Genomic DNA, 230,686 nt, shown 5'->3' on the forward strand with positions numbered 1-230,686 from the left:
TATAACGCTGTGCATTACCTAACAACAGGGCGCTGACACTATGGCCACTGAAGTTGTGGTTATAATTGATGCCCGCCTCCGCGTAAACCTTGCGCCAAGAGCTATTGCCTATATTATCTGCTGTATAAGCAGTGTTTACCTGCCCACCCATAAACACAATATTGCTTGGATCAGATGGATCACGCATGGCGCTGTATTGCGGTATGCTGTTTATTCGGGCAAACCCCTTGTTGTAACTATCATCATAAGAAATAGTTGCATGCGCTTCCAGACCTTCAGCAAGGTAATTCATGGTATGTTTTAGCGTTAGGTTGCTTGTCAGATTTGTACCATACATGGTTATAGTGCCAGCGGTAAGCAGTTGCGTAAGCGGGGTGTAACCGCTGCCTCCTTTTGCCCCCAGCGGGTTGGTCGCATCACCAGGCAGGCCGACAAAACTGGTTACCAGATGCCCGTTAACGATGCCCGGGCCGCTGAAAGGGCTGTTTTCGAGAATGTTTTGAATGATATTCTGATACCGGTTACCGAAATCACTTGCACTGTTATTGGCTCCCGGAACCTGATTGATGGATGATTGCGCTGCAATATTGAAAATCAACTGGAAATTCTTAGCGACGTTTATGTCAAAATTTGAGCGGAAATTAAAACGGGTATACTTCGGGTTTACATTAGCACCGCCGAAAGATGAATTGGACAGAATGCCATTTTGCTGAAAATAGCCCAGCGAATTGAAGTATTTTACTTTATCGGTACCGCCGGAAACATTCAAATTATATTGCTGCTGGCGGCCAAGCCCGTCAAACTGGTCATGATAATAGTTATGACTGGTGTAATACAAGGCAGGGCTGTTTAAAAGTGCTGTTTTCTGTGCCGCTGATAGGGCTCCCATGGCGTTGACCTCCGCTGGAGTATAGTCCCGGTTATTCTGGAACTTCCATATTTCATCATTGGTGAAAAGCAGTTGATCATAAGTATGGTCGCCGAATGCCTGAGCGTTTCCGACAGCTTCGTTGCGTAGTTGGGCAAATTGAGCGGAGTTTACCGTTTGAAAAAGTGACGCGGCTTTTGTAAAGCCTTGGTTTGCTGTGAAGCTTAATTGTAAACCGTTTATTTTTCCTCGTTTAGTCGTAATGATGATAACACCATTTGCACCTCTTATGCCATAAACGGCCGTTGCGGAGGCGTCTTTAAGTATGCTGATAGTCTCTATCTCGTAAGCATCCATGGCATTAAGTACGGTATAAGGTTGCTCGGCCGGTTGCTGGATACCATCTATTACGATAAGAGGATCTGAACCGTTTAAGGTAGCAATGCCACGTATCCGTATGCTTGCCGCGTTCATGCCAGGTTCGCCGCTGGATTGCACCGCACTAATACCCGAGGTACGCCCAACCAGCATATTGGTTACGTTGGAGAGGGGGGTCTGTGTTAGGTCCTTACCAGATACTACGCTAACAGCGCCCGTAATGGTGGTTTGTTTTTGTTTACCATAGCCTACCACAACAACTTCATTTAAAGCGCCCATGCTTGGCTGAAGCTGCACATTAAGTGACCCGCTTACACCAACTTGAATTTCCTGCGGTTTGAAACCTACGTAGGAAAAAACAAGTATGGCCTGCTCGTTGACGGTAAGTTTGTAATTTCCTTCCTTATCGGTTACGGTTGTGTTGTGGGTGTTTTTTTCATTTACAGTGACGCCAGGCAATGGTCCCCCCCGCTCGTCGACAACTTGCCCCGTGATCACTCTTTCAATTCGGCCGGTTGCGGGGCTTTCCGTACCCTTATCCTTTATGACCACTACCTTATCGTATACTACATAGGTAATTGGCTGATCAGCAAATATTTGCTTTAGTACATCTTTCAAAGGTTTATTGGTAACGTTGATATTTACGCTGTTTGTCCCTTTTAAAAGTTCACGGGTATATAAAAACCTATATTCGGTTTGCTTGGTGATCTTCTTAAAAATTGATTGCAAAGACATATTGTTTTCGCTTAAATTGACATTTTGCGCATAAATTTTTGCAGAAGCATTGAGACAAAGGGCTATAAAGAATATAACGGTGAGCTTCATGATGATTATTTTTTTCAGAATATGGCCATGCCGCGAAAGCATGCGGGCGCATTTAGGAATAATTTCCATAATTTTGAATAGTTTGGGCGTTTGTAATATGGTATATGTCAATTCGATATTTGAATAGCCCGGACTTAACCGGAAGTGCTTGCAACGCTTTCGGTTTTTTTGGCATCAAATTAATTCGCTGAAAAGGTAATCAGCCGTACAGGGTTTATAAATTTCTCTTCATATCTTCAGATTTGGGTTTATATTGGGGTTAGTTATTTTTGTTAAGTAGGGTTCATCATCAGTTTACAGTTACTATTTTTCCTTCAATATCAAACCTGACGCGCCCGGTTAATTCAATCATTTTCAATACGTCCGATAGTTTTGATCCGGCGGGGAGTTCCACAAAAAAGTGATCGCTGGTTTTTGTATGATAAACCAGATCAATATCATACCATCTTGATAATTGCCTCATCACAAAGTGAATATCCACATCTTCAAAATGAAGTATCCCGTTTTTCCATGCCACAGCACTTTCAACATCAGCATCAGGTATAACTTTTATTACCCCGGCCTTATTCAACTCTGCTTGCTGGCCTGGTTTAAGCAGGTATTGTGACTTTCCGGCAGTAAACTGTATGGCCCCTTCAAGCAGCGTTGTTTTGATACTTGCTTCGTCGGCATAGGCATTAACATTAAAGTGAGTCCCTAAAACCCTGATCGCAGAGTTGTTAAGTTTTACTATAAATGGTTTTTCTTTATTTCTGATCACTTCAAAATAAGCTTCGCCTATAACTTCAACGCTCCTTTCATTGCCGCTGAAGCAGGTGGGAAAGCGGATGCTTGATGCGGCGTTTAACCAAACCCGGCTACCATCGGGCAGTACAACCAGGTAATGGCCGCCGCGAGGTGTGGCAATGGTATTAAAGACCAGTTGGGCCTGGTTTTGGGCGGCGGGATTATAAACCACTTCACCATTTTTGGCTTTCATAACCAGGCTACTGCCCTGGTTGGCAATCAACCCGTTCCTGGCGGAATCCAGTATTACCTTTTTCCCGTTCGAGAGGGTGAGAACCGCCTTATTGCTTCCCGGCCCAACATCATTTTTAAAAACATGTGCTGCCCATGCCTTTTGCTGAGCGCCGGGATGCTTGTTGCTGGTGAGCCGCCAAAAAAAGAAAGCCCCAAATAAGCATGCGCAGGTACCCGCAATAGCAAGTCGCCTGGGCCATAAGTGTTTAAATTTAGGCTTATCAGGTGCCTGGATGCCTGCCCTTGTATAAATAGCGGTCAATATTTCGGCTGAAAACTCTACATTCGCGTGGCTATGGTCATTAATAGACCTATTAAACTCTAATTCCAATAACTGAAACAGCTCTTTTTGATCAGTATTTTCAATGTAATCCAATAACCATTGCTTATCATCAAGTGATAACTTATGCTTATGAAGCAACTGTAAAAGTTTTTTGTCTGTGTCCTTCATTAATAATGGTCAATAAAGATTAGAAGTTGTCCGATATTGTATACCCAAAATACGTTGCAGCATTATTTAAATGGTAAGACACGGTTTATACACTAAATACTCAAAACCAGTAAAAGGAGGGGGTACTAAATGAAAGTATTTTTAAATATTTTCTTTAAAATTTTAGTACCATTGTTTACGGGAGATTTGCAAGCGGGCGACAAAGTGCGGGAGGTGAACGCTCAACCGAGCAGAACCAAAGTCAAAAAAATATACAATAAATGATCAATGGGGTGCCTTTCAATGTATTCCTTAATGTTTTTAACAGCAGCGGCTAAATATTCTTTTACCGTGTATTTTGAAATTTTAAGTTCAATTGCAGTTTCCTCGCATGTTTTACCTTGCAATTTACATAATTCAAAAACGCGTTGTTTCTGGGGTGACAGGTTTAAAAAGGCTTCATCAAGTAGTTTTAATTTTGCCTCTTTTAAATAAGCATATTGTTCGTCGCCGTAAAGCAAGTCATTTTCTATATGCTTAAACACTGACGATTCTTTCAGCATTTTCTTTATACGGGTAATTGACTTGTTATAGCTCACGCCAAACAGCCAGCCGGATACCTGTTTTGAGGGATCGAGTGTCATCCGTTTTTCCCATAAAGACACAAAGACATCCTGCATCACATTTCTCGATTCGTCAGAGTCCTTTAAAAGTTTTAAAATATTTTTATAAATGGCCGACCGGTATTTTAAATACAATTGTTCAAAAGCTTTTACGTCATCATTTCGCAATGCAACAACCAAGTCATTATCATTGAGGTGTATTGTTCTCATCACGAAGAAAAACGGCTTAACTTATTCAACAGTAAAATGTTTAGGCAATTATTTATACACAAACTCATGATTATCGACAGAAAATAACAAACTAAGATTATATATGGCCTTTAGCAAAAAGAGCATCAATAGGATTTGCAGAGGTTCTGTTTTTGCTAAAAATAAAGTAAAAGGCGTATAATAAATAACAGTATATTATCATATAATAGCCGAATTCTGCCCGTTTTATATTATGGAATTGGGTGATAAACACATTAAAACCTAAGTTTTGCGCCATAGGTAAAAGATGACAACCATAAAGTACCAATGAAACTTATCCCGCCAAAAAGCGGATGAAGCACCGGATATGTTTTTGGGCCCCCGGCGCACCCTCAATGCGAAAAAAGAGGCCGTCTCATAATTACTTATGAAGCGGCTTCTTTAAACTTTGTGGTAAATCTTCGGTAGTACCCCAAGATTCTCTGCTCCCGACAGTGGTGTTTTTTCGAACCAATTCATAGAGTAACTGCGAAGAATTGGAAATTTTGGTAATCTATTGCTTTTTGAAGTAAATATTTACAAAAATGTAATGGACGATTTAGCTCACCGCAATAGGAGGGCTTCATTACCTACCCTATTTCTGTTTTTAATGTCAGTTTTTAAAAAATGATATCTGTCGCTTTGCTTTATTAAACACTGTTCAATAAATTTGTCCCGGTTTAAAATTAATCCAGGTCATCATGAAAAAAGCACTGATCACTGGCGCCAGCGGAGGCATCGGCCTCGAAACAGCCCGGCAGCTGGCTCAACAGAATTACCAGATAACATTGGTAGCCCGTAACAAGGACCGCCTCGAACAGGCGTTAAGCAGTTTAAGCGGCAGCGGCCATACCCTCCTGGTTGCTGATCTGAACAACGCGGAAGACCTGCAAAAGCTGACAGCGCATCTCCGAACTGAAAAGTACGACGTTCTCATCAACAACGCGGGTAACGGTACTTACGGCAAATTTACAGATATCCCGCTGGAAGACCAATTAGCTACCATGCAGCTCAATATGCAGGCTCTGGTAACCCTGTCTTATAGCTTTTTACAGCAATCTACCAAGGGGGATGCGCTGGTCAATATCGGCTCGCTGCTGGCCCACTCTTCTCTTCCGGGAGGTGCAGTTTACGCAGCCACCAAGAGTTTTGTCGCCAATTTCTCAGAATCGTTATGGTATGAGTTCAAGCCCAAAGGGGTTTACGTGATGGGCTTTAATCCAGGCGCGGCAAATTCAGATTTTCATGCTCATGCGGGCCGGGAGACAAGTGATTTCCCTGATTTCGTAGTTTCCTCAGTTGAAGATGTTGCACAGCAACTCGTGAAAGCGCTGCAAAAGCGGCAGAAGCCAAGGGTAGTACAAGGCTGGAAAAACCGTTTTATGCTGTTCGGTTTCAAGTTATTGAGCAGAAAAGCAGCGGTGAGCATTATGGGCCGGATCAGTCCGGGAATAGCTAATTAGTTAGAAATACCCGTGCTAAATTTGGCCACCCGAACAGCGATCTTATATTTGTATCTTATCATCATCTAAAAATGGGCATAACAGAACGAAAACTGGAAGAGAAGCAGGAAATGCACAAACGCATCCTTAACGGTGCACGTAAGATATTTTTAGAAAAGGGTTATGAGCAGGCCAGCATGCGCAGTATTGCTCAGGAGATCCGTTATAGTCCGGGCTCGCTATATTTCTATTTTAAGGATAAAGGCGAAATTTTCCACGAATTGCATAAAGAAGGTTTCCGTCTGCTGCTAAACCAGTTAAAAGTACTGGACAAGGTTGGGGACCCCTTCGAGCGGTTAAAGGCTTCCGGGCGTGTTTTTATTCAATTTGCCCAGGAAAATAAAGACTATTATAACCTAATGTTTATTGTTGACGAACCGGTTAAAGATTCGTTGTCCGAGGGATTTCAAATCGCAGAAGAAGCGATCAGTTATATGCAGGAAATGGTAAAGGAATGTCAGCAAAAAGGGAAGTTCAAGGATATGGACACGGAATACTTTACTTTCCTGATCATTTCGGTGGTTCATGGCATCTGTGCGCTTTTTTGCAAACACCGCAATTCAAGCTTTGTCGGCAAAACGAATGAAGAGCTGATGCAAAACGGATATGAGTCTTTTGTGGCGCTGTTAGAAAAAAGTTAGCTTTTTTTTCTAATAATATTGAACACTGTTTAAAATTAAAACAATGATTAAAAATGAAATTTAAAAATCAAACATTCTATCAACTTTTGCTTTTATCGTCAGCCTTACTGGCTGCACCCATTGCAAAAGCCCAGGGCAGGCTGGATGAGTATATCCGGCAAGGCCTTGCCTCTAATGAGAGTATCAAGCAACAAAACTTTGTACTTGTAAAAAATATTTACGCGCTGAAGGAAGCGAAAAGCATGTTTCTACCCGATGTCATCTTTTCAACCACTTATACCAAGGCCGATGGCGGGCGTACAATAGATTTTCCCACCGGCGACCTGCTCAACGGCGCTTATGCCACATTGAACCGGCTGACGGGCAGCAACGCTTTTCCGCAGCTGCAAAACCAGCGCATCCTGCTCAACCCAGATAATTTTTATGATGCCAAATTCCGGACGACGCTTCCGATACTGAATGCTGAACTGATCTATAATAAGCGAATCAGGACGCAACAGGTAGACCTGCAAAAAGCAGAAGTGCTGTTATACAAACGCGAACTGGTCAAAGACATCAAAACGGCCTATTACAATTATCAGAAAGCCGTTTATGCTACCGGCATCTATGAATCTTCACTCCGGCTGGTTAAAGAAGGTCAAAGAATCAATACGAAACTGTACGACAACAGCAAAGTAAACCGGACAGTTGTGCTCAGGAGCCAGAATGAAGTAAGCCGGATCAATGCTTTGCTTATTGATGCACAGAAAACAGCAGAATCAGCCCGTTACTATTTTAACTTCCTGCGTAACCGCCCGCTTACAGACAGCGTCCTTTCAGACGATATTAAAACGCTGCCTGTCAGGGAACAAAGCTTAGGAAACAGTATTAGCGGAAGGGAAGAATTGACCAAGCTAAAGATAGCTAAGGATATCAACACCAACCTGACAGGGCTGGCCAGATCTTATATCATCCCCAAATTAGGAACTTTTATTGACTTGGGTTCGCAGGCTTTTGACTGGAAGTTTAACAGTAACAGCCGTTACTATCTGTTCGGGGTTTCCCTGGAATGGAACCTGTTCTCCTCCGGCAAAAACAATTACCGGATAAAGCAGGCCCTTGCCGACCGTGATGCACTGGCCTCACAAACCGATTATGTACAACAGCAACTACTCACGGAACTCAAAGTACGCCAGGCCGGTATGCAAAGCGCTATCGCGCAATACGAGGCAGCACAGTCCCAATTAAAAACCAGTCAGACCTATTATGGGGATATGCTGAAGTTATACAAACAGGGAACGGCCATTTACATTGAACTATTGGATGCCCAGAACCAATGGATCGATGCCCAGCTTCACGCCAATATTGCCCTTTACGACACCTGGATCGCAGACGCCGCGATCGAACGTGCCAATGCCAGTTTCACCATTCAATAAAAATAAGATCATGAAAAACCCCGAAGGGATCTTGAATACCTTAAAAAAACAAATAATCATGAAAAACTTACAACTATTCAGCATTATCATAGCAGCGTTAACCATAATGGCTTCCTGCAAAGAAAAACACAAGGAAGGAAATCCAATAGGAGAACCGGATATCATACCGGTTAAAATCGCCCCGGTGTCTTCGTTGGGCGTACCCGATCAGATCACCGCCACAGGCCTGGTCAGTACTGAGGATGAAGCCAAATATGCCTTTAAGATAGGCGGCGTGATCAACCGCATCATGATACAAGAAGGCCAGTTCTTTAAACAGGGGCAATTGCTGGCAACGCTCAATTCCACCGAAATTTCGGCAGGTTTAGCACAGTCCAGCTTGAGTGTTGAAAAAGCGCAGCGTGACTATAAACGGGCGCTAAATCTTTACAAGGACAGTGTTTACACGTTGGAACAATTACAGAATACCAAAACAGGTTTGGATGTAGCTAAAAAAGCAAGAGAAGCAATCGCTTTTAACGAGCGCTATTCTAAAATATATGCCGCTTCAGACGGTTTTGTAAGTAGGAAAACAGCGAACGAAGGAGAAGTAATTGCCGAAGGAATGCCGGTACTCCTCATTAATTCAACCGAACAACATAACAGTTATTCTCTTAAAGTGGGTGTTACTGACCGGGAATGGGCCATCATCAAACTGGGACAAGCCGCTAAAGTGACACTCGACGGCTATGCCGGTCAAACCTTTGATGCCACTGTATTCCGTAAGTCGCAGGCGGCAGACCGGGAACAGGGCTCGTTTCAGATCGAACTCAAGCTACAATTAAACGGCGTAAAACCTGCTGTGGGCATGTTTGGCAAGGCCGAAATCGCTACGCACCAGGATGAAAGCGTAATGGTCATTCCTTATGCATCGCTGGTAGAGGCCGATGGTAATAAAGGATATGTATTTACGACCGTAGGATTAAACCGGGTGAAACGGGTGCCTGTCAGCATTTTGAAGTTCGATAATGAAAATGTGTACCTCAAAGATAAACTGAAAGGTATAGATCAGATCGTAGTTTCCAACAGCGCCTACCTCAACGAACAGTCTTTTATTAAAATTATTAAGTAAGGCCATGAAAATCACGAATTTTGCCGTTAAGAATTATCAGTTCACGCTGATCATCTTTCTTTTGGTGGCAGTTGTTGGCCTGCTGACACTGTTTACCATGCCCCGTTCGGAAGATCCGACCACACATCCTCCGCAGTATATCATTACGGTCATCTATCCGGGTACCAGTCCCAAGGATATGGAAGAGCAGGTAGTAAAACCAATCGAAAACAAAATATATGGATTGGAAAATATTGAAAAGATCCTGACTACCGTAGAAGACGGCGTAGCGGTTATCCAGCCGAAATTCAAATACGGTGTGGATGTAGACAATAAATATCAGGAAATATCCACCGAAATCAATGCTTTGAAAAACAGCGAGCTTCCCAAGGATATCTACCTGATTAAAACAGAAAAGGTTTCGTCGGCAGATGTAAAGGTAATACAGGTGGCCCTGGTGTCAGACAATGCTTCCGGTAAACTACTGCGGGACGAAGCAGACATCTTAAAAACACAGTTAGAGAAAATTACTAACCTTAAAGAAGTGAAATACTTTGGTATGCCTGAGCAGGAGATCCGGATCGATATGCAGCTGGATAAACTCGCGCAACTCAAGATACCGCTTAACGTGGTCATGGGTAGTTTGCAAAGCGAGGCTGCAGATATTCCCGGAGGCAGCATTAACCTTGACAGCAAAGTATTTAACGTCAAAACCAGCGGCAAATTCAAAAACACCGAGGATGTAGCCAATACGGTTATTTATAATGCCAATGGCAAGATCATCTATTTGAAAGATGTGGCCACAGTAAGTTATAAGAATGGTACAGTAAACCACATCACACGGATAAACGGGCACCGTTGTGTGCTGGTTACTGCGGCCATGAAAGACAATGTAAATATAGCCAGCGTTCAGAAAGAATATTTACCGGTACTGGAGGCGTTTGTCAAAACCTTGCCGGAGAATATCCACATGGTCAAAAACTTCGACCAAGCTAATATGGTATCCGAGCGTTTGGGCCATTTGGGTTTTGATTTTGGTTTGGCCATTGTGCTGGTCGTAATCACTTTACTGCCATTAGGTTTCAGGGCATCCCTGATCGTAATGATCTCTATCCCGCTCTCTCTGGCACTTGGGCTTATTGCCATGAACCTGTTGGGCTATTCGTTAAACCAGCTGAGTATCGTCGGTCTTGTTGTGGCTTTGGGATTATTGGTGGATGACAGTATTGTGGTAGTAGAAAATATTGAGCGCTGGCTAAGGGAAGGTCACTCACGAATGGATGCCATATTCAAAGGGACGCAACAGATTGGTATCGCAGTTATTGGCTGCACCGCTACGCTGGTTATCGCATTTCTGCCACTGGCCTTTTTACCAGATGTGGCCGGCGAATTTATACGCAGCCTTCCTATGGCTGTCATGACCAGTGTTCTGGCATCCATGATTGTAGCGTTGACGCTTGTCCCTTTCCTGGGCAGCCGGATGTTAAAGACTCATACGCATAGTGAAGGTAACTTCTTTTTAAAACACCTTCAAAACTTTCTGACCAGATCTTACATCCGTATTATGCCGGTTGCTTTAAAATGGCCTAAAGCCACCATCGGCATATCATTAGCCCTGAGCGGACTGGCATTTTTTCTTTTCACTTTAACGGGTTTTAAGCTTTTTCCAACGTCTGAAAAACCGATGTTCCTGATCAATATTAAATTACCGCTTCAAGCAGATATTCCGGAAAGCGACCGGGTAACTAAACTGGTAGAAGGTGAATTGAAGAAACACAAAGAGATCGTTTTTTATACCTCTAATGTAGGTAAAGGAAACCCACAAATCTATTACAATGTGCATCAGCAGGATGTAAAGCCCGATTTTGCCCAGGTATTTGTTCAACTGGATGAGGAGGCAAGTCCCGGTGAAAAAACAGAGCTGATCAAACGATTGAGAACGAAGTTTAAAGACTTCCCCTTCGCCAGGATCGAAATAAAAGATTTTGAACAAGGAACACCTATCGAAGCGAATATCGTAGTCAGGATATTTGGAGAGAACCAGGACACGATACGGGCACTTTCCTTCAAAGTAGAAGAGATCTTGAAGAAACATCCGGGCACTTTTTTCGTCAACAACGAACTCAACATCTACAAATCCGATGTTAAAATAAAGATCGATAAGGAGAAGGCCCGCACTTTGGGTGTCCTAACCGGTGATGTAGACAAAGTGATCCGTATGGCTATTGCAGGACTAACCGTGGGGGATTATATCGATGACCGTGGCGATTCACGCAACGTAGTGATCACCATGCCCAGAGACAAGTTTTCCAATCTGGAGGCACTCAAAAAGCTGTATGTTAATAATGTACAGGGTACCCCGGTACAGGTAGACCAGATCGCTACGATCACCTTTGAAACTTCCCCCACCGCGATCAACCACTTTAATAAATCACGTTTTGCCAAGGTTACTTCCCTTACTAAAGAGCATGTACTGGCCAATGACATTCTTAAAGACGTTGTTCCGCAGTTGAATAAATTAAGGATGCCGCAGGGTTATTATTACAAGCTTTCCGGCGAGGCCGAGTCAGAAGGTGATACACTGGGTGGCAACTTCCTTTCCGTAATTATATTGAGCACTTTTCTTTTTATAGGGGTCCTGCTGCTGCAGTTTAAGACCTTTAAAGGGATCATTATTGTATTGTCGATCATTCCTTTAGGCATCCTTGGCGGGGTGGTATTACTACTGATGACAGGCAACCCGATGTCACTTGTCTCTATTATCGGATTCATCGGGTTATCAGGTATACAGGTTAAGAATTCGCTGTTGCTGGTAGATTTTACTAACCAGTTACGACTCGAAGGCCATAGTATCGATGAGGCCATCAACATGGCAGGCGAAACCCGCTTTCTGCCGGTAGTGCTTACATCCATAACAGCCATCTGCGGTTTGCTTCCTATTGCGCTTAACCCCAACCCGCTTATCGCTCCTTTAGCCATTGTATTGATCGGCGGACTGATCAGTTCTACTATCCTTTCGAGGATCGTGACGCCGGTTATGTATAAACTGATCCCGCCATATATAGAAAGTGATGAGAGTAAGCTTAGCTAATTCATTTTAAGGTGGATGAAGTAAATGTAAAAGCCTCCTAAATTTTCGGAGGGCACTGAAAAAGTGGCTATTTATCAAAAGAGGTTGTTTTCAAAATTGAAAACAACCTCTTTTTCGTTGACGTATTCGGATAGGTGGTGGAGAGTGATTTCGTACAGACGATTCTCAGCGCCTCCATTTTATCTGCAAAAGTGCCTTTTTAATTTTAAAGGACTTTTTCAGTGCCCTCAATTTTCGAGGGAGGCTTTTACAGTAATCTTCGGTACTACTGAACTATTTATTACCTTTCAATGATTTTTAATGATTACACTAAGTACATTTAAATATCACAAAGCACATAAAATCTCAAGCAACACTATATATGTATTTATTGAACGATTTACGGAATAGCCTAAATACCACATCGTAATGCCAGATTCAATTCCCGCTCTGAGTACTTAAAAAGTTAGGTAGTACCCAACTTTACTGTAATTATTTAAAACCCTCTTTACAATTACGTAAAGAGGGTTTTTCTTTTTATGAAATTTGCAATTGGTACTTAACCCAAGTAGAATACCATGTATTCTACTTGATTCTTTTATATTTTAAACTACTTTTATTATTCGTACGATCATTCCCAATTTACTTCAAACTTTTCAGTCTAACAGTAGGTATCATTTAACGACACTATCGAATGTTTGTTCCAACAAAAACTTTATAGTAATGGAGGTTGCTTATAAATACCAAAAGTATGGATCGCTATTGATTTCATAGAGACCTAAATTTTGCTGATGGCAACCAAAAGCACATCATTTTTTATCAGATTACGGCTTTGATCGGTTGATTTGTGTGCATTTTGCTGATGCAGGAAAGTAAATTGCCTGATCGGAATTATCAATTGGCTTTTGCAAACTCGCCGTCAGCTGCAATTTCAACCTCATCGCTTACAAGTACATTAGGAGTGCCTGGACCAATATTAAAGTCTGAACGCTTTAATGTACCACGTAATTTAAAACCGGCATCGTTTTTCTTGCTATTTGGGTTTTCTTTTGTTCCGCGGTACCAGAGATCCATCGTTACAGGTTTTGTAACACCATGCATGGTCAGGTTGCCGGTAAGTTTATATTTGTAAGTTCCATCTGCCTTTATTGATGAACTTTTGAAAGTGATAGCCGGGTATTTCGCAGCATCAAAAAAGTTAGGGCTTCTTAAATCATTATCGCGCATTTCAACTTCTGTGTTGATTGAAGACACATCTGCTGAAAGTTCAAAAACGGCATCACTGAAATCAGGGTTGGATGAAGTTATGGTCACATCAAATTTTTTGAACAAACCATCTACATCCGAAAGCAAATGATGGGTAACGGTAAATTTAAGTTTGGAATGCATTTTATCATTTTTCCACGTTGTCGTTTGGGCAAATAATGAGATTTTTAAAAGCAGGATCACCGCAAATAGTAATAATTTCTTCATGTTAAATAATTGGTTTTTTAGTTAAACGAATACTTCACGACTGACAAACCTGCGTTTAAATGCTTAATTTGATGACCGGAAGGTCTGGAATAAAAATAAAGTATAAATCATTCCGATGTCTTGTGGACATTCCGAAGCCATTGATCACAACGTTCCGGAATAGCGAGCCGTTAGTTCTGCAACACTTTGAACATATCAATTCATTGATTAATAATTGCCATTTTTTAAAGTGATAACACAATTCGGTGCTCCAAATAGCACGGAATCGCCTGGTCACACCTTCCGGAATATCCAGCTAAAGCAGTTGATATGAATGGGAGTGATTTGTATGAAGTTACGGATGGAAAAATTGTTCAAGTTTGGCTATTTTCTGAAGACCAGCCTGTTGAGGACGAGTTTTGGAAATAATTTATCGAAAATATCTTTAAAAAAAAATAGCTAATACGAAGCACTGACCACTTTATTCCAAAAGCCCGGTTAAAACATTTTGCAACACTTTGTCAAAGCCTACTACTAAGTTTTAAATGCCGTTTGAAGGATAAACGATTAAAAGAGCGCTTGTCGCGGAATAGTATGGCAAACGCGTACTAAGTGCTCGGTATCCTCTAAAAGATGATTGGATAGTTTAAAGTTGGGAGTACTTAAGGAAACAACACATGGTCGTTGTTTCCTTTTTTTATGCCAATAAAATCATATTAATCAAACTCTGCAGTTCAATCTTATTGGTTCGATTTTTTCAAGTTAAGAAATTTGACAAATTTTATATGGACTAAAGAACAAGTAATAGAGATTCCGAGTGGACAGATCCTGCAAACTAATAAACAGCTACTCAAGGTGATCTATCTTTAACAGAATAATTTAACCCGATTTTTAGAATGCAGCTGTCTTGAATTCCGGAAATCTCCAACTACAGTAACGAACGAGTATATTCTACCGTTTTTCTTCCATTAATTCATGTCCAATTGTGTGTTTGCCATAGCTTAATCGCTTAAATTTCTTTGTTGCAAACGTTTGTGTCAAACTTAGTTAATTCTTCACAAAATTTTAAATATCAGTTAGCATAAAGCGAGTTATCAACGGTTAAATTGATGTTTTATTGTATTAAAAAGGCAGGCAACAAAAATAATATAAGTGTATAGCCCGCAATCGTTTGCGTTTAGATATTTCACCTGATTGAAGTTAACTCCACATACATTCGAATTAACCCAAGCTTAACCAAAGAGTAAAGCTATAGTTAAACGCGATCACAAGTCAACTTAAAAAGTTCATGAATAGATTAAGAACATCTTAATAGATGCACAGTGTCGCTTTATGATTCATTACTAAAATCTTATGAAAATATTTAATCAAACTTCAATTAACCAAATCACTACTCAACTAATCAATTATGAATGTAAAACTCTACAAAAAACCCAATGGGGTAAAGTGGACATTTTTGATGGCTCTCCTGCTATCATTTACAACTGCCGTAGCGCAGGTTAAGGTAACAGGAAGGGTAACCGATCAAAATGGCCCATTACCAGGTGTCACGGTACAAATAAAAAACAAGCCTGGCACCGGAACAATTACAAATGTGGATGGTGAGTATCGTTTAACCGCATCAGATAACGACATCCTGGTTTTCAGAATGGTCGGTTATCAGATGAAAGAACTTCCCTTAAATGGAAAAAATCAGCTAAATGTAAAGCTGGTTGGATCAGAAAGCGGTCTTAATGAGGTTATTGTTACCGGGTATAAAAATATTGACCGCCGGAAAAATACATCAGCCATATCAAGCATAACCAGTAAGGATATTGAAAACTTACCGGCAGCAAGCCTGGATGTTTTATTACAAGGCAAACTCTCTGGAGTAAATGTTCAGAATTTTAGCGGGCAACCGGGAGTAAAGACCTCTCTTGTTGTGCGGGGTAATACCAAAATTTCAGCTTCATCCGATGGTTTTGACAGCGATAACCTATATAGTAATCCGTTATACGTAATTGATGGCGTACCTATTGCTGACGATGAAGTTAGAGCTTATGACCAGACAGGGACAAATTTCCTGGCCAGTTTGAACCCCAATGATGTAGAATCGGTAGATATATTAAAAGATGCATCAGCGGCAGCCCTATATGGCTCAAGAGCGGCAAATGGAGTTGTACTAATCAAAACCAAAAGGGGAAAAATTGGTGCACCTCGTTTTAGTTTTAATACATATCATGGTATTACACCAACACCCAGCAAAGTATCAACTTTAATTGGAGCAGCAGAACGCCGGCAAAAATTAGATCTGATATACAATTATGCCAATGCCACACAGCTGCAAAACAGCATCCCTCAAATGCTTACCGATAGCTTAAATCCAGCTTTTAACAACAATACTGATTATCAGCGACTTTTCTATCAAACCGGCTCTATCCATAATTATGATATCTCTGCTTCAGGAGGTTCTGAAGCTGTTAATTATCGTATTGGAGCAGGAATGTATGATGAAAAAGGTGTGGTTATTAACACTGGATACAGAAGATATTCTTTAAACAGTAATGTTGGCATCAATTTTTCCAAATCACTGGAACTAATTACCAGTATCAGAGCTTCGACAGGTAAAAGATTAGCCGGTAAGGGTGGCAGTTACCGGGATGTTTTTGCGATCAATCCGATCAGCATGCCATCCTCCTTATTACAAATGAACGAACAAGACCTGAGAAGTGTGATTGATCCATATTCCTTTCAACGCAATGATAATATCAATACGGATATCAGCGCCAATGGAGAACTGCGGTATAGTTTTTTAAATGATTTCAGGTTCAGCACCCGCGGAGCGATAAATTATTCGACACAAAAAAATGATTATGCCTCACCTTCTACTTTAAATGCCGACGGGCTGGCTTATGCAAAATCAAACTATAGTCAATATACCAAATACGTATTAACCAATAACTTACTTTGGATAAAGACCATTGCGAAAAAACATAATGTAAATATTACCGCGGTTCAGGAGTTTGAAAGCAGAAGAAATGAAGCCATCTATTTGTCGGGTGTTGGAATACCTAATGATAACATCCAGGTGGTGAAAGGGGTAAGCAACACAAATTTAAAGGGATCTTCAGATCTATCTACCTATGCTAAGTTATCCTTTCTGGGAGCAGTTCATTATGATTATGACAGCAAGTATTTATTTGATGCTGTTTGGAGGGCCGATGCTTCGTCAAGATTTGGAAAAAACAATAAATGGGGCTATTTCCCATCAATGTCCATAGGATGGCTGGCCTCTGAGGAGGAATTTATAAAAAAGTTTAGCTGGATAAATGAATTGAAAATAAGAGGCAGCTGGGGCAGAACAGGTGATGAAAGCAGCATTGGGGACAGGGATCGTTACAATGCATACATAGCAGGAAATGCAAATTATTCTGGGTCAAGTGCAACAACTTATGGAGGTGGTACAGCTATAATCCCGAATTATAATGGCATAACCAACGACAACATAACCTGGGAACGATCAGAAGAATGGAATGCAGGGATTGACGCCGCTTTGTTTAACGGCCGGCTCAACTTTTCGATAGATGCCTATACAAGGAACACCACGGGGCAAATGCTGCGAATTACAATTCCTGAATATACGGGTTATACCAGCACTTTTACAAATGCCGCCGGAGTGCGTAATTCGGGACTGGAGTTCACCTTCAATGGTAAAATATTGTCTGAAAAAAGTGCTTTTCAATGGAATCCGTCCATAAATATCTCCTTTAACAGAAACATGGTAACCGCATTGCCAAATGGCAACCGCGATTTATACTATGGTAACGCGGTATATATTGTTGGCAAACCCTTGAATATGTTTTACGGTTATATTGTTGATGGCGTAATTAACTCGCCAAGCGACTTAATTGTTAATCCATATACGGGTGCTGTAGGTGCAACTAAGTGGGGTAACTTAAAACTGGGTTATCCTAAATGGCGGGATGTTAATGGCGACTATTACATATCCGATAACATAGGTCAAAATGACATTACCTTTTTTGGAGATCCGAATCCCTTCGTAACCGGTGGATTTACAAACTATTTCAGCTACAAAGGTTTTTCAGTACAAATTCTGACCACATTCACCTTCGGGCGCGACATTATCAATAACACACTTGCTCAACGCTTGTCAAATGGCCTGTTTTACGGAAATCCTAAAGATTTTGCCAAAGCATCAATAACAGATATCAGTCAATACAATTACTGGCGACAACCGGGTGATAATGCAACCCTCCCAGCATTAAATCCATTTATGGGTTTATACGCCTGGCGATCAGGACAATCCATATTCAAGGAACCAGGATGGTATGTCCGTATCAAGAATATTAACCTGGGCTACCGGTTTAATGCTCAAAACAACAAATGGATGCAGCGTGCCAAGATCACCAGCTTAAGATTATACAGTACTATTGACAATGTGCACATGTTTCAAAAATTCTCTGGCATTGATGCGGAACGTGTTGACGGACAAGGCTATGATTATGGCGATGGTTACCCACTACCAACCAAGTATACTTTTGGCTTACAGATTGAATTTTAACTTATTGAATACCAATCATGAAACATCATAACAAACATTATAAAACCTTTGCTTTTGCATTATTGCTGGCTATTTTAATGGGTTTTACTTTTTCCTGCAAGAAAGCGCTGGAGAACAAACTTACCAATGACACCTATGCAGATACCTACTGGAAATCTGCAGGCGATGTAAACGGAGCGCTATTAGGCGCTTATGGCCTGTTCAGAAAAAGCATGAATCAAAACAGTTGCTTCTTTATATGGGGCGATGCACCCGTTGGCTTATTCAATTCGGATGAAGGTACTAATTTAAACAGAGTATATCTGGAAGGTTTTTTCGGGGTACCATACAGGGAAGAGGGTGCTCATAACTGGACTAATTGGTACAGGGTTGTTGATTTGAGTAACCTGGTTATTGAACACCTAACTAAAATGCCCGATGATAAATTTACAAACGATCAAAAAAATACTTTTTTAGGTGAAGCTTATTTCCTGCGTGCCTTATCCTATTTCTATATGACAAGGGTATGGGGCGATTTGCCCTTACAGCTTACCGCTACCACAACAGCCGGCCAGGCAAAATACATCGGAAGAACAGACGCTGCTATTATATTAAAACAAATTATTGCTGATGCACAAAAAGCATCCTCTCTGCTTAGCTGGGAAAGCCTGAATACTTATGAACGGAGAAGAGCGAGTAAAGGTGCAGCATTAGCCTTACTGGCACATGCTACCGCCTGGCAAAATGATTATGCCAATACGGTGCTCTATACAGATTCATTGATCAACAGGGCCGACCTTTTTCACTTACAACCAATGGGTTCTATACGCCAGGTATTTAAAAACACCACCGAGCCGGAAAACATTTTTGTTATCTCCTCTAAAAACTCGGAAAACGAAGCAAGTGAGTGGACAGATTTTTCATTTTCAGCAACCATTGCCTTTATCACGGTAAGTAATGGTTACATCGCCAATATGCCTATGAATGTACCACAATACTATCCTCCACAATCAAAAATAAATGAATTGTATGGAACCGATAATACCGATACCCGGAAAGATGAATTTTTTAAAGCAAGTCCGTTTGGCGATGTAAATAAGCCTTCATTAATTAAGTATGCTGATATAGCTTATCAAAATCCTTCAACCAAGTCTGATCCGCGCTCTGAAAGCAATTTAATTGTATTCAGGCTGGCAGATATGATCTTGCTAAAAGCCGAAGCTCTAAATGCCCTGGCCCGAGACGGGGAGGCACTTGTAGCCGTAAATACGATAAGGGCCAGAGCAGGTGCAGCGCCATTAGCAAGTTCAGGGTTGATACTTAAAAAGAATATCCTGCAAGAAAGACAGCGAGAATTAATTGGCGAAGGTCATAATTATTTTGACATCGTCAGGAATAGTTCTCAGATCGATAAAGGCGGGCCAAATTATTTTACTCAGCTAACACCCTGGGCAATGTCTGTTGATCGCTTTAAACAAAAAGGATACCTGTGGCCAATTCACAACAGTATTTTAAATGCCAACCGGTTAATCAGCCAAAATCCATGGTGGATGGGGAAATATTAATTCAACACTCAAAACTTACATAACATGAAAAAAATTATATATATACCTGTTGCCGCATTTATGCTGTTGCTGGCAATCAGTTCCTGCAAAAAAGACCCTGTTATTGATGGGGGTCTTTCCGTTGCAAAGGTAAATATGAGCACTTATGATTACCTGAAGTCAAATAGCAGGCACCTGTTTGATACTACTTTACTGATCGTTGACAAAGCAGGGATGAAAGATATGATCAATGGGCCAGGGACTTTCTTTGTCCCTGACGATTATGCCATAGCCTCTTATTTGGCCGCAAAACAAAATGATGCAAGGAAAATTGATGAAAGGAAAAATTTCACAATAGACACCTTGTTTAAGTATTACTCAGCCCAAATGCTTAAAGATTCCATGGGTATTTACTTTTTTCCGCTCAAGCTTTCCAGGGATGAACTCAGTGCAAACGGGGTCCTATACCAAACCAGTACCCCGAATATAAAGCTGATGGTTTCGTTGGAGGAGAATGCTGATGATTATCAGGTAGATGGCATTATATCCACAAAGCCCAAATATATCTATTTAACAAAGATCAGAGGCGAAAAAGACCTGGTAAATAGTAATGGCACTACATCGGATCCATCTGGGAACCCTCAAAAACTGGATATTAAAGTTTTGTGCCAAACAACCGGTATTATAACCAATAATGGTATAATACACGTATTGTCAAACCAGCATACCTGGACATTTAAACAATAATTTCCCTTATAATTTTTAAATATAATGAAGAAATATATAAAACTATTAAGCTTAGCATTGTTCGCCGTGATCAGTATACTAAGCTGTAAAAAAACAATTCCGGGTTTTTTAAGTGATAATGTACGTTATTCTGCTGATCCGCTTACCGTTAACCAGGGCGTATTCCTCATTTCAAACGGGATAATACCAGATAACTCTACCCCACCTTTTAAAATCACTTTACTAAACGTACGTAATATAACTACGGGTGCGAGAGAAGAAACCTTTTTTAAGGAGTACGATGTACCTGTCTGGAAAACAGCTTATAACCCGATAACTGACACAACCTTAGATTTGATCAACAAAAAAAGAGCATTTGAAAAGAAAGTTCCATTCTCTGTTCTGGAGAAAAGCGGACAGTTCCTGTTTACACAAGCAACAGAGAACGTGCCTCCGGGTCAATACCTGATTGATATAAAAATTGAAAACCCGCACGGCACCAAAACTTATATGGGGGTATGCAAGGTGATCCTCAATCCTGTTGTACAATATGAATATGTGAATACCCCATATTTTATTGCCTTGCCTGCAAATAGTGAAACCGGTATACGATTTCCCTATGACGATCAATGGATTGATGCAGACAAAGGGCAGTCAACAACTATTACACTTAATATTAAAAGAGTTGCCGCAAGCCCCAATCAAATAGTTTTAAAAGTTCTGGATAAAAATGGTGCGGTTTTCCCAGGGGCTGCATTGGAAAGAAGACCAAGCGGTAACAGTTTTTTAAAAACCCTATCAACATTTGCTTATAAAACAACGGTAACTGATACTGCGGTATTATATGATTACGCACAAACAAGATTTCCCGACGTCTATTGGGATTCACAAAGCAACGGGTTGAACTGCTATTACCGCATATACGATAAATACATTGCCTCAATTGATACTGCAGATAGTAAAAACTGGAATCCTCCGAGTCAAATTCCCTATGGCACCTGGAATAAACAACCTGTTAAACTAAATATCAGGTTTAATACTAAAATAAATCAGCCGGGTAAGTATATCTATGAACTACGGTTAAAGGCTACAAAAAAGTAAATTACAAAATGATAAGGGTGCCCTTAACCGGGCACCCTTGCATGAAGCTTAAACGGTTCTTGTAAATTTCCCGTCATTTATACAAAGTGATTTATGATATTCCTTATAGCGTTTTTGCTGGTTCGATATCCACTTATGAATCTTGCTATTTTTAGTATTGGTAATACTATATGTTTTGCTATACGATATAAAAGTTTAAAATAACTGTTGCTAATCTTCATCAACTGAATATCGTTTTTAGCCATTATTGAAATACCGTTTAATCGGAATTTTTCTACTCATATAATTCCTTAATCCACTATCTGGATTTATCATTTTAAACATATGTGGCAATCTGCAAAGTGATAAAATCTTTGACAGAACTTTATTAATCTTTAGTGAAATCGTTTCCGGTTTTAATATCGATAATAGTTGGTGGGATCAATTCTTTATACCCCCTCATTACATCTTCTAAAACAAAGCTAAATAATTCTGTTGCTTCATGGGATAGTATTAATTCCTGTAATTAGTCATTATAATTATTATTTATAAGATTCACTTTTGCTCATCCTTCGGGGAACCGCTGCGAACTCGCGGTTTCTGTAAGATGACAAATGTTGTGTTTTTATGATAAAAAATTGGCTGCCTGAATCTACTTCAAAAGTAATTTTACGCTTGCAAAGCTGCTACAATTCTAAATCACGTTGCTGCTAAATTATAAACCAATAAAGCCGACCGGCAAGTTCTGTTAAGATTTCGATTTAAGTTATTAAAGGCTTGATCGATCCTGTATACTTTAATTTAATCGTATTCAGAAAAGTACAAACCGGCCCAGCTCTACAATCGATTGCAATTTCATTATGAGACCTATTATGAAAGAATAAATCAAGAGAACTTGTTTCGCCGGTCACAGATTCGTGGCCCGCAGTAAACTACATCGGTATCCATATTATGGATTTTATAACCAATAAATCTGAATCTGATACGCTACCGGTTAAGCAACCAATTAAGTAAACCGCTCTTTTATTAAATAAAGTCTTCTTCAAACCGTATGGTTTATTATTTCAGATGAATTAATTCATTTATCACCTAATCATTAGAAATGCAAAGACCTGTTTGATATAAGTGCTGAACCTTACTAATTTCTCAACCAATGTTTTCAATTAATAAACCACAATATGAAAAAAAAATATTTACTAAGCACTTTCATGCGAATGACAGTTATAATAGTATTTATAAGTATTACTATTATATATCCCACGTTTGCGGCTAATAACCTGGCTCATTTGCGGCATACAGATTCTGATGTAATCAAACCAGCCATAAGCAAGATTATAACAGGTAAAGTAACCGATGAAAACGGTTTAGGATTACCGGGTGTTACTGTTAAATTAAAAGGCACTACCACGGTGGTCGGAACCGACGTTAATGGCGCGTACCGAATTGAAGTACCTAACGACCAGGCGGTACTCGTTTTCAGTTTTATAGGTTATGCGTCAAAGGAAGTTTCCGTTTCAGACAAATTGGTGGTTAATGTATCGCTAAGTAGTGATTCTAAATCATTAAACGAAGTTGTTGTTGTTGGTTATGGAACACAAAAGCGTGCCAACGTAACGGGAGCGGTTTCGTCTGTAAGTGGCAAAACAATATCAGCTTTACCTGTCGGCGGTGTCGATCAGGCTTTACAAGGCCGGGTGGCAGGTTTAACGGTAACCAATAATGGTTCGCCGGGCACCGCACCAATTGTACAAATACGAGGTGTAAGTTCTGTAGGTTACGGATCAGATCCATTGTATATTATTGATGGTTTTCCCGGTTCTATCGGTAGTCTTGATCCAAGAGACATACAATCAGTTGATGTACTTAAGGACGCGAGCGCTGCGGCGATTTACGGTTCACGAGCAACTAACGGCGTTATCATCATCACAACCAAAAAGGGCTCCAGTGGCAAAGTGGTGTTAAGCTTCGATTCATACGCGGGATTTCAGGAAGTTACCAAAAAGTATGACCTTCTTAATACAAGCCAATATGTACAATACGAAAGGGCTTTAAACGGAGCCGCCGGTATTGGCGTACCTCCACGATTACAACCGGCAAACTTTAATCAGCCCATTTATGCGGGTTCTTCGCAGACCTTCGCCCAAACTAATACAGACTGGCAGGATGCCTATTTCAAAAAAGGAATTGTTCAGCAGCATGCTGTTTCATTAAGCGGCGGGAATGAGAATTCACGCATATTTACATCTGCCAGTTACTTTGATCAGGATGGTATTACCGTTGGAACTAATTTCAGTCGTAAAAGCTACCGAATAAATTCTGATCACAATCTGAGCAAGTTTATTACAATCGGCGAAACATTCAATGCCTCGGTAACCCGGCAACGCTTTGGGATTCCCCCAGGCAATAGAACGCCCATTACCAATGTGATAAGGATGCAACCATACTTACCTATTTACAATCCAAATAATGCCGGCGGTTTTTTTGGTCCTCAAAGCAGTTTTGACGGCGCCGACCCGGTAAATCCGATAGAACAGGCATTGATTAACGAAAACCGTAATTATGGTGTCGGAATTCGTGGTAACGCTTATTTAACGGTAAAGTTTACCCCATGGCTGAAATTCAATTCTACCTACGGCATTGATTACGGGACAAACAGGCAAGAGCAATATACCCCAATATATAACGATGGCGGTACATCAAGCAGCCCGCTTGCCTCGATAACCGAAAATACCGGGACCGGTACAACTACATTGTACACACAACAATTAACTTTTGATCATACCTTCGCCAGCAAACATCACGTTTCGGCTGTGGCAGTTTATGAAGTGCAAACCAATCGCAGCGACAGTCAAAACTCTTTTGGCAATCAAAACAACAACATTGTACGCACATTAAACAACGCTACAAATACAACTACCAATTACACTTATAGTACTAACGTTCTGCATTCATTAGTAGGCAGGGTGGGATATGACTTTGAGGGGAAATACTTAATTTCCGGTTCAATACGCCGCGATGGTTTGTCGGTTTGGGCCCCCGGCCACAAATATGAAAACTTCCCTGCAGTTTCGGTGGGATGGAAAGTTGACCAGGAAAGCTTTATGAAAAGCCTTAAATCAATAAGCGAATTAAAAATACGAGGCGGTTACGGCGTCACCGGGATAAACGGAACTGTATTGGGAAATTATCCTTACGTTTCCAATGTTTCTGCGGGTGGTACAACATATCCGTTTGGCAACCTGGCAACAGGTAATAACTCAGGTAACGGATCTTTTTATAGTGCGTTGAGTAACTATTTCCTTCATTGGGAGATAACAAAATCAACAAACATAGGTTTTGATCTGGGCTTATTCCAAAATGCATTTACGCTATCGGCCGAGATTTATAAAAGAAAAACCGATGCTCTGATCTTAACCGTACCGGCACCGCCAAGCCAAGGTGTTGGCGCCCCGTTGGTAAACGTTGGCTATATGCAAAATACTGGTATTGAATTGACCGCAGGTTACCACAAAACATCCGGCGACTTTAAGTATGATGTATCAGCCGTATTTGGATTAAACAGAAATAAGGTGACATCATTAACAGGAACTGCAAATGGTACAATAACCGCGGGCGGCGATGCTGATTTTGGTGGTGGCGGCCCGCTCACGAACACTTCGGTTGGACAGTCTATCCAGTATTTCTACGGCTATGTGGTAGAAGGTATATTCCAAAATGCATCTGATGTAAGCGGTCATGCAACTCAAACAGGTGCGGCACCAGGTGATCTAAAATTTAAGGATGTTAATCACGACGGTGTAATTGACGCTAACGACAGGGTTAACCTGGGCAGTTATCTCCCTAAATTTACCTATTCATTAAATTACTCCGCCAGTTACAAGAATTTTGACCTTGCCTTGTTTTTCCAGGGAGTATATGGCAATAAAATATTCAATGCCGAAAAAATCATCGCAGAAGGTATGTCGAGGCTATTTAACTCAGATGTTAATGTGCTAAAAGCCTGGACTCCCACCAATACCAATACCAATGTTCCGAGGGCTATTTCAGGAGACCCTAACTCGAATGTAAGGCCATCATCCCGCTGGGTAGAAAGCGGTTCATACCTTCGCTTGAAAAACCTCCAGTTAGGTTACAATTTGCCAGCACCGTGGCTTAAAGAGGCTACTAACAATTTAGTAAGCAAAGTGAGGATCTATTTATCATCAACAAACCTGTTCACAATTACAAAGTACACCGGGCTTGATCCTGAGGTTGGCTCCAAAAACGGAACGCTTACAAATGGTATAGACTATGGTCAATATCCTTCGCCAAGGGTGTTCCAGGTAGGTTTACAGGCAACATTTTAATAATCATAAAATTGGTATATTATGAAACGTAAAAAAATTTATTTATTGTCAACCATTATCTTACTAACGATAACGGCCATTGTTTTGTCCTGTAAAAAAACAGCGTTAAATACATCTGACCCCAATAACCTTACTACGGCAAACTATTATAAAACGGCTGCGCAATTAAAGTCGGGAGTTAACGCCATTTATGCGGTTATGCACCAAAACAACCTCGTATCCCGTGAGTGGTATTATCTGCATGATACAAGGAGCGACGAAGTAGCGCCAGGCGGCGGACAATTGGAAGCTCCAAGGCTCCAATTGCTCAACAATACCGACGATCCTACAAACTCTGTGATGAATTCTGTATGGAGTGGCTGGTATACGGTAATTTTCCGTGCAAATGTTGTAACAGATAATGCGCCAAATGTTACAGATGACGTAGCCGACGCGAAAAAATCGGTGGGCGAGGCAAAATTTCTTCGTGCCTGGGCTTATTTCGACCTGGTTAGCATGTGGGGCGGTGTTCCACTGGTAACATCAGTTCCCAAAAGTCCTACCGATTTTAAACCACGCGCCGATGTTGCCGCTGTTTATGCGCAGATAGTTCAGGATCTTAAAGATGCCGCAGCAGTACTGCCCGGAAAATCAGCCACCGACAAGGGACGGGCCACGGCATCTGCCGCCTATGCGATGCTGGGCAGGGTGTTAATGCAACAAGGTAATTATGCTGATGCCAAAGCTGCATTTCTTAAGATACCGACCAGCGGAGCCGATGGTTATTCGTTAACTGCCCGTTATCTTGATAATTTTGAGTTAGCCACCGAATTTAACAATGAATCAATTTTTGAAGTTGTATTTGTGGATAAAGGAACCAATGGTTACAATTGGGGTGGCGAAAGCGCAACTGAAGAGCAATCAACAGTTAGAAATCAGGAGTACTGCCCTGTTGCATGGAGAAACCTTATTCCTTCAAACAAATATTTGAATGAATTTGAAAACACAGCTACTGGTGCGGTAAAAACAGACCCTCGTTTTTCATATAGCGTTTATCAGACCGGCGACCTTTATAATAATGGCCAAAGCACTTTAACTGATGCCGACCAAAACGGTAATTCATCAGTGTTGAACGGCGTTACCAAAAAGATTAGCTGGCGTAAATTTATGATCATATACCAGGAAAGCGCAAGTACTGCAAGCTTCCACCCCGGTGGTAACAACCAACGTATTATACGTTATTCGGAAGTTTTACTTAATCTTGCCGAGTGTGCTAATGAAACGGGCGACATAGCCGGAGCTGTAGCATACCTTAATATGGTGCGTGCAAGGCCGGATGTTGCCATGCCTCCTTATCCAACAGCTCAATTTCCGGTTGCGTCCAAAAGCGATGTGGTTAAGGCTATCATGCACGAAAGAATGGTGGAATTAGGCGATGAAGAAGTGCGTAACATCGACATTTTAAGATGGCGCAAAAAAGGATATTTCACTACCGAGCCCATTGCTTCATTCCATGCTAACAGAGATGAGTTATTACCTATACCTCAAGCCGAGTTGGATAATAACCCCCTTGTTTCAGGGCACCAAAATCCAGGCTATTAATTTATTAAACCAATTTTTAAAGCAGGCGGCTTATGGGTCGCCTGCTTTTTCTTATATTAATTGTTAATTATGAAAAGGCTTCTTATTGGTTTTACTGTGGCTCTGCTAATTTCTTCCTGTAAAAAACATACGCTATTTGAACAAATACCATCTTCTGTTTCCGGCATTATGTTTAATAACCTGATTACAGAAAACGATTCGATTAATCCTATCGATAACGCAACTGTATATAATGGCGGAGGCGTTGGCATAGGTGATTTCAATAATGATGGTTTACCGGATATTTATTTTGTAGGCAACATGGTAACTAATAAGCTATATCTTAACAAAGGCAATTTTAGGTTTGAGGATGTTACCGCCAAGGCAGGAGTAGATGGTAAAGCCCGTTGGGGCCGCGGTGTTGCAGTAATTGATATCAATAATGATGGCTTGCCCGACATATATGTTTGCAACTCTTTTGCAAATGAGCCGCAAAAGAGGCAAAATTTATTGTATATAAACCAAGGCATTAACACAAACGGCGTACCTGTATTTAAAGAAGAAGCGAAGGAATACGGCCTTAATAGTCAGTTATTTTCTACAATGTCTAGCTTTTTCGATTACGATAATGACGGCGACCTCGATATGTACCTGACTGTTAATGAGCCGAACCCTGCGGAGTTTCCCAATCAATTCAGGCCTATTAATATCACTGGCACCGGCAGAAGCACGGGACGATTATATCGGAACGACTGGGACCCGAAACTTAAACATCCGGTATTTAAAGATGTATCATTAGCCGCCGGAATTAAAATAGAGGGATACGGACATGCAGCAACTATTGCTGACATTAACCTCGATGGCTGGAAAGACATATATGTTACAAACGATTTTCTGTCGAATAATATATTGTATATCAACAATCATGACGGCACTTTTACTGACAAGTCAAAGGTGTATTTTAAGCATACCTCTTTCAATGCTATGGGTCAGGATATTGAAGACATCAACAACGATGGGCTGGCCGATATAGTTGAACTGGATATGAATCCTGCTGATAATTTCCGAAAAAAAATGATGTCGGGCCCAAGCAGCTACACCACTATTCAAAACTTCGACCACTATGGTTACCAATATCAATATGTTCGAAATACACTTCAGCTAAATCAAGGGCCGTCTGTCGAAGAAAATAACCAGCTGGGGCATCCTGCCTTTAGCGAAATCGGCTTTTTAAGTGGTATGGCACAAACAGACTGGAGCTGGACACCAATGGTAACGGATTTTGACAACGACGGTTACCGCGATATTATAGTTACGAACGGTTATCCCCGCGACGTTACAGATCATGATTTTATCACTTATAGGTCCAATGCATTTTTAGTTGCGCCCAAAAAAGAGGTTCTTAAACAGATACCGTCAGTCAAAATTCACAATTACGCATTTCGCAACCATGGCGGTTTGCAATTTAAGGATGTGAGCATAGATTGGGGCTTGGGTATTCCCTCCTTTTCTAATGGTGCCGTATATGTCGATCTAAATAATGACGGCGCAATGGATCTCGTCATTAATAATATCAATGACGAAGCTCTAATTTATAAAAACACAACCGATGAGGATAAAAAATATGTGCATCATTATCTCAACATAAAGTTTGAAGGACCCAATCAGAACCGCGAGGGAATCGGAGCTTTTGTTGATATATATTACCAGCATGGCTTACATCAGGTTTACGAAAACAACCCTTACAGGGGCTATCTTACCAGCATTCAACCTATTGCACATTTCGGGTTAGGTGAATGCAAAATCATAGACTCGGTGGTTATTAAGTGGCCGAACGAATACAGGCAAACATTTTTAAATGTAGATGCAGATCAAACTCTATCGGCAAACGTTAATAACGCTCATCAAACCTATACGTGGGCAAATCCTATACAAGCAAAAACTCCGCTATTTACAAATATCACAGGCAAAAGCGCGGTTAAATACATTCATCGCGACACGGATTATACAGACTTTAACATTCAAAAGCTTTTGCCGCATAAGCTTTCGGAATACAATCCTGCGCTATCCGTCGGCGATATTAACGGCGATGGCTTAGATGACATCGTTGTCGGTGGAAATTTAACCGAGCCAGCACAGATCTTTTTTCAACAAAAGAACGGCACATTCATACAGCGGGGCCTTTTAGAAGAAAAGAAATACGATCACCCCTATCTTGATGGAGGAATTCTCATTTTTGATTCAAACAGTGATAAATTTCCTGATGTATTAATCACTGGCAGTGGTTATAAAACTCCGGCAAATGATCCGGCATATCAGGACCGCTTATATATTAATGATGGCAAAGGCCATTTTACGCTTGCAAAGGATGCCTTACCCATGTGTTTTAAAAGTAAGCTATGTGTAAGGGCTTTTGATTATAACAACGACGGCAAATTAGATCTTTTTATTTCGGGGCGAGTGGAGCCATGGAGATACCCGGAACCGGTAAATAGCTATATTTTAAGAAACGATACAAAAAACGGGAAGGTGAGATTCACAGATGTGACCAATGAAGTTGCTCCTGATCTGAAAAAGATCGGCTTGATATGCGATGCTATTTTCAGTGATTTCGACAATGATGGCAAAACAGATCTGATATTGGCAGGAGAATGGATGCCAATAACTTTCTTGAAAAACTTAGGCGGAAAATATGTAAACGTTACAGCAAAAAGTGGCGTTGGCGATAAAACCGGATGGTGGACCTCGATAATTGCAGGTGATTTCAGGCATACAGGTAAAATGGATTACATAGTTGGAAATGTAGGCTTGAATACCCTTTATCAGGTCAGCGCCGAATTTCCGGCCTTTATTACAGCAGGTGACTTCGACAAAAGGAACCGGTTTGACGCATTTCCATCATTATTCCTTTCAGGCAAGGATGACGTTAAACGGGAATACCCTGCGAATGTAAGGGACGATGCTGTTAAGCAGATGATTACCTTACGTGCAAAATTCACCAATTATCATTCATATGCTGAGGCAACCATGCAAGATGTGTTAAGCGCCGACCAAATGGAAAATGCGTTGCGGCTTAAGGCTACAGAGTTAAGGTCATGCTATTTTAAAAACGATGGCAACGGTAAATTCACAGCAGTTCCTCTACCTCTTGAGGCACAGGTTTCAGCATTAAATGGCATGGTGGCCGATGATTTTGATGCGGACGGCAATCTCGATTTATTGATTAATGGGAATGATTTTAGTACAGATGTTTCCATCGGCAGATATGACGCCTTAAATGGTTTATTGCTAAAAGGTAACGGCAAAGGTGAGTTTGCCCCTTTATCAATTGCACACAGCGGGATCTATTTACCTGGCGATGGAAAGGCACTTGTAAAATTAAGGGGGGCAAACAACAGTTATCTCATGGCGGCAAGCGAGCACTTAGGGCCTCTCAAAATCCTTCAATTAAATGCTAAAATATCTATGTTTAAAATAGATGATACAGATCAGAGCGCTGTCATTACATATAAAAATGGCAGTCATACCAAACAAGAATTTTACTATGGCAGTTCGTTTCTTTCCCAATCATCCAGATTTATTCTCATAAATGATAAAATAGCTCAGGTATCAATAAAAAATAATTCAGGAGTAACCAGGCTTGTCAAATTTTAATTAAATCTTGTTGTTGTTAGATAGTGCTCGATTGGCTGTTTTTAACAAAGGATTTTATCGGTGCAAATCTAAATCATCGGCCATGATATCCGGTATGGGAATTTAGATTTGCATTTTTCTATATACATACTTAACATCCTCGCTTTTTACATATCAGCCATCTTCATCGACATTGCTGGCTCACTCGTATTAAATTTAAGCGTCTTCAAATTAAATGGTGTTACCTTGCCATCTTCTATTATTTCCAGGAACTGGTTGGGCATTATCTTTTGAAGATGCTGCACAGTGCCACTGCCTGCCCACCGGATTTCGATTTCATCTATGATACTGGCCTGCCCTATCCCTATTTCCTGCCGGAGTGGAGATGAACCAAAGCTTCCACCGGAATTTACATCCTTAAACACACTTCTTTGTAAACCATTCTCTGTAAAAGTGACCTTGATTCGTGATCCGATAGCACACCTATTTGACTTTTTACCAATCAGCTTCAACCCTATCCAATTATTATTATTTTGACCGGGATTAAGGTATAATGCACTTTTGTAGGCGTCACCTATATAAGCCCCGCCCATTTCAATGAAAATATCCTGCAGCCCGTTATTCCTAAAATCGGCAAATGATACGCCATGGCCTTTTTGCAAATTGCCAGTACGAGAGGAACTGGTTACATCGGCAAACTTTTTGCCACCTATATTCCGGAAAAGCTTATTCGGTATAAGCGACCCAAAATCCGGATTGCCGGTACCAAAATAAATATCGGGATAGCCATCATTATCAATATCACCAAAATTACCTCCCATGCTAAACACTACCTTGTTCAGCCCTACCTCATGGGTTACATTTGTAAACGTACCATCGCGGTTGTTTTTAAAAAGAAAAATATTGCCATTGTCTGCCACAGGTGTACCCAAAGCCTCCAACGCGGCATAATAACCCAGAGTTGTGGTAAAATTATAGCTACCAACCAAAATATCAGGCCACCCATCATTATTGTAATCATAAAACCAGGTAGTAAATGTATTTTGGGTAATATTAATGCCCGCTTTTTCGGTAACATCTTCAAAATCTACATTCTTCCCTGCCTTACATTTATTTTTTAACAAATATTTTCTTCCACTCATGGTAGAAACAAAAATGTCTGGCCAGCCATCGTTATTGTAATCAGCAGATGTTACACCCTTTACAAAATCGTTTATCCGGCAGTGCGCTTTTTGAGCCATTTCTTTAAAAGTACCATCATGGTTATTTATATAAAGTGCCGATGGATGATTATTCTTAGGATCGGTCTCGCCATGGCTTTCCATCCCGATAAAAACATCAAGCCAGCCATCATTATTAAAATCGTTCCATACGGCGGTTTGCGTAGGATGCATAAAATTAATACCGGCCGCGATGGTGACGTCGGTAAACCCACCATGGCCGTTATTTTTAAGTAATGAGCTTGGCTGGTTACCAAAACCGTCCTTAAGCCAGCCTCCCCGCATTATAAAAACATCAGGATGGCCATCGTTATTATAATCGGTTTGTTCAATATTAAGGCCACCGACCACATCTTGTAAGCCACTTTGAGTAGTGCGATCGCTAAAAGTACCGTCTGCGTTGTTATGAAAATAATGCATATGATCCTGAAGATCCATCCCGGTGGTGATAATATCTATATAACCATCGCCGTCAAAATCATCGGCTATGGAACCGCCCGCTCTGCTATTCAGGTTAATACCAACATTTGCTGCTACATCTGTAAATGGCTTCACTTTATAAGGCCCATCGCCGGCATTTAAATTGGGGATCAAATATTGGGCAGGAACTTGCGCTGGATAACGGCCTAATGTCATATAAGCTATGTTTAACAGCCATCGGGACTGGGCATCGTGAGCATTACTTCTCAAGATATTTCCCAGTGTTTCAATTGCTTGCTGCGATCCTGTTTGAGCTTGATGTATGCCTGCTCCCTTAATAGGAAATATGCATGATGATCCGTTATGGCCAAGCATGCAATTGGCACGCTCACCCAAACGCATATAGGCCACAGCCTGATCAGGCATTATATTTACAGGGTTCATATAACGGGGCAACTTTGAAATTTTTGAATATATATCAATAGCCTCTTGTTCATGACCTTCCTGTAATTCAAACAAGGCTTTTTTTGACAACAATTGAACATCATAGTTTGGCGAATCAATCTTTAACAGTGAATCACAGGCGGCAAGCCGGGCATCAGAACTAAAAACATTTTGAGGGTTATAATTTCGCTTTTTAAGCTGCTGCAGCAAGTCTGCCATTTTCATCGGGGAATGGGGCTTACATGATATTATTAAGCCACAAATACCTGTAGCAAAAAACATGATCATTTTTGCAAATCGCGATATCATGATAATTGATTATAAAATTGGAAACGAATCTTTTTCAGCCCCTTAATATCGGATATCATAAACGCAGCGCAATAATAAATTTGAGCTATAGTAAAATACCAAAAATTTAAACCAGCCGTACAGCTTATAATAATACTAACAAGGCAATTAACAAATATAAAAAGGTAGGGAAGCTCAAAACACAACATTTGTGTATATTCATATAACATCTGAATAAACCCATCGATTTTAATTAACCGATAGCCAGATATGATAACCCATCATTATTATATCTAAACGCCTGCAATACCTTCAAAATTTGTGTGATAAGATCAGGACTTTGTCAGTTTCATCCAATAATAATTTTATCGCTGTATAAAAAAGTCAGGTAAACCGTATTGGCGGATATGTTGAACATATGATGTATATATACATACAAATGTGCGTGCGTAGGATGTTTAACCGGATTATATTCGCCCTACAGCAAAAAAATTAACTGCAGCCGGGGCAGTATACGCTCCAGAAAATTGTTCTAAAATTCAGGGTAAGAAACGACCTGCGGATATTAGGATATAATTAAAGATTAAAAATTAAATAAATCGACAATATGAAGAAGACGTTTTTAAAGATGATTATGCTGACCGCTGTGTCAACCCTTCTATTCAATCCCTTAATTGCGCAAAAAATCAATAAAGTCAAATATCTTAATCCCTCGCTTATTAAAAATATTTATACAGCAGACCCCTCTGCTCATGTGTTCAATGGGAAGATTTACATTTACCCTTCTCATGACATCGATGCAGGTGTACCCGAAAACGATAACGGCGACCATTTTGCAATGCGCGATTACCACATATTTTCACTTGACCGGATAGGCGGAAAAGTTACAGACCACGGCGTCGCCCTGGATATGAAAAACATTCCATGGGTTGGCAAACAGTTATGGGCCCCAGATGCTGCCTATAAGAATGGAAAATACTATCTGTATTTTCCCGCAAAAAACAAGGATGGTATTTTTCAAATAGGATGCGCAACATCCAATAATCCTGCAGGGCCGTTCAAAGCCAATCCACACCCTATTACCGGAAGCTACAGTATTGATCCTGCTGTATTTGTTGATGATGACGGTAAAGCCTACATGTATTTTGGAGGTATCTGGGGTGGCCAGCTCCAGCGGTGGCAAACCGGAAAATATGAACCTAACGGTTCAAAAACAGATCTTCATAATGACAAGGCACCAGCAATAAGTTGCAGGGTAGCTAAATTGAATAAAAATATGACGGAATTTGACGGTAAAGTGCAAAATGCGCTGATTATTGATAGCGCCGGACATCAGTTATTAGGTGGTGACCACGATCGCCGCTTTTTTGAAGGCTCATGGATGCATAAATATATGGGTAAATATTATCTTACCTATTCTACCGGGGACACGCATTTTCTTGCCTATGCAATTGGTTCCAACCCCATTGGGCCTTTTGTATACGCCGGGCACTTTATGCAACCTGTGCAAGGATGGACAACACATCACTCCATTGTTAAATTCAATAATAAATGGTACATATTTTACCACGACACTGAGCTTTCAGGCAAAACAAACCTGAGAAATGTTAAGGTTACCGAGCTACATCACCTTAGTAATGGTAAGATTGAAATGATTAATACTTATGTGATAGCCGGAGGAAAAAAATAACACTCATAGCAGCCGCATCAATCAACTTTGCGGCTGTTATTTTAAAGTTTGACCTGCGTATCATCGCTAACCTGTGTAACCAAGTCAATTCACACCTTGCCTGGTTACGGTTACCTTAATTAGATTACCTTCTATTACTACTGCCGTATCCAATTTCGCTTTCCGTGCTTGTTAATTCCTGATTTCAATTGTTAATAATAACCGTTTCGCCGGGACGTGTCTGAATATCATATACCCAGGATTTTGTCAGCTTAGCTGTAATATTTTTATCGGCACTTTTAACAATCGGTTGTTTTAAATCCATTACCTGGTAAAAGTGGTTTTTATTTATGCCACTTGCTGCGGTTAGCAATTTGCTGCCAATCTGTTGATTAACACGCAGACGGCAGTTTCCGCCAAGCGAAGAATGTATAACCAATTTAATAATTTTGTGGTTGACCCATTTCATATCAATTTTAAAACCACCCCTTGCCATTAATCCTGATATACTGCCATCCTTCCATTCATCAGGCAGCGCCGGCAATAGGTAAATTGCACCATCATGACTTTGCAAAAGCATTTCTGCTATACCGGAAGTACAGCCAAAATTTCCATCAATCTGAAACGGAGGATGAGCATCGAATAAATTAGGATAAGTGCCGCCCGAATTCGCGCTTATAGGCTTTATTTGATCTTTAATAAGCTTGTAAGCGTGATTGCCATCCAATAAACGTGCCCATAGATTGATCTTCCAAGCCATGGACCAGCCGGTTGATACATCACCACGATAAATAAGCGAGTTTTTTACTGCGGCAAAAAGTTGCGGCTGCGTAAAAGGAGATATCTGGTTTCCTGGAAACAAGCCGTATAGATGAGAAACATGGCGATGATGATCATCCGTACGATCAAGATCTTCCAACCACTCCTGTAACTGTCCATATCTTCCAATTTGCATTGGAGGCAATTGACTGCGATACATGGCGAGGCTATCTGCAAATACCTTGTCAATATTTAATTCGGCTGCAGTTCTTATGGCATCAGTAAATAAGCCATAAACTAACTGGTTATCCATAGTGGCACCGGCAGTGACAGAAACCTGGTTTTTTCCATCGATATATTCGTGCTCGGGCGAAATTGAGGGTGACACTACCAGCCAGCCATGTTCAGGTTCTTTTTGAAGGGCATCAATGTAATACTCGGCAGCAGCTTTAATTATCGGATAATATTGTCTTAAAAATTTCTTATCGCCCGAGTATAAATAATGTTCCCACAGATGTTGGCAAAGCCATGCATTTGAGGTTGGCCACAACCCCCAGAAAGCACCGTCTACAACACCGGTTATGCGCCAAATATCTGTATTATGATGTAATGCCCATCCACGTGCTCCGTACATTATTTTTGCGGTTGGCGTGCCTGTAACAGATAAATCGCTGATCATATTAAAAAGCGGGGTGCTTAATTCTGCTAACTGGGTTACCTCACTTGGCCAGTAATTCATTTCGGTATTTATGTTAATCGTATACTTACTGTCCCAAGGACCCTTAAGTTCGCCGTTCCAGATACCTTGTAAATTGGCTGGCTGCGATCCCGGTTGAGATGAGCAAATTAACAGATAGCGACCGTATTGAAAATATAACTCGGCTAATTGTTTATCATTATTATTAGAAAAATTTCGGATACGGATGTCTGTGGGCTGTTTTGCAGCGCTATCTATACCAAGATCAAGTTTAACTCTATCAAAATACGAGCGATAATATCTGGTACTTTTACTTAACAATTCATCGAAACCGTGCTGGTAGGCCTTATTTAAAATATTTTTTGCCCTAAGCATGGAATTTGCTGAAACATCATGATAGTTGATAAAATTGGTGGCTATAGAAAGATAGATCACAGCTGTATCTACATTGGCGATGGTAATGCCCGAAGTATCTGCAACGTTTGTGCCTCTGGAATTTTTAACCCTGGTGAGCACATTGAATTTGATTTGCCCCTTTTGTCCTTCGTGTTCACTGCCCTGGCCAGATAAAACTAGTGTTTTTTCATCGTTTATGGCGACTGAAGTTTTAAGAGGACTTTGAAGTTTTAACTTACAGTTAATCATGCCTGGCTTATCGGCCGTAAGCCTTACCATGAACACGTTTGCGCCGAACGACGTAAAAAACTCTCTTTTATAGTTAACTCCGTTTAAAGTATACTTTACTGTAGCTTTGGCATTCGCGATATCCAGATCGCGATAATAATTGCCAACTGTACCCGTTTCAGGAAAGCTGAGATATAAATTACCTGCCAGTTGGTATGGCATGCCACTATTACCCTTTGGCCCAAGTTTACTGTTAGCTAATTCCTGCGCTTCGGCATACTTTTTCTTTGCGAGCAGCTGTCTTACCTGATTAATGTATGGCCTTGCATTTGAATCGATCGTATTGTTGGGGCCTCCTCCCCATATAGTTGATTCATTGAGTTGAATACGTTCATTGTTTACGTCGCCAAACACCATCCCTCCAATAAAACCATTTCCAAGAGGAAGGGCCTCATTCCAGTTTTTAGCTGGTTGATTATACCATAATTTATATCGCCCCGAGCCATCAGATACGCTGTTTTTTTTAGCGGTATAACTTTTTTGTTGAGCTTCCACTGATGAAAAGATCAATAACGTCACAGTACATAGGCACATTATTTTATTAACTAATCCTGTCATATTCTTTGGTTTGTAATACGTAATCTTATCGTACCGCAATTATATATCTTTTATTTTATCACACTGTATAGTAAAACGCGACTAAAAATTCACCACAGACCAGTAAGCGTTTTTGCGTTGCCTGTTTTCGTCAAACAATAAGGGATACGCTTTGATAACCGTGCGGGGCGTATTTAAGCCTGCCGCAGCTCCGCCCATTAATCCGCCACCTCTTCCGTCCAACCAGCTATATCTGTCAGACACATTCCAAAAAGTAACATTTGTTATAAACTTTTTATATTGACGGAAAATATCGAACACCATTTTGTATTGCGCTATTTGCCTGGCTTCCAATTCTGGCGTATAACCCTGGCCAGCACCTTGCGGCGTTGTTCCGGGCGAAGGTGTTGATTGTGGTAGGCGTACAGTAATATCCAATTCGGTAAATTGTACCTTTAAACCTAACGAAGCTACTTCGTCCAAAGCCTTACGCAATTCATCGGGCGATGGATCATTCAACTTCCAGTGCGCCTGCATGCCCACTCCATCAATCGGCACGTGGTCCTCAATCAATTTTTTTAACAATTTATATATTTTTTCTCTCTTTACCGGATGTTCACTGTTATAATCATTATAGTATAGCTTGGCCTGTGGATCGGCTTCATGCGCATATTTAAAGGCGGCGGCTATAAAGTCGGGACCATTGCATATATTGTACCAGTTGCTTTTACGATATACCTGCGTTGTATCATTGCTGTCGTCAACTGCTTCGTTAACCACATCCCAGGCATAAATTTTCCCCTTATATCTCCCTGCTACAGCAAAAATATGATCCCTCAAACGCTGTAGCAGCAATTCTTTGGTAACCGGCTCTCCGTTTGGCCCCTTAAACATCCATGCAGCTTCCTGATTGTGCCAGCATAAGTTGTGCCCTCGTATTTTAATATGATGGCTCACTGCAAAATCAACAATTTTGTCTGCATTTTCCCAATGATAAATACCTTCCGACGGATGAATCAGTCCCATCTTCATATCATTCTCGGGCGTTATACTGTTAAATTCTTTGATAATTAATGCGGAATCAGGGCCATGTAACGAAGCCATGCTAACCGCTACACCAATTGGAAAATAGTTTTTATAATAATCTTTTAAACCCTTATCCGGATGACCGGCTATTGTACCTGCCTGGGATGATGAAGCCACCTGATGTTTTGGTGTACATTGAACAAACAATAAAATAATAAAAACAATTACCCGAAGCGGGATGCCCCGATCATTTTTTTTATTGACAGTCGAAAAATTCATAGATCGTTAATGTTTTTATTGAAAATCTTATTGTGTTTACATCGTTAAGCATTGCACATCTTTAACTGGTTAAAGTTTAGTGGTTTTTTTATGCTTGTAACCCAACAAGGAAAGCATCGCATCGCCGTATCGTTTTCCTAATAACCTATACCCATCAGCAGTAAAATGCAAATGATCGGAAGAGCAGGCGCAACCTGCTGAAGAAATAACGTATGAATTAGCAACTGTTTGAGGTAAAGTTGCAATAATTTTATTCATCATAGCGCAAACACCACCCTGGTCTGCATTTACTACCTCGCCTGCAAGTAAAGGCACTTTTTTAGGTTTCAGGTTTAAATCCCTCATCAGATTATCATAAATCCCCTTTACTTTTCTTGTCCATAGCGTATCGTTAGTGTTCGATTCTCCCTGGTGTAATAAAACCCCTTTAATTATGCCTGACTTTTGAGCTAATCTGGCCAGCTCTATCAACCTTGCGTATGGATTTCCGCCATATTCAGCAACTATACCTTTCATCCAGCCGGGAGCCGTTGCAAGATATGATTGATAACTATCCTTTTCAAAAACTTCGATTTTGGCACCAGCGACAGAAACATTTATTATACCTACCTTTATTTTTTCAGGTAGGTTAGCCACCAAAGTCCGGCCGAAATAATCTGCCGGGGTTAAGCCCGTCTTGCACCTCGTCAATGGCGGTATGGCTGTGTACCAATTATCTTTTACCCGGCCTCTGTCTGCACAATCGACAGCCTGCAGCATCCGAAACCTGCTATCAACGGCAGTAGTATCCTCGGCTTCAATTTTTGCATTGCCTTCCATATTTGATTGGCCAAAGCAAATAAATATGTAAAAATTCTTGTCTTGCGAAAAACTTTTCAGGCTCAATAACGTGAAGCATGCCACTGTCATGAATCTAAACTTCATTTTCATGCTTGAACTCAATTTTTGAATATCAGGCTTGCAAACTGATTTAAGGAGCGCCTCCATGATTGCCACTCGTGTGCAGTACCCGGCGATTCGTAAAATACCTGCTTAATGCCTGCTTTTTCAAGCGCCTCATGAAATCCTTTTACGGTGGTTTGCATTCTTTCCGGTTCGGTAGTTCCGACACTTAAATAAAGCACTTTAACCTTTTTGTTAAAAGCATTTGCATCGGCAAATACACCATTGTACATTTTAGTTATATCAGTTCCCGGCTGCATAAAGCCCGCGCCGCTAAAACCTCCCACGTAGGCAAACTTGTCAAGGTTGGTCATGGTAGTCTGAAAAGTTTGAAACCCTCCCATTGAAAGCCCTGCCATAGCACGGTGGTCGCGATCAGCAAGCGTTCTGAATTTTGCGTCAATCATCGGTATAATTTCTTTTACGAGCACATCCGGAAAAACATTGCCTGCCATGCTCATTCCCCGGGGCGTGCTGGTTACAGGTTGTGTTGGATCTGTAGCATACCCCCTATCCATAACAACTATCATAGGCGTTGCCTGTTTCACGGCAAACAGGTTGTCCATTATAAAATTCATTTTACCTTGTGCAGGCCAGCCGGTTTCGTCTTCGCCCGAACCATGCTGTAAGTAAAGTACCGGATATCTCTTTTCGGTTTGCATATCATAACCAGGGGGCGTGTATACGTTTGCCCGTCTCCATGCCTTTGTTATGTTAGAGTAGTAGTTTACTGAACGCACCTCACCGTGAGGCACATCCTTAACAGCATAAAAATCACCCTCCGGATCAGGAATATCGATACCGCTTGCCATTCTCCCCATACCATAAAAAGTTTGACTGGCCGGGTCGACAACGGATACACCATCAATTATCAAAGAATAGTAATGGAATCCTAATACAATTGGGTCGGTAGTTACTGTCCAATACCCCCCGGTGTCTTTAGTCATTGGGTATTTTTTCAGCAAGTCAATCTGAATGCTCTTTGCATCCGGTGCTTTTACACGAAAAAAAACTGTATTGTCTGGAAATATTTGTGGGTACTTTACCCCCGGAATATTAGTAGACGCCGGTATACCTACTTCGTTATAAGAATATTGGGGAAATGTTGAAACATTTACCGGCTTAAAAATCAGTTGTGAAAACATATATAAGCCGTTTTTCCAAACTTTAAAGTTATGAACACCGGGTTCTATATAATAGATATGCGGCACGTTTTTTTCTACCAGGTAATCATGAGTTCGTTTGCTGAATGCAATTAACCCATCGCTTGATCCACAGGATATCCAAAGTAATTTCAGTTTACTTTTTGCCGCATCGGGGTTAGGAACCAATTCTTCGGTTTTTTTAGTATTGGGTGCTGCGGAGAAACTACCAACCCATGAAAATACATCAAGGTTTCCCAGGCCGAAATTTAATGATTGCCCGCCTCCCATTGAAAGGCCAGCCACCGCCCTGTGATCCTTATCAGTATATACGCGGTACTTACTATCAATAAAGGGTATCAGATCGTTCAGCAAATCTTTTTCAAAAACGGCAAATCCCTGCACCTTATCGGGTGCCATAATATTTCCAGTAGCATGGTCGTCCTTTATAGCCCTGCCATTAGGCAACACTACTATCATGGGTACAATTTTACCGTCCGCATATAGGTTATCCAATATCACCTGGGGGCTGGCACCGTTATACCATTCTTTTTCGTCACCACCAATACCATGCAAAAGATACAATACAGGGTATTTTTTACTTTTAGAATATCCGGGAGGCGTGTAAATAAGCGCACGGCGGGTATTGCCTACGGTTTTTGATTGATAAGTAATGGTGTCAATTTTGCCATGTGGAATATCTGCACGAAATACATCAAAACCTGCTCGTGCCTGGTGAATTATATCTTGTGAATAAGCTGGTATGTTAAACAAAAGAAAGGTGCATACCGCAAACAAAATTTGGTTAATATGTTGTAGTTTGTTCATTGTTAATATTGTTGATAGGTAAATAAATTGTCAATTGGTTTGTGGTTGTATAAGCTGGTATTTGCCGCTTAGGTGCATCAGGCTGAATAAATATAACAAGCCGTCATAATACGGATCGAAATATCCATCTGCATAAGGCTCAAGCTTAGCGTTCCAAAGAGGCCGCACAAAATCGAATTTTGTATTATCTGTGATCATGAGCGAGGCCGCCGCAGAGGTGGCCACCAATCCTAATGAATGCCTTAACTTCCTAACTCCTCCTGCGGGTAGAATAAAGGCAGGCGTGGATCCATCTATATTAAACTGATCTTCAAAATCGTTTATTCCCTTTGATCGTAAAAAGTTTTGAAGACGCTTTGCATAATTTTGCTGCCACTTTTTGTCCTTGCCAAACCACACATAATCCATTGCAATATTCATGGGCACGCGCCAGGAGTCGAAACGAAAAGCTGGCGGCAACCGGCTCCCTCCGAGTGCCTTACCATTAAAATGAGTATTGTCAGGATTAAGTGCTGTAACAGGGTCGCAGGCCCTATGTAAAAACACTCTTGCTGTATCTGCACAATCCCGGTAAAATTGTTCATGACCGTCTTTTGCATAAAGCGCCCACACCTCGTAAAATGCAGGTAAGTCATAGGATGGATCTGTCCATTCATACCCGGCGCCTTCGGGCACAAAGGAAATTTGTTTCGCCGCAAGGTTTATTAAAGGATGAACGTTCCCGGTACCATCTTTTTTCCACATCGCATCCAGTATTATCCTGGCCTCGTCATAATAATTAATGCCTGTGTTATTTCCCCACCGGTTAGAGGCAAAAAGAAGGTCGGTGATATAGTATAATTCTCCGTCAGATGCCGAACCTTCCGAATTATGCTTCATCGTTTGAGGATTAATGCTCCAGGCAAAATATCCTTTGCTTGGCCCGTCCTGGTGTTGAAGATATTTTTTTGACCACCGCCATATACGGTCAAAAACATCTTTTTTATCAAGCTGCACAGCGATCATCATACCATATGAAAGACCTTCTGTTCTGGCATCGTGATTTTTTACATCAGACACATAGGCCATTGAATCGCCTACCTCGAAATAAACCTTATTGGGGCCTTCAAACAGATCATGGTAAGCTTTCGCCACTTTAATATTTATATCACCTTTGCTATATCCCGCTTCATGAAAAAGATCAGGATAAATGCCGGAAGCAAAAGCGCCTTTAACCGGCATTTTTTTTAAAGCTTTCTGACTTTGACTATTTGCCCAGGCAGGCAGCAAGGCAACTATTACATACAATAACACTATTTTTTTCATACTCAAATTGTGGTTTAATAAAGATTAACTCGCCCGCCGAATGTTTTAAAACCGCTGTCTGTTTCATTTAGCGGTATTGTGGCCATCAAGCTTTCCAGAAATTTCACTTATTCGTTTAAATTGTTTTCTGTATTATTCTACCCAACCGCCGCATGAACGTCGATTTAGTTGCCTTTCAATGCCACATACTCCAACAATTGTTCATTAAATTTTGACCAAAAGTATTTTGTAAATAGAACTTGGTGTGCCACAAATGTTGAAGAAATCAACACTTTGGTTGAAATGGAGAGCTTAAAACATTCGACTGGTAACATTATTATTACGCAATCGATTGTTTATTATCAATTTATCGCTTAAATTTACATTGTGCGATTTCACTAAATGCTTGAATCCGCACCGTTATAAACCTCATTTTTCGAAAATTTATTTTATCAGTACACTTATCTGTTAACAAGCGGATGTGTGTACAATTTTTAAAAAGTAATGGCATCTGATATGTTAAATACTCCCTTATCATTTAAGCGAACTACGGTTACCTGGTTGTTTTTAATTATATTAACGATATCACTCAGTATCACTATTCCATGTAGCGGGCAGGCCATCCGATTTACTGTAATGACATCTCACGACGGTTTGCTCTCGAATACGATTAATGCGATCATAAAGGACCGTTACGGATTTTTATGGTTTGCAACCGCCGATGGGCTTGACAGATTTGACGGTATGGAGCATAAGACATACCGCTTTGATCCGGCAGACAAATCAGGCTATCACTCCAAAGAAGTGAGCAGCATGTATGAGGATGAAGCAGGACAGTTTTGGGTAGCTACAATGGGGGGCGGCTTATACTATCTCGACCGCTCTCAGGACCAATTTCGGCCCTATCAGGAGCGTTCCGCAGATGGACGTCTTGCAAACAGCTATATAAAATCTATCTACGGTGATAACCATGGCCGCCTTTGGATTGGTATGATAGAAGGCCTGTGCGTACTTGACCCCAAAACAAAAAAAGAAATATTTTACAAGACAGACGAGCACAAACCCGGGCAACTCCGTTCGGGTATCATATTATCCATCTTCAGAGATAGCCAGAGCCGAATGTGGATTGGTACGGATAAAGGCCTCTATCTTTATAATGAGGGCTCAAACAACTTTATTGCCTTTAAACATAAAAACAACGACCCCTTAAGTATCCCAAATGAGGGAATAAATACCATAGCCGAATGTCAGCACAGATTATGGATAGGAACTAATGATGGACTAAGCTGTTTGTCGCCTGATTTAAAAACTTTTAGAAATTTCAAATACCAACCCAGTGATGATAGTACAATAAGCGGCAACCTTATTTATAGCATAGCCGCAAACGGTAATAAAATTTGGGTAGGCACCGAAGGTGGTTTGAATATTTTAGATCCGGTATCTGGAAAGGCAAAACGATATAACCACGACGACAGGGATAAATTCAGCGTAAGCAGCAAATCTATCCGCTGCATTTATAATGATCCTCAGGGAATTTATTGGCTTGGCACTTACCAGGGAGGTGTGGATAAGTATGACAGAAACCTTACTCTATTTAATTCAAAGCAAAATAATGCTTATGATCCTGCCGGACTAAGCGCCCCTTTCGTTTCATCATTTGCCGAGAACAAGGACGGAGATCTGTTTGTTGGTACAGACGGCGGAGGCTTGAATCTTTTTCATATCAGGAGCGGTTTATTCAGCCATATTGCTATAAAATCTAAAACGAAAAGTAATTCTGCCGGCCTTCCTATATTAAGTATGATGCTTGACCGCAATCAACAACTTTGGATCGGCACTTTTCAGCATGGCCTGTTCATTTACAATACAAAAACTGGCGAGTACCAACAATTAAATGCTGGAAAAGATGACGCACATATAAACCACAACGAAATTTTTTGTTTGAAGGAAAGCAGCAAGGGCAGGATCTGGATAGGAACCAACGGCGGTGGAATTAATGTATTTGACCCTGATAAAAAAACCTTTTTAAAGTACGTATCAACTCCAACCTCACCCGGCGAAAGGCAGCTGCCTGTTAATGGTTTTATCAGAGCTATTGAAGAGGATGATGAGGGAAATATTTGGATTGGCACCTATGGCAGTGGAATAGCCGTTTTAAACCCTGCAACTCAAAAGTTCCGGGTGTATAATGATAAGAATACCGGAATGGCGATCGATCGCACATTTTCGCTGTTGCAGGACCATAATGGCAATATGTGGATTGGCACTGCGGGGGATGGGCTATATTGCTTTAATCACAACAAAAAAAAATTGGTTAATTATTCCGCACCAGATGAACTGCCAGATGGGGTAGTGCACAAACTGCTGGAGGACTATAACGGCAATATATGGCTAAGTACTGACAAAGGAATATGTATGCTTAATGCGGCGTCAAAAAAGTTCACTCATTATTCTTCCTGCAATGGGTTGCAAAATGACGCGTTCATTGATGGATCAGGCCTCCGGTCAACTAAAGGCCTGCTTTTCTTTGGCGGTGCCAAGGGCTTTAATTACATTGATCCGCAACAGGATGTAAAAAGTAATAACAATGCCCCTCCGGTATTTTTAACCACCCTTAAAGTAAATAATAACATAATATTATCTGGCAGTAACTCGCCACTTAAGCAAGATATTTCAGTAGCGAAGCAGATTGACCTGAATTACAAGGAAAATTTTTCAATCAGTTATTCTGCAATTAATTTTACGCTTCCCCAGCGGAACAGGTACGCCTACATTCTTAAATCGTTCAATAAAAGCTGGAATTATGTAGGTTCGGCTACGACTGCGTATTACACCAATTTAGACCCGGGAGAATACCTGTTTGTAGTGCGGGCCTGCAATAACGATGGAATATGGAACAACGTGGGTACACAAATCCGCATCGTGATTCATCCCCCGATATGGATGACCTGGTATGCCTATTTGCTATATGCACTGATGGCTGCAGGCGCCCTTCTGTTCATCCGCCATCGAGGCATAAAAAAATTAAAAAGCAAACTTGCGCTTGAACAGGAAAGAAAGGAAGCGGAACGACTACATGAACTTGACTTACTTAAGATTAAATTTCTTACTAACCTGAGTCATGAATTCCGCACACCAATCTCACTGATCATGGCACCTGCAGATAAGTTATTAACAGAACACAAGGACGAGCAAACCATAGGCCAATTGGCAGTGATACGGCGAAATGCACGGCGGTTGTTGAATTTGGTGAATCAACTTTTAGATTTCCGCAAATTAGAAGAGCAAGAATTAAAGCTTAGCCTAACAGAAGGTGAAATAATTTCATTCATAAGTGACGTTGTAGATTCTTTTCATGATTTGTCAGAATCGAGAAACATCACTTTTAATTATATAGCGCCTCAGGAAAAATTGTTCGTACGGTTTGATCATGACAAGGTAGAGCGTATTTTATTTAACCTGCTCTCCAACGCTTTCAAATTTACATTACCCGGAGGGAGTGTTTCTGTAAATATTACCAGGCATCCCACATCCAACATAGATAAAACGGTGTTGGAATTTAAAATAACTGACACCGGTATTGGCATTGACCCGGAGAGAAAACATTTAATATTTAAACGGTTTTATCAGGCAGGGAATCCTAATATAGTAAACGTAAATCCTGGAAGCGGAATCGGTCTTTCTATCACTAAAGAGTTTATCGAAATGCACGGTGGCAGCATTACTGTTGAAAGTGAATTAGGAAAAGGTTCAGATTTCACTGTGTTAATTCCTCTTGAAGTTTTTGCTAACCGGTCAATGGAAATTCAGCTGCCGGTTAAAACAGATGTTGAAGAAAAAGATATCCATATTAAAAGAAATATTGCGCAGACAATTACAGACATGCCGGTGCTGCTTATTGTGGAAGATAACGATGAATTTCGTTATTATGTTAAAGATAGTTTAATGACCCAATATAAAATTGTTGAGGCTTCAAATGGCATAGAGGGTTGGGATAAAACGCTATCATGCCATCCGGATTTGATTATTAGCGATATAACTATGCCATTTATGAATGGCATTACGCTGAGCAGGAAAATAAAAGCCGATAAACGTACCAGCCACATTCCATTGATCATGCTTACCGCCTGCACAGGCGAAGATGAGCAGCTGAGAGGACTCGAATCAGGAGCAAACGATTATTTGACCAAACCCTTTAATTTTGAAATTTTAAATGTCAAGATCAAAAATCTTTTACATCTCAATGCCATGCTTAAAAACACCTACAAAAAGCAATTAAAAGTTATTCATGCGGACATGGAGGTGGCGTCGAGCGGAGAAAAATTTTTAAAAAAGGTAGTCAATTATATAGACAACAACTTAAATAATCCAAAGTTTTCCGTTGTAGATCTCAGCGAACATTTGGCGATGAGCCGGGGAGCACTTTACACCAAAATATTTGAACTTACCGGTCTTCCCCCCGTTGAATTTATCCGCTCATATAAACTCGACCGGGCCGCAATATTGCTTCTGAAGAGTGATATGACTGTTACACAAATAGCCTATGAAGCGGGTTTTGCTACACCGCATTATTTTTCCCGATCGTTTAAAGAGAAATTTAATATGCTTCCATCCGATTATAGAAAGGTGGAAAATAGTAGTGTGATGGCATAGAAAAGTATTTTTGAGCCATTTATAATTACGCTTCTTTATGCCAGGCAGATCAGCGAGTGTTCTTTTAAGGTAAAGAAGGTAGCAATAACTTTATAGCCTTTAATACAGAGTTAAAGGTGAAGTGCTGCTAATTACAAATAGAACCTTATACCCTTATTTGATTTTGAGGATGCGGTCAAGTCGCTCAATGGTAAACACTTGCTACGGGTAATTTCTTGATCGGCTACCAGAAATAGAGTTAAGTTTTTAGAATCGGAATCGAAAATAAGATGTGCTTTTTGAAAAACCTGCCAAAGTGTGCCGAATCTTCAAAACCCAAATAATGGGGCATATTTTACTTTGTTGTAAAGTTTATTCAAGGGCTAATAATAATAATCTTATTGCTTAGCCAAAGTCCTGGCTTAAACGTTGCAATAATTTATTATACAATTCCCTGTGTGGCAATACCTAAAAAAATTAACTTTATGAACAATCTTAAACCAAACTATGAAGATCTTAACAGAACCAATTGGGAGCATTCCCCGTCCCGCCTATTTGCAGCAGGCTATGACTGCCTTTGGGGCAGGACAAATTAAAGCTGAAGAATTAAACAAATTATTTGACCAGGCTACTCAGGAAACGATCAAAGAATTGGAAACCACAGGTTCGCCCATAATTTCTGATGGCGAACAGTCTAAACCAAGCTTTGTTACTTATCCTTTGCAAGGTTTTAAAAATTTTGCCCCCGATGGCGTGATCATTCCTTTTGCCGACGGCCATACCCGGCAATTACCTAAACTTACCGCAGGCCCCTTTCACTATACCACCTTTGCTAATTCATACCTGCAAAAAGCCAAACAATTTTCGTCCCTTCCTATAAAACAGGCGGTTATTTCCTGCTCGGCCATGAGTTTGCTTTATCCGCAGGATGATATTGATGGCTATTCGCGTGAACAATTTTTAACAGACCTGGTCAATGACGCTGCCTATGATATCAGAACGTGTTTGAACAATGGGGCGTATAATGTGCAAATTGATTTTACAGAGGCACGTTTGGCTATAAAGTTAGATCCAAGTAAGCAGCTGCTTTCAGCCTTTATTGATCTAAACAACCAGGTGCTTGATAAATTTACCCCCGAAGAGCAAAAACGAATAGGCATTCATACTTGTCCTGGTGGCGATCATGATTCTACTCACAGCGCTGATATTCCTTATACCGAACTGCTTCCTCTGTTATTTAAATTACACGCTGGTAATTTTTATCTGGAATATGCTGCCGAAAAGGATAAGAAAACCGTTCTTGAATCGATAAAAGCCAATCTGAAACCAAATCAACGCGTATTTTTAGGGGTCACCAATGTGCTTGATCCAAAGGTAGAAACAGCGGAACAGATCAGCGACCTGATCCTTGAAGCCACGCAAGTAATTCCTGTTCAGCAATTGGGCACTACCGATGATTGTGGTTTTTCACCTTTTGGTGATGATACTTCTACCGCAAGAGACATCGCATTTTCAAAGATCCGAGCCCGGGTAGACGGTACCCGATTAGCCGAGAAAATACTTTCTAATTGAAAACTACAATAAGCCCTCCTTAAAAATTTTATTGAATCAATAAGAGCCCGGGTAAACCTGAGTTTTTATTGTTGTGGCCAATAAGGCAGTTAATTTTGCACCGTAACTGTTGGATTCCAGTAGTAATAGCCAAACAATACCGGATCCGCAAAATCGGTTTGGCGAACGTATAATGCAAACTGAACAGTATAGTATTCTGTTCCGGTATTGATCACATTAGCCTGGTTAAACCAAAAATTCTGTGTGGAAAAATCTACCGGTAACGTAGCGCAATCAATGGGTAAAATACCTTGCCGGGTATAAACACTAAAAGTTAAATTATTAAATACGGTTGTCCCCCCAAACTGGCTTAAGTTGTAAATTACTACTGCAGAGTCGAAATTGCTATTTTCAGAAACAGCATGCCATCGAATTATGTCTCCAACATTGGCCTTTATGGTCAGGTTTGCTGTTCCTGAACCGGTAATAACATCACTCCTGGTGGCAACCATGTACATATAATTATGTGGCAAACCGGTTGGATTGGCGGGATCTTTACTTGGATTTGGATAATCAGTAGTGATCGCATCAGTATCAATAACGATCTGGATATTGATTATTTCCTGTGAGGAAGAAAGAAGCTCATTATAAATTGCCACAATAGTACGGTTAAAAACGCAGGTGTTTTTTTAAGCTTAACAGGAGAAAAGACTGCGTCTTCACGGCCTATTTTTCTTATTCCCTGTGCTGCACAAACCTGGCATTAAATATCCAACCCGTTTAGCGTATAAATACCGTATGAAAAAAATGAGTATTTATACGTTCAAACACTTTGATTTATAAAAGCGATTGCATCTATATTTAATATTGCATAAACCCTTATTTAATGACATGGGATACTTTTGCGTTAAGCTAATCAAACCCAATTTGTACAAAATGGCCCGCCTGTCAGGGATTATCATTAAATTACATATTTTCATGGCAGGTAAAATGTTAAGTATGAAAACAGGAAGCCTTTAAGCAATATGCTACCGATATCCCTGTAGGGTGTATAGGTAAACCCGATGAGGTAGCCAACGTGATCCTGTTTTTAGCAGGTAACGAATACATGACCGGCAAAGTAGTAAGCTGCGACGGAGGCATGGCTTAAATTAATATAAAGCACAGTATGTCGCGAAACTATCTTTAAAAGTCGTGTTTACCCCCAGCGCTCTCAGGGCCAACACATTAACTTTGTATTATCAATTTAAATAATACAATATGAGCACTTTAAATAAACAATTTACAGCAACGCTGTTGAAAAGCCCTAATAAAGGCGGCTGGACTTATTTGATCTGGCCGGATTCGGTTAGCTTTTTTGGCACCCGTGGCCTGGTAAAAATTAAAGCCACGGTTGATGGGCATCCTTTCCAGAGCTCGTTTATGGCCCTGGGCGATGGTACACATAAATTACCCATCAAAGCCGACCTACGTAAACTTATAGGTAAAAATGCAGGTGATATGGTATCGATCAACTTACAGGAGCGTATTTAATCATTATACATAATTTTTAATCCGACATGTTCATGCCGGATTTTTTTATTGCCTGATCGCAGTTTCAAGTGTAACCAGAAACAAACGTTTGCGTGGAAATAAACTGTTTACCATGCTTCCTGGGCCCCTAACTTTTTAATAAACATCTTGCTTAAATTGCCAGTTTAAAAGCATTTTACTAATTTTAATGATTACTAAAACTGATAATGACCGGAAAACCAGCCACCATAAAAGAAATAGCTAAAATTCTTAATGTTTCTGTATCCACAGTTTCAAGAGCCTTGCACAAACATCCTACTATTGGTATTACTACCCAATTGAAGGTGCAGGCACTGGCCGAGAAACTGGGTTACGAGCCTAACCAAAATGCTATATCTTTTCAAAAAGGAAAAACCTACACTATCGGTGTTATTATTCCTGAGCTGTCTGAAGCTTTCTTCTCGGCGGCTATCAGCGCTATTGAGGATACTGCATACAAAAGAAACTATACCGTTTTGATAGCCCAATCACATGACAACGAGGAAAAGGATATACAGCTGGTTGAAAAAATGAAAAACTCCCGTGTTGATGGTCTGTTGATATCAGTGGCTAAATCAACTTCGTCATTTGCTCATTTTGACATGCTGAAGCGCTTTAATATCCCCGTTGTATTTTTCGATCGTATCCCTCCGCTTAAAAACATCCATTATGTGGCCTGCAATATGGAAACCGGCAGCATTGAAGCTGTAAACTACTTATTGCAAAAAGGCCACCGCAGTATCGGTCTTATTAACGGACCGGCCACGCTGGCGGCCAGCGGCGAACGCAAGGAAGGCTATATTAAAGCTATGACAAAGAACAGGTTAAAGTTTGACCCCTCATTAATAGTAGGCTGCAACTTAACCGAAGAAGGCACACGGGCTGCCCTGGACAGTTTACTTGCGCACAAACGCCGACCTACGGCTATTGTTACCTTTAATGATTATGTGTCTTTATACGCCATAAAACATGCCCGTGCACTTGGTATCAACCTGGATAAAGACCTGCAATTTGTAAGTTACGCCAATTTGCCCATCATCAATTATATGGATTATGCCCCAGTGGCTTCGGTTGAACAGTTCCCCTACCTCCAGGGACAAAAAGCTGCCGATATTTTATTAGATCTTCTTTCTCGCAAAGAGCAATCGCCAGACGAAGTGCAGGCTTATTACAATGTCATTGTTGAGTCGCAGCTGATAGAAAACAAACCCAAAAACAGCTATTGAAATTGTGAATTTTACACTACTCAAATCGGGCACTGATTTTGAACTTATCTTGATGGATTGTCAATTAAAAAAACAGGCAAACGTTTGCGTGAAAAATTTAGCGGTTTATTAATTAGGTTTGGTTTAAGCATTCAAAAAACCTTAAAAAACTTAGTAAATGTTTGATGTTATCCTAAAATCCTTTGGCCTTATCGCACACGATTATCATATTGAAAAATTTGGCGAAGGATTGATCAACCGAACCTGGAAAATAACCGGTTTTAAAAACGATAACGAGTTTATATTGCAACAGATCAATAAAAACGTTTTTAAAACACCAGAACATATAGCCGAAAACACCAACAAAATAGACGATTATCTATCAAAGCGTTATCCCGATTATTTGTTTGTAGCGTCCCTGCCTACCACAACCGGCGATTACATGGTTAAATATACCGATAACGAATACTATCGCCTGTTTCCGTTTATCAAAAACTCCATTACCCTAAACACGGTACAAACCCGCGACGAGGCTTTTGAGGCAGCACGTCAGTTTGCCAAATTCACCAATTTGCTGGCTGGTTTTAATGTAAGTGGCCTGCATTATACCCTGGCTGGCTTCCACGACCTGTCTGGCCGGTTTGAGACTTTTAAACGGGTAGTAAAAAATGCCGGAGCTGAACGGTTAGCTGAAGCCTGGGACACTGTTGACCGGGCTTTCCATCACCGGGATATTGCCGATATGCACCAATCCATCATGCACGATCAGTTGATTCCTTTACGCGTGGTTCACCATGACACCAAGATTAGTAACATTTTGTTTGATGCCGACCATAAAGGCCTCTGTGTCATAGATCTGGATACCGTGATGCCGGGTTACTATATCAGCGATGTGGGCGATATGATGCGTACCTACCTCTCCCCTGCCAATGAGGAAGAACAGGACCTTTCCCTTATCCATGTGCGCGAAGATTTTTTCGCGGCTATTGTAGAAGGCTACCTGTCGGAAATGAATACCAACTTAACCGAAGGTGAGCGGGATCTGTTTGTGTATTCCGGCAAATTTATGATCTATATGCAGGCCATCCGCTTTCTGACAGATTATCTGAACAATGATATTTACTATGGCTCCAGCTATCCCGGACACAACCTGCTGAGGGCCCGTAACCAGTTTACCCTTTTAGAAAAATATATAGCCTGCGAAGATAAATTTATGCAGTTGGTCTCCGCCCCACAAAGTCAGTCCAAATGATGGTGAAAAAACTTTTTAAACCTTAAATTTTAACACTTTTCTGGCCAAAAACCGGGTAAAAACGGCCTAAAATTTGTTCAAAAACCCTCATTTTAACACTTTTTAACAAATTCAATCACGGTTTTGACGTGTTTTGAAAAGTTTAAAAAGTATTGGTGATCAATTGTATTTCAGGCAAAATCAATAATTCAATAAATCACTAATTCAATAATTAATTATATCATCAGCAACAGGTGTTTGATCATATCAACGGTCATGGCTTCCAGATTAAATCTGGGCTGCCAGCCCCAGTCCTTTTGAGCTTCGGTGTCGTCAATTGATCGCGGCCAGCTGTCGGCTATTTGTTGGCGCAGGTCGTTTTTGAGATAGCTGATGGAAAAGCCCGGAATGTGCTCGCTGATCTCGGCTGCCAGTTCGGCCGGGGTACAGCTAAAACCGCCCAGATTATACGAGCGGAATACTTTTAGTTTCTCCAGCGGGGTTTGCATCAGCTCGATGGTACCGCGGATAGCATCGTCCATATACATCATGGGCAAACGCGTACCGGCCGAAAGAAAGCATTGGTAATTTTCGGTGGCTATGGCATCGTGAAATATCTGTACCGCATAGTCGGTAGTGCCGCCGCCGGGGGCGGCTTTCCAGCTGATGAGGCCGGGATAACGGATACTGCGTACATCCAGTCCATATTTCTCGCGGTAATAATTGCACCAGTTTTCGCCGGCCAGTTTACTGAAGCCATAAACCGTTTGCGGATCCTTTTCGCCAAACTGCGGGGTACCATCCTTGGCCGAACCCGGACCGAACACCGCGATAGAACTGGGCCAGAAAACTTTTTCGACCCGGTAAGCTACCGACAGATCGAGTACATTAAGCAGACCGTTGATGTTAAGATCCCAGGCATAGCGGGGTTTGGTTTCGCCGGTGGCAGATAACAATGCGGCCAGCAGGTATACCTGTTTGATACGATACCGCTCAAAAATGGTTTTAAGCCGCTCTATATCATTAACATCCGCCTGTACAAACAAGTCGCCTTTCAGCTGCTTACGTGGTCTTATATCGCAGCTAATGACCTGGTACGCGGGCCAGGTTTCCTTTAAGGCGTCAATCAGTTCGGTGCCTATCTGCCCGTTTGAGCCTATTACTAAAATACTATCCATATCCGGTTTAAAAACCGAAATTAGGGATGATTAACCGAAAAAGGGGTTTATGAAGCCTTTAACTTCTACACAAACGTTTGATAATGATGGGTATCACGGGCCCCAACGAGATACGCTATCGCTAATCTTGCTCCGTTAGGAGCTACCTGTTTATAGCACCACATCGCCCTCTTTTATGCCTCGTAGAGGTTATCCTTATACAATTTACCTGCTCATTTAGGGTTGCACCTACGGAGCAAAAAGATATTTTGTCTTGTACTTCTACAAACAGGTAGCTCCTTACGGAGCATATCGACAATAAAATGCAATGGGTTTATTTATCCTTTAATCTTCCGAACACCTATGAGCTCCCGTCAAGTGACTGCGGTAAGTCACATTTTTACAAATGTGTATAAATATGCTTTTCCATTATGAACAACCTTTAAAGTATCTGATTTAGCTTCCTTAAAAACACTGTCACCTTTTTTTACAAAAAATATAAATTCAGTTTGATTATTAATATCTATAGGAGCAAACGTAACTTTTGATTGTTAACTGTGATATCAACCACTGCTTTATGCGGCATCATGTCCGTAAGTCGTCCATTGATAGTACTATCATAAAATTTGTGAAATTTCTTTTTATCATCGCGACTACCGAAATAGTTTATGATTGTAAATAACAAAACAACAAAACCGCAAAGCAAAAGGTTATATTTATTGATCTTCATTACCTGTATTTCCCCGGTTTTTAATCTTAGCTTAATAACGCTTTTAATTCCACATCCCCGTCATCTAATAATTCAAAAGCTATATTTCCATCACAATTGGGGATAGTTTTATCGGCGCCCGCCTGGAGAAGGATCCTGACGCATTCCAAATAATTGGATGAACTGGTTGCGCCTCCGTTCTTTAATCCGTGAACAGCCCAAAAGAGCGGTGTGGCTTTAAAGTCGATACATATTTTATTAATTTCTGCCCCCTGGTCTACCAGCTTTTCAACTACTTTATCCCTTCCGCACCAGGCTGCCCAGTGTAAGGCAGTACCGCCATGACAGCCGGCGTGATTTAAATCGGCGCCGTTTTCGATGTATAAAAGCGCAACCTGATCGGCATGCAGGCTTGCCGCGGCTGTAAGTGGGGTATCCTGTTTTTCTACCAATCCGTTACCATTCACATTTGCCCCGTGCGCTAAAAATATCCGGGCCATTTTTACGGCTTCGGCGTCGGTATACGTTCCGGAAAACACACCGTCACAGATCCGGTGCAGCGGGTGGGCCCTGGTGGTGTTCACACTATCATATGGGAGGCCTTCATTAGCCAAACTTGGATTATTTGAAAGGGCCTGCTCAATGCCCTGGTAATCTTTAGTGTCAATAAGTGTTTTCATTTAGTATCAAGTAGATAGTATCAAGTATCACGACTTTTTATGTTGAATTTAGCTATTTATTTATAAAAATAATAACAAAAAGCGGGTATCATGCTGACACCCGCTTCATAAATTTTAACTATACAAATAAAGTTGTCATCCTGAGCGAGGCGAAGGATCTTCTTCAACAATGTCTGTTGTACAATAGGTGCTTCGTTCACCCGCCAGTTCAAGCGTCTACGCTTACATCCACAGTAATAAAAATAAGCGTTGACGCTTATTTAAACATCCATCAAGCGTGGACGCTTGATGGGGCGATGTCTTGATTCCTGATTCTAACCTCTTAATTCTATAGCTTACTCCAAAGTGGTTTTGCCACTAATGGTTTTGGCTTCGTTCTGGTGGAAATCAAATACGATAATTTCATTGCTTCCTTTTTTGAGCCATGATGCCGGGCAGTACAACCTTTGCTGCGGACCGGTGTTCCAGTACCTGCCCAGGTTATGACCGTTAACGTAAATAATACCTTTGGCATAATTGCTCAGGTCGAAAAACGTATCGCCGGTTTCCCGTAGGTCAAACGTGCCTTTAAAGAACATGCCTTTAGCATCAGCTTCGGCTTTTGCGGGTTTCAGTGTTTTGATGAAAGCTTCGGTCATCGGTAAGGGGTAGATCTGCCAGTCCATCAAGGTCATGCCATTGAGGGTTACCCGATCGGTGATGCCTTTACGATCGATGATGTACTGGGCAAAGTTGATGTGGCCCATGCCTTCTACCAAAATATCCAGTACCGGGTCTTTACTGCTGCTTTCGGGGATCTTGATATTCCATTTTCCGCCATCGCGGTAAACGGTATCAATCAGTTTACCATCAACAAAAACCATAGCGTAATCATGCGGTTCGGTAATGGTAAGGGTACCTTTTTTATGACCGATGAGCTTGGTGCGGTAAAGCATCAGACCCTGGTTTTGGTCGTAATACTCCATTGGCTGCGGTTGCGGCGACAGGAAGGGTTTGGGCAGCTGCTGCCAGATACTGGTGAGCGGCGCTAAAGTAATAGCCGGTATGCTGATAGGTTTAGCGGCCTGCGGGACTGCCGGGATCTTGTATTTTACATATTTGCTGATGAGGTTGCGCAACATATAGTATTTGGGCGTTGCCTGTCCCTGCTCGCTGATGGGCGCGTCGTAATCATAACTGGTGAGATCGGGCTGGTATTGGGTAGCCGAAAAAGCGTTGGCACCCGCGGTAAAGCCAAAATTGGTACCGCCGTGGATCACGTACAGGTTAAATGATTTATGATTCTCCAACAGATAGGTAATTTCTTTTTTGAGACCATTGGTATCGGGTTTGGCAAATTTCTCTTTCCAGTGGGTTAACCAGCCGGGATAAGTTTCACTGCTGAATGATGGTACATTGGGGTTACGTTTAGTGGCCTGGGCAAAATCCTCGTCGCTGGTACCGCTGTCTAAACCGATAGCCGCGCCGTCGATATTACCGGCTTCCAGCATGTAAGGTGTAGCGCCATCAGCAGTATAAAAGGGTACAGTAATACCATTTTGCAACCATAGTTTGCGCAGGGCTTCCAGGTAGGTTTTATCGTTAGCATAACTGCCGTACTCGTTCTCGATCTGCGACATGATGATAGGGCCGCCATTGGTACATTGCAGCGATTTAACCTCGGCGGCCAGGCGGGCCACATAACGGCTTACCGCATTCATGTAGCGGCTATCCATACAGCGCACTTTAATATCGGGAATTTTTAACAGCCATGAGGGCAATCCGCCAAAATCCCATTCGGCACAAACATACGGACCGGGACGCAGCAATACCCACATGCCTTCTTCCTTACAAATGCGGATGAATTCGGCAATATCATGATTGCCCGTTTTAAAGTCGAAAACACCCGGAGTAGCCTCATGATAGTTCCAGAATATGTACGCGGCGATGGTATTGCAACCCATGGCCTTGGTCATGCGGATACGGTCGCGCCAGTATTCGCGCGGGATCCGCGCCGGGTGCATTTCGCCGCTGATGATCTGGAAAGGTTTGCCATCCAGCAGAAATTCATTTTTACTGAGGCTGAAAATATGCTTGTCCTGCGCGAAACATAGCACAGGTAATAAAAAGAGTAAGGGTAAAAGGTATTTTTTCACGGTTGTTTTATTTTAGTGAGTGGTGATAGGGAGTGGTGAATGGTTGGTATTATGATTTTTCTAAGCAATCTAATGCACCTTGATAATCTACTCACTATTCACAATTCACCACTCACTTTATGGTAATTTATTAAAATCTATACTGGGGTGAGCGCCTGATTGCGGACGGCTAAGATCGGTTTTGAGAGTTGAAAAATCATTAAAAAATCCACAATTTCTGAGATAAAAATGATCGCCCTGTACACCACCGCCATAATCCTTTCTGTATTTGATATTTGCGGTAGCATCGCCGGTAAAAAGAGCTTTGGTGAGCGGGTACCATTTGCCTGCGGTATCTACCAGCCAGCCATTGCCAAAGTTTACCCGGCGCTCGGTAATACCCATCTCCGGATCAAAATTCTCCAGGAACGAATACAATCCTTTTAAATAAAAGCCCGACATAGGCCGTTTAAAGCTGGCCACCAATTGCCAGGTAGCTTGATCGGCAGGTTTAAAGTACGCCGTAAATATGGTGGTTTTAGCCGCGGCGTCGGCCTGAGCATGGATCAAAAAGGCGTAGGTTTTGCCCGCTACCCAGGGATAGTTCATGTAGCTTTGACCGCCCGAACCTTCGCCGCCAAACTCCCCGCCGTGTACGCCCGCTCCTTTCTTTAACAGGTGGATCTTTAAACTATCGGGGATACTTTTAGGATCGTCGGTATTGTACGGGCTCCAGATAGAAAACAGTACATGGCGCTCGGTAGGTGAATTTACCTGCATACCGAAATAGCCGCCGGTAAAACCATTGGCCATAAAGTACGAACCCAGCACATCGTTGCCTATGGGTACAGTCACTTCATTATAGAACCATTCGGCAGTAGTTTTGGCTTCATCGGGCAGTGGATAATTAAGGTGAACCGACGGCCCCCTGCGTCCCCAGTGGAAATAGTTGCCATGATTATCTTTGGTATACTCAGCGCCATTGGCAGTAGCCGGACCACTCAGCAACAGATCGCTCACCTGCGCGAATACATTGCCGCTCTTTTTTAAACCCTGCAGTTTTATTTGCAGATAGCCGGGGGCTTTAATATGGGCGGTGCCAAAATCAACAACTGCGGTTTCATGATTGGATACCGTTTTGGTTAACACACTTTGCCCTGCCGATACTTTGATGGTGCTGCTACCCTCCGGCACTTGCAGCCTAAGCGCAATTTTCAGATCACCAGCTGCCTCCAGGCGCACGTATACGCTCACCACATCGGTATTGCTGCTCCAGTTGATGAGGCCGGCGCTGTCAATGGCCGCCTGCCCGTTTTTGCTTACCCAGGCGTTGCCGCCCAGCGGTACTTTAAGCGTACTGTCTGCCGGGAGCGTGGTAGCTTGGCTGCTCAATTGCAGCAGTGTAAAAGTGGCGCAGGCGCATAGTATCCTGCTTATTTGTTTTTTATTAATCATATTGTTTATTTAATGATCAGCAACCATCCTTTGGCTTTTTCAACCGGGATCTTATCATTCAAGCCAAATGTTTTGGCTGGTTGAAAACTCCTGATCTCCGGTGCGGTGATTGTTGCCTTTGATGGGTCGATACCCAGTTTTTTCCAATCGATTTTTAGCTGGACCTCCGTATCTGTATCCGCCCAACTGGCTATGGAAACCAGTACAGCGCCATCTTTTTTGTAAATAGTTGCCAATACTTTATCATGATCGGTTTTTATAGGATTGTCATCAACCCAGTAACCTATCATTTTGGTGCCTTTGATGCCAAAATTATCCCAAACTTTCCATATCGGGCGTGGGTCGGCGCCATCGCTCCAGGGCATACGGTTGGTCATGCCGTAAACCATACCGCGCCATTTGTTACCGCCGCCTTGCAGCATTTCGCCCATCAAACCAAATGGGATACCGCTCACTTCGGTCAGGAAGAAATCAGGACTGTTCTTTTCATAATCAAAATACTCCCCGAACCACAGCCGGTTGAGGTATGGAAAATGCTCCATGTACAGGTTGGCGCTGTTGTTAAAACCATCGCTTTTGTTGTACTGGTTGGCCGAGTGCAGATCGATAATACCAGGGTGACCATCCTTAGTCAATACCCTTTTAACCCGTTTCATGGTTACACGGTCAAAGGCCACATCGTCCAGGTAAATACCGTCGATGCCCACGTTTTGAGTCAGCCAGTTCATACCCTCTACATAGTAATTGTGCCAGCGGTTCATACCGCTGTTGATGATGGCCGCGTCTTTAATTTCAGGTACAAACCAGGCGGCAATATAATCATCGCCCACGTGTTCCTGCAGCCAGCTAAACCCGCCGCCTTTACCCGGCGAATAGATCTCGTGCCCCAGGCTGCGCAGAGCAAAGGTTTCATATGCGTGGTTGGAGAGCTCGCGGATGGTATTATAGATCTTCACCTTTAAACCTACAGCATGTGCCGAATCATCATAAGCTTTCATGGATTTCCAGGCGATGAACGGATAATTGATGTTGGGGTTGATAGCTGTTGCATGGTGAATATTGATCACCGTAGCGCCGGCCTGTTTAATGGTATCGATAGGCTTGTAGGCATGATAAAACCGGGTAGCCCACTGAAAATCGGTATTGATGGTATGGAAAGGTGTGATCAGCAGGTTGAAGTTATAATACAACACATCGCCTTTGCTTAGTTTGCGCTCGCCGCTGTAATTGTTAGCCAATACCGCTTTGCCATCGTCTTTTACGTTGATACCCCCTTTGTCGCCATTACCCCATGACGATGGCAGGATGAGCGGTTTTTGCAGGTAGAAATTGGTATTGAGCGGACGAACATATTTTTCATCGCGCAGAGAATATTGCAAACCGGCGTTCACGTTGCCTATCCAGGCACCATCCTGATTTTTATGCGTTACATCCCATTTCCATTCAAAATTTTCGGGGCGATAGCCGCCTTTTTGACCCAGACCCATCATGTATTTGGCTACATCCCGTTTAAAGGGAATGTGCATGGTAATGTCTTTAAAACTCACATCCTGCAGGGCTTTTACCTTAACAGTATAGGCTATAAAACCGTCAAATTCCATGGAAGCAGTCACTTCCATCTGCAGACTATCGTTGGCACTCGTGGCCGTCCATTGTACGGTACCCGGCTCCTGTTTGGTAAATTGCAGGCCCTGACTTTTCAGTTTGATATTTTTACCTGCCGTATTCAGGAAATGGAAATGAATAGCCTCGGTTAGCAGATTATTAGGTGCATCGGCATATTCGGTCATTTCGGGCGTAAAGAAAGTTTGGATCTGTTTGGGAAAACCATCGGTGTTCACTTCAACTTTTCTGCCTAACAGTTCAACCGTGTTATTTTTTATCACCAGTGGTTTGTATGGCGCTATCACTGTATTTTTCTGCGCCATGGTAGAGTTCAACCAGCCCAGGCGGGTCATTTTCCAGGGTTCATCCACACCACCGTTTCTGGCCAATGCCGGGTTCACTTTCACCAACAATTGAATTCCTTTCGATGCTTTGCCGTTGATACTGATGGTAGCCTTGCCCGTATAAACAGCCGCAGAGGCACTTACAGGCACATCTATACCACACCATAAGGCCTGGATAGTTCCTGTAGCTACGCTTACCGTTTTCGTTAGCGGCGAACCATCATAGGCGGTACCGCCGGTATTGATACAGAACAAAGCCGAAGCCGGGATCTTTTTACCAGTCGCGCTTTTCAGATCGCTGAAAGTAACTTTTACATCATCCAGATTTTGCAGGGCGTATATACCCAACTGGAACGAGAAGTTTTCACCACGCAGAGCTGAGGCGGTATATTTACTTTGCGGACCAAGTGCTATCCAACGCTGCGGCAGATCTTTGGTCATGCGGATGGAGTTCAGTCTATCCTCCGGGAATACTAAAAACGATTCATTTTTATGTTTAGCGATCAGCGCGTCCGTTTCACTTTTGGTGGCGATCACTTCCATGGGATAAAAGCTATTGAACGCATCTATCGATTGAAACTCCTTTACCGTGGCCGCAGGGATATTGGCGCCTAAACTGTTTAACCATGCAGGTGAAGCCGTGTTCTCTGGTTTCAAATAGATCCCCCTTGGATAATTGGACCGGCCCTCATTTTTATAAGGCATATAATATACAAAGTAAGTTCCCTTGCCCGATGTGGGCTCAAAAACCACTTCGCCGCTTTCGCGGGTAATGGCGTCCAGTTTTACGTTGGTTATTTTTTGTTTTGTTTTGGCATCTTCAATAATCACCCGCTTGTTTTCCGGGTCGTTATCCCTTCTTCTCCAGGGAATTATCGCTTTAGCTGCCTTGCCTGTGCCTGTAAAAGTTAAAACTACCCGGTGGTTCCCCAACGAATCGGGCAGCCAGCAGTTTTTACAATTAGTATAAGGTATTTTTTGAGCCTGCGCCGCAAAACCGGATAACAGAATGAAGATAGCGAAAAACTGTTTTTTCATAATATGTATAAATCAGCAGATATAAAGTTAAAAGGAGGGAGTTACCCCCTCCTAATGTAACTATAAATAAAATATCTGTTTGTTGTGCCAACCCATGCTATTTCTAAAGCATGGTAAGCGTTGTTATTTTAAGGATTTTGTGTAAGTTTTGGATTGTTATCAATTTCTGTTTGAGGGATATAGAATACCACCCGCGGGTCTGTAGGCGCTACGGTTTGCATAATATTGGTTGTTGGGGTATTGTTCAGCGCATGTGTACCCGGGTAGTTGCGTACCATAGGCAAATTATTCCTGTACAGATCATAAGAGCGCTGCCCTTCAAAAGCAAACTCCAGGCGACGTTCCTCGAGCACAGCACTTAATACATCGCCGGCTGTTGCCTGGGTAAGTGTTGGTATACCCGCCCTGGTACGAATGATGTTGACATCGTCAAGCGCCGGCTGATTGTTACCCAGTTTAGCATTGGCTTCAGCACGGTTTAAATACATTTCGGCCAAACGGAGGTATACCGGCGAACTCAGGGTTACTATGCCTTCCTGAAAACTGTATTTAGTAATGTAATACATCGGTGTTTTGGGCGTTAGCTTTGGGTTATACTGTAAAACACCAGAAATGGTGTATGGCGCTATAAAGCTATGACGAAGGTCATTTGGGTATTTATCCAGATCTTCTACATAAGTTTTTGAGGCATATATCTCGCCCCAACCGGTATTGCCCTGTCCACCGGGAGTGGTTAAAGAACTGGTGCCATCCGGCCCCTGCCCGCTGTAATACATAGAGCCAATAGCGCTAAAGCCCTGATCCTGTGTTTTGGTATATTTGATACAGAAAATAGTTTCCTTGTTATTTTCGGGTACACCGCTAAAGTAACCTTTATAATCACCTCCCTGTAGCAAACCATAACGACCGGAATTGATCACGAGGTTGGCATATTTAATGGTATTGGGATAATCGTTCATATATAAATAAACGCGCGATAATAAAGCGTAAGCCACTTCTTTTGAGGCATACACATTGGTATTAGATGATGTCATCAGATCGGCCGCCTTTAAAAGATCAGTCAGTACAGCGCTATACACATCTTTTACCGAGCTACGGGCCGGAGCAATATCGGTACTGGTTTCTACTAATATCGGTACGCCAGGGTTGTTGCCATTGCCTTGTGAATATGGCCTGCCAAAAATACGCACCAGGTTAAATTCGGCCATGGCACGGAGGTACAGATTTTCGCCTTTAAGCTCTTTCAGGCTAACTGAGGCGTTATCGGGAATAGCAGCTATGATCTTGTTGGCAGCTGCAACCAGGTGGTAAGCCTGTTTCCAAAAATTAGTTGCATGCCCCCCGGTCGGAATTTGATTATACCTGTAACACCGTGAAAGATCATCAGATGAAGGTTGTCCCTGTGCTATATTATCACCAGGATATTCCATCAGGAAATGTCCGCTTCTTACATAATCCGGGTTTCTGAGCACGGCATAATTACCAATGGTAGCCGTTGCTATATGCGAGGAATCACCCAAAGCTACTTTTTCATCAATAGCGGTTGATGGCTCTACTTTTTTACACGCGCTCACCATAGATCCTAAAAGGCCAACAATGAGCATTATTTTTATATATTTTAAAATCTTCATTTTCGTTTTTTTTAGAATCCAACATTCACACCGAACAATATTTTTCTGCTGATGGGGTATTTAAAACTCGACGTACCTATACCACTGTCACTCAGGCTTACTTCCGGATCGGTTCCGGTAAACTTGGTGAACGTTACCAGGTTATCGCCGCTAACAAATATCCTGGCGCTTCTGATCTTTAAGCTATTTAACCAGGTTTGAGGTAACTGGTAACCCAGGGTAACGTTACGTAAGCGCAGGTAACTGCCATTTTCGAGGTAGCGGGTTGAAGTAGAGTTGGAATTGGCATTACCCCCCTGTATAGCTTTAGGCTCGGTTGCTACATCCCCTGGTTTTTGCCAGCGTGTCCAGCCCTTGGCCGGTACCATGGCGTTATAGCTATCATATAAACCATCATTATCAAAATAAACACGGCTATCGTTATATACATAGTTGCCGGAAACAAAATTAAGGAAGGTACTTAATGAAAAGTTTTTGTAAGCAAAGGTATTGGTGATACCGCCGGTAAATTTAGGTGATGCTGATTTACCGGTAAATTGTTTAGATGCCGATGCCTGTGAATAAACACTGGTTGTTTGTTTGGTTACATTACCACTGGCATCGGTAACTAATTTTTCCCATAGTGGTTTACCATTTGCCGGATCTACCCCTGCCCATACCGGCATATACCATTCATTCATATCATGACCAACAGCAATTGGCAGTGAAGCACCTGGTGCAGCCATTAATTCGCCGGCATCTAAGGATAATACTTTGTTGCGGTTAAAGGCGATGTTAAAATTGGTTTCCCATTTAAAAGCGCCGATAAGATTTCGCGAATTCACGTTGATCTCCAATCCGCGGTTACGTACCGAGCCTATGTTTTCAAATACATAATTATACCCGGAGGTTGCCGGCAGCGGTTTCTTAAATAATAAGGCGCTTGATGTTTTTTGATACACATCAATATTAATATCAATGCGGTTAAACAAACCCAGGTCTAAACCGATGTTAGCCGTTTTCATTTTCTCCCAGGTAAGATTAGGATTGGCTTTTTGCGACGGATATGAACCTGGCGCACCATTGTAACTTGCAGACTGATCAATGCTGTACAAACCTAATGCTGCGTAGTTACCAATTTCGGCATTACCCGTTGTACCATAGCTGGCACGTAGTTTCAGGAAATTAATTGCTTTAATGTTTTGCATAAAATCCTCCTTGGTCAGTATCCATGAAGCTCCGCCCTGGTAAAAGTTACCGCTCGGATTGTTGCTGCCAAAACGAGAAGAATACTCATGCACATATGAACCTACCAGGAAATATTTACCGGCATAGTTATAATCGGCCTGACCCAGGTATTTGCGGAAATTATACTCATCCACACCACCGCTTGGGTTACTGATAATATCTGTTGCGGTTGACATTACCGGGCTCCCTGCAGGCAAACCTTTTCCGTTCAGGTATTGGTCATCATAATGATATTTCTGTCCCTCGCCAACTGCCAGTAACGTTAAATTATGATTACCAAAGCTGTTATCATATTTTAACCTGTTGGAGGTTAACAAAGTACTGCTGAACGAACTGCTGTTATATAATTCTCCGGAGTTTGCCCCACCATCCTTAGTACGCGTGTCGTAATAGGTTTCATCACGATAGTTATAAAGCGTTACGCGGTTATAAGTTGCAAAACTGAGGTGTTTGGTTATGGCATAGTCTATATTAAAATCGCCGCTGGTGTTGAGGCTCTTCGCATTGGCAAAGTTATATTGCAAGCCTTGTAAAAAGTTCTCTTTATCGCGGCCTACCCAACCCGGATAAGTTCTGCCGTCGGTTGGTGTGCCATCAGCATTATATGCGGGGTCATACGGCATGCTTAAATAAGCATCATACAGCGCATTGCCGGTAAAAAGGCTGGTTGGATTATTATCCTTGGTATAAATGGTGTTCAGAAAAACACTTAGCTTTACCTTATCGCTTAGTTTTGTGGTGAGGTTTGAACGCAGGTTATAAGCTGTTTTAGCATTATCAATTAAAGTACCCTGCTCCTTGTAATAATTCCCTGAGACATAGAACTGTGTTTTATCACTACCGCCCGAAACAGAAATGGTATGATTTTGTGTAACGCCGGTTCTGAAAGCCAGATCGAGCCAATTGGTATTGTTATTTAATACCGATGGATCTGGGGTAAGGAATGTTTTTTGATAATCATACAATTGCTGCGAATTCATTAGGTGGAAATTACCAAATGTGGCCTTGTTAAAACCAACTACCGAGTTTACATCAATTCTGGTTAAACCCGCTTTACCCTGTTTGGTGGTCACAATAATTACCCCGTTGGCGGCCCTTGAGCCATATAAGCCCGTTGCAGCCGCATCCTTCAATATGGTTACCGATTCAACGTCCGTAGGATTATAGGTGCCACCGATATTGCCATCAACCACTACCAATGGGCTTGTACTTGCGCTGATGCTGCTTGCACCACGGATCAGGATGCTGGACCCTGCCGAAGGATCGCCAGATGCGGATGATACCACTACGCCTGGCGCTTTACCCTGTAACAGGCTAACCAGGTCATTTGAAGTAACATCCCTTAATTTATTTCCGTTAATAACCGAAACCGAACTGGACAGCTGCGATACCTGTTTAGAGGAGTACCCTACTACAACTACCTCGTTCAGCTTATTCAAATCATCTTCCAGCACAACCGATACTTCATTTGATGAACCTATCGTTACTTCCTGCGGTTTATACCCTATATAGGTTACCGTTAAAATTCCAGATTTACCTTTAAGGGCTAATTTAAATTTACCGTTGATGTCGGTTACAGCGGTGTTTTTATTTCCTTTTTCGGATACTGTAGCACCAATGGCGGGCAAACCCTTGGTATCTTTTACGGTACCATTAATTACCGTTTGGGCATTGGCCCAGGTTGGTAACATTATAAACAGATAACAGCAAACCAGTTTTAAAAAAAGACTAACGCAGGAGCGGCCTTTTGAAAAAATACCTTGCATGAAATCCGGGCCAGGTTGTGAGTAAATTTTAATCATACATTGTTGGTGTTAATTATTAGTTGGTCAATAAATTTCCAGTCGGTTTTTTTTATGTTTTTTGGATATTGGAAATTAGAAATATGGCCTAAACAAAGCAAGATGGAAGCCCCCTAAACACCACGCAAACGTTTGTTTTACAAAAGATTAAGCAACACAAACGTTTGATAAACAATAAAATACATAGACATCAATCAGAAAGACCCTGCCGGGAGAAGGTTTTTGGTCTTTACAGGCTGATATAATTGGGGGTTATAGTCCAAAAGCTTCCTGTTTTGAGTAAACAGGTAAAAACTTTTAATTTTTTGGCGACGTAACAGGCACATTTTTAAGTGGTAACAGGCGGGCAGGTTACCTTAACGATAATCCCTTGTGCTTATGATGCCTTCAATAAAGGTGCTATATAACGATACACTTTGTCCGTACATTCTGCGGAGCTTTCGTCAGGGTATAAATGATCAGTTTGGGTTGAATGGAGGTTCCAAAGCCCAAACTGATCCGGTATCTTTTTAAGCGGATATTCCGCTCAATTTATATCTTTTCGCTTAATCTGATTTGAATTTTACTCAGGCAATTTAAAGATGTTATTGCTGCGGTCAATATCAGGCAGTTGTCTGTCCGGGTCGGCTATGACCGAGGTTATTTTTGATGTGGTATTACATTTCAGCTTCCACTTACCCCCTTTTTGCCATACCTCAACCGGAAGTTTGATCAATTGAGCTTTACCACTTTGCTCAGTCACTTTTAAAGTAATGGGCAGGGCCATTTCTCCTAAATTCTCAATAGTAATGATAGCACCAGCTGTAGGGTCATTTTTGTTATATTTCACATCGGTAACCGCCTGATCAAGCTTCCAGGTGGTATAAAACCATTCCTTCCAGAACCAGTTCAGGTCTTCGCCGGCTGCATCATTCATGGTCCGGAAAAAATCCTCTGGCAGCGGGTGTTTGTAGGCCCAGCGCTTGATGTACATATTGAACGCATAATCAAACCTGTCGGCACCTAAAACCTCATTGCGTAAAATATTCAGGGCCAAGGCGGTTTTGTAATAATACTGGCCGCCATCGTGCATTACTTCGGGCGGAGTCATCAATGGATCTTTTTCGTGCATCAGACTGCGGGTCATACGTATGGCCATGCTGCTGGTATCTCCATATTCGCCGTGATTGAACCAATTAGAGGCATATCCGTTGATAAAAGTGTTCATCCCTTCGTCCATCCACATAAAGCGGCGCTCATTGCTGCCCACAATCATCGGGAACCAGTTATGGCCCATTTCATGCGTAATGTCATGCCACAGATCGTCCTTTTTGATCTCGTAGCTACAGAAAACAATTCCAGGATATTCCATACCTAATGCTACACCCGCCACCACAAATGCCGAATGCCAGGGATATTCAAAATAGTTTTGAGAGTAAAACTCGACACTGTTTTTTAAATATTGCGCCGCGCGGCCATAGCGGTCATAACCTCTACTTTCAACCGGGTAAACCGCATTGGCCATCCCCTTTTTGCCACCTGGCAGGTTAACCCTTGCAGCATCCCAGATAAATGCTTTTGAAGCCGACCAGGATACATCGCGCGTATTGTGCATTTTATAATGCCAGGTTAACGTCCCTCCTTGTTTTGGTCTGATGCCCGCCGTGCCTACTTCGGCCCCGGTAATAATGTGTACCGAACTATCACTCTTAGCGGCGGCAGCCAGGCGCTTATTTTGCTCGGCAGTTAATACCTGCTGCGAGTTCTGCAAATCGCCGGAACCCGCAACGATCATATCGGCAGGAACGGTAATCGAGTAATCATAATTACCATACTCACAGTAAAACTCACCAGTGCCTATATAAGGTAAAGTATCCCAGCCATTCACATCATCATACACGCACATACGCGGGTACCATTGCGCCAGTTGGTAGATTACGCCCTGTTTAACCCCTAAACGCCCCATGCGGTCGGCGCCATAGTGGGGTACATAAAAAGAGTAGTCAACTTTTACGTTGATCTGATCACCATGAGGCTTTACCACAAAAGGCAGGCGCAATTGCATGCGCGTATCAGTAATAGTAGGTTTGATCACATATTTTTTTCCCATATAGATAACCGAAACCGCGCCAATATCATAGCCGCCTTTGGTATAGCCTTTGGCGTCGAAACGGTCGCCGCTAACCGGGGTTGACGCTGCTCCGCGAGAATCGGGCTTAAACAGATTTTGATCCAGCTGTAGCCACAGGTAATTGAGCGTATCCTGGCTGTTATTGGTATAGTTGATACTTACATTGCCTTTAATCAGGGTATCCTTTTCTATCAGCTCGGCATTAATCACATAGTCGGCCTTGTTTTGCCAGTATTTTGGACCTGGCGCACCGTTCGCACTGCGAAATTCGTTACCGTTGTAGGTAAAAAATGAATGATCGAAAACCTGGAGTTCATTATAGGCCGGCTTGGTTTGGGCAATGGCCAAAAATGGCATCATCGCCGCACAAAAAAGCCATAAATTGATGTGTTTAAGTTTCATACTATAATTTAAATAACATTGGTATTTTAAGCAGGGCTCAAACCTTTTGTTGCTGTTTACTATCGATGAAATTAATGATTAACTCACGCTGCCTTAATAATTAATTCAACACAAACGTTTGTTATGATCCTAATTACTTTAAGATCAGTTAATTTTCAATACCTATATTTTGCAGCCTGAGGCCAATAGCTGAGCGCCTATTTTACCTTACACAAAAACCCCTGATTAAGCAGCGATACCTTGTTGTACAAGAAGGGCTCACCATTGAGCAAAGTCATTTTTGCACCGCTAAATGTGGCTATGGCCTGCCCGGCAGCGGTATCCCATTCCATGGTAGGGCCATGTCGATAATAAATATGGGCTTGCCCTTCGGCTATCAGGCAAAATTTAAGCGAACTGCCTACAGAAATAGTTTCCTTTACAGGATACTGGCTAAGCACCGCGGTTTCTTCGGGCGAGGCGTGCGAGCGGCTGCCAGCGGCTATCCAACCGGTGTTGCTTACATCGACATGCAGGTGAGTGCTTGTTCCATCCCGGCTCTCTTTCCAACTGCCGATGTTTTGGCCACCGTAATATAATTCGCTGGTAACGGGGATGTAGATAATGCCCAAAACCGGGGTATTTTGATGGATAAGGGCGATGTTCACCGTAAACTCACCGTTATGCTTAATAAACTCTTTAGTGCCATCCAGCGGGTCGACACACCAGAAATAGGGCCAGTTTTTGCGGGTTTCATAGGGGATATCCCTACCCTCCTCAGAAATAATGGGGATTTGCGGCGTTAAGGCGGTCAGGGCATTGAATATCACCTCATGCGACAACTTATCAGCAGCTGTAAGCGGCGATTGATCGTCTTTCAAAATGAGGCCAATATTTCCAGGTGATAGATTATAAATACTGAGTATGGCAGCTCCGGCTTCTTTGGCTATTTGGTTAACTTGGGTCAGATCGATAGATTCCAGGTCCTGGTAGGTAAAAATCATTTTGGATGGATATGCTGTTTTAATGATCGGATAAAAATTCAACATTCGCAAAAATAGCTACGAGATTGCGTCGTCGTACCTACCCATGACATAATTTATTAATACTGACGCAAACAAACCTCAGGACTCCACACTCAAAACTTCCGCCTCCGCCTCGATTTTCTTCACGTACAGTTCGTCAACCAATATCATGACAATGGCCAGCAGCGGCACGGCCAGTATAATACCCAGTACGCCCGAAAGTGTACCCATCAATACCTGCGACAATATGGTGAGGGCCGGCGGCAGGTCGATCATCTTTTTCTGGATGAGCGGGGTTACAATATTGCTCACAATGGTTTGCGAAACAATATAAATCAACGATACAATGATGGCGGTATTGGTGCTTATGGTAAGCGCCAGCAATACGCCGGGAATCATGGCGGCCAGCGAGCCAAAGTTGGGGATCAGTTTTAACAAGCCCGTCAGCAGGGCCAGTACCAACGCCACCGGGATGCTCATAATACTTAAACCCACACCTATCAAAATAAACACCAGCACCATCGAGAGCATCATACCCTTCAGCCAGCCTTTGAGTGCGGTACTGATCCGGTCGATCACGCAGTGGCCGATCTCCTTACGGTCTGCAGGGATCAGTTTAATGATGCCGTCTTTATATAAATTGGGATTGGCTGTAAAAAACATAGCCAGGAACATAATGATATAAATATTGCCCAAAACACCAAAACTGGTATTAAAGAACTGCTTGGCGGTAGCAAACAGCTTATCGGAATTATCATCAGACAGGTAAAATAACACCTTATTGCCCAAAGGATATTCAGACAGCTTTGCTTTAACGGTGTTGACCGTTTGGGGTAGAGAATCGCTCAATACGGTGATCTGCTTGGAGATCTTGGCTCCCATAAACCAAAATAAAACCGTGAGGATAATAAAGGTACCTCCTATGGATATGATCATACAAGCCCGCCGGCTCCATTTGGTTTTGCGCTGTATCATATCGCCCAGGCCATGAAAATAAACTGATACCAGCACACCAGCCAGCACCATCAGCAGTACATTAAAAGCTACCCGGGCTATCAATATCACCACTACAAGCAGGGCCACGATAGCTACGGTGTGCCATACTTTTTGGATATAAGTGAGTTCTTTTTCGACAGTTTCTTTTGCAGGTTGTTTGTGATTTTGGGCCATATGGTTTCTTAAAGGTTAATTCACATTTACATTACAATAATTAAATATAAAAGTTTTGTTGACAGGTATCATACGTCTTTAGCGCAAGTATTGTGTGGTTGCCGGCGGGTTGCTGACTTGTGCCTGTCGAAGAGTCACAAGTCAGCCTTCATACACAACCACCACGCAATACTTGCGCCAATAAATGGTACCCGCCGCCGCTATGTTTTTAATTATATTTGCCTGCTTCATTTGAATAGCTGCAATGAATTACACTGAACCACAACTCAGAACCATTAATGTGATACGTTACGTTACTCCTCTGCGCGAGGGCGGCTCGCTGCCTGCCATTGCCGAGGGTGACGACGAGTTTTTATATGTACTCAAATTCCGCGGCGCGGGCCAGGGCGTAAAGGCTCTGATTGCCGAGCTGATAGGCGGCGAAATTGCCCGTTTGCTGGGTTTGCGCGTGCCCGAACTGGTATTTGCCAACCTCGACCCAGCCTTTGGTCGCTCCGAAGCTGACGAAGAGATACAGGACCTGCTTAAATTTAGCGTGGGCCTTAACCTGGCACTGCATTACCTGCAGGGCGCTATTACGTTCGACCCGGTGGTGACCACACTGGATGCCAAAACGGCCTCGCAAATTGTGTGGCTGGATTGTCTGCTCACCAATGTGGACCGTACCCCGCGCAATACCAATATGCTGATGTGGCACAAGGAACTTTGGCTGATAGATCACGGTGCCTCATTATATTTTCACCATTCCTGGTATAACTGGGACGAGCAGGCCATACGCCCCTTTATGCCCGTAAAGGATCATGTACTGCTGCCCCAGGCTTCGCTGCTGGATGAGGTCGACGCCGAATTTTCTGCTATCCTGACCGATGAACGTATCCTGGCCATTGTTAACCTGATTCCTGACGAATGGCTTACCGACGATTCGGAAAATGGCACTCCTGCCGAACGCCGCGATGTTTATTACCGTTTTTTAACCACACGCGTAGCCGCGTCTGAAAATTTTGTAAAAGAAGCACAACATGCAAGAGCCATACTTATTTGAGTACGCCGTAGTACGCGTTGTGCCGAGGGTAGAGCGCGAGGAATTTATTAACGTAGGTGTGATCATTTACTGCCCAAAACAACAGTTCCTGAAAGTTAGGTTTGTGTGGAACGAGGCCCGTATAAGCGCGCTGGCTCCCAGCCTGGATCTGGATTGCCTGAAAGATAATATCAACTCCTTTGAAAGGATATGCCACGGCGATAAACAGGCAGGTCCAATTGCCAAACTGGATTTGGCTTCCCGTTTCCGCTGGCTTACGGCTACTCGCAGTACAGTGGTACAATCGTCAAAGGTGCATCCTGGCCTGCTACTGGATGCCGAAGCTACTTTGAACAAATTATTTGATCAGTTAGTGGCGTAATCGACTCACCCGGCCATCGCTACGCTTGGCCACCCTCTCTTCGCCTGCGGCGAAAAGAGGGAATTCTTTTCTCTTCGCGTCATTGCGAGGAGGAACGACGTGGCAATCCCCTATTTACAGAGCGGACTTGCCAATCGGGGATTGCTGCGCTCGTGACGCATGGGAAGATTTCGCTGGCTACCTATATTTTCTTTAACGAATTAAAATTCCTTAAATTGAAAAAAGCTCATTAATATTGATGCTTAATTCATAACACCCATGAGCACTCCCGAAAAACGACATTGGGAAAATGTATACGGTACCAAAGCCGAGGATGATGTAAGCTGGTTTCAAACCTATCCCAAAACTTCGATGGATTTTGTGGAATCGCTGCAGGTAGATCTGTCGGCCAATATCATTGATATTGGTGGAGGCGATAGCCGGTTGGTGGATGCTTTGCTGGATAAAGGTTATCAGAATATATGGGTGCTGGATATATCCGCGGCATCTATCGAAAAGGCCCAAAAAAGATTAGGTGCCAATGCCGCCAAAGTGCACTGGATAGTATTAGATGTTACCGAGTTTACACCGCCTGTAAAATATCACGTATGGCATGACCGGGCTGCTTTTCATTTTTTAACTACCGGAGATAAAATAACCCGCTACCTATCCATAGCGGAAGATGCCATTCATCCGGGCGGGTACCTGGTACTGGGAACGTTTTCAGAAAATGGCCCAACCAAATGCAGCGGTCTGGAGATCAAGCAATATTCTGAAACCTCGATGACCACACTATTTGCAGATTCTTTTGAAAAGTTGAGATGTATAACCGAAGATCATCAGACGCCATTTAACACCAGGCAGAATTTTACTTTTTGCAGTTTCAAGAGAAGTGATGGGAGCAGGTAATAATGAATATTGAATCTATTTTAGTTCCCTCCCACGGGAGGGGTGCGGCTGACATGAGCGCGAATGCAGGGAAGGGTTTATTCGCCCAGCATAAATTTGCAAATCGAAGAAACCCCTTCCTCCCCTTCCCCAAGGAAGGAATCGCACGGGCTTCCCCTTTTGATCTTATATTATTTTTAGTTCCCTCCCCACGGGCTACTGTGTGGACACATCTTTTAGTTGTAATCTTGATAGAGTAGCCATCCTTCATAAACGTTATAGAATTTAGCCAGGCCCTTTTGCAAGACGATCGGGCCTGGTTTTCTTTGAGAAGTATACCCTTTCCAACCACCTATGCGTGCAATTATCCATGTTGCCCATTTCAGGGTGTTTACTTTTGCCGTGTTCTTTAACTTCTCTGTTGCCCCTTCCAACTTTTTGGCTATCATTTGTAAACATTTTTGTTCCTGGTGATCAAATACCTCATCTATAGATTGTTCATTATCATCCTGATATGCGAGCATCATCTGCAGGATACGCAGACTTGCCATCATCGCCAACAAAGTAAGTTTGCGTATAGCCCAACCTTGTTCCAGTTGAGATTTTTCGATTCTGAAGCCGTCTGTTTTAAGTAAACGGTGGATCTGTTCAATATGCCAGCGCTCTTTATACCAGCAAATGATCTGCAAGGCCTGTTCGGCTGTTGTTACTTCATGTGTGGTTAATATCCGCCAGTAAATACCTTTGTTTTGTTCAGCTGCCTCTACCACATATATTTCCTGAACGTTTGCCAATTGTTCATTTCTGCAGGAAACCGGCTTTAAAAGCTCAACCTTAGCCCATTTTAGCCCCATTCGAACAATACGCTTACTGCTGGCCTTTCTGATATCGCCCGCTACAGCAAGATCATAACTATACATAACAGGTAAGGCATTCAGGCAACCGCTTAGCTTTAATTTCCCGCTTATCAACCGGTCATGATTAGAGCGGATCAGTAAATGTACTTTGTCTTTTTCAACTACGTCAAACAGATCGTAAATGTCGCTTTCCCGATCTGCAACGATGGTTATCGCATTTGCCTGCTCCAATAACGCTTTACTCTGATTGGCTGCCGCTATCCATTTATAAGATTCTTTTTCCTGGATAGGTAAATGCTGATAATCACGATCATGTTTCCCCGGAGTATCTGCGGGCCTTTCCCATGTTTTAATATAAGAATAGCCCAATGCATGACTATGCTCTGCATCAACTACTAAACTACTATGCAACATAAAGCCCAGAATATCATCCCTTGAAGTAGTTCCTAATCCACTTTTAGGTTTAATTCGTCCCCGCTTGGATGAAAAGTTAAACTCTGTGGTATCTTGTATACACAATAAATGGCGGCCCGAACTTAATCTCCGGCAACGATCAACTATACTTTTTTCTATAGCGCTTTCGCTGAAACTTTCGTTGTTAAACAAACGATAGAAGCTTTTTTGTTCTGCATCTGTTTCTGTGATCTGTCGTAAACTACTATTACGGCCCGTGGTTAGCTTCCTTAATGCATCAGTCGCACGCCTTTCTATCCGTTTATCGCCAAATGCTCCCTTAAAATCAGGGTTCGAATTTATAGGTTCATCCATTTCGCAAAAATCGAACTTTTATAGCATACTTGTGTCCACACAGTAGCCCCACGGGAGGGGTGCGGTTGGCTTGAGCGCAAAGGCAGGGAGGGGTTTTTACACCCGGTATAAACTTACAAAGTTCATAAACCCCTTTCCCGAGGGAAGGAATCGCATAGACCTCTGTTTTTAAAATTCTTCCTATACCGAAACCCTATTAAGTTTTCAGGGTCTTTTGCTTATTGAGCAGCATAATGAGCGCTTTATCGGCCCGCACTTTACGGGTATCTTCCTGCTTTGCTGATCCTACCCAATCACAATACCCTTGTTTATACGATTTGGAAAGGCTTTCAAAAAATTCATTGGCTTCCGCGTTCTGGTTAAGCAGGGCCTGCAGTTCGGCAGGGGTGCCATCAATATGTTCGCCTTTTTTGAGCATGATTATCTGTTTTGAACTAATATAAAAATAAATTTCATAGCTCCATGCGCATTATAACCCCGTTCCAAGTCCCATTCCTACGGGAGGGGTACAATTGGTATGGGCGCAAAGGTAGGGAGGGGTTTTATACCTTGCATAAAATGCAAATTTTAGAACACTCTTCCTCTTTTTCCCGGAGGAAGGAATCGCACACGAGATCTCACTTTTAACAATCATTTTTTCTTTCCATTGCCTGTGTCTTCACAGGCAATTTTAATGCAAGCTGCCTGTGAGGACACAGGCAGCGGTATTGAATTTCATATCCCCTTTCTCTTACATCGTCGCTGTGACTACCTTTTTCTCTTTTATCTCTATCCAGGGATAACTGAAGATATAATCCCCGGAACCAACGCTGATGGTAACGCCGTCATCAACTGCATGTGCCGTATCCGGAGCGATGGGTTTACCGTCGAGCTTTATCTCTTCGGCATGTGCCCGCGGCAGGGTCACATCGGCGGTGGTATTTGGTGGTATGGTTACGTGGACCTGCATAGTGCCATTGTTTGTTTCCCACCCCGATAATACCTGCCCATACATGCTTTGGAACGTTATTTTAGCAAAGCTGATCTTTTGGTGAGGTTCGGGTTTAATAATGATGTGTTTGTAACCTGCCTTGCCCAATTGTAAACCCGCCATTTGCTGGTACATCCAGTCGCCAACAGCGCCGTACGAGTAATGGTTAAAGGAGTTCATGCTTTTATCCTCAAAAGTACTGTCGGTTTTAATACCATCCCAGCGCTCCCAGATGGTGGTAGCGCCCATTTTTACCGGGTACAGCCATGAAGGATATGTTTTTTGCAGCAGCAGATCATAAGCTACATTGCTATAGCCGTTTTGCGACAGCACCTGGCACAGATAAGGCGTACCCAAAAAACCGGTAGACAGGTGATTATTTCGGCTGCGTACATCTTCAACCAGGTAAGCGGCGGCCTTGGCTTTCAGACTGTCGGGTACCAGGCCAAATTTGAGGCCCAGTACATAGCCGGTTTGCGAGTCGGCAAAAATGCGGCCTGTTGGGGTGATATAATTACGAATAAAGGCCTTTTTAACCTGCTCATATATCCCCTTGTAGTATTTTTCGTCGGCAGTATTACCCAATATGCCCGCAGACTCACTTAGAAGTTTGGAAGAGTAAGCATAAAAAGCGGTGGCTATCAGATCGGGGTTGGTATAGCCGTTGGGCTCCGAAAAATCATAGATGCCCGGGCGGTAGAACAACCAGTCGCCAAAAACGCTGCCGTTGTGCCAGATATATTTATCGCCAGATTTTTTGATGATATAATCAACATAAGCCTTCATGCTGGGGTATTGGGTTTGCAGGATGCGTTTATCGGCATACACCTGGTACATGGTCCAGGGCACAATAACCGATACATCACCCCAGCCTGCCGATGTGGTTTGGTTGGTTTGCAAAATATCGGGTACTACAAAGGGAATCCCGCCTGCCGGGAACTGATCGGCGGCTACGTCCTTCATCCATTTGGCAAAAAATGGCGCTACCTGCATATTAAAGGCCGCCGTGCGCGAAAACACCTGCGCGTCGCCAGTCCAGCCCAGGCGCTCGTCGCGCTGCGGGCAATCGGTAGGGATATCCAGGAAATTACCCTTCTGCCCCCACTGGATATTATGCTGCAGTTTATTGATCATGGTATCGGAACAAGCAAACTGTCCGGTAACCGGCATATCTGAATGAATGACCATAGCCGTGAAATTCTCCGGCTTCAACTCACCGGGAAAACCTTCCACCGCGATATACCGGAAGCCCATAAAGGTAAAGTGTGGTTCAAATACCTCGGCCCCACCACCTTTAAGCGTATAGTTGATAGTTGCCGTAGCCGCGCGCAGATTGGCCGTATAAAACTCTCCAAATTTATCCAGTACCTCTGCATGGCGGATCCTGACGATTTGCCCCGCACTGCCGCTTACTTTTAAACGCACCCAGCCGGTCAAATTCTGCCCAAAATCAACAATCTGTGTACCTTTTGGACTTTTAAATATAGCAATAGGTTTGATCTCTTGTATTTTGTGTACGGGTACGCTTTGTACCCCTACCAGTATTTTATTATCAAATCTGGCCTCATCAACGGGTTCCCAGCCGGCATCGTTAAAACCTTTGCTGGCCCATCCGGGTAACTCTTTGCGGGCGTCGTAACTTTCGCCGTCATAAATACCATCAAGGCGCACAGGCCCTTCATTGGTACCCTTCCATGAACCATCAGTATTAATGTTTTGCACGGCACCATCGGCATAAGTGATCTGTAACTGGCATAGCAGGCCCAGCTTTTTACCCCAGAAACCCCATTGGTTGATATAACCTGTAGTTCCGCGGAACCAGCCGTCGCCAAGCATGGCTCCTACTACATTATCACCTTGTTGCAGCATGGCGGTAATGTCATACACCTGGTATTGCAGGCGCTTTTTATACTCGGTCCAACCGGGGGTAAGCACCTGGTCGCCTACTTTTTTGCCGTTAAGGTATAGTTCATATAAACCATGCGCGGTGGCGTATGCCCGGGCGGATACGATCTTTTTGGTTACGCTGAACTGTTTGCGCAGCATGGCTGCCGGTATTTTGCGCAGAGGCTCCTGTTTAGGTTCAACCCAGGTGGCTGTCCAGTCGGCAGGCGAAAACATACCCGTTTCAAAATAAGCCAGTTTGCTCCATGCTGATGCGTGGTTATGGTTATCCCAAACCCTTACCTGCCAATAATAGCGGGTAGCCGGTTTTAGCGGAGTTCCTACATAGGTAATGAGGATGGAGGAATCGGCGTTCACCTTGCCCGTATTCCAAACTGTTTTGGCTGCGGAAAAAGACGCATCGGTCGCTACCCTGATATGATAGGCCTGCTGCAGGGTATTACGCTGGGTGGAACTTATCTTCCAGCTGAGGCGCGGGCTCACGATATCGATGCTTACCGGATTGGTCAGGTATTCGCAGGTTAAACCATCAGCTGCCGGGTTTTGCGCCATACACATAACCGGGAACAGCAATAAGAGACAAAAGAGTATAGGTTTCATGATAATAATTGGTATATCAATAATATCAATTGTGTTTTGAGGCGGCAACCCTGTCTGTCTTATCGCTAAAAAAGGTTGTCAAAGAGCTCCGTCGAAGCATGGTGGATAGGCCTCTGCGCCCGACCCTTCGACGGAGCTCAGGGTGACACCCCTCTTTTCATACTTTTTTTCATTTATAAAAACCTACTGACATAAGGCTGTCACCAGCTGTTTGTTACTTTGAATCATCAAACAAGAACAGTAAATATTTAAAACGATAATCATGTCAACCATCACCGCATTACTAAAAGAAATGGAGCTGGAAGCTCAAACAACCCGTAAAATGCTGGCCATTATACCCAATGATAAATATGAATGGCAGCCGCATGAAAAGAGCATGACCGTACAACGCCTGGCCAATCACATTGCCGAAATACCAGGCTGGGTAACTATGGCCCTTACCACCGATGAACTTGACCTTGCGCATAACCCCTATAAATTTGAGCCTCATCCTAATACAGAAGGTGTATTAGGATTTTTTGAAAAATCACTCGACAGCGGAAAAACTCATTTAGCGCAAGCCAGTGATGAGGATCTGCAAAAGAGCTGGACCTTACGTTACGACGGTAAAGTTATCAGTGTGCGGACAAAAGCCGAAGTGATCAGGATGGCTTATTCGCAAACCGTGCATCACCGGGCACAAATGGGCGTTTATTTACGTTTGTTGAATGTGCCCATACCTGGCAGCTACGGCCCCAGCGCGGACGAAGGAGGATTTTAAAGATAACATACACCAACCTGCGAAAAACAAAAAAGCCATTGTTTAATAACAATGGCTTTTTGCATGAGGTATAATGAATACTAATGCCTGTGTTTTGATAAGTTGCTTACATTAATTTCTTCCAGGAAACCATCTTCGTTGATAGCATAGCGGGCATACTCGGTATTGGTATCAATCTTATAAACGGGCTTTGATCTTTTCCTGAACTTTTTTCGTACAACCAATAACGGAAGAATAATTACGGCAAGCAGGGCGGTAACTTCTAATAAAATAATATACATGACTTTTTCTTAAATAAATTTGCTTGATGACGCTGGTTATCAACAACAAACAAAGCAATAAATTACCTTGTTCCTGATTTAGCCACCATCAAATAATTTTATAGCTAATTATGTGCCATAATTCTTACAAACACAAAATATTACACTTTTATTATGCTATGGGTTACAAATAATTGGTCAAAAGCTTTCTGTTAACTGCAGAGGCCTGGTTAACAATATAAGGTAGGTTAACGGTAAACAGAAGTATATCTGCAAATCAGCTATAGATGATCACCGTATTGCTGCCACAGTACATAGTTACGTACTTTTATTTTATTTAGCAACAAAAAAATTCAAAATGATAATGGCGTATCATTTTGAATTTCAGGCTTATAAATTGTAAAATAGTGTAGCATTTTCACCCAAGAAGAGGCCCTGTTCTGCTGCCGAAAGTTTTGAGCAATAATGATTGATCACCTGCATGGTGCCTTCATAGCCACCGGCCAGCAGGCATACGGGCCAATCAGATCCAAACATCACACGGTTGATGCCAAAGGCGTTGAACACCACGTCCAGGTAAGGTGTAAAATCTTCGGGTTTCCAGGAGTTCCAGTCGGCCTCAGTTAACATGCCCGATACTTTGCAGTAAACATTGGGGTGTTTGGCTAAAGCAAGGATGTCTTTTTGCCAATTATGAATGTCTTGATCTTTAATATGTGGTTTAGCCAGGTGGTCAAGCACAAATTTCTGATCGGGGAAGCCTCCGGCCAGCAATGCGGCATAAGGCAGGTGTTCCGGGTATATCAGTATATCATAAGTATAGCCGTACTTCTGCAGACTGGCGATTCCCTTTTGGAAACGCGGTTGCAGCATATACTGCTTGTCAGGCTCCGATTGTAAAATATGACGAAAGCCCTTGAGTTTATCAAATTGCTTAAAATACTCCAGCCGTTCCTCCAGGTTATCTGCTTTCAAGTCAACCCAGCCCACTACACCTTTTACAAAAGGATTGGAGGCAGCCATTTCCAACAGAAACTGGGTTTCCTTTTCGGATTGATCGGCCTGCACAGCTACACAACCATCAATGCCGTTCTGCTGTAGTACAGGCAGCAGATCGGTTGGTAAAAAGTCTTGTTTAATCACCAGCATTTCATCATTGATCCAGCTATCACGAACCGGGTCAAATATCCAGAAATGCTGGTGCGCATCAATTTTAGGCATAAGCTACCACGTTTTGTTTTGATTCGCCCAGGCCATCGATGCCCAATTCAACCACGTCGCCCGGTTTTAAATAAAATGGCGGTTTCATACCCAGGCCAACACCTGCGGGTGTACCTGTTGAAATAATATCGCCCGGCAACAAGGTCATGAACTGACTTGTATAGGAAATTAAATGGGGCAGATTAAAAATAAAGTTAGAGGTGGTACCATCCTGCAAGATTTTACCGTTCACCTTTAACCATAAACGCAGGTTATGCGGATCGGCAATTTCATCGGGTGTAGCCAAAAACGGGCCAAGCGGCGCAAAGGTATCGCAACCTTTTCCTTTGTCCCAGGTGCCGTTACGCTCCAGCTGAAATTCGCGCTCGGATACATCATTATGCAGCACATAACCGGCTACATAGTTCATCGCATCGGTTTCATCAACATATGATGCTTTTTTGCCGATCACTACAGCCAATTCCACTTCCCAATCGGTTTTTACCGAATTTTTAGGGATCACGATATTATCATTAGGACCCACAATAGCGGTGGTGGCTTTCATAAATATCACCGGCTCTGGTGGCAGGGGAGCATTAGTTTCTTTAGCATGATCGGCATAATTTAAACCGATGCATACAATTTTTGAAGGACGCACAATCGGGCTGCCTAAGCGTACGCTATCGGCAACTTCGGGCAGTTGTTTATCTTTTATAAATGCAGCCAGACGAGCCACACCGTCAGTCTCAAAAAACTGCTCGGTATAATCTTCGCCAAAGGCAGATACATCATATTTTTTATCGTTAAGGATCACTCCTGGTTTCTCTTTGCCGTTTTCGCCAAATCGTATCAATTTCATACGGGATTTTATTAAGATTTAGAGTTTAATATTTAGGAATTAGAATTTAATTATTCAAAGTGATAAATCCACCATCGATAGGATAATCGGTACCGGTAATAAAACCGGCTTCGTCCGAGCAAAGATACAGGGCCAGGGCCGCAACTTCCTCAGATCGACCCATCCTTCCGATAGGCTGACTTTTGGATAATTTTTCAAATATCTCATCCTCTTTACCGGCGTAATTCTTGGCGATAAACCCATCTACAAATGGTGTATGAATGCGTGCCGGCGAAATACAGTTACATCTGATGTTACCATGCAGGTAATCACGCGCTACAGAAAGCGTCATGGCATGTATAGCTCCTTTACTCATGGAGTAAGCAAACCTATCGGTAATACCCACGCTGGCCGCGATAGATGCTGTATTCAATATCACCCCTCCGCCATTGGCTTTCAGCACCGGGATCACCGCGAAGAGACAATTATACGCGCCTTTTACGTTTACATTAAATACACGCTCAAAATCTTCGGTACTGGTATTATCAGCCCTGCCAATGTGGGCGATACCCGCATTATTGATCAGGATATCGATCTTACCTATTTTGTTAAAAGTATCCACTACCTGCTGCTGACTGCTTACATCGCAGGCATAACCGATGGCTTTTCCGCCGGCTGCCTCAATTTCGCTAACGGTTTCGGCCGCGGCCTTGTCATTTAGTTCGATGATATGAACGGTAGCGCCCTGCTGCGCAAACAATACCGACATAGCTTTACCTATGCCGCTGCCACCGCCTGTGATCACTACCGATTTATTGGTTAGTTTAAACATGTTATTCTTTTTTTTATTTTTCATAGGTGAGTCGACTCACCCTGTCATCGCTGCGCTTGACATCCCTCTCTTCGCCTGCGGCGGAAAGAGGGAGTTTCTTTATATTTCGTCACGTGCTGTTCGAAGTCTCTGACTTCGAACTTATATGCTTGTAGTCTTCAGACTACAGGAAATATCAGAACAAAACTTTCGGTAGTTACAAACTACCAGCATAGTGATCCGAAGTCAGAGACTTCGGATAGCGCTTATCTTTTGTCCTTGCTCCTTTATCTATCTTCCACTTACAACGACACCCCTCTTTTCCAGGGTATAAAATCATCCTGGCCCAGTTTTACCGATTTGGGTTCAACCTCGCCGCTGGCCAGTTGAATCACATAATTCAATATACGTTCACCGGCCTGCTGAATAGTTTCCTCACCTTCAATGATCGTTCCGCAGTTAATATCGATAATATCCGGCATACGTTCATACATAGCGGTATTTGTGGATAATTTAACTACCGGAGTTATGGGGTTACCCGTAGGCGTACCTAAACCGGTAGTGAACAATACGATATTGGCGCCTGAACCTACTTCGGCAGTAGTACTTTCCACATCACTGCCAGGGGTACATAACAGGTTTAAGCCTGGTTTGGTTACTTTTTCGGGGTAATCCAGTACCGCCGCAACCGGCGATGTGCCCCCTTTTTTTGCCGCTCCTGCCGATTTAATAGCATCGGTGATCAAACCATCGCGAATGTTTCCGGGTGATGGATTGGCGTAAAAACCAGAACCATCCGCTTCGGCACGCGCGTTGTAAGTGGTCATCAATTGCATAAAGCGGTTAGCTGTTTCCTCGTCCACACAACGGTCACTCAATTCCTGCTCCACACCGCAAAGCTCGGGGAACTCTGCCAATATCACAGAACCGCCCATAGTTACCAGCAGATCGGACACATAACCCAATGCAGGATTTGCCGAAATACCCGAAAACCCATCAGAACCGCCACATTCCATACCAATACAAAGTTTGGACAACGGCGCGGGCTGTCGCTGATTCTGATTAGCTTGTACCAAACCGGCAAAAGTTTGTTTAAGCGCCTGTTTCAGCAGTTCGCTTTCGGTACCCACTTTTTGCTGCTCCAGCACCACCATAGGTTTGCTGAAGTTGGGATCGCGTTTGGCTATCTCGGCTTGCAAAATACTCACCTGCGCATGTTGACAGCCCAGGCTTAAAACGGTAGCTCCAGCCACGTTGGGATGGGTAATATACCCGGCGATCAGTCCGCACAAGGCGTCAGAATCGTCCTTGGTACCACCACAGCCCATACTGTGGTTCAGAAATTTAATACCGTCGATGTTTTTGAACAGCCGTTTTGAATCCGCTTTTTCTGCCGAGGCCTGGATATCGGCATTCAATATTTCTTCAACGGATTTGCCCGCCTGGTAAAGCTCCATTAACTGCTCCACATCGCCTTCATAGCTTTTGGCTTTTTTGTAGCCCAGTTTATCAACCAGAGCTTCTTTTAATACATTGATGTTTCGGTTTTCGCAAAATACCAATGGCACCACTATCCAGTAGTTGGCAGTACCTACAGAGCCATCGGCACGGTGGTAACCATTAAAGGTTTTACTGTCAAACTTACGGGTATCGGGTTGGTGCCAACTTAATTTACGCTCGCCCAAACGGTAACCGTCCGAAGCATGGTGCACATTTTGCGTGCTCAGCAAACCGCCCTGCGGTATGGTACTGGTGGCTTTACCCACCAGTACGCCATACATATAAATTTCCTGACCGGTTTTTAATTCATTGATCGCGAATTTGTGCTTCGCGGCAATACGATCGGCTAAAGTAAAGGTGTTACCCTCAAAAGTGATCGGTGTTCCCTGCTCCAGGTTTTGCAGGGCTACCAGCACATTATCATGTGGGTGTATCCTTAAAAATATTTCTTTTTGTGTTGACATTATATACTAAATTCTAAAACTCTAAATCCGAAACGCTAAGTCCTGAATTCGAAACTCTAAATCCGAAAAACTAAATTCTAAATTCTAAGCTCTAAATTTTCCCGAATCAGAATTTTAAATCCCAATTCGAACTCCGAAATCAAACTAACGTTCCCCCTTCAGGGGGTTAGGGGGCTAATTCAGCGTTAATTCAATTACAGGTATCTCGTAATTTGGTTTTTTAACAGGCAGGGTTAACTCTACGTTCTGCCCATCAGTTTTACTTAAAAGCTCTGAATGATCATTTAAAAACTGTGCATATTTAATTTTACCGTTATAGCCAGGTAAGGTTAACTTACCATCTTTAGGGTAATCAAACAAATGTACATATAAACGTCCGTTCACTTTATTATATGTTAGTTTAGTACCTTCCGGTATCTTGTAGCTATCTGGTGCAAAAGTACAATTATAAATAGATTGATTGTTGGCATGCATCCAGTGGCTCAGGCTATCCAGCGCGTTGGTTGCACGGTAGTCAAATTCACCGCGGGCTGTTGGACCAACATTCAGTATCAGGTTACCGCCGTTGCTGGTTGAAGTGATCAACAGATCAAGCAGCTGGCGGTGTGTTTTCCAGGTATTTTCGTCACGGTAATAGCCCCACGAGCCCGAAAAAGTTTGGCAGGTTTCCCAGGTTTTACCACGATATTTTGCCAATTCCGCGGTACTCACTTGTTCAGGAGTTTCAAAGTCAGCGCCATCTTTATATTCTTCCAAATTCAGGCGGTTATCTACAATGATGCCCGGTTGCAGTTTGCGGATCAGTTTTAACAGCTCCACAGAGCCCCATTCGTCCTTACCTTTTCCGTGACCATCTTTACGGGGGAACGAAAAATCGAGCCAAAGGATATCAATTTTACCATATTTGGTTAATAGCTCGGTGATCTGGTTACGCATATACTGGCGGTATTTGGCCATGTCGCGGTTCTTGTTTAAAGCGGCATAAGAAGCATCACTTTTGTCTTTTGGCGATTGCGGATGGATCTCGTCAATAGTATAATCCGGGTGATGCCAGTCGAGCAGGGAATAATAAAAACCTATCTTAAGGCCCTGCGCACGAAATGCGTTCACATACTCACGTACCAGGTCGCGTTTGGCTTTGGTATTGGGTGCCTTGTAATCAGTAAACTTAGAGTCGAACAGGCAAAAACCTTCGTGGTGCTTGGTAGTTAATACCGCGTATTTCATACCTGCGGCTTTGGCTTGCCTGGCCCATTTTTGTGGGTCGAACAAGTCAGGATTAAACTGATCGAAATATTTCTGATAGCCGGCATTATCAATCTTTTCATTATGCTTTACCCATTCATGCCTGGCTGCGCCAGAGTATAAGCCCCAGTGAATGAACATACCGAAACGATCGTCTGTCCACCATTCCATACGTTTTTGTTTTTGGGCATCGGTTTCGTTGCCAATCATTTTTTGTGCAAATACCGGTGAAAGGGACAGGAGCACCAGCGCAAATAGCAATTGAGTTCTCTTAAGCATAATTTATTTAGTTGAATTGGTTTACAAGGCAAATATTTTATTCATTAAAACCCATTTTTCGCCATTCAGCGCCCCTTTTACGGGTTGCTGGTATTTCCACATGAGGTTTTCCCATTCCTGTACTTTTACATTAGCGGCATCCGCAGCCGCTTTCTTTTCAAAACTGAAGCTGTCGTTGGTCTCCATGATCATGAACAAACGCACATCAAAACGGTAGATCTCCATGCTGGTGATGCCCGAATCGACTATGCTTTTACGGATCTCGGGCCAGATGGCTTCATGATATTTTTCGTACCCGGCAATCAGGGCTTCATCATCAACCAAATCAAGTGTTAAGCAATATCTGTGGGCCATAGCTATTTTATAAAGCTGGTTACATTGGTAATACAAAGAAAAAAGGTTTGGCTTTAAATAGTTATCTCAAAATCATCAAAGTGTTAAGCTTTTTTGGCATGGGTTATGGAAGCGAGGATTTTGGGAACAAGGATTAAGGACCAGGGTGTTTAATCCCGCCCTTGGGAGGGGTGCGGCTGACATGAGCGCAAAAGCAGGGAGGGATTTATGCAACATGTATCGCGAATACCCCCCTCCCGAGAGTAATAGCCCATCATTAGACATTTGTTCAAAAAAGAGTGTCATGCTGAGCTCGTCGAAGCATGGTGGGCAGGCCTCTGCGCGCGACCCATCGACGGAGCTCAGGGTGACAGCCCCCTTTTTAATATTATTTGTCCGTTATGTCTACTCATGGGCTATTACCCTCCCGAGGGAGGGAATCACACAGGCCATGGCTTTTAACCTTAAATTCTTTTCCAATAGATCATGGTTGCCGTTAAACCACTGTGTGGCTTCAATGCATAGTCGGGAATGATACCGGTTAAATTGAACCCTTGTTTTTCATACAAACCCGAAGCACCTTCGTCCTGCGCGGTGTCAAGTACCAGCAGGCTTCGTTTGTGCTCAACAGCCAACTGCTCAGCAGCCTGTAACAGGGCTTGGGCTATGCCCTTGCCACGGTAATTGATGCGGGTCATCATTTTGGCTATTTCGGCCCGGTGCGGCTGGTTGGGCGGCAGGCTAAGCTGCAGGGTTACTGTAGCCACCAGTTCATCTCCGTCAAAAGCACCGAGGATGATGCGCTCGCCGCGATCAGCAGCAGCCAGTGAGTTTGTCCAAAAGTTAATAGCTTCAACTGGACTTAAGGGATGCATAAAACCCACCGAACCGCCGTTGGCTACAACTTCTATCAGCATAGTACTTAATGAGGTAAGAATTTCAGGCGTATTATTTAATGGTTTAATTTTTATTTCGGACATGGTGGTTTACAGTATACTTAAATATGAACGTTCAAAACAGGGTGTCACCCTGAGTTCCGTCGAAGGTTGAGCGCAGAGGCCTACGCGCCATGCTTCGAAGGAGCTACCCATGACACCCTTTTTATCGCCTCTCTTTGGAGAGTAATAGCCCATGAAAAGGCATAAAGCGAAAATTAAGCATTTATCGACTCACCCCGACATCGCTGCGCTTGTCACCCCTCTCTCCGCTTCGCGCATAGAGGGGATTTTTAATTCTTTTTTTCTCTACCCTCTTTGCGGCAAAGCCGCAGAGAGGGTGGTCCAGCGAAGCGTAGACCGGGTGAGTTTGCTCTGCGATTTGTTTTTAACCTTGTAAGTTTAAACTCCGCCTTTTCATGGGCTATTACTCCCAAAAGGAGAGGGTCAGGCCACGTTACTCATTCCTCAATGAGGATGTAGGATTAGTAAGCGCTGCTCTGAACGTGAGATAAAACGTTGTGCCTATAGCTATAACCACCAGCGCCAATACGGGCAACGCAAACTGCCACCAGGTAAGCGTTACTTTAAACGCATAGTGATTAAGCCACTGGCTGATAAAAATATAAGCTACCGGCAAAGCGAAAAGGCTTGATACCAGTATCAGTTTCACCACATCCCAGGTGAGCAGCGAAATAATGCTTTGTACCGACGCGCCTAAAACTTTGCGCACCCCAATTTCTTTGGTACGGCGCGCGGCCGAGTAAGCGGTTAAACCAAACAATCCGATACAGGCAATAAATATAGCCAGCGATGAAAACAGGGTGAATACATGGCCAAACTGTGTTTCCTGCTTATATTGGCGATTATAAAAATCATCCAGGAAAAAGAAATCAAATGACGATTCCGGGAAATTATCATTCCAGGTACTTTTAATGTTATCTACCATTTGGGTCATGTTGTTCTGGCTCACTTTAACCGAAAAATAATCAGCAGGGATCCATGCCAGGGTCGGGTCCATAAACAATATCACCGGGGTATATTTTTGCTGCAGCGATTGCTGATGATAATCTTTAATGACGCCAATTACTTCGTCGGGGTGACTGTCGACTGTTTCGAGCCATACTTTTTTTCCAACGGCATCTTCCGGCGAACTAAAACCAAACTGCCGTACTGCCGATTCATTCAATACTACGCCGATCGAATCAGCAGGACGGCTTTTATCAAATGCCCTGCCCGCGATCAGCTTCATGCCATATGCCTGCATAAAATCATGATCAACCTTGAGCATCTCGTACGTACGCTCTTCAGATTTTGGGGCACCGAAACGCCTGTTGGCTAAAAACTCGCGTACTTCCCTACCCGGCACAGCGCCCGAAACGGTAACCGCCTTTACACCTGAAAAGCCCAATAGTGTATTTTTAAAACTACTGATCTTTTGCGCATAATTGCTGGTATTAACCGGCGTTTTGATCACGATGGTCTGGTTAATATTTACGCCCGTATTTTGACTGCTCATGTAAACAATTTGCCTGTAAACCGCAAACGTACCCGCAATAAGCAGTACTGATGCCATAAACTGAAAAGCAACCATTCCCCGGCGAAGCAGTATGCCGCTTTTAGAAAATGCGAACCGCCCTTTGAGTACCACTATCGGTTTTAACCGCGCCAATACCAAGGCTGGGTAAATGCCTGATAGTAAAATACTGCCCATAAATACCACACTCACTTTTAACAGCAAGGCATCGTTAAATAACAGGCCATAAGTATTACTGTCAGATAAATAATGTAACAACCCGTAACGGGCTCCTAACACCAGTATAATGCCCACCAAAAGGGCCGCTATATTAATGATGAATGACTCCATCAGGAATTGCAGAATAAGCTGTGAAGCATGTGCTCCGCTTACCTTCCGGATCCCTACCTCACGCGCACGATCAACCGATTTGGTGGTTGCCAGATTAATATAGTTGATACAGGCTATCATCAGGATGACGAAAGCTATGATATTTAAAAAATTAACCGCGAAACGGTTGCCTTTTACCTCTATTTCATAAGGCTTTGCAGGGTTTAAATGGATATCGGTAAGCGGTATCAATTTTACAGCCCACTTCAGTTCTTTTAATGACGGGCCTGTTTTATACTGTTCGGCCAATGCCGGGAATTTAGCTTCCACCGACTGAATGGTAGCGCCGTGGTTCAATTTTACAAAAGTGTAGCTTTCATGCTGATACCAAAAATTCTGAATGAACTTAGATGAAGTAGACCAGGACATCAGGAAATTAAACTGCATGGTTGAATTAGGTGGAATATCCTTAAACACACCGGTAACCATGCAATGATACTTATCGCCAAGTGTACTTACATCCAAAAATTTGCCGATGGCATCGGCATTGCCAAAATATTTTTTTGCTGCCGATTGTGATATGGCGATGGTGTTAACCTCTTTAAGTACGGTTAGTGGGTCGCCTTTTACCAGTGGATATGCAAAAAAACTAAAGAAGTTACTATCGGCAAAACAAACATGTTCTTCCCGGTACTTGGTGTTTTCATATTTGACAACCCTCTCTGAATTGGCCCAACTGATACGCGCATAGGAGGCTATCTCAGGAAAATTGGCCTTCATAGCAGGGGCATATCCGTTAGTACTGGTTGGCCAGCTGTCGGTAAGCTCTTTACCACGATAAAACTGGCTTTCTACCCGGTAAATGTTGGCAGCATCGGGATGTATGCGGTCAAAGCTTTTTTCAAAATTCACAAAAGCGGTAATGAGTATGAATGCCGCCATACCCAGCGCCAAACCGGTTACATTTATAAAAGTATATATTTTGTTTTTTACCAGGTTGCGGTAGGTAACCAATAGAATATTGCGAATCATAATTTGAAAAAGGTTGAAGGCTAAATATAGTGATAATAGCCTATTGTTCAACTCATCGCCCCTATGGATTTTTGGTAAACTCCTTCTGATACATCAGCGGACTTTTCCCGGTTACCTGCTTAAAGTGTTTATGAAAAGTCGAAAAATTATTGAAGCCGCTATCATAGCACAATTGCTTGATGTTCATTTTATTTTCTATCAGCAGCTTGCAGGCATAGCCAACCTTTATTTCGATAATAAACTGTGAATAGGTTTTACGGGTTTTTGATTTAAAATACCGGCAAAAGGAGTTTGAGCTCACCCCCGCTATCTCGGCAATCTCATCCAAGTAGATCTTTTTCCTGAAATTGCGTACTGAGTATTCATAGATGTTGTTGAGCCTGTCGTTCTCCGATTCATTGTGATCATACTTGAAACCTATAGAGGTAAGATAGTTAACCGGATTGCTGATGGCCATGGTATTGAGGGCCTTAAGCAGCATAATGATCCTTTCGGCGCCATCGGTATCCAGCATATCTTCCAGTAGCACAGTCAATTTCTCCTTAGTGCCCCCGCTGATCTGCAAGCCCCTTTTTGATCGCTCCAGCAAAACTTTGATCAGCTTATTTTCGGGCAATTGCAAAAAATGATCGCCCCAAAAGTTTTCGCAAAAATGCACCACTATTATCTCTACCTTTTCATTCCCGTTATGGTCAAAATACACATCATCAAAGCGCCAGTAGTGCGGCAGGTTTGAACCAACCAGGGTCATATCACCAGCTTTAAACTGTTTAATACTATCACCGATAAACTGTGTTCCCCCTCCTTTTTTAAAGTAGATCAGTTCGAGCTCTGGATGACAATGCCAGCGGTTATTGATATCGGGCAACACATCGCGCCTTACACTAAATGAATGTGCGGGTCCCGAAGAAACTTTTAACAAAAGCGGTTTCATTCAAGCTAATTTACAATTGATAAGGTAAATGTAGATAAAAAATGTATAAATAGCTTAATTTTTTAGAATCTGCTCAATATTAAGAACATTTTACAAACCATCAGAGTAGGTACATTCGACGGAATCTTTAATCTGATCGACAAAATCGAAAACCTATCCCGTTGTTTTTTCGTATGATAATAAAAAAGCGTTCCGGTATCTCACCTCCGGAACGCGCAGTTACTGATTAAATCAATAACATCAACTAAATCCAGATCAACCTCATGTTTGATCTTTCTTACCAGCTTTCTCAGGGATGGTAAGGCCTTCAATGCTTTATCCTCACAACAAGGTGGCGGCTCCTGGTTGCCACCGGAAAGTTGTTCCTATTTCCAGAAATTTAAACTTTATGCAGAAGTAACAAATATGAATGTAATTTGTTTAAAAATAAAATTACAATATTCTTATTATCAATAATATACAAAAACAAATTCAAATCTTTCCGGCTTAAAACATCTCTGATATCGCGCCACGGTATTTATGATTTATCGTACTAATGTAAATCATTGGGGTATAAGTCACCCAATTTAAAAATCATACGTATTTTAGCAAATGCAATTTTGCCGGGTTTAGTACTGTGCAATATTGTGCTCATTAAACTGTTGAATAATAATAGCTAATTTTAATACATGCAAACGGTAACCGTATCCTGGCTAAAATCGCTCGAAGCATTTAATAACGTACCAGAAGACCAGCTGCAATGGCTGTTGGATAATAGTGTTGACAATATTTTTGAGGATGGTGAGCTTTTTATGCAACCCGGCGAACCCATGAGCGGCCCTCATATCACGGTTGATGGCAGCCTGCGTTTCTTTATGATGCAAGGCGGTTTCAGACGTGAGTTTACAGTTGTTGGCCCAGGTAATATTAGCGGCTACCTTCCGTTTTCAAGAGGTAAAATATCCAAAGGATATGCGCAGGCTATTGGCAAGTTGCACATACGCAGCTTTAATACCGAGCAAATACCTGAAATGATCAGGAACCATTATGAGCTTACCCAATCACTGGTTAATATTATGACTACCCGTGTACGTGATTTTACAGCTCTGCAACAACAGAACGAAAAGATGATGGCCCTGGGTAAGCTTTCGGCCGGATTGGCGCATGAGCTTAACAATCCGGCATCGGCCATTGTACGTGATTCGCTTACCTTGAAAAAACACCTGGAGCAGGAACCGGAAAGTGTAAAGGCCATTTTTACCATGCGACTTGAACCAGACCAGGTTACCGGTGTCACCGACCTTTTATTTCAGCAAATTTCACAGCAAAATACAACCCGCCTAAGTTTAAAACAACGTACCCATCGCGAAGATGAAATAATGGAGTGGTTTGATGAGCACGAGGTAGAGAATGGTTATGATATTGTTGAAAGCTTTGTTGATTTTAATTTCAGCACAGAAACTCTTGAAAAACTTGACGCGATTGTTGGATCTGAAAACCTGTCTGATATATTGAACTGGATAAGTGATGTGCTGATCTCTGAGAAAATGATCAGTGACATACAGGAATCGGCCCGGCGCATCGCCGAGCTGGTAAGCTCTGTTAAAACTTTTACCCACATGGATCGAGGGCAGGATAAACAGTATGCCGATATACACATTGGTATACGCAATACGCTTACCATGCTGGGTTATAAGATCAGGAAGGGAAATATCAACGTTATTGAAGATTTTGATGAAACCCTGCCCGAAGTAAAAGCGCTGATAGGCGAACTTAACCAGGTGTGGACCAACCTTATTGATAATGCTATTGATGCAATGTCTGTTAACGGCAAGGGCACATTAACCATTAAAACACGCCGCGATCGGGAGTTTGTAGAGGTGTTTATAGTTGACGACGGTCCTGGCATACCCGAAGATATACAAAGCCTGATATTTGACCCTTTCTTTACAACCAAAGAAATGGGCAAAGGCACAGGCATGGGGCTCGAAGTGGTACAGCGTATTGTAAAGCAACACCGCGGCTCCATCAAAGTAAAGTCTGAACCAGGCAAAACCGTATTCAGTGTTTGTTTTCTGATTGACGGATGAGTTCTTTAGTATCAAAGTACTTAGTATCAAGTATCACGACAATCTCTGTTTTAATACAGCCTTAAAAAATCTTGATACTTGATACTAACTACTTGATACTTATCTCAAAATATTAATAATTTTACCTTTAGAAAAACACCCCTATGAGTCGCCCTATAATATTTTCCATTGACGATGACCCGCAGGTACTGCGGTCCATAAGCCGCGACATCAGGTCGCAGTATGGTAAAGAGTACAAAATTTTGAGTACCACATCAGCAAATGAGGCCCTGGAAAGCCTTACCGAACTAAAAAACAGCTCGGATGTGGTTGCTTTGTTCCTGTGCGACCAGCGCATGCCCGAGATGGAAGGAGTGAAATTTTTAGAGAAGGCAAAAAAAATATATCCCGAAGCCAAACGCGTTTTGCTCACCGCTTACTCCGATACCGAAGCTGCCATAAAAGCCATTAACGATGTGCAGCTTGATTATTACCTGATGAAACCCTGGGATCCGCCCGAAGAAAAATTGTACCCGGTAATCAATGATCTGTTAGACGATTGGCAAAATAACTTTGTACCTGAGTTTGTAGGCGTTAAACTGGTAGGTTTCCAGTTTTCGCCGCAGTCGCACCAGATCAAAGACTTTTTGGCAGGTAACCTGATACCTTACCGCTGGTTTGATATCGAAAAAAATCTTGATGCCGCCGGTCTTTTAACTTTAAATAATTTGACCACCGACGATCTGCCTTTGGTAATTTTTGAGGATGGCAGCCACATCGCCAAACCAAGCATAAGGGCCATAGCCGAAAAACTGGATAAAAGCCCGCAGCAATTGACCGATGTTTATGACGTAGTGATCATTGGTGCTGGCCCGGCAGGGCTGGCTGCAGCTGTTTACGGTGCATCGGAAGGACTTAAAACCTTATTGATTGAGCGTAAGGCACCAGGCGGACAGGCAGGTACCAGCTCGCGTATTGAAAACTACCTGGGTTTTCCGGCAGGTTTAAGCGGTGCCGACTTAACCAGGCGCGCTATAAGTCAGGCTATGCGTTTGGGCGCCGAATTTTTATCGCCACAATCTGTAAGTGATATTAAACAAAAAGATGGCTACAAAACCATTATTTTGGATGATGGGCCAGAGATAATCAGCCGCACCGTAGTAATTACTACCGGTGTTGATTACCGTAAACTGGAAGTTAAGGGAGTTGACAACTATACCGGTGCCGGGATTTATTATGGTGCGGCCACTACCGAGGCTACCGCTTGTACCGGTAAAGAAGTATATGTAATTGGTGGCGGTAACTCCGCAGGTCAGGCGGCTATGCACTTATCCAAATTTGCAAAAAACGTATATATCATTATCCGCCGCGATGATCTGGTGGCTACCATGTCGGCATATCTGATCAATCAGATAGCAGATACACCCAATATTCATCTGGTGCCCAATACCGAAATTATTGAAGCCGATGGCACCAATTGCCTGGAAGAACTGACGCTGCTAAACTGTAAAACCCAGGAAACAGAGAAAAAGGTGGCAAATGCTTTGTATATTTTTATCGGCGCAAAACCTTATACTGATTGGATCAAGCTCGATATTATCAAAAACAACAAGGACTTTATTGAAACCGGGCGCGAGCTGCGTAGCTATGAAGGCTTTGGTAAGATCTGGAAGCTTAAACGCGATCCGTTTTTATTAGAAACCAGCTGCTCAGGTATATTTGCCGCCGGCGATGTACGTGCCGGAGCCATGAACCGTGTGGCATCTGCCGTAGGCGAAGGATCGATGGCTATCAGCTTTGTTCATAAATACCTGGCCGAAGTTTAATAAAATTAAAATGATGGAAGAGGAAACATGCCAGCATTTAGCGGCCATTAAAGATATCAAACAGCCAAAGGAATACATTTGCGAGGAGTGTGTAAAAACACATTCCTCGTGGATGCATTTGCGTACCTGCCAAACCTGCGGTGTTACACTTTGCTGTGATAGTTCGCCCAATACGCACATGACCAAACATTTTAAGCAAACAGGGCACCCGGTAGTTATCTCCGCCGAACCCGGCGAACGCTGGCTCTGGTGCTATGCAGATGAATTGGCGACAGGATATTGACCGTTGATTTAGATGATTATTCTGATTTCGCTGATTATCGTCTAAACCGGGATTCATTAGATTAAAGGATGATCAGGATTTTTATCCTTAGTCCTTTTGTCTTAATCTCTTATTCCGAAAGATACTTATCCAATGATATCGGTCCGGAGCCCAGGATGGTGAAAAGCACCAGTAAAATAAGCGCCACAATAGATGGCCATGCCATTGCATTGATAGGTTCCTGAAATATGTTGGTTAAAAATACAGCGCCCAAAACTATCGGTATCTGTATAATACAGCCCAAACGGGTGAGTATACCTACCGCTATCAGTACCCCGCCAACCATGTGCGCGAATGTTACATAGTAAACCAGCGCCATTAATACACCAGGTGTCAGGTCCACCACATTCTGGCTATCGATCAAACTTTTGAGGTAAGCGGTATTCTCCATAAAGGCTATACCTTTCAGCAATAGAAATACGCCCAGCGCAATACGTACCAGATCAAGGGCTTTGGGATGATGAGTATCTCCCCAATTCTCAATTTTATGAACGAGGTTCATGTCGGCCTCCTTTTTAAAAGGTTAATTGGTATAAAAGGCAGCGGCTTTATGAGTTAAAGGAGCATACCTTACTTTACTAAATATAATAAGAAACTTATTATATATGCAAATTGTTTTATTGACAGTCATGCAGGTAGGTACCCAATAATAAGGGTAACGTATCAATTATCTGTCAATTGATCACAAGGCATTATCTTTTAACCACCCGCGCAATGTGGATAAGTCCTTTTGCACCACGCTGGTAAACTGTTGCTTACTGATGATTATTTGTTTGGCGCCATCCTGCGCACCGCCTAACGCATCGTATTCGCAATGCAAACTCAGCGGACCGCCAATGCCCTGTTGTTTAATCACCTCAAAGTATTTCTTAAAATTAACCATCCCTTCGCCTAGCGGCACGCTTTTCACCTGCCATTTGCCATTTTTTTTCTCCCAGTAAAAATCCTTGATGTTGGTGGTTTTAATAAAAGGCACCAGGGGCTGTATGGAAGTAGCCCAGGTATCGGCCCCTTCGGTAGTGGCATGCCTGATATCATACTGGCAGCCAATTGATGCGGGGTCAAGGTCTTTAAGTGCCAGCCAAAGGTCCCAGACAGAAGCGCCAAACAGATCACCGGAATGGTTCTGATAAGCGCCGTGCATACCATATTGTTTGTTTAAGGCAGCCAGGCCGGCAAATTGTTTACTGATAGCTTGCAGATTTGCGGGAATGGAGAGGGCTTTATCATAATTGAACCAGGCTGTACGGTAATATTTTATACCCAACGCCGAAGCCGTTTTTAGGATATCAGCAGCATATTTTTCATCGGGTTGCTTAATATTGGTTACTATGGAGTACACTTTTAACCCTGCTCTTTCAACCGCGGCAACCGCCTTTGGCAGGTCGGCGGTGACATTTTCGGGCAGTACATGACCATCGGGGCGTACGGTAAGGTCTACGCCATCAAAACCTATTTCGGCAGCCAAGGCAGCCATATCAGTATAATTAAGCCAGTGCAGATGTTTTGAAAAGATGCTTACTTTGATCTTTTCGGCGGCGGAAATACCGGCACCATGTTGATCATCAAAAGCTAAGGGGACCGAAGATATTTTTCCGAGGGCATTTAACCCAAGGGACATACCGGCTGCTGTCAGCGCGGTGGTAGTGAGAAATTTTTTTCGGCTGATGGTTTTCATAGGCTTTATCAATTGGTAATGCAATATAATAAAGCTGTGTTAAATTCTAACCGGTGAAAGCTAATCGAAGCCGATAAACTCTTTCTGTTTTACTTCTATTGATCCGAAGGTATTATCGCGGTTAACGTATACAGCAATGTGATAAAAGCTATTATCGAACAGATAAATATTATTTGCGGCGTCGGCTCCCTGGATATTCATTTTTAACCCGGCGCTTTTAGCCTGCGTTATTAAATTGAACAGATGCTGAGTGGTTTGCGATTTGTAGGTAACCGTACGTAACATAGTGCCGTTACTGAGCTTATAGCCTTCGCCAATAATCACAGTTTCATGGGTTTTATTGCCGGCAATTTTTTGCAGGTGCTCCACTGTATGGCCATTTACATCCTGCAGGTATTCGTTTTTAAAGCCTTTGCCATTAACCAGGTAATTATGTGCATCGTCATTAGGCAGGTTGGAAATATTGATCAGGTCGTTTAGTGTAATGCTTTGGCCAAATACATGGCCACTGCAACATGCCAGTAATACGATCAGTAGATATTTCTTCATTTTTTTTGATATCCAAATATATAGTTAACTCAGTAGTTTAATCGCCCGGGTGGTAAGTTCGCTGAGCGTGTTTCAATACATCGTTTTTATAAAATAACACATCCTTAAACTGGCCATCAATAAACCATTGTGCCTGGTCGGTAAAATTTTTTGACGCGGCATCAAAAGACTGTCCGCCGGTCATAATACTTTTAGCCTTTATACGCAGGCCAAACTCAACAACCGCCACAAAACTATTACCCGAATAACCATAGCGTTTTTGCGTATTCATGGTACGGCTTTGAAACGATGGCAGCTGTCCAAAACCTGATCCGGTTGCACCCACGGGAATACTCGGTAGTTTATCATCAAAGGTAATGCCATCGGCAGGGCGCTGGTACCGGTTGATGTCTCCCCATGCCATTTTCCATGTACCAAAGCGGCTTTGCAGGTTTTTTAAAACGGCTGCTAAAAGTTCAAGCTGCTGGCCGCCATTCATCTGAGCAAGTTTTTTCACACGTTGGGTAATAAAAGTACTCTGCTGATCGGTTTGGGGTGGCGGCAGGTTTTTCATCATCAGGGTACCCCACTCAATAGCCAACGTACTGGCTACAGAATTTGCAGCGCTGTACTTATCCCATTGCCGCAAGAATTGGATAGGCTCAACCAGTGAATGCTTAACAGAATCCGGGGCATTATCATAGGCTGCAAATAAGGATGGTAACAGATCGTCAAAAGCGGCCAGGTAATGATTATAACCCTTCTCAATCAATTGGTCAAGTGTAATATGGTCAGCATCCTTGAGCAATTTAATAGCGGTGATGGCCCGGTAGTTTTCGCCATCAGGAGCCATATAAACCGGGTATTTACGCTTATCCGGGCTACTGGTTCCGGAAGCCGTATAAGGTGTGGAATTACAGTTCTGGATCCAGCCGGTTGCGGGATTTATATCGGTTATAATATCTTTTAGAGCATGCACGCCCTGCCACTCGGTTGCCATGATGCTGCCATCAACAGGCAGGCTCCAATCAAATTTTGGATCGCGTTTGGGGATATAGTTGCCGTACCAGAAAACGATATTGCCCTTATCGTCGGCATAAACGGTACTGTTGGATGCGTTAGATACCAGGTCCATAGCCTTTTTATATTCGGCCAGAGTATTGGCCTTGGTGATCAGCCATGATTCCAGCAAGGCATTGTAGGAGCGGTTATTGGCTTTCAGCGCCAGCCATTTGCCATCGCGACTGCCCAGCACAGGCCCATGATGCGTATAATAACCAGTGATTGTTTTTTGTTCAAGTTTATCGCCATTCCTGATATTCAGTACCAGTTGGCGGGTAGTAACAAGCTTAAGCGAACCGTTATATTCGTAATACCATTTGCCGTCCTTCTTACTCATTTTCTCGGCGTAGAGATCGCCTACATCAGCATAGCTGCTGGTATGCATCCAGCCGCAGTGCTGGTTAAATCCCTGGTATATAAAAAACTGTCCCCAGGTAACCGCGCCATAAGCATGTAGCCCCTGATCACTCACCAGCTCAACCTCGCTACGAAAATAAAATGGCACATGCGGATTAATATATAACAAAGCATGCCCCGATGCCGATTTGGAAGGCGCGATAGCAAAACCATTTGATCCGGTTTCGCGCTCATTCACCATATCATAAACAGAGCCGGGCTTGTTGATCAGAACACCAAGCTGTTTATTCCATCTACTATAAAACGCCTCTGTTTCGTTAAGATGGATCCCGCCGGTTTCTGTAGCGGCCACACTGCCATCGGTAAACATTAAAGCATACCAGGGCTCAAAGCGCTTAAATACCTGCGGCTTCACTTCGGGATGTTTGTACAAATAATAATTGATACCATCGGCAAAGGCATCCATGATTTTTTTGAACCAGGGTGCACTGGCTTTATAATCTTTAATGGCTTCGGCACTATCGGCTATCAGCTGTAATTGTACATCAGTATATAGCTTGCTATTTCCGTCAACTTCTGTTTGCCGGCCCAACTGGTACAGATAATTCCGTTCGATGCCTTTAAAATTGTCTTCGCATTGGGTATACATCAATCCAAAAACTGCATCCGCGTCTGTTTTTCCATAAATGTGCGGAACTCCCCAATTGTCACGTATAATGGTGACCGCTTTTGCCTGTTCTTCTGCCCTTTTTATTTCGTTTTGGTTAAATATTTGAGCAAAAGTTACTATCGGGAAAAATATTAAAACTATAGTTATATAAGGCTTCATGGTAACGACATTTTTACTGGCCAATTTGACTTTTTGGTTATAAAGTTTAAAATGATTTCATAATAATTACAGTAGATTTGCGTTCAAGCATACAATGTTTACAATACATAGGCGTTTTCATTCAATTATTCATAATTGAATACTAAAACTGATCGATCCTACTGCTATATACGGCATACTTACAAAGTAATAAAGTTTTGTTTACCGATCACTTTTTTTCAACGGTAAATTTATAAGAGCTTAGGTACTCATTAAGCATGATATCTGAGATTTAGTTGATACAATATCATTTGATGATATTGCAGTGCGTTCCGGGGGTGAGATACCGGGACGCATTTTTTTTATTAACTCATTGGTTTGCTTGTTCATTAGTTCATTGGTGTATATTAGTGAGACTTGTTAGGTACCAATGAACAATTGAACCAATGAACCAACAACTGGAACCAATGAACAATTGGAATTAATGAACCATTGGACTAACCCAATTTTTACGTTCCTGTGCCATCACCAGCAATACCATCCGGTTATAAGTTTCGAGTCCTTTGGGTTGATTGTTTGCTTTTAAGAAGCTGTCGTAAAATATACTGCTGATGGCGTTGAGCTTGTTTTCATAGGAGAGCCAATAGTTACGTTCGGTGGCATAATCATGGCGAACATCCTTTGATATGGTAGCTTTTAATGTTTTATAAGCCACACTATCACGCCTGCCCAGCGAGTACATAAATTCGCTCACAACCAGGTGGTAGGCCGAATAGCGCAACAGCCGGTCATTGGAGTGTACTGCCACAACAAAGCCAGCAAAATCGGCTTCATCTTCGGCACCGTAACCCATCTGGTGCGACATTTCATGGCAGGCCACAAAAGGCCGGTTAAAAACGGGCATCTGGTAATTAATCTGCGCTTCGGAAGTAAAAGGGTTATAATAGCCCGAGGTACCCATAAAATTGAGCAAAAACGTTAGCATTGACGGCTTAACATCCGGATGCCAGGTACGAAAACTAACTGAAGCAGCCGATAATGAACTGAGCGCGTGGCTGGCGGTTTGGTAAATAGCCTTATTGCCTTGTGCCATGTCGGCTGCAGTAACCCTCGCACGTGTGGCATTTGCGCTATCGATGAGCAGTTGGGTTACCTTATGCAGATCGGCAGTCGTAAATGAGGTATCCTGTAAATTAAGCCTTTCCGCTGCTGATGGCCTAAAATAATTCATCCCCCAAAAAAGATAAAATACCAGTATCCCGGCCTGCACCCCGATCACTAAACCCAATAACATCAATCCCATTTCTTTAAACTTCTTTTTAAAAAGCAACTTAAAAAAACTGATGGTTTTGTAGATGAGATAAATGATGATGGCTATGTATACAACATCGCCCACGCTAAAAGGAAATAAATTAAAAACCGGATGCAACACCCTGCAAATAATTATATAAAACCCTTCCGAATAATAACGTTCCACCCAGATAGGATGATCTGCCAGTTGCATCAGTATAAAAATGGCCAGGGCCAGTAATAATATAACGGCTATTCTTTTTAACAAAGGTTTTTCGCGAAGATTATAACGCATCAGGGATGTAAGTGTAAGCTAATGGTAATTGGCTAATTTACCATTAAACAGTTATTCGGAGTTACCATGTCATAAAAAAAGCCCCTCAAAGGGGCTTTAATGTGATCAGGTTAAGTCAAAAATCCTTATTTTATAGAAACGGGTACTTCAAATGTATCCCATTTTAGGCTAAAGCCATTTTTGCCAATAGTATAAGTAAGGCTTTCCTGCTTAGGAATAGTTTTTCCCTTAACAGTTACCCGTAAAGCATCATTACTTTCTTTGTAAGTATAAGCTCCCCATTGTTTAGGGTTCTTGTCAAAAATAATAGTCCATGTTCCGCTTTTAGATGGGATAACAAAAAATGCATATCTTCCTGCAGGAAGTGTTTTACCTTCTACTTTTATAGCTTTGCTGGTTGTAATGCTTGTTGCTGAATCGGCTCCGGCGCGCCATACTTTATCAAACGGCACTAACTCACCTAATACTTTGCGACCCTTAACATAAGGGCTACCGTATTTAATTTTGATAGTTGAACCAGCTACCACCGCTGTTGTACTGTCATGCGGGCTTGCCGGTTTTTTGTCTTGGGCAAAGGCAACTGAAGTTAAAAGCACAAATGCAAAAAGCAATCCCGCTTTAAGTTGTAATAATCGTCTCATAGTGTGTTTTATAGTTTTACGGGTAAATATAAGATGAAATTTGTTTTCATATTCACTTAGCTGATAAATAAGTTAGTTTAACACATTACCAGTGAAATATACAAATGGTGAAAACTAATTATCGCACAGAATTGTTATATAACAAGAATACCGCATTGCAGTTAGGAATTGATCTTAGGGGTTCATAGCCTTAAGATTAAACAATTGTTGTGGCTTTTGCCCTTGCCGCAAGGCAGGGGTTTTTTATATTATCTTTTCCATGATCAGATGTTAAGCTCAAACATTAACATCGTCTTTGAACTCTTCCCAGTAAATGGTTTCGCAGTATATTCCATTTTGAATAGCTACCCTGTTCTTTATTTCCTGTAGTTCGGCCCTGATCTCTTCGGCGGTATGGTTGCCGCTTATGGAATGATAATAAATTACATAACCAGTTTTACTGTTTATAAATTTATAGTGTTTATCAGCGGGTTTCATAATAATGAACTTATATAAATATAATGCAGCGTACAGGCATATTGTTTTACCCCTGCTCAAATGTTACAGAGTGCTATAAGTACTGAACGGTGAAGCGGATTAAGCTTTTCTGAAACGCAAGGCCATTTGCGACAATTCATCATTGCTAATTGTAGTGGGATCTTCAAACTGCCGAAGCACTATATGGGTTGGGAAACTGATACTCCCTCCAGAAGTTTTAACCATAACACCGGTATCAAACGCGCTATGGTTCCTGTAATCACCTATCAAATAATTATATTGAGATAGCCTTATCAACAACTCAACAATAACATAAGTTGGTAAATGATGCTTGGACATGCTATAAATATACGCCAATTAATAATATTAAATTAACATTACATTAACAATAACATGACCTTTAAGCGCAAATTAATATCTACATTTAACCAAAATATCATTAAGGATCCAGGCAAGTTAATTGGCTAAAATTCAATAGTTTAGTTTGATGATATTAAAAAAGGATCATAAAGTTTAGTGTATGTCGATACTTCCAAATTCCAATAAAATTTTTTATGACCTGTTTAATAGGGCGGCAGCCAATGTAGCCGAAATGGCTAAACTGCTTGATATGGCCGTAAATTCAAAAGATGTTTTTGAGCAAAAGTACAACTTTACACATATTGATAAATTAAAGATAAAAAGCTACGAAATTACCCATTTGGTATTTTCAGAATCGGGCAAACAGCTCATATCGCCGTTTCAGCGTAAGGATATGTGCGATCTGGCAGCCGCTATTGACGATGTTGCCGATAGCATAGCCATGGCATCGCGCCGCATACATTTATATGATGTGCCTAAAATAACACCCCCTATGCTGAGTTTGGCCAACTTGATACTACAAACCAGTACCGAGCTTGAAAAAGCGATCAACGCCATGAACAACCTGGGTAATTCGGCACAGATATTTGAACTTTGCGCCAGTATCAAAAAACTCGAATATCAGGCCGATACTGTTTATAATAAAGCTTTTGCCGATCTGCTGGCCAATGAAAAGGATGCCATACAACTCATTAAATACACCGACGTATTTATGGCGATGGAAACCGCTACAGACAGTTGTGAAGATGCCACCCTGATTATTGAAAGCATCCTGATCAAGAACGGATAAAGATATATAGCTATTTTCTTAAAGCTGTTAAACGAAAAGCGATGTTGAAATAAGTTCAGCGTCGCTTTTTGCTTTACTTGCTTTTGCCGCCGCCGTTATCTTTAGGCTTTTCTGTAGAGGGAGGATTATCAGAACTGTTATTCATGTTGTCATCCTCTTTGTTGTCCCTGTTGTCTTTCTTAAAATCAAGCTTGCCAAATTTGTAGCTCAGACTGATGCCGAATGACTGCACCGGCACCAATCGCAGATTGGTTTGATAAAAACCGTTTCCAAAAGTTGATGAACTCTGACTAACATACTTGGCAAACGGATTTGATGCCGTAAGCCCGATGCTTGCCTTTTTGTTCATGAACATTTTACGCATAGCCAGATTGTAGAACACAAATTTAGGATTAGTACCTTGTATACCCTTTTGCGATGAATTATAATTACCAAAAAACTCCGCGCTCAGGTCATGCCCAAAATTGTATTGCGCATTCAGGTTTAAGCGATAAGCAAAAGCGCTTACGCTTGTAAAACCCGGGTTGTTACTGGTTCTGTCGCTAAAGATCATATTGGTACGCAAACTCAATTTACTGGTAACCGGTACCGAAGCATAAATGTTAATACCCGCACGGGTCTCCGACCCTAAATTATATCGCTGATTATAAGATACGTTGGTATAAGTTGTACCATTTACATCTAACGTAGAGTAAAATGTTGTGAACGACTGTATATCATCTGTATTGCGGCGATAAAAGGCAGCAATATTAATGTTGGCTCCTTTATCAAAGCTTTTATTGTAACCCAGTTCAAAGTTATCGCCTTTCTCGGGTTTCAGGTTTGGGTTACCGGTGCTGATGTTATGCACATCGCTGATATTCAGGAACGGGTTCAGATCGCCATAGTCCGGGCGTTGTATCCTGCGGGTATAACTCAGCTTGATAGATTGCGTAGCATCCAGCTTATGTGAGAATACCAGCGATGGCGCCAGGATATTATAGTTTGGGATATTAACACCCTGAAAATCTGCTGTTGTAACCGTGTACTCATTCCGTAAACCACCTTTCACATCCAGGAAATTGTTAAACAACGATGCTGAGGCCGACAAATAGTAAGCATATATTTTACGATCATACTTAAAGCTATAGGTTTGACCCGGACTTGGTTCAAACACCCCATCAGGCGATAGTACAGAAGTAGCTACGCTATTATTGATATTGTTAAAATCAAGTTTGCCACCTGTTTCTACAGTAAAAGTTTTACTAACAGGGTGCGTGTAATCAACAGAAACGGTGGTTTCATGATCTTTGCCCGGGTTGGTATTTGATATCCCTGTTGAAGGTTTAACATTGTTTAAATAGTCCTGCTGCTGAAAAGAGCTGAAACTATTGTTACCAAAGCTGGAGGTATACAGCACATTAAGCTCCTGCCCTTCTTTATCAAACGTTTTTTTGTACCCCACACTCACATCGGTAGACGTACCGTTGAATTTACTGTTGGAATTGCGGATATCGCTTGTATCAGACAGTAAATTTCCACTGGGGTCTGTTTTACGCGAATCTTCATTGGTTAAGCCACCGCTATGATTACCAAAATGATTGAAGCCGATAGAGGCGTTCAGATCGTCGTGCTTGGTAATGTTCCAGGTAAAATTCAGGCCCGATTGATAGCCGTTACGCCTGAAATTATTACTACCCTGCTGAAACAGGTTGGTATTATTATTCAGCGAATCTTTTGAATTACGGTTACGGGTGTTCGGTGAGTTACTGTTGATCTGCGCATTGCCGCTGAAAAAAGCGTTCACCCCAAAGTTTCCTTTACGCACATTCAGGTTAAACGAGCCGTTTTCCCGGCGTGTACCAGCCGACAGGTTAACACTGCCGTTAACCCCCTCTACCCTGCTATCTTTCAAAATAATGTTGACTATACCGCCGGTACCTGCAGCATCATATTTAGCGCCAGGACTGGTAACTACCTCGATGCTCTTGATCTGACTGGCTGGGATACTGGCCAGCGCATCGGCTAAACTTGCTCCAAAAATGCTGGAAGGTTTACCGTTGATTAAAAAACGGATATTGGCATTACCCTGCAACTCCACATTGCCATCAATATCAACCGTTATTTGAGGTACTTTCTTTAATATGTCGATAGCTACACCGCCTTGCGCACTCAGATCATTTTGAGGGTTGTACACCATCTTATCTATCTTATTTTCAACCGTAGGTGTTTTGGCCGTGATAGTTACACCCTGCAACTGATGTGGTACGGGCACCAGTTTTATTTCGCCGATGGATACATTGCCATCTTTCACAATCACATGCTCAATAGTGGCCCGCTGGTAGCCTAAAAAATCAGCCGTAACTTTATACTCGCCCGCAGGGATATGATCAACCGTAAAATTCCCTTTAGTATCGGTACTAATGCCGTTAAATGGTGATGCTGTGCCCTGTTTATAAACGGATACTGTTGCATAGTCAACCGGCTGCTTGTTAGTGGCATCGGTAACTTTGCCGCTTATTTTTCCTTTGGCAGCCGGGGTAACCTGGGCCTGGGCATTTACAAAAAATACAACAAATAAAAATAGTATATAAACGGGCTTCATTACTGTGCTAAAAGGGTTATTCAAGCCGCGAATTTGCCAAGAAAGATTGGATAAAAACTGAATTTTATCAATTGTTGTGTATTTGTTACAATATGATTAAGCTAAAGTAAAATACCCGGTACAAAACCCTTAAAAAATAAGTACTAAAGTACCTCCGATAATGAGCAAAGCCCCGGATGCTGTTTTCCAGGTAAGGGGTTCGCCTAAAAAAATTACCGATAAAATAATGGCAATGGCCACACTCAGTTTATCAACCGGCGCTACCTGCGATACCTTGCCCAGTTGCAGTGCTTTAAAATAACAGATCCACGAAAGCCCTGTAGCACAGCCCGAAAGTATCAGGAACGTCCAATTAACTTTGGTTAAACTACTGATACCCTGATTACTTCCTTTAAATAGCACAATTCCCCAGGCCAGTATCAATATCACCACCGTACGTATGGCGGTTGCCAGGTCGGTATCAACACCTTTGATACCTATTTTTGCAAATATTGCGGTAAGCGCTGCAAACAAAGCCGAGAATAGAGCATATATCCACCACATAATTTTTAAGTTTTGAGTTATGAGTATTAAGTTTTTGATAGGTTCACTCCGGTGCAAAAACTTTTTAAACCTGTTATTTTAACACTTTTTTGTTCAAAAAAGGGCTAAAAAAGCTCACTAATTATCCGTTTCAAGTAAGTTTTAGCACCATTTTAACACTTTTTAACAAATTTTTGATGGGTTTTGAAAACTTTAAAAAGAATTAAATAATTGAATTTCAAATAACTAATCATCAAACGACCAGTTCTCGGTCAGTATTTTCCTTTAACCAAACAGCCCGGTTTCCTTTTTTATCAGGAAAACCGGGCTGCTGTATATATAAAAATACGCAATATTTTACTGAATACCTAAGCCTGGTACACAAAGCTCCGGATCAAAACTGTATTAAATCTGGTGAATACAAAATGTCTACAAATTGATGTTATAGCTTGCATTCCAGTAAATACTCAGGAATAAGGGTAAAAACTACTGTAAGTGTTGTAAATAAAAAATAACAACAATTTAATCAATATCATGAAAAATTTCTGCACTTTCGGAGGCGCTTATAATAAGCCTTATTATAGATCTGATCACCGCAAAAACACCATTAAAATAATCCCTATCAGGTGTTAATGCAAAATATATAGCCTGAATTATCTGCCTGAAATTTAGCGGGGCCGGCTTATCCCCCCGTTTGAAATATAACATACTTAAAGCGTTGGTGCTCAGATATCGGCAAAGTAAATTTTATATAAAACATTCGTGAATTGTTTATGAATTTTTGATCTTTGACGAAAGTTTTTTACAAAAAAATGATACTTTCAACACCTTATTGGTATATTTAGCGTTTATACACTATATGATTAAGAAAACTGATTTTGTTTATTCCCAGGAGTCTGAACCTCATCGTATCCGCACAAAGAAGATCTTAAAGCAATTTCCAGAACTACGCAAGCTTATCGGTAAAAACCCAAAAACCATATGGGCTATTATTGGCCTGGTAGCATTTCAGGTGGTTTTAGCCTGGTTTGTTCGTGACCAATCATGGTGGATTATTTTTGGCGCGGCTTATTTATTAGGCGCTTTTGCCGATCATGCCTTATTTGTAATGATACACGAATGCACTCATCAACTGTTATTTAAAAACCGTAATGCCAATCGCTGGGCTTCTATGTTTGCCAATTTACCGCAAATATTGCCAAGCGCTATATCGTTCGAAAAATACCACATCAAACATCACTCTTTTCAAGGTGTACATGAACTGGATGCCGATCTGCCCAACAAATGGGAAGCAAAACTGATCAGCAATTCTTTTTTTGGCAAAGCGCTGTGGTTATTGTTTTTCCCGGTTTTCCAGCTTTTCCGTTTATCCAGATTGAGAGAGATACATCCTTTTGATGGCTGGATCCTGACCAACTTTGTACTCCAGGCAGTATTCACTACTGCTATATGGTATTTTATGGGCTGGCCGGCAGTTGCCTTTTTGCTATTAAGCTTTTCTTTCTCGGTTGGCTTGCACCCACTGGGCGCCCGCTGGATACAGGAACATTACCTTACCCACAGCGATGAACAGGAAACCTATAGCTATTATGGCAATTTCAACGTGGTAGCCTTTAATGTAGGTTTCCATAACGAGCACCATGATTTTCCGTCGATCCCATGGAATAAACTACCAGAGATCAAGAAAACCGCTCCTGAATATTATGATACCTTACATTATCATACGTCATGGACAAAATTATTCTTCCGTTTCCTGTTCGATCGCGAGATCTCTTTATTTAACCGCATTCTGCGTAAAGAACGCGGCAAGGTAGCCTTAACCGATGTATCAAAACCCGATACTGATATCATCCGGACCGAAAACATAAAACCCGCGCTTGCACCAAGCCAGGTATAGATATAAAAGTATTATAAAAAGGGCCCTCTTTTAGGGCCTTTTTTGTTGGCATTGTTTTAATTTCCTTCCATTTACTCCAAAGGGTGTCATGCTGCTCCGTCGAAGCATGGTGGGAGGGCCTTTGCGCTCTAGGGGTGACATCCCTTTTAGGAAATCATTCAATGGGTTAATTCGCGATGCCTATCCTATAAACCCCTCGCTACCTCCCAAGAGTAATAGCCCATCAAATGACAGGAGGGGTAGCCCGCTACGGGGCACACCAAATTTTTACAATTATTTTCTACAAATATGTAGTCCCTACGGGACATAGAGCAACAATTTAAGCTGCAAATGTGGCTGTATTTCATGTCCCGTAGGGACTACATATTTGTAGAAATAGAACCAAAAGGTTTTTTGCCCCATTAGGGGCTACACCTCTTGAATTAGTATAGATGCTGTCTTTTCATGGGCTATTCCCCTTGAGAGGGAGGGAATCGCACTTGCCCCTTGCTTTTGCCTTCCACTTCTCATCAGGCAATATGCCCCAAAACAGGCCCAAAAATGAACAAATGATGAAGACGCAAAGATCAATGAGTTGATTGATACTAAATTAACCTATCTTTAACTTCCTATTAATTTAATCAATGGCAGAGCTGCGCTCCTTTTTCTCACATCACGAAGATCTCACCCAGGTAATTTTATATGCAGGCATTATCACCAGTTTATGGTTTGCCGAGGTAATGGTTTCATCAGAAGGAACCCTCACCAAGTGGAAACACTCTACCGTAAACGCTTTATTCATTTTCACCGCGTTGCCTATACAGCTGTTGTTAACCACTTTTGTTATCCTGATATCCAAATGGGCCATCGCTCATCACTGGGGATTAATCACTTTTATCCCCTACCATAACAATCCCTGGGTGTATTATATCAGCCTTTTTGTATTGCTTGACCTATGCGAGTATATTTACCACGTGACCATGCATAAGGTTGAGGCTTTATGGAAATTTCACCTGGTACATCATAGTGATCTGAGCGTTGATGTATCCACCACCACCCGCGAACATCCTTTTGAAACCGGCGTACGCACCTGTTTCCTGATGCTTTGGGTATTTATTTGCGGTCCGGCTATCGGTGTTTTAATTTTACGTCAAACATTTCAATCTTTCTCCAATATTATCGCGCACACGCAGTTCAGGTTGCCCGAAAAGGTTAACCGTATTGTGGGCCTGGTGTTTATAACGCCCAATTTGCACCACGTACATCATCACTACCAATTACCTTATACCGATTGCAATTATGGCGATGTGTTAAGCATCTGGGACAGGCTGTTTGGCACTTTTGGCAAACTAAGCAAAGAAGAAACCGTGTTTGGTATCGACACACATATGGATGAGCAATTAAACGGAAGTTTTGTTGGCGCGGTTAAGATGCCATTCCAGAAATTTGAACGGAAACCCCAACAGCTGGATTAAAAAAAGCGTCTCTTACATAGCTGATAATTTATTGCGTACCAATCGCTTAATGATAATCAAGGCGATTTAATTAATGCTATCTTCATAATATTTTGATTAATTTGCGTTATTATTTGCAATAAATAAGATGACCAGATCAAAAAAATTAAAATTAATAGCGCCATTAGTCATCATTATTTTTGTAGGGGCATTTGCCAAACACCGGCTGTTTGACAGGGTTGCCCAATCCGGTACACTTCAAAGTAAACAGATGGACGAAATATCGGGCATAGCCGCCTCATCCATCAACCCCAACATTTATTATGTACATAACGATAGCGGCGATACCAGTCGTTTTTTTGCGATAACCCCCGATGGTAAATTAAAAACCACCATATACTTTACAGGTGCCAACAACATCTATTTAGGTGTACGCGACTGCGAAGACATTGCGGTGGGCCCCGGGCCATCCAAAGGCAAAAGCTACGTTTATATAGGTGATATTGGCGACAATGCTGGCAGATGGCCATACATTACCATTTACCGTATCCGCGAAAAAAAATCATGGGCAACAGACAGCCTGGCCCATGCCGAAACCGAACCCCTCTATCTGAAATACCCCGACGGCCCTAAAGATGCAGAAACCCTGATGCTTGACCCGGTTGAAAAATTACTGTGTATTGTGAGCAAAAGAAAAGATACAGTATCGGTTTATACTACGCCATTGATGTACACCGCTAAAGATACCGTTATCCTTACCAAACGCGCACAATTGTTTTTCCCTGGCTTTAAGCCTTTTAAATGGATCACTGCTGGTGATATATCCAAAGACGGGAAACAGATATTGCTAAAAAGCTACGAAAAGGTTTACTACTGGAAACGCGGACCCAAAGAGCATATCTGGGAAACCATGCTCCGGAAACCGGATGAACTGCATTATAAGGTTGAAAAACAAGGTGAAGCTATTGGGTTTACTCCCGATGGAAAAGCATATTACACCACCAGCGAAGGCGTTTTTGCTCCTATTTATTATTACGAAACACCGGAGTAAGGTATCATATTAAAAAGCGCTTATGCTGAGCCTGTCGAAGTATGGCAGCTTGGCCTCTACGCACGCCCTTCGACGAGCTCGGGGTGACAGGCCTTTTTTAGACTATAAAAACCATGTCATTGCGAGCGATAGCGTGGCAATCTCTTCGCTTGCATATTGAACGCGATGAGATTGCTTCGTCGTTCCTCCGCAATGACATGATGTTTAATCAGATATTATTGAAAGACTTACGAAGTTTTAAAAACTTCGTAAGTCTGACTTGATCATTAACATCCTTTGATCTATTTCTCTACCCTGATGAGCATAACACCGTGCGGCGCTACTTTGGCGCTGAAATCTTTACCGGTGGAAATGATATATTTTTGCTGCCATACATCTCTGAATTTGGTGTATCCTTTTAAAGCGTCATCATCTTTAGCAAGGCTGATGGTTTGATATTTATCCGATAGGTTGAATAAACCGATTGCCTTACCACCATCTTTAAGCTCTTTTACCCAGATCTGGTAATCGTCCTTTTTTACATACTGGCTGGCGCCTTTACCCAAAGCGTCCTGATCAATGGCCAGTACCTCATCATTGGTAAGCAAATTGAGGGTGAACTTGTCCAAGTGTCCCATATCGCAGCCAATTAATAATGGTGACGATAACAAGCTCCACAAGCTGATGTGGGTATATTGCTCATCATAAGTAAGGCGTGTATTATGCAGGCTTGGCCCCCAGCCTACTTTACCAACCACCAGCATATCAGGGTCGTTAAAGTGGCCCGGCTGCGAAAATGGCGTGGCCTTGTCCTGGTTAAAACCTATAGATGATAAACTGCGCCAGGTATCCTGTATATCACCGGTTGTGCGCCAGCTGTTACCGCCTACTTCGGCGCCCCACTCCCACACTTTACCCCAACCATACTGGCAAAGACTGTACATGATATCGCGGTTTATTTTATCCAAAGAGCCGCGCATTACCTGGTAAGGTTTCTTAAGTCCGGCAAGATCCGGATGCGGGTCTATTTCCGAATAAGCACACCAATCATATTTCAGGTAATCAATACCCCAGTCGCCATAAGTTTGCGCGTCCTGGTCTTCATGCTGCCAGCTGCCCAAAAATCCACCACAGGTACGTGGCCCTGGTGAAGAGTAGATTCCCATGCGCAAGCCCAGGCTGTGCACATAATCAGAGAGGGCTTTCATGTCCGGAAATTTACTATTGGCTACTATTTTGCCATCAGCCTGGCGCTGTTCGGCCTCCCAGCCATCATCAATATTAATGTAGGCCCAACCATGCGCGCTCAACCTGTCGGCCATGGCTTTTGCCGAGATACGTACTTTCTTATCGTCCACACTTAAACCCCAGGCATTCCAGCTGTTCCAGCCCAATGCAGGAGTTAAACCAATCTTATCACCAATAATAATGCTGAAGGCTTTAGTTTTACTGCCGAGCCTGTTGCTCACCGTAAAGGTTACCGGATAAGTACCTTTTTGAGCTACCGCGCCGGTGATAACACCTGTAGCAGCATCCAGCTTTAAGCCATCTGGTAAACCCTGGGCTTTATAAGTTAAAGGTTTTTGGCCGGTAGCCGGTATGAGATATAAGAAGGGATGGCCCGGCCGTGCGCCAAAAACATCGGCACCGTTTATTTTTGGTTTGGCTGATGGATATGGGGTAAGCAGATAAGGTGTTGTTTCCGTATGAGATATTTCCTTGCCCGATTTTTCGTCGGTAAAGGTGTAAACAATGGTATATGATTTTTTTTCTAAACGGGCTATTTCAAATGAGTAAGTGAATGGTTTGCCTGTCGTAAACGTGGCATCGTTTGTTTTTTCGTACAAAACGGCATTGGTTTCAGGGTCGGTAACTTTAAAGGCCAGTTTGCCCTTGTAATCATAGTGATTGGTGGTGATCAGTTTTATTGATTTCCTCAAACTCTGACGCTCTCCATACTCAAAATCGGCCTCGGTATTTACGGTTACATGATCCATCACATCGGCCATGCCTATGCTAAAGTTGGTGCCATAAATGCCGCCATCGCCGCCGGTATCAAAAATACGTACGGCCAAAACATTCTCCTTATCCCATAAAATAGCCGGATTATTTGCGGCTATGGTATAGGTACGCGGACCATAAAAAGCACCGGTTTTAATATCGCCGGTTTTGCCGCCGAACCTACCGATCAACTTACCGTTGAGGTAAACCTCATCATTATCATCAACACTGCCCAGGTTAATGCGCAGGCTGTCTTTCAAAAACGCTTTTTCTTTTAACGATGCGGGGATCATCACATGGATGCGGTACCAGCCAAAACCATCATAACCAGGATGCCCTTCCTGTTCCCAACTTTGGGCTACGTTAACATCCTTCCAATGATGATCATTATAAGTTGGCGACGCCCATTGCGCCGAATCGCCAACGGCCAGTTTCCAGCCTTTGGCAAGGGATACATCCTGCGCACGAACGCTTAAAAAGCCCGCGGCAAGCAATGCAAGTAAAAATAGTTTTCTCATTCAAAGTAATTTTACAGGTTAAACGGTTCTCTCTTTTTGAAAATTCAGGAGCAACTAAGATACAGGATTAACCAATAAAATGTATGCTTAACAATTATTGTTTTAACAATTATATAGCACTGAATACATTGAAATTTAACTTGTTGTTCACCATGAGTTATAATAGGGATTTTACCTTTAAGTATTGAAAAACAACAATATGAAAAGGACAATTTTCACGACCGTCTTATTAATTTGCTGCTTTTTAGTCAGCTTTGCAGCTATCGCCGATTTTTCGGGCATGTGGACAGGCACCTTAAAGGTTGACACCGGTGAGGTTTATCCGCTGCTTTACAACTTTAAAATTGAAGGTGATAAATTAACCGGAACCGCCAAAACCCCCAAAGGCGATTTGCCTATTGACGACGGCAAAATAACCGGCAACGATTTTAAATTTACCGTAACACTGGGCGACATGGAGATAGCACACACCGGTAAATTCTATGCTGATTCTATCGGGGTTGATATTGCTGTAGGTGATACCAAAGCGCACACAACGCTGTTGAGGAAGAAGTAGTTGAGAGAGGCAAGAAATTAGAATCAAGAGATAAGACATACGAAGTTTAAAACACCCGTGTGTCCTAATCATAATGGCGACGACTCACCCCGTCTGCGCTTCGCTGGACGGCCCTCTCTTCGCCTTCGGCGGAAAGAGGGTAGCCTCACCTAAGTCCTCTCCTTTGGAGAGGACTTGAGAAGCTTGCCTTAGTAACTATAGATATTAAAAGCCCCCCCTTTGGGGAGGGTTGGGTGGGGTTATTTCTCCGTCGTATCCCTTTCCACCAATTCCATACCACATTTGGAGCAAACACCGGGTTTGTCAAAACTCAGGTCGGGGTGCATGGTACAGGTGTACTTGCTTTTCTTTTGATGACTTTTGGCGGCTTTATCGCCGTTGCTGCAAGCCGTGATGGCGCCTAAGGACCATACAGCTAAACACAAAATAATGATTGATCTTTTCATAATTACTTATTTTTTATAAATGCGGCAAAGCCAAACAGCGATACTACTAAAACACCCAGCGCGGCCAGCATACTTACGATATCCCGAATATCCTTACCGGCCCAGCTCATGCCAAAATATTTATGCAGGAAGATGAACGATAATCCCTCGGCCCTGTCGATACCGGCAACTTTGGTAGCCAGTTTTGATGAAGTTGTTTCGATATACCAGTTATCGCCATTGGGGTAAGCTACCCGTGCAACCGGCAGTCGTTTGTTGATAAAGCCGTACTCATTATTAAACTGCCTGATCACATCCACCTTTACCCTGCCTTTAAATGTGGTTAAACCCGAAGCTTCGGTGTGATAGTAGCTACTTAAAAAGCGGGCATAATCCTCGTCGCCCAATTCCTGCTCTTTGCCGGTTTGGGTATCAAAGTAAAGCACTTCTTTTTTGTTGTTAACCACCTGGTAAAAAGTATTGCCGTTAAAGCTCACCAGGCCCGTTTGTTTAATGGTGCTATCGGCAATGGGTAAAGTGAGGTTTGAAATACCTAATTGTTTGCGGGCAATTATCTGCCCATAATCGGCTTTTGCAGGTTCGACATGGTACAGTTTTACTATCAGGTGAAAAGCACCGCTAACCACAAAGGTGAACATCACAAAAGATACGATAAGCCCTATCTGCCTGTGAAAGCGGTGCACAAAGCGTTTGTCCTCCGTGCCTTGGGCTTTACGGTTTTGCTGGATGGTTTTAAACTTTTTCCAGAACAGTCCGTAGATGGTTAATCCGCTGATGAGCGAGAACAGCATCACGCACATAATAGCCAACAGGAACGCATTGCGGAAAGTATCGCCTGCAATATCAGCCAGGAATTGCCAGGTATGGAACTGTTCAAATACCCAAAGCATGGTTTTCCGGGTATTATTGTTAAAAGTGCCCATGCGGTTATGGCCTGTTTCAATATAAACATCCATCCCATCGGGGCGGTTAAAGGAAACTTTCCAAACGGGCAGCAGGTGGTTGATAGGCTGATATTGCGAGTCGAAAGTGGTTTGCAGCAGGATGCTTTTCAGGGTAGATGTAGAGTCCTGTGTAAAAAAACGGGCGAGATATTCGGCATACTGCACGTCGCCATTGGGCAGCAGTATACCATCGGTGGCCGAGTAGTATTGGTAAACACTGTCGCGGCCAAGCACCTGGTAAAAGGTGCCTTTGTTAAAATGGATGAGGTTAAAGTTCCGCAACTCGTGCAGGTTGTTCTTATCCATCACCTGCTGAAGGGACAGCGCCGGTTGCATTTTGCTTTGCGACAAAGGTTTAAAAACTTCCCTGGCGATAGTCGGCCTGAACCAGTTTGACATAAAAGGGTGCGACAGACCACTCAATGTCCAAAAGATCACCGGTACCAGGCCTATTAAGCCCAATACACGATGCCATTTATAAAAACCACTTTTTATTGCTGATGATGCCATGATCAATATTTTGAAAAAGAGTAACTGATGCCCAAAGTGTACGTACGCGGCGGCGCGGCATTATACGTATCGCCGTATTGGTTGCTGGTTACCGTAGTGGCATACAGCTTATTGGTTAAGTTGAGCACGTTGAACCATATGCCCGCCCCTTTGATCACGCTGCTTTTGATATCATAACCCAAACGCAGGTTATAAATATCATAGCCGCTGTAAGTTTTGGTATTGGCCGGGTTGGTATAGTACTGGTTGATGTGCTGCCACTCGGTAGCTATCCGAAAACCCGGCAGATACTGAGGCTTGTAAGTCAACTCAGAATTGGCTATCCAGGCTGGAGCATTGGTCATGCGGTTACCATTATAGCTGATCACCGTGCTGGTGCCGTTGGTGGTGCGTACTTCGCTGTACTCTACATAAGTATGGCGGGCATTGGTACCGCTAAATCTGAAGGTCAATTCTTTAATCGGAGCTACAGTTACCGAATACTCAACACCCCGGTGACGGGTCGCGCCCGCGTTTTGGTTTTGGGTAGTATTATCGGGCAACAGCTGACTGATGATCTCATTATGCCCTTCCATATCAAACAAACTTAGTTCAAAGTAGAGCTTTTTATTGAACGCAGAAAACCATCCGCCTACTTCGTAATTATCAAAAGTGGCTTGTTTCAATGGGGTCAGCTGGCGCGAGCTGTATAGATCGCCGGTTTCTGGTGGCTGAAAGCCTACACTATAGTTGGCGTAGAAACCTTTGTTATGTGCCAGATCGTAAGTTAAACCCAACTTTGGCGCCAGGATGTTAAAGTTATTGGTTTCCTGCTGTTTGTATTTGGTTTGCCCCGCCGGGATGCTGTTGGTAAAATCATAGTGCACACGGTCGTAACGCAGGCCGCCTACAATGCGCAGAGCTTCTACCGGTTTTATCTCGTACTGTAAATAAGCAGCAGTATTGAACAGCTTGATGTTATAATTATCTATATATCTGCCGGTATTGGTAAAGCCGGTGTAGTAGTTGTTCGTTACATCTTTATCAATATTCAAGTATTGCGCATAGTACGAGCTCGGGCTGTCATCCATATAAACACCGCCAATTAAACGCGAATGCAGAAAATCAATGTCGACACGGTGCTGGGCCAGTAAACCATAGCTCTGGAATTTCTGATCATTCACCTGTCCGTTTGAGCTTACATACTTACCGGTATTATCCCGTACATCGGAGATATAATAGCTGGGCAGCTGCGCGGTGGAGTTATCGCGGAAAAACAAGGTTACAAAAGTACTGTTCTTATCATCCCATTGATGATCCAAACGGGTGCTTGCCCGGAAAGCCTTTACCCTGCGATAAGTAAAACGCTGGTTAGCGCTATACTTACGGCTATAAAAACGGGTGCTATCCAAGCTGCCCGGTGTTTGGGTATTGAGGTAATTATAAGCCGCTGCCGTGGTTAAACGTGTGGTGGCATTAAAATCATAAGTGGTTTTAAAGTTTACCGAGTACTTGTCAAAGTCGGAGTAATCCTGCCAGCTGTCTTTCTGGTGGGCCACATATCCGCCCACATACAGTCCAAACTTGCCCTGACTAAAACCACCATCGGCATCAACCCGGCGGTAGTGGTAATTATCACCCTGAACAGAAACATTACCCGCATAACCTGTAGGTGGCCCCTGCGTAATAAAATTAACGGCACCGCCAATAGAGTTACTACCATACAACGATGAAGCCGGACCTTTGATCACCTCAATATCCTTAACCCCCGACATATTGATCTCATACAGCGAGTTATGGTTAAAGATCCCTGTAGGGCGTATCGGCAAGCCATCCTCCATGTACAAATAAAGCGCGTTGTAGGTAATAGGTTGACGGATAGCCATGGTGTGCTGTTCGTTACCCAGGTTTACCATGTACACACCGGCTACCTTGTTCAATAGCTGGTATAAGGCGGTGGCTTTGGTATCTTTTATTTGGGTAGAATTTATTTTGCTGATAGCGATAGGCGCATCCTGACGCGCCTGCCCTTCCCGGCTGGCGGTTACCACCACCGGCTGCAAATCGACGGTTGAAGGCTCGAGGGTGATGTCGAGATCGTGTCCTTTTAATGTCGCTACATCTACAACACGAGCATTATAACCCACCATGGCAAACTTAAGCTTGGTAATGCCTTCTGCGTTGATACTAAAATGCCCCCTGGCATTGGTTGTGGCCAGCTTTACACCCGTTGCGGCATCGGCCTTACATATGGAAGCGCCCACCAATGCTTCGTGCGTATTTGCATCTGTAATGGTTCCTTGTAAGGTGATTTGGCCGAATGACCGGGTAAAAAGTGTTATAAAAAGTATAGATAGAATGAGATATTTTTTCATGAATAAACAATCAGGAGCCTAAACCCCGGTATAAAATTTTGTTAGGATGTTGGAGATTCCCGGGATGAATAGTCGTCTGAATCAGAATTTACAGAATTTTAGAATTGACAAAATTCTGGCAGACAAAATGCAGCAAAACATTAGCATGCAAAAACACACCGTGTGATTTTTTGACTTATTCTGTTAATTCTAAAATTCTGCAAATTCTGATTCAGACAATTACCACACGCAAAAGCGCATAGCAAAGCCATCAATCAAAAGATCCGGGAAAATAAAATGGAAATTATCCTAACTGGGGAGGTTGGAAGATGGTACCAACACGGTCGACCGGAAGGGTACAATCATAAGGGGTCACGATCACTTGCAACAAGCTGGAGTGAAATTTAATAACCGTTGAACTGGCTACATAAACTTCCTGAAAGAGGCTCTTTTGCGACTGCCTTTCATCGCTGGCCTGCTTTTCCTCTGCCTGTTTTATCTTTTTCGCAAAATAACATTTACCATCGCAATGCAACCAGGGTTTATTCCGGTTTTCACAAAGCTTGGTGGCAATGTAATTCCTGTTCAGTTCAAAACCCGCGTAAATAAAAAACCGCGAGAAATTAACCGTGATCAGCGAAACGATGAGTAAATAGGCTGTAAAACGTTGCAGCATGATGCCGCAAAGGTAGCAGCTGTACGTTTAATAAGCAATGCCAAATAAAAAATAAGTTTTAATTGCGCAAGGCTTAGACATATTTAATAACGTTTTGGGCTAAAGCCAATAGCCTCCCATTTGAGATCCGTTGGTTAAAACCAACGGCAATGAAAGGTAAATCATCTATTCATTGCCGTCCCATTTATGGGACGGATAATGGAAACATTTGCTGGCTTTAGCCAAAACAACCTTTTCAATTACAAAGGCTACTCCCAAACTCAGGTACGCTCGCTTAGTTTTAATTAGCCCGTTTGAGTACCGTGCTCAGATGCTCGCCTTTGTAAACAATATGCATCTGGATAGAATCCGGATAAATTTTACCGGTATGCGGCGCATTGCCATCGGGCACGGGTACATTGAAGGAAAAATCGCCGCCGTTGATCATGCCATCCGTAATTTGCACATCTCCTTCGGGCATGTGTGCCATACCCGTAAGCTTATCGCTATCAACCTTAAAAGTGTAGTTTAACTGAAATGTGGTTTTGTTAGGCAGTTTTAAGGTACCTGTCCATTTTCCGTTAATGTCCATAACCGCGGCAAAACAGATCATGAAGCATATGACCATGGCAGCGGTTGCAAATATTTTTCTTTTCATGAGCGGCGCGCAGACAGGATATTGCCTGCTGTTATGGTTATACAAACTTTTGGTTAAATAGTTTAACCAAGTAAACAACCCCCACCTGAGGTGGGGGCTTTTGCTTTACCCCTGAAGGGGACATTCATTAAAATAGTTTCAGATCTGTTGAGCCATCTTCTTTCCGATCTTCATCCTCCTGATATTTTACATAGCGCTTGATCCGTTCTTCGTCAACTCCTACTGTGCTCACAAAATATCCCCTACTCCAAAAATGATTCCCCCAGTAAGGTTTTTTTCGTAACGTCGGATAACTCTTGAACATCATCATCGCCGTCTTACCTTTGAGTATCCCCATAAACTCACTTACACTCATCTTCGGCGCTATACTACACACTAAATGCACATGATCTGGAATGATATTCATCTCTAATATTTCTACATCTTTCCATGCACAGAGCGAACGTATCTTATCATCAAGGGCATCTGCTACAATATCACGCAAAACCCGGAAACGGTATTTCGGTGTCCAAACAATGTGATAGACACAATAGTAAAAGCTATGTGATAATTTTTTATACTTCGTCACTATGCTAAGTTACGAAAACCGGCTTAGCCTTTGACCATGACCTACCGCCATAGGCGGTGGTTTTTTAGGTCAATAAAAAAACCTTACTAATTAGTAAGGTTTTCATAGCGAGGTTTAAGTATGAAAATACTTTTGTAGCTTCCTTATCCCAATGGATAAAGATTATTTCTTTTCTTCTGGCCTTTTTAATAAAGAGTGAACTTTCGCGCCATTGATCTCCAGATCGATGCCTGTTGAATCACCATAGAACTTGCCGGTATGCGGAATGTCCATACCACCGGTAGTAACACTGAATGAAAAAGTGGTACCGTCAGTTTTACCATTAGCTATCTGCACATCGCCGTCTGGGGTTAAAGCCGTTCCGGTTAATTTATCACCATCAACTTTAAAGTTATATAATAATGGGTACTCAGAGCCATCGCCCAAAACCAATTTTCCGGCCCATTTGCCATTCAAATCGGCTATGGCTGCCAAACAAACCATAAAGCAACCTACCAACATCGCGGTAGTAAAAAACTTTCTTTTCATAACGTATTTTTTATTTACCTAAGATAATGTGTTTTTTGTTAAAAATCAGTTAAGTATGCATTATTTAAACCATACAAAAGTTAAAATAAAATAACCGTTTAAACAAACTATTTTGCCTTTTATTTTCACATATTAACGGAATGTTATTTAATGGCACCAATAATTGACGATTGTTTGATGCACTACCTGCCCGGGTATAACAAAATACCACCATGCGGTTAACTGATTCTTTTATCACCCTAACAATACACATAGCTTGTGCTGTTATAATTTAAAAAATATTTTCTTCCTATAAAGAAAGTAGCAGAGCAGCCACTCCAGTCCAAAAACGCAGACAGCGGCAATAATCACTTTGAGTAATTCACCGGCGTTAAACCAGCTTAAAACACCATTGCTGATACTGCTGATATAACCATTGAACCAGCGGCTGCCAACAATTTCAAAAAACAGGTAAATAAAAATAGAGTTCATACCAACAATAGTAAAAAAGGTTAGGTATTTGCGATGCCCCAATACATCAACCCACCAATAACATATTGCTAAAAACCACAAACACCAGCCCAACGAGGTAATAGTAAACGAGGTTGTTGCAATCCGCTTAATTATTGGAGTTATGCTCAACGCGTCGAGGCTATAACCAATTACAAGGCAGGCAAGCCCCCAAAGCAGGAGTTGTCTTAATTTATGATTACCGTTTAATAGCAGTTTGCCTGCCAATGCCCCTGCAATGGTATGTACAGCGGTTGGGATGCAGTTGATAGCTACCCAGCCCCCTTTATTGATCTTATTCATGAGCAGCAGATCGATATAATTACCAAAATTATGCTGATCAGTAAATGGCTGATCGAAACCGGGTATATGGGTAAACCGGTAGAGCGCTTCGGTAATCAACAGCAAACCAATGCATACGCCAATTTGTGCCAGTGGGTTCCATCTGAGGATCAGAAAAGCTATTAATGTAGTAAATGAAAGCTGGGTTAATACATCCCACAGTTCAAAAGACAAACCTTTCGGGCGTACGGCATAATCCAGCACTCCCCAAAAGAACAGCCAGCCGCAACGGATCAATGTTTTTTTTAATGTTTGGTTCCATGTAACCCCGCTATTCCATTGTTTATTTAACGAAAACGCCATAGCCACTCCTGCTATAAACATAAAAGCGGGCTGCACCAGGTCCCAAAAATGAAGGCCATGCCATGGATGATGCGTAAATTGTTCTATAAAACGCCCGTGCGTATGCTCGTACAAATAATCATATATTCCAGTTGACTCTATGGCAAGCAATACCATAATAAAACCCCGAAGAAGATCAAGGGAAAGGAGGCGTGTGGAGATGGGGTTAGCGGTTTGGCTTACAGGCATAAATATATTTCAATATCGGTTAAACAATATACTTTTTAAAAATAGATAAAGAGTTATTGTTAAACAAAATCACTATTTAAACCATATAAAAGTTGAGCTAAAATTTCTGTCTAAACAAAACTGCTTTACCTTTTATTTTTACATATTAACTGAATGTTATTTAGCGGCACAAATAATTGTTTAATTTTACCCCGATGAAAAAGGTGGAAGTATTAAAGCTGATGGACTTGGTTGAAGACATCAAAAAACTTGATGAATTGATCGTTACCAGTCGCCAAAAAAAGACTTCAGATTTTGTACTGAACCAGTACGAGGCCAAAAAGATCAAGATGGTGGGCTCTATCATTCATGAACTGGCTAATCCTCCTATTCAATCCATAGAAAGCTACCTGCTCATTAAAAAGATCCTGAACAAGTATTATCCCAACATGCCCGAAGAAGAGCTGATTAGCAATAGCGACATTGGCAAAATTGTGGCCGTTATTGAAGGATAAGCTTAGTAAATACCAGCCATTGGTTCCTCCATTTCGCCGCCTTTCCAGAAAGTAGTGGCCGGATGAAACTGTTTCCAGGAGCGCCAGTATTCCTGGTATGCCTGCACTTTGGCAAGGCGCTGCCCTTTTTGAGTTCCGGAGATACACAAACCATCCCAATCCCAAACCGAAGCCGTTTCCAGATCGGTCAGCAAACCATCATTGCCCAGGTTAAAATGCAGGGTTTTACCATTTACGGCAGTATTCCAGGCATGGTAAGTAAGACTGTCATGCTCAATACCCAATAGCAACGAGTGATGGTCAAACTCGTCATTAAGCAAACGCTTGTTATTTAAACGCCGCCAGTCATAAGCCCGGGCTTTGCCATTGATAATTATACCCACCACCCAGCTTTTACGGATCAGGGAATCTTTATTTTTAAGGATGCTGTCGCGATCGATAGCCTGTATGCGGTCGTAATTTTTCAGATCGGCGTAATCGGCTGTATACAATTTGTCAGGCTGCATGATCAGTGAGGTTGGATGTTTTTGCAGCCATGCGCCCAAGGTTGATTGCTCGTAAGGTAGTTCCTGCAGCTGATGCCCTTTCAATTCACCCACGGCAGCGTTACCTGTAGCTTGGTACCACCACGTTCTGGTACTTTCATCCTCAATAATGGCGTTGTAATGCCTCGCCCCTACCAACCTGAAATTTTGCCGGCTGCCGTTAATAACCGGGTTGTACACCCTACCCGTACGGCACATGGTGCAATAGGTTACCAAAACGGGTTGCTGACCAACCTGATCCTGTACTTTATGATGATAACCCAGGTAAACTACCGGATAGGCTTTGGCTACGCCATTATTCACAACCCCTATGATCACGTAGTTGAGCGGCACTTTATTGGTAAGACCATTGGCAAACTTCACCGCATCAGTTTCCTTAAACATGGTTTCGGCCTTGTAAGCGATATCTGTAAAGTAAAAACTGCCTAAACAAAGCAGTAATACTATAGCTTTTACAATTTTACTTCTTACCGCATTTTTCGCATAGTATTTAATCAGGTACCAAACAATCAGCAAGGCACCTATAACACGCAAAGGGTTTACAATCTTTTCGAGATAATAACATAGGGTAATAGCATTCAGATCCTGACTGCCTGGGAAAGGCATCAGCAGGTAAGCATGTACCAACCCTGGTATGATCAATAAGATGATACCCCACCAAAACATCCGTGATCTGTTCTTTTGCTGCATTACACTTCGGGGTTTAAGGCAGCGTAGCGGTTTGGCGATGGCAAATAGCCATCATTTTTCAATATACCTGCAAGGCGATCATAAAAAACAGGTTCGGTTGGGGTTACACTGGCCAGGCCATCAACATAACGGTTATATAAACTAAACAACGCGGCAATCAAAACGGTATCGTGTATTTCCAGATCCGTAGCGCCAGCCTCACGGGCTTTATCTACCAGTTGCGGAGTAACCCGTTTACCATTTACCTGTGTTTGACGTGCAATTTCAAGCAAGTGTTTCATTTTTTCGCTCACAGGGGCATTATCCGGGTCGTTCTTTACCTTTTCAGATGTTTCTGTTTCGCCTAAAAGGGCATTGGCCGCGGCGGTATGGGCATTGGTACAAAACCGGCATTCATTACCATTACTTACCACGGTAGCTATCAGCTCACGCTCACCTTCGGTCAGGGTCGATTCGCCCCGCAACAATATCTGGGTAAGCTGCCTGATGGGCAAAGCTGTATCCTGACGATAATTCAGCAAACCTGTAATACCGGGCAGGCTTTCGTCTAATGGTATGTATGGCATATCAATAATTAGGGTACCAGTAAATTTTCAATAATTGGGTTTATAATAATTCCGAATTTATTAAAAATTACTTTTATAAAGAATAGCCAACACCATAATTATTTTCAGCTAAAAGTCTGCCCATCAAACAGGTATTATTGCTTTTTGCCATTCTCTACACTTTTGATCTCTTCCTTACGGTCTTTGGCAAAATCAAAATGGTCAAAATCGGTAGTTTGCGGTACATCAAGGGTAAAGCTGCTTAGCGGATCGATTTCAACCGTAATATCCTGAGCTATCAGGTCGACCACGTGGCCGCCGAACGCTTTGTCTGTTGATAAAAAGTGGAAGTGATAACCGGCAATATGCGGACCTTCCATAAACTTAGGTATGCGGAAACCGATCAGATCGCCATTCATATCAGTGTGATCAAAAAAGTGTTGCCTGTCCAGCATCGAAGCCAGCGGCAGGTACGGTTTTTCGACCGGCGGGAAAGCTCTCGTTTTCACCAATTTAAATTTACCGCTGATGTGGATGGCATAAATACCATTCTGATTGGTTAGCAAACTATCCAGATAACTGTAAAACGCGGCCTTATTTAATGTACCGCTGTGCTTATACACTTTAGCGGCGTTAAAAAAGCACACAACAGCGTAAGGCGTTTTGCCGGTATCAGGTATTTCGGCGGTTTTGCCACTTGCCTGTGTTTGATACAAATGGCCCTTAAAAACCAGTAACTCACCATCGAGCCGGGCCGGGGCGCCTAAGCCAAAATTGCCATGCTGTTTTAATTGTTTATAAGGATAATACGAGTCATACAAACCACCAATAAAAGCCGAAGCCAAACCGGCACTGAATAAATTACCATCATTAGGATTGGCAGGCTTTACTTTTTGCTGTGCCGATGCCGTAAAGCTATAACACATAACAGCCAGTAAGAAATAAACAGGGGTATTTTTCATAGCTAAGTAAAGTATTGTAAATGTGGCAGCAAAACAATCGTTTTTTTGGCAGTATGGCAAATATTACAGGATACATTATTCCACAGTATTGCAAATTTTACTTTGCGTTTACTGCCGGGTGGCATGTGTATGCTAACTTTGCACATTCTAAAAAAAGAGAGAACATGAAAATAGAGATATGGTCTGATGTGATGTGCCCGTTTTGCTACATTGGCAAACGCAGGTTTGAAGATGCGCTGCAACAATCGGGGCACCAGGAGCAGGTAGAAATTGAGTGGAAAAGTTTTCAGCTTAACCCGGATATGAAAACCGACCTGTCGACCAATATTAACCAGTACCTGGCCGATTCAAAAGGCTGGACACTGGATTATGCGGCCCAACTTAACGATCATGTAACCCAAATGGCTGCCGAAGTAGGCCTTACCTATAATTTCGACCGTGCCGTAGTGGCCAATAGTTTTAATGCGCACCGTTTTACCCACCTTGCCAAAAAACATGGTTTGGGTGATGCTGCCGAAGAGGCCTTGTTTAAAGCTTACTTTACCAAAGGACAAAATATTGACGATAACGATACCCTGATTAAACTGGGAGTGGCTATTGGTTTAGATGTTGCTGAGATAAAGCAAGTATTAGAAAGCGACACCTATGCCGATGAAGTAAAATATGATATTGCACAAGCACAGCAATTAGGTATCCGTGGTGTTCCGTTTTTTGTGATGAACAATAAATATGGCGTATCAGGGGCACAGGCCGTACCTGTGTTTCTGGAAACGATTGAAAAATCATTTACCGAGTGGCAACAGGAAAACCAAAAATCTTCATTAACCATTATTGAAGGTGAATCCTGCTCACCGGATGGTGATTGCGGTTAATCTTACATTTCGCGTAAATCTTTTTATATCAGATAATTAAAAAACGATTTAGCTGTTCCCATTGTAACATATTTGTTATACCTTTGTATTTATAATACATAGTGTACTAAATACACTTACATAAGTATAAAATGATAGACGCGCCGGCTGTACCAGTTTCTGTATCAAAAAAAGCACTCCGCATTGCTGTTGGAGCTATGTTTTTTATGGCCGGCCTTAGCTTTTCGAGCTGGGCATCACGTATTGCAACAGTACAGCAAGACATGGGACTATCTGACGCCGCATTAGGCGCGGTACTGTTTGCGCTCCCCGTGGGTTTAATGTGCTCGCTCCCATTTTCAGGCTGGATCATTACTAAAATAGGCAGTCGTAAACTGCTTATCAGTGCTTTGCTGGTATATGCTGTGGCCCTGGTGACTTTAGGTCTGGCGCAAAACCCTTTCCAGCTGATCATTTGCCTGATATGTTTCGGATTCAGCAGTAATGCAGTGAATATTTCCGTAAATACCCAGGCTGTAATCACCGAAGAATTATACAAACGTCCCATCCTTGCCTCATTTCATGGCTTATGGAGTTTGGCAGGATTTACCGGCGCGGGCGTTGGTACCTTCATGATCGCCAATCATGTAGCACCTTATCGTCATTTTTTATTAATGATGGTAGTTATTATGATTGGTGTAATTATAGCTGCACGCTACTTGAAAGATGATAAAGTAGCCAATGCGGGCCCGGTTTTCGTGATGCCCGACAGTTCGCTGATCAAATTGGGCGTTATCGCCTTTTGCTCCATGATATGCGAAGGCGCCATGTTTGACTGGAGCGTTATTTACTTTAAAAAAGTAGTACTTGCACCAACAGCTCTTGTAGGTGTAGGCTTTACAGCATTCATGCTTACCATGGCCGGCGGGCGGTTCTTTGCTGATAAATTCGCCCATCGGTATGGCTTAAAACGTACCTTGCAGGTAAGTGGTACATTAACCGCTACAGGACTGCTTTTCGCGGTAGCGTTTCCTTATGTATACACGGCCATAGCTGGTTTTTTGCTGGTAGGTGTCGGCGTATCATCGGTAGTGCCAATGGTTTTCAGCGCTGCCGGAAAATCAAAAACCATGCAGCCGGGTGTTGCTTTGGCCGCGGTATCAACCATAGGTTTTCTGGGCTTCTTAATAGGCCCCCCTATCATTGGTTTTATAGCGGGCCTGGCCACCCTAAGAGCTTCGTTTATATTAATAGCCTGCATGGGTGTATCTGTTGTTGTGGTATCTACCAAAGCCAAAATCTGATCATTCCCGGTTCAGATCGCCCCCAGCAGGATTAAGCAGGTACTCAAACTGTTCATAACCGTTATGGAAAATAAATTTCAACCGCTCTTTGGGCACGTCAATATCCAGCGACATTAAACCAATAGTTTGCGGCAGGTTATCCCTTATTAATTTCAGATCGGTTACGTTTGGCATATTGATAAATATATCCTCGCCACGAGCCTCAATTGCCCATCCCGGCAAGTTAGCATTGTGCAGTACATTGAGCCATTTTTGCTGATAAGTATTCATAGTAATGTTTTATGAATAAAGGCTTGACCGCCCGACTTGGTTTTAAATAATTCCTTAATTTAGTAGCGATGAGGAAAAAAACTCCTATTGAAAAAATCACCGCGCCGGTAAGTAAGTTCATCCACCAGGAACATACCAGTGGCATTGTGCTTTTTATCAGCGTAGTAGCAGCCATTATATGGGTTAATTCGCCACTGGAGCACTTTTATCATGCCTTGTGGGATCTTAAATTATCCCTGGGCTTTGATGGCCTCATGCTTGATCACTCCCTGCACCTCTGGATAAATGACGGTCTGATGGCCATATTCTTTTTTGTGATAGGCCTGGAATTGAAGCGGGAGTTTATGGCCGGCGAACTATCCTCCATTAAAAAAGCGTCTCTGCCTATGGTGGCTGCCTTGGGTGGGATGCTGGTACCGGCCCTTATTTATTTCCTGATCAACAAAGGCTCCGAGTCTGAAAACGGCTGGGGCATTCCTATGGCTACTGACATTGCCTTTGCACTGGCCCTGCTTTCCATCGTTGGTAAACATATTCCATCCTCAGTAAAAGTGTTTTTATCAGCCCTTGCCGTTGCTGATGATCTGGGAGCAGTACTGGTAATCGCTATATTTTACAGTTCGCATATCGCCTTATTACCTTTAACCATCGGCGTTTGGCTATTGGTGATCCTCCTCATCGGTAACAAAATGGGGGTACGGCACATCGCTTTTTACCTGGTGATAGGTTTTGCTGTTTGGGTGTCGTTTTTACTTTCGGGTGTGCATGCTACTATTGCCGGCGTACTGGTTGCATTTACTATTCCGGCGCGCACCCGCATCAACGAAAAAAGTTATGCAGATAGCCTCCGTGCTTTACTCTCAGATTTTGAACATGCCATACCCAATAACAGCACCTTAACTACGCCCGAGCAGCATGACACCATTGAGAAAATAAAGAAACTGAGTACCGATGCCGAAACACCGCTGCAAAAGGTGGAGTTTATGCTGCATCCCTGGGTAGCCTTTGTAGTGATGCCGCTTTTTGCTTTAGCCAATGCTGGTATCGTGATCGGCGCCAACTTTTTTTCGTCGCTGGCCAACCCGGTAAGCATAGGTGTAACTATTGGCTTATTGGCCGGTAAATTTATTGGCGTGCTGTTAGCTACCTGGCTCATGGTAAAATGCGGTGCACAATTGCCGGCAAAATCTACGTGGAAACAAATAATTGGGGTTGCACTGCTGGCTGGTGTTGGTTTTACCATGTCGTTATTTATCTCGGGACTTGCATTCAGTCATCCGGAAATGGTGGATCAGGCTAAGTATGGAATATTGTTAGCATCCCTCCTGGCCGGCGCGCTTGGAGTATTGGTGCTGAGAAAAGCCCGATAGTGAGTAGGGAATAGTGACCGGTGAGTTTTTGCCTGAACTTTGATTTATTACCTGTTGTTTGTTTTCAAGAGGGTTCCGCCGTTCATAAGGTTTAGAACTCTCAGAATTTTCGTCTAACTTGCCCGCCATTTTTCAAACCACTCACCACTCACCACTCACCACTCACCACTCACCACTCACCACTCACCACTCACCACTCACCACTCACCATTAGGTTTGCCATACACGCTTAAAGGCGTAAGCCTGTTCTGGAACATCACTTGCGAACTGTTATAAAATTTCACAAAATCATCGGCACTTACCTGTCCGGGATAGGGCACATAATAATGATCGGCACGACCATTACGCCAGACCAGTACATAGGATAATTTATGCTTTGCCAATGTAGGCAGTAAAACTTTTGTCCACCAATCAGCCTGGGGTATTTGCTCATAACCAGTTTCGGGTAAGCAGGCTACTTTATGATGTTTGGCAGCTATGGTTTCTAAAATGGACAGGCGTTTATCCAGCTTGCTTTGGTAGTCGGAAACATTTTTATAACAGTAATTATCAAAGCCAACAAAATCCACATAATCATCGCCAGGATAACGTTCCAGGAAATCTTCTTCAGCGTTAAAATCGGCTGTTGAATATACGATGAGCAGGTTGTGGAGCTTTTTCTTTTTATGCAGATAATCAATAGTGAACCGCCATAGCGTTTTAAATTCATCGGGCGAGCTGGTGTTTTTACCCCACCAAAACCAATTGCCGGTAAGTTCATGAAAAGGCCTGAACAATATTGGGATGGCTTCGCCGTCTGAACCTTTCAAGTTGGTCAGGTAAGCCGCCGCTTTATCCAGCCAGGAAACATAAACATCATGATATGCTCCTCCCGGTATCAGTTCTTTAATGCTATGCATGGTGTTATCCCAGGCTGTTTTGCCGTTAGCCGGGTTATCCATATGCCAGCAAAACGTATTAATGCCGCCACGTTCATAAGCCTCTTTTACCAGTTGTTTTTGCAGTTTAAAGGGGATACCGTTAATATCATTAATACTGTCGTGCTCAATTTTTGCCAGATCCCAACCATATATAGCCGGGTATGAACCGGTAACACTTTTCACATCCGAGCTATTGGGCTCAAACTTCCAGTTAACGCCGTAAGCTGTATCGTCATGATGACCAAACATGATCCCCGCACCCAGCAGGCGTTGCATGCTGGAAAAAAGCGCGTTGGTTTCGGCCGTGGCTTTTTTATCACTGGGCTTATATAATTGCGCGCTGGCAAACAAATTATAAAATAATAAAAATAAAGCGGTAATGGTTATATACCTTAAAATTGCATGCATATCTTAAATTGATCGGTGCAAGCGACTAATTTAATATTATTAAAACGCATGCCACAATCTATTTGTTTAATAATTTGTATACAGATGTTGCTATTGCTATAACAGCTATTTTTAACTAACACAAGGTATAATAAGCGCGAGCAGGGAAATTTTACACTTTATTAACCATATTCTTCCAGGTGCATTATTCAATATAAATTATAACTGTTAGGTTTGCAGCCAATTGTGATTTTAATTTTTTACCCAAACGGTCAGAAACTTAAATTCAATTTAATATGTTATTAAACTCTGCTTCGTTAACTTATGGGAGCGTGATTGGCATTTTTTAATTTGGCTTGTTAATTGTATGGTGAATTCGAATTTATCAGGCAAAAACATGAAATTGCCATATAATATATCTGGTCCAAACAATTGCCATAAGTTATTGTAGAGTAACCATAATTAAGTTATACAAATACCTACTATACCATATTTAATGGATACAGCAGAAAGCACAACAACGGCTAAAAAAAATTCGAAGTTTAAACAAAGCCTCATTAACTTTTTTACCGACCTGTATAAGATCAACCAGTTTATTTTACGTTTTTTCAGAGAGGCTTTTGTACCTCCTTTTGAATTTAAAGAAATTGTACGACAGTGCTTTGAAGTAGGTGTACGTTCGTTTACACTGATATCGGTTACCGGGTTTATTGTTGGGGTGATATTTACCAAACAATCCCGCCCTTCGCTATCTGAATTTGGGGCACAATCATGGCTGCCATCTCTTGTGTCTATTGCTATTATGCGTGCCTTGGCTCCGTTGGTTACCGCGCTCATCGCCTCGGGCAAGGTAGGTTCAAGTATTGGCGCCGAGTTGGGCTCCATGCGGGTAACCGAGCAAATTGATGCCATGGAAGTATCGGGTACCAAACCTTTTAAATTTCTGGTGTGTACCCGCGTACTGGCCACCACCCTCACCATCCCTATCTTATCAACCTATACGGGCTTGATAGCCATACTGGGTGGTTATTTAAACGTAAGCCAGAACGAAGGTACCAGCTGGAGCACTTTTATACAGCAGGTGTTTGAGCCTTTAACTTTTGTTGATTTTGTAGCATCGTTAATCAAATCAATTGTATTTGGTTTTACTATAGGTATTGTAGGCTGTTACCAGGGCTACAATTCAACCAAAGGAACCGAAGGTGTGGGTAAAGCAGCCAATGGCGCAGTGGTTACCGCCATGTTCCTGGTATTTATTGAAGAAGTTATTATTGTGCAGATAACCAGCTGGTTCCGTTAATATGAAAAAGACACAAACACAGGCAGATCATAGCAACCCGGTTATCAGCATCAGGGGACTTAAAAAGTCTTTTCAGGATTACGCGGTACTCCGGGGTATCGACCTTGACCTTTACCCGGGCGAAAACCTGGTGGTGCTTGGTCGTTCAGGTACGGGTAAATCTGTATTGATTAAAATTATTTCGGGCCTGCTGAAACCTGATGCGGGCGAAATAACCGTATTAGGGCATAATATGGAGCAAATAACCGAAAAAGAACTGCAAGAACTGCGTGTGCGAATCGGTTTTTCGTTCCAGAACAGCGCTTTGTATGATAGTATGACGGTACGCAAAAACCTGGAGTTTCCATTAGTCCGCAACCGTAAAGGTATTACCCGAAGCGAGATCAATAACGCTGTAGAAACGGTGTTAGATGCCGTTGGCTTATCACAAACCATTAACCAGATGCCTGCCGAGCTTTCTGGTGGTCAGCGTAAACGGATTGGTATCGCACGCACGCTGATCCTTAACCCCGAGGTAATGCTGTATGACGAACCAACCGCCGGGCTTGATCCGATAACCTGTATCGAGATCAATGACCTGATCAACGAGGTGCAGCAACGTTACAATACCTCATCTATCATCATTACGCACGATTTAACCTGCGCTAAACAAACCGGCGACCGGATAGCCATGCTGCTCGACGGGCAGTTTCAGCGTACCGGTACTTTTGACGAGGTTTTTAATACCGACGACAGCCGGGTTAAACCTTTTTTTGACTATAACTTTATTCACTAAGAACAGATATTATAACCATTATCATGGATGCAACAGAAAATAGAAAAGCAATTATAGTAGGCATATTTTTAGCGCTCGGCCTTATCGTATTTATACTGGGGGTATTCACACTTGGGGGCCAGCAAAAAAGCTTCGTAAAAAACATAAAAATAAGCTCCGTCTTTAGCGATGTGGCCGGGTTAAAAAAAGGTAATAATGTATGGTTTTCCGGAGTTAAAGTAGGTACCATTAGTGAGGTTAAGTTTATTGGCCCTTCAAAAGTACAGGTGTTTATGAACGTTGATCAGGCTACCCAGCAATATATACACCGTAACGCGGGCGCCAAAGTAAGCTCCGACGGGTTGATAGGAAACAAGATCATTGTGATAGATGGCGGTAGTCCGCAGGCACCTGAAATCCAGGATGGAGACATATTACAGGCCGAAAAAATGCTGTCGACCGATGATATGCTTAAAACCCTGCAGGACAATAACCAGAACCTGCTGGCCATCACCACAGATTTTAAAGTCCTGAGCCATAAAATTCTGGAAGGTAAAGGTACCGTTGGCGCCTTAATGGCTGATAGCAGCATGGCTATGCAGCTGCGCGCCGCCATGCGTAATTTGCAGGCTGCCACACAAAGCGCGGCAACCATGGCTGTACAGCTCAATAATTTTAGCGCCAAAATGAATACCAAGGGTGGCTTTGCCGATAAATTACTGACCGACACAGCTACTTTTAATAAAATAAGTCAGTCGGTTAATCAGTTGCAAAAGGCAGCAGCCAATGCCTCCACACTGACTGACAACCTGACCAAAGCCAGCAATAAGCTCAATACTACCGATAATGCTATCGGGGTATTATTGAACGACCCTAAGGGTGCAGCACAGGTACAAACTACCCTAAACTACCTGCAGCAAAGCTCCGTTAAGCTCAATGACGACCTGGAAGCGGTACAGCATAATTTTCTGCTGCGCGGCTTTTTCAAAAAGAAAGCAAAAGCCAAGGCCGATAGTTTAAAAGCGCAATAAACTTTAACAGGTATGCAAAGTGGCTGTATGGTATTGGGGATAATTGAAATGTGCGCGGCCGGGCTGCTCATTTTTTTGGCCTATCTTATCAAATATAAAAAAAGGGTCGAGATCATTGCTGGCTATGACGAGCGAACCTGTAAGGATAAAGACGGCCTGGCCAATTGGATAGGCGGCAGCTTAATGATTACCGGATTCATATGTCTTTTATTAGGTATTGTAGCTACTTTGATGCCCAACCATACCGATCATATGCTGATAGCTTTTGGCATTATCGTACTCTTGTGGGTGGTTATAGTTAATGTAGGCGGGCGGAAATATAAGGGGTGATCTCTGCCTGCACACTCATAAAAGTTTGTCATCCTGAGGAACGAAGGATCTTCTTCAATATGCCTGCTGCATAACAGATGCTTCACTCCGTTCAGCATGACAAAAAGTTTTTTTACAATATAAAAAGTTTGTCATCCTGAGGAACGAAGGATCTTCTTCAACATGCCTTCAGTACAATAAGTGCTTTTTATTCGTTTGAAGAGCCCATAAATAAAGGCGGCCATCCCATAATCTCTTGATTCAAAAATTCCAATTTGGGTTTTCCTCCTCAATTAGCTTGACTTTTTTATCCCTTGTCCATCCTTTTATCTCTTTTTCACGCTCAATCGCATGATCTATATACTGATGCCGTTCAAACCATACTAGATAATAACACTTATATTTTGATGTAAAACTTTCTTTCTGATCAATACCAAAATAGTGTTCATACAAACGTTGATTCAAATCATTAGTAACACCAGTGTATAATACCTTTTTACTGTAATTAGTGAGGATGTAGGTAAAAAAGTTATACTGGCGCATGATCAAATCTATGAAGAATACGGATATGTTGATATGAAAAATTTGTGATCTTGAGATCGAAGTACCTATCTGGACACCTGGCGAAGAAGATGCTTCACTCCGTTCAGCATGACAAATAAGGCGTACTATATAAAAAATTTGTCATCCTGAGGAACGAAGGATTTACCATACACCAAGCGAAGAAGATACTTCACTCCGTTCAGCATGACAAAATGGGTTGACCAAACATTAAAAGTTAGTCATCCGAGGAACGAAGGATCTTCTTCAATACGCCTATCGCATAACAGATGCTTCACTACGTTCAGCATGACAAATTTATTTATCCCCTACGCTACCGTATCCGGATGCAGGATCTTCCCCGGAAACTCATCCAGGTTTTTATAGTATATCCTGGAATCGGTGCCGCTCTGTTCTATAGCCCATACCGCCATGCTATATAAAATAGGCTTTAAGCGCGATCCCGCAACAGTAAGACTGTAAGTTACATAGGGCGGCACCACTGGTTTGGCTTCTCTTAATATCAGATTATCGGCTTCCAGTTGTTTCAGATGTTGGATCAATACCTTTTCGGTAATGGCCGGGACCGCTTTTTTGAGCTCACTGTACCGTTTGCTGCCCGATAACAGGTGGAACAAAATGATCGGTTTCCAGTACCCGCCTATCTTTTCCATAACATAAGTTACCGGACATTCCTTAAATGCCGTCTGTTTATTTTCCTGTATAGTTGAACTTTCTTTGATGGCTGTCATAGATACATACTTTAGGGTAAGTACTTGTATAAAAGTAAGTACTAAGATAGCTTTGCTGGTAGTAAAAACAAAATATAAAATTTATGAAAATCACCATCACAGGCTCATTAGGCAATATCAGCAAACCCTTGGCAAAACAGTTAATAAAAGCAGGCCATCAATTAACCATCATCAGCAGTAATGCCGAAAAAATATCAGCGATTGAAGCTTTAGGAGCAACAGCAGCTATCGGTCTGATTGCTGATGTCGACTTTTTAACCAAAACCTTTACAGGCGCCGACGCGGTTTATACCATGGTTCCACCCAACTTTGGGGCAAGTAATTATAGGGAATATGTACGAGGTATCGGTAAAAATTACGCGGAAGCGATTGCAAAAGCAGGCGTACTCCGCGTGGTGAATTTAAGCAGTATCGGCGCGCATCTTAACGCGGGCACCGGGCCTATTGCAGGAAATCGCGATGTTGAATTAGAGCTCAATAAACTCAGCAACGTGGCCGTGAAACACCTTCGCGCACCATTTTTCTATGTAAACTTTTTAGAGAATATAGAGATGATCAAACAAGCAGGTATACTGGGCGCTAATTACCCGGCAACGGCCCGGTTGGTTATGGCCCATCCGGAGGATATAGCCGCCGCTGTCGCCGAAGAAATACAGCAGGAATTTACCGGAAAAAGCGTACGTTACCTGGCAAGCGACGATCGTACCATGGGTCCGATAGCTACTGTTTTGGGTACCGCCATCGGCAAACCTGAATTACCCTGGGTTGAATTTACCGATGAACAAGCTTTGAACGGCATGCTGCAAAACGGCTTGCCACCAGAAATTGCCCGCAACTTTGTGGAAATGGGAACCGCCATACGCTCTGGCATATTATGGGGCGATTATGATCAGAGCCAACCTAAGATACAGGGTGGCATTAAACTGGAAGCTTTTGCAGAGGAATTTGCGGATAGGTATAAGCAATAGGGCCTCACCCAGTCTCACCCCCTCTAAATCTCCCCCAAAGGGGGAGACTTAGAAAAGACTATTTATTAAAGCCCTCTCCTTTGGAGAGGGTTGGGTGAGGCTCTAAATAATCGCTTTCACCCCCGGTATCTTCACCAGCAAACTACCCAGAGCAAATGAGCCGATAACGGCCAGCGGCGCTACAAAAAGCAATTTGATGGCGGGATCAGCATTCAGTGGTCTGAACAACATGGACAAGGATATCAGTACCAGCGGATGAAAGATATATACCGCAAATGTAGCTCTCGACATACTTTTCATGAACGCTGACTGCAAGTTCCATTTTTGCCTGGCAATGCCCAGCAAAGCCACGATAATAAAGATGCCGATAAACTGCTCCCAGCAGGCATACATTAATGATTGCCAGTGCCCATCGCCATTAAAGGTTTCTATGGGACTATTGGTGACCACTTTCACATAGTAAATTACCGGGAATACCACCACGATCATGACGCCAACCATCCAAGCAAAACCCTTGCCCATTTTATAGCTCACTATCCGGAGCCATTTCCCACGCGAGGCTACTATACCCAAAGCAAATAAGGCTATATACTGTACAAAGTGCCCCAGCTGAAAACCTACCGGTTTGAGTACCCAGCCAACCGGAAATACCGACCTGACGAGGTAGCTGCCCAAAGCCAGCGTAAGCGCGAATAAAACCACGGTGAGGACCGATGGCATTTTGCCTGATGATGAGGGTTTGCTTTTAAACAGCAGCATGATGCCCACATACAGTAAACTGAACAGCAGCAGGGCAGCCACAAACCATAATACGCCAAAATCTATCCAGGGATGAAAACCACCCAGGAATTGGATAAAGGTGATATCATGACCCAGCGCAAAACGATAAACCAGGTAGCTTAATACCGGCGAGAGGATAAAAGAATAAAATATAAGGGGGATACCCAATCGCTTTAACCTGTCGGCGGTAAAGCGTACCGCGCCTTTTTTATGGTAGGACGATTCGGTGAAATAGGCTGAGATAAAAAAGAAAAAGCCCATAAAAAACGATTGATTAATAGCCACAAACAAGGTCATGGGTATCAACGCGGCGGCATTTGTGGTTTTTTCGGCATAGTACCAGCCTCCGGGTGCGCCATAGGTAATAAAAGTATGGTGCAACACCACCAAAACGGTGAGCAGTACTTTTAGGTTATCGATATAAACAATTTTTCCAGTTTGTGTATTACTGCCAGCGGTAACGGGTGATACAGCGGTTTGATCTTGCATTGGTATAGGTTAAGGGATGTTTTATAATTTGGTACATCTAAAGGATGCTTTTTTTTCAAATTAGTTACACCGCTTTGCAATTATTTGATCAATTGCCCTGCATTGCGTTTATCCGGGGGGAGGGCGAGATAGCTTTTATAACTGGCGCTCAAATAATTAGTGAGGTTAAACTCCGGCGCCGTATAAACCTTAACCGATGGGATGTAGAGCAAGATAAAATTGTCTAATTCAGGGCCTTTGAGAGGTACGTATTTAGCTATATTATCTGCTGTAAATACTTTGGCTATTTCATCACGGGTTTGTTCGTTCTCTAAAAATTCGGCCTGTTTCTTTTTATCCTTTTCGTCTTTATTCCAGTAATGCAAGCGGAGTATTACGCCACCTTTAGGATCGCCTTTGGGATTACCGGGGCTGGGTGCATTACGCTGATAGATCATAGTTTGCCCATGAAACTCCGGGTCTACATAACCGCTTGCTGGTTTTTTGATTTCCACATTGGTTACCTTAACTTCTTTCAGCTCGTTTTGTTTAGCCGTTACAAATACCTGTCTTTCACGCAAATCGGTTACCAAAACACTATCGGTAAGATAAAAAGCACTTTTAAACAAAAGCAGATCGCCGGGTTTTGCCGGGATGCTGAATTTACCGGTTTTATCGGTTGCAGTAACTTTACCATTGGTTGAATTTTCAACCCGCAAACCAGAGACTATGGTATGCGACTTCAGTTCATAAACAGTACCCTTCTGCACACCCTGCCCGTAGGCCAGTGCCGAAACCAAACAAGCGATCAATATAAGCAGGAGCTGACGAGGCATGGAATAAAAATAAGCCAAAAAATCAAAATGCAAATTTACAGATAAACTTTTTAACTTAATTTAACATATTGAGAATGGTTAAAAAAGTGAGTGGTGAATAGCGAGTGGTGAATTTTAACTAATTTAATAGCCCATTTTTCAAACCACTCACCACTCACCACTCACCACTCACCACTCACCACTCACCACTCACCACTCACCACTCACCACTCACCACTCACCACTCACCACTCACCACTCACCACTTATTCTTCACTTTTTCGCCCTTCATTCTCTTTCTGTAACTTTTTAAGCATCTCGGTGCCTATGAGGGCGTCTATTATGCCGTTACCACCGTTCTCTTTACCATTAACCAATATTTCAGGTACCAGTTTAATACCGGCGGCGGCAAGAGCTTCGGCTACACGTACAATGGCATATTGTTCGGTACCCATGGCATCGGTTTTTTGTTTGGTTACCTCGGCTTCGGCCAAACCAATGGCTTTGATCTTGGTACTTTCGGCAATACCATTCACTTCTGTAGCATTAGCATCGGCTTTGGCATTCACCGTTTTGGCTTCGGCATCAGCTTTAGCTATGGTGATCCTTACTTCGGCATCGGCTTTTGCGTTAATGGTTTTGGCTTCGGCCTCACCATGTGACGCGGCAACTTTTGAAGCGGCCATCTGAGTGTTGATCTCTACCTGGCGGGTTGATTTCACCACCTCGGGCTGCATATCGGCACCCGCACGAGCGCTTTCAAACTCCTTACGTTCAATTTGCGCGTGGCGTTGTATCTCATAAGTCACCTTTTCCTCTTCGGCCAGTTTACGGTCGGTGAGGGTTTTCATCAGGGCGGCTGGTGGCACGATGTCGCCTATCAGGGTATCCACACCAATCACGTTATAGGTGGTTAACACAGCGCCGATATGGTCGCGGGCATCGCTTTGCCTTTGGATACGGTTAGCCAAAAAGCCGATCACATCACTCTTTTGTGCGGAGTTACGGAAATAGTTGGCAATAGTAGGTTCCAATACCTGCGATACCAGGTTTTTCATCTTACCAAAGCGGGCTATTACTTTTGGCGCTTCATTACGTGGCACGTGGATGATCTGTGACACATCCAGATTGAATGTAAAACCATCGGATGATCTTACGGTTATAGTACACAGGTTTTTATCCAGTTCATGCGCCTCGGTACGACTATCGGCCCAGTTCAATACAATGTTGGTTGTAGGCACAATTTCCACCGCGTGGGTATAGATATTGATAGGGTGTTTACCCGGGTCAAGCGGATCTTCCCAAACACCTTTTTGCCCACGCGGAACTATATTACCGTGTTTAAAGGCATCGCCACTGGTATCTTTACCTTCGGGGCCCACAAAGGAGTTCACCACACCTACATAACCAATAGGTATATAGGTCATATCCACCTGTTCCACAATTACAAACCAGGGGTTCAGGTAATAAGTACCGGCCAGTATCACGTCCTCCTGCAAACCTTTACGACCACCTGCGTTGATGAACGCGATAGGGTCCTGGTAGTTTTTATGTCCCGATACCGATTCACCGGCAATTTCGCCTTTGTCAAGCGGCTCACCGTCCAATGTGGTTACAATGCCCACTTTGTTTTCATGGATCTGCGTAATAGGCACCATCTCAATTTCAAACAAAAATGTATTGATACGGTAACTACCCGGCGTAAGGAAAGCGGCCTGCGGGCCTTTCTGACCGTTATTATCCAGGAAGGCAATTGCATCCTGAAACTTATCGCAGTCAACCGGTTTGCCCAGCACACGACCGGTATCCAGCGATGCGCCGTCTTTTGCCTTTACCAGTCCCAGCTTGTTTTGCTCAATAACGGTAAAAGCCTCCATGGTAATACCATATTGCCATGGCCACAAACCCCAGTACAAACCCGGCGCGAGCGCTTTGGCCTGCATACCGGCTTCGCCATGAATAGCAATGATACGACCATCGGGCAAACGCGATTTACCCGACAAGGTGAACTTTTTGACCACCAGGCCAATACGATTATCCGGCACGATCACCATACCGAAAAACACGCGCAAAACAAATTTGTACATCACCAAAATCAGGATGACAGGCACAGCCCACCAAAGCATAACAATTAGATTGTTGTTCATTTTTTTTAAGATTAATTTTTTGATTTTTTAACGGAACCCTTAAGGTGCGGGCCCTCACAAATACTTATAGCTTAAACTGGATTGGAGTACCTTGGCTATATAGTGTCATTAAGACAGTTGCAATTACAGGATGTTACAACTTTTTCAAGAAATATTTTTGACCGTTGATTTTTTTGATGATTACGTTGATTTCGCTGAATTGTTTACCCTTCCATCAGACTCACCCGGTCTACGCTTCGCTGGACCACCCTCTCTCCGGCTTTGCCGGAAAGAGGGCTTTTTTATTTATACACCCCCTCTTTGCGCAGCAGAGAGGGGTGCTGCGCGTAGCGCCGGCGGGGTGAGTCGACTGTAAGCAATTCCAGACTGCAAACAATTCAACTTCCCCGGAGTTTAAATAATAGTATCTCATTTAATCTCTACGATCATGAATACTTCAGCATCAAAAAAAAACGGCAAAAAAACTACGGCGACCAAACCAACAAAGGAATTACAAACTGATCCACCACTCAGCGAAAAGGACGAAGTGAAAAAAGCTGAGGAACGAACTAAAAAGCACCTGAAAGGTAAAAGCTGATTTTATACTTTAATGGTAATTGTATAGCTTAGATAAAATTAATGCTATCATGAGATTTTACGGCTTTATATTATTTGCATTGACGCTGTGTGTTATGGCATCATGCAGACCTGCGGTTACTACTCAAGCGCTTACCGGCAAATGGAAGTATGTGAAGATAGAGCATCCCAATGCCAGCCCGCCGGATACGATGAAAAAGGCCGACCTGGATGAGGTTGTCCCTTACATACAATTTACGCCCGAAATGAAATATGTTATTGTATGGGGTGGCAAATTCCTGTCGCATGGCACCTTCACGCTCAACGGCAGCAATATGAATGTAAAAGAGGTACTACCCGACGGCAAAACCCGCGATTTTGTTTTCTATGTATCGGAATTAACGGATGATAAGATCGTTTTTGAAAGCACCGGACCAGAAGGATCAAAGGTTACAGCGTTGCGGGCGAGTAAGTTTTAATCCCGCTTTGTCATGCTGAACGCAGTGAAGCATCTATTATACAACATACCCAGTGAAGAAGATCCTTCGCTATGCTCAGGTTGACAAAGTAAGTGAGTCCAAAAATCCTTATTCCAAAAATCTTTCATCCAAAAAGGTGATATATCTGTTAAAATTTACACATTGTAATAAACAGTTAACAATGGATGCAGTTAATTTAGAGGAGCAGGTTGCAGAGCGGCAGCAGCTTTTCATCACGTTATATCAAAAAGTTTTCCCGGCAGTGGCCCGGTATGTGAGCAAATGTGGCGGATCATTTGACGAAGCTAAAGATGTTTTCCAGGATGCCCTGTTGAGCTATTACGAAAAAAGCAGATTGGCCGATACTGATATCAAGAGCAGCGAGGGCGCCTATATTTATGGTACAGCCCGGTATTTGTGGATAAAACGGTATAAGGAAGGTCAGCAAACTACGCAACTGGATGACAGCGCCGCGACAAATCTGGCCATGGAAGCCACTATACCCCTCTCTGAAGATAAATTATTGCATTTTTTAGAAACCGCGGGCAAACGTTGTATGGAGCTGCTCCGCTCCTTTTATTACGACCAGTTACCGATGACCAAAGTGGCACAACTATTCGGCTTTTCCGGGGTGCGCTCGGCGACCGTGCAAAAGTACAAGTGCATTGAAAAAGTAAGGGAATCCGTTAAACAAAAAGCATTAACCTATGAGGACTTCCTTGAATAACATAGCGCAAACCGAGGCTTATCTGCTAAAAAGAGCAAACCCGGCCAACTCGCTGTTGTTCGAGGCCAAAATGCTGCTTGATCAGGATCTGCAGATCCGTGTTTCGCAACAACAGCAGGTTTATAGTCTGATACAGCAATATGGTCGCAAACAGGTAAAAGCCGAGATAGAAGCCGTTCATCAGCAATTATTTAACCAGCCCGAACATCTGAGTTTCAGGCAAAAAATAGCACGCTTATTTAAATAGAATCAGGAATCAAGAGCCAAGAATCAAGACAAGGAAAAATAGTTGCCAATTTTAAATTGGCAGGAAAATTCAAACATCTTTAAGCAGCAAAAGAGTTCCCTTTTATCTTGATTCTTGACTCTTAATTCTTGCCTCCCTCTAAAAAACACAAAAATTTATGAATATCGATAAACAGGAATTCCGCAAATATGCGGTCATGCACCATGCTATTGCCGGTACCCGGGTAGATAGTTTTATTTCGGCGGTCGAAAAAGCTGCCCTTCCCACAGCTATGACACCCTACATCACCGAAGAACGCGAAATGCGCGTAGCCCAGATGGACGTATTTTCGCGCCTGATGATGGACAGGATCATCTTCCTGGGCGAAGCCGTTGACGATCATGTAGCCAACATCATCCAGGCCCAGCTGCTTTTTCTGCAGTCGACCGATGCCAAAAAAGATATACAGATGTATATCAATTCGCCAGGTGGTTCGGTTTACGCCGGTCTGGGTATTTATGACACCATGCATTTTATAGGTCCGGACGTAGCCACTATTTGTACCGGCATGGCCTTGTCCATGGGCTCAGTACTGCTGTGCGCAGGCGCTGCCGGCAAGCGTGCCGCGCTCAAGCATTCCCGCATTATGCTGCACCAGCCATCAGGCGGGGCGCAGGGGATGGCATCAGACATTGAAATAGCATCCGTCCAGATCAAAAAAATGAAACAGGAATTGTATGAGATCATCGCCCAGCACAGCGGTCAGCCTTACCAAAAGGTTTATGATGTATCCGATCGTGATTACTGGATGATAGCCAGCGAAGCCAAAGAGTTCGGCATTATTGACGAGGTGTTGGGGTAGGAATTTGGGGACTATTGGACTTGGGGACAAAGGACTTTCTTCCTTGCACTCGTTTACAAACGGGCGCAAATGGGTCCAATAGTCCCTAAGTCTTTTATCTTTTGTCCTTTTTTTAGCGCAAGTCTTGTGCGGCTGTTGGTGGGTTGATGACTTGTGCTTGTTCGTCGGGTTTTGAAGTCACAAGTCAGCCTTCCCCGCAATTCCACTGCACAAGACTTGCGCCAGAAAAGGTCCTAAAACCCTTTATCTTTTGTCCTAAAGTCCAATAATCCTTTGTCCCCAAGTCCAATAGTCCAAAAATCAATGCGCTATCACTCCCGCATCCGCTGATGCCTCCACCTTATGTTTAATAAACCGCTTGCCTATCAATAAGGTCAACAAGGCAACAACGCCTGCTGCTGCCATAACCCCGGCCATGGGTAATGCGCTATGACTTGTAATGAGGGTAATACCAACCGATGCCAATGAGCCGATAGCCATTTGAAATGCTCCCATTAATGCCGATGCTGCACCCGCGTTTTTGGTAAATGGAGCCAGTGATAAGGCAGCTGTATTAGGATAACTGATACCTACACCGCACAATACACCAAATATCATGGCAATGGTGCCTCCAATGCCAAACCAGTTATTGAACGCCCCTATTAAAAATACAGCCGAGATAAATACCAACCAAATTAATGAGGCATTTACTAATTGCTCGCTTTTATATTTTTTCATAAGGATACTGTTTACCTGGCTCGAGCCAATAAAGCCAACCGAGAGCCCTGCAAATATCCACCCGAAACCTTTCTGGCTTACTTTAAATACCTCAATAAAAACAATCGACGATGAGGACACATAAGCAAACAGCCCCGCAAACGCGAAAGCCCCGCAAAGTGAATAAGTTAAAAACTGAGGATTTTTTAATACATGTAAAAAGTTACGGATAATGGGCAGTGGCTTTAAAGAATATGATGGATCGGGCTGGTAGCTTTCGGGCAGTAAAAATATAACAGCCAGTAGTATCAGCACGGCAATAATGGTTAATATTAAAAATATCACCTGCCACTCAAAGGCCGCGGTAATATAACTGCCAATGGTTGGCGCCAGCATGGGCGATGCACCCAGTACCAATATCAGCAGCGAAAATACTTTAGCGTTCTCTTCCACCGGGAAAAGGTCGCGCACCATGGCCATAGCCGCAACAGTGGCCGCGCAACTGCCGATCGCCTGAAAAAATCGCATCACGATCAGCATCTCCAATGAATTAGAAAAGAAACAGCCGATGGAGGCTATAATATAAAGGCCCAATCCAAAATATAAGGGCCGTTTACGGCCATACCTGTCCAGCAAGGGGCCATACAACAATTGCCCGGCCGATATACCTATAAAATAGCTCGACAAGGACAGCGCCACCTTATCGGTGCTGGTATGCAAATATTTCGCTATGGCCGTAAAGCCAGGCAGGTACATATCTATGGAGAATGGGCCCAATGCGGTTAATGAACCCAAAATGAGTATCAATGTTACGTAACGTTTTCTTGTCATGTGATTTTTGGCAAATGGTTGGTTGCGACCGAGGTAAACAGGATAAATTACAGGATGTTACTGGCTAAGTACAAGGATCTTTTACTACGAATGGCCGGATAAAAACATATAGCGAAAGTAAAATTTAAATTCCAAAACGCCTATCCTTATTTTGTCATTTATTCATTCTAGCTTATAGATCATAGTTCATGGATCATGGTAACTCATGGTTTCAGTCGATACCCGATAGTGTATGGGTTACCAACTGTCAGCTATGATCCATGAACTATCAACTATGAACTAATCACTCTAAAAGGTTTCTCCCAGGTTGAGGTTTATAGATGAGAAGTTTTTACTCACGCCATAATCTATAGCAATGTTGGTTCCTGATTTTTTATTGAATTTGATACGAAGGCCTGTACCGCCTGCGGGATGCCAGTAAACAAAATCGTGGGTATTGGGCTCGGTAACCGAATTTACGTTGGCAAACAGAACAAAGCCCAGCAATCCATTGCGGGTAATATCGCGCCGGTATTCGGTTTCAAAATAGGCCAGCCTGTCGCCGCGGTACCTGTTTTGCACAAATCCCCTGCCCGATCGCTGGTAAGGTTCCCAACCCAGGCTGGGCAGGTTCAGATACGGGGTACCCGGTGTAAGTGATGTCCAGAAATAAGACCAAAATGCCAGCACATTTTTTGGGCCGGAATTGGTTAAGGAGATATATTTACGTAGATCAATATATAAAGAGCTCCAGTTGGTATTACTCCCCAGCATTTTTGAATTTACACGGTAAATTATATTAGCATAGGCACCAGGCAAAGGGTTAATGGAGTTTTTGCGGGTGTCATATAATAAGTTGAAAGTTACGCCCGACGAAAAAACGTTCTGATCTTTAGTGGTGCCATATTTATAGCCGGTAAAACTATGCAGGGTAACATCTCCGTCACTATCAATATCCTGATAATAATCCAAATCATAACCTATGCCCGCATAAAAGTATGGCTTTATTCTTTTAAGAACCGTTTGATAAAAACGCCCGTAATTATAATTCACCAAAAATCGCTGCCCTTCTGGTTGTTTACCACCCAGCCCCCAGGTATACTGCGGATATACCAGTACACGGGTATCGCCCACTATATTCCATTGGTTGTTGTTGAGCCAGATATTTGACCGGATAGGTAGGCCATACCTCCCTTTAAAGTTGAAATAAGGGGTAAATATAAAGCTGGACAAATTGGTGGTTGCAGGTTCCCCGAGGTATATTGCTAATGAAGTTGAGGTAAAAAGTGCCCGGCCACCACTTCGGCCATCCGACGAAGAAATGGGTAAAATGGAAAAATAGACCTTCTTTTTTTCGGTCGCCGATATCTTTCGCGGTTTTATTTTAAACAGGGATCTGGCAATATCAATAAGATCTTTTTGTGCGATGGTATCGGCATCAAGCTTTGTGGTGTCGGCAACAGTAACCGTACTTTGGGCCATTACAACAAGAGGAAACAAACAAAAAAGCAATGCCGAAAGTGTTTTAACCATTATATATTAAACCAAATACTGAATATTACTGTTTGTAAAATGCCTGTTATATTAACGTTAAAAACGGAATATAAATTTTCATTTAGGCTATATATCTCCAATTATTTGCACTACAGCCGCCATTTTATAACACGGAATTGATATGCCCGAAATAACAATTGCCATTAAGATAAAATAAAAAGCCGGCAGATAAAATAAGCTGCCGGCTTTTTAACTATTATTAACATTAGTTAGTGTGTGGTGATGGTTTTAGTATGATGATGTTTAGGGTGTGCCCTGCGCCATGCAGCACGGCGTTTTTTCTCATCGGCCCGGCGTTGTTCGTTACCTATAATATAACCGCCACCGGCTCCTATGGCACCACCAATTAGGGCTCCCCCAACATTATGGCCTATAAGTCCGCCCGCAACCGCACCGCCGGCACCGCCTATAATGGCGCCTTTGGCCTGTTTGCTCATTTTCTTTTTAGTTTGTGCCTGCGCGCTAACTGTTAGCGTTAGCAGAAACGCTACAAACAGACAGGCATATATCATTAGCTTTTTCATAAAATATTGATAAGTTTAAAAATTATCTCTGAACATACTCATGCAAATAGCAAGCCGCATATATAAAAAGGGCCTTTAAATAACCAAAGGATGACATTTTATTTCAGAAAAGCCAGCACAGCTGCAGAAAACTGTATAGTTCTGGATGCACTATTATGATCGCCGGGAACATAATTGAGCTTAGAACCGGGGATAAGTTTGTTAAGAGCGGTTTCTGATCCGTTGTCATGATCCTCAGTACCGCAAATGATCAGCACGGGTATTTTTACTTTGGCTAATTCCTGTGGACTTGTAGAGGGCTGGTATTTTTGTTGTAAAGCCAGCGCGGTTATATCAAAAGCGGGGTTACTGTGGATATAATTAATCATGCCATCCACATCGTGAAAGGTAGTATCGCCCATGAGCGCCTTGTAGGCATGGATACGCCTGGGCCATTCCGGGTTGGTATAGGCATCGCCCATGCCTCCCATCACCAGTTTTTGTATCCGCTTATCCAGCACCAATAATCGCGAAGCAATAATGGAACCTCGCGAATAGCCAACTATGTTATATTTTTTAAGCTTAAGGCTGCTGGCCAAGCCTATGATGTCTTTGGCCTCGGCATCATTCGCGTAACCAGCATCCGTATGGGGCTTGTCGGACCGGCCATTACCCCGCTGATCTAAAACAATCACTTTATAACCGGCATTTAAAAGGTCGGTATAAAGCCGGCCTTTTTTCCAGCCTTCACCAGTACCAGAAAAGCCATGGACCAGCATCACCGGAAAACCATTTCCCTTTACCTCGTAATATATTTTTGTACCATCAAAAGAAGTGTAGTAATTACCAGCGGCCTGCTGCGCATGGCTGCAATAACCAGTCATTAATAATAGCAGGATGATGATACTTTTTCTCATGACAATTGGGTATGTTATTTTACAAACTGGTTAATGATCAAAACACCAATTAAGCCAATAACCGAAACCAAGGATTCCATCATCGACCATGATTTGATGGTATCTTTGATGCTCAGGTTAAAATATTCTTTATAAAGCCAGAAGCCGGAATCGTTCACATGCGAAAAGGCAAGGCTGCCCGCTCCTATAGATAGCACCATTAAGTTGGGGTTCACATGATTTTGTAACACCAGCGAAGCCACAATACCCGCGGCTGTTAACCCCGCTACCGTAGCCGAACCTAAACTTATCCGGATAATAGCGGCGATAACCCAACCCAACACAAGTGGCGGAAGATTTAGCTTCTCCAACTGGGCGGCTATCTGATCGCTTACACCACTGGCTGTCAATACCTCTTTAAAAGCTCCCGAACCGGCAATGATCAATAAGATTAAAGCGATATCTTTAATGGCATCGGTATAATTAGTTGCCAGTTGACTCATATTCCTGCCCTGCTTCACGCCCAAAGTAAAGGTGGCCACAATAAGGGCAATCAACATTACAATGGATGGATCGCCCAGGAAAGTTACCAGTTTTAACAAGCCGGGATCTTTAATGCCGAGATACGGAAAAAATGCCGTAAGCATGAGTAGTATCACGGGCAGCAGGGCGGTAAAGAAACTATTGAAAGCGCCGGGCAGTTTTTCTTCGGGTAGTTCTTCGGCCCTGAAGGTAGCTAACGGCTCCGAGGGTATCTTTTTCAGAAAACGGGCGAATAAGGGCCCGGCCAATATAATGGCGGGGATGGCTATCATCAACCCATAAATAAAGGTGGTAGCCATATTGGCATGAAACAATACCACCAATGCCGATGGTGATGGATGCGGTGGTAAAAACCCATGGGTTACAGATAGCGAGGCCAGCATAGGCAAACCAATATATACCGCAGGTAATTTATATTTATACACCACCGAAAATATAAGTGGTACCATCAGCACAAAACCAATACCATAAAACAGTGGTATACCGATAATAAAACCGGCGGTTACCAGCGCCCATTGTATATATTTTTGGCCAACGGCATTCACCAGTACTTCGGCAATTTTTTGGGCGGCGCCGCTTACAGCCACCAGCTTGCCCAGCATAGCACCCAGACAAATAATAATAAGCAGCTGACCCATAATATCGCCCATGCCTTTTTGTACAGACGCGGTAACTTTATTGATAGGGATACCCAGCATCAGACCAGCGGCAATAGATACCAAAAGAAAAGCGATAAACGGATTAACTTTTGCCCAGCTTACCAATAAAACAAGCAGGATAATACAGATAAGTATAGTTAGTAATGCCATGATTTAAACTGTTAGGTACAGGTAAGCAGCTTGGTGAAGCCCGGCCGCATGTTATCTGCCTAAAGTAATAACAATATTTGAGTTTCGGATTTTTATAGACAAAACCGTTACAATTAACCGGTCAGTTGTTACAAAGACCGATCCCAATCAGCCTGTAATGGCAGCAGGAAGTAAAATTCGGCGCCTTTGCCCTCCTCGCTCTCTACAGCAATTTTTCCATGATGCAGCCTGATGATCTCGGCCGATAAATAAAGACCAATACCAAAGCCCGACAATCCACGAGTGCTCTCATCTTCCACCCGGTAAAAACGCTGAAAAACATTTTGCTGGTCTTTGGCTTTTAAGCCCATGCCTTCATCTTTTACACTTACCCGCAAATGTTCAGTAAGTTTTTTAACCTCTACAGTTATGGCACTGCCTTTGGGCGAATATTTTACGGCATTGCTGATAAAATTACCTATTACCTGAGCTATCTTTTCCCTGTCGGCGGTGATCTGTACAGTTTGTCTGTTTTCAAAAGATAAAACATGATCTGGTGCTATGAGCATTTTATCGGCTGCTATCTCGGTAAGCAACTCGTTCATATCAAAAGTTTGGGTATTCAACTGTAGTTTACCCGACTCAATTTTTGACATATCCAGAAAACCATGAATGAGCCTGTTCATTTTGTTGATCTGCTTTTCTGACTTTTCAAGAGCGTTTATAAAAAAATCATCATCCGCTTTTTTTGCTTTTGACACCAGTAACTGGGTATAGGCTTTAAGTGAGGTGAGCGGCGTTTTTAACTCATGACTGGCCATAGCTATAAAATCATTTTTCATGATCTCCTCCTGTTTACGTTTGGTAATATCATTAATGGTACCCAGCATGCGTACAGGTTTACCGCGTTCATCATACAAAATCTTCCCGGTGGTTCGTATCCAATGTACCGATCCATCAGTCCATATTATACGCGCCTCGTATAAATAAACACCTGTTTTTATGGCTTTTTTATAGGCATTATTAACTATCGCCTTATCATCGGGGTGTATCATATCCCGCAATTCGGAGTGTGTTAACTTATCTTCAGGGTCAAGACCAAATATAACCGAAAGCGTTGGTGATGCGATAACATCATTAGTCACCAGGTCAAGATCCCAGTTGCCTATACCTGTAGCTTCAATAGCCAGGCGCAGGCGTTCTTCGGCGTCTTCTAAAAGCTGCCTGGCTATTACCTGCTTGGTTACTTCTGTGGCAACAATCATAACGCCGGTTACCTTATTATTACTGTCCTTAACAGGTTGGTAAACAAAGTCAAAATAAAACAAATTAACATGTTCGTTCCGGTTAAGCCTGATGGGAGTTTCATAACCATAATGGATATGACCACTTTTATAAGCATCCTTAACCAGTTTTATATAATCACTCGCGCTGTTTCCATCCAATGCAAGGACAAGCGGCAGACCAATAATATTAGCCTGTTTTCCCCATAATTCAAGTACATTCGTATTGGCCGATTCAATGATGAGATCAGGGCCTTTCAGAAAACTGATGGCCACCGGAGCCTGGATAATCAGATCATCTATGTATTGTCTTGCAGTTATATTTTGATCGTTCTTTTTCAAAACTTTAATTAAAACAAAAATATATATAGATCTGCTTTTTTTTTATGATTCAATAATATAAAAAATAGTTAAGTTTGTGCTTTATTTACCCGATAATTTTTTTAGCCCAAGCCATAGCTTTTTATGCTATTTTAGTTACATTTATCCGCATACCTCAGATCCTTTGGCCTTTTCACTTTTTAATATTTTTTATGTCAAAACGTATTTTAGTATTAGATGATAATCAGGACATATTAGATATTGTGCATGAAACCCTTACCTATGAACAGTTTGAGGTAAAAAGTACTTCGAACAGCCTGGATGTATTGCCTTTAATGGAGCAGTTTCTTCCGGATCTGGTTATACTTGACTACCGCGTTTCCGGTACCACAGGTGGCGAAATTTGCAAAAACATCAAGTTGCACAGTAAATTCAATAACATACCGGTTATTATATTCTCGGCCTATCTGAATAATGATGACCACCTGCTTAACTACGGTTGCGATGGTGTTATTAATAAACCTTTTGATCTTTCTGAACTGGTTGAAAAGGTGAATAATTTAATATAAGCTTTTAAAAGATACATCTTCCATTAGGCCCATGCCGGTAATTTTACTACCCTTTATTTTTCTTCAAATCCGCTTTCTCAACGGCAATCATTAACAGACAAATAAAAAACATTCTTCAAAATGATATTTTATTGCAACATCTATTAAAATTGCGCCTTAAAAATTTCATTTAACTAATAATTAGATATTTAGATTAAAACATTCATAATTTTATTATTTTTGTTAGTACCAGGCGTTATAGAATATTGATATACAATTAAAGTACCGATCGTATATGGTTATTCCAGCAAATTCAATTGAATCCATCAGAGCTCAAGGTAAAAGATTACCTATGTGCCCTAAGTGTAAGGCTCCACTTGACGACCGCGTACCAAGGGGCGCTTTTGTAAAAACCATATTCTTCTTTCTGCCCTTAAAACGCTATATCTGTTATAAGTGTCAGCGTAAACGCTATGTACTACGGTAGTTAATCAAAACATTATTTTTTATGCTTTAGATTAAGCAAAACATACTATTAAGTATGTTTTGCTTAATCTAAAGGTCATTTTCACAACAGGTATTGTAATTTGCGCACTATTTTATTTATAGTGACCGACCTAAATTCAACTACCAAAAGAAAAAAAAAGTATCACTGCTCCAAATGCGGTGAGCCTTTCCATTTCCAGTTAAAGAGAAACTGGTTTGTAAAAAGAGTATTATATTTTTTGCCTGTGAGGAAGTACTTCTGTGCCAAATGTAAAAAAGCATCCTATATTTTTGTGGACCAATCACATCCATAGCCGGCTTCGGATGTTTGCTTAAATAGCCATTAAAATCGGTTTTTTATTTTATTTGTACCTGTTACGAAAATAAATCGCTTTGTTATTAAGTATAATCGGCAATATTAAACTGTACTTTAAGTACTTAACTATTACTTTGGTACAAGAATTGCTAAACTTAGCATAGTTTGCTTTTTTATTATCTGAAAGCAATTTATAGACGATACTTAAAAACAAAATATGAGACGGATTTTAGCAGTAGACGACGACAGCGACATTCTGGAGGTTTTACAGTACATATTGGAAGATTCGGGCTATGAGGTGATAACCCTTGCTGATGGGCATTATCTTTTTGACAAGATAAGAGAAAGTCAGCCCGATCTTATACTATTAGACATTATGTTAGGTAATTTAGACGGCCGTGAACTTTGCAAAGATGTTAAAAGCAGTATAGAAACGCATAATATACCGGTTATATTGATATCGGCAAGCCATGAGGTGTCCAGAACATTAAACCAAACCGGCGCCCCTGATGATTTTATCGCAAAACCATTTGATATTGATGTTTTACTTGGAAGCATTAACCGGCAATTACATAATGCAGCTTAAAATGCACAAATAGCAGGTCGTAACCGCAATTACTCCTGCTATCGCTTTAAAGCCTATTTCCCTGTTCAGGCATTGATATTAAATGCCCTATCCCTTTTGGCCCTGTTGCGTAACTTGAAAAATACAATCAGGTTTAAAAAGTGCATAGCCCCCAGTATCAGAATAATACACCCTACCTTATAGCTTAAAACTTCCACCACTACCTGCGTACTGATTATGCTGCCGGTTTCTTTAAGGGCCAGGCTCATGTAGCCTATATTCACCAGGTAAAACCCTACTACCAGCAATTTATTCACAGAATCGGCCAATTCATTATTGCCGTGAAAAATATCCACCAAAAATATACGTCCGTTTTTAAATAGCACTTTAGCCACCCATACGGTTAATGCGATGCTTACCAGCAGGTAAACAATGTAGGTTAAGATAAAATAGTTCATGATTGTGATTATTTATATGTTATTAATTATTGAATTTTCAGTAAAAAATGAAATTTATAGACAAAAAAATATTACTTGAATATTTTAAATATCGAACCAAAAAACCAACTCTCCTCGGCTTTGAGCATGGTATCTAAAGTTTTGTTTACGTTATTGGCCAGCTTGTTAATATCGGTAACCGAGGAATGGAATGCTTTAAAGGCGGGATCTTTTTTATCCCCTTTCACCTCCGTTAGCTGGCCTAATATTTTGATCACCGGATCAAGCTCACGCTTTTTACGTTCTTCGGCCACCCGCCTGGCAATTATCCAGGTATCTTTTTCGGCATAAAAGTATTCTTTACGCTCACCGGTTTTATGCTGCTTTTCAACCAAGCCCCAGCCAATCAGGTCGCGCAGGGTCATATTGGCATTCCCGCGCGATATGCTCAGCTCGGCCATTACCTCTTCGGTAGTTAAAGCCTCCGGCGAAATGAGCAGCAAGGCATGTACTTGGGCCATAGTGCGGTTAATCCCCCACTCCGACCCCAATTTACCCCAGGCTTCAATAAATTTCAGCTTTGCTTCTGCCAATTCCATATACAAATATAAATAACTTTTTAAACTTTCAAAAATAAATGAAAGATATTTTTTGATTTGGGATGTGGGATGTTTGTCATGCTGAGCGGAGCGAAGCATCTATTGTACGCCATACATCGCGAAGAAGATCCTTCGTTCCTCAGGATGACAGCGTTAATTGAATTGGCATCTTTTCAAACTCACCACTCACCACTCACCACTCACCATTTTCAGCTCCTTATCTATCTTTTTATTCCACTCCTCCTGTGCGGCCATGTTCATGCCGTGAGCGGTTTCGGTATCATATTGCTCCTGCATCACGTTCATTTCATGAAACGATTCCAGGTATTGTACGTTGATAGGGCCATCGTAATTATCTACTGTATATTTTTCCGCCTTTAGTTTTTGCTTAAACCGTTCTATGATAATCTTTACAATATCAAAGTGCCGTTGCTCGTGATTGAAACTGTAGGCATTTTTACTATCGGGTTTTACCCAGCAGGCACTTTTAGGTAAAAAGGCTTTCAGACCCAGGTGCACGTTAACCATGCTTTTACTCACACTCACATCTTCACTATAACCAATGCTGGGTAAAACTTCGGCTCCAAACCGGCTGTTGTTAAGTGGTTTGGCCTTAAAATCGTCCCACGTTAAGGGCCTTTTGGATGAATAATAAATGGTGTCACCTTCGGGCTCCTCCGTATAATCGGTAAAAATGATCTTCACACCTTTTGCCAGTTTAATATTGGTGCCGGCCTCATTATTTATCCAGGTATTAAAAAAGGTAAGGCCATACTCAAGCGCATGACGTAATACCATTTCTATGTCAACCTCCTGGTTAACGTATCGGTTATAACCAGCACTGCCATTATAATCTGTCAGATGGATATTTTGGCCATCCCTTTGCAGGTAAAAAGATAAGGACACTTTTACTTTACCTTCTACATGATTGCCAGGCAGTGGTGTTTCATCAAGTTTAAACTTCTCTAAATGGATCATCACCGGTCTTAACGTTTTATCGGGCGGGAGGGCGGCAGTCACAAACTGTCTGATAGCCGCTAATGCACCTCCTTTAAAGTCAATAGCATACTTTGTCGCGTTACCTGGGCCAGGTGGTAACAGCCAGGCTACCGCGGTACGGTCGGTCCGGTTATCTATTACCCCGGCTACATAAAACTCTTTTGCAGATACAGGCAGTCGCTCAATATTTAAAACAATCGGATCCGTTACTTTTTGAGCCTTTAAAATTGGCGAAGAAATTAAAATAATGAATAACAGCAGCTTAACCCGCAGCCCCACCGGGCGTAAAAAACACACGGCAACTAAGTCAATTAATACAACATCACCCATCATACTATATAATGCATAATGTTCAAATAAATTGCCTTTAAGTGTACTATTTGGTTACCTTTGACCATCGATACCAGTGCTATGGTTTTGTTCAACAATTTTAAAGTTTTCCACACACATATTGTCTTAAGTATTACCTTCGTTAATTAGTTGTGTTATCCACATTTGTTAATTACTTATGTTAATAGCTCTTTTTCGTTTCGCTAATTTAGCACCATCGTTAGTATGCGCTTTATGATCAAAATAAAATACATTTCCCTGTTAATCCCCGTATTTATTGTTTCAACGGCCAGCGCGCAGCAAAATCCATCCTTCCAGGTTTACCGCACTTATCATACGGCTATGGACCTGATGGACAAGGGCAAATTTGCCTCTGCTGCCGAGCAATTCCGCACAGTTGAAACCTCACGCCTTAAAACAGCCACCCAGCCCCAGTTTGAGTCGGAGCTGTCGCTGGTAAAAGAAAACAGCCAGTATTACGAGGCTTTTTGCGCCCTTAATTTGGGTAATGACGATGCCGAAAGCATGTTTCTGCGCTTTATTAAAGAGCATCCCGAAAATCCATTAACCAAGCTGGCTTATTTCCAAATAGGTAAATCGTATTTTAAACAAGGTAAATATGAAGATGCCATCCGCTGGTTTGACAAGGTTGAGGCTGGTGAACTTAACGGGCACGACAATACCGAGTACAAATTCCGCAAAGGTTATGCTTATTTCTCGCTTAAAGATTATAAGAACGCGCAACTGCTTTTTGCCGAAGTAAAAAACAAACGCTCGGAGTTTACCGAGGATGCTACCTACTATTTTGCGTACATAGCTTATCTCAACAAGGATTATCACCTGGCGCTGGCCAATTTTGAGAAACTTAAAAATTCCAAAAAATACGAAAACAGCTATCCATACTACATATCGGCGGTTTACTTTTTGGATAAACGCTATGATGATGTGCTGAGCTATGCGGTGCCTATTGTAAATAACACCCACCAGGAGCATGAAACTGAGATGCTGCGCATTATTGCCGCCTCCTATTTTGCTAAGGCCAATTACGATAGCGCGGTTAAATATTATGATCGTTTCCAAAGCCGCGACCAGGGCAAAACCCAAAACACACAGGATAGCTACCAAATCGGTTACACTTATTATAAAGTGGGTAATTACGCTAAAGCAGCCACCGAGTTGGAGCGCCTAATAGAGCAGGGCGATGTGTACAGCCAAAGTGGTAATTACACGCTGGGTGATGTTTTCCTGAAAATGAACAACAAACAAAGCGCCCGTAATGCGTTTTTGGCTGCTTCTAAACTCACTTACGACAAGCAACTCCAGGAAGACGCTTTGTATGAATATGCCAAACTATCCTATGAGCTCGATTTCAATACCGAAGCGCTGGCAGCTACCCGTTTATATTTAAAAAATTATCCGCGCTCACGTCGTAATGATGAAGTGAAAGTGTTGCTTGGCGAGGAATTGCTGAACTCCCGTAATTACAAGGAGGCCGTTGAAATACTGGAGCCGATACCTAACAAATCGGAAAGCGCGCAGATTGCTTACCAGAAAGTAACTTATTACCGCGGTCTGGAATTTTATAACGAGCGGGCTTTTGAAAACGCTATTGGTATTTTCCTGCGTTCGTTAAAAAACCCAGTAGATCGGAAGACCCAGGCTTTAACTACTTACTGGATGGCCGAGGCTATGTATGAGGTACGTAAATATGGCGAATCGGTAGAAAACTTTGAAGCGTTTTTAAGTATGCCCGAAGCCAAAGAGACCGATCTGGCTAACTACGCCAATTATGCACTGGCCTACGCTGCCTTTTATGGCGAGCAATACAAAAAAGCTGCCAATTATTTCGAAAAATTTCTGCGAGGCGACGTAAAAGATAAAAACACCGAAAACGACGCGATAACCAGGCTGGGCGATAGCTATTTTGTATTGAAAAGCTACGGCACCGCGCTTGATTATTATAACCGCATTATAGCCATGCACAACCAGGGCGAAGATTACGCCTTGTTTCAGCGCGGTATGATACAGGGATTACAAGGTTCGCTGGATACCAAGATCAGTACGTTGAACGATGTCTTGAACGCCTTTCCTAATTCGGATTATGCGGATGATGCTTCTTTTGAGATAGCTTATACCTATTTCCTAAAAAATGATGGCGACCGTGCAAAAACCGACCTGAACGCCATGATCCAAAAATACCCGCACAGCAGTTATGTACCGCGCGCGCTTACTACCATCGGCCTAATTGACTACAATGCCGGTCATGACGATCTGGCTGTAGAATCATTCAAAAAAGTGGTTGCAGATTATTCCTCAACCGATGAGGCCAAACAATCGCTCAAACAAATTGAAAAAATATATACCGATAAAGGCGATGCCCAAACGTTTATCAATTACGCAGGTACAACCTCTATTGGCAACTATACCACCTCGCAGCAGGAAGATATCATGATCACCGCTGCCAACAACCTTTATTTAAAAGGCGACTGGCAGGGAGCTGTAGGCGCAGTAAACGCCTATCTGGATAAATTCCCAAGCAAACAGATCTACGAAAAACAAGCCAGATTTATACGTGCACAAAGTTTGGTTAACCTGAACAGATCGCAGGAAGCCGTTGTTGATTATAACATTATCCTGAACGACTGGACAAGCGCCTATACCGAGAAATCATTGATCAGCATGGCTAAGCTGTATATCTCTCAGAAAAAGTATAATGAGGCCATCGTGTTCCTGAAAAAACTGGAAACCAACGCCGAGTTTAAAGAGGATTACTCCTTCGCTATCAATAACCTGATGCTTTGCTATGCGCAGATGAACATGCCTGATGATGTGCTGAACTACGTGAAACAGATCAGGGGTAATGATAAGGCCGCCCAGGAAGATAAATTCCGCACTGGTTTATATGCCGGCGAAGCTTATTTGCAAAAAGGCGATACCACTGCCGCGATAAAAGAATTTGATTACACCGTAACCAACACCAAAACCGTAGCCGCTGCCGAAGCTAAATATAACATTGCTAATGTGGAATACTTAAAAGGCAGGTACAAAACATCGCAAAAGATGTGTTTCGACTTGGCTAAGGAAATGCCGAACTATGATTACTGGGTAGCCAAAACCTATATTTTGCTGGCCGATAATTATGTAAAGTTGAAGGATAATTTCCAGGCAAAAGCCACGCTGCAAAGCATTATTGAAAATTATAAAGGTAACGACGATGTATTGCCTACAGCTAAACAAAAGTTGGGTGTACTGACGGGCAAACCTGTAAAAATAGAGGCCACTGCACCAGATACAAGTGATAATAAACCGGCCCCGGCCGATACCACCAAAACCGGTCAAAACTAACAGGATGGCAAAGAATAAGATAAAAAGACAGGCAATGAAATTAAAATATATCTATACGCTGCTTACCTTAATAATAGCATTATACTTTGTCCCTGCACAAGCGCAAACAAAGAAACCGGCCAAAAAGGCCACTACTAAAACTGCAGCAAAAAAAGCTCCGGCAAAACCGGCAGCTAAAAAACCTGCGGCAAAAACTACTGCTCCTAAAAAAGCCAGCACATCATCAAAAAACTTAGGTGATGCCGCGGCAAAATCTGCTGCGGATACCACCAAAAAGGGCGGCAACGGTACCAATGCCGATAACGGAGGCAGTCTTTCTGAAGAGATCGTAGTAACTACCGCTTACAAACCGGTACTGGCCGACGCGGTGAAAATACGCCGTAACCCAGATCTGGAAGATAAAGCACCGTTTAAAGCTCCTTTAGTATATGCTCCGCTTGATAAAAGACAGGAACAAAACTCAGAGATCCGTCAGTTGGAAGCCATGAAAAGGCCACCAGAGCAGGACTCGGTTCTGCTAAACAATTATGTTAAAGCAGGCGCGGGAAATCTAAAATCTCTTTTTGGTGAAGCATACTTTTCAAACGGTCGTGACCAGGCATTGCAGTTTGGAGGTTACCTGAAACATTTTTCACAGTCAGGATCATTAGAAAAACAAAGCCAGAGTAAAGATGATGTTGGCGTATTTGGTAAAAGCATCATGGGTGATAATAACATCAGTGGTCGCATCACCTACAACCGCATGGGTACCAACTTTTACGGATACGATCAATCGGCCCCTGATAACAGCTTTGTACCCGGCAAGCAACATTTCAACACCATTGGCGCCGAAGCCGAACTGGCCAAGAACTATAAAGACGTAGAAAACGATTTCACCTATGCGTTGAAAATAAAAGGTTATGCCTTCAGCAACGCCTACCAGGCCAGGGAAAACAACTTCGTAATATCAGGCTTTATCAACCAAACCGTAAAACAATTTTACGCAGGATTGAGCGGTTCGGTGGATCTGAGTTCACAGAAAGATAGTCTTTATAAAATCAGTAATAACATTTTGAGGTTAAACCCTTACATCAAATTTCAGGGCACTAATTATAAGATTGACGCGGGTGTAAACATCGAGAAGGAATTTGGCGAGTTCGGTAAGTTCTATATTTTCCCTGCCGCTAAATTAGAGGTGCAGGTGATCCCGAAATATGTGCGTTTGTTTGTAGAGGCCAAAGGCGATATCAACCGGACATCCTTACATGACCTGGCTTACATTAATCCTTTCATCGGCCAAAACATCGAGATCAAAAACTCGGTTGACCAGTTGGATCTCAGCGCGGGCTTAAAAGGCACACTGGCTCCCGGTTTAAGCTTTAAGGCATCCGTGTTCCGCAACAGTGTTAAAAATATGCCTTTGCTGGTCAGCAATTTCGACGCCGAAGTAAACAAGTTCAAGGTGATTTATGATGATGGCAAAGCCCGTGTGAACGGCTTTAACGGCGAGCTTGATTTTAAAGCCAGTGACGATTTTAACATCTTTGGCCGCGTAGAGATCAAAGATTACCAAATGGCATCAGAAACACAGCCCTGGAACCTGCCAAAATTTTTATTAACCGCGGGTACATCCATCAATATTAATAACCAGGTAAGTATTACCGGTTCGTTATTGTTCCGTGGATCAACAAACGACAGGGTATTTACCACTTCTGGCGGTACATCAACTATGGTTCAAAAACCGATAGCCTCCTTTGCCGATTTAAGCGGTGGTGTTCAATACAAGGCTACCCGTCAAATAACGGTATTTGTACAGGCTAATAACATTTTAAGCACCAGTTATCAGAACTGGTTATACTATCCTAACTACGGATTTAATATCTTTGGCGGCGTTGGGTATTCGTTTTAGACCGGGCTTGGGTAACGAGGTTCGTGTAACGTGGTTCGGGATTTCCGCATAACACGAACCACGTCACACAAACCCCGAACCTGATAATGTGAACCAGGTAACACAAAGCAATTTACCTTATGCCTTTTGATGTTTTATAATTAACCGTATTTTTAGCGAATGGATATAGCCAATTATTTAAGCGAACTGTTAGGCCGGCATAGTAAAGTAGGTGTGCCGGGCCTTGGTTCATTTACACAAGTGCGTGTAAATGGTTATTATAACAGCGCCGAAGGCAAATTATATCCGCCAGGTTACCAGGTACAATTCAGTCCGGATCCATTCGATGATGATACGCTGGTAGAATATATCGCCCAAAAGAAAAACATATCGCTGGCATCATCCAAATATTTTACCGAAAAGTATATCACTTCTCTAAAACAGGATGCCGCTTTTAAAGAAGTTCCCTTCGCCAACCTGGGCTGGTTTTATACCAACAATGGGGAGATCGCGTTTAAAGCCGGCGAAAACCATAACGAAGGTCCCGAGTTTTATGGCCTGGCACCCATCGCCATTAAAAAGCTTAATCAGCAGACCGAAAGTTCGGAAGCTGGGGAGTCCGAAAGTCCTGCCGCTCAGCCGCTGCCTTTCACGGTAGCTCCACAAGAGCCCGTTGTTACTCCACCTGCGCCAACGGCCGATCAGCCCGAGGTATATGAGGATGAAGAAGTTGAAGAAAAACCACGTTCGGCAAGTCCATGGCTTATCGCGCTCATCATTTTGATCGTTCTTGCGGTGGCAGCATTTGCACTTTATAAATACAACCCGGCATTGTTCAATTTTGTCAGGCAACCGGCAAAACCCGGTGCCGAACAACCCAAAACACAGCCTGCGGCTGCAGCAGACAGTGCGGATGACAGTAATAAAACAGCCGCCCCTATTTTGGATACAGCAAAGGCAATTTCTAAACCCGATACGGCGTTAAAGAAAACAGTGGCAGCTGCCGATACCACAGCCAAACCTGAATTTGTGATATTTGCCGGCTCATTTAAAACGCAAAAGAAAAGCGACGAAGCCGTTAAAATTTACAAAAGCGTTGGTGTTGATGCCCGCGCATGGCATGGTCCAGGTTCTGGTAAGTATATTAAAATAATCATTGGCAGTTTTGCCACATCTGCAGAAGCAGAAGCCGAAAGACTTAAATTAATAAAAGAAAAAAAAATAAGCAAACTCTCATACAGCCAAGAAATTAACGAAAAGAAATGACATTATTATTGATACAGCAGATAGCAGATACCGCGAAACACCTGGCAGACACCGCAGGCCACATTACACAACCTATCACCACACAGCCCGAAGAGCTGCGTTTTGGCGATCTATTGATCAAGGGTGGTTGGGTGATGGTTCCCATTGGTATTTTGGCTGTTTTAGGTTTGGTTATATTTTTTGAACGCTATTTTACCATCCGTAAAGCCTCCAAAAACGAAGCAAACCTGATGTTGCAGGTACGCTCCAGTATCCACTCGGGTAACCTGGAATCGGCCATAGCGCTTTGCCGTAATAATAATTCGCCCCTGGGCCGTATGCTGCAAAAAGGTTTGCTGCGTATCGGTCGCCCCATTAAGGATATCGAGGGCGCCATCGAAAACGTGGGCAAGCTGGAAGTATCCAAATTGGAAAAAAACATTGGTATCCTGGGTATTGTGGCGGGTATCGCGCCCATGTTTGGGTTCCTGGGTACTATTGCCGGGGTAATCAAGATCTTTTATGATATATCTAAAACAGATAACATCAGCATGGGTGTTATATCTGGTGGTTTATATGTAAAAATGGTAACATCTGCTGCCGGTTTGATGGTAGGTATCGTAGCTTATGTATGTTACCATATTTTGAATATGATGGTTGATAAGGTAATTTTGAGCCTGGAAACTGATGCCATTGAATTTATTGATCTGTTAGAGGAGCCAAGCAAATGAATTTAAGAAAAAGACATAGAGGGGCATCGGCAGAGGTTCATACCTCGGCCATGAACGACATCATGTTCTTCCTGCTTTTGTTTTTCCTCATCGCATCAACAGTTACTAACCCAAATGTGATCAAGCTGGTACTGCCCAAATCATCAAGCGGGCAATCGGTATCCAAAAAAACCATCACGGTATCGGTAACTAAGGATCTGAAATATTACGTCGACAAAAAGGAAGTTCCGGTAGATGCCCTGCAAACTACCTTATCCGGATATAAAACCCTGGCAACCGAACTCACCATAGTTTTATACGTTGATAAAACTGTAGCCATACAGGATGTGGTTCAGGTAATGGATATAGCACAAAAATTAAACATCAAACTGGTTCTGGCAACGGAACCTAAATAGGTTCGTGTTGCGGGGTTCGAGGTTCCGGAAATCAGGTATAAATCACAAACTTGATAACACCAACCACGAACCTTACAACACGCAACACGAACCCGACAACACGAACCACGGAACAGAAAAATGGAATACAGAGAAGAAAATAACTATCCAAAGGCATTTGCGGCAACAGGCATTATTTTGGCTGTGCTTATTGCTGCCTGTTATTTTATCGTGTTTCAAAACCCGCCAAAACAGGAAGAAGGCACCGGGGGCATACTGGTAAATTACGGTACGGTTGATGAAGGTATGGGCAACGATTATATGAGCACCGAGGAACCTTCGGTTGCTGAAAAGGCCAATAATACCAAACCGGATAAAGTTACCCACGAAAAACCCACCGAGGATAAACCCACACCGCAAACCAGCGACAAAACCGTGGTGACCCAAAATACAGAGGACGCACCGGAAGTGGCTGCGCCTACAAAAAAACCAACCAATACCGTAACTACTCCGCAGCCAACCAAAACACCGGCCAAACCTACCGTGAACCAGAATGCCTTATATAAAGGCAAGGCTACAACCGGCACCGGCGAAGGCGATGGAACTGGCAGTACACCAGGCAACCAGGGCAAACCAACCGGCACAACCCTTACCAATAACTACAACGGAACAGGATCTGGCAATGGCGGTAGTCTCAATCTGCAATCACGTAATTTTGTAAGTAAACCCAATGTTGATGATGGTAATCGTTTTACAGGCAAGGTAGTGATAGATATACAGGTAGATAAAGCTGGCAATGTAACTTATGCCAAGGCAGGCCGCGGAACCACCATATCTGATTATAACCTGATCCAAAAATGCGAGGATGCCGTAAGAAACTCCCGCATCAGCCCGGCAGAAAACGCCCCCGATACCCAAAAAGGTGCTGTAGTATTTGTATTTAAGGTAAATTAGGTTTGGTTCATGGATCATAGTTGCTGGTTCATAGCTATATTTTAGATCAACGGGAATCTCAATTAAACACATCTGCATTAACTTTGTACTCATTCATAGCTCATTTGGTACTACTATGAACTATGAACCATCAACTATGAACTACAACGAAACCATCCAATACCTATACACTCAACTCCCCATGTTTACGCGCGATGGGGCTTCGGCTTTTAAAAAGGACCTCACCAATACCATTGAGCTTTGCAAACGGCTGGACGATCCACAGCATCGGTTTAAAAGCGTACATATTGGAGGCACCAACGGCAAAGGTTCTACATCGCACATGCTGGCAGCTATTCTCCAAACAGCAGGATACAAAACCGGTTTGTATACATCGCCCCATCTGAAAGATTTCCGGGAACGCATCAGGGTTAACGGGCAAATGATCAGCGAGCAAACCGTGATTGATTTTGTGGCGCAACACCGTGCTGATTTTGAAGAGATAGCTCCTTCCTTTTTTGAGATGACCGTAGCCCTGGCTTTTGACGTTTTTGCCAAAGAAAAAGTAGATATCGCTATTATTGAAGTAGGTTTAGGCGGACGCTTGGATTCCACCAATATCATTACTCCACTCCTGTCTGTCATTACCAACATAGGCTGGGACCATATGAACATGCTGGGTGATACACTGCAACTGATAGCAGGCGAAAAGGCAGGTATCATTAAACCCGGCATCCCGGTGGTTATCGGCGAACATCAGTCGGAAGTCGCTTCTATTTTTATAGATAAGGCACGGGCAATGCAATCGGAACTACTGTTTGGGTCCGATTATTGGAAAATCTACCCATCTGTTGGCGAGTCACAGGTTTCTGATTATTTATCATTTGCGATAGAGAAAACACGTCCGGAGATTTCCTATTATAAACTGAAACTTGACCTTCCCGGTACATACCAACTCAAAAATGTTAAAACCGTTTTAACCGCGATTGAAGAATTAAAAAAAATGGATTTTGACATCAGCGATGATAACATTCGTAACGGTTTATCACGGGTTAAAACGCTCACCGGCTTACATGGCCGCTGGGAAATTTTAAATACTCAACCGCTGACCATTTGTGATACCGGGCATAACCCGGATGGTATACAGGAGGTAGTCAAAAACATTGCCGCGGTTGATTACCAGCAACTGCATTTTGTAATAGGTATGGTGAATGATAAGGACATTACCAAAGTACTCGCTCTGCTCCCAACAAAAGCTATCTATTACTTCTGCAAACCAGATATCCCGAGGGGATTAGATGCTGAAAGCTTAATGCTTAAAGCAGAAAGCTTTGATTTACACGGAGAGACTTACCCATCAGTAAAAGCAGCTTTATCAGCCGCTCAGGCTAATGCCACCGATAATGACCTGGTTTTTGTTGGTGGCAGCACTTTTGTGGTGGCAGAGGTGGTATAAGCTAATTGTTGAGTTAGTGAATTATTGATTTATTGAATATAGAATCAGATAAATTTATTCTATCCGTTTCCATTCCACTTCCCCGGTTGCTGTAGCACCTGTAGTTGGGGCGGGTACCGTATACTTAAACACATTCCCTACCAATGTAAATGGCCGTTTTTGCTGTGTACCCTCCCAGTTAGGAAACGAAGCGTGGTCGATATGGAAAATAATAGTGCCTGTAGCATTGTCTACACTATAGGTTCCAAAATGCGCATTGCTGCCTTTTACTGCTTCCCTGTTCTCTTCATCAGTACCTTTGCTTTTATCATTTGCTGCAAATTTGGTACGGCCCTGGCTAAATATCTGTAGCGCATAACGGCCACTTTTATCTAAAACAAGCAACCCCTGTGGATTATCGCCATATAAATGCACCCTACTGCCATCCGCAAGTATATTATCAACAGCAATTAACGAATATGTTCCGGCAGTGCTCACAGTTGCCGGGTTTGACGACATGCTGCTTTTTTGTTGTGCACTAACAGACAAACAGCAAAAAATGGAAAATATAAACATCAGGGTACTTTTCATATGTCAAAGTTAAATTTGCTATGTACCTTTATCAAGTAGGCACAAAAAAGTAGCCTGCTTACAAATAAGTTACTATGCTGTAGATCAGCTATTTTATTTTTAACTGATGGATAAAAAAGTAAAAAGACAGGCGCCAAAATGCGGAATTGACTATGCTTTTCAACGAATTGGAGGCAAATATAAAGGTCGTATCCTATGGCGCTTAAGGGTTGGCACCTTACGCTATGGCGAACTGCGGAAAACAGTAATCGGGATAACATCAAAAATGCTTACACAGACTTTAAGAGAACTGGAAAATGATGGGTTGATTAGTCGGAAAGTATATGTAGAAGTACCTCCCAGAGTTGAATATACCCTTACAGATACGGGTAAAGGGCTGCTCCCTTTTTTATCTGTATTAAGAGATTGGGCCAAAGAGCAAATGTTGATAAACCACATTGAGGCCATGCCTGGACGTTCTTAACATAACAAATTATTTACTTCCGCTTTCTGCATAAAATTCTATTTTTACTTTTCTTAAAATCATCGCAATTCTCACATTTATTCTATGACATATCTACCATCAGCAGACAGATACAAAAAAATGCAATATCGCCGTTGCGGCCATAGCGGCATCAAACTTCCGGCTATTTCGCTGGGTTTGTGGCACAATTTCGGGCATGTAGATGTAACCGAAACTTACCGCAAAATTTTACACCTGGCTTTCGATAGCGGCATTACGCACTTTGATCTGGCCAACAACTACGGTCCGCCCCCGGGTTCTGCCGAAGAGAATTTTGGTCGTATTTTAAAAGAGGATTTCCGCGGCTACCGCGATGAGATGATCATCTCGAGCAAAGCTGGTTATACCATGTGGGATGGCCCTTATGGCGACTGGGGCTCTAAAAAATACCTGGTAGCCAGTTTGGATCAAAGCCTGAAACGCATGGGTTTGGATTATGTGGATATATTTTACCACCATCGTCCCGATCCGGAAACACCGCTGGAAGAAACCATGGCCGCGCTTGATCTGATTGTTCGTCAGGGTAAAGCTTTATACGCGGGTATCTCCAACTATCCGGCTGCGGAAGCTGCGAAAGCTATAGCGATATTGAAAGACCTGGGTACGCCCTGCCTCATCCATCAGCCCAAATATTCTATGTTTGTACGTGATCCGGAAGAAGGCTTACTGGATGTGCTGGGTAACACCGGAGTGGGCTGTATCCCTTTTTCGCCGTTGGCACAGGGCTTGCTCACCAATAAATACCTGCATGGCATTCCCGAAGATTCAAGGGCCGCCAAATCAACCGGTTTCCTGCAAAAGGACCAGGTAACTCCTGAAAGGATTGCCCAGATAAAACAATTGAATGACCTGGCCCTGAAACGCGGCCAAACACTGGCTCAAATGGCATTGGCCTGGCTGCTGAAAGATAGCCGGGTAACTTCGGTGCTGATTGGTGCAAGCCGTGCTGAACAATTGGCCGATTCATTAAAGGCGCTGGATAATATCACATTCTCGGCTGATGAGCTTAGCCAGATAGAAAAAATACTGGCCTTCTAATCCCCTGAAGGGGAAACTGACTTGCGCGTGTATATACAGGCTATAAATCAGGTAGGTTAATCAGTTATAAATTAAATTCAAGTAATTAAAAAGTCTCCCCCTTCGGGGGGAGACTTAGAGGGGGCTTATGAGCAATATAAACTGGGGTATCATTGGTTGCGGCGACGTAACCGAATTAAAAAGCGGACCGGCATTTAAAAAAGTAGCCGATAGTAACCTATTGGCTGTAATGCGACGCGACGCTGCCAAGGCGGCCGACTATGCACAGCGCCATCTGGTAAACCAATGGTACAGTGATGCCGAAAAACTGATGGACGAGGCCGGCGTTAATGCTATTTATATAGCCACTCCCCCCTCCTCGCACCTGCAATATGCGCTAAGTGCCTTAAAAAAGGGGCTGAACGTTTATGTCGAAAAACCGGTTACCCGCAATGCAACTGAAGCCCGCGCTATGGCCGAAGCTGTAAAACAAAGTAATGCCAAACTAACCGTTGCCCATTATCGCCGTGCCGTACCCATGTTTCTGGCGGTCAAAGAGCTGATCGATACCCAAAAGATAGGCGATATCCGCACTGTACAGATCAGGATGTGGCAAAGCCGCAAACCAGAGCTGATCACTAAAACCAAGGACAACTGGCGGGTTAACCCCGAGCTATCCGGTGGCGGTTATTTTCATGACCTTGCCCCGCACCAGCTCGACCTGATGCTGTACTATTTTGGCGAGCCTGAAAAATACCATGGATTCTCGCTCAATCAATCGGGCGCCACCCTGGCTGATGATCATGTTTGCGGGCAGATCTTATTTAAAAACAAAGTAGTGGTAAACGGGTCCTGGTGCTTTAATGTAGCCGAAAACCTCACCACCGATACCTGCGAGATCATCGGCACTAAGGGCAAGATCACTTTTCCGTTCTTTGGTAATTACATCAGCTGGAAAACTGATACTGAAGATGAAACCGTCACTTTTACCCATCCGCAGCATATTCAGCAACCTATGATCGAAAAGATAGTTGCTTACTTCAAAAACGAAGGCCCCAACCCCTGCAGCATTGAAGAAGCTATTGTGCTAATGGATGTGATGGATGCATTCACCAGCAACGGATAAAAAGCGTTGTTGTTTTTGGACAATAACGCTTTTCAATTTAAAATTTAACTTTTCTTTTTGGGTACTTTAGCGCCCTCTTTCCGTGCCTCTGATAGTCCGATAGCTACAGCCTGCTTCTTGCTTGTCACTTTTTTGCCGGTTCCGCTTTTAAGTTTGCCCTCTTTCATTTCATGCATGGTTTTCTCCACTTTTTCACCTGCTTTTTCTGAATACTTTGCCATAATTTTAATTTTTAAGTAGAATGATTTAACTCATGCAAAATATTTGCCAAAATTTATTCTTTTGAAAGCATATACTGGCGATATAGAATCAACAACCTGGTAAATTTTAAATCCACAAAAATCAAAATGGTAAATTATTATCTGTAATAATTGCTTAACTTCAAACATCCGCTCGCTGTATACGTTACCAACTGAAAAATTATCATATGTCCACCAAAAAGCTGATTGCACCATTTTACGAACGACTTGCATTAACATTAATTGGCTTTTTGGCACTCGGATATCTGATCATTATAGGTAAGGACCTGCTTGACCCCATGATTTTCGGGTTCATTTTCGCGATACTGTTGTTACCTATTTCCAACTTTCTGGAAAAAAAATGCCGGCTGCCGCGTAGTGCTTCATCTTTAATATCCATATTGCTGCTTGTTGGTTTTGTTTACGGCATATTGTACCTGGTAGGCTCACAGATATCAAAAGTAGCCAGCGACTGGCCTATGCTTAAAAACCAGGTAACACAATCATTGCATGACTTGCAGGAATGGGTACAATCGGCATTTCATATTAATACCGAAAAACAAATGAACTACGTGCACAGTACAGCCGATAAGCTTATGGCATCGGGTGGCGATGTTTTAGGTACAACTTTCGGGGCTATTTCATCACTGATGCTCTTTTATGTGTTCATCCTGATATTTACCTTCTTTATACTGCTTTACAGGCGTTTGCTGCTGCGTTTTATTATCTGGGTTTTCCGCGATGAAAACGAGCATATCGTAATGGATATAGTAGAGAATATTCAATCTATATTAAGGCAATACATCCTGGGCCTTTTGCTGGAAATGATGATCGTAGCAGCTGTGGCTATCAGCGTTTTCCTGCTTATTGGTATTAAATATGCTGCTTTGCTGGGTATTATCGTTGGCTTATTTAACATTATACCTTACATCGGTATTTTTACGGCGCTGTTGCTCAGCGCCATTATTACCTTTGCAACCGGTAGTATTAAGGATACTTTATTGGTGATGGGCAGCGTAATCGGTATTCATGCGGTTGATGCCAACTTTCTGCTACCTACCATTGTAGGTTCAAAAGTGCGACTTAATGCGCTAATATCATTTATAGGGATCATTTTAGGCGAAATGATATGGGGTTTGTCGGGTATGTTTTTATCCATACCGGTTATTGCTATTTTCAAGATCATATTTGACCGTATAGAGAGCTTAAAACCATGGGGCTATCTATTAGGAGGCGATTACGAATACAAAAAATCCGCCGCCGCCAAAATGAAGATAGAGTAATATTTATTTAACAAAAAGTTAATATCTTTTTAAGGATACTCTCTTTAAAACTCCGGTCCTTTATTTTAGGTTTGTATTGTATTAATCCCCCTAACTAATGCAAACTACTAATGCCCCTCTACGCCCTGTTTACAAGTGCAAAAAGTGCAATGAAGTACTTGATTTGCGCCGTAAAAGAAGTCCATTCATCAGAACATTTCTCTTTTGGCTACCGCTAAAAAAGTTCTTCTGTACACGCTGCCTCAAAGTACGTTATCTTTTTTAATTATCACTCGGCTTAATGCCGCAGGTTCATTAATTTAGCGGCCTCACAATTGCAATACCTGCAATTGAAAAACTGATTAAACATGCGCCTTAAGCAAGCCTTATTGATAGTTGTTTATATTTTACTGCCCTTTGTTATTTTGGCGCAGCCTAAAAGTAAACCGGCTTTTCGGCTGGTGCCATTAGGTGTGTTGGGTGGTATCGATGAAAGTAATTTATCAGCTTATATGTTAGCTGCAACCGGCACCGATCAATATATCTGCCTGGATGCTGGAACCTTGCATGCTGGCATTCAAAAAGCAGTGGTAAACAAGACATTCAGGGTTTCTGGTGAGCGGGTATTGAGACAATACATCAAAGGGTATTTTATATCACACCCCCATCTTGATCATATAGCAGGGCTTATTATTAATTCGCCCGAAGATAGCAGCAAAAATATTTATGGCCTTCAAAGTACTATTGAGACCATCAAAACCCACTATTTTACCTGGGCAAACTGGGCAAATTTTGCCGATCAGGGTGAAACACCCGCTTTAAAGAAATACCATTACCGGGTACTTGATCCCGGCACCGAAACTGACATAGAAAATACCAAGCTTAAAGTGCAGGCATTCCCACTAAGTCATTCCAACATTATCAGTACCGCTTTTCTGGTACAAAGTAATGACAACTATATTTTATACCTGGGCGATACAGGATCGGATACCATTGAAAAAAGCAGCAACCTGCAAAACCTGTGGCAAGCTGTTGCACCGCTCATCAAAAACAAAAAATTAAAAGCTATTCTCATTGAGGTATCCTTCCCGAATGAGCAACCGGATAAAACACTTTTTGGCCATTTGACCCCGCATTGGTTCATGGCCGAAATGGATAAATTGGCCACGCTTACAAGCCCGGCTGAATTAAAAGGGTTAAACATTGTTGTTACACACCTTAAGCCACCAACCAAAAGCATCACCCGGATTAAGGCCCAGTTGAAAGCTGCCAATCAACTACAACTAAACCTGATATACCCGGTACAAGGCAAGGCTCTTAATTTTTAGATAGTATTTGGTCAACGCCAAAAATTACCTAAATTTCCATCAACCAAAACTAAACCGCCTATCTATGAACATCATTAAAAAATGCCTGCTGATCTGCTGTGTTTTATGGGCCAATGCCTTATTTGCACAGCCACAGGGCAAAGTACTGGAGGAAGAAACCGTTAAAAGCAGTATTTTAAAGCGTAATGTAAAGTATACTGTTTACCTGCCTGCCGATTATGAAACAGCCAACCGCAGCTACCCTGTTGTGTACCTGTTGCATGGTTATACAGACGACAATACCGGTTGGCTGCAGTTTGGCGAAATAAACCGCTATGCTAATAAAGCCATTGCCGAAGGCACTATACCTCCTATGGTTATCGTGATGCCTAATGCCGATTCAAGCTGGTACATTAACTCTTATGATGGTAAAGAAAAATATGAGGATTTTTTTATCAAAGAATTTATGCCGCAAATTGAAAAGATTTACCGCATTAAAGCCGATAAAAAATATCGTGGTGTAGCTGGTCTTTCTATGGGTGGGTACGGCACGCTTATTTACACTATTAAATATCCGCAATTGTTTGCAGCAGGAGCCGCATTGAGCGCGGCAGTATTTCCGGACGATCAGATGGTGGGTATGCCCGACGAAAACTGGGATAGGGTATTTGCCCAGCTGTATGGTCGCGGGCTGAAGGGTAAAGACCGCTTGAACAAGGCCTGGCAGGCCAATTCTGCATTGAGCATGGTGCAGGACAAAACCACAGAACAATTGAGCGGTGTACGCTACTGGATTGATTGCGGTGATGACGATTTTTTAACCAAAGGCAACTGCTTACTGCATATCGCGTTGATGGAAAAGAAAGTTCCGCATGAGTTTCGTGTTCGTGATGGCGCCCACACCTGGACCTACTGGCGTACAGGCATTACGGAAGCGCTGGCATTTATAGGCGACAGTTTCAGGCAGAAATAGAGTCTTTGATGTGCAGATGTGCAAATTACAGATATGCAGATGATGGAGCCCATATACCGAATGAGAATATGTCTTGATACTTGATACGCACTACTTGATACTAAAATTTATGAAAATATACTTTAAGCTCTCCCTGCTTTTACTACTTTTAAGCTCTGGCAATGTATTTGCCCAGCATTTAGGTAAAGTGATAGACGAGCAAAACATCAAAAGCGATATTTTAAAACATAATGTAAAATACGCTATTTATCTGCCTCCAGATTATGAAACATCAAACCGGACATGCCCGGTGGTGTATCTGCTGCATGGTTATGGCGACGATCAAACCGGTTGGCTGCAATTTGGAGAGATAAACCATTATGCCGATAAAGCCATTGCTGAGGGCAAGATCCCGCCCATGATCATTGTGATGCCCGATGCCCAGACTACTTATTACATCAATTCCTACGACGGGAAACAGAACTACGAGGATTTCTTTTTTAAGGAATTTATCCCCGGTATTGAAAGGGAGTATCACATCAAAGCCGAAAAAAATTATAGGGGTATAGCCGGGTTATCTATGGGTGGCTTTGGCACATTGGTGTATAGCATCAAACATGCTGAAATGTTTTCGGCAGCAGCGGCACTTAGTGCGGCGGTTCGCAGCGATGAAGACCTGATGGCTATTCCTGATGCCCGCTGGGCCGAAGTATACAGCAAAGTGATCGGTCCCGAACTTAAAGGCAAGGAACGTTTAAATGCTACTTGGCAAAACTACTCCGTACTCGGCCTGGTACAAAGCAAAACTACCGAAGAATTGAATACGGTTCGCTATTGGATAGATTGCGGTGATGACGATCCCTTGAGCAAGGGCAACTCCCTGCTGCACATCACCTTAATGGAAAAGAAAGTTCCGCATGAATTCAGGATACGAGATGGCGGCCACAACTGGACCTACTGGCGTACCGGCATTACAGACGCGCTGGAATTTATTGGCGATAGTTTCAGACAGAAATAACTTGTAGATGTGCAGATATGCAAATTACAGATGTGCAGATGATTTTAATATTTGCTTAGTGCGTGGATCATTTGCATATCTGCACATCCGCATATTTGCACATCTTGCCCCCCTTCAGGGGGTTGGGGTGCTTAAAATATCCTCACAATTCTTTTTCAGTTGGGCAAGTCGGGCAGGTAAAGTATCTATACCGTGCTGATCCTTTATATTGCGGTAAAGCAGCTTAATCAGGCTGAGCGTTTGATCATCCGGATCGCAGGCCTGGGCTTTTTCCAGATGCGGTAAAGCTTTTTTTATTTTGCCGATATAGGCTGCATCCACAACTATCTCCTTCGCCGGTTTGCCCGAAATATCCTTGATATACAGATACCCTAATGCACGGTGTGCCACATAATAATTGGGTTGCGCGGCTACTACCCTATTATAATACATAATGGCATTCATACTTTGATGATCGCCTTCGTAAACCTGGGCCATAAAATTATAGAAACTTATACGGATACCGGGTTTTAGTTTAGCAGTATCAGGCAGTATTTGCTCGCCAAGGGTCATGGCTTTTTCCATATTAGCATTTAGAAATGCTTCGTTAAAATCAACGTAGCGATCATACACCTCATCGGCGGTTTGCGCGTTAGCCATTTTTCCGGCTATTACTATGATGACAATGAAGAGTGTTTTTTTCAGCATGATGATAAGATTGGCTAAATGTACTTAGCCAATCTTATAAACGCAACAAGGCATGCTTTAATTATGTTGAGAATTCTTCCACCTCCGGTACTGCTGCACCATGCAGTGTCCGCAGGGGCGATATCCCAGATTAACAGCCTCTGCTTCCGAAACAAAGAAAACACGGTTTTCCGATTTCATTCGTTTGCCCGATCGGCAACTCATCGTACCATAAATTTTAAGCCGGGCATTACCACCAAGCCTGATCTGTTTTGTATCGAGCAGTTGTTTTAGTCTCCTGCTGCGGGTAAAGGAGACATTCCCCAGTTCAATATGCCTGATCATTTGGCGTCATGAAAAATGATACCCATGCTGCGTCGTTTACCGGCAGTTATTTCACCCACACCGTGTTTCATATTTACCCGGTGATAACCCGTGCTGCCTTTTGCCGGGCGGTAGCTGGTAGTAAATAACAGCATATCGCCTTTAACGGGTTTAAGCACCATAGCGCGCGATTGCGCTCTTGGCTTTTGCTCCATCAATATAAACTCGCCACCTTCATAATCCCGGCCGGGTTCATCCAGTATAAAAACCAATTGCATTGGAAAAAACACTTCACCGTACAGGTCCTGGTGCATGGCATTGTAGCCACCTTGTGTATATTGTAATATCAATGGAGTTGGTCTCAACTGTTCATGCTCATGGCAATGCTGCAGCAGTTCTTCCAAAGTATCGGGGAAACGTTGCTCCTTATTCAAATACTGCATCCAGCCATTGGCAATGGGTGCCAGTTTGGGATAAAAACTCTCCCGTAATTGTTGAACAAGCATGGGCAAGGGGTATTTGAAATACTTATACTCTCCCAGCCCATATTGATGATGCTCCATCACAATGGTTTTACGGTACAGTTGCTCATCGGCATATTGGGAGCTGAGGGCATCGCATTCATCTGCTGTTAATACATTTTTCACCAGCGCATACCCCTTATTATCCATCGCATTGGAAATTTCGGCCCAATTCAGGCCTGCAATTCTTTCTTTAATACCCATATCTGTATTATTAAGCCTCGTTGTTAACTAAAGCGGCCTCCCAGCCAATAATAGCCGATTTGCGGGTTGGCCCCCAATGATAACCACCAGATTCGCCGGTTGACTTGATAACCCGGTGACAAGGTATCAGGAAAGCAACCGGGTTGGCCCCTATCGCACTGCCTACGGCCCTGCTGGCATTGGGCTGATGGATCTGCTTAGAGATATCCGAATAAGTGCTCAGATCGCCCATAGGTATTTTCAACAGTGTTTCCCATACTTTAAGCTGAAAACTGGTACCTTTTAAATGCAGCTTTATTTGGGATAACTCCGACCAGTCCTTTTTAAAGATGTGCAGGGCGTCCTGCTGGGCAACATCCACTACTTGCGTATAAGAAGCATTAGGGAATTGTTCCAGAAGCTTATTAAACGCATCTTCCCGGTCATCGGCAAAAGCCATATAACAAATGCCTTTGGGAGTTGATGCTACAATGATGTTACCAAAAGGGCTTTCGGCAAAACTATAGTTGATCTCGAGCTCTTTACCGCCGTTTTTGTACTCGGCGGGGGTCATGCCTTCTATATTGATAAACAGATCGTGCAGCCGGCCGGTGCCTGATAGGCCGGTTTCAAAAGCGGTATCAAACAAGGTAGCCTGTTTATCTTTCAACAGATTTTTGGCATAATCAAGGCTCAGGTATTGTAAAAACTTCTTGGGACTGATGCCGGCCCAGTCGGTAAATAAACGTTGAAAATGGAAAGAGCTTAAATGCACCTTTTCGGCCACATCATCCAGGTTGGGTTGATTTTTAAAGTTCAGCTTTATGTAGTTGATCGCCTCGGCGATACGGTCGTAATTGATTTTTTCTTGTGTGTTCATCGTCTTGTTTATTAATTATTGATAAACAAATTTACCCCGGTATAAGCTCCTGTAAAACCCGAAACTTGCGCTGTTTGCCTGCTCACAAAGGTATAGCCCCATAGCGTAAAAATTATACGCGTATCGACTCACCCCGACATTGCTACGCTTGTCACCCCTCTCTCCGCTTCGCGCATAGAGGGGATTTCTTTCTTTTTCTTTACCCTCTTTGCGGCAAAGCCGCAGAGAGGGTCGTCCAGCGAAGCGAAGACTGGGTGAGTCGGCTATGCGACTTGGCTTTAACCCTATTCCCATCTTTTTATGGACTATTAACCGCTTACAAAGCCTTATACATTTTTACAATGGGCAGCACTTCACCATCGGGCATGGGCTGCTCAATATGCTCCAGCGGACGATAGCCCATCACTTCATAAAGCGGTACGCCGGGCAAAGTAGCACCAAGCTGAAAACTGGTAAAACCATTCGCTTTAGCTGCGTTTTCACATACCTGCATAATATGTTTACCAATACCTTTCCGGGCCCAATCAGGGTGTACAAAAAAGGCCCGGATACGTGCAGCATCACTTGCGGGATCAAGCAGTGGGTCTTCTACCGCTTTATGCTGATCGCCGCCGTATAGCGTATTCCGTTTGCTCCAGCCGCCACAGCCTACTATAGCATCACCAACCTGAGCCACATAGTACGTACCATCAATGATGAGTTGTGTATCGATACCAAAAATATATTTAATCGAGCTTTCTATCTGGCTTGAGGTATTATAAGCGGTACTTAACCCACGTACGGATGCACCTATTAATTGCTGTAAAAAAGGAATGTCCTCAAAAGTAGCGAGGCGGGTAGTAATAGTCATTGGTGTTTCTTTTGATCAAATATCATTAAATTCCTAAATGTTTAGCCTGGGTGTCATTTAAATTGTCGCAGAGCCGACTCACCCCAACATCGCTACGCTTGTCACCCCTCTCTCCGCTTCGCGCATAGAGGGGATTTCTTTCTTTTTCTTTACCCTCTTTGTGGCAAAGCCGCAGGGAGGGTGGTCCAGCGAAGCGTAGACCGGGAGAGTCTTTTCATGGACTATATTACTCTCCATGAAGCAGGGTGAGGCTAAACATTCCCAAATTCCTGGCTTTGGCTTGTTGCATGCCTTTTGGTTACCAGCAAGCCGAGACTTAATATAATACTTGTACCTAATACCACCACAAATAATAAACTGGCACCCACCTGGGGGATACGCAGATTAGCGGGCAGATTATAATATAGCAGTACATTGATCAGTCCGCGGGGTACGATAAAAAGCTCGGGCATCAGGTCGGTTTTAGATACCAGTTTAATATATAGGAAACGCACTACGTAAATAGAAATCAAAATAGCCCCGGCACTCAGTAAAATCGGCATATCGTTCAGCTCGCGGATATTCATGGTATAGCCAAAAACAATAAAAAAGAAGGTACGCATCAGAAAAGCGCTCTCGGCCGAAAGTTGATGCAGTTGCTTGATGTCATGCTTAAAGGCGGGATAGATAAACGTTTTCCTGAACCAGGAAAAATTGATCTGGCTGGCATTGTTCAGGAACAAGCCTAAAGCCAATACAATGATGAGCGCTGACAAATGGTACGACTGGCCGATAGAATAAACCAGGATCAATAATGATATGATCAGGAACGATTTAATATGATGTTTTAAACGCCCGATAACATATAACAGGGCAAGGCACGATAAAATAGCCACCAGAATAATACCCGTAAGTTCGCCGCCTAATTTGGCAAATGAGCCAATATCTATCTTCGGATTTCTGACGATAAAATTAAACAGCACCACGGTGAGGATATCTGAGAACGAGGATTCATAAATGATAAATTCCTTTTTACTTTTAATGAGATTGGCCGCGGATGGTATAGCAATAGATGAGCTTACCACACAATAAGGAATGGCGTTTACAAAGCATTTATAAATACTCTCGCCGGTAAGGTAATAGATAATACCGGTGATGGCCACTGTGCTTAACAGCAATATACCTAATGCCGAAAAGAATGCCTTTTTGATCACCGCGTTTTTATCGCTGTTGTATCGCAGCTCCAATGCCCCTTCAAATACGATGAGTATCAAACCCAATGTACCCAGCGTGGGCAGGATGAGTGAGAAATTGAGCATGGGAATATTAAAATACTCCACGATCTGCTTTAGACTAATACCCAGTAACAATAATAAAATAACTGAAGGGATCTTTGTTTTACCGGCCAGCAGATCAAACAGGTAGGAGAATATGACAAGTCCACTGAGGATAATAAGAGTTGTATATGTAGTCAAATTAGGGTTGATTTAATATCCGTTCGTAAATGAGCCTTAACACACGAAATTTAGGTATTGTTTTGGAGATGATTGGGTTTAGGGATCCATCAAACTGATTTATTACTTGTTGATGTCATATACTGAACCGATCATTAATGAAGATCTGGTTGGGCTGCGGCTTTTGCTTTTATAAAATACAGCCAAATATTTCCCGCAAACATAATGAGGGAGCTTAATACCCACAACCAGTATCCCAATTCATAGCTTATGATCTGACTATAATTTCCGGCTTCATCTGATCTGATCTTTGAAAAGAACAAGAAGGAAAAAGATATAATAACTGCTAAAAAACCTGTTATTAAGGAAAGTTTAGGCTTTTTATTGATCGAAATCCATGAAATTAACAAGAGTGGGTTTGCAAGCCATGAAATGCCTGCACCACCAAGCAGAAGACCTATTGCACCCGAAAAAACAGCGGCAATCGAATACCCACAGCTATTGGTTGTACAATAACATTGTTGAGTTAATGAAATAAGAAAAATCACAATACTGGAACTAAGGATGATTACCCGGTGATTGATTCTTTTCATTACAACTAAGATAAGTCTTTCTAAAACAAAAAAGAGCCACCCTTCCAGGCGGCTCTTCTCAACACTATTTATTCGAATTAAAGTTGGATCTTCCATTATATCTCCGGTTACAGAGATCTTGCGAAGAAGATATGATTTTTTATAATGAAGCTACATCAATCATTGATCAAACGATTCTCCCGGGACGATTTGATGTGAAAATTTATACTTGATCAGTAACGTATTTAAAAAGTATCTGAATGACTTGCTCATGCCACCTAACATATAATAAGCATCTTTGCCTTTACCAATTTTTCCTTGCTTCTGAGCCGCTATATCGATGCTGGAATCTAATGCGTTGCAATCAAGACATACGGATACATGAGCAACTATTTTAGTTTTATGGTAATAAACAATGCCTAAGTGTGGATCGAAACAAGCCGCGGATCCGCTACCATATGAGCTTTTGCTATCCAGACTTTTACTTAATTTATTTATTTCCATTGTATTAAGCGTAACTTGTTTGGTCACGGTTTTAGCAAGCTGGCCTTGCTCGTCGATAATATGAATGTAATAGTCTTTGCTGCCTGAATAATCATATATGATCACCTTGTCATATTTCAATGAACTGAAAGTTTTGGTCGGCTGCGTAAAAGCTGCAAAAAACAAGAAAGAGAAGATAAGTGTTAGTGCTATACGCCCTATGAGAATATTTGTCATATCTTTTTAAATTTAATAAAAACTACATCTAAAAAAAGAGCCACCCTTTCAGGCGGCTCTTCTCAACACTATTTATTCGAATTAAAGGTTTTTGTCGGTTTTGATCACTATGTGTGTATTATTCAGCGATTGTCTGTGCAATTCGCGCTGGATGCGTGGACTGGTATCAACCAAATGATTGAGGTGCGGCGCGATCACCAGTGAAACGATCGACATCAGTTTGATAAGGATGTTCATGGATGGGCCCGAAGTATCTTTAAATGGATCGCCTACGGTATCACCGGTAACGGATGCTTTGTGCGGTTCTGATTTTTTATAGTGGATCTCGCCGTTGATCTCTACACCTTTCTCAAATGATTTTTTGGCATTATCCCAGGCGCCACCGGCGTTGCTCTGGAAAATCCCCATCAGCACGCCTGATACAGTTACACCGGCCAGTAAGCCACCCAAAACTTCGGGGCCAAAGGCAAAGCCAATAATGATTGGGGTGATGAGAGCGATCAACCCTGGAGCAACCATCTCGCGGATGGAGGCTTTGGTTGATATAGCCACGCATTTTTCATACTCCGGTTTGGCTTTGTACTCCATAATACCTGGGATCTCGCGGAACTGGCGCCTTACTTCCTCAACCATAGCCATAGCTGCACGACCTACTGCAGAGATACATAAAGCCGAGAAGATAAAAGGGATCATCCCGCCTACAAACAAACCAGCTAAAACGTCGGCCTTGTAAATATCAATATGTTCAATACCGGCCACACCTACAAAGGCCGCGAACAGAGCCAGTGAGGTTAATGCTGCCGAAGCGATAGCGAAACCCTTACCGGTTGCAGCGGTAGTGTTACCTACAGCATCCAGGTTATCTGTACGGTGGCGTACTTCTTCGGGCAGGCGGCTCATTTCGGCAATACCACCGGCGTTATCGGCAATAGGGCCAAATGCGTCGATAGCCAATTGCATAGCTGTAGTAGCCATCATACCGGCGGCAGCGATAGCTACACCATACAAACCCGCGAAGTGGTATGAACCATAAATCCCCGATGCCAGCACCAGGATAGGTAATACAGTTGATTCCATACCCACAGCCAAACCGCCAATAATATTGGTAGCATGACCGGTTGACGATTGGCGGATAATGCTCAGCACCGGGCGTTTACCCATGGCGGTATAATATTCGGTGATGATGGACATCAAAGTGCCAACGATCAGTCCGACAACTATCGACATAAAAACCCCATTTTTGGTAAATATCAGCGATCCTGCTTTAATACCTCCATTCACTTCATCGCGAGACATGTGAAATTCTCCGGCAGGTAACATCCACTGTACTACAAAATAAGTAGCTATGGCAGTTAAAATAATAGATGCCCAGTTACCCATATTCAAGGCCTTTTGAACACTATCGGTCTCATTTTTGATCTTTACAAAGGCTGCACCTACGATAGAGAATATCAAACCCAAACCGGCTATTACCATAGGTAACAATACCGGGGCAATGCCACCAAAAACATCATGCGATACAATTTCCCTTCCCAGCACCATGGTGGCCAGCATGGTAGCCACGTATGATCCGAATAAATCAGCACCCATACCAGCAACGTCGCCCACGTTATCACCTACGTTATCGGCAATGGTAGCAGGGTTACGTACGTCATCCTCCGGGATACCAGCTTCTACTTTACCCACAAGATCGGCGCCTACGTCGGCCGCTTTGGTATAAATACCGCCGCCAACACGGGCAAACAGCGCGATAGATTCGGCACCTAAGGAAAATCCAGCCAAAACATCCAGCGCTTTGGCCATATCTTCGCCATTTACAGTGCTGCCAGTTACGTTTTTAACATATATGGTATAAAAAACAATAAACAATGATCCTAAACCTATAATAGCCAAACCGGCAACGCCCAAGCCCATTACCGTACCACCGGTAAATGAAACTTTTAATGCTTTGGCTAAACTGCTGCGCGCGGCCTGTGTGGTACGCACGTTGGCTTTGGTGGCTATACGCATCCCCAGGAAACCAGCGAATGCCGATAAAAACGCGCCAATTAAAAACGATATGGCAATAACCGGACTTGAGGTGGCCACCGTGGTGCCCGACCAGGCCAGTAATACACCCGCAACTATTACAAAGTAGCTAAGTATTTTCCACTCCGCACGTAAAAAAGCCATTGCCCCATCGGCAATGTAACCGGCCAGCTGGGCCATGTCGCCGTCGCCGGCGTCTTGTTTGGTAACCCAGGCGGCTTTAACCGCCATAGCGAGAATGCCTATAAGGCCTATCACCGGAATTAAATAGATCAAGTAGTTGTTCAAAAAATCCATATTCAAAATTTGGTTTAGTAATATAAATGGTAGTGAGGAGCAAGGATTTTGAGAACAAGGAGCAAGGATAGTTTCAAAACGGACATTTTGCGGTGTATCTAAATCTTGAAATTCGATATCCGCCTTCCGTTACAAAAATCTTTGCTCCAAAAATCCTTAATCCTTAGTCTCTATTACTATTAATTGGTGGATGCAAAATAGTAATTTTATTTTCTTTACCAAGAGCCTGCTTATTATAAAGTTTTTTAAATAGTTTAGGACCTTAAACCCCTTTGAATAACAGATGACAAAAAAAACTGATCAACCAAAAATGAAACATGAACTGAGCCTGCTTGACGGCACCATGCTGGTAGCGGGCTCAATGATAGGTTCGGGTATTTTCATTGTAAGCGCCGATATCATCCGCAATGTAGGCTCGGCCGGCTGGCTCATCGCCATTTGGGTACTAACCGGTTTCATGACCCTCACCGCCGCATTAAGCTACGGCGAGCTAAGTGGTATGTTCCCAAAAGCAGGCGGTCAGTATGTTTATCTGAAAGAAGCCTATAACAAATTCATTGCTTTTTTATACGGCTGGAGCTTTTTTGCGGTGATACAAACCGGAACCATAGCCGCGGTGGGTGTAGCATTCAGCAAGTTCGCGGCTTATATATACCATCCTCTTAGTGAGGAGAATATTTTGTGTGATCTGGGTTTTGTAAAAATCAGCGCCGCACAGGTGGTATCTATTATACTCATTATATTTTTAACTTTTATCAATAGCCGGGGCGTAAAAGGTGGTAAGCTGATCCAGAATACTTTTACCTTAACTAAACTGTTAAGCCTTTTTGGATTAATTGGTTTTGGTTTTTTAGCGCTGCGAGGCGATATCTGGCAAGCCAACTGGAGCAATGCCTGGGATATTCATAACCTGAGCAAGACTGGCAATATAACTGCTTTAACTATAGGCGGCGCCCTGGGTGCTATCGCGGCGGCAATGGTAGGTTCAATTTTCAGCAGCGATGCCTGGAATAGCGTAACTTTTATTGCCGGCGAAATGAAGAACCCCAAGCGCGATGTAGCGCTGAGCCTGGGTTTAGGCACTTTAATAGTGACCATTATTTACGTATCGGCTAACTTTGTTTATACGGGTGTGCTGTCATTACATGACATTGCATCGGCTGATAAAGACCGGGTGGCCGTGGCCGCCTCACATGTAATATTTGGTAATATTGGTACCTATATCATCGCCGTAATGATCATGATATCAACTTTTGGCTGCAATAACGGGTTGATACTATCAGGCGCCAGGGTATATTATTCTATGGCTAAAGATGGTCTTTTCTTTAAACGTACGGGCGATTTGAATAAATTCGGAGTTCCGCAGTTCGGACTGTGGATACAGTGCCTGGTAGCTTCCATACTATGCTTAAGCGGGCGTTATGGAGATCTGCTGGATATGATATCATTTGTGGTGGTGATATTTTATGTGCTTACCATTTTTGGCATTTTTATTTTGCGGGCCAAGCATCCTAACGCTGACCGACCATACAAAGCTTTTGGTTATCCGATTTTACCAGCCATTTATATTTTAATGGGCCTGGCATTTTGCACATTGTTAATTATATATAAGCCACAATTTACCTGGCCAGGCTTAATCATAGTACTTATAGGTATCCCTATATATTTCATATCGCAGCGGAACGTTAAACATAATGATGAAACGGTTACTGATAGTTAGTTTATTTTTGATAAGCGGGCAGCTTTATGCCCAGAATCTTCAGCAGAAATTATCGAATGCCTTTGGAAGGTTGCAGGCGGATAGCCAGTGCAGCTATGCATCGGTTTCTTTAACCGTATTGGACGCCAAAACCGGCGAACAAATATTTACAGCCAATCCTAATATGGGGCTGGCTACTGCATCTACCCTCAAAACCATTACCAGTATAACTGCTTTTAATATTTTAGGGGCCGATTTTAAATACCAGACCCAATTGGGCTATGCCGGTGAAATTACCGCTGATGGTACACTGAACGGTGATGTAATCATTAAAGGTGCCGGCGACCCTACCCTGTGCAGTTGGCGGTACGAACAAACCAAAGAGGCCCACGTACTGGCCCTGATGACCGATGCCTTGCAAAAGGCAGGTATCAAAAAAATAAACGGTCGTGTTATTGGCGATGATAGTATTTTCGGTACGCAATCTATCCCCGAAGGATGGATCTGGCAGGATGTGGGTAATTATTACGGCGCGGGGACATCCGGCCTGTGCTGGCGCGAGAATCAGTTTGATATAAAACTGCGTACCGGTGCAGTCGGTAACCCGGTTGGCATATCCCGTACGGTTCCCACCATCCCATACCTTACTTTTAAAAGCGAGTTGGTAAACGGCGAAGCAGGCTCCGGCGATAATGCTTATGCTTTTCTGCCTGTTGGCAGTTCGGTAATGTACCTCCGGGGTAGCTATGCGATAGATAAAGATAAAAAAAGCATATCCGCCGCTCTCCCGGATGCCGCTTATGATGCTGCTCTGCGTTTATCGGATACTCTTAAAAAATTGGGCGTTTTGGTAACAGGCGGACCGGAATCAGCCGCTACTTTAGCTGCCAAAGATTTGAAGTTGCCGCTCATCAGTAAAAACTTAACTACCATATTATCGCCGCCTTTGAGCCGCATTATTTACTGGCTTAACCAAAAAAGTATTAACCTGTATGCCGAGCAACTGCTCAAAACCATTGCCTGGAAACAGGGGCGCAAACCAACCTCGGCCAACGGTGTAGAGGAAGTTCAGAAATTTTGGAAAGCGCGCGGTATCGACCCGAATAGCATCAACACATATGATGGCAGCGGACTTTCGCCTGGCGACAGGGTAACTACCTTAACGCTGGCCAAAATACTGCAATCGGCCAAAAAAGAAAGCTGGTTTGCCGATCTGTATGAGAGTTTGCCGGTTTATAACGACATGAAAATGAAAAGTGGCAGTATCAACAGTGTATTATGCTATGCCGGTTATCAAACACATAACGGTCGTGAGCTGTGCTTCTCCATCATGGTGAACAACTTTAATGGATCAAGTCGCGGCATCAAAGAAAAAATGTTCAGAGTGCTGGATGTGCTGAAGTAACCCCCCGGCCCCCTGAAGGGGGGGTGTCACTCTGAGCATCGTCGAAGGGTTGAGTGCAAAGGCCTGTCCACCATGCTTCGACGGCGCTCAGCATGACACCCTTTTTGAATAAAGCTCAATGACGGGCTATTTCTCCGAAATGGGAAGCTTTTTGATTTGCGGTTTTTATACCCTAAATTTAGGATAACCAATTTTTAAACCTTGAAAGTATTAACCTTAGCTCCCCATAAGCCGATCATCTATCTACCGGGAATGATCAGCCTGGTTTTACTGCCGATGTTTTGTTTGATTTTTCTTTTTCAGCACAAGGCATTTATGCATCAGTTTGCTATGGATGTAACTATGTATGACACGAGTTTGGATGCAAAACTTAAAATCCCCGGAGTATACTATCCTCAATTTCCTCCTGTTCGGAATTATCTGGATATTAACCTGGATGGTAATGATGCCGCCAATAAAACCCGTTTAGATTTTGCCCGGTTGGAGATAAGAGAAATACTTGATTCAAAAGATACGCATAAAGGTATCAGGTTTCATTTTGGAAAAACCAGTAAATATTGGTCATATGTACAGGCACACGATATATGTCAGATAGAGGGGGTTCCGGCCTATACCCAATATCAGGATGATATATATGCGAGTTATACAATCCCTCAAAAGGAAAGTAAATTATATACAATGCCGTGTGGAGGTGTCCGAGTTTTTGAAGTTAAAACCGATCAGAAAATATGGGAGGAGCAATTGCAAATAATCAAAAGCTTTTGTGCACCTGCTTTACTGTTTGTAATGATGACATTTTTTACTGTAAAAAGATCGCGCTTCAATTTTAAACGAATATGAAAACACTAAGCATAATCCTCCTCCTGATAGCATCCACCTTCTTCGCCTGCAAGCCAAAAACCAACCCTGCCGACGAGGTTAAAAGCATCAAATTTAAATTTACCGAACTTGGCCGTGAAACGCAGTTCAGGATAACCTGCGATAAGTTTGATTATTATTTCCCTGAGGGTAAGGTTAAAAACTTTACACAAAAAGCTTCAGTGGATAGTGTGATGCAGTTATTGACCGATATGAAAAGGGCGGATGATGGTTTCCAGCCTGATGTGCGTGGGAAGATTTACCTCACACATCCTAATAACACGGTGGACACCTTATGTGTAGGTGTTAAAGTGCTTACCTATAAAAGTGCCACTTACGAAACGCCGCAAGCTTTGTTGGCTTTGATACAGAAATAATAACTACTTTGTCATGCTGAGCGTAGCGAAGCATCTGTTGTTCAGTAGACATATTGTCAAATAGATCCTTCGCTCCGCTCAGGATGACAAACAAAAAATTATGTCATTGCGAGCATAGCGTGGACAACCGACCGCAGGGAGCTCATTAATACCTTAGAAAACAATTAGCAACATTAATAATCTCCTCGCGTTCTCATTGATTAGAATAGCTACGAGATTGCATCGTCGTTCCTCGCAATGACATGTATGAGAAATTTTTAAGCGTAAGTAACGTTTAAAGTAATAGGCACACTCAGTGCTTTTGAAATAATGCAATTGGCTTTGGCGCCTTCGGCAATTTGTTTGAAGGTTGCTTCGTCAACACCGTCAATAACAGAGCTCTTTAGTTCCAGGTGAATGTTCGTAACTGCCAGGCCAACCATGTCCAGATCTAATATGGCGTCGGTGGTCAGGTCATTAGGTGTAAAACCGGCCTGGGTTAAAGCAGCGCCAACCGCCATGGTAAAGCAACCTGCATGAGCAGCGGCAAGCAATTCTTCGGGGTTGGTACCAATGCCATCGGCAAAGCGCGTTTTAAATGAATATTGTGTTTTGTTTAATACAGTGCTCTGGGTAGTGATCTCTCCCTGACCTGCTTGTAATGTGCCATTCCAATGGGCGTTTGCTGTACGTTTCATAGTTGTTGTTTTAGTTTTGTGATGTATTATTTAGTTCATTGTTCATAGATCATTGTTCATCGTAATTTTTGGTTCATAGATCATATTTTCCCAACCATGATCTATGAACCATTCGCTATGAACTATTGCCATTTGGCACGTTCATATTGAACGGGCCATTTTACTTCATGTCCCAATTCATGCGCGGCACGTAACGGAAAATGCGGATCGCGCAGCATTTCCCGGGCCAGGAATATCAGGTCGGCCTCGCCTTCCTGTATAATTTCATCGGCCTGGTAGGCGGTTGTTATCAGGCCTACCGCTCCTGTAAGTATACCACTTTCCTTTTTAATTTTCTCTGCAAACTCAACTTGATAACCTGGTTTTAACGGTATCTTAGCATTGACTACATTTCCACCGCTTGAGCAGTCGATCAAATCAACACCTTTATCCTTCAATAGTTTGGCCAGCGCGACGGAATCCTCAGCAGACCAGCCACCTTCGGTCCATTCGGTTGTGGATAAACGTACAAACAAAGGGCTCTCTTTAGGCCATACCTCTTTAATGGCTTCCAATACCTCAATCAGCAAGCGAATACGGTTTTCAAATGTACCGCCATATTCGTCAGTACGTTTATTACTTATAGGCGAAAGAAACTGGTGCAGCAGATAGCCATGCGCGCCGTGCAACTCTATCACTTTAAAGCCAGCGGCTATGGCCCTTTTGGCAGCCGCTTTAAAATCGGATTTTACTTTTTCAATACCGGTTTTATCCAGTTCAAGAGGTGCTTCTTCATCAGCCTTAAACGGAATGGCGCTCGGTGCTACCGCTTTCCAGCCATTGGGTTGGTTTGATGGTATTTGCTGACCACCGTTCCAGGGTTCCAGATGACTGGCTTTGCGCCCGGCGTGGGCAAGCTGCACCCCAGCAACCGCACCATGCGCATGTATAAAATCGGTGATATGTTTAAGTTTTTCGATATGCTCATCACGATAAATACCCAGATCGGCAAAGGTAATGCGGCCCTCGGCTGATACCGCGCAGGCTTCGGTCATGATCAATCCTGCGCCACCAACGGCCCGGCTGCCCAGGTGAATGAGGTGCCAGTCGTTGGCAAAACCATCTTCACTGGAGTACTCACACATAGGCGATACCACGATACGATTTTTTAATTCGATGCTTTTTATTTTTAAGGGCGAAAATAGATGAGCCATTTTTATTTTTTTCGGTAAATATGGTAACTAACAGCCATAAAGCCCTCACTGTTTTGTAAAATACCTGTGGGAGGAAGCTAAAAGCTTAAAGCCGAAGGCTCAAAGCCAAAAACATCTGTGATCGTAACAAAAAAAGCTTTCCGCTTTAAGCCTTCGGCTTTCAGCTTTCTCAGTGTATTCTGCCGCGTTCTTCTTCGTTGCCGGTATCACGTTTTTCTGTGTTGGTTTCTTTACCAAAGCGATAGCTTAGGGCTAATTGTACAAAGCGGTTGAGCTGGAAATTGGTGAATTTGCTTCTGATACCGTTAACCGTGGTTGTTACCGCCGGGGCGCTGCTCCGGAAAGCATCGTTAAAATTCAGGGTGATGTTTAGTTTCTTTTTCATGGCCAAAGCCGTAAAGCCTACATCCAGCTTATAATAGGCATCCGAACGACCGATATGATCAACCTCGGGGAACTGGTACCAGAAATTCACCGCCGCTGCAAAGGTTTTGCCGGCATTAAAATAAGCCGTATTGTTAGTGGCCAGGTAAGCTCCATAGCCATTGATGCTTTTGATATAAGGTAAGCTTGAGCGCGCGCTGGTATGGTAAAAAGTAGCCTGGTTATTATTATCCAGCCAGGAAAACAGGTGCAGCGACAAATTCTCGGAGATCCCTACCCGGTAAGTTTTTATAAAGTTAAGCGGGATGGTGCGTACCAGGTTGGTATCAGTACTGGCTATGGTTACGTTGTTGAACCCATTATCGGTGATATTCAGGAACAAGCCCGAGGTAAAGATATTTTTAAAGGTGTGCGATAGTTCGAGGTTGCTGTTATATTCCGGCTGTAAAAAGGGATTACCCTCGCCATAGCTGTAAGCCGTAAACAGGGACTTGAACGGGTTGAGGTTCCAAAAAGTTGGCCGATTTATCCTGCGGCCAAAGCTTAGTGAGAAACTATTTGCAGTATCAGCCTGGTACGATATCAGCACTAAAGGAAACAATTGCAGATATTTATTGGTGTTTACCTGTTTAAGCGTGTAGGATGTACCCTTGGTTTCGGTGTACTCGGCACGCAAACCTGCCTGGTATTTCCATTTGTCCTTTTCCTTATTCAGGTTGAGGTATAATGATTGTGTGTTTTCTATATACCTGAACTCATTACTTAGGTTAGTGTTATAAGTAAGTTCATCATTAGCGCCTTTATCATAGTAATAGGCATTACTATAGTTATTAATAAAGCTGAGCTTACCACCAAAAGCAAACCTGACGAATTTGGTGGGTATTTCGGCATCGGCTTTAAAGGTATATAAATTGATGAGTTGCTTGTTGGTATCAAAATACCGGGTGTTACTGGCCGGGATCACCTGTCCATTGGGCAGATAGCTGTTACTTTCAAAGTCCGACCGGTCATTACGGTTATAATTAAAATAGTCGGCATTAAGAATTAACTTCTTACCGGTAGTATCAAAGTTGATCACCGCATGCGCGTTGCCCGAATTGCTGATAGCAATAGGATGATAAGTAGCAAAGGTTCTAAGGGTAGAATCCAGGCCGCCGCTGCTATTATAGATTGGATTATTCACATGGTCAGATCCATCGTAAATACTTTTACCGCCCAGGTAAGAGATGCCGATGCTTGTTTTAGGGCTTACTTTATAATCAACCCCGGCAATAATATTAAAATTGTGCCCCCTGTAATTGCCCGTATCTGTTTGCAGCCAGCTTTGTTTGGGATAAAACACATCGGTTGCAAAGCCTTCCAGTTCATGATCATGATCCATACTGACGTTGGTATAGGCCGACCATTTATCTGCATTATAGTTCAGGTTGGCGCTACCGGCGGCCAGCCAGTAATTGCTGGTGCCAAAAACGTTGGCCGGGCTATGCAGGGATTGTTTGTCGCTTAGCTGTACATTGCCCGATAAACCTTGTTTGCTGCTGCGTTTGGTGGTTATATTAATGAGCCCGGCATTACCATCAGCATCATAATTGGCCGATGGGTTTTTGATCACTTCTATTTTAGAGATCTGGTTGGCCGATATCGATTTTAAATACCTGGCCAGATCAGTGCCGGCCAATTGTACAATACGATCGTTCACCATTACTTTTACCTGGCCTTTACCCACAATGCTGATGTCGTCGCCATTTACTTTTATTCCGGGTACTTTACCTATGGCGGTCAATGCATCGGTACCTGTAGCGGTAATATTGGCAGATACATTGTACACCGTTTTTTCCTGATTGTTTTCGATAGCGGCTTTATTAGCGGTAACCACCACTTCGCCCAATTGCGTGTTGGAAGTTTGCAGGATGATGTTAACAGCAGTATCTTTTGTAATGGATAATTGCGACTGGTACCTGGCATACCCGGTAAACGCTATGGTGAGTAGATACTGGCCGGTCTGTAAATTCGTAAAGACAAACCCTCCCCCGGCATTGGTTTGTAACGACTGATTTTTATTACTGTTGATGTTAAACAGACTTACACCGGCATAACCCAAAGGGTGCTTAGACACGTCTGTGACCGTTCCGGTAAATTTTATCTGGGCAGAGAGGCTGGTGCATAAAAAGGCAAGAAAAAGTAAGGTACCAATAAATTTCAAAACAGGCAGGGTTTATAAATTTGGCTAATAATAAGAAAAAGATGGGTAAAGTTGGAAATTTTTGATTGAGACGGCAGACATTTTTGGATTAAGACCATATCCGCTATAAACATAGACAGCATAAAGACTATAAATGTAAGTGAAGTCTTTTAAAAGCAGAAAAACCGCAAAATCTTACCGGTCAAAATGTATTTTAAGGAGAAACAAGCATAATTAGGTGGAGAAAAAAGAATGATCCATTTAACTCTAAGAGCATTTTTTTGATTTTGTGGTGTTTATTTAACAATTATTTTTAATTAAAAATCAAAGTGTACCCAAAACACCGCTTTAGCCTGCTTGTGCTACAAATGAGGCACTTACATAAGTGCTTATAAAAAATCCGATTACCTATAGATTTAATCGGATTTGCACACTTTTATTTGGAAATCCCTCATTATTGCGTTGTTACATTCTGCCCTTTAGGATTTCAATAAATTTAAGTACGTTTGGGGGAATGTGAATTTTTAAATTTTTAAAACTGATCTTACTATTTTAAAATGAAGTTATTTATTAAGAAACCTATTCAGCAATTGATGGCTGCCTCTGTCGAGACGGAGAAATCGCTGAAAAGAACCTTAGGCGTTGGATCGCTTATAGCGCTGGGTATTGGTGCTATTATTGGAGCCGGTATTTTTGTGCGTACAGCAGCGGCAGCCGGCGAACATGCAGGTCCGGCTGTTACTATTTCATTCCTTATCGCGGCAGCCGGTTGCGCCCTGGCCGGTTTATGCTATGCGGAGTTTGCCAGTATGATACCTATCGCCGGCTCGGCCTATACTTATTCCTACGCCACCATGGGCGAATTTATAGCCTGGATCATTGGCTGGGATCTTGTATTAGAGTACGCTCTTGGGGCTGCTACCGTAGCCATTGGCTGGTCGCAATACTTTAACGAATTTTTAATAACATTTTTTAATTTCCATATCCCCTACCAGTGGACACACTCTTTCTTTGAAGTGTCAAACACAACTTCAGGTATGTACGCTGCCGAACTGGGTACAAGAGGGATTGTAAATTTACCAGCCATATTTATCATATTCCTGCTTACCTTATTGCTTATCCGCGGTATGGCCGAATCGGCTGTGGTAAACAATATTATTGTAATTGTTAAAGTAGCTATTGTACTCCTGATCATCGGTTTGGGATGGCACTTTATAAATCCGGCCTTTCATACACCTTACATGATCCCGGCTGATGCAGGTACCATAAAGGTAAGTACAGGTGTTGTTGATTATGGCGATACTTTTAACCATGGGTGGCTGGGTGTTTTACGCGGCGCCAGTGTGGTATTCTTTGCCTTTATCGGTTTCGACGCGGTTTCGACCGCTGCGCAGGAGGCTAAAAATCCTCAAAAAGATATGCCAAAAGGTATCCTGATATCATTGGTTTTCTGTACTGCTTTATACATCTTGTTTTCGCACGTATTAACTGGCTTAGTTTCATACAAAGATTTTCTGATACAGGGTAAAGAAGCATCCGTAAGCTATGCTATCAAAACAGCTATGCCTGGCTATGGCTGGTTAGCTTCGTTTGTTACCGTATCTATCCTCGCCGGTTTTTCTTCGGTGATCCTGGTGATGCTAATGGGCCAAACCCGTGTGTTTTATACCATGAGCACCGATGGCCTGATCCCTAAAGTATTCTCCAAACTTCACCCTAAATTCCGTACGCCTTATAAATCACAATGGTTATTTTTTGTGTTTGTATCCATATTTGCAGGTTTTATACCTGATAAATATGTGGGTGATATGGTGAGTATCGGTACCCTGTTTGCATTCGTGCTGGTTTGTATAGGCATATTTATCCTCCGCAGAACCGATCCAAATATTGTACGTCCGTTTCAGACGCCGCTTTATATGATCGTTTGTCCGCTTGGTGCGCTTATATGTCTTTGTATGATTGCCAGCGAGGGCTGGGAAAACTGGGCCAGGCTTATTGTTTGGTTACTGATTGGCTTTGTCATTTACTTTACTTATAGCATTAAACGCTCACACGTAAGACATGGCAAAGTTGAAGCTGCCAATGACCCTATCAATCCTAAATTTGTTGAATAAGCTCAGTTTGTAAATATTATAAGCAAAAGGTCCTGAGTTAACTCAGGACCTTTTTTTGTGCAGCGATTTGTCGTATAAATTTCGGCACATCGTATTTTCTTTTTATCTTTCTTTATATTTTAATTGCATTTTTGCACCAGCATAAACCCTACAGCCATGCATCCATTAGTTTTCAGGGAAGTACTATCCGTAACCATGATCCTTTTTGCCATTATCGATATTTTGGGTGCTATACCCGTAATTATCCAGGTAAGACAGCGCGTAGGGCATATCGAATCGGAAAAAGCCAGCATCGCGGTGCTGATCCTGATGGTGGTGTTTCTGTTTGTGGGCGATGAATTACTGGCCGTTATCGGCTTGGATGTAGCCTCTTTCGCCATAGCCGGTTCGCTGGTGATATTTATCATCGCGATGGAGATGGTGCTTGGTGTTGATTTTTTTAAAGAGGAAGTCCCCCTGTCGGCTTCCATAGTGCCCCTGGCTTTTCCACTGATCGCCGGAGCCGGTACCATGACCACCCTGCTCTCACTCAAATCACAATATCAAACCCAGAATATTCTGGTGGGCATAGTGCTCAATACCATTGTGGTTTACTTCGTGCTCAAAAATGTAAAGTGGATCGAAAAGCTTTTAGGACCAGTCGGCCTGAGCATCCTCCGAAAATCATTCGGCATTATTTTGCTGGCTATCGCTATTAAGCTGTTCAGGAGTAATACGCATTTGTAACCCCCCAACCCCCTGAAGGGGATAGGCGATGAAAGGCAATTGTCAAACCAACAAGGTTAACTCAAATTGCAGAATCAACTTATCGACTATAATTTTCTCCTAAATAGAATAAAACACGTCATTGCGAGCGTAGCGTGGCAATCCCCTACTTACAGAGCGAACCTGCCTATTGGGGATTGCCACGCTACGCTCGCAATGACGCTATTTTTTACTCTCGTTGCGGCGGAGGCTACTCTTAATGACAGCCTCCTTTTTCTTTAATATAATAGTTACGCTTACAATATCTCGTCCAGGTTGCCCAGGGCCATAGTGAAACCTTCTTCGAAGCCCATTGCAACAATTTTTTCCAGGTCGGCTTCGTTATCAAACGTGAGCTCGGCTACTACCTTGGTAGCTGCTCCAACCGAGTGGAAGGTAACCAGCCAGTGCATCGGCGGGAAATCAGGGTTTACAACACCATTTTCGTCGCAAAACAAGGCCGTGGAGGTAAAGCTTTGCTGCGGTACTATAGTTTTAAAATTAACCCGGCACCAGGCTGTCTCGCCATTTGGGCCCACCATAGAGTATAGCCAGAAACCACCTTCACTAAAATCGTATGATTTAGATACGGCTTTCCAGGGCTTTGGCGCCCACCATTGTTCCAACAGACTAACATCTGTCCATGCTTTCCATACTTTTTCCAAGGGGGCGGCAAATTCCCGTGTAACATTAATTTTTTTGTTAGCCAGATCTTTGGTGATCTCTGTTTTTGTACTCATATTGAATTTGTTTTATAGGTTTTCTAATAAATTATCTAACTGATCAAAACGGCCTTCCCATAACTTGCGAAAACGATCGAGCCATAAATCTATTTCTTTCATTTTGTTTGGATTAAAATGGTAATAAATTTCTCTGCCAGTTTGCTGTTGTTTCACCACTTCGCATTCTACCAGGATCTGGATATGTTTGGATACGGCCTGCCGGGTACTATCAAAATGTTCGGCAATAGCGTTTGGTGTCATTGCTTGCATAGCCAGTAACCCTAAAATTGCCCGCCTCGTAGGGTCTGCAATAGCTTGAAAAATGTCTCGTCTCATATTATTTGCAACCAATTGATTGCAAATATAAACGCAACCGATTAATTGCGCAAATTTATTTTCATTTTTTTCCTTAAACCTTGATTCCCTTTGACAAGGCATCAAGGGCCTCATCTTTAGTGGCTACAAAACTGATCCTGCCAGCTTTATTACTTTCGTAAATAAAATCCCGAAGGCTTTGGCTGCTGTACTTTGAAAAATCGCCAACAATGGCCAGTTTAACGTTGTAGTTGGAGAATTTTTGGAGAATGTCCCCCGCAAGTGTCGTTTTGAGGTCGAAGAAGCTGTCGGTGATATTTTCCTGGTACATCACAATCCTCCGGGCATCCTGGTAGGCGCAATTGGCCAATATATCCAACGCGTCCTGCCCGTTGTTAATTTCGATGATATCGGATATGATCTCGGCTATATAATAATCGTTTACGCAGATGAGGTTGATGTCCATTGTATATTTGTTTGCTTATACAGACAAACAAATACCCGGATTTGTTACAAATAAAAAGGTTGTCATTTCGATAGAGCCGGGCAGGCTATAGCGTTGTGCGAAAGAGAAATCTTCTGCTGTGTATAAGTCCCAATTGCATCGCGAAAAAGATTTTTCGCCACGCTCAAGAGATAGTTCCTCCTCGTTCGTTCGAAATGACATTGCTTTTTCAAAAATCATTTGCACATCTGCATATTTGCACATTTGCACATCTACAAAGGCGGGCTCAATCTCGCAACAAACATGGTATCGGCCCGGCGTTCGTACCCTTTGAGTATCTTGCTTTCTTCCAGTTTCAGGCCAAGCTCTTTCACCAGAAAATCAACCACATCCTCGTTCTCGCCTTTAAAGGCCGAGCAGGTAATGTAAATAAGGGGCTTACCGGGTTTCAGGTATTTCACCACATTCTGGGCGATGCTTTTTTGCAGTTTCTGGAAAAATTCGATCTTATGTGCATCAAACTGGGCTATCATTTCGGGTGTACGGCCCCAGGTGCCCGAGCCGCTGCACGGAGCATCCAGAATAATACCGTCAAATGCATAATCATGCAAAGTCTGGTCGACATTGGTAGTAAGATCAAGCGCCTTTTTCTGGTATTTGGTTAAACCAGCCAGGTGAAAACGCTCATCCAGGTTGGCCAGTACCGATTCACGGATATCTGATACCACCAGCTTGATGTTAGGCTCATCTTCATGCAGCAGCAACGATTTACCGCCAGATGCCGCGCAGGCATCCCACCAGTTGTCCCAGCGTTGCGGCCTGAAAAAATCGCCAGTTTGCTGCGACGAATAGTCCTGCACCTCAAACCAGTGCTGTTTGGAAAATATGGTTTCGAGCCGGGTGCCGTTTGGTAACGAAAGGCAGCCATTCCCTTCGTCCTTAAATACGATCTGTGCTTTGGTCAGTTCTCCCTTAACCAGATGATCGTAACCATTGCGCACCCGGATAAAAAGATCGGGCTGTGTAAAGAATGATCTTAAAAAAGCGTTACGATCAATACCCGGAGATAATTGTGAAACCCATGGAAACACATCCTCCAGGTCAAAATCAGGATGCGCCGTTTTTACCAGCGCCAGTTTGTCGTCGATATTAAAACCGATACAAGCGGCCCAATCAGGTTTAAAATTTTGTAAAAAAGAATTGATCTGCGTGTTGCATAAAAACTCGGCTACAAATAAACGCTCATCGGCAGGTAAATTATGGAGAGCCCTGCCTATCCGGAAATAATTGTACATCAACCGGTTGGCAATACGCCTGTCGGTTGATCCCATTTGTTTATTTTGCCGGTAGAAGCCGGGTAAAAACTTACTTAGAGGCGTATCGGCAGGGTATTCACCCAAAATTCGCTGAAACGTTTTAAGCTGGTTTATAGCCTTCATTCTACCTGTTTTAACTCAAAGTTACTATACATTAATATATTTACATGCGTGTTGACCCAACCTAAACCGGGCTTTTTCACAAAATGGAAACCATTGTGTATGCCTGTAAAATCGGTTTTGTCAATCGCCGCCATATCTTTGTTACCCTCCAAAAGTTGCCGGCCAAAATACAAGCCTTCATCAAAACCCTTGATGGCATATTCGGTGGGTTCAACGTGATACACTTTACGGTAGTTGCGCAAAAAAGCAATCGTAGCCTCCTGCTTATAATTTACCTTATCGCTGGAGGTAATATGCGTTTTAAGCCGCTGCAATATATCTGCCTTTAAAAAATTAAACTTCTCCCAACTGGGGTGGCCAAACAGTATCACGGGATAGTTTTTGTTTAAAGTATCTAATGATCGCAGTGTAACACCCAAAAAGGCCTGATCAGTAGCCGGTATCACAAACACATTACGTTCTGTTTTTGACAGCTGTGGCAGCAAACCGCTCAATTTACCCCGTGTAATAATAACGCTTACAATTTTAACCTTTTTATTGCTTAAACTGTCGGTTGCTTTTTTAAAGTTTACCACATAATCGTTCTCCTGGCTAAAGCCCGAACGCAGGATAAAAATCTTTTTAGGTTTTAGTTTGTCGTTGATGTATTGCGCCGCACCTATAGCATGATATTCCAGCGGGGGAATAGCGGTAATGAGGTTGTTGCTTTTGATAGTAGCAGGCGATGCAGGCGACAATGGCGACAGAATAACCATACGCGTGCCCATAGTCGCGATAAACAGCCTCAGCCAATCGGGATATACCGGACCAACCACCAGGTCGCTCGTTCTTACCTGTGGGTTATACGCAAGGCTATGCGCTGCGGAAGCATCATCTTTTGAATCAAAAAGCTGCAGTTTGAAATTAGCGCCCTGGGCTGCCAGGGAATCTAAAGCCAGTTTAAAGCCCTGGTAGTATTCAATACTCATGTTGGCTTGTGTCAGGCCAATGCCGCTGTAATTACGCGGCCGCACATGATCAAGACCCATAGGCAATATCATGGATATGACAGAAGCTTTTGCCGTTGGCTTTACCGGGGGCTTTTCTACAGCCTTGGGTTCGGGTTTTTCAACTTTTTTTACGGGCGTTGATACAGGCCGCACTTTGGGTGAGCATGCACCCAGTATCAGCGCCGCGCTAAAAAACAATAACCATTTATTCCCACTCAATGGTAGCAGGTGGTTTCGAACTGATATCATATACTACCCGGTTAATTCCTTTTACGTTATTGATGATCTCGTTGGAGATCTTGGCCAGCAGGTCATAAGGTAAATGGCACCAATCGGCTGTCATCCCATCCAATGATTCTACCGCACGCAGGCATATCACGTTCTCATAAGTACGCTCATCGCCCATTACCCCTACCGATTGTACCGGCAAAAATATAGCGCCGGCCTGCCAAACCTTATCGTAAACACCATAAGACCGCAAATTGTTGATATAAATCGCATCGGCCTCCTGCAATATAGCTACTTTTTCTGGTGTAACATCACCCAAGATCCTGATAGCCAGACCCGGACCCGGGAAAGGGTGCCTGCCTAAAATATTCGGATCGATGTTTAAAGCCTTGCCTACACGTCTTACTTCGTCTTTAAATAAGGTATTCAGAGGCTCAACCACCTTCAGTTTCATAAAATCGGGCAAACCGCCAACGTTATGGTGCGATTTGATGGTAGCCGACGGGCCTTTTACCGAAACCGACTCGATAACATCGGGATAGATAGTTCCTTGTCCTAACCATTTTACATCCTGAACCTCGTGCGCGGCATCGTCAAATACTTCGATAAATACACGACCGATGGCTTTTCGTTTCAATTCAGGATCTTTCAACCCCGCCAAAGCATCGTAGAAACGTTGCTTGGCATCAATACCTTTTATATTTAAGCCCATGTGCTTATAGGAGTCAAGCACCTGTTCGTACTCGTCCTTGCGCAGCAGGCCGTTATCAACAAATATGCAATGCAGGTTTTTGCCGATGGCATGGTGCAGTAAAACCGCAGCCACAGATGAATCGACACCACCTGAAAGACCTAATACCACTTTATCATCGCCCAATTTTTCGCGCATGGCAGCAATGGTGGTTTCCACGAAGGAATCTGGTGTCCAATCCTGTTTGCAACCGCAAATGTCGACCAAAAAATTCTCCAGCAATTGCCTGCCGTCAATACTGTGCGTTACCTCGGGGTGAAACTGGATGCCGTAAGTTTGGGTACCGGTTACCTGGTAAGCCGCAACCTTTACGCTATCGGTACTGGCAATGATCTCAAAGTTATCGCCGATGCTGGCAATGGTATCACCATGCGACATCCACACCTGTGAGTTCTCCGGAATATTTTTAAACAGCGGATTTTCCTTGTTGATATAATCCAGATTGGCACGGCCATATTCGCGGGTGCTCGAAGCCAATACTTCGCCGCCGTGAAAATGGGCCACATACTGTGCACCATAACAAACCCCCAAAATAGGACGGGTAGTATGGAATTGCGCGAAATCAAAATGAGGCGCATCTTCCTGCCTTACAGAATAAGGGCTACCAGAAAGGATGATTCCTTTTACAGTGCTGTCAATTTCGGGATAATGATTGAAGGGGTGGATCTCACAGTAAATATTGAGCTCCCTGACGCGGCGCGCGATGAGTTGGGTGAATTGCGAGCCAAAGTCAAGAATGAGGATTTTTTCTTGCATGGGCAAAGATAAAAATTTGATGTGAGATGTGAGATATGAGATTTGAGATTTTGGGGTTTCTAATTAATGATTTAGTGAGTTATTGAATTTTATTAAATAACCCTTTTTTCCTTTCTCCCCCGTCAGCAGAACAGCTTCGGGTGAAAGCTGGGAGAATATGTTGGACTGTGTGGTTGAAGGGGCATTAGCGAATTTTGCCTGAAGCGGAGGGTAATGAGCGAACGAAGTAGCGGCAAATTTAGCAGCCCGTGGTTCTGCCCGCTTTGCAGGGTAAAGGCTCCTAAGCGCAAAGAAGCATTTCTGGTGACAAGCCTTTTGGTTACTTTGTGGCTACAAAGTAACTGGCCCTCCCGCAGCCAAGAGCGGGTATGCGCCATACACATCTACGCTCTGTATAGTAGGGATTGCCACGCTACGCTCGCAATGACGTGTCGTGTGCTTTTCGTACCTCGCAATGACGGGGAGAATATTTATGGAGTAGTCACAGCAACAGGCAAGACTTTGCCGTTAAAAAACTTATGCCCCGTAAGCGCGAAATCAGCTACATATTTACCCATTTCAAAAGCCATTACCGGCGATTGATAACCGGGAAAAGCTTTCTCCAGCATTTCTGTTTGCGCCGAACCTAAGGCCAGACAATTTACTTTGATGTCCTGCTCTATCAACTCCTGGGCCAGGCATTCGGTAAGCGTGTGCAGGGCAGCCTTACTGGCCGAGTACGCAGTTAATCCCGGAAACTTGGCGCTTCCCTGGAAACCACCCATGCTACCCACATTCAGTATGTGTGAGCCGGCGGGCATCAGCGGTAACAGCGCCTGTATCATGCGTACATGACCAATAAAGTTGCTTTGCAGCATTTCTACAAAATCGGTTTCAAGCAATTGCGTAAATGGCTTATTGATGAGCATACCGGCGTTGTTGATCAGTACATCAACCCGGTTATCTAAATTGGAGGCTATAAATTGCTGCAAGCCTTCATAATCATCATGTACGATATCAAAATTAAGAGCAAACAATTGGCAATCAGGATTAAGACCATGGGCAATTTCCAGCAGGCGCTCCAGTTTGTCCTGCGAGCGGGCCAATGCAATTACCTTATTGTTACCCGAAAGTATCAATTCAATTACTGCTTCAAATCCAACACCGCTGCTGGCGCCTGTTATAATAATATTCATAAGCCCCCTAACCCCCTAAAGGGGGAATTTTAGAATTAAAGTTTATTTTCCAGACGTCATTGCGAGGAACGAAGCAATCTCTATGCTACACAGGCAGATCTTTTAGATAAGTTTGCACTTAACGCTTCGCTCTGTATAGCATAGAGATTGCTTCGTTCCTCGCAATGACGCGTTTTATTATCGCATTTATCGTGACGCCTAAAATACCAATTTTTGTTCAACGGGGTGATCAATCAGATAAAAACCATCGCTGATGAGTTTTTTTAGTTCGGGCTGATCATTGGCTTTACGTTCCAGAAACCGTCTGATCTCGGTTCTCAGTGCCGGTTCAACATCTTCATGTTCCAGCAATTCCAGAATTTCGAGGGCACAAAGCCAATCGTCGTGATGGTTTTTTTGCAGTTTGAACCATACATTACCTAAAAATCCAAAGTCGCCGCCATTTTGCCGGCGGTTGCGTACCTGCTGGTAAAGTTTATGGAGTTCCCGGGTGCGCAGATCATATTCTGCATGATGGGTAGCAGTTTGCGATTTGTAAACGATTTCTTCAAAAGCCGCTTTATCGGCTGCACCGCAAAATACCGAAACTATCTTTTCGCCCACAGCCATATCGTACACGCCCCATGATGGGTCAAACAATACATGCCCTTTTTTATCGGTAACCGTGCAGTCGGTAAAAGTGATCAACTGTGTTTTGCCGAGGAACGCTAATATAGTTTTTACTGTTCCTTTAACTTTTATGCCGCTTTCAAATTCAAGTTCTGCCGTTTTACCCTTGGTAATACCTATGTTATCAAGCCCTTCTTCAGTCAGGTCCTCCAGCGGTGTATGGATATTTTTCAGTTTCCCTACCGGCGAGCTGAAACCATCCTTATGATAATTTTTACCGTGCCCCGGAAGCTGCTTATCGTTCACTGCTAAAGCTGTTGGGCCGGTAGTTTTAATAAAGTAAGGGTTATCATTTGTATCAACCTTAAATTCGGTAATAGTGCCTGATACTTGTAAACCCGAACTGTAAACCGCGGTACAGGTGTTTTTGCTTTCAAAAGCTTTGGTCAGGCCATACGCTCCACCCTTTCTGAATGACATGGTATTGGCAAATTTTTCCAATACATCTATCAGGTTCTGGAAGGTTGGAGTTACAAACAGCTGCGGCTGTGGTTTGGTTATATCATAACTATAATTCAGGGCATCAATGGTATACCATAGTTTTTCAACCTCGGGTTTCATACAGCTGGAGCTTTCGCCGATGGACGATAGCAGGCCCGCGCCATAGATCTTTGGGTTCTCCAGCGTACCGATCAGGCCGTACTCTACCGTCCACCAGTGCAGGCGGCTCAGCAGGGCCATTTCAGAGGGCTCTCCCATATTTTCCTGGCGATAGGCTACCTGCTCTTCGGCTTGCCTGATCTCTGCATCATCCGCATCGGGCATTTCCTTTAATATAGATAGTGCGCGAATAGCTTCATACAGCTCAAAATCCTGCGCCGAAAACATAGCCTTGACCCCTATCGAACCAAAATAACTCAGGTATTCATGATAATCCTTATCAGCAATAATAGGCGCGTGCCCGGCCGACTCATGGATAATGTCCGGAGCAGGTGTATACTCAATATGGCGCAATTGACGTATATCCGCTGCGATAACCAATACCCTGTAAGCCTGGTACTCCATAAAAGCAGCAGGAGGTATAAAGCCATCCACTGTAACGGCGCCCCAGCCTATTTTGGCCAGTGCATCGTTCATTTCCTGCAAATCGGGGATGCGTTCAATGGTAAGCCCCGCCTTGGTTAGGCCGGGTATGTATGGGTAGTAGGCAACATCTTTCAGATAGCTGTAATTCTGGCGCATTACATAGCGCCAAACGGCATGGTCAATAGGTGTATAATGTTCGTAGTGCTGGTCGACTATAAATTGTTTTAAATGACCGGGCAAGGCCGCAACCTGCGGATTGTTAAAATCATTAAAATGGCTCATTTACGTTGTAGTGGTTTATTATAGGAAACGCAAATTTAGAAAATTAGGTGTACTCACACACTTTATTTTCGCTACTCACCACCGGGATCCATAGCTGTTTCTGCCACCTCTTCGTCATATTTTTTCAGGCCTTTATCTAACCGGCTCGGACGGATCACATAATACAATCCAAACAGGGCCACCAAAAGAGAGATCAAATAAAATGACGAGGGAAGAAAAACCGAGAGCCCTTTATCCATCGGGAAATAATCGGATAGTTTGGTAAATATAGCCTCACGCGCACCCGCCCCGCCAGCGGTAATGGGTATAATAGATGCGAGCGCGGAGATCAGGAACGACAACAGGTATGGCGAAAACTTCCCGGTAAAATCCTGTCCGAACATGACACAGATAATAGCCAGCAGCTGAAAACCCTGCAATACCAGGGCCTTTAGATGCGCCTCGAAAAAGTACTTGGTGTACTCCCTGAAAAACATGTAGGCAACAAAATAATAAACCGCCGAGCCACCCAGGAATATACTTACCGGGAGCGCTTTATGGATATCGATCTGCGGGATCATAAATATCAGGGCCACGGTGATCAGGCCGATGGCCCACAGCCCGCTAAGCCTATCGAACATAATGGCCCAGAACAATTTTTTACCGGGAACTTTATGTGCTTTGTTCAAAATGAAGATCTTGTAACCATCACCGCCGATACCGCCTGGCAGCAATACGTTGTAAAACAAGCCCAGGAAATAAAGACGCAGATTATATTTAGGGTTCAGTTTTAAGCCTATCGACCGGAAGAAGCTTAATAGGCGCCATGACGACACCACCATCGAACAGAAATAACAAACGACCGCAGCGCCCATCCACCAGTAATTGGCGTGCAGCAAACGGTATTTTACCAGTTGGATAGGTACCTTGCTAAAAACCCAGATGAGCAGCGCTGTGGTAACAGCTATTTTTAATACAGTTTTAGTAACATTCCACAGTTGCTGTTTAAATGTTTTTGGCGCTGGTATTTCGTCTTCTGTCATTGGCTGCAAAGCTAATTATTTTATTACAGTATCAAGTAGTGAGTGGTGATTTGTGAGTAGTGAATGGGGAGTATTAAGACATTTACTACTGTATAGTAAACTTGGCAACCACTCACTACTCATAAATCACCACTCCCTATTTTACATTTAAGTCACAATACTTAATACTGGATACTCGATACTTTAAACAGCAATTGTTATTTTTGCGCAAATTTTAGGAGTATGAGTAAAGTAAAAGTTGGCCTGGTACAGATGAGCTGCACTGCTGATAAACAGCAGAACCTGCAAAAGGCTATTGTTAAAGTAAGGGAAGCCGCTGTAAAAGGCGCGCAAATAGTTTGTTTACAGGAACTTTTCACCTCGCTTTATTTTTGCGATGTGGAGGATTACGACAACTTTAAACTTGCCGAAAGCATCCCTGGACCATCAACCGACGAACTGCAAAAAGTAGCCGCCGAGCTAAATGTGGTGATCATTGCTTCGCTGTTTGAGAAACGCGCGCAGGGTGTTTATCACAATACTACCGCTGTGCTGGATGCCGATGGCAGCTACTTAGGCAAGTACCGTAAAATGCACATCCCTGACGATCCGGGTTTTTACGAAAAATTTTACTTTACCCCCGGCGATCTGGGTTACAAAGTATTCAAAACTAAATATGGCAAACTGGGTGTGCTCATTTGCTGGGACCAATGGTACCCCGAAGCTGCCCGCATTACCGCTTTAATGGGTGCCGATATCCTATTTTACCCAACCGCTATTGGCTGGGCCACAACCCAGGATGAGGCTACCAATGTGGAGCAATACAATGCCTGGCAAACCATACAACGCTCGCACGCGGTTGCCAATGGTATACATGTGGTAAGCGTAAACCGTGTGGGCGAAGAAGCCGGCGTAAAATTCTGGGGCGGCTCATTCTTTGCCAATCCGTTTGGCGCCATCATCCACCAAACCTCGCACGATCAGGAAGAAGTAGTGGTGCAGGAGCTTGATCTGGATAAATCTGATTATTACAGAAGCCACTGGCCGTTCCTGCGTGATCGTAGAATTGACAGCTATCAGCCTATCACTAAACGTTTATTAGACGAGGATTAACCCTCCGCGCGTCATTGCGAGGCACGAAGCAATCCCCGATTTGCAGAGCCGCTCTGTATAGCATAGAGATTGCTTCGTACCTCGCAATGACGTGTGATATATATTTTGCTTTTAACCAATATGAGCCAAAACATCTCCACCATACAAACACCTGCCTCGCAGGGATTTCATTTTCCTGCCGAATGGGACAGGCACTCTGCCACCTGGTTAAGCTGGCCGCATAAGGAAGCTTCGTGGCCGGGTAAGCTGGATACTATTTATCCTTCGTACATCGAGTTTATCAAAATATTAACCCGCAATGAGCTGGTGCGCATCAACGTGGTTGACGAGGTAATGAAAGCCGCTGTGATCTTTCAATTGCAGCATGCCGGTGTCGACATGAATCGGGTGGAGCTTTTTGCTTTTGGCACTAACGATGCCTGGTGCCGCGACCATGGACCAGCATTTGTTATCAATCCCGAAACCAAACAAAAAGCCATTATCGACTGGGGTTACAATGCCTGGGGTGGTAAATATCCGCCATTTGACCTGGACGATGTGATACCGACCAAGATCGGTCAGCATTTTGATTTGCCGGTATTTAATCCTGGTATTGTGATGGAAGGCGGCTCGGTTGATTTTAACGGTAAAGGCACTATCCTCACTACTACCGCCTGCCTTCTCAACAAAAACCGTAACCCCCTGCTCAGTCAGGATCAGATAGAAACCTATCTGCGCAATTATTACGGTGCCGAGCAGATACTATGGCTGGGCGATGGCATTGTTGGCGACGATACCGACGGTCATATTGATGATATTACCCGCTTTGTGAACGAGGACACCGTAGTTACCGTGGTTGAGGAAGATAAGAACGACGAGAACTATCACCTGCTGCAGGAAAACCTCGAAACCTTAAAAACCATGCGCCTGCTTAACGGCAAACAGCTTAACATTGTAGAGCTGCCTATGCCCGAGGCTGTGATATACGAGGATACTCGCCTGCCTGCATCATACGCTAATTTTTATATTGCCAACTCAGCGGTTATCGTACCTACGTACAGATCGATAAATGATGATAAGGCCTGCGATATTTTACAACAGTGCTTCCCTGATCACGAAGTGATCGGTATCGATTCAACCGATATTATCTGGGGCCTGGGCAGTTTCCACTGCCTGAGCCAGCAGGAACCGGAGGTTTAAGGCCTTCTCCTGCCAGAATCCCTAACCATGTCATTGCGAGCGCAGCGTGGCAATCTCCTCGCGTTCTTATCGGTAAGAACAGTTACGAGATTGCTTCGTCGTTCCTCCTCCAATGACATGTTTGTTTATTTCCTGTATCTATATCCCACTGTTTTGTCATCCCAATAACACAGTCTTTTTTCCTTATTCTTGATTCTTATATCTTGCTTCTCCTTTCTTGACTCTTGCCTCTCTACCCCCATCTTCATTCACCGGATAAACCCATACTTTTACCGATTTCTCACAGGCTGTCCACCTATATCTCCTTGCCCCGCTTTGTATACCGCTGTACCTTTAAGGTATAATATTAATACTTAAAGCGATGAACAACAATATAGAAACTACCATTACCCCCAATAATAGCAAAACTGCTGCAGGGGTAATTTTACTGATCATTGGTGGTATACTATTGATCAGAGAATTTGACCTTTTCCTTTTCCCCGACTGGCTGTTTAGCTGGCCGATGTGGGTAGTGGCCTGGGGCGTATATATGGGTGCCAAATACAATTTCCGCAAAGCATCCTGGATCCTAATCACCATGCTGGGTGTGGCTTTCCTGCTCGATGAGAACATAACCGATGCCGACCGCATTGTTTGGCCGATAGCCATTATGGGTTTTGGCGCCTGGGTAGCGTTTAAGCCCCGTAAACACAAAGAGGAATTTTATTTTGAAAAGCCTAAGGATACTTTTCATTTCGATAAAACAACCGAACCGGAAGTCTAATTTTTCATAGTTAATAGTTTTGTTTCAATTCAGGAGGGAGTACCGGTTTGCGGGCTCCCTTTTGTTGTGGATGTTTTTTAGTATCAAGTAGCTAGTATCAAGTATCACGACACCTTTACTTGTACCTGTTTGTAATCACCGGTTTAAGAAAGATTGTTTTTGGGGCTAAAGCCAGTAAATACTGCTATTATCCGCCCCATAAATGGGACGGCAATGAATAAAAAACAATTGGTTTTATCTTTCGTTTCCGTTGGTTAAAACCAACGGAAACGAAGTATCAATTATTGGCTTTAGCCTAACCTTTCATTCAGCCTTTATTTTATTTCTTCCCGATACCGGTGATTATAAACGAGCGCAAATTCCCCCTTCAAAGTCTTGATACTTGATACTAGCTACTTGATACCATACCGAATAACAATGTCCTCAAACTTTTTCACCGACAAAACCTACCCCTCTACCGATTTCTTTAAATATATCGCCAGTTTTTGTTTGGCACATGTATAATGTTACCTTAGTTTTGGATATGATTTAATTTGCACACAAATGAACAACGATATAGAACATACAACCAACCCCAATAAAGGAAAAGCGATGGCTGGGGTTATACTACTTGCCGTAGGAGGAGTGCTGCTCCTAAGGCAATTTGCCGAGTTTTTAATTCCCGATTGGATATTTAGCTGGCCCATGGGGCTCATAGCGATAGGTCTTTATTTTGGCGCTAAACATAATTTCAGGAAAGCCTCCTGGAGCATCATGATCATTTTAGGAATCATCTTTTTATTAAACGATAATATTAACGATGCCAGTCGTGTGGTATGGCCCATAGCCATTATTGCATTTGGTATATGGCTTATTTTAAGACGCGGCAGACATAATGAGTGGGAACGGAACATCAAGGATGGCAAGTGGGTTAAGCAAGAAGGTAAATGGAGTAAACAAGCAGCCAATTTTGATTTTGGTAAAAACGACCCGGAAACCGATTACGCGATAAAAGATGGCGATGATGTACCACCCAAGGATCCTAATACACCTCCATTTGGCTACCATAACGGTGACGACTACCTGGATGCTGTTTCTATTTTTGGCGGGGTTAACAAAACCATACTATCCAAAAACTTTAAAGGCGGCGAAATAGTGAACATTTTTGGCGGTGCCGAGCTTGACTTTACCCAGGCCGACATTAGCGGCAGGGTTTATATTGATATTACCCAGGTATTTGGCGGTACTAAGATCATTGTACCATCCAACTGGCAGGTGGTGTCAGATCTGGCCGCAGTTTTTGCCGGGGTTGATGATAAACGCATCCGCAGCACCGCGTCGCCTAATAACGATAAGATACTTGTACTTAAAGGAACCTCCATTTTTGCCGGGGTTGATATACGCAGCTATTAACACTTTAGTATCAAGTATCACGACTTTATCATCAAAGTTTTAATTCGATCTTGATACTAACTACTTGATACCATTTAAAATAATAATCAATAATTCAATAACTCAATAATTCAATAATTGTTTTCGAATGAACTGGTACGTAGCAAAATTAGTTTTCAGGGTGATCAGCGGTGATGGTGATCACCAGGCACAGTTTGATGAGCAGTTACGCCTTATCAATGCCGATAATGAATTGAGCGCCTTTGAAAAAGCAAATAAAATTGGGCATGCCAATCAGGATAGCTTTAAAAACATCGAAAAACAAACCGTTAAATGGCAGTTTATTGATGTGGCCGAATTAAACCAGATAGGTGAACTTACCGATGGCGCCGAACTGTACTATAACATACATGAAACACCCGATGCCGACCTGTACATTGCCTGGGCGCATCACAAATCGGCATTATTGGGAGTGAGAAACTAACTTAGGTGGTATCAAGTAATTAGTATCAAGTATCACGACAGAACCGGAGCTTTGATACTAAAAACCTGATACTAAACGTAAAACACGACTTTGTTGTCAAAGTTTTAATTCGGTCTTGATACTTGATACTAACTACTTGATACTAAAAAATAAATAAGTTTTGGCACTACCTTCTATATCAGCTTCAAAATTATACGGCGCATTTATCGTTTGCGGTCTGGTTTGGGGCGGCCTTCAAACTTATATTGTGCATACTTTTGGTTTTTCGTGGTTCACAGCCTCAACAGATGGATTCCTGAGCGCCATACTGCTTTCTGGCGCCTGCTGGCTCATCAACAACAATTTACGTTACTATCAACCCGGTAAGGGCAGTTATATTAATCTGTTTATCTGGTGTGTGGCGCTGGCCGGTATTTGTACCCTGGGCTGCCGTTACCTGCTGCCCCTCATTAACACCGATAAGGTGTTTGTTAATTTTGTACAGCAATCCTTAACCATTCGCTTTTTTACCAATTTCCTGGCTATTGGCTGGATGGCCATGATCAGCTTACTCTGGTATTCGCAGCTCGACCAGAAAGAAACCATGAAACGCAAAACCGAGGCCGAACAACTGGCCCGCGATGCCGAATTGTATAATCTGCGCCAGCAATTGCAGCCCCACTTTTTGTTCAACAGTTTAAACTCCATTAACGCGCTTATTGGTTTTAAACCCGATGAGGCCCGCCGGATGATACACCAACTGTCTGACTTTTTACGAGGTACGCTCAAAAAAGACGATCAGCAGCAGGTACCGCTGAGCGAAGAATTGGCGCACCTGAACCTGTACCTGGATATTGAAAAAGTACGTTTTGGCCATCGCCTGCAAACCGAAATAAGCTGCGACGATAAATGCGGCACCGCCGTAATGCCCTCCATGTTGTTACAACCCCTGGTAGAGAATGCCATAAAATTTGGATTATATGATACCACAGGCGAAGTAACCGTGAGCATCCGTGGCGAAATTGAAGATAATTACCTGGTGCTGATGGTGCAAAACCCATACGACCCGCAAACCTCGCGCCCGCAAAAAGGTACCGGTTTTGGCTTGCGTGGAGTACAGCGCCGGCTTTATTTACTTTTTGCCCGTAACGATTTGATGGAAACTCATGGAAATGATAATATATTTACAACCATTATAAAAATACCACAGTTATGAGGCGAGCCTTAATTATTGACGATGAACCTTTAGCACGAATGGTTGTAAAGGAATATCTGCAAAATTTTAGTGAAATTGAATTGCTCCAGGAGTGCGGCGATGGCTTTGAAGGATTAAAAGCCATACAGCAGTACCAGCCCGATCTGATCTTTCTGGATGTGCAGATGCCTAAAATAAATGGCTTTGAAATGCTGGAGCTGGTGGAGCAGCAACCGGCCGTGATATTCACTACCGCTTTTGACGAGTATGCCATAAAAGCTTTTGAGGCACACGCGGTAGATTACCTGTTGAAACCCTTTAATAAAGACCGTTTTAACAAGGCCGTCGAAAAATTCCTGGCCACGGCGCCCGAAAAACAAGTGCCCAAGCAAACCGAAGAGCTACTGGAAACCGCTGCTTCACAGTCGCCTGCACAAAATGAGCGTATTGTGGTAAAAACAGGCACCAAGGTAAAGATAATCCCGGTGGCCGATGTGGAATACCTGCAAGCCGATGACGATTATGTAAGCGTGTTTACCAAAGAGGGATCGTACCTGAAAAACAAAACGATGAACTTTTTTGAAAAAACGCTGGATGCCCGCCAGTTTGTGCGCGTACACCGCTCCTACATCATCGCCATACAACAAATCACCCGTATCGATCCATACGAAAAAGACGCCCACTTGGCAATACTCAAATCGGGCGCCAAAATACCCGTAAGCAAAACCGGCTACGTAAAGTTGAAACAAGTGCTGGGTATATAAAACAGGATTGAAGGATTTTATAGGATTGACAAGATTTTTGTAGACGCATTACATGCGTCTTTTTTTGTGGCACAAATTCCAATTCCCTCCCCATGGAGTAAAACTCACACGCGTCAATTGTGAGGTACGACGAAGCAATCGCGAAGAACGCAAGAAGACCCGGTATAGCATGCGATCAATACTTTTTAAAGTTTTAAAAACACATCAAAATCACGTTAAAATTTGTTAAAAAGTGTTAAAATGAGATTTTTTCGAATGGTTTTCGATCCGTTTAATGCCGTTTCCGGACCGAAAAGTGTTAAAATTTAAGGTTTAAAAAGTTTTCAGCGGCAGGAAATTTTATATCCGGGCAACATTATTTCCCGAACAGCTCCATGTAACTATAAATATAGTTATATTTACTTTTGTCAAAACCGATTAAACCCGATGCCTAAATTATTACAATTGCTGTTGTTATCCTTCCTGGTAATAACAAGCCCCAAAACAGAGCTCCCCGACAGCAAACGCGCCAGTGATGTGCGCACCATAGTGTGCCCCCGGTTGCAAAAGGAGTTGAAAAACAAAGGCTTCAAGGCGGGTTCTGCAATTTACCTGCGCATATTCAAATACCAGGACGCGCTGGAAGTATGGCTAAAAACAGGCACGAAATATTCCTTGTTCAAAACCTATGATATCTGCTATTATTCGGGTGGGGTAGGCACCAAAACCCGTTCGGGCGATGGCAAGAGTCCCGAAGGGTTTTATACCATTGAACCAAAGCAACTTAACCCGGTGAGCAACTATCACCTGGCCATCAATATAGGCTATCCCAATAAGTTGGAACAACTAAAAGGCTATACCGGCAACGCGGTGATGATCCATGGGCATTGCGCCTCCATCGGCTGCTATGCCATGACCGACCCGCGGATTGAGGAAATTTATACGCTGATTTACAGGGCTTTTGAAGGAGGCCAGCAAAAGATCAACCTGGATATATACCCTTTCCGGATGAATAAAAACTATATGGATATTTTCGCTCAGCAGCCCTATATGCCATTCTGGAAAACCCTGAAACCCGGTTACGATCTGTTTGAAAAAAATCACATCCCTGCTGATTATCATATAAAGGGGAAGGATTATGCGTTTTGAGGATGGAATCAAGAAATAAGAGTCAAGAATTAAGAGAAACTTCAAAGTTTTGTTCTTGTCTTGATTCTTGATTCTAATATCTTGACTCTTTTTACTCCATGAGCAGCACCATTAGGGCTTCTTCTACCCTATCCTCATCCAGGAGTTGTTTGGCTTTCAGGTGTAGTTGCAGTTCGCGGGTCTGGTTATCGCCTATAGTGGCATCTAACAGTTCTTTTATAGCGGGATCCTGCTTATATAACTCAATAGCGTCATCAGGAGGCAGAGCTTCCAGATTACCTAATTGCCCCAGGTTGTTACCTGTAAGCACCCTGGAGTTGCGTATAGCATGCGGCAGGCTATCAACGCCTATGCCTATTTTGGCATTGGGCTTGGCTACCTTAAACAGGTTGTCCTGGGTTATGCGGCAATACCAGTCGCCACCAAGGCGGGCTACCAGGTCCATTTTGGCCTGGTCAATTTTACCCTCGCTGTCTAAAACATGGTCTTTGATGTGGATGATCTTGATCTCGGCCAGTACCAGGTTACCTGCGCCAGGGGTATCACCAAGGGAAATCACCTGGTTCACCACACATTCTAACTGTACGGGCGCTTCAGCAACGCGGGGTGGTTTAACTACTTCAGATGTTACAGGGGTTAAACCCGATTTGATAAATTCATTTACTCCCTTAGGATACATCACACTTGAGAGGGAAACCTGCTGTACCATATCATAATCAACAATATTGATCACACATTCCGGTATCTCTAAAATATTTTGCAGCGTATGTTTGGTGATATTATCCCGCACACTGCGCGATGGGGAAAACACGCAAACCGGCGGATTGGTGCTGAATACGTTAAAAAAACTGAAAGGGCTCAGGTTAACGTTACCATCCTTATCTACCGTGCTGGCCAGGCAAATCGGACGCGGCGCTATGGCGTGGTTGAGATAGTTTTGCAGTTGAAAAATAGAAAGCTCGCTTACTTTTAGTGATAGCATCGGTATTTAAACTTATTTCTTCAATGCCAATATCGAAAAATTGCTGTCGGCCTTTTTAATGATATTGCCTAACATGCCCAGGCCAGTGATCTCCATTTCTACCAGATCGCCGGCTTGCAGCCATTGGGGTTTATAATTGGCATCATTGAGCAGACCGGTTCCGTTCAGTTCCAGAAAACAGCCTGTACCCACTGTACCTGAACCTATTACATCGCCGGGTAACACATCGCAGCCATAGGCGCAACGTTCAATGATCTCGGCAAAGGTCCAGTCCATATCAGCCATATTACCGGCCGATACTTGTTTGCCGTTCACTGCGCAGGTCATTTGCAGGTTGTAATTATTGCCGGTATGTCCGGGTTTAGGTGCAGTTTTGTAGGGCTCCAATTCATCAGGGGTTACCAACCAGGGGCCGATCACAGTTGAAAAATCTTTGCCTTTGGCCGGACCAAGATTGAGCAGCATCTCTTCCATTTGCAGGGTGCGGGCGCTCATATCATTCATGATCATGTATCCGGCAATAAAGCTATCCGCATCGGCAGCTTTAATGTTACGGCCCTTTTTGTTAAGTACAACAGCTACTTCCAGCTCAAAATCGAGCTTGTTAAAATGGTCGGACATGCACTCAATTTCGCCGGGGCCCTGTATGGCGTTATGGTTAGTGAAATAAAATATGGGATATTGGTCAAATTCGGGTATCATATCCACCTTGCGGTTGCGGCGGGCGGCGGCTACATGCTGCCTGAAGGCATAACCATCGCGGCATGATGTTGGATGAGGCACAGGAGCTATCAGCTCAAAAAACAATTCCTCCTTAGCCTCCATTTTTCCCGAACTGATGGCCTCATGAACGCGGCGGGCATGATCCATCAGCTCATCGCCTCCCCACAAAAACTCATTCATATTGTCGGGGATCAGCTTATCGCAGGAGTTCAGGTTATAAATATGCTTGTTTACAAAAATCCCTAAATGCTCACGGTCTTCGGTTTTATAGGATACTAATTTCATAAATGGCGGAATTGGTTGAGCCAAAACTAAACAATTTTAGTTGATTGGGTGAGTGATTTATAAGTGATTCTGTTAGATAATGGTTTTTTTTAACTCGTTCAACCACCACCTAATCAACTTAATCAACCATTCACTAAAACTATGCTTGCATATTAAAAATATTACTTCTAATTTCGTACTGACCATGTTAAGCGTACAAAAACATTTTCTGTTTTCACTGGGCCTCACCAGCATGAGCGATGCATCATCGTTCAGGGATGCTATGCTTGCTAAAATAGTACTGGCTCAATACTAATTTCTTCTCTTTGTTGTAAGGTTAAAATGTTTTAAAGTTGGAATGTCAATGAACTTTCAACTAATTAAACTTTTAAAACTATTTAGCTTACAGAACCGTTTTGTACTGGAATTGCACTGATATGATGTAAGTTAAAAACATTTCAACCTTACAACATTAAAACATTCAATATTCAAACGAAAGCCAATTAAAACATCATGCCTTTATATCATACATTAGGAGCTATCCCGCATAAGCGGCATACACAGTTCCGCAAACCCGATGGTTCGTTATACGCCGAAGAGCTGGTATCAACCGAAGGTTTTTCGAGCCTTTATTCCCTGGTATATCATGCCTATCCGCCTACTATTGTAAAAACCCTGGGCGAGCCATACAGTGTTGAGCCCAAAATAGCGCGCGAAAAACACCTGAAACATACCAGCCTGGTCGGTTTTAATATAAAACCTGAGGATGATTACCTGCAAAGCCGCAAGCCGGTTCTGGTAAACAGCGATCTGCATATTTCACTGGCCGCACCACGAAAATCCATGACGGATTACTTTTACAAAAACAGCCAGGCCGATGAGGTAGTTTTTATACATGAAGGCTCTGGCACCCTGAAAACAGGCTTCGGCAATATCAAATTTGTATATGGCGATTACCTGGTGATACCCCGTGGTACCATCTATCAGCTGGAATTTGATACACCCGATAACCGGCTGTTCATTGTAGAAAGCTTTAGCCCGATAAGGCCTCCTAAGCGTTATCGTAACCAATACGGGCAACTGATGGAGCATTCGCCTTATTGTGAACGTGATATTAAACGCCCTGCCAATCTGGAGACACATGATGAAAAGGATGACTTTAAGATCCTGATCAAAAAACAAGGTTTAATATATCCGTATATCTATGGCACCCACCCTTTTGATTTTATTGGTTGGGATGGTTTTCATTATCCATGGGCCTTATCTATACATGATTTTGAGCCGATAACTGGTCGCCTGCATCAACCACCGCCTGTGCACCAAACCTTTGAGGGCAATAACTTTGTGATATGCTCCTTCGTGCCGCGCAAATTTGATTACCATCCACTGTCGATCCCTGCACCTTATAACCATAGCAATGTGGATAGTGATGAGGTTTTATATTATGTAGACGGCGATTTTATGAGCCGCAAAAGTGTGGTAAAAGGACAGATCACCCTGCATCCTGGTGGCATACCACATGGCCCTCACCCGGGTTCGGTCGAAAAATCAATTGGTAAGGAATCAACAGATGAACTGGCGGTAATGATAGACCCCTTCCGTCCACTAATGCTGACCGAAGACGCTATAAAAATTGAAGACGAAAATTATTACAAGAGCTGGGCAGACCCCTCCTAACCTCCCCAAAGGGGAGTGATTTAGGAACTGAGCTGTTCAATTAAATCCAAAACACCTTGTTCTCTTACTAAACAGAGCAAGCACACAAATTAAAAAAACTATGGAAACAATAGATAAAAAAGTCTCCCCTATCGGGGGAGATTTAGAGGGGGTGACCGATTTTTTACCCCTTAACGGTACCGATCATGTGGAGTTTTATGTGGGTAATGCCAAACAGGCTGCCCATTATTATAAAACCGCTTTTGGTTTCCAAAACCTGGCCTACTCCGGCCCCGAAACCGGCGTGCGCGATAAGGCATCGTACGTATTACAGCAAGATAAGATCAGGATAGTATTAACCACTCCCCTACACTCCAGCCACCCTATTGCCGAGCATATTAAAAAGCATGGCGATGGCGTAAAAGTGCTGGCCCTTTGGGTTGATGATGCTTACGATGCTTTTGAGCAAACCACTAAACGGGGCGCTGTGCCTTATCAACAACCGCAAACCCTTAAAGATGAACATGGTGAGGTACGCACCAGCGGTATCATGCTTTATGGCGAAACCGTTCATATGTTCATTGAGCGTAAAAACTATAATGGTTTGTTTTTACCTGGCTATCAAAAATTGGAGAACAACTATAACCCACCTACCGCTGGCCTTCTATATATTGATCATTGCGTTGGCAACGTTGGCTGGCATAAAATGAACGACTGGGTTAATTTTTATGAAGATGTTATGGGCTTCCGGAACATTTTAACCTTCGACGATAAAATGATCAGCACAGAATATTCTGCACTCATGAGCAAGGTAATGAGCAATGGCAACGGCTATGTAAAGTTCCCGATCAATGAGCCTGCCGAGGGTAAAAAGAAATCGCAGATTGAAGAATACCTGGAATTTTATGAGGACGAGGGCGTTCAACATCTTGCCCTGGCTACCGACAATATAGTGTCTACCGTAACCGATCTGCAGAGCCGTGGTGTAGAATTCCTGACCGTACCTACTACCTACTATGATGAGTTAACAGACCGTGTGGGCCATATTGACGAAGATCTGGAGCCATTAAAAAAACTGGGTATCCTGGTTGACCGTGACGACGAAGGTTATCTGCTGCAGATATTCACAAAACCAATTGAAGACAGGCCTACCTTGTTTTTTGAGATCATACAGCGTAAAGGCGCCAAATCATTCGGTGCTGGTAATTTTAAGGCCTTATTTGAGGCTATTGAGCGTGAACAAGAGATAAGAGGGAACCTTTAATTAAAGGCAAGATTCTATCTAAAATATTCTATTAACTATTAGCGATGTTTTAATTTGAGCCGGGCAAATTGCCCGGCTTTTTTGCCTTGTGATTTTTTATATTTGATAGAACCTAAATTCATATATAAATGAAACCATCATGAGCTAAGACTCATAAAACAGCATGAATAAAACAGCTCATGATAGCTTCATTACAGTTAAAAAACAAATAATACTAATGAAAAAGCTCATCCTCATCTTCGCAATGACCACTTTCGGTATTAACTGTTTTGCACAGAATACCGTCAAACCTGTTTATGATGCCGCATTGGCTAAAAAGCTGGGTGCCGACCAATATGGCATGAAAAAATATGTACTTGCCTTTTTAAAAGAAGGTCCAACTCAACTGAAAGATTCGGCAGCACGGATGCAGTTGCAAATGGCCCATTTAAAAAATATTACCCGCTTAGCTGCCGAAGGCAAACTGGTAGTAGCAGGCCCGTTTCTGGATGATCAGCCTATCCGGGGGATATTTATTTTTAATGTAGAAACCCTTGAAGAAGCTAAGAAACTAACCGAAACCGATCCTGCTATAAAGGCCGGCAGTTTAGTTATGGAATTACATCCTTTTTACTGTTCGGCCGCATTAGTGGAAGTGGTGAATATTCATAGTAAACTGCAAAGCAAAAGCATAACCGATTGATACATGGCTGTTCATGAGATCATTGATTTTTTAAAATACAAGGCGGACACTGGTTACCTGGCCGGTATGCAACGTTACGGCATAGACAATACAAATGCTATAGGTGTACGGCTGCCTGAATTGCGAAAGCTGGCCAAAACCATCAAAAAAGATCACCAACTGGCACTTGATCTTTGGGATACGGGTTTGCACGAGGCTCGTCTGCTGGCATCGTTAATTGACGATCCGGCTCAGGTTACAGAAGAACAGATCGATAACCGGACAAAGGATTTCTATTCCTGGGATCTGTGCGACCAGGTATGCGGTAACCTGTTTGATCGCACCCCTTTTGCCTTGAGCAAGGCTCTTGACTTTAGCGCTCATGAAGCAGAATTTATAAAACGGGCAGGTTTTGTGCTTATGGCTGAACACGCAGTGCATAATAAAAAAGTTGGTAACGAATTATTTATAGCGTTAATGCCCATTATTGAACGCGAGGCCTGGGACAACCGCAATTTTGTAAAAAAAGCAGTGAACTGGGCACTCAGACAGATAGGGAAAAGGAACGAGGTTTTAAAAGTAATAGCCATACAAACAGCTCAAAATATTTTAAAACAAGATCACAAAGCAGCCAAATGGATAGCCTCAAACGCGCTTGCCGAATTAACAATCAGATAACGATAAGCTCTTATTGGCTTAAAAAACGAATTAAAAACAGGACATTAACACTAAAAACACCGGATTTTAGTACTTTTTTTCTGTGAAAAATATAATTATTACCTCTTTTTTAAAAAAATCACGGGCTAAATCATAATTGTTATATCTTTTACAATTAAATATAGACTAACTATGTATAAAGCCTACTCAAATCGATTATTTCGAGCTATGAATGCGTCAAAATGACAATGTTTTAATACGATAAATTTTATTTTGTAATCATCAGTATTAGAGTTGTTTATATAATTCCAAATACTATATTTGAAATTCGGTGAGTTAAACTTTACGGTTACCCATCAGAAAAACGCACACAACCAACGGTTGTAATTTTCGTGATTTTAAATTATGGCACATAATTTTCTTATAGAGAGCATGTCGTTACCAAAAAAATGAGTAGGTATTAATTTATATGAGTTTTTCTGAGGATAGGTTTTCTGATGACAGCAGGCTGCATCTTGCTCAAATAATTGATAATATTAATGCAGGTATTTGGGAATATAATATTAACACGAGGGTCATTAAATGGTCGGCAGGTTTTTACAGTATTTTGGGGTACGAAGCTAATGAAATTGAATGCTCCAATCATATATTTTTTGATCATCTTTTATATCACCAGGACAAGGCAGTTTTTCTAAACGCTTTAAATGATCAAAGCGCTACCTCTGCAAAACCGATTCAGATAAGGTTACTCACCAAATCATCCGGATATCATTGGTTTGAAAGCACCATCAAAAAGCAATATGATAAAAACGGGCAAATTATATATGGCTCTATTATCAATATCAACCAATATAAACAAGCCGAGTTAAAAGCAACACGTAATGATCAGCATTACGGCGACACTATCCGGATAGCTAAATTAGGCAGTTGGGAAATTGATGCAGCTACTCTTAATTTAACTTTATCCAAACAGATCTACGATATTTTTGAACTGCAAACCGAAATAAAGCTCAGCATTGAAGAAGGGGTAAGTTTTTTTGAACCACCCTATCGCCCCGTTATACAAAACGCCATTAATAACGCCCTGGAGTTTTGCCAGCCATATGATCTGGAACTGCTATTCAGAACAGCCAAAAATCATGTGATATGGGTACGCGCCAAAGGTGTGCCCATCATTAACGAATACGGCAAATGTGTTACCATAAGGGGCATTTTACAGGATATCGACAGCAACAAACGCAAAGGGCTGAGCCTGGAATCATCACTCAATTTACTGACTGATCAAAACAGGCGCCTGCAAAATTTCGCTTATATTGTGTCACATAACCTGCGGTCGCATACCGGTAATTTACAGTTCATGGTAAACCTGTATGAAGAAACAGAATTGACAGAAGATCGTACGGAGATCTTCACGCATATTAAATCGATCAGCAGTAGCTTAAACGCCACTATCGAGCATTTGAACGAAATTGTTAAGATACAAACCGAAATTACCAACGAAAGAAGTATCATTAGCTTTGAAGCTATTTTCAACAACATTCAGTTGGCTATAAAAAGCAATATAGAAGCGTTTAATGCCCGTATAGAATATGATTTTAGTCAGTGTCCGCAGATAAGTTATATACCGGCTTATATGGAAAGTATTTTGCAAAATCTGCTCACCAACGCCTTAAAATACAGTCACCCGGACAGGCAACCGCACATCATTTGCCATACGATGAAAGAGCGAAACCATATATACCTGATATTTGAAGATAATGGCATTGGGATAGATCTTGACCGGTACGGGGATAAGGTATTTGGCATGTACAAAACATTTCATCAAAACCCCGACGCCAAAGGCATAGGATTGTTTATCACCCGCAACCAGATAGAAGCGCTTGGTGGCACCATTAAAATTGAAAGCACCGTAAATATTGGCACTAAATTTACCATTAAACTGGTATAACTTAGTACTGATAAATGATTATAGCCGCTCCCTCTGTTAATACCTGCATAATTGATAATAACCAAATTTACGCTTACGGATTAAAAAAACTACTCAGCATAAAAGACCTATGTAAGCAGGTTACACACTTTAACAATGGCAGTGAAGCAATTGCTCATTTAAAAGACCCTGGCAATACTCAGAATTTACCTGATATTATATTTCTGGATATCATTATGCCTATAATGGATGGCTGGGAATTCATGAAAGAATTTGAGGAAATAAAGTCCCAATTGGGAAAAAAAATCTCCGTTTATATCCTCAGCTCCTCCATTGACTTACACGACATTGACCGCGCGAAAAATATTCCTTCTATTTCAGATTATATTTTTAAACCGGTGGATGTTAAGCAGCTGCAGGAAATTTTTAAAAATTTGCAGGGAATAGCAAGACAATAAAAAAATTAGTACAGGTACTCTTAAATTATACCTGTACTAATTAGGTATATTATTCAATATAGCTTTCTAATATTTTAAAGCTGCCGGTTGTTCCCAGCTCCACCTGATCGATGCTTTTAGGCAGTAAGATACATTCACCCATTTTTACAGAATATACTTCGCCGTTGTATTTTATAGAGTAAGCTCCCTCCACACATACATGAATAACAAAAGAATCAAGTGAAGAGTAGTCTTTAGAAGTACTATGTGTAAAATCGAGCAGGTTAGTTGTGAAATAAGGACAAGAAACCAGCTTTACGGTTTCATCCTTTTTAGGCTGATAGCTGGTTTTATATTCCGGGTAGTGTTTATAATCAATAGCAGCAAGGGCTTCCTGGGTATGCAGTTCCCGTTTATTGCCTTTATCATCAACCCGGTCAAAATCATATATGCGGTAAGTAATGTCAGATGTCTGCTGAATTTCGGCAATCAGTAAACCTTTGCCGATGGTGTGTACCCTGCCGGCCGGTAAAAAGAACACATCACCTGCCGTTACATTTTCCTTATTCAAAATATCGGTAAGGTGTCCGCTGTTAAATTTATCCAGGTAGATCTGCTCGTTAAGCTCCTGATTAAAACCGGCTATCAGGGTTGAACCCGGGTCAGCTTCAATTACATACCACATCTCGGTTTTTCCAAATGAATTATGACGCTTTTTGGCCAGTTCATCATTCGGGTGCACCTGGATAGACAGATCTTCATTGGCATCAATAAATTTCACCAGCAAGGGGAATATATTACCAAAATGTGCATAAACTTTTTTGCCTACCAGTTCGTCTTGATATTTCTCCAGCAAATCGGCCAATGATTCACCAGCCAGTTCACCATCGGCCACTACAGATACATCAGATTTTACGCCTGATATTTCCCAGGTTTCACCACAGTTAGGCAAAGCACCAAAATCTTTATGTAAATAAGTTTTGATCTTTTGACCACCCCATATTTTGTCTTTATAAATAGTTTTAAATTTTAATGGATATAATGCTGACATCGGTTTTGTTTTTATAGCGCTAAGTTAGGAGTTAAAAAAAGAAACAGATAAACCGCTTCAGCTTTTTTTACCAAAAAATTGATGGGCACAAAAAAACCCGCTTTTTTTGAAGCGGGCTTTTTGTATGAATTAAGTTATAAATTATTTACCTAATTTAACTTTCAGGTTTTCGTCAATAGCAGCCAAAAACTCTTCGGTGTAAAGGTAATCTGTACCATGTTCAACCTTTGGTTTAATGGTGATGGCCAAATCCTTGGTCATTTTTCCACTTTCTACAGTTTCTATACAAACCTGCTCTAAAGTTTTACAGAAGTTTACCAGCTCCTGGTTATTATCCAGCAAACCACGGAACTCTAATCCTCTTGTCCATGCAAAGATAGACGCAATTGGATTAGTTGACGTTGGTTTACCAGCCTGGTGTTCCCGATAGTGACGGGTTACCGTACCATGCGCTGCTTCGGCTTCCATAACAGTACCATCTGGTGTAACCAAAGTGGAGGTCATTAAACCTAATGAACCAAAACCTTGCGCTACCGTATCTGACTGTACGTCGCCATCATAATTCTTACAAGCCCATACAAAGTTGCCGTTCCATTTTAATGCAGATGCAACCATATCATCAATCAGGCGGTGTTCATAAGTAATGCCTGCTTCCGCAAACTTTTGTTTATAATCCTGCTGATAGATTTCTTCAAAAATATCTTTAAAACGACCATCATATTTTTTCAGGATGGTATTTTTGGTTGATAAATATAAAGGCCAGCCTTTCATTAATGCCTGGTTAAAGCAGGCATGTGCAAATCCTTTAATAGATTCATCGGTATTATACATAGTTAAGGCTACACCATCGCCCTTAAAATTATACACTTCGTATGATTGCTCGGCGCCACCATCTTCGGGAGTAAAAGTTACTGTAAGCTTTCCTTTTCCTTTGGTTAAAAAATCGGTAGCACGGTACTGATCGCCAAAGGCATGACGACCTATGCATATAGGTGCGGTCCAGTTAGGAACCAAACGCGGTACGTTAGCCATTACAATGGGCTCACGGAAAACGGTACCGTCTAAAATATTACGGATAGTTCCATTTGGTGATTTCCACATTTGTTTTAAGCCAAACTCTTCTACACGGGCCTCATCAGGTGTAATAGTGGCGCATTTAATACCTACACCATATTTTAAGATAGCGTTAGCGGCATCAACGGTCACCTGATCATTAGTTTCATCACGATACTCGATACCCAGATCATAATATTTGATATCAAGGTCCAGATAAGGAATTATCAACCTGTCTTTGATAAATTTCCAGATAATTCGGGTCATTTCATCGCCATCCAGTTCAACTACCGGATTTTCTACTTTAATTTTTGACATACCTGATGTTGTTGTTTTTTTATTTTAATGGCTTCAAATATATTAAATAGACTTTACCATTTTCATTAATAATTAAATGAAATTTGATTTATTTGGGCCCGAATGGTTGTAATGGCAAGTTTCTTGTGTTGGCAGGGGCGGATACTATTTTTATGAAATTAAACGTTAATTAAATAAAAACAGATTGCCAGTTAATAGCCCCCTAATGTCTATTTATGACAAAACTGATATTAAAAACAGCTCTTACAATTACTTTATGCACCAGTGCATTTTTAGCAAAAGCTCAATTAGGTTACGACTATGCACAATATGATGTTGGCGTAGGCCTTGGTCTTAACTATCCCATCAGTACAGATGTAACCAAAGCTTTAAAGTATACCCCATCGGCTCAATTTAACTTCAATTACAACCATGGCCCGTTTGTAAACTATGTTTTTGAAGGACAATTTGGTAGCCTTAAAGCCGGTGATGTCAATCAGGGATATGGCCGTACGTTTGAAAATCATTTCTGGGCCTTTGCCTTAAGGGTGCAACTGCAAGCCGGTGAGTTAATGGATTACTCTAAAAGCCCAATGGCTAATGCCTTTAAAGGGTTTTACCTTTCAACCGGCATCGGATACCTGGTGAACCATGTAAAAAGGGGCGGAGAAAATGGTCTGCCGGCTGGTGTTCAACCAGCAGGCGATAATAATAGCCAAATACCTTTTATACCTTTAAGAATAGGTTATGAGATAAAACTATTTAACCAGTATAATGATCCCGGCATTAAGATAGATCTGGGCTATCAATACAACAGGGTAATGGATGATAATCTTGATGGATACAAAGCCGGGCGCCACAATGATATATTTACGCAGTTTATTCTGGGTATAAAAGTAGGTATTGGGGGTGTAACATCTTACCGCAAACAGATATATTATTAATTACTCTTTTTGAATTTTGGCAAGGTTTTTTGGTATATTTAATCAAAGCAAAAACTGATGAACAATCAAAATATAAACCCCGAATTTAATGATGATTATGAAGACGATGACGCTTTAAACGATAACAGCGCCGATCGGGACAGAACATTAAAAGATGAGTTAGGCGAAACCATTGACAAAGAGGATCTTAATTACAACTCCGATGATAATAGCTTTGAATATGATGTAAAGAGCGACAATCCGGATTATGACCATCCCGATCCTTATAATACTTCTGTCAAAAACGGCAACGACATGAATTCAACTTATGACGAAGCCAATCCTTATGATGATACAGATGAGGAATATGCCGGTAAAAGATCGATTGAAACTGATGTTGATGATCTTGGCATGCACATTGATGATGGCGATATTGTAGAGGTTGACCCTACAGATTCTGCATTAGCACACACTCCTGAAGATGACCGTGATGATCTGGATGAAGAAGGGTATCCTAAAAATGATTCGGAATTTTTAAAATAAATTAGCGAGCGGTGAGTGATGAGTTGTAAGTTAATAACTACTCTCCACTCACAGCTCACCACTAACTAATCTCCTAATCAAAATCAAGATTAAAGCGGTTGCGCAGGTCGACGAGCTGAGGGTTACGGGCAGCCAGGTACTGAAATTTTTCTATTGCTGTATATGGCTTTCTTACTACCTCCTGCTCATCTACACGTGCATTTACTTCAATAGTAAAGTTTTTTAACCGGCCCCGCAGGTAATTGTGTAAAGCGGCTCTTTCTTCTTTAAATAAGTTTTCCTGCAGTTTGGTACCCACCACAATCTCAAACTCATAGGGTTTAAGCATCCGGGGGGCGTTGGCAATAAAAATGGTTACCAGGTTCTTTTTACCTTCTCCTTTAATCTTTGCGGCAAAATCACTCCAGCACTGCAAAAAGTTGTCCATGGTAAAATCCTCCCGGTCATCTCCCTTTAAGTAAGGATCTTCTTCATCGGCTTCTTCTTCAGCAGTTTTACCCGTATCTGTAAGCGAAGGTATTTTTATGGATAACGAACCCAGACTTGGCGATGGTATAAATATTTTAGGCTTTTCTGCAGGTGCTTGCTCTTTTGCTTCTGTTACTTGCTTATTTTCAATGCTTTGAGGTTTCGAAGTATTATAAGACAAGGGCGTATCGCTTAATACTGCCGCCTCATTATTGATCCTATTATTTTGTACCGGTGGTACTACTGTTGCGGTATCAGGTTTTTTTTTTAATGACCCGTCTTCTGCGGATGTTGCTGTAAGCGGTGAGGCTACCATACTAAATGCCGAGGGCAAATGGCACATTTTAAGCAATGCAAGCTCAACCTGGAGCCGCTGGTTTTTACTTAGCTTATAATTAATATCGCACTGGTTGGCAATATTCATAGCCGAAAGCAGAAACGATACCGGGCTGCTTTGTGATTGCTGCAGGTATTTATTTTTAATACCCTCGCTTACTTCAAGTAATTTTAAGGTGGATTGATCTTTAGTCACCAGCAAATTGCGAAAATGTTCGCACAAACCAGCTATAAAGTGTGCACCATCAAATCCTCGCGATAATATTTCGTCAAAAAACAGCAGCGCTTTACCTGTGTCTTCTTGTAGTAAGCTGTCGGTTATGTTAAAATAATAATCGTAATCAAGTATGTTCAGGTTATTAATTACCGATCGGTAAGTAACCTTGCCACCAGAAAAGCTGACGATCTGGTCAAACATCGAGAGCGCATCACGCAAACCACCATCGGCTTTTTGCGCTATAATATGCAAGCCATCAGGTTCATAGCTGATATTCTCTTTGCCCGCTATTGATGCCAGATGACCAGCCATATCATCAACCCTGATACGATTAAAATCAAAGATCTGACAGCGGGAAAGTATGGTGGGCAGAATTTTATGCTTTTCGGTAGTGGCCAGTATAAATATGGCGTAGTGTGGTGGTTCTTCCAGCGTTTTCAAAAACGCGTTAAAAGCCGCCTGCGACAGCATGTGCACCTCATCAATAATATAAACTTTATACCGGGCTGCCTGTGGTGGTATGCGTACCTGGTCAATCAAACTCCTGATATCGTCAACCGAATTGTTTGACGCGGCATCCAGCTCATGTACGTTAAAGGAGTTACCATTCTCAAATGCCTTACATGAAGCACACTCACCGCAAGCCTCGCCGTTAGGCTGTAAATTGGTACAGTTGATAGTTTTGGCCAGGATACGCGCGCAGGTAGTTTTGCCTACGCCACGTGGCCCGCAGAATAAAAATGCCTGAGCCAGCTGATTATTTCTAATAGCGTTTTTAAGTGTGTTGGTTATATGTTGCTGACCAACAACAGTTTCAAAAGTAGCCGGGCGGTATTTACGAGCCGAAACAATAAAATTATCCACAGCTACGAAGTTAGCAAGAAAATGCCTGAAGTTAAAGTATCGATGAAATGATTATGTAATTAAACTACGCTACCCTATTCGTCATCATCGTCGGGTTGAGGGTAATCATCCTCCGGATCTGGTTCGCCCAAATCGTCATCTACCTGAATTTCATGCAGATCGTCCAATTGATTGTCCAGATCATCGTCTTCATCATTCCAGTCGCTTTCAAACTCGTCATCCTCCCCACCGGGAGCTAACATGGTGATGTTATTATCCGGCAATACTGCTTCTTGATATTCAGGGTTTACAAATTGCATAATGAATATTTAAGGGTGAAATAACCTATGTAAAGATAAGTTTTCAAAATCATGCTTTCACTGTGATCTATAAAATATCAATGCTTAAAATTTCCTTTACCTTATAGTAGCCTTTTGCCTGCGGAAGGTAAACCTCTAATTCCTGCCAGGTTATTTTTAACTTTTTCCCGATAAGCCCCGCAGCACCACCGATAAATCGCTCTGAATTAGGAAATTGCCTTAACCAAAGGAATGATCTTTCACTTTTGCCTGTTTCGGTTATAATAACGTAATTGAAGCCTTTTACATCTATCCGCTTAAATGTGCCAGTTATTGACCGATCTTCTTCTACTTCTTTGCTATTCATTTTTACAGCCAGCTTCAAAAAGTAATCACATTTTTGCTTCACAAGATTTTTGGCCAGATCAATACCTACGGCACGCATGGCACTTTGATCTGTCATATCTACCTTTCTTTCGGCAGCAAGGTCAGGTAACAAATCAGCATGGGCCATTACGCATTCAGTATAAGCCTTTACTGCCTCTTCTTTAGTACTTATTTTTGAAATATCAAGCCTGGCCAGGCTCTTGCAAAGACTATCGGTCATTCGCTGCTCAACCGGCCCGGGAGTTGCCATTTGCGCATTAACAGCGCCGCACATTATCATAAAAATAATGGTGAAAAGGAGTAGGTTTTTTTTCATGTGATATATTTTTATCAAATATAAATGTTGACTGCTTATTTTATGGATTAAACAATTTAATTTTTGAGTCGTAATTACTTGATAAATACAGATAATCTTTCTACATTTGCAGCCCCGCAATAGTGGGTGTAATTAATTAAAAATCAAAGTATAATAATGCAACAGTACGAAATCGTGATCGTTCTAACCCCGTTGTTATCAGAAGAAGTTGCTAAAGAGGCTAATGCCAAATTTAGCAAGATCTTAACTGATGGCGGAGCCGAAATTGTCCAGGAGGATAATTGGGGTTTGAGAAAATTAGCGTACCCTATTCAGAAAAAGACTACAGGGTACTATCACTTAACTGAATTTAAGGCTCCAGGTGATTTAATTAACAAATTGGAGGTAGAGTTAAGGCGCGATGAGCGTGTTTTGCGTTTCCTGACCATTGCTTTGGACAAACATGCCATTGCTTACAATGACAAAAAACGCAGCGGTGCTTTTAACAAGAAACCAGCAGCTAAAGCGGAGGAAACAAACTAATGGCTAACGAACAAATTAAATACGTTACCGCTCCAAAAGTGGAGGATAACCGTAAAAAATACTGCCGTTTCAAAAAGAATGGCATTAAGTATATTGATTACAAAGACGCAAACTTTTTATTAAAGTTCATTAACGATCAGGGTAAAGTGTTACCACGTCGTTTAACCGGTACTTCATTAAAATTCCAGCGTAAAGTGGCTCAAGCCGTTAAACGCGCACGCCACATTGGTTTATTACCTTACGTTACAGATTCATTAAAATAATAGGAGATTCAGAAAATGGAAGTTATTTTAAAACAAGATGTAAAAAACCTGGGTGATAAAGACGATGTAGTAAACGTTAAACCAGGTTATGGCCGTAATTACCTTTTACCAAAAGGCTATGCCATATTAGCTACTGAAAGCGCCCGCAAAGTTTTAGCTGAAAACTTGAAACAAGCTCAGTTTAAACAAGAAAAGATCCGCAAGGATGCCGACGCGATAGCTGCCCGTTTAGAAGGCGTTAAATTAAACATTGGCGCTAAAGCCGGTGAAAGCGGTAAAATTTTCGGTGCCATCAACACTATCCAAATTGCTGATGCATTGAAAAAAGAAGGCTTTGAAGTTGACCGTCGTCGTATTACTTTTGATCAGGAGCCTAAGTTTGTTGGTGATTACATCGCAAACCTAAACCTGCACAAAGAAGTAAAAGTACAGGTTCCTTTCTCAGTAATAGCTGAGTAATTTATATTTCGGAATTCGGAGTTTTGATTTCGGATTTTGAACTTAATTGTAGAATTTTAGAGGGTGTTTTGCATTGGCAAAACACCCTCTTTGTTTTATAGAATTTATCATCAATAGTGAAACGCACCTCCGCCTCATCCTCAAAAAAAAGCTCCAGGTCAAAGTCGTGGTTTTCAAAGCTTAAAAACAATGGAATTGCCCGGCTTTTATTCAGAGTTATAAAGCTTGCCTTTTTACTTTTTGTAGGGTTGAGCCTTTTAGGTGTGCTCTTTTACCGCTTTGTAAACCCACCCTTTACCTGGCTCATGATAGAGCGCGGTTTTCAGCGCAAAGCTGCCGGTAAGGACTGGAAGATAGACAAGCAATGGAAGGATTTTGATGATATCTCCGATAATATGAAGCGGGCAGCCGTAGCCGCCGAAGATCAAAGCTTCCTGGAGCATCACGGTTTTGATTTCCGGGCCATTGAAAAGGCTATTGAAAAAAACGCGCACAGCAAAAAGCTCATCGGCGGTAGCACCATATCGCAGCAGGTAGCCAAGAATGTTTTTTTATGGGATGGCCGCTCCTTATTACGCAAAGGCTTCGAAGCTTATTTTACGGTATTGATCGAAACTTTCTGGAGCAAAAAACGCATCATGGAGGTTTACCTTAATGAGATTGAAATGGGAGATGGTATTTATGGCATAGAGGCCGCCTCACAAGCTTATTTTCATAAATCGGCAGCAGCCTTAACCAAGCACGAAGCAGCTGCCATAGCGGTTATATTTCCAAGCCCGCTCAGATGGTCGGCCACCAACCCTACCCGTTATTTAAGACACAGACAATACCTCATCATGAAAAATATGCGCAGGTTGGGTCCGTTGGATTTTTAGAATATTCTATAACGATACAGTTTAATGTTTGAAAAAATAGACTTTAAGAGATCGATTGCAAAGCATAAAAAGTGTCAACCATGTAAATCCAATTTACTCTACTTATACTTCCAATTTCTTGATTTACCTTCACTCATCCACTCCGCGGCGGTTTCGAGTCTTTTTTGCCGGGTAGCCTCTGTTTTGGCTTCGGTGATCCATTCTACATATTCCTTTTTATTGGAATAACTAAAATCATAAAATACCTGTACGGCTTTAGGATAAGCAGCTAAAAAATCAATAAAATAATCGGGAATCACTAATTCGGCTTTTTCGGCAGGAGTTTTTTTCGGAGCAGCCTTTTTTATGCCTTTTTCGTTTAATTCGATTCCCTGCAATACATAGGCCATTAATATTTCCTTTGCAGGCAGATCGGCAATAGTAGTAACACGACCAAAGCTACCTGCGGCAGCATCACTGGTATCCTTTAAATCCCCCTTCATCAACGACCATCGCCAGAAACCGAAGGCGCAATGCTGCTTAAAGGCCGCCATTTGACATACCGGTCCTTTATAATCAAAAAAGGGCATCCCCCATTTTATGCCTTCAGTGATCAGGGGCGATGCTTCGTGGACCACTTGTCTAATGTATTCCAATATAGGTTTGGCAAACGCTGCAGATTTGTCGATATAAATATCTACCCGGTTATCATATTGTTCCATAATTAAATTTATGCAAACAACCCAACTTTAGCAATAGCGCTATTGATTAACCAGATCGCGAAAAAGCTGTATATGCCAGCTATTTTTAAATGGCACCTCCCATTTACTTTCCAGCTCACCTACATTTTGCACCATGTTGTTATAGACAATGGTTTCGGTATTTATCTTCCCTTGCTTCAAAAGGTCTTCAAAAGCATGCCGTGGTAATGAAAGCACCTCTCCCCCTTCGCGATAAGCCAGGTTAAACCTGTCGAACAAATTGATGTGATAATGCTGCTCCAGGTGCTTCATGAAATGAACCGATTTATCGATAGAGCAGCCGCTGGCGCCCGCCTGGCTTTCATCAACTATTAAAATCAAAAAGCGGTTATACCTGATCTCGGCCCTGGCTTTTAACTGGTTGTTATGGGCTGTCCAGCCGATGGTAAAATCATCCAGTTCCTGTTGTATCTGTTCTACTTCAGGATCAGTTAATTTTCGGTCCGACTGATATATCCAAACTCTTGAGTGTTGAGAAAATTCCATTTACAAAAATATCAATTTATTAACTTCGGGTTACATTTTGTTGTCATGAAAAAATCACTTCAGCCGCAAACAAAAAAGATTTTAGTATTCACCCTCATTTTATTGGCCGGATGGCTAAATTATAGCTTCAGGCCACAAACAGACGACCAGGAATGGCTTAGCTGGAGCAATAAATGCCTTACCGAATCATATAATCCGCCGCCTGATGTTAAATTAAAAAAGTGGGAACTTACCCTTACCAACGATTATTTTTTGCGTCTCAGAAAAACTTATCAACATGGTAAACAGGAATATTTTTCCTTCAATTTACACCGTTTAAACCTGGTACAATACCAGGGAGATGAGCAAACAGGCACGCTGGAATTAAGTACCAACGCTGATGATATTATCGTGCAAACTTATGAAGACCCAAAGGGAGATATCGACTCCATGTCAACCGTTCTTGATCTTCCTGTAAGGAACATGAGTGCCGCCCGATTGGACAGCTTAAAAAATGCGCTGAGCTATTTTAAGGCCAAAGCTTTATAAACCGTTGGCCCTCACAGTGATCTCGGCAATATCCAGCACCTGTATCTCCTGTTCTTTATCCTGATGCTTTACACCATCGGTTAGCATGGTCATGCAAAACGGACACGCAGCGGCTACAACCTGGGCCTTCGCTTCCAGGATATCTGTCATACGCTCCATGTTGATCTCTTTTTTACCAGGCTCTGGTTCTTTGAACATTTGGCCGCCACCAGCACCACAGCATAAGCCGTTTGACTTGCAGCGTTTCAATTCAACTAATTCAGTATCTAATATTTCAAGAGCCGCACGCGGTGCCTCATAAACATTATTACCCCGGC

At 42.6% G+C, this 230,686-nt stretch carries 193 protein-coding genes and 1 pseudogene (2 of these 194 cut by a window edge); 88 read left to right on the forward strand and 106 right to left on the reverse strand.

Annotation, left to right across the window (positions count from 1 at the left end; genetic code table 11):
* The 3 genes from ACNURT_RS20265 to ACNURT_RS20275 form a co-directional block, all read right to left on the reverse strand.
* Positions 1 to 2,140, reverse strand: partial view of a TonB-dependent receptor gene (locus tag ACNURT_RS20265; RefSeq protein ID WP_419699271.1) — the 5' portion only. Its footprint begins 1,442 nt before the window's first position; only the first 2,140 of its 3,582 coding nucleotides appear in the window; it begins with the start codon at positions 2,138 to 2,140; the stop codon falls past the left edge of the window.
* 220 nt (positions 2,141 to 2,360) lie between these two features.
* On the reverse strand, positions 2,361 to 3,542 hold the full coding sequence (locus ACNURT_RS20270) for a FecR family protein (protein WP_419699272.1): 1,182 nt from the start codon (positions 3,540 to 3,542) through the stop codon (positions 2,361 to 2,363).
* A 221-nt stretch (positions 3,543 to 3,763) separates the two neighbouring features.
* On the reverse strand, positions 3,764 to 4,354 hold the full coding sequence (locus ACNURT_RS20275) for an RNA polymerase sigma factor (RefSeq protein WP_419699273.1): 591 nt from the start codon (positions 4,352 to 4,354) through the stop codon (positions 3,764 to 3,766).
* Between the two features lie 719 nt (positions 4,355 to 5,073).
* Between ACNURT_RS20275 and ACNURT_RS20280 the strand changes: the two genes are divergently transcribed.
* The 5 genes from ACNURT_RS20280 (at position 5,074) to ACNURT_RS20300 (ending at position 12,111) form a co-directional block, all read left to right on the forward strand.
* Positions 5,074 to 5,835, forward strand: a complete 762-nt coding sequence (locus ACNURT_RS20280) for an SDR family NAD(P)-dependent oxidoreductase (protein WP_419699274.1) — start codon at positions 5,074 to 5,076, stop codon at positions 5,833 to 5,835.
* Between the two features lie 71 nt (positions 5,836 to 5,906).
* Positions 5,907 to 6,515: a TetR/AcrR family transcriptional regulator gene (locus ACNURT_RS20285; RefSeq protein WP_419699275.1), complete on the forward strand. Its 609-nt coding sequence runs from the start codon at positions 5,907 to 5,909 to the stop codon at positions 6,513 to 6,515.
* Between the two features lie 53 nt (positions 6,516 to 6,568).
* Positions 6,569 to 7,930, forward strand: coding sequence for a TolC family protein (locus ACNURT_RS20290; protein WP_419699276.1), 1,362 nt, complete (start codon positions 6,569 to 6,571; stop codon positions 7,928 to 7,930).
* Between the two features lie 10 nt (positions 7,931 to 7,940).
* Positions 7,941 to 9,041: an efflux RND transporter periplasmic adaptor subunit gene (locus ACNURT_RS20295; protein WP_419699277.1), complete on the forward strand. Its 1,101-nt coding sequence runs from the start codon at positions 7,941 to 7,943 to the stop codon at positions 9,039 to 9,041.
* A 4-nt stretch (positions 9,042 to 9,045) separates the two neighbouring features.
* Positions 9,046 to 12,111, forward strand: a complete 3,066-nt coding sequence (locus tag ACNURT_RS20300) for an efflux RND transporter permease subunit (protein ID WP_419699278.1) — start codon at positions 9,046 to 9,048, stop codon at positions 12,109 to 12,111.
* Positions 12,112 to 12,984: 873 nt separating this feature from the next.
* Here the strand turns inward: ACNURT_RS20300 and ACNURT_RS20305 are convergent.
* Complete coding sequence (locus tag ACNURT_RS20305) at positions 12,985 to 13,563, reverse strand: YceI family protein (RefSeq protein ID WP_419699279.1); 579 nt, start codon at positions 13,561 to 13,563, stop codon at positions 12,985 to 12,987.
* Positions 13,564 to 14,950: 1,387 nt separating this feature from the next.
* Here ACNURT_RS20305 and ACNURT_RS20310 point away from each other — a divergent pair.
* From ACNURT_RS20310 to ACNURT_RS20340, 7 genes are all read left to right on the forward strand, one after another.
* The gene (locus ACNURT_RS20310) at positions 14,951 to 18,103 is read left to right on the forward strand and encodes a SusC/RagA family TonB-linked outer membrane protein (RefSeq protein ID WP_419699280.1); all 3,153 of its coding nucleotides are present in this window, start codon (positions 14,951 to 14,953) and stop codon (positions 18,101 to 18,103) included.
* Positions 18,104 to 18,120: 17 nt separating this feature from the next.
* Positions 18,121 to 19,647, forward strand: a complete 1,527-nt coding sequence (locus ACNURT_RS20315; RefSeq protein WP_419699281.1) for a RagB/SusD family nutrient uptake outer membrane protein — start codon at positions 18,121 to 18,123, stop codon at positions 19,645 to 19,647.
* Between the two features lie 24 nt (positions 19,648 to 19,671).
* Positions 19,672 to 20,373 (forward strand): hypothetical protein, encoded by a 702-nt coding sequence (locus ACNURT_RS20320; RefSeq protein WP_419699282.1) that lies wholly within the window; start codon positions 19,672 to 19,674, stop codon positions 20,371 to 20,373.
* Between the two features lie 24 nt (positions 20,374 to 20,397).
* Complete coding sequence (locus tag ACNURT_RS20325) at positions 20,398 to 21,453, forward strand: DUF5007 domain-containing protein (RefSeq protein ID WP_419699283.1); 1,056 nt, start codon at positions 20,398 to 20,400, stop codon at positions 21,451 to 21,453.
* A 1,157-nt stretch (positions 21,454 to 22,610) separates the two neighbouring features.
* A complete protein-coding gene (locus tag ACNURT_RS20330) occupies positions 22,611 to 25,778 on the forward strand; it encodes a SusC/RagA family TonB-linked outer membrane protein (RefSeq protein ID WP_419699284.1) in 3,168 nt (1,055 codons plus the stop codon).
* Positions 25,779 to 25,799: 21 nt separating this feature from the next.
* Positions 25,800 to 27,359 (forward strand): RagB/SusD family nutrient uptake outer membrane protein, encoded by a 1,560-nt coding sequence (locus ACNURT_RS20335; RefSeq protein WP_419699285.1) that lies wholly within the window; start codon positions 25,800 to 25,802, stop codon positions 27,357 to 27,359.
* Between the two features lie 69 nt (positions 27,360 to 27,428).
* Positions 27,429 to 30,992 carry a VCBS repeat-containing protein gene (locus ACNURT_RS20340; RefSeq protein ID WP_419699286.1) on the forward strand — a complete coding sequence of 1,188 codons (3,564 nt, stop codon included), beginning with the start codon at positions 27,429 to 27,431 and terminating at the stop codon, positions 30,990 to 30,992.
* 146 nt (positions 30,993 to 31,138) lie between these two features.
* On the opposite strand, the gene ACNURT_RS20345 is transcribed toward ACNURT_RS20340, so the two are convergent.
* On the reverse strand, positions 31,139 to 33,364 hold the full coding sequence (locus ACNURT_RS20345; protein ID WP_419699287.1) for an FG-GAP-like repeat-containing protein: 2,226 nt from the start codon (positions 33,362 to 33,364) through the stop codon (positions 31,139 to 31,141).
* A 586-nt stretch (positions 33,365 to 33,950) separates the two neighbouring features.
* Between ACNURT_RS20345 and ACNURT_RS20350 the strand changes: the two genes are divergently transcribed.
* Positions 33,951 to 35,033 carry a glycoside hydrolase family 43 protein gene (locus ACNURT_RS20350; protein WP_419699288.1) on the forward strand — a complete coding sequence of 361 codons (1,083 nt, stop codon included), beginning with the start codon at positions 33,951 to 33,953 and terminating at the stop codon, positions 35,031 to 35,033.
* 184 nt (positions 35,034 to 35,217) lie between these two features.
* Here the strand turns inward: ACNURT_RS20350 and ACNURT_RS20355 are convergent, their stop codons facing one another.
* The 6 genes from ACNURT_RS20355 to ACNURT_RS20380 all read right to left on the reverse strand — a co-directional run bounded on the left by ACNURT_RS20355 (position 35,218) and on the right by ACNURT_RS20380 (position 43,813).
* Complete coding sequence (locus ACNURT_RS20355; RefSeq protein ID WP_419699289.1) at positions 35,218 to 37,647, reverse strand: glycosyl hydrolase family 95 catalytic domain-containing protein; 2,430 nt, start codon at positions 37,645 to 37,647, stop codon at positions 35,218 to 35,220.
* Positions 37,648 to 37,791: 144 nt separating this feature from the next.
* Entirely contained in the window at positions 37,792 to 38,994 is a 1,203-nt protein-coding gene (locus ACNURT_RS20360; protein WP_419699290.1) for an endo-1,4-beta-xylanase, read from the reverse strand.
* Positions 38,995 to 39,063: 69 nt separating this feature from the next.
* On the reverse strand, positions 39,064 to 39,924 hold the full coding sequence (locus ACNURT_RS20365) for a sialate O-acetylesterase (RefSeq protein ID WP_419699291.1): 861 nt from the start codon (positions 39,922 to 39,924) through the stop codon (positions 39,064 to 39,066).
* An 8-nt stretch (positions 39,925 to 39,932) separates the two neighbouring features.
* Positions 39,933 to 41,906 (reverse strand): alpha/beta hydrolase-fold protein, encoded by a 1,974-nt coding sequence (locus ACNURT_RS20370; protein ID WP_419699292.1) that lies wholly within the window; start codon positions 41,904 to 41,906, stop codon positions 39,933 to 39,935.
* A gap of 30 nt (positions 41,907 to 41,936) precedes the next feature.
* Positions 41,937 to 43,211: a glycosyl hydrolase family 8 gene (locus ACNURT_RS20375; RefSeq protein WP_419699293.1), complete on the reverse strand. Its 1,275-nt coding sequence runs from the start codon at positions 43,209 to 43,211 to the stop codon at positions 41,937 to 41,939.
* Positions 43,212 to 43,684: 473 nt separating this feature from the next.
* Complete coding sequence (locus ACNURT_RS20380; protein WP_370996087.1) at positions 43,685 to 43,813, reverse strand: hypothetical protein; 129 nt, start codon at positions 43,811 to 43,813, stop codon at positions 43,685 to 43,687.
* A 13-nt stretch (positions 43,814 to 43,826) separates the two neighbouring features.
* Here ACNURT_RS20380 and ACNURT_RS20385 point away from each other — a divergent pair, with 13 nt between their 5' ends.
* Complete coding sequence (locus tag ACNURT_RS20385) at positions 43,827 to 47,843, forward strand: hybrid sensor histidine kinase/response regulator transcription factor (RefSeq protein WP_419699294.1); 4,017 nt, start codon at positions 43,827 to 43,829, stop codon at positions 47,841 to 47,843.
* A 486-nt stretch (positions 47,844 to 48,329) separates the two neighbouring features.
* A complete protein-coding gene (locus tag ACNURT_RS20390; protein ID WP_419699295.1) occupies positions 48,330 to 49,394 on the forward strand; it encodes a cobalamin-independent methionine synthase II family protein in 1,065 nt (354 codons plus the stop codon).
* Between the two features lie 89 nt (positions 49,395 to 49,483).
* Here the strand turns inward: ACNURT_RS20390 and ACNURT_RS20395 are convergent, their stop codons facing one another.
* Positions 49,484 to 50,032 carry an inclusion body family protein gene (locus ACNURT_RS20395; RefSeq protein WP_370996084.1) on the reverse strand — a complete coding sequence of 183 codons (549 nt, stop codon included), beginning with the start codon at positions 50,030 to 50,032 and terminating at the stop codon, positions 49,484 to 49,486.
* Between the two features lie 362 nt (positions 50,033 to 50,394).
* On the opposite strand from ACNURT_RS20395, the pseudogene ACNURT_RS20400 reads away from it, so the two are divergent.
* The 4 genes and pseudogenes from ACNURT_RS20400 to ACNURT_RS20415 form a co-directional block, all read left to right on the forward strand.
* A pseudogene (locus tag ACNURT_RS20400) lies at positions 50,395 to 50,523 on the forward strand (SDR family oxidoreductase); the annotation flags it as partial.
* Between the two features lie 110 nt (positions 50,524 to 50,633).
* Positions 50,634 to 50,906 (forward strand): DUF1905 domain-containing protein, encoded by a 273-nt coding sequence (locus ACNURT_RS20405; RefSeq protein WP_419699296.1) that lies wholly within the window; start codon positions 50,634 to 50,636, stop codon positions 50,904 to 50,906.
* A gap of 206 nt (positions 50,907 to 51,112) precedes the next feature.
* Positions 51,113 to 52,150 (forward strand): LacI family DNA-binding transcriptional regulator, encoded by a 1,038-nt coding sequence (locus tag ACNURT_RS20410; RefSeq protein ID WP_419699297.1) that lies wholly within the window; start codon positions 51,113 to 51,115, stop codon positions 52,148 to 52,150.
* A 157-nt stretch (positions 52,151 to 52,307) separates the two neighbouring features.
* Complete coding sequence (locus tag ACNURT_RS20415) at positions 52,308 to 53,381, forward strand: phosphotransferase enzyme family protein (RefSeq protein WP_419699298.1); 1,074 nt, start codon at positions 52,308 to 52,310, stop codon at positions 53,379 to 53,381.
* Positions 53,382 to 53,596: 215 nt separating this feature from the next.
* Here the strand turns inward: ACNURT_RS20415 and ACNURT_RS20420 are convergent, their stop codons facing one another.
* The 10 genes from ACNURT_RS20420 to ACNURT_RS20465 form a co-directional block, all read right to left on the reverse strand.
* The gene (locus tag ACNURT_RS20420; RefSeq protein WP_419699299.1) at positions 53,597 to 54,538 is read right to left on the reverse strand and encodes an NAD-dependent epimerase/dehydratase family protein; all 942 of its coding nucleotides are present in this window, start codon (positions 54,536 to 54,538) and stop codon (positions 53,597 to 53,599) included.
* 735 nt (positions 54,539 to 55,273) lie between these two features.
* Positions 55,274 to 55,906, reverse strand: a complete 633-nt coding sequence (locus ACNURT_RS20425; protein ID WP_419699300.1) for an ankyrin repeat domain-containing protein — start codon at positions 55,904 to 55,906, stop codon at positions 55,274 to 55,276.
* 335 nt (positions 55,907 to 56,241) lie between these two features.
* Positions 56,242 to 58,041, reverse strand: a complete 1,800-nt coding sequence (locus tag ACNURT_RS20430; protein ID WP_419699301.1) for a glycoside hydrolase family 35 protein — start codon at positions 58,039 to 58,041, stop codon at positions 56,242 to 56,244.
* A gap of 117 nt (positions 58,042 to 58,158) precedes the next feature.
* Entirely contained in the window at positions 58,159 to 59,475 is a 1,317-nt protein-coding gene (locus ACNURT_RS20435; protein ID WP_419699302.1) for a DUF3472 domain-containing protein, read from the reverse strand.
* A 5-nt stretch (positions 59,476 to 59,480) separates the two neighbouring features.
* The gene (locus tag ACNURT_RS20440; RefSeq protein WP_419699303.1) at positions 59,481 to 62,462 is read right to left on the reverse strand and encodes a glycoside hydrolase domain-containing protein; all 2,982 of its coding nucleotides are present in this window, start codon (positions 62,460 to 62,462) and stop codon (positions 59,481 to 59,483) included.
* A 128-nt stretch (positions 62,463 to 62,590) separates the two neighbouring features.
* Positions 62,591 to 64,093 carry a RagB/SusD family nutrient uptake outer membrane protein gene (locus ACNURT_RS20445; protein ID WP_419699304.1) on the reverse strand — a complete coding sequence of 501 codons (1,503 nt, stop codon included), beginning with the start codon at positions 64,091 to 64,093 and terminating at the stop codon, positions 62,591 to 62,593.
* An 11-nt stretch (positions 64,094 to 64,104) separates the two neighbouring features.
* Positions 64,105 to 67,122 carry a SusC/RagA family TonB-linked outer membrane protein gene (locus ACNURT_RS20450; protein ID WP_419699305.1) on the reverse strand — a complete coding sequence of 1,006 codons (3,018 nt, stop codon included), beginning with the start codon at positions 67,120 to 67,122 and terminating at the stop codon, positions 64,105 to 64,107.
* A gap of 562 nt (positions 67,123 to 67,684) precedes the next feature.
* Positions 67,685 to 69,634, reverse strand: a complete 1,950-nt coding sequence (locus ACNURT_RS20455; RefSeq protein WP_419699306.1) for a M1 family metallopeptidase — start codon at positions 69,632 to 69,634, stop codon at positions 67,685 to 67,687.
* A 197-nt stretch (positions 69,635 to 69,831) separates the two neighbouring features.
* Positions 69,832 to 70,617 (reverse strand): 3'(2'),5'-bisphosphate nucleotidase CysQ, encoded by a 786-nt coding sequence (cysQ, locus tag ACNURT_RS20460; RefSeq protein ID WP_419699307.1) that lies wholly within the window; start codon positions 70,615 to 70,617, stop codon positions 69,832 to 69,834.
* Between the two features lie 120 nt (positions 70,618 to 70,737).
* A complete protein-coding gene (locus ACNURT_RS20465) occupies positions 70,738 to 71,808 on the reverse strand; it encodes an AI-2E family transporter (RefSeq protein WP_419699308.1) in 1,071 nt (356 codons plus the stop codon).
* A 244-nt stretch (positions 71,809 to 72,052) separates the two neighbouring features.
* Here ACNURT_RS20465 and ACNURT_RS20470 point away from each other — a divergent pair, with 244 nt between their 5' ends.
* From ACNURT_RS20470 to ACNURT_RS20480, 3 genes are all read left to right on the forward strand, one after another.
* Positions 72,053 to 72,850, forward strand: a complete 798-nt coding sequence (locus ACNURT_RS20470) for a HipA family kinase (protein ID WP_370996069.1) — start codon at positions 72,053 to 72,055, stop codon at positions 72,848 to 72,850.
* A complete protein-coding gene (locus tag ACNURT_RS20475; protein WP_419699309.1) occupies positions 72,828 to 73,211 on the forward strand; it encodes a DUF3037 domain-containing protein in 384 nt (127 codons plus the stop codon). Before ACNURT_RS20470 ends, ACNURT_RS20475 begins: the two co-directional genes overlap by 23 nt.
* Before the next feature lie 258 nt (positions 73,212 to 73,469).
* Entirely contained in the window at positions 73,470 to 74,099 is a 630-nt protein-coding gene (locus tag ACNURT_RS20480) for a class I SAM-dependent methyltransferase (protein ID WP_419699310.1), read from the forward strand.
* Positions 74,100 to 74,314: 215 nt separating this feature from the next.
* Here the strand turns inward: ACNURT_RS20480 and ACNURT_RS20485 are convergent, their stop codons facing one another.
* From ACNURT_RS20485 to ACNURT_RS20495, 3 genes are all read right to left on the reverse strand, one after another.
* Positions 74,315 to 75,703 (reverse strand): IS4 family transposase, encoded by a 1,389-nt coding sequence (locus ACNURT_RS20485; protein ID WP_419699311.1) that lies wholly within the window; start codon positions 75,701 to 75,703, stop codon positions 74,315 to 74,317.
* 196 nt (positions 75,704 to 75,899) lie between these two features.
* Positions 75,900 to 76,121, reverse strand: a complete 222-nt coding sequence (locus tag ACNURT_RS20490; RefSeq protein ID WP_419699312.1) for a YdeI/OmpD-associated family protein — start codon at positions 76,119 to 76,121, stop codon at positions 75,900 to 75,902.
* A 312-nt stretch (positions 76,122 to 76,433) separates the two neighbouring features.
* Positions 76,434 to 79,178, reverse strand: coding sequence for a family 78 glycoside hydrolase catalytic domain (locus ACNURT_RS20495; protein ID WP_419699313.1), 2,745 nt, complete (start codon positions 79,176 to 79,178; stop codon positions 76,434 to 76,436).
* Between the two features lie 262 nt (positions 79,179 to 79,440).
* Here ACNURT_RS20495 and ACNURT_RS20500 point away from each other — a divergent pair, with 262 nt between their 5' ends.
* Positions 79,441 to 79,938, forward strand: a complete 498-nt coding sequence (locus ACNURT_RS20500) for a DinB family protein (RefSeq protein ID WP_419699314.1) — start codon at positions 79,441 to 79,443, stop codon at positions 79,936 to 79,938.
* Positions 79,939 to 80,018: 80 nt separating this feature from the next.
* Here the strand turns inward: ACNURT_RS20500 and ACNURT_RS20505 are convergent, their stop codons facing one another.
* The 10 genes from ACNURT_RS20505 to ACNURT_RS20550 form a co-directional block, all read right to left on the reverse strand.
* Positions 80,019 to 80,219 (reverse strand): hypothetical protein, encoded by a 201-nt coding sequence (locus ACNURT_RS20505; protein ID WP_076373622.1) that lies wholly within the window; start codon positions 80,217 to 80,219, stop codon positions 80,019 to 80,021.
* Positions 80,220 to 80,588: 369 nt separating this feature from the next.
* Positions 80,589 to 81,419, reverse strand: a complete 831-nt coding sequence (locus ACNURT_RS20510) for an amidohydrolase family protein (protein ID WP_419699315.1) — start codon at positions 81,417 to 81,419, stop codon at positions 80,589 to 80,591.
* The gene (locus ACNURT_RS20515) at positions 81,412 to 82,257 is read right to left on the reverse strand and encodes a fumarylacetoacetate hydrolase family protein (RefSeq protein WP_419699316.1); all 846 of its coding nucleotides are present in this window, start codon (positions 82,255 to 82,257) and stop codon (positions 81,412 to 81,414) included. Before ACNURT_RS20515 ends, ACNURT_RS20510 begins: the two co-directional genes overlap by 8 nt.
* Positions 82,258 to 82,303: 46 nt before the next feature.
* Complete coding sequence (locus ACNURT_RS20520; RefSeq protein WP_419699317.1) at positions 82,304 to 83,068, reverse strand: SDR family NAD(P)-dependent oxidoreductase; 765 nt, start codon at positions 83,066 to 83,068, stop codon at positions 82,304 to 82,306.
* Positions 83,069 to 83,349: 281 nt separating this feature from the next.
* Positions 83,350 to 85,011: a UxaA family hydrolase gene (locus ACNURT_RS20525; RefSeq protein WP_419699318.1), complete on the reverse strand. Its 1,662-nt coding sequence runs from the start codon at positions 85,009 to 85,011 to the stop codon at positions 83,350 to 83,352.
* Positions 85,012 to 85,185: 174 nt separating this feature from the next.
* The gene (locus ACNURT_RS20530) at positions 85,186 to 86,535 is read right to left on the reverse strand and encodes an alpha-L-fucosidase (protein WP_419699319.1); all 1,350 of its coding nucleotides are present in this window, start codon (positions 86,533 to 86,535) and stop codon (positions 85,186 to 85,188) included.
* A 21-nt stretch (positions 86,536 to 86,556) separates the two neighbouring features.
* Positions 86,557 to 86,889, reverse strand: a complete 333-nt coding sequence (locus ACNURT_RS20535) for an L-rhamnose mutarotase (RefSeq protein WP_419699320.1) — start codon at positions 86,887 to 86,889, stop codon at positions 86,557 to 86,559.
* 443 nt (positions 86,890 to 87,332) lie between these two features.
* Positions 87,333 to 87,848, reverse strand: coding sequence for a GNAT family N-acetyltransferase (locus ACNURT_RS20540; RefSeq protein ID WP_419699321.1), 516 nt, complete (start codon positions 87,846 to 87,848; stop codon positions 87,333 to 87,335).
* A gap of 412 nt (positions 87,849 to 88,260) precedes the next feature.
* On the reverse strand, positions 88,261 to 90,681 hold the full coding sequence (locus tag ACNURT_RS20545; RefSeq protein WP_419699322.1) for an ABC transporter permease: 2,421 nt from the start codon (positions 90,679 to 90,681) through the stop codon (positions 88,261 to 88,263).
* A gap of 61 nt (positions 90,682 to 90,742) precedes the next feature.
* The gene (locus ACNURT_RS20550) at positions 90,743 to 91,615 is read right to left on the reverse strand and encodes an AraC family transcriptional regulator (RefSeq protein WP_370996055.1); all 873 of its coding nucleotides are present in this window, start codon (positions 91,613 to 91,615) and stop codon (positions 90,743 to 90,745) included.
* Between the two features lie 668 nt (positions 91,616 to 92,283).
* Between ACNURT_RS20550 and ACNURT_RS20555 the strand changes: the two genes are divergently transcribed.
* The 3 genes from ACNURT_RS20555 to ACNURT_RS20565 all read left to right on the forward strand — a co-directional run bounded on the left by ACNURT_RS20555 (position 92,284) and on the right by ACNURT_RS20565 (position 95,772).
* Positions 92,284 to 93,684 carry an ATP-binding protein gene (locus tag ACNURT_RS20555; protein ID WP_419699323.1) on the forward strand — a complete coding sequence of 467 codons (1,401 nt, stop codon included), beginning with the start codon at positions 92,284 to 92,286 and terminating at the stop codon, positions 93,682 to 93,684.
* Positions 93,685 to 93,827: 143 nt separating this feature from the next.
* Positions 93,828 to 95,489 (forward strand): FAD-dependent oxidoreductase, encoded by a 1,662-nt coding sequence (locus ACNURT_RS20560; protein ID WP_419699324.1) that lies wholly within the window; start codon positions 93,828 to 93,830, stop codon positions 95,487 to 95,489.
* A 10-nt stretch (positions 95,490 to 95,499) separates the two neighbouring features.
* Positions 95,500 to 95,772 (forward strand): UBP-type zinc finger domain-containing protein, encoded by a 273-nt coding sequence (locus tag ACNURT_RS20565; RefSeq protein ID WP_419699325.1) that lies wholly within the window; start codon positions 95,500 to 95,502, stop codon positions 95,770 to 95,772.
* Positions 95,773 to 95,881: 109 nt separating this feature from the next.
* On the opposite strand, the gene ACNURT_RS20570 is transcribed toward ACNURT_RS20565, so the two are convergent.
* The 8 genes from ACNURT_RS20570 to ACNURT_RS20605 form a co-directional block, all read right to left on the reverse strand.
* Positions 95,882 to 96,313: a DoxX family protein gene (locus tag ACNURT_RS20570; RefSeq protein ID WP_419699326.1), complete on the reverse strand. Its 432-nt coding sequence runs from the start codon at positions 96,311 to 96,313 to the stop codon at positions 95,882 to 95,884.
* A gap of 180 nt (positions 96,314 to 96,493) precedes the next feature.
* The gene (locus tag ACNURT_RS20575; protein ID WP_419699327.1) at positions 96,494 to 97,489 is read right to left on the reverse strand and encodes a sugar phosphate isomerase/epimerase family protein; all 996 of its coding nucleotides are present in this window, start codon (positions 97,487 to 97,489) and stop codon (positions 96,494 to 96,496) included.
* A 60-nt stretch (positions 97,490 to 97,549) separates the two neighbouring features.
* Complete coding sequence (locus ACNURT_RS20580) at positions 97,550 to 98,038, reverse strand: hypothetical protein (protein ID WP_370996049.1); 489 nt, start codon at positions 98,036 to 98,038, stop codon at positions 97,550 to 97,552.
* Positions 98,039 to 98,075: 37 nt separating this feature from the next.
* Positions 98,076 to 100,265: a penicillin acylase family protein gene (locus ACNURT_RS20585; RefSeq protein ID WP_419699328.1), complete on the reverse strand. Its 2,190-nt coding sequence runs from the start codon at positions 100,263 to 100,265 to the stop codon at positions 98,076 to 98,078.
* Positions 100,266 to 100,725: 460 nt separating this feature from the next.
* A complete protein-coding gene (locus tag ACNURT_RS20590) occupies positions 100,726 to 101,829 on the reverse strand; it encodes a DUF3810 domain-containing protein (RefSeq protein ID WP_419699329.1) in 1,104 nt (367 codons plus the stop codon).
* Between the two features lie 125 nt (positions 101,830 to 101,954).
* Positions 101,955 to 102,470: a DUF2911 domain-containing protein gene (locus ACNURT_RS20595; RefSeq protein WP_419699330.1), complete on the reverse strand. Its 516-nt coding sequence runs from the start codon at positions 102,468 to 102,470 to the stop codon at positions 101,955 to 101,957.
* Between the two features lie 276 nt (positions 102,471 to 102,746).
* The gene (locus ACNURT_RS20600; protein WP_370996045.1) at positions 102,747 to 102,947 is read right to left on the reverse strand and encodes a hypothetical protein; all 201 of its coding nucleotides are present in this window, start codon (positions 102,945 to 102,947) and stop codon (positions 102,747 to 102,749) included.
* A 99-nt stretch (positions 102,948 to 103,046) separates the two neighbouring features.
* A complete protein-coding gene (locus tag ACNURT_RS20605; RefSeq protein WP_419699331.1) occupies positions 103,047 to 103,286 on the reverse strand; it encodes a hypothetical protein in 240 nt (79 codons plus the stop codon).
* 181 nt (positions 103,287 to 103,467) lie between these two features.
* Between ACNURT_RS20605 and ACNURT_RS20610 the strand changes: the two genes are divergently transcribed.
* Positions 103,468 to 104,097, forward strand: coding sequence for a DUF47 domain-containing protein (locus ACNURT_RS20610; RefSeq protein WP_370996043.1), 630 nt, complete (start codon positions 103,468 to 103,470; stop codon positions 104,095 to 104,097).
* Positions 104,098 to 104,170: 73 nt separating this feature from the next.
* On the opposite strand, the gene ACNURT_RS20615 is transcribed toward ACNURT_RS20610, so the two are convergent.
* The gene (locus ACNURT_RS20615; protein ID WP_419699332.1) at positions 104,171 to 106,681 is read right to left on the reverse strand and encodes a TonB-dependent receptor domain-containing protein; all 2,511 of its coding nucleotides are present in this window, start codon (positions 106,679 to 106,681) and stop codon (positions 104,171 to 104,173) included.
* A 129-nt stretch (positions 106,682 to 106,810) separates the two neighbouring features.
* A complete protein-coding gene (locus ACNURT_RS20620; protein WP_370996041.1) occupies positions 106,811 to 107,224 on the reverse strand; it encodes an EamA family transporter in 414 nt (137 codons plus the stop codon).
* 838 nt (positions 107,225 to 108,062) lie between these two features.
* Between ACNURT_RS20620 and ACNURT_RS20625 the strand changes: the two genes are divergently transcribed.
* From ACNURT_RS20625 to ACNURT_RS20635, 3 genes are all read left to right on the forward strand, one after another.
* Positions 108,063 to 109,100 (forward strand): fatty acid desaturase, encoded by a 1,038-nt coding sequence (locus ACNURT_RS20625; protein WP_419699333.1) that lies wholly within the window; start codon positions 108,063 to 108,065, stop codon positions 109,098 to 109,100.
* Positions 109,101 to 109,723: 623 nt separating this feature from the next.
* On the forward strand, positions 109,724 to 110,554 hold the full coding sequence (locus tag ACNURT_RS20630) for a sterol desaturase family protein (protein ID WP_419699334.1): 831 nt from the start codon (positions 109,724 to 109,726) through the stop codon (positions 110,552 to 110,554).
* Between the two features lie 127 nt (positions 110,555 to 110,681).
* Complete coding sequence (locus ACNURT_RS20635; protein WP_419699335.1) at positions 110,682 to 111,584, forward strand: hypothetical protein; 903 nt, start codon at positions 110,682 to 110,684, stop codon at positions 111,582 to 111,584.
* Positions 111,585 to 111,865: 281 nt separating this feature from the next.
* On the opposite strand, the gene ACNURT_RS20640 is transcribed toward ACNURT_RS20635, so the two are convergent.
* Positions 111,866 to 114,082 (reverse strand): putative Ig domain-containing protein, encoded by a 2,217-nt coding sequence (locus tag ACNURT_RS20640; protein ID WP_419699336.1) that lies wholly within the window; start codon positions 114,080 to 114,082, stop codon positions 111,866 to 111,868.
* A 199-nt stretch (positions 114,083 to 114,281) separates the two neighbouring features.
* On the opposite strand from ACNURT_RS20640, the gene ACNURT_RS20645 reads away from it, so the two are divergent.
* On the forward strand, positions 114,282 to 114,638 hold the full coding sequence (locus tag ACNURT_RS20645) for a hypothetical protein (protein WP_419699337.1): 357 nt from the start codon (positions 114,282 to 114,284) through the stop codon (positions 114,636 to 114,638).
* Between the two features lie 239 nt (positions 114,639 to 114,877).
* Here the strand turns inward: ACNURT_RS20645 and ACNURT_RS20650 are convergent, their stop codons facing one another.
* The 8 genes from ACNURT_RS20650 to ACNURT_RS20685 all read right to left on the reverse strand — a co-directional run bounded on the left by ACNURT_RS20650 (position 114,878) and on the right by ACNURT_RS20685 (position 122,642).
* Entirely contained in the window at positions 114,878 to 115,084 is a 207-nt protein-coding gene (locus ACNURT_RS20650) for a heavy metal-binding domain-containing protein (protein ID WP_419699338.1), read from the reverse strand.
* Between the two features lie 2 nt (positions 115,085 to 115,086).
* Positions 115,087 to 116,538, reverse strand: coding sequence for a PepSY domain-containing protein (locus tag ACNURT_RS20655; protein WP_419699339.1), 1,452 nt, complete (start codon positions 116,536 to 116,538; stop codon positions 115,087 to 115,089).
* A 2-nt stretch (positions 116,539 to 116,540) separates the two neighbouring features.
* Positions 116,541 to 118,892: a TonB-dependent receptor gene (locus ACNURT_RS20660; RefSeq protein ID WP_419699340.1), complete on the reverse strand. Its 2,352-nt coding sequence runs from the start codon at positions 118,890 to 118,892 to the stop codon at positions 116,541 to 116,543.
* A gap of 283 nt (positions 118,893 to 119,175) precedes the next feature.
* The gene (locus ACNURT_RS20665; protein ID WP_419699341.1) at positions 119,176 to 119,547 is read right to left on the reverse strand and encodes a hypothetical protein; all 372 of its coding nucleotides are present in this window, start codon (positions 119,545 to 119,547) and stop codon (positions 119,176 to 119,178) included.
* Between the two features lie 280 nt (positions 119,548 to 119,827).
* Complete coding sequence (locus ACNURT_RS20670; RefSeq protein ID WP_419699342.1) at positions 119,828 to 120,184, reverse strand: hypothetical protein; 357 nt, start codon at positions 120,182 to 120,184, stop codon at positions 119,828 to 119,830.
* Positions 120,185 to 120,311: 127 nt separating this feature from the next.
* Entirely contained in the window at positions 120,312 to 120,752 is a 441-nt protein-coding gene (gene tnpA / locus ACNURT_RS20675) for an IS200/IS605 family transposase (protein WP_419699343.1), read from the reverse strand.
* A 162-nt stretch (positions 120,753 to 120,914) separates the two neighbouring features.
* Positions 120,915 to 121,280 (reverse strand): hypothetical protein, encoded by a 366-nt coding sequence (locus tag ACNURT_RS20680; protein ID WP_370996030.1) that lies wholly within the window; start codon positions 121,278 to 121,280, stop codon positions 120,915 to 120,917.
* 264 nt (positions 121,281 to 121,544) lie between these two features.
* On the reverse strand, positions 121,545 to 122,642 hold the full coding sequence (locus tag ACNURT_RS20685; RefSeq protein ID WP_419699344.1) for an acyltransferase family protein: 1,098 nt from the start codon (positions 122,640 to 122,642) through the stop codon (positions 121,545 to 121,547).
* A 194-nt stretch (positions 122,643 to 122,836) separates the two neighbouring features.
* Between ACNURT_RS20685 and ACNURT_RS20690 the strand changes: the two genes are divergently transcribed.
* Positions 122,837 to 123,136: a hypothetical protein gene (locus ACNURT_RS20690; protein ID WP_419699345.1), complete on the forward strand. Its 300-nt coding sequence runs from the start codon at positions 122,837 to 122,839 to the stop codon at positions 123,134 to 123,136.
* Between the two features lie 2 nt (positions 123,137 to 123,138).
* On the opposite strand, the gene ACNURT_RS20695 is transcribed toward ACNURT_RS20690, so the two are convergent.
* From ACNURT_RS20695 to budA, 3 genes are all read right to left on the reverse strand, one after another.
* A complete protein-coding gene (locus ACNURT_RS20695) occupies positions 123,139 to 124,371 on the reverse strand; it encodes a DUF3179 domain-containing (seleno)protein (protein WP_419699346.1) in 1,233 nt (410 codons plus the stop codon).
* On the reverse strand, positions 124,371 to 124,937 hold the full coding sequence (locus ACNURT_RS20700) for a carboxymuconolactone decarboxylase family protein (RefSeq protein WP_419699347.1): 567 nt from the start codon (positions 124,935 to 124,937) through the stop codon (positions 124,371 to 124,373). The genes ACNURT_RS20695 and ACNURT_RS20700 overlap by 1 nt, the downstream gene beginning before the upstream one ends.
* Before the next feature lie 134 nt (positions 124,938 to 125,071).
* Positions 125,072 to 125,878: an acetolactate decarboxylase gene (gene budA / locus ACNURT_RS20705; protein WP_419699348.1), complete on the reverse strand. Its 807-nt coding sequence runs from the start codon at positions 125,876 to 125,878 to the stop codon at positions 125,072 to 125,074.
* Positions 125,879 to 126,042: 164 nt separating this feature from the next.
* On the opposite strand from budA, the gene ACNURT_RS20710 reads away from it, so the two are divergent.
* Positions 126,043 to 126,750, forward strand: a complete 708-nt coding sequence (locus ACNURT_RS20710) for a DsbA family oxidoreductase (RefSeq protein WP_419699349.1) — start codon at positions 126,043 to 126,045, stop codon at positions 126,748 to 126,750.
* A 131-nt stretch (positions 126,751 to 126,881) separates the two neighbouring features.
* Positions 126,882 to 128,033 (forward strand): MFS transporter, encoded by a 1,152-nt coding sequence (locus ACNURT_RS20715; RefSeq protein WP_419699350.1) that lies wholly within the window; start codon positions 126,882 to 126,884, stop codon positions 128,031 to 128,033.
* Here the strand turns inward: ACNURT_RS20715 and ACNURT_RS20720 are convergent, their stop codons facing one another.
* Positions 128,034 to 128,303: a hypothetical protein gene (locus tag ACNURT_RS20720; RefSeq protein WP_370996022.1), complete on the reverse strand. Its 270-nt coding sequence runs from the start codon at positions 128,301 to 128,303 to the stop codon at positions 128,034 to 128,036.
* 68 nt (positions 128,304 to 128,371) lie between these two features.
* Between ACNURT_RS20720 and nhaA the strand changes: the two genes are divergently transcribed.
* A complete protein-coding gene (gene nhaA, locus ACNURT_RS20725) occupies positions 128,372 to 129,673 on the forward strand; it encodes a Na+/H+ antiporter NhaA (protein WP_419699351.1) in 1,302 nt (433 codons plus the stop codon).
* Positions 129,674 to 129,870: 197 nt separating this feature from the next.
* On the opposite strand, the gene ACNURT_RS20730 is transcribed toward nhaA, so the two are convergent.
* Positions 129,871 to 131,001: a glycoside hydrolase family 26 protein gene (locus tag ACNURT_RS20730; RefSeq protein ID WP_419699352.1), complete on the reverse strand. Its 1,131-nt coding sequence runs from the start codon at positions 130,999 to 131,001 to the stop codon at positions 129,871 to 129,873.
* Between the two features lie 475 nt (positions 131,002 to 131,476).
* Between ACNURT_RS20730 and ACNURT_RS20735 the strand changes: the two genes are divergently transcribed.
* From ACNURT_RS20735 to ACNURT_RS20750, 4 genes are read left to right on the forward strand one after another with little or no spacing between them, the layout of a single operon-like run.
* The gene (locus ACNURT_RS20735; RefSeq protein ID WP_419699353.1) at positions 131,477 to 132,280 is read left to right on the forward strand and encodes an MlaE family ABC transporter permease; all 804 of its coding nucleotides are present in this window, start codon (positions 131,477 to 131,479) and stop codon (positions 132,278 to 132,280) included.
* A 1-nt stretch (position 132,281) separates the two neighbouring features.
* A complete protein-coding gene (locus tag ACNURT_RS20740; protein ID WP_370996018.1) occupies positions 132,282 to 133,055 on the forward strand; it encodes an ABC transporter ATP-binding protein in 774 nt (257 codons plus the stop codon).
* A gap of 23 nt (positions 133,056 to 133,078) precedes the next feature.
* Complete coding sequence (locus ACNURT_RS20745; RefSeq protein ID WP_419699354.1) at positions 133,079 to 134,065, forward strand: MlaD family protein; 987 nt, start codon at positions 133,079 to 133,081, stop codon at positions 134,063 to 134,065.
* A 12-nt stretch (positions 134,066 to 134,077) separates the two neighbouring features.
* Positions 134,078 to 134,395: a DUF3784 domain-containing protein gene (locus ACNURT_RS20750; RefSeq protein WP_419699355.1), complete on the forward strand. Its 318-nt coding sequence runs from the start codon at positions 134,078 to 134,080 to the stop codon at positions 134,393 to 134,395.
* Between the two features lie 240 nt (positions 134,396 to 134,635).
* Here the strand turns inward: ACNURT_RS20750 and ACNURT_RS20755 are convergent, their stop codons facing one another.
* Entirely contained in the window at positions 134,636 to 134,917 is a 282-nt protein-coding gene (locus ACNURT_RS20755; protein WP_419699356.1) for a GIY-YIG nuclease family protein, read from the reverse strand.
* Between the two features lie 326 nt (positions 134,918 to 135,243).
* Positions 135,244 to 135,666 carry a winged helix-turn-helix transcriptional regulator gene (locus ACNURT_RS20760; protein WP_419699357.1) on the reverse strand — a complete coding sequence of 141 codons (423 nt, stop codon included), beginning with the start codon at positions 135,664 to 135,666 and terminating at the stop codon, positions 135,244 to 135,246.
* Between the two features lie 83 nt (positions 135,667 to 135,749).
* Between ACNURT_RS20760 and ACNURT_RS20765 the strand changes: the two genes are divergently transcribed.
* On the forward strand, positions 135,750 to 136,634 hold the full coding sequence (locus ACNURT_RS20765) for an NAD(P)H-binding protein (RefSeq protein ID WP_419699358.1): 885 nt from the start codon (positions 135,750 to 135,752) through the stop codon (positions 136,632 to 136,634).
* A 102-nt stretch (positions 136,635 to 136,736) separates the two neighbouring features.
* Here ACNURT_RS20765 and ACNURT_RS20770 read toward each other — a convergent pair whose 3' ends face one another.
* The 3 genes from ACNURT_RS20770 to ACNURT_RS20780 form a co-directional block, all read right to left on the reverse strand.
* Positions 136,737 to 137,903 carry an acyltransferase family protein gene (locus ACNURT_RS20770; protein ID WP_419699359.1) on the reverse strand — a complete coding sequence of 389 codons (1,167 nt, stop codon included), beginning with the start codon at positions 137,901 to 137,903 and terminating at the stop codon, positions 136,737 to 136,739.
* Between the two features lie 80 nt (positions 137,904 to 137,983).
* Positions 137,984 to 138,718 (reverse strand): hypothetical protein, encoded by a 735-nt coding sequence (locus tag ACNURT_RS20775; RefSeq protein WP_419699360.1) that lies wholly within the window; start codon positions 138,716 to 138,718, stop codon positions 137,984 to 137,986.
* 245 nt (positions 138,719 to 138,963) lie between these two features.
* Positions 138,964 to 140,844 carry an SPFH domain-containing protein gene (locus ACNURT_RS20780; RefSeq protein ID WP_419699361.1) on the reverse strand — a complete coding sequence of 627 codons (1,881 nt, stop codon included), beginning with the start codon at positions 140,842 to 140,844 and terminating at the stop codon, positions 138,964 to 138,966.
* A 427-nt stretch (positions 140,845 to 141,271) separates the two neighbouring features.
* On the opposite strand from ACNURT_RS20780, the gene ACNURT_RS20785 reads away from it, so the two are divergent.
* From ACNURT_RS20785 to ACNURT_RS20805, 5 genes are all read left to right on the forward strand, one after another.
* On the forward strand, positions 141,272 to 141,421 hold the full coding sequence (locus tag ACNURT_RS20785; RefSeq protein WP_419699362.1) for a hypothetical protein: 150 nt from the start codon (positions 141,272 to 141,274) through the stop codon (positions 141,419 to 141,421).
* A gap of 49 nt (positions 141,422 to 141,470) precedes the next feature.
* A complete protein-coding gene (locus ACNURT_RS20790; protein ID WP_419699363.1) occupies positions 141,471 to 141,878 on the forward strand; it encodes a lipocalin family protein in 408 nt (135 codons plus the stop codon).
* 52 nt (positions 141,879 to 141,930) lie between these two features.
* Positions 141,931 to 142,605 (forward strand): RNA polymerase sigma factor, encoded by a 675-nt coding sequence (locus ACNURT_RS20795; RefSeq protein WP_419699364.1) that lies wholly within the window; start codon positions 141,931 to 141,933, stop codon positions 142,603 to 142,605.
* Positions 142,586 to 142,852 (forward strand): hypothetical protein, encoded by a 267-nt coding sequence (locus tag ACNURT_RS20800; protein WP_419699365.1) that lies wholly within the window; start codon positions 142,586 to 142,588, stop codon positions 142,850 to 142,852. Before ACNURT_RS20795 ends, ACNURT_RS20800 begins: the two co-directional genes overlap by 20 nt.
* Before the next feature lie 157 nt (positions 142,853 to 143,009).
* Positions 143,010 to 143,693 carry an ATP-dependent Clp protease proteolytic subunit gene (locus ACNURT_RS20805; protein WP_419699366.1) on the forward strand — a complete coding sequence of 228 codons (684 nt, stop codon included), beginning with the start codon at positions 143,010 to 143,012 and terminating at the stop codon, positions 143,691 to 143,693.
* 300 nt (positions 143,694 to 143,993) lie between these two features.
* On the opposite strand, the gene ACNURT_RS20810 is transcribed toward ACNURT_RS20805, so the two are convergent.
* The 6 genes from ACNURT_RS20810 to ACNURT_RS20835 form a co-directional block, all read right to left on the reverse strand.
* Positions 143,994 to 145,220 (reverse strand): multidrug effflux MFS transporter, encoded by a 1,227-nt coding sequence (locus ACNURT_RS20810; RefSeq protein WP_419699367.1) that lies wholly within the window; start codon positions 145,218 to 145,220, stop codon positions 143,994 to 143,996.
* A 288-nt stretch (positions 145,221 to 145,508) separates the two neighbouring features.
* A complete protein-coding gene (locus ACNURT_RS20815; protein WP_419699368.1) occupies positions 145,509 to 146,732 on the reverse strand; it encodes a hypothetical protein in 1,224 nt (407 codons plus the stop codon).
* A gap of 230 nt (positions 146,733 to 146,962) precedes the next feature.
* Complete coding sequence (locus tag ACNURT_RS20820) at positions 146,963 to 147,277, reverse strand: YMGG-like glycine zipper-containing protein (protein WP_419699369.1); 315 nt, start codon at positions 147,275 to 147,277, stop codon at positions 146,963 to 146,965.
* 98 nt (positions 147,278 to 147,375) lie between these two features.
* Positions 147,376 to 148,173, reverse strand: coding sequence for an alpha/beta fold hydrolase (locus ACNURT_RS20825; protein WP_419699370.1), 798 nt, complete (start codon positions 148,171 to 148,173; stop codon positions 147,376 to 147,378).
* A 14-nt stretch (positions 148,174 to 148,187) separates the two neighbouring features.
* Positions 148,188 to 149,504 (reverse strand): gluconate:H+ symporter, encoded by a 1,317-nt coding sequence (locus ACNURT_RS20830; protein WP_419699371.1) that lies wholly within the window; start codon positions 149,502 to 149,504, stop codon positions 148,188 to 148,190.
* A 128-nt stretch (positions 149,505 to 149,632) separates the two neighbouring features.
* Complete coding sequence (locus tag ACNURT_RS20835; RefSeq protein ID WP_419699372.1) at positions 149,633 to 151,108, reverse strand: sensor histidine kinase; 1,476 nt, start codon at positions 151,106 to 151,108, stop codon at positions 149,633 to 149,635.
* Between the two features lie 191 nt (positions 151,109 to 151,299).
* On the opposite strand from ACNURT_RS20835, the gene ACNURT_RS20840 reads away from it, so the two are divergent.
* Complete coding sequence (locus tag ACNURT_RS20840; protein ID WP_370995999.1) at positions 151,300 to 151,656, forward strand: response regulator; 357 nt, start codon at positions 151,300 to 151,302, stop codon at positions 151,654 to 151,656.
* A gap of 998 nt (positions 151,657 to 152,654) precedes the next feature.
* The gene (locus ACNURT_RS20845; protein ID WP_370995998.1) at positions 152,655 to 153,023 is read left to right on the forward strand and encodes a response regulator; all 369 of its coding nucleotides are present in this window, start codon (positions 152,655 to 152,657) and stop codon (positions 153,021 to 153,023) included.
* 65 nt (positions 153,024 to 153,088) lie between these two features.
* Here ACNURT_RS20845 and ACNURT_RS20850 read toward each other — a convergent pair whose 3' ends face one another.
* The 3 genes from ACNURT_RS20850 to ACNURT_RS20860 all read right to left on the reverse strand — a co-directional run bounded on the left by ACNURT_RS20850 (position 153,089) and on the right by ACNURT_RS20860 (position 155,370).
* A complete protein-coding gene (locus ACNURT_RS20850) occupies positions 153,089 to 153,460 on the reverse strand; it encodes a hypothetical protein (RefSeq protein WP_370995997.1) in 372 nt (123 codons plus the stop codon).
* 71 nt (positions 153,461 to 153,531) lie between these two features.
* On the reverse strand, positions 153,532 to 154,038 hold the full coding sequence (locus ACNURT_RS20855) for a GbsR/MarR family transcriptional regulator (protein WP_370995996.1): 507 nt from the start codon (positions 154,036 to 154,038) through the stop codon (positions 153,532 to 153,534).
* Between the two features lie 186 nt (positions 154,039 to 154,224).
* Positions 154,225 to 155,370, reverse strand: coding sequence for a hypothetical protein (locus ACNURT_RS20860; RefSeq protein WP_419699373.1), 1,146 nt, complete (start codon positions 155,368 to 155,370; stop codon positions 154,225 to 154,227).
* Between the two features lie 231 nt (positions 155,371 to 155,601).
* On the opposite strand from ACNURT_RS20860, the gene ACNURT_RS20865 reads away from it, so the two are divergent.
* From ACNURT_RS20865 to ACNURT_RS20895, 7 genes are all read left to right on the forward strand, one after another.
* A complete protein-coding gene (locus tag ACNURT_RS20865) occupies positions 155,602 to 158,712 on the forward strand; it encodes a tetratricopeptide repeat protein (RefSeq protein ID WP_419699374.1) in 3,111 nt (1,036 codons plus the stop codon).
* Between the two features lie 34 nt (positions 158,713 to 158,746).
* Entirely contained in the window at positions 158,747 to 160,600 is a 1,854-nt protein-coding gene (locus tag ACNURT_RS20870) for a hypothetical protein (RefSeq protein ID WP_419699375.1), read from the forward strand.
* A 159-nt stretch (positions 160,601 to 160,759) separates the two neighbouring features.
* Positions 160,760 to 161,845 (forward strand): hypothetical protein, encoded by a 1,086-nt coding sequence (locus tag ACNURT_RS20875; RefSeq protein WP_419699376.1) that lies wholly within the window; start codon positions 160,760 to 160,762, stop codon positions 161,843 to 161,845.
* Positions 161,842 to 162,555: a MotA/TolQ/ExbB proton channel family protein gene (locus ACNURT_RS20880; protein WP_084192179.1), complete on the forward strand. Its 714-nt coding sequence runs from the start codon at positions 161,842 to 161,844 to the stop codon at positions 162,553 to 162,555. Before ACNURT_RS20875 ends, ACNURT_RS20880 begins: the two co-directional genes overlap by 4 nt.
* Positions 162,552 to 162,950 (forward strand): ExbD/TolR family protein, encoded by a 399-nt coding sequence (locus ACNURT_RS20885; RefSeq protein WP_090464020.1) that lies wholly within the window; start codon positions 162,552 to 162,554, stop codon positions 162,948 to 162,950. The genes ACNURT_RS20880 and ACNURT_RS20885 overlap by 4 nt, the downstream gene beginning before the upstream one ends.
* A gap of 120 nt (positions 162,951 to 163,070) precedes the next feature.
* The gene (locus tag ACNURT_RS20890; protein WP_419699377.1) at positions 163,071 to 163,883 is read left to right on the forward strand and encodes an energy transducer TonB; all 813 of its coding nucleotides are present in this window, start codon (positions 163,071 to 163,073) and stop codon (positions 163,881 to 163,883) included.
* A gap of 136 nt (positions 163,884 to 164,019) precedes the next feature.
* Positions 164,020 to 165,318: a bifunctional folylpolyglutamate synthase/dihydrofolate synthase gene (locus tag ACNURT_RS20895; RefSeq protein WP_419699378.1), complete on the forward strand. Its 1,299-nt coding sequence runs from the start codon at positions 164,020 to 164,022 to the stop codon at positions 165,316 to 165,318.
* Between the two features lie 54 nt (positions 165,319 to 165,372).
* Here ACNURT_RS20895 and ACNURT_RS20900 read toward each other — a convergent pair whose 3' ends face one another.
* A complete protein-coding gene (locus ACNURT_RS20900) occupies positions 165,373 to 165,888 on the reverse strand; it encodes a lipocalin-like domain-containing protein (protein ID WP_419699379.1) in 516 nt (171 codons plus the stop codon).
* Between the two features lie 106 nt (positions 165,889 to 165,994).
* Here ACNURT_RS20900 and ACNURT_RS20905 point away from each other — a divergent pair, with 106 nt between their 5' ends.
* The 3 genes from ACNURT_RS20905 (at position 165,995) to ACNURT_RS20915 (ending at position 168,533) form a co-directional block, all read left to right on the forward strand.
* On the forward strand, positions 165,995 to 166,351 hold the full coding sequence (locus ACNURT_RS20905; RefSeq protein WP_419699380.1) for a winged helix-turn-helix transcriptional regulator: 357 nt from the start codon (positions 165,995 to 165,997) through the stop codon (positions 166,349 to 166,351).
* A gap of 84 nt (positions 166,352 to 166,435) precedes the next feature.
* Positions 166,436 to 167,428: an L-glyceraldehyde 3-phosphate reductase gene (gene mgrA, locus ACNURT_RS20910; protein ID WP_419699381.1), complete on the forward strand. Its 993-nt coding sequence runs from the start codon at positions 166,436 to 166,438 to the stop codon at positions 167,426 to 167,428.
* 127 nt (positions 167,429 to 167,555) lie between these two features.
* Positions 167,556 to 168,533: a Gfo/Idh/MocA family protein gene (locus tag ACNURT_RS20915; RefSeq protein ID WP_419699382.1), complete on the forward strand. Its 978-nt coding sequence runs from the start codon at positions 167,556 to 167,558 to the stop codon at positions 168,531 to 168,533.
* 44 nt (positions 168,534 to 168,577) lie between these two features.
* On the opposite strand, the gene ACNURT_RS20920 is transcribed toward ACNURT_RS20915, so the two are convergent.
* Positions 168,578 to 168,754: a DUF6496 domain-containing protein gene (locus ACNURT_RS20920; RefSeq protein ID WP_370995985.1), complete on the reverse strand. Its 177-nt coding sequence runs from the start codon at positions 168,752 to 168,754 to the stop codon at positions 168,578 to 168,580.
* 206 nt (positions 168,755 to 168,960) lie between these two features.
* Between ACNURT_RS20920 and ACNURT_RS20925 the strand changes: the two genes are divergently transcribed.
* The 4 genes from ACNURT_RS20925 to ACNURT_RS20940 all read left to right on the forward strand — a co-directional run bounded on the left by ACNURT_RS20925 (position 168,961) and on the right by ACNURT_RS20940 (position 173,311).
* Complete coding sequence (locus ACNURT_RS20925; protein ID WP_419699383.1) at positions 168,961 to 170,055, forward strand: AI-2E family transporter; 1,095 nt, start codon at positions 168,961 to 168,963, stop codon at positions 170,053 to 170,055.
* Positions 170,056 to 170,402: 347 nt separating this feature from the next.
* A complete protein-coding gene (locus tag ACNURT_RS20930; RefSeq protein ID WP_419699384.1) occupies positions 170,403 to 171,362 on the forward strand; it encodes an MBL fold metallo-hydrolase in 960 nt (319 codons plus the stop codon).
* A gap of 64 nt (positions 171,363 to 171,426) precedes the next feature.
* The gene (locus tag ACNURT_RS20935; protein WP_419699385.1) at positions 171,427 to 172,314 is read left to right on the forward strand and encodes an alpha/beta hydrolase; all 888 of its coding nucleotides are present in this window, start codon (positions 171,427 to 171,429) and stop codon (positions 172,312 to 172,314) included.
* Between the two features lie 109 nt (positions 172,315 to 172,423).
* Entirely contained in the window at positions 172,424 to 173,311 is an 888-nt protein-coding gene (locus tag ACNURT_RS20940) for an alpha/beta hydrolase (RefSeq protein ID WP_419699386.1), read from the forward strand.
* A 114-nt stretch (positions 173,312 to 173,425) separates the two neighbouring features.
* Here ACNURT_RS20940 and ACNURT_RS20945 read toward each other — a convergent pair whose 3' ends face one another.
* The 9 genes from ACNURT_RS20945 to ACNURT_RS20985 form a co-directional block, all read right to left on the reverse strand.
* Positions 173,426 to 173,998 (reverse strand): hypothetical protein, encoded by a 573-nt coding sequence (locus ACNURT_RS20945; RefSeq protein WP_419699387.1) that lies wholly within the window; start codon positions 173,996 to 173,998, stop codon positions 173,426 to 173,428.
* A 57-nt stretch (positions 173,999 to 174,055) separates the two neighbouring features.
* Positions 174,056 to 174,322 carry an Ada metal-binding domain-containing protein gene (locus tag ACNURT_RS20950; RefSeq protein ID WP_419699388.1) on the reverse strand — a complete coding sequence of 89 codons (267 nt, stop codon included), beginning with the start codon at positions 174,320 to 174,322 and terminating at the stop codon, positions 174,056 to 174,058.
* On the reverse strand, positions 174,319 to 175,026 hold the full coding sequence (locus ACNURT_RS20955) for a 2OG-Fe(II) oxygenase (protein ID WP_419699389.1): 708 nt from the start codon (positions 175,024 to 175,026) through the stop codon (positions 174,319 to 174,321). The genes ACNURT_RS20950 and ACNURT_RS20955 overlap by 4 nt, the downstream gene beginning before the upstream one ends.
* A gap of 10 nt (positions 175,027 to 175,036) precedes the next feature.
* Positions 175,037 to 175,885 (reverse strand): bifunctional helix-turn-helix domain-containing protein/methylated-DNA--[protein]-cysteine S-methyltransferase, encoded by an 849-nt coding sequence (locus ACNURT_RS20960; RefSeq protein ID WP_419699390.1) that lies wholly within the window; start codon positions 175,883 to 175,885, stop codon positions 175,037 to 175,039.
* Positions 175,886 to 176,201: 316 nt separating this feature from the next.
* Positions 176,202 to 176,735, reverse strand: a complete 534-nt coding sequence (locus tag ACNURT_RS20965; RefSeq protein WP_419699391.1) for a GNAT family N-acetyltransferase — start codon at positions 176,733 to 176,735, stop codon at positions 176,202 to 176,204.
* A gap of 251 nt (positions 176,736 to 176,986) precedes the next feature.
* On the reverse strand, positions 176,987 to 178,189 hold the full coding sequence (locus ACNURT_RS20970; RefSeq protein WP_419699392.1) for a sodium:proton antiporter: 1,203 nt from the start codon (positions 178,187 to 178,189) through the stop codon (positions 176,987 to 176,989).
* Positions 178,190 to 178,323: 134 nt separating this feature from the next.
* Positions 178,324 to 178,857, reverse strand: a complete 534-nt coding sequence (locus ACNURT_RS20975) for a hypothetical protein (protein ID WP_419699393.1) — start codon at positions 178,855 to 178,857, stop codon at positions 178,324 to 178,326.
* Between the two features lie 63 nt (positions 178,858 to 178,920).
* A complete protein-coding gene (locus ACNURT_RS20980; protein WP_419699394.1) occupies positions 178,921 to 179,460 on the reverse strand; it encodes a hypothetical protein in 540 nt (179 codons plus the stop codon).
* An 81-nt stretch (positions 179,461 to 179,541) separates the two neighbouring features.
* Complete coding sequence (locus ACNURT_RS20985; protein ID WP_419699395.1) at positions 179,542 to 181,785, reverse strand: sodium-translocating pyrophosphatase; 2,244 nt, start codon at positions 181,783 to 181,785, stop codon at positions 179,542 to 179,544.
* A 310-nt stretch (positions 181,786 to 182,095) separates the two neighbouring features.
* Between ACNURT_RS20985 and ACNURT_RS20990 the strand changes: the two genes are divergently transcribed.
* From ACNURT_RS20990 to ACNURT_RS21005, 4 genes are all read left to right on the forward strand, one after another.
* A complete protein-coding gene (locus ACNURT_RS20990; RefSeq protein WP_419699396.1) occupies positions 182,096 to 183,505 on the forward strand; it encodes an APC family permease in 1,410 nt (469 codons plus the stop codon).
* A complete protein-coding gene (gene dacB / locus ACNURT_RS20995) occupies positions 183,480 to 184,889 on the forward strand; it encodes a D-alanyl-D-alanine carboxypeptidase/D-alanyl-D-alanine-endopeptidase (RefSeq protein WP_419699397.1) in 1,410 nt (469 codons plus the stop codon). The genes ACNURT_RS20990 and dacB overlap by 26 nt, the downstream gene beginning before the upstream one ends.
* Before the next feature lie 201 nt (positions 184,890 to 185,090).
* Positions 185,091 to 185,729 carry a hypothetical protein gene (locus ACNURT_RS21000; protein ID WP_419699398.1) on the forward strand — a complete coding sequence of 213 codons (639 nt, stop codon included), beginning with the start codon at positions 185,091 to 185,093 and terminating at the stop codon, positions 185,727 to 185,729.
* Positions 185,726 to 186,124, forward strand: a complete 399-nt coding sequence (locus tag ACNURT_RS21005; protein WP_419699399.1) for a hypothetical protein — start codon at positions 185,726 to 185,728, stop codon at positions 186,122 to 186,124. Before ACNURT_RS21000 ends, ACNURT_RS21005 begins: the two co-directional genes overlap by 4 nt.
* A 257-nt stretch (positions 186,125 to 186,381) precedes the next feature.
* On the opposite strand, the gene ACNURT_RS21010 is transcribed toward ACNURT_RS21005, so the two are convergent.
* The 3 genes from ACNURT_RS21010 to ACNURT_RS21020 all read right to left on the reverse strand — a co-directional run bounded on the left by ACNURT_RS21010 (position 186,382) and on the right by ACNURT_RS21020 (position 190,581).
* Positions 186,382 to 186,801 carry an OsmC family protein gene (locus ACNURT_RS21010; protein ID WP_419699400.1) on the reverse strand — a complete coding sequence of 140 codons (420 nt, stop codon included), beginning with the start codon at positions 186,799 to 186,801 and terminating at the stop codon, positions 186,382 to 186,384.
* A gap of 122 nt (positions 186,802 to 186,923) precedes the next feature.
* Complete coding sequence (namA, locus tag ACNURT_RS21015; protein ID WP_419699401.1) at positions 186,924 to 187,994, reverse strand: NADPH dehydrogenase NamA; 1,071 nt, start codon at positions 187,992 to 187,994, stop codon at positions 186,924 to 186,926.
* Between the two features lie 169 nt (positions 187,995 to 188,163).
* Complete coding sequence (locus ACNURT_RS21020; RefSeq protein ID WP_419699402.1) at positions 188,164 to 190,581, reverse strand: outer membrane beta-barrel protein; 2,418 nt, start codon at positions 190,579 to 190,581, stop codon at positions 188,164 to 188,166.
* Between the two features lie 536 nt (positions 190,582 to 191,117).
* On the opposite strand from ACNURT_RS21020, the gene ACNURT_RS21025 reads away from it, so the two are divergent.
* Together ACNURT_RS21025 and ACNURT_RS21030 are read left to right on the forward strand one after the other, a co-directional pair.
* A complete protein-coding gene (locus ACNURT_RS21025) occupies positions 191,118 to 192,674 on the forward strand; it encodes an amino acid permease (protein WP_370995967.1) in 1,557 nt (518 codons plus the stop codon).
* Between the two features lie 156 nt (positions 192,675 to 192,830).
* A complete protein-coding gene (locus ACNURT_RS21030; RefSeq protein WP_076377851.1) occupies positions 192,831 to 193,400 on the forward strand; it encodes a MarC family protein in 570 nt (189 codons plus the stop codon).
* 275 nt (positions 193,401 to 193,675) lie between these two features.
* Here ACNURT_RS21030 and ACNURT_RS21035 read toward each other — a convergent pair whose 3' ends face one another.
* The 9 genes from ACNURT_RS21035 to ACNURT_RS21075 all read right to left on the reverse strand — a co-directional run bounded on the left by ACNURT_RS21035 (position 193,676) and on the right by ACNURT_RS21075 (position 203,237).
* The gene (locus ACNURT_RS21035) at positions 193,676 to 194,158 is read right to left on the reverse strand and encodes an SRPBCC family protein (RefSeq protein WP_419699403.1); all 483 of its coding nucleotides are present in this window, start codon (positions 194,156 to 194,158) and stop codon (positions 193,676 to 193,678) included.
* A 12-nt stretch (positions 194,159 to 194,170) separates the two neighbouring features.
* Entirely contained in the window at positions 194,171 to 194,476 is a 306-nt protein-coding gene (locus ACNURT_RS21040; protein ID WP_419699404.1) for an ArsR/SmtB family transcription factor, read from the reverse strand.
* A gap of 73 nt (positions 194,477 to 194,549) precedes the next feature.
* Complete coding sequence (locus ACNURT_RS21045; RefSeq protein WP_419699405.1) at positions 194,550 to 194,921, reverse strand: DUF4180 domain-containing protein; 372 nt, start codon at positions 194,919 to 194,921, stop codon at positions 194,550 to 194,552.
* A gap of 251 nt (positions 194,922 to 195,172) precedes the next feature.
* Positions 195,173 to 196,339: an RsmB/NOP family class I SAM-dependent RNA methyltransferase gene (locus ACNURT_RS21050; RefSeq protein ID WP_419699406.1), complete on the reverse strand. Its 1,167-nt coding sequence runs from the start codon at positions 196,337 to 196,339 to the stop codon at positions 195,173 to 195,175.
* A complete protein-coding gene (locus tag ACNURT_RS21055) occupies positions 196,336 to 197,577 on the reverse strand; it encodes a hypothetical protein (protein WP_419699407.1) in 1,242 nt (413 codons plus the stop codon). The genes ACNURT_RS21050 and ACNURT_RS21055 overlap by 4 nt, the downstream gene beginning before the upstream one ends.
* Positions 197,534 to 199,063: a glutamine-hydrolyzing GMP synthase gene (gene guaA / locus ACNURT_RS21060; protein ID WP_419699408.1), complete on the reverse strand. Its 1,530-nt coding sequence runs from the start codon at positions 199,061 to 199,063 to the stop codon at positions 197,534 to 197,536. The genes ACNURT_RS21055 and guaA overlap by 44 nt, the downstream gene beginning before the upstream one ends.
* 470 nt (positions 199,064 to 199,533) lie before the next feature.
* Positions 199,534 to 200,238 carry an SDR family NAD(P)-dependent oxidoreductase gene (locus ACNURT_RS21065; RefSeq protein ID WP_419699409.1) on the reverse strand — a complete coding sequence of 235 codons (705 nt, stop codon included), beginning with the start codon at positions 200,236 to 200,238 and terminating at the stop codon, positions 199,534 to 199,536.
* A gap of 198 nt (positions 200,239 to 200,436) precedes the next feature.
* Complete coding sequence (locus tag ACNURT_RS21070) at positions 200,437 to 202,215, reverse strand: aromatic amino acid hydroxylase (RefSeq protein WP_419699410.1); 1,779 nt, start codon at positions 202,213 to 202,215, stop codon at positions 200,437 to 200,439.
* 71 nt (positions 202,216 to 202,286) lie between these two features.
* Positions 202,287 to 203,237: a lysylphosphatidylglycerol synthase transmembrane domain-containing protein gene (locus ACNURT_RS21075; protein ID WP_370995958.1), complete on the reverse strand. Its 951-nt coding sequence runs from the start codon at positions 203,235 to 203,237 to the stop codon at positions 202,287 to 202,289.
* A 222-nt stretch (positions 203,238 to 203,459) separates the two neighbouring features.
* On the opposite strand from ACNURT_RS21075, the gene ACNURT_RS21080 reads away from it, so the two are divergent.
* The 8 genes from ACNURT_RS21080 (at position 203,460) to ACNURT_RS21115 (ending at position 211,192) form a co-directional block, all read left to right on the forward strand.
* On the forward strand, positions 203,460 to 204,329 hold the full coding sequence (locus ACNURT_RS21080) for a carbon-nitrogen hydrolase (protein ID WP_419699411.1): 870 nt from the start codon (positions 203,460 to 203,462) through the stop codon (positions 204,327 to 204,329).
* Positions 204,330 to 204,449: 120 nt separating this feature from the next.
* Positions 204,450 to 205,508 (forward strand): agmatine deiminase family protein, encoded by a 1,059-nt coding sequence (locus ACNURT_RS21085; RefSeq protein WP_419699412.1) that lies wholly within the window; start codon positions 204,450 to 204,452, stop codon positions 205,506 to 205,508.
* Positions 205,509 to 205,869: 361 nt separating this feature from the next.
* Positions 205,870 to 206,271, forward strand: coding sequence for a LiaF transmembrane domain-containing protein (locus ACNURT_RS21090; protein WP_419699413.1), 402 nt, complete (start codon positions 205,870 to 205,872; stop codon positions 206,269 to 206,271).
* Positions 206,272 to 206,814: 543 nt separating this feature from the next.
* Positions 206,815 to 207,663 (forward strand): LiaF transmembrane domain-containing protein, encoded by an 849-nt coding sequence (locus ACNURT_RS21095; protein WP_419699414.1) that lies wholly within the window; start codon positions 206,815 to 206,817, stop codon positions 207,661 to 207,663.
* 127 nt (positions 207,664 to 207,790) lie between these two features.
* Positions 207,791 to 208,126, forward strand: a complete 336-nt coding sequence (locus tag ACNURT_RS21100; RefSeq protein ID WP_370996123.1) for a DUF4288 domain-containing protein — start codon at positions 207,791 to 207,793, stop codon at positions 208,124 to 208,126.
* A 160-nt stretch (positions 208,127 to 208,286) separates the two neighbouring features.
* Positions 208,287 to 209,321 (forward strand): sensor histidine kinase, encoded by a 1,035-nt coding sequence (locus tag ACNURT_RS21105; RefSeq protein ID WP_370996124.1) that lies wholly within the window; start codon positions 208,287 to 208,289, stop codon positions 209,319 to 209,321.
* On the forward strand, positions 209,318 to 210,064 hold the full coding sequence (locus ACNURT_RS21110; protein ID WP_370996125.1) for a LytR/AlgR family response regulator transcription factor: 747 nt from the start codon (positions 209,318 to 209,320) through the stop codon (positions 210,062 to 210,064). The genes ACNURT_RS21105 and ACNURT_RS21110 overlap by 4 nt, the downstream gene beginning before the upstream one ends.
* 426 nt (positions 210,065 to 210,490) lie before the next feature.
* The gene (locus ACNURT_RS21115) at positions 210,491 to 211,192 is read left to right on the forward strand and encodes a L,D-transpeptidase family protein (protein WP_419699415.1); all 702 of its coding nucleotides are present in this window, start codon (positions 210,491 to 210,493) and stop codon (positions 211,190 to 211,192) included.
* A gap of 91 nt (positions 211,193 to 211,283) precedes the next feature.
* Here the strand turns inward: ACNURT_RS21115 and ACNURT_RS21120 are convergent, their stop codons facing one another.
* Entirely contained in the window at positions 211,284 to 212,174 is an 891-nt protein-coding gene (locus tag ACNURT_RS21120) for a flavin reductase family protein (protein WP_419699416.1), read from the reverse strand.
* 12 nt (positions 212,175 to 212,186) lie between these two features.
* Entirely contained in the window at positions 212,187 to 213,182 is a 996-nt protein-coding gene (locus tag ACNURT_RS21125) for a fumarylacetoacetate hydrolase family protein (RefSeq protein WP_419699417.1), read from the reverse strand.
* A gap of 492 nt (positions 213,183 to 213,674) precedes the next feature.
* Between ACNURT_RS21125 and ACNURT_RS21130 the strand changes: the two genes are divergently transcribed.
* From ACNURT_RS21130 to ACNURT_RS21155, 6 genes are all read left to right on the forward strand, one after another.
* Complete coding sequence (locus ACNURT_RS21130; RefSeq protein ID WP_419699418.1) at positions 213,675 to 214,838, forward strand: homogentisate 1,2-dioxygenase; 1,164 nt, start codon at positions 213,675 to 213,677, stop codon at positions 214,836 to 214,838.
* 100 nt (positions 214,839 to 214,938) lie between these two features.
* Positions 214,939 to 216,081: a 4-hydroxyphenylpyruvate dioxygenase gene (gene hppD / locus ACNURT_RS21135; protein ID WP_419699419.1), complete on the forward strand. Its 1,143-nt coding sequence runs from the start codon at positions 214,939 to 214,941 to the stop codon at positions 216,079 to 216,081.
* A 217-nt stretch (positions 216,082 to 216,298) separates the two neighbouring features.
* Positions 216,299 to 216,763 (forward strand): YciI family protein, encoded by a 465-nt coding sequence (locus ACNURT_RS21140; protein WP_419699420.1) that lies wholly within the window; start codon positions 216,299 to 216,301, stop codon positions 216,761 to 216,763.
* A gap of 3 nt (positions 216,764 to 216,766) precedes the next feature.
* Entirely contained in the window at positions 216,767 to 217,420 is a 654-nt protein-coding gene (locus ACNURT_RS21145; protein WP_419699421.1) for a DNA alkylation repair protein, read from the forward strand.
* A gap of 448 nt (positions 217,421 to 217,868) precedes the next feature.
* Entirely contained in the window at positions 217,869 to 219,347 is a 1,479-nt protein-coding gene (locus ACNURT_RS21150; protein WP_419699422.1) for a PAS domain-containing protein, read from the forward strand.
* Between the two features lie 14 nt (positions 219,348 to 219,361).
* Complete coding sequence (locus ACNURT_RS21155; RefSeq protein ID WP_419699423.1) at positions 219,362 to 219,784, forward strand: response regulator; 423 nt, start codon at positions 219,362 to 219,364, stop codon at positions 219,782 to 219,784.
* Positions 219,785 to 219,833: 49 nt separating this feature from the next.
* Here ACNURT_RS21155 and ACNURT_RS21160 read toward each other — a convergent pair whose 3' ends face one another.
* Together ACNURT_RS21160 and ACNURT_RS21165 are read right to left on the reverse strand one after the other, a co-directional pair.
* On the reverse strand, positions 219,834 to 220,814 hold the full coding sequence (locus tag ACNURT_RS21160; protein ID WP_419699424.1) for a type I phosphomannose isomerase catalytic subunit: 981 nt from the start codon (positions 220,812 to 220,814) through the stop codon (positions 219,834 to 219,836).
* Positions 220,815 to 220,955: 141 nt separating this feature from the next.
* Positions 220,956 to 222,185, reverse strand: coding sequence for an NADP-dependent isocitrate dehydrogenase (locus tag ACNURT_RS21165; protein ID WP_370996136.1), 1,230 nt, complete (start codon positions 222,183 to 222,185; stop codon positions 220,956 to 220,958).
* Positions 222,186 to 222,400: 215 nt separating this feature from the next.
* Here ACNURT_RS21165 and ACNURT_RS21170 point away from each other — a divergent pair, with 215 nt between their 5' ends.
* Positions 222,401 to 223,108 (forward strand): hypothetical protein, encoded by a 708-nt coding sequence (locus tag ACNURT_RS21170; protein ID WP_370996137.1) that lies wholly within the window; start codon positions 222,401 to 222,403, stop codon positions 223,106 to 223,108.
* A 57-nt stretch (positions 223,109 to 223,165) separates the two neighbouring features.
* Positions 223,166 to 223,630: a hypothetical protein gene (locus ACNURT_RS21175; protein ID WP_419699425.1), complete on the forward strand. Its 465-nt coding sequence runs from the start codon at positions 223,166 to 223,168 to the stop codon at positions 223,628 to 223,630.
* A 73-nt stretch (positions 223,631 to 223,703) separates the two neighbouring features.
* Here the strand turns inward: ACNURT_RS21175 and ACNURT_RS21180 are convergent, their stop codons facing one another.
* The 3 genes from ACNURT_RS21180 to ACNURT_RS21190 form a co-directional block, all read right to left on the reverse strand.
* Positions 223,704 to 225,515, reverse strand: coding sequence for a DNA polymerase III subunit gamma/tau (locus tag ACNURT_RS21180; RefSeq protein ID WP_419699426.1), 1,812 nt, complete (start codon positions 225,513 to 225,515; stop codon positions 223,704 to 223,706).
* 74 nt (positions 225,516 to 225,589) lie between these two features.
* The gene (locus ACNURT_RS21185) at positions 225,590 to 225,814 is read right to left on the reverse strand and encodes a hypothetical protein (RefSeq protein WP_370996140.1); all 225 of its coding nucleotides are present in this window, start codon (positions 225,812 to 225,814) and stop codon (positions 225,590 to 225,592) included.
* A gap of 67 nt (positions 225,815 to 225,881) precedes the next feature.
* Positions 225,882 to 226,496, reverse strand: a complete 615-nt coding sequence (locus ACNURT_RS21190; protein ID WP_370996141.1) for a hypothetical protein — start codon at positions 226,494 to 226,496, stop codon at positions 225,882 to 225,884.
* A gap of 156 nt (positions 226,497 to 226,652) precedes the next feature.
* On the opposite strand from ACNURT_RS21190, the gene rpsF reads away from it, so the two are divergent.
* From rpsF to mtgA, 4 genes are all read left to right on the forward strand, one after another.
* Positions 226,653 to 227,018: a 30S ribosomal protein S6 gene (gene rpsF / locus ACNURT_RS21195; protein WP_370996142.1), complete on the forward strand. Its 366-nt coding sequence runs from the start codon at positions 226,653 to 226,655 to the stop codon at positions 227,016 to 227,018.
* A complete protein-coding gene (gene rpsR / locus ACNURT_RS21200; protein WP_022833472.1) occupies positions 227,018 to 227,281 on the forward strand; it encodes a 30S ribosomal protein S18 in 264 nt (87 codons plus the stop codon). Before rpsF ends, rpsR begins: the two co-directional genes overlap by 1 nt.
* A gap of 15 nt (positions 227,282 to 227,296) precedes the next feature.
* Entirely contained in the window at positions 227,297 to 227,740 is a 444-nt protein-coding gene (gene rplI, locus ACNURT_RS21205; protein ID WP_419699427.1) for a 50S ribosomal protein L9, read from the forward strand.
* Between the two features lie 194 nt (positions 227,741 to 227,934).
* Entirely contained in the window at positions 227,935 to 228,615 is a 681-nt protein-coding gene (mtgA, locus tag ACNURT_RS21210; protein WP_419702139.1) for a monofunctional biosynthetic peptidoglycan transglycosylase, read from the forward strand.
* Positions 228,616 to 228,713: 98 nt separating this feature from the next.
* Here the strand turns inward: mtgA and ACNURT_RS21215 are convergent, their stop codons facing one another.
* A complete protein-coding gene (locus ACNURT_RS21215) occupies positions 228,714 to 229,316 on the reverse strand; it encodes a YdeI/OmpD-associated family protein (protein ID WP_419699428.1) in 603 nt (200 codons plus the stop codon).
* Between the two features lie 39 nt (positions 229,317 to 229,355).
* The gene (locus ACNURT_RS21220) at positions 229,356 to 229,841 is read right to left on the reverse strand and encodes an ABC transporter ATPase (RefSeq protein ID WP_419699429.1); all 486 of its coding nucleotides are present in this window, start codon (positions 229,839 to 229,841) and stop codon (positions 229,356 to 229,358) included.
* Between the two features lie 45 nt (positions 229,842 to 229,886).
* Here ACNURT_RS21220 and ACNURT_RS21225 point away from each other — a divergent pair, with 45 nt between their 5' ends.
* On the forward strand, positions 229,887 to 230,369 hold the full coding sequence (locus ACNURT_RS21225; protein WP_419699430.1) for a hypothetical protein: 483 nt from the start codon (positions 229,887 to 229,889) through the stop codon (positions 230,367 to 230,369).
* On the opposite strand, the gene ACNURT_RS21230 is transcribed toward ACNURT_RS21225, so the two are convergent.
* A protein-coding gene (locus tag ACNURT_RS21230) for a (Fe-S)-binding protein (protein WP_419699431.1) crosses the window boundary here: on the reverse strand, positions 230,364 to 230,686 show its end. It continues 466 nt past the right edge of the window; the window shows 323 of its 789 coding nt (coding positions 467-789); its start codon lies off the right edge, out of view — the gene reads right to left on this strand; the stop codon is at positions 230,364 to 230,366. The two genes, ACNURT_RS21225 and ACNURT_RS21230, sit on opposite strands and share 6 nt — an antisense overlap.

This window comes from Mucilaginibacter sp. NFX135, from assembly GCF_048565145.1.
GTDB lineage: Bacteria > Bacteroidota > Bacteroidia > Sphingobacteriales > Sphingobacteriaceae > Mucilaginibacter.

Bases quoted from the DNA above. Each gene is read 5' to 3' on its own strand.
- ACNURT_RS20270 (WP_419699272.1), bottom strand. From the start codon at position 3,542: ATGAAGGACACAGACAAAAAACTTTTACAGTTGCTTCATAAGCATAAG.
- ACNURT_RS20275 (WP_419699273.1), bottom strand. From the start codon at position 4,354: ATGAGAACAATACACCTCAATGATAATGACTTGGTTGTTGCATTGCGA.
- ACNURT_RS20280 (WP_419699274.1), top strand. From the start codon at position 5,074: ATGAAAAAAGCACTGATCACTGGCGCCAGCGGAGGCATCGGCCTCGAA.
- ACNURT_RS20285 (WP_419699275.1), top strand. From the start codon at position 5,907: ATGGGCATAACAGAACGAAAACTGGAAGAGAAGCAGGAAATGCACAAA.
- ACNURT_RS20290 (WP_419699276.1), top strand. From the start codon at position 6,569: ATGAAATTTAAAAATCAAACATTCTATCAACTTTTGCTTTTATCGTCA.
- ACNURT_RS20295 (WP_419699277.1), top strand. From the start codon at position 7,941: ATGAAAAACCCCGAAGGGATCTTGAATACCTTAAAAAAACAAATAATC.
- ACNURT_RS20300 (WP_419699278.1), top strand. From the start codon at position 9,046: ATGAAAATCACGAATTTTGCCGTTAAGAATTATCAGTTCACGCTGATC.
- ACNURT_RS20305 (WP_419699279.1), bottom strand. From the start codon at position 13,563: ATGAAGAAATTATTACTATTTGCGGTGATCCTGCTTTTAAAAATCTCA.
- ACNURT_RS20310 (WP_419699280.1), top strand. From the start codon at position 14,951: ATGAATGTAAAACTCTACAAAAAACCCAATGGGGTAAAGTGGACATTT.
- ACNURT_RS20315 (WP_419699281.1), top strand. From the start codon at position 18,121: ATGAAACATCATAACAAACATTATAAAACCTTTGCTTTTGCATTATTG.
- ACNURT_RS20320 (WP_419699282.1), top strand. From the start codon at position 19,672: ATGAAAAAAATTATATATATACCTGTTGCCGCATTTATGCTGTTGCTG.
- ACNURT_RS20325 (WP_419699283.1), top strand. From the start codon at position 20,398: ATGAAGAAATATATAAAACTATTAAGCTTAGCATTGTTCGCCGTGATC.
- ACNURT_RS20330 (WP_419699284.1), top strand. From the start codon at position 22,611: ATGAAAAAAAAATATTTACTAAGCACTTTCATGCGAATGACAGTTATA.
- ACNURT_RS20335 (WP_419699285.1), top strand. From the start codon at position 25,800: ATGAAACGTAAAAAAATTTATTTATTGTCAACCATTATCTTACTAACG.
- ACNURT_RS20340 (WP_419699286.1), top strand. From the start codon at position 27,429: ATGAAAAGGCTTCTTATTGGTTTTACTGTGGCTCTGCTAATTTCTTCC.
- ACNURT_RS20345 (WP_419699287.1), bottom strand. From the start codon at position 33,364: ATGATATCGCGATTTGCAAAAATGATCATGTTTTTTGCTACAGGTATT.
- ACNURT_RS20350 (WP_419699288.1), top strand. From the start codon at position 33,951: ATGAAGAAGACGTTTTTAAAGATGATTATGCTGACCGCTGTGTCAACC.
- ACNURT_RS20360 (WP_419699290.1), bottom strand. From the start codon at position 38,994: ATGAATTTTTCGACTGTCAATAAAAAAAATGATCGGGGCATCCCGCTT.
- ACNURT_RS20365 (WP_419699291.1), bottom strand. From the start codon at position 39,924: ATGAAAATGAAGTTTAGATTCATGACAGTGGCATGCTTCACGTTATTG.
- ACNURT_RS20370 (WP_419699292.1), bottom strand. From the start codon at position 41,906: ATGAACAAACTACAACATATTAACCAAATTTTGTTTGCGGTATGCACC.
- ACNURT_RS20375 (WP_419699293.1), bottom strand. From the start codon at position 43,211: ATGAAAAAAATAGTGTTATTGTATGTAATAGTTGCCTTGCTGCCTGCC.
- ACNURT_RS20380 (WP_370996087.1), bottom strand. From the start codon at position 43,813: ATGGCCTGCCCGCTACATGGAATAGTGATACTGAGTGATATCGTTAAT.
- ACNURT_RS20385 (WP_419699294.1), top strand. From the start codon at position 43,827: ATGACATCTCACGACGGTTTGCTCTCGAATACGATTAATGCGATCATA.
- ACNURT_RS20390 (WP_419699295.1), top strand. From the start codon at position 48,330: ATGAAGATCTTAACAGAACCAATTGGGAGCATTCCCCGTCCCGCCTAT.
- ACNURT_RS20405 (WP_419699296.1), top strand. From the start codon at position 50,634: ATGAGCACTTTAAATAAACAATTTACAGCAACGCTGTTGAAAAGCCCT.
- ACNURT_RS20410 (WP_419699297.1), top strand. From the start codon at position 51,113: ATGACCGGAAAACCAGCCACCATAAAAGAAATAGCTAAAATTCTTAAT.
- ACNURT_RS20415 (WP_419699298.1), top strand. From the start codon at position 52,308: ATGTTTGATGTTATCCTAAAATCCTTTGGCCTTATCGCACACGATTAT.
- ACNURT_RS20420 (WP_419699299.1), bottom strand. From the start codon at position 54,538: ATGGATAGTATTTTAGTAATAGGCTCAAACGGGCAGATAGGCACCGAA.
- ACNURT_RS20425 (WP_419699300.1), bottom strand. From the start codon at position 55,906: ATGAAAACACTTATTGACACTAAAGATTACCAGGGCATTGAGCAGGCC.
- ACNURT_RS20435 (WP_419699302.1), bottom strand. From the start codon at position 59,475: ATGATTAATAAAAAACAAATAAGCAGGATACTATGCGCCTGCGCCACT.
- ACNURT_RS20440 (WP_419699303.1), bottom strand. From the start codon at position 62,462: ATGAAAAAACAGTTTTTCGCTATCTTCATTCTGTTATCCGGTTTTGCG.
- ACNURT_RS20445 (WP_419699304.1), bottom strand. From the start codon at position 64,093: ATGAAGATTTTAAAATATATAAAAATAATGCTCATTGTTGGCCTTTTA.
- ACNURT_RS20450 (WP_419699305.1), bottom strand. From the start codon at position 67,122: ATGATTAAAATTTACTCACAACCTGGCCCGGATTTCATGCAAGGTATT.
- ACNURT_RS20455 (WP_419699306.1), bottom strand. From the start codon at position 69,634: ATGAAACTTAAACACATCAATTTATGGCTTTTTTGTGCGGCGATGATG.
- cysQ (WP_419699307.1), bottom strand. From the start codon at position 70,617: ATGATTTTTACCTACCAGGACCTGGAATCTATCGATCTGACCCAAGTT.
- ACNURT_RS20465 (WP_419699308.1), bottom strand. From the start codon at position 71,808: ATGGCCCAAAATCACAAACAACCTGCAAAAGAAACTGTCGAAAAAGAA.
- ACNURT_RS20470 (WP_370996069.1), top strand. From the start codon at position 72,053: ATGAATTACACTGAACCACAACTCAGAACCATTAATGTGATACGTTAC.
- ACNURT_RS20475 (WP_419699309.1), top strand. From the start codon at position 72,828: ATGCAAGAGCCATACTTATTTGAGTACGCCGTAGTACGCGTTGTGCCG.
- ACNURT_RS20480 (WP_419699310.1), top strand. From the start codon at position 73,470: ATGAGCACTCCCGAAAAACGACATTGGGAAAATGTATACGGTACCAAA.
- ACNURT_RS20485 (WP_419699311.1), bottom strand. From the start codon at position 75,703: ATGGATGAACCTATAAATTCGAACCCTGATTTTAAGGGAGCATTTGGC.
- ACNURT_RS20490 (WP_419699312.1), bottom strand. From the start codon at position 76,121: ATGCTCAAAAAAGGCGAACATATTGATGGCACCCCTGCCGAACTGCAG.
- ACNURT_RS20495 (WP_419699313.1), bottom strand. From the start codon at position 79,178: ATGAAACCTATACTCTTTTGTCTCTTATTGCTGTTCCCGGTTATGTGT.
- ACNURT_RS20500 (WP_419699314.1), top strand. From the start codon at position 79,441: ATGTCAACCATCACCGCATTACTAAAAGAAATGGAGCTGGAAGCTCAA.
- ACNURT_RS20505 (WP_076373622.1), bottom strand. From the start codon at position 80,219: ATGTATATTATTTTATTAGAAGTTACCGCCCTGCTTGCCGTAATTATT.
- ACNURT_RS20510 (WP_419699315.1), bottom strand. From the start codon at position 81,419: ATGCCTAAAATTGATGCGCACCAGCATTTCTGGATATTTGACCCGGTT.
- ACNURT_RS20515 (WP_419699316.1), bottom strand. From the start codon at position 82,257: ATGAAATTGATACGATTTGGCGAAAACGGCAAAGAGAAACCAGGAGTG.
- ACNURT_RS20520 (WP_419699317.1), bottom strand. From the start codon at position 83,068: ATGTTTAAACTAACCAATAAATCGGTAGTGATCACAGGCGGTGGCAGC.
- ACNURT_RS20525 (WP_419699318.1), bottom strand. From the start codon at position 85,011: ATGTCAACACAAAAAGAAATATTTTTAAGGATACACCCACATGATAAT.
- ACNURT_RS20530 (WP_419699319.1), bottom strand. From the start codon at position 86,535: ATGCTTAAGAGAACTCAATTGCTATTTGCGCTGGTGCTCCTGTCCCTT.
- ACNURT_RS20535 (WP_419699320.1), bottom strand. From the start codon at position 86,889: ATGGCCCACAGATATTGCTTAACACTTGATTTGGTTGATGATGAAGCC.
- ACNURT_RS20540 (WP_419699321.1), bottom strand. From the start codon at position 87,848: ATGTCCGAAATAAAAATTAAACCATTAAATAATACGCCTGAAATTCTT.
- ACNURT_RS20545 (WP_419699322.1), bottom strand. From the start codon at position 90,681: ATGATTCGCAATATTCTATTGGTTACCTACCGCAACCTGGTAAAAAAC.
- ACNURT_RS20550 (WP_370996055.1), bottom strand. From the start codon at position 91,615: ATGAAACCGCTTTTGTTAAAAGTTTCTTCGGGACCCGCACATTCATTT.
- ACNURT_RS20555 (WP_419699323.1), top strand. From the start codon at position 92,284: ATGCAAACGGTAACCGTATCCTGGCTAAAATCGCTCGAAGCATTTAAT.
- ACNURT_RS20560 (WP_419699324.1), top strand. From the start codon at position 93,828: ATGAGTCGCCCTATAATATTTTCCATTGACGATGACCCGCAGGTACTG.
- ACNURT_RS20565 (WP_419699325.1), top strand. From the start codon at position 95,500: ATGATGGAAGAGGAAACATGCCAGCATTTAGCGGCCATTAAAGATATC.
- ACNURT_RS20570 (WP_419699326.1), bottom strand. From the start codon at position 96,313: ATGAACCTCGTTCATAAAATTGAGAATTGGGGAGATACTCATCATCCC.
- ACNURT_RS20575 (WP_419699327.1), bottom strand. From the start codon at position 97,489: ATGAAAACCATCAGCCGAAAAAAATTTCTCACTACCACCGCGCTGACA.
- ACNURT_RS20580 (WP_370996049.1), bottom strand. From the start codon at position 98,038: ATGAAGAAATATCTACTGATCGTATTACTGGCATGTTGCAGTGGCCAT.
- ACNURT_RS20585 (WP_419699328.1), bottom strand. From the start codon at position 100,265: ATGAAGCCTTATATAACTATAGTTTTAATATTTTTCCCGATAGTAACT.
- ACNURT_RS20590 (WP_419699329.1), bottom strand. From the start codon at position 101,829: ATGCGTTATAATCTTCGCGAAAAACCTTTGTTAAAAAGAATAGCCGTT.
- ACNURT_RS20595 (WP_419699330.1), bottom strand. From the start codon at position 102,470: ATGAGACGATTATTACAACTTAAAGCGGGATTGCTTTTTGCATTTGTG.
- ACNURT_RS20600 (WP_370996045.1), bottom strand. From the start codon at position 102,947: ATGAAACCCGCTGATAAACACTATAAATTTATAAACAGTAAAACTGGT.
- ACNURT_RS20605 (WP_419699331.1), bottom strand. From the start codon at position 103,286: ATGTCCAAGCATCATTTACCAACTTATGTTATTGTTGAGTTGTTGATA.
- ACNURT_RS20610 (WP_370996043.1), top strand. From the start codon at position 103,468: ATGTCGATACTTCCAAATTCCAATAAAATTTTTTATGACCTGTTTAAT.
- ACNURT_RS20615 (WP_419699332.1), bottom strand. From the start codon at position 106,681: ATGAAGCCCGTTTATATACTATTTTTATTTGTTGTATTTTTTGTAAAT.
- ACNURT_RS20620 (WP_370996041.1), bottom strand. From the start codon at position 107,224: ATGTGGTGGATATATGCTCTATTCTCGGCTTTGTTTGCAGCGCTTACC.
- ACNURT_RS20625 (WP_419699333.1), top strand. From the start codon at position 108,063: ATGATTAAGAAAACTGATTTTGTTTATTCCCAGGAGTCTGAACCTCAT.
- ACNURT_RS20630 (WP_419699334.1), top strand. From the start codon at position 109,724: ATGGCAGAGCTGCGCTCCTTTTTCTCACATCACGAAGATCTCACCCAG.
- ACNURT_RS20635 (WP_419699335.1), top strand. From the start codon at position 110,682: ATGACCAGATCAAAAAAATTAAAATTAATAGCGCCATTAGTCATCATT.
- ACNURT_RS20640 (WP_419699336.1), bottom strand. From the start codon at position 114,082: ATGAGAAAACTATTTTTACTTGCATTGCTTGCCGCGGGCTTTTTAAGC.
- ACNURT_RS20645 (WP_419699337.1), top strand. From the start codon at position 114,282: ATGAAAAGGACAATTTTCACGACCGTCTTATTAATTTGCTGCTTTTTA.
- ACNURT_RS20650 (WP_419699338.1), bottom strand. From the start codon at position 115,084: ATGAAAAGATCAATCATTATTTTGTGTTTAGCTGTATGGTCCTTAGGC.
- ACNURT_RS20655 (WP_419699339.1), bottom strand. From the start codon at position 116,538: ATGGCATCATCAGCAATAAAAAGTGGTTTTTATAAATGGCATCGTGTA.
- ACNURT_RS20660 (WP_419699340.1), bottom strand. From the start codon at position 118,892: ATGAAAAAATATCTCATTCTATCTATACTTTTTATAACACTTTTTACC.
- ACNURT_RS20665 (WP_419699341.1), bottom strand. From the start codon at position 119,547: ATGCTGCAACGTTTTACAGCCTATTTACTCATCGTTTCGCTGATCACG.
- ACNURT_RS20670 (WP_419699342.1), bottom strand. From the start codon at position 120,184: ATGAAAAGAAAAATATTTGCAACCGCTGCCATGGTCATATGCTTCATG.
- ACNURT_RS20680 (WP_370996030.1), bottom strand. From the start codon at position 121,280: ATGAAAAGAAAGTTTTTTACTACCGCGATGTTGGTAGGTTGCTTTATG.
- ACNURT_RS20685 (WP_419699344.1), bottom strand. From the start codon at position 122,642: ATGCCTGTAAGCCAAACCGCTAACCCCATCTCCACACGCCTCCTTTCC.
- ACNURT_RS20690 (WP_419699345.1), top strand. From the start codon at position 122,837: ATGAAAAAGGTGGAAGTATTAAAGCTGATGGACTTGGTTGAAGACATC.
- ACNURT_RS20695 (WP_419699346.1), bottom strand. From the start codon at position 124,371: ATGCAGCAAAAGAACAGATCACGGATGTTTTGGTGGGGTATCATCTTA.
- ACNURT_RS20700 (WP_419699347.1), bottom strand. From the start codon at position 124,937: ATGCCATACATACCATTAGACGAAAGCCTGCCCGGTATTACAGGTTTG.
- budA (WP_419699348.1), bottom strand. From the start codon at position 125,878: ATGAAAAATACCCCTGTTTATTTCTTACTGGCTGTTATGTGTTATAGC.
- ACNURT_RS20710 (WP_419699349.1), top strand. From the start codon at position 126,043: ATGAAAATAGAGATATGGTCTGATGTGATGTGCCCGTTTTGCTACATT.
- ACNURT_RS20715 (WP_419699350.1), top strand. From the start codon at position 126,882: ATGATAGACGCGCCGGCTGTACCAGTTTCTGTATCAAAAAAAGCACTC.
- ACNURT_RS20720 (WP_370996022.1), bottom strand. From the start codon at position 128,303: ATGAATACTTATCAGCAAAAATGGCTCAATGTACTGCACAATGCTAAC.
- nhaA (WP_419699351.1), top strand. From the start codon at position 128,372: ATGAGGAAAAAAACTCCTATTGAAAAAATCACCGCGCCGGTAAGTAAG.
- ACNURT_RS20730 (WP_419699352.1), bottom strand. From the start codon at position 131,001: ATGCATGCAATTTTAAGGTATATAACCATTACCGCTTTATTTTTATTA.
- ACNURT_RS20735 (WP_419699353.1), top strand. From the start codon at position 131,477: ATGGATACAGCAGAAAGCACAACAACGGCTAAAAAAAATTCGAAGTTT.
- ACNURT_RS20740 (WP_370996018.1), top strand. From the start codon at position 132,282: ATGAAAAAGACACAAACACAGGCAGATCATAGCAACCCGGTTATCAGC.
- ACNURT_RS20745 (WP_419699354.1), top strand. From the start codon at position 133,079: ATGGATGCAACAGAAAATAGAAAAGCAATTATAGTAGGCATATTTTTA.
- ACNURT_RS20750 (WP_419699355.1), top strand. From the start codon at position 134,078: ATGCAAAGTGGCTGTATGGTATTGGGGATAATTGAAATGTGCGCGGCC.
- ACNURT_RS20755 (WP_419699356.1), bottom strand. From the start codon at position 134,917: ATGCGCCAGTATAACTTTTTTACCTACATCCTCACTAATTACAGTAAA.
- ACNURT_RS20760 (WP_419699357.1), bottom strand. From the start codon at position 135,666: ATGACAGCCATCAAAGAAAGTTCAACTATACAGGAAAATAAACAGACG.
- ACNURT_RS20765 (WP_419699358.1), top strand. From the start codon at position 135,750: ATGAAAATCACCATCACAGGCTCATTAGGCAATATCAGCAAACCCTTG.
- ACNURT_RS20770 (WP_419699359.1), bottom strand. From the start codon at position 137,903: ATGCAAGATCAAACCGCTGTATCACCCGTTACCGCTGGCAGTAATACA.
- ACNURT_RS20775 (WP_419699360.1), bottom strand. From the start codon at position 138,718: ATGCCTCGTCAGCTCCTGCTTATATTGATCGCTTGTTTGGTTTCGGCA.
- ACNURT_RS20780 (WP_419699361.1), bottom strand. From the start codon at position 140,844: ATGAACAACAATCTAATTGTTATGCTTTGGTGGGCTGTGCCTGTCATC.
- ACNURT_RS20785 (WP_419699362.1), top strand. From the start codon at position 141,272: ATGAATACTTCAGCATCAAAAAAAAACGGCAAAAAAACTACGGCGACC.
- ACNURT_RS20790 (WP_419699363.1), top strand. From the start codon at position 141,471: ATGAGATTTTACGGCTTTATATTATTTGCATTGACGCTGTGTGTTATG.
- ACNURT_RS20800 (WP_419699365.1), top strand. From the start codon at position 142,586: ATGAGGACTTCCTTGAATAACATAGCGCAAACCGAGGCTTATCTGCTA.
- ACNURT_RS20805 (WP_419699366.1), top strand. From the start codon at position 143,010: ATGAATATCGATAAACAGGAATTCCGCAAATATGCGGTCATGCACCAT.
- ACNURT_RS20810 (WP_419699367.1), bottom strand. From the start codon at position 145,220: ATGACAAGAAAACGTTACGTAACATTGATACTCATTTTGGGTTCATTA.
- ACNURT_RS20815 (WP_419699368.1), bottom strand. From the start codon at position 146,732: ATGGTTAAAACACTTTCGGCATTGCTTTTTTGTTTGTTTCCTCTTGTT.
- ACNURT_RS20820 (WP_419699369.1), bottom strand. From the start codon at position 147,277: ATGAAAAAGCTAATGATATATGCCTGTCTGTTTGTAGCGTTTCTGCTA.
- ACNURT_RS20825 (WP_419699370.1), bottom strand. From the start codon at position 148,173: ATGAGAAAAAGTATCATCATCCTGCTATTATTAATGACTGGTTATTGC.
- ACNURT_RS20830 (WP_419699371.1), bottom strand. From the start codon at position 149,504: ATGGCATTACTAACTATACTTATCTGTATTATCCTGCTTGTTTTATTG.
- ACNURT_RS20840 (WP_370995999.1), top strand. From the start codon at position 151,300: ATGTCAAAACGTATTTTAGTATTAGATGATAATCAGGACATATTAGAT.
- ACNURT_RS20845 (WP_370995998.1), top strand. From the start codon at position 152,655: ATGAGACGGATTTTAGCAGTAGACGACGACAGCGACATTCTGGAGGTT.
- ACNURT_RS20850 (WP_370995997.1), bottom strand. From the start codon at position 153,460: ATGAACTATTTTATCTTAACCTACATTGTTTACCTGCTGGTAAGCATC.
- ACNURT_RS20855 (WP_370995996.1), bottom strand. From the start codon at position 154,038: ATGGAATTGGCAGAAGCAAAGCTGAAATTTATTGAAGCCTGGGGTAAA.
- ACNURT_RS20860 (WP_419699373.1), bottom strand. From the start codon at position 155,370: ATGATGGGTGATGTTGTATTAATTGACTTAGTTGCCGTGTGTTTTTTA.
- ACNURT_RS20865 (WP_419699374.1), top strand. From the start codon at position 155,602: ATGATCAAAATAAAATACATTTCCCTGTTAATCCCCGTATTTATTGTT.
- ACNURT_RS20870 (WP_419699375.1), top strand. From the start codon at position 158,747: ATGAAATTAAAATATATCTATACGCTGCTTACCTTAATAATAGCATTA.
- ACNURT_RS20875 (WP_419699376.1), top strand. From the start codon at position 160,760: ATGGATATAGCCAATTATTTAAGCGAACTGTTAGGCCGGCATAGTAAA.
- ACNURT_RS20880 (WP_084192179.1), top strand. From the start codon at position 161,842: ATGACATTATTATTGATACAGCAGATAGCAGATACCGCGAAACACCTG.
- ACNURT_RS20885 (WP_090464020.1), top strand. From the start codon at position 162,552: ATGAATTTAAGAAAAAGACATAGAGGGGCATCGGCAGAGGTTCATACC.
- ACNURT_RS20890 (WP_419699377.1), top strand. From the start codon at position 163,071: ATGGAATACAGAGAAGAAAATAACTATCCAAAGGCATTTGCGGCAACA.
- ACNURT_RS20895 (WP_419699378.1), top strand. From the start codon at position 164,020: ATGAACTACAACGAAACCATCCAATACCTATACACTCAACTCCCCATG.
- ACNURT_RS20900 (WP_419699379.1), bottom strand. From the start codon at position 165,888: ATGAAAAGTACCCTGATGTTTATATTTTCCATTTTTTGCTGTTTGTCT.
- ACNURT_RS20905 (WP_419699380.1), top strand. From the start codon at position 165,995: ATGGATAAAAAAGTAAAAAGACAGGCGCCAAAATGCGGAATTGACTAT.
- mgrA (WP_419699381.1), top strand. From the start codon at position 166,436: ATGACATATCTACCATCAGCAGACAGATACAAAAAAATGCAATATCGC.
- ACNURT_RS20915 (WP_419699382.1), top strand. From the start codon at position 167,556: ATGAGCAATATAAACTGGGGTATCATTGGTTGCGGCGACGTAACCGAA.
- ACNURT_RS20920 (WP_370995985.1), bottom strand. From the start codon at position 168,754: ATGGCAAAGTATTCAGAAAAAGCAGGTGAAAAAGTGGAGAAAACCATG.
- ACNURT_RS20925 (WP_419699383.1), top strand. From the start codon at position 168,961: ATGTCCACCAAAAAGCTGATTGCACCATTTTACGAACGACTTGCATTA.
- ACNURT_RS20930 (WP_419699384.1), top strand. From the start codon at position 170,403: ATGCGCCTTAAGCAAGCCTTATTGATAGTTGTTTATATTTTACTGCCC.
- ACNURT_RS20935 (WP_419699385.1), top strand. From the start codon at position 171,427: ATGAACATCATTAAAAAATGCCTGCTGATCTGCTGTGTTTTATGGGCC.
- ACNURT_RS20940 (WP_419699386.1), top strand. From the start codon at position 172,424: ATGAAAATATACTTTAAGCTCTCCCTGCTTTTACTACTTTTAAGCTCT.
- ACNURT_RS20945 (WP_419699387.1), bottom strand. From the start codon at position 173,998: ATGCTGAAAAAAACACTCTTCATTGTCATCATAGTAATAGCCGGAAAA.
- ACNURT_RS20950 (WP_419699388.1), bottom strand. From the start codon at position 174,322: ATGATCAGGCATATTGAACTGGGGAATGTCTCCTTTACCCGCAGCAGG.
- ACNURT_RS20955 (WP_419699389.1), bottom strand. From the start codon at position 175,026: ATGGGTATTAAAGAAAGAATTGCAGGCCTGAATTGGGCCGAAATTTCC.
- ACNURT_RS20960 (WP_419699390.1), bottom strand. From the start codon at position 175,885: ATGAACACACAAGAAAAAATCAATTACGACCGTATCGCCGAGGCGATC.
- ACNURT_RS20965 (WP_419699391.1), bottom strand. From the start codon at position 176,735: ATGACTATTACTACCCGCCTCGCTACTTTTGAGGACATTCCTTTTTTA.
- ACNURT_RS20975 (WP_419699393.1), bottom strand. From the start codon at position 178,857: ATGGAAGATCCAACTTTAATTCGAATAAATAGTGTTGAGAAGAGCCGC.
- ACNURT_RS20980 (WP_419699394.1), bottom strand. From the start codon at position 179,460: ATGACAAATATTCTCATAGGGCGTATAGCACTAACACTTATCTTCTCT.
- ACNURT_RS20985 (WP_419699395.1), bottom strand. From the start codon at position 181,785: ATGGATTTTTTGAACAACTACTTGATCTATTTAATTCCGGTGATAGGC.
- ACNURT_RS20990 (WP_419699396.1), top strand. From the start codon at position 182,096: ATGAAACATGAACTGAGCCTGCTTGACGGCACCATGCTGGTAGCGGGC.
- dacB (WP_419699397.1), top strand. From the start codon at position 183,480: ATGATGAAACGGTTACTGATAGTTAGTTTATTTTTGATAAGCGGGCAG.
- ACNURT_RS21005 (WP_419699399.1), top strand. From the start codon at position 185,726: ATGAAAACACTAAGCATAATCCTCCTCCTGATAGCATCCACCTTCTTC.
- ACNURT_RS21010 (WP_419699400.1), bottom strand. From the start codon at position 186,801: ATGAAACGTACAGCAAACGCCCATTGGAATGGCACATTACAAGCAGGT.
- namA (WP_419699401.1), bottom strand. From the start codon at position 187,994: ATGGCTCATCTATTTTCGCCCTTAAAAATAAAAAGCATCGAATTAAAA.
- ACNURT_RS21025 (WP_370995967.1), top strand. From the start codon at position 191,118: ATGAAGTTATTTATTAAGAAACCTATTCAGCAATTGATGGCTGCCTCT.
- ACNURT_RS21030 (WP_076377851.1), top strand. From the start codon at position 192,831: ATGCATCCATTAGTTTTCAGGGAAGTACTATCCGTAACCATGATCCTT.
- ACNURT_RS21035 (WP_419699403.1), bottom strand. From the start codon at position 194,158: ATGAGTACAAAAACAGAGATCACCAAAGATCTGGCTAACAAAAAAATT.
- ACNURT_RS21040 (WP_419699404.1), bottom strand. From the start codon at position 194,476: ATGAGACGAGACATTTTTCAAGCTATTGCAGACCCTACGAGGCGGGCA.
- ACNURT_RS21045 (WP_419699405.1), bottom strand. From the start codon at position 194,921: ATGGACATCAACCTCATCTGCGTAAACGATTATTATATAGCCGAGATC.
- ACNURT_RS21050 (WP_419699406.1), bottom strand. From the start codon at position 196,339: ATGAAGGCTATAAACCAGCTTAAAACGTTTCAGCGAATTTTGGGTGAA.
- ACNURT_RS21055 (WP_419699407.1), bottom strand. From the start codon at position 197,577: ATGATATCAGTTCGAAACCACCTGCTACCATTGAGTGGGAATAAATGG.
- guaA (WP_419699408.1), bottom strand. From the start codon at position 199,063: ATGCAAGAAAAAATCCTCATTCTTGACTTTGGCTCGCAATTCACCCAA.
- ACNURT_RS21065 (WP_419699409.1), bottom strand. From the start codon at position 200,238: ATGAATATTATTATAACAGGCGCCAGCAGCGGTGTTGGATTTGAAGCA.
- ACNURT_RS21070 (WP_419699410.1), bottom strand. From the start codon at position 202,215: ATGAGCCATTTTAATGATTTTAACAATCCGCAGGTTGCGGCCTTGCCC.
- ACNURT_RS21075 (WP_370995958.1), bottom strand. From the start codon at position 203,237: ATGACAGAAGACGAAATACCAGCGCCAAAAACATTTAAACAGCAACTG.
- ACNURT_RS21080 (WP_419699411.1), top strand. From the start codon at position 203,460: ATGAGTAAAGTAAAAGTTGGCCTGGTACAGATGAGCTGCACTGCTGAT.
- ACNURT_RS21085 (WP_419699412.1), top strand. From the start codon at position 204,450: ATGAGCCAAAACATCTCCACCATACAAACACCTGCCTCGCAGGGATTT.
- ACNURT_RS21090 (WP_419699413.1), top strand. From the start codon at position 205,870: ATGAACAACAATATAGAAACTACCATTACCCCCAATAATAGCAAAACT.
- ACNURT_RS21095 (WP_419699414.1), top strand. From the start codon at position 206,815: ATGAACAACGATATAGAACATACAACCAACCCCAATAAAGGAAAAGCG.
- ACNURT_RS21100 (WP_370996123.1), top strand. From the start codon at position 207,791: ATGAACTGGTACGTAGCAAAATTAGTTTTCAGGGTGATCAGCGGTGAT.
- ACNURT_RS21110 (WP_370996125.1), top strand. From the start codon at position 209,318: ATGAGGCGAGCCTTAATTATTGACGATGAACCTTTAGCACGAATGGTT.
- ACNURT_RS21115 (WP_419699415.1), top strand. From the start codon at position 210,491: ATGCCTAAATTATTACAATTGCTGTTGTTATCCTTCCTGGTAATAACA.
- ACNURT_RS21120 (WP_419699416.1), bottom strand. From the start codon at position 212,174: ATGCTATCACTAAAAGTAAGCGAGCTTTCTATTTTTCAACTGCAAAAC.
- ACNURT_RS21125 (WP_419699417.1), bottom strand. From the start codon at position 213,182: ATGAAATTAGTATCCTATAAAACCGAAGACCGTGAGCATTTAGGGATT.
- ACNURT_RS21130 (WP_419699418.1), top strand. From the start codon at position 213,675: ATGCCTTTATATCATACATTAGGAGCTATCCCGCATAAGCGGCATACA.
- hppD (WP_419699419.1), top strand. From the start codon at position 214,939: ATGGAAACAATAGATAAAAAAGTCTCCCCTATCGGGGGAGATTTAGAG.
- ACNURT_RS21140 (WP_419699420.1), top strand. From the start codon at position 216,299: ATGAAAAAGCTCATCCTCATCTTCGCAATGACCACTTTCGGTATTAAC.
- ACNURT_RS21145 (WP_419699421.1), top strand. From the start codon at position 216,767: ATGGCTGTTCATGAGATCATTGATTTTTTAAAATACAAGGCGGACACT.
- ACNURT_RS21150 (WP_419699422.1), top strand. From the start codon at position 217,869: ATGAGTTTTTCTGAGGATAGGTTTTCTGATGACAGCAGGCTGCATCTT.
- ACNURT_RS21155 (WP_419699423.1), top strand. From the start codon at position 219,362: ATGATTATAGCCGCTCCCTCTGTTAATACCTGCATAATTGATAATAAC.
- ACNURT_RS21160 (WP_419699424.1), bottom strand. From the start codon at position 220,814: ATGTCAGCATTATATCCATTAAAATTTAAAACTATTTATAAAGACAAA.
- ACNURT_RS21165 (WP_370996136.1), bottom strand. From the start codon at position 222,185: ATGTCAAAAATTAAAGTAGAAAATCCGGTAGTTGAACTGGATGGCGAT.
- ACNURT_RS21170 (WP_370996137.1), top strand. From the start codon at position 222,401: ATGACAAAACTGATATTAAAAACAGCTCTTACAATTACTTTATGCACC.
- ACNURT_RS21175 (WP_419699425.1), top strand. From the start codon at position 223,166: ATGAACAATCAAAATATAAACCCCGAATTTAATGATGATTATGAAGAC.
- ACNURT_RS21185 (WP_370996140.1), bottom strand. From the start codon at position 225,814: ATGCAATTTGTAAACCCTGAATATCAAGAAGCAGTATTGCCGGATAAT.
- ACNURT_RS21190 (WP_370996141.1), bottom strand. From the start codon at position 226,496: ATGAAAAAAAACCTACTCCTTTTCACCATTATTTTTATGATAATGTGC.
- rpsF (WP_370996142.1), top strand. From the start codon at position 226,653: ATGCAACAGTACGAAATCGTGATCGTTCTAACCCCGTTGTTATCAGAA.
- rpsR (WP_022833472.1), top strand. From the start codon at position 227,018: ATGGCTAACGAACAAATTAAATACGTTACCGCTCCAAAAGTGGAGGAT.
- rplI (WP_419699427.1), top strand. From the start codon at position 227,297: ATGGAAGTTATTTTAAAACAAGATGTAAAAAACCTGGGTGATAAAGAC.
- ACNURT_RS21215 (WP_419699428.1), bottom strand. From the start codon at position 229,316: ATGGAACAATATGATAACCGGGTAGATATTTATATCGACAAATCTGCA.
- ACNURT_RS21220 (WP_419699429.1), bottom strand. From the start codon at position 229,841: ATGGAATTTTCTCAACACTCAAGAGTTTGGATATATCAGTCGGACCGA.
- ACNURT_RS21225 (WP_419699430.1), top strand. From the start codon at position 229,887: ATGAAAAAATCACTTCAGCCGCAAACAAAAAAGATTTTAGTATTCACC.